Origin of the sequence: Pseudomonas versuta (assembly GCF_001294575.1) — a bacterium.
GTDB lineage: Bacteria > Pseudomonadota > Gammaproteobacteria > Pseudomonadales > Pseudomonadaceae > Aquipseudomonas > Aquipseudomonas versuta.
In genome coordinates, this window is record NZ_CP012676.1 from 569184 (window position 1) to 799869 (window position 230686).

The window sequence follows — 230686 nt, forward strand, 5'->3', positions numbered from 1 at the left end:
TTCCCTGAGCAAGTGCGCTACCACGTAATGGGCGAAGGCTTTACCTGGGAAACCCAGGACCGCCAGCGTGATATCGCCGCTGCCGAGGCCGCATGGGAAGTGTCCCGCGAGATGCTGCGCGACCCGTCCATCGGTCTGGTGGTGCTGGATGAACTGAATATCGCGCTCAAGCACGGCTATCTCGACCTGGAGCAAGTGCTGAGCGATCTGCAAGCCCGCCCGCCGATGCAGCATGTACTGGTCACCGGACGCGGCGCTAAACCCGAACTGATAGACCTGGCCGATACGGTGACTGAAATGGGTGTGATCAAACACGCCTTCCAGTCCGGTATCAAAGCCCAGAAAGGCATCGAATTGTGAGTGTTCAAGCATGAGAGAGTCGCGTCATTGCCCGGCGGTATTGATCGCCGCACCGGCCTCGGGCCAGGGCAAGACCACCGTCACCGCCGCCCTGGCCCGATTGCATCGCAATCAAGGGCGCAAGGTACGGGTATTCAAGTGTGGTCCGGATTTTCTCGATCCCATGATCCTCGAGCGCGCCAGCGGAGCGCCGGTATATCAGGTGGATTTGTGGATGGTGGGCGCCGATGAAAGTCGCCGCTTGCTGTGGGAAGCCGCAGGGGAAGCGGACCTGATTCTGATTGAAGGGGTCATGGGTCTGTTCGACGGTACGCCGTCCAGCGCTGATCTGGCACGTCATTTTGGCGTGCCGGTGTTGGGCGTGATCGATGGCACTGCCATGGCCCAGACCTTTGGCGCGCTGGCACTGGGCCTGGCGCGCTATCAGCCGGACTTGCCGTTTGCCGGCGTGCTGGCCAACCGTGTCGGCACCGTGCGCCATGCGCAGTTGTTGGAGGGGAGCCTGACTGAAGGCTTGCGCTGGTACGGCGCACTGTCTCGTGAAACCGCCATCGAACTGCCAAGTCGGCATCTGGGCCTGGTCCAGGCCAGCGAGTTGAATGATCTGGATGCGCGCCTTGATGCGGCGGCCGATGCCCTGGCCAGCACCTGTGAGGTAGCGCTGCCACCGGCGGTGGCGTTCGCTGCACCGCAGCTGGTAACAGCCGAGCCGTTATTGGCCGGGGTGCGCATTGCCGTGGCGCGCGATGAGGCTTTCGCCTTCACCTATGGCGCGAGCCTGGCGCTGTTGCGTGACATGGGCGCCGAACTGCTGTTCTTCTCGCCGATTCACGATGAGCGCTTGCCCGAGGTCGACAGTCTGTATTTGCCGGGCGGTTACCCTGAACTGCATCACCTTGAGTTGTCGCGCAATACGCCGATGCTGGAGGCTATTCGCGCGCACCACGGGGCGGGCAAGCCATTGCTCGCCGAGTGTGGCGGGATGCTCTATTTGCTGGATGCCCTGACCGACGTTGAAGGCCAACGTGCCGAGCTGGTGGGGCTGCTGGCCGGTGAAGCAACCATGCAAAAGCGTCTGGCAGCGCTGGCGCTACAGGCTGTCGAGATGCCCGAAGGCTTGCTGCGCGGTCACACCTATCATCACTCGCTGACCACCACCGACCTTGTACCGATCGCCCGGGGGCTGAGCCCCAATGGCGGGCGTGGCGCTGAAGCGGTGTATCGCGACGGGCGGATGACCGCGTCTTATGTGCACTTTTACTTTCCGTCCAATCCCCAGGCCATTGCCGCGTTGTTCGCGCCCTGTGCCGTGAAGGTGCCATGAGCGACAACGCATTTAGTCCTGATGAGCGAGCTGCTGTTTATCGAGCCATAGCCGAGCGACGCGATATGCGTCACTTCAGCGGTGGCACGGTGGCTCCTCAACTGTTATCACGTCTGCTTGAAGCCGCGCATCAGGCGCCCAGTGTGGGCCTGATGCAACCCTGGCGGTTTATCCGCATCAGCGACCGCCAGTTGCGCGGCAAGGTCCAGGCTCTGGTCGAAGAGGAGCGGGTGCGCACCGCTCAAGCGCTGGGTGAGCGTTCCGATGAATTCATGACCCTCAAGGTCGAGGGCATCAACGATTGTGCCGAGGTGTTGGTGGCCGCGTTGATGGACGATCGCGAGAAGCACATCTTCGGTCGCCGGACGCTGCCGGAAATGGACATGGCATCGTTGTCGTGTGCGATCCAAAACCTGTGGCTGGCCGCCAGGGTCGAGGGGCTGGGCATGGGCTGGGTGTCGCTGTTTGATCCTTTGGCGCTGGCTGACCTGCTGGGTTTACCCGCTGGTGCCAAGCCGCTGGCCGTGTTGTGTCTGGGCCCGGTCGAGCGCTTTTATCCAGCACCTATGCTGGTGATGGAGGGATGGGCGAAAGCGCGTCCACTGAGCGAACTGGTTTATGAGAATTATTGGGGAGTGAGTCCATGAGTGTGGCGTTGCTGTGCGTTGCCGGGGTGGCGCTGGATGCGTTGTTCGGTGAGCCCAAACGCTGGCATCCGCTGGTTGCGTTTGGCCGGATGGCTGACCGTATCGAGCAACGTTTCAATTCCGGCGGTCGTGGCTGGCGCAGCCATGGCGTGACAGCCTGGGTGCTGGCAGTGCTGCCGTTGACGATTCTGGCAACAGCCTTGTCATGGCTGCCTTATATCGGCTGGCTGGTGGACATTCTGGCGCTGTATTGCGCGCTGGGCATGCGCAGTCTGGGTGAGCACGTGCAGCCGGTGGCGCAAGCCCTGCGCAGCAATGACCTGGAAGAGGCCCGTACCCGGGTCGGCTACCTGGTCAGTCGCCAGACCAGCGAACTGGACTCCACGCAAGTGGCCCGCGCGGCCACGGAATCGGTCCTGGAGAACGGCAGTGATGCAGTGTTCGCCGCCCTGTTCTGGTTTGTCGTAGCCGGCGCACCGGGGGTAGTGCTCTATCGTTTGAGTAATACGCTGGATGCGATGTGGGGCTATCGCAACGAACGCTTTGAGCGTTTTGGCTGGGCGGCTGCGCGGATCGACGATGTGCTGAATTATATTCCGGCACGGTTGGTGGCGTTGACCTACGCCGTGTTGGGTAATACCCGGCTGGCCTTGAAATGCTGGCGCAAGCAGGCGCCGCAATGGGACAGCCCCAATGCGGGCCCGGTTATGGCCTCGGGCGCGGGGGCTCTGGGGGTGGAGTTGGGCGGCCCGGCGATTTACCACGGCGAACTGCATGAACGCACGCAATTGGGCGAAGGTCCTCAGGCGGATGCCGACGCGATTGATCGCGGCTGGCAGTTGGTGCAGCGTGGCGTATGGCTGTGGTTATTGATCCTGTGTGTAGGGAGTGAATTCTATGCTTGAGCACGGCGGACGTTTACGTCAGGCAGTTCTGAACTACGGCATTGCCGAGGCGGACTGGCTGGACTTGTCCAGTGGCCTGGCGCCCTGGCCGTTTGCGATTCCTGCGATTGATGAGCGGGCCTGGGCGCGCTTGCCGGAAACCGACGACGGGCTTGAGCACGCAGCTTGCGCTTATTACGGGGCACCGAACGTGTTGCCGGTGCCGGGTTCGCAGTGCGCTATTCAGTTGCTGCCGCGCTTGCGGCGTGCGGGCAAGGTCGGTGTGTTGTCGCCCTGCTACGCCGAGCACGCCGAGGCGTGGCGCCGTAGCGGGCACATCGTGCGCGAGATCATGGAGCAGGAAGTCGATTTCTACCTCGATACGCTGGATGTGCTGGTGGTGGTTAACCCCAATAACCCTACCGGCTTGAGCCTGACTGCCGAGCGGTTGCTGGAGTGGCACGCAAGACTGGCCCCGCGCGGAGGTTGGCTGGTGGTGGACGAGGCCTTCATGGACAACACGCCAGATTTGAGCCTGTCGGCCCAGAGCTGGCGTACCGGGCTGATTGTGCTGCGCTCTTTCGGCAAGTTCTTTGGTCTGGCCGGGGTCCGGCTTGGCTTTGTTCTGGCAGAACTCAAGTTGCTTAAATTGTTGGCCGACCAGGTCGGCCCATGGGCCGTCAGCGGCCCGACCCGGGCTGTAGGCCAGGCTTGTCTGCTCGACACCGCCGCCCAGGAGTTTCAGCGCGAGCGCAGCGAATTGGCCAGCGGCCGGTTGGAGCGATTGCTGGGCCTGCATGATTTGCCGCCCCAGGGCGGGTGCGCGCTGTTTCAGTGGTTGATTACCCCCCACGCCGACCGTCTTTACGAATTTATGGCCCAGCGCGGTATTTTGCTGCGTCTGTTTGCCCATAACAGCAGCGTACGTTTTGGCCTGCCTGCTACCGACGCTGACTGGCTGCGGCTGGAACAAGCGTTGCTGGCGTATACCAAGGAACATTCATGAGCACGCTGATGGTGCAGGGCACTACATCCGATGCGGGTAAAAGTACTCTGGTCACGGCATTGTGCCGCTGGCTGACCCGCGAGGGTGTGCGTGTGGTGCCGTTCAAGCCGCAGAACATGGCGCTCAACAGTGCCGTCACCGCAGAGGGCGGCGAGATCGGTCGGGCCCAGGCAGTCCAGGCCCAGGCGGCCGGTCTTGCGCCCCACACAGACATGAATCCGGTGTTGCTCAAGCCCAACAGTGACACCGGCGCGCAGGTGATTATTCATGGGCGTGCCGTAACCAGCATGAACGCGGTGGCTTATCACGACTACAAGGCCATCGCCATGCAGGCGGTGCTGGCCTCGCACCAACGCTTGAGCGCCGAGTACCCGGTGGTGATGGTCGAGGGCGCGGGCTCGCCTGCCGAGATCAATCTGCGTGCCGGCGACATCGCCAACATGGGCTTTGCCGAGGCGGTGGATTGTCCGGTAATCCTGATCGCCGACATCAATCGCGGCGGCGTGTTTGCGCATCTTGTCGGCACTCTTGAGTTGCTGTCAGAGACCGAGCAGGCGCGGGTCAAAGGCTTCATCATCAACCGTTTTCGGGGCGACATTGCCTTGCTCCAGCCTGGTCTCGACTGGCTTGAACAGCGCACGGGCAAGCCGGTGATCGGTGTATTGCCGTATGTGATGGATTTGCATCTTGAGGCTGAAGACGGCATTGACCAGCGCCAGACCGACAAGGTAGATCAAGTGCTCAAGGTGGTTGTGCCGGTACTGCCGCGTATCAGTAACCACACCGACTTCGATCCGCTGCGTTTGCACCCGCAAGTGGACTTGCAGTTTGTCGGGCCGGGCCAGCCTGTCCCTGCTGCGGATTTGATTATCCTGCCGGGCTCCAAAAGCGTGCGCAGCGATCTGGCCTATTTGCGCGGCAATGGCTGGGAGGCGGCAATCAACCGTCACTTGCGCTATGGCGGCAAGTTGCTGGGGATTTGTGGCGGTTTGCAGATGCTCGGCGAACAGGTTCACGACCCGCTGGGGCTCGAAGGCGCGGCGGGGTCGAGCCCCGGTCTGGGGTTGCTGGCATTGAGCACCGAGCTTGCCGCCGAGAAGCAACTGCGCAATGTACGCGGGCATCTGACCCTGGAAAACGCTGCAGTCAGTGGCTACGAAATCCATGCCGGCGTGACTAGCGGCGTGGCGCTGGAGCGGCCGGCGGTGCAGTTGGAAGATGGCCGGTGTGATGGCGCCCAGAGTGAAGACGGGCAAATTTTCGGCACGTACTTGCATGGTTTGTTCGAGTCACCTGCGGCCTGCAGTGCCTTGTTGCGCTGGGCCGGTTTGCAGGACGTGCAAACGGTGGACTACCACGCCCTGCGTGAGCGGGACATCGAGCGCCTGGCGGACCTGGTGCAAAACCATCTTGATACCGGGTTGCTGCGTCAATTATGCGGGCTCTGATCCTCTGCCATACGGGCCGCTCTTGCGGCTTCCACACAGATGAAGCCGCCTTCTAGAGGTTTTAAAACATGCTGCAACTGATTCTGGGTGGCGCCCGGTCGGGTAAAAGCCGCCTGGCCGAGAAGCTCGCGGCCGAGTCCGCTCTGGCCGTCATCTACATCGCCACCAGCCAGCCGCTGGACGGTGAGATGAACGAGCGCGTGCGCCACCATCGTGAGCGCCGCCCCGGGCATTGGGCGCTGGTAGAAGAACCGCTGGAGCTGGCCCGGGTACTGCGCGATAACGCCGGGGCAGAGACTTTTTTGTTGGTAGATTGCCTGACGTTATGGCTGACCAACCTGCTGATGCTTGAGGACCCGCAGCGCCTGGACGCCGAGCGTGATGCGCTGCTGGCGTGCCTGGCTGAACTGCCGGGTGAAATTGTATTTGTCAGCAACGAAACCGGAATGGGTGTCGTGCCGCTGGGCGAATTGACTCGCCGCTATGTCGATGAAGCCGGTTGGTTGCATCAAGCCTTGGCCGAGCGCTGTCAGCGAGTAGTGCTGACGGTGGCGGGCCTGCCTCTGACGTTGAAAGGAACTGCACTATGAATACCCCGTGGTGGCTGACCCCGTGCAAGCCGGTTAATCATGAAATATCGATGGCGGCAGCCGGGCGTCAGCATCAATTGACCAAACCGGCAGGCTCGTTGGGCCAGCTGGAAGCGCTGGCCGTGCAGCTGGCCGGGTTGCAGGGGCGGCTCAAGCCGCGTGTCGATCAACTGTGGATTGCGATTTTTGCTGGCGATCACGGTGTGGTGGCAGAGGGCGTATCGGCTTACCCGCAAGCGGTCACCGGGCAAATGTTGCACAACTTTGTCAGCGGCGGCGCGGCGATCAGCGTGCTGGCCCGCCAGTTGGGCGCGCAACTGGATGTAGTAGACCTGGGCACTGTGACACCCATGCTCAATCTGCCGGGGGTGCGGCACCTGGAGCTGGGAGCAGGCACGGCCAACTTTGCGACGGGCGCGGCGATGACCGACAGTCAGGGCTTAAAAGCCCTGCAGGCGGGGCGTGACAGTGTGTTGCGGGCACTGGCAGCGGGCAGCGAGTTATTTATTGGCGGCGAAATGGGCATTGGCAACACGACGTCAGCCAGTGCCGTGGCCTGTGCCTTGCTGGATTGCCCGGCCTCGCACCTGACTGGGCCGGGAACCGGTCTGGACGCAGCGGGTGTGAGCCATAAAGCGCAAGTCATTGACCGGGCGCTGGCGTTTCACGACGGGCTGCTGGATGACCCGCTGCAGACCCTGTTCCGCCTGGGCGGCTTTGAGATTGCAGCTTTGACCGGCGCCTATGTGGCTTGCGCGCAGCAAGGCATCGTGGCGTTGGTTGATGGCTTTATTTGTACGGTTGCAGCCATGGTGGCGGTACGTTTGAACCCGCAGTGCCGCGAGTGGCTGGTGTTCGCCCATCGCGGTGCCGAGCAGGGGCATCGCCATGTGCTGGAAAGCTTGCAGGCACAGCCGTTGCTCGACCTCGGCTTGCGCCTGGGCGAGGGCAGCGGTGCCGCACTGGCGGTGCCGTTGATGCGTCTGGCCTGCGACCTGCACGGGCAGATGGCGACTTTTGCCGAGGCCGCCGTGGCGGACCGACCTGCATGACGGTGCAACTGGATCTGTTGCGCCATGGCGAAACCGAGCTGGGGGGTGGACTGCGTGGCAGTCTCGATGATGCGCTGACGGCCGTGGGCTGGGAGCAGATGCGTGAAGCGGTTAAAGGCCGCGGTCCGTGGGATCGTATCGTCAGCTCACCGTTGCAGCGTTGTGCCCTGTTCGCACGGGAGCTGAGCCAGCAGCTGGCGTTACCGGTGTCTTTCGACAAGGACCTGCAGGAACTGCATTTTGGCGAATGGGAAGGGTGCAGTCCTGCGGCGCTGATGGAAACCGACGCCGAGGCGCTGGGGTTGTTCTGGACTGACCCCTACGGCTTTACTCCGCCGCAAGGTGAGCCTGTGCCGGAGTTCTCGGCGCGGGTATTGTCCGCAGTCAGCCGTTTGCAGCAACAATTTGCCGGGGAACGGGTACTGGTGGTGTGCCACGGCGGGGTGATCAAGCTGCTGCTGGCCCGGGCCCGGGGTTTGCCCCGCGAGCAATTGTTGCAGGTGCCGGTGGTCAATGGTGCGCTGTTCGGGTTGCGTGTTGCAGCCCACGGCCTAGTAAGCGAAGAGGGCTGAGCATGCTGCCATTCTGGATCGCCCTGCAATTTTTGAGCAGCTTGCCGATTCGCCTCTCCGGTATGCCTGCGCCTCAAGAGCTTGGGCGTTCTCTGCTGTGCTATCCGTTGGTAGGTGCGCTGTTCGGCCTGCTGCTTTGGGGGCTCAATGGCTTGCTGGGCAATGCCCCTTTAATGCTGCATGCGGCCTTGCTGCTGACGGCATGGGTGCTGCTCAGTGGCGGGTTGCACCTGGATGGTCTGGCTGACAGTGCCGATGCCTGGCTGGGCGGCTTTGGCGATCGTGAGCGCACCCTGAGCATCATGAAAGACCCGCGCAGCGGACCGATTGCCGTCGTGACGCTGGTCTTGGTGTTATTGCTCAAATTTTGCGCGCTGCTGGCGCTGGTTGAGCAGCAACAGGGGATGGCCTTGCTGATTGTGCCGCTGATCGGCCGCAGTGCATTGCTCGGTGTGTTTCTCACCACGCCTTATGTGCGTGCGGGTGGCCTGGGGCAAGCGCTGGCGGACCACTTGCCGCGCAAGACCGGGTGGCAGGTGCTGGGGCTCAGTGCGCTGGCGTGTGTAGTGGTGGCCGGTTATGCAGGTTTGTGGGCGCTGGTGCTGGCGGCCCTTGGGTTTGTATGGCTGCGCAGAGTGATGATGCGTCGCCTGGGTGGCACCACAGGTGATACTGCCGGGGCCTTGCTTGAATTGCTTGAGGTTCTGGTATTGGTGGGGTTGGCGCTTATTTCAGCGTGACCAGCTCTGCAGGAGCGTGCTTGCTCGCGATGGCAAGCTGGCTCCCGCCAGGGCGGCGGTGGCGTTTTTTTTAAATCTTGATTCCAGTTTATTGCGGGTATATACATACAAAATGTTACCAACCCAGTGTTTATGCACCAATCTGCGTCGCGCTTCGCGTGGCATCAGCAGGCATTACGACGGCGCTCTTGATGGCTTCGGAATCAACGTTGCCCAGTATTCCTTGCTGTGCAATCTCAAGCGTCTGGATCAACCGAGTATTTCCAGCCTGGCTGAAGCCATGGGGCTGGACCGCAGTACGTTAGGGCGCAACTTGCGGGTGCTGGAGAATGCAGGCTTGGTGAAGCTGGCTGAGGGCGAGGACCACCGTAATCGCCTGGTATGCCTGACCAGGGCCGGGGAGGAGCGGCTTGAGGCAGCGTTGCCGGCCTGGGAGGCTGCGCAGCAGCAATTGATTGATCGTTTGGGGGAAGATCGGCGCGAGCAATTGCTGCAGCTTCTGGATGACTTGGCGGGCCCGGATTAAGGGCCCTTTTAACGAATAAAAATGGGTATATACCCGCATCAGGAGAATAAAAATGACATCGGTGTGGCGTACCAGCGGGTGGGTGCTTTTGGGCAGTGCATTGATTTTGGCGCTGTCTTTGGGGGTAAGGCATGGATTCGGGCTGTTTCTGCCGCCGATGAGTGCTCAGTTTGGTTGGGGGCGCGAGGTCTTTGCGTTTGCTATTGCTCTGCAGAACTTGATCTGGGGCTTGGCGCAACCGTTCACCGGTGCACTGGCTGATCGCTTTGGCGCCGCCAGAGTCGTGATCGTGGGTGGCATTTTGTATGCCGCAGGTTTGATCCTGATGGGCATGTCAGACTCGTTGATGACCTTATCGCTGAGTGCGGGTTTGTTGATCGGTATCGGGCTGTCCGGTACTTCCTTCTCGGTGATTCTGGGTGTGGTAGGGCGCGCCTTGCCTGCGCAAAAGCGCAGCATGGGCATGGGGATTGCCAGTGCGGCGGGGTCGTTCGGTCAGTTCGCCATGTTGCCCGGCACACTGGGTCTGATTGGCTGGCTCGGCTGGTCGTCGGCGTTGCTGGTTTTGGGGTTGCTGGTGGCGTTGATCGTGCCCTTGGTGAGCATGCTCAAAGATCGTCCGCTGCCGAGTCTGGGTGGCGAGCAAACGCTCAGGCAAGCGCTGCGTGAGGCCTGCTCGCATTCCGGGTTCTGGCTGTTGTCCTTCGGCTTTTTTGTCTGCGGGTTTCAGGTGGTGTTTATCGGGATTCACCTGCCGGCCTATCTGGTGGATCAGCATTTGCCTGCCACCATTGGCACGACGGTGCTGGCGCTGATTGGTCTGTTCAATATATTCGGCACCTACACTGCCGGCTGGCTGGGCGGCCGTATGTCAAAGCCGCGCTTGCTGACCAGTCTGTACCTGGCGCGAGCAGTGGTTATCGTGTTGTTCCTGTGGGCGCCGGTGACGCAGTTTAGTGCCTACCTGTTCGGTATGAGCATGGGCTTTTTGTGGTTGTCGACAGTGCCGCTGACCAATGGCACGGTCGCTACCATGTTTGGTGTGCGTAACTTGTCAATGCTGGGCGGGATCGTGTTCCTGTTCCATCAGCTGGGTGCATTCCTCGGCGGCTGGCTGGGGGGTGTGGTCTATGATCGAACCGGTAGTTACGATTTGATCTGGCAGGTTTCGATCTTGTTGAGTCTTTTGGCGGCTGCCCTGAACTGGCCGGTGCGCGAGCGCCCTGTCGCCCGGTTGCAGGCGCAGGGGAGTATTGCGTGAGTCCGGCATGGCTATGGTGGGTGGGATTGGGCGGCGGTTTATTACTGCTGACCCTGGCGTGGTGGGGCTGGCATCAAGGCGGGCTGGCACTGATGCAGTTGGGCATGGGTGCTTGCTAGCGGGTTGTCGGGGCGAGTAAGTTCTGTGTCTGTCTCTATTTAAAGGACTTTGATAATGCTAAAGCGCTGGATTGCAATGCCCGTATTGTTGTTGGTTTGCACCGGTTCTGTATGGGCGGCGCAGTGTCCGCCGCTACTGGAAGGCTCATTGCCAAAGTTGCGGGCCAAAGAATCTATCGATCTGTGCCAGCGCTTCGCCGCAAAGCCGCTGTTGATCGTTAATACTGCGAGCTTTTGTGGCTTTGCCCCTCAGTTCAAAGGGCTTGAGGCATTGCATCAGCGTTTTAAAGGGCAGGGGCTGGAGTTGATTGGCGTGCCGTCCAATGACTTTAAACAAGAGGCCAAGGACGGCGAAGAAACAGCCAAGGTCTGTTACGTTAATTACGGTGTAACGTTCACCATGATTGATCCGCAACATGTTCGTGGTCCTGACGCAGTGCATTTGTTTAAAGTGCTGGCTGAGCAGAGCAGTGCGCCGAAGTGGAATTTCTACAAATATGTTGTAGATCGCAAAGGCAATGTCATTGCCAACTTTTCGAGTCTGAGTAAACCCGACAGCCCCGAATTGATTGAGGCGATAGAAAAAGCCATTGCTTCAACACCCTGAATGTCACTCATTAAAAAATCCCCGTCTCGGTAACGAGAACGGGGATTTTTTTAATTCAGTCGGCGAGCCCTTCAGGCTCGCGATGAATCAGAACTTGTAGGTTGCGCCTACTGCAAAGCCGTTAGCGCTGTTTTCATATTTGGCGCTGTAGCTGTTAAGAGCGTTCGAGTCATTAACTTTGACTGATTCTTCTTTCAGGTAAGAGTAAGCAACGTCAATGGCCAGGTTTTCGTTAACTGCATAACCCGCACCCAGGCTGAAGACTGTACGGTCACCGGTAGGGATACGTGGTGAACGGTTCTCGTTGTTGGTTGGCGACTGATCCCAGGTCAGGCCGGTACGCAGTACCCACTGCTTGTTCAGCTGGTATGAAGTACCGATTGCATAGGCCCAGGTATCGTGCCAGTTCTGTTCTTCCTTGATCGAGCCGAACAGTTGCGAACCTACCGCCCCCGAAGCTGCAGGGCTTACACCGTCGTTATTGATGGTGATGTCTTTCAGGCGGCTCCAGCGAGTCCAGGTCGAACCTGCATAGACTTTCCAGGCATCGGACAGGTCTTGAGTCACAGACAGGTCGTAGGATTCTGGAGTGTCGATGGACAGCGAGGCGTCATAGCGATTGCTTTTCATCAATGAAGCCGGGGTATTGGCCCCCGCCGTAACATTGGTGTGGCCTTCAAGCTTGTAGCTCACTTTGGAGTGATAGGTAAGACCAATACGAGTGGTGTCTGTCGCTTGCACCAGAACACCGATATTGAAGCCCAACGCGGTATCAGTTCCTTTAACTTTTACATTGGTATCGCCGAAAGCCGGATTGAGGACCGTGAGGTCAGACTCAAGTGCGCCGGAGATACGGTTAATGGTTGGGCCGAAACCCACCGAGACCTTGTCGTTAAAGGCATAGCTGACTGTCGGTTGCAGCGTAATAACCTTTACTTCACTCTTTTTGCCGAAGGCTCGGCCCTGGAAGCCGCCTTCATAATCGGTAACGAGCCCGAAAGGTGCATAAACACCGAAACCTACAGCCCACTGGTCATTGAGCTTGTTGGTATAGAAACCCATCGGAACGCCAGTGAATGGCACCATGTCACCTTTATTGGTGCCAGGGTATTTACCTTGCGCATCTTTAATATCGGTCGAAGCGTCGATAACAGCGATGCCACCGGTTACTTGCTGACCATTTAAGCGGGACATGCCGGCAGGGTTACCAAATACGGTACTTGCATCGTCGGCTGAAGATGAACGACCTGCGAAACCGGTCCCCATACCGCTAACGCTTTGTTCGTTGAGGGCGAAGCCACTTGCGAAAATCTGGCTGGAAGCCAAGGTTACGGCGAGGCCAAGTGTGGTCTTGAGCATTACTTTTTTCATTATTAGAACTCCTTTTGATCACCGGACGAAAACTACCAACATTTTTGTTTAAGCGCTATAGGCTAAATCGCAGAAGTTAACGTTGTTTTGTAGGACAATCCGACCGGTTTTCGATCATTTAAATATTATTGTGTGTGGACGAATTCTCAAGCGACATGATTGAGAGGAGAAACAAAGTTGTTCCACGCGTGAGTGAAATCACGCAAACGTCCTTGTGGTTCAAAGGCTTGGCGCCAAATTCTTGCCATACCGAGCAGGTCATCTGCAGCGGGGATGATTACTTGTTGCTGTTCAATCAGCAGCCACGCAATGGCCGTTGCGTAACGTAAATTAACCGTGAGTTCCAAATGGGGGCTGCACAAGAATGCATGCTGACTGGCCAGTCCGCGAATCAGGCTGGCCAGATCGGGGTCTTGCGCCAGATACCGGTCCCACAAAGCTGCGTGGCTGGCTTCGCGAATGCAGTACAGGCCATGACCGCGCCGGTCGTGCAGGGCAGAGCCCAGGCTTGACTGGCTGGCAGCAATACCCAGCAACAAAGCTTCTGCATCCGGATTGTTCTGGCCCAGATACCTCAATGTTGGCCGAATGACATAAAGAGACAACTCTCTGGCAGCGATACCCATATCGTCCTCGACGGCTGAAATGGCCGGCGTGCCCATTTGCTTGGCAGCAGTGAGTCGGGAGGGCTCGCCGGAAGCGGATTAGCCGCTTGAGTTGAAGTGTAGTGTCATATATTTGCTCTAAAGGACTGTTTTTAAAACATTAGTGGCTTCGAGTTGTGCGCTATATATCCGCAGGTAATTAAACAATGCAGGATATTTCTTAAATTTTTAGCAATAAAAAGCCCTGCGGATCAGGCAGGGCTTGTTGTGTTGTCGCTTATCAGATCAGGCAATAAGTGCCTGACGAGTACGCTCGATCACAGCTTGCAGAGGTGCTGCGCTGGAATATTGATCGGGGTACAGGCGTTCGCTGTGACGAGCGATACCGTGTTCGTTGACCAGAGTGAAGCTGAAGCATCCTTTGCGAGCGGCCATAATCAGGCAGTTCATTGGAGCAAAGGCGTTGGTTAGGGTGCGAATGGCATCCTGAGTATGGATTTGAGTAGACATAGTTATTAGGTGTTCCTACAAATGACACAGCTTAGAGCTGTGCAGCGTTAAAACGTTCCAGTGACGTCGAGCCATCTTTGGCTGGACGAAGAACCTGACTGGAACAAAGCCGCCAGTTGGAGCGCATTAATTATGTGGCGCTTGGGCTGGCAGGTAGGTACTTAGGAGGGCAGGCAATCACAACTGGAGCTAAGGTTCCGTGCTCCGGGTGAAGATCCTGATCAATTTGCAGGTTGGTTCGGTCAGAGTAAAAACTTCGCGGTACCCTTTGCTTTTCAAAGGCAGTATCGTCGCAAGATTTACCTGGAAACCATCGAGGGGGTCGATCCCGTTTTGTCAGCATGTCTTCATTTATGGAAGAGTGCTTGAGGGATTTGTTCGGCCCGAATTGACTTTCAGCTTGGTACTAACGCTGCGGATAATAACGGGTTGAAAATTTAAACGCAAGTGTGCTAGCAAAAAATACGTTATTTAGCCCTCTGCAGCGATTATCGGCACCAGTGCGCAACGGCATGGGCAGGTGGGCGATATAGCCCGTTTCTACTGGAATGCCAGACCTTGATCGGCAGCTTATCGGGGTTCTGAGGAGGTTTTGCCGTTGCTCAATACAGGTGCGCTTGCCTAGAGTTTTTGCTCTGTATCAGACCTGTTTCCTGGGGCGGGTGTGAACTTGTGCACATTTTAGGTGCTGCGCATTGAATCACTGCACGGGCCAGAGAACATGCGCTCCTAGCCTGCTAGCTAAATTTAAGTCAATGAAAAACATCGTTTTTTTTAATTGGTGAAAAAATCGTCAGTTTGACCCGAGGCCCCGCAGGGTGGGCGTTTGCGGGGGTTAAATGTGGGTTGTCCACTGACTTATCCACAGGATCTGTGGATTGTCCCGTGCACTTGCTCTAGATCGCGGGTGTAGTGTTTTTCGGCTTTACCCTCACGAAAAAAGGAGTAAAGTTGCGCGCCTTCTGTTCTGCCCTACAGTGTCATATGAAGTTTCGTACAGCTACTTCCTCCGTTACTCGCCCCAATACTCCATCAGACCCCCCAAAACGCTTTTCTCTGCGGGTGGCCATCTGGTTACTGGATAACCCTCGATTGGGCGCCAAGCCCAGCGTCAAGCACGTTGCCGGCCATTTGCTGAAACAACCTGCACGACAAGGTGTGGTTCTGGCCCAGAGTCGGCTTGGGCAATTGATGTGCCGTGATTGCGGGAGTGCCCGGGATCAGCGGATCGGTCATGAGCTCTTGCGCCAGGCTGCCCGTGCCGGAGATCGCGTCGCGCAACAGGAACTGAGCAAAATAGAAGACTGAGCTGTCTTCGCTCCTGTTGCTTGGTTACCCTTGCTCTTTTATCTAGTGCGGAGGGGCTATGGCCCTGGATTTGAGCAGCATTTTGCTGGGCCTGGCCTTGGCGGGCATACCGCTGTTGGCAGTTTTATGGCAGGTGCAGCGTCGCGCCAGTGCCCTTCATGCTGAACTGGCGATGCTCAATGAGCGTTTGAATACGGCGCAGTTGGCTCAGGAAGGTCTGAGCGCCCAACTGGAGGCCAGTCGTGATGAAATCAGTGATCTGGGCCAGGCCAATGCTGCCAAGCAGGCAGAGCTGGCAGCCTTGCGGCGAGAGGTCGAGTTGTCGCAACTCGAACGCGACAATGCGCGCGATGCAGCGCATGCCTGGAGTCTGGAGCGCAGCCAGAAAGAGGCCGAATTGCGTCGCCTGGACGCTCATGCGGCGGCGTTGGCGGCTGAGTTGCGCGAGCAACAAGACAGTCATCAACAACGGTTAAGCGACCTGCAAGGCTCGCGTGATGAGCTGCGGGCTCAGTTTGCAGAGCTTGCCGGCAAGATTTTCGATGAGCGTGAGCAGCGTTTCGCCGACACCAGCAGCGAGCGCCTGGGGCAGTTGCTCGACCCTTTAAAGGAGCGCATTCAGTCGTTTGAAAAGCGTGTCGAAGAAAGCTATCAGCAAGAAGCCCGGGAACGATTTTCGCTGGGTAAAGAGCTGGAGCGCCTGCAGCAACTCAATCTGCGCCTGAGTGATGAAGCCACCAACCTGACCCGCGCCCTCAAAGGCCAAAAAACCCAGGGTAACTGGGGTGAGTTGATTCTGGAGCGGGTGCTTGAACACGCAGGGCTTGAGAAGGGCCGCGAGTACCAGACACAGGTCAGCCTCAAGGGGCCGGACGGCGAGCGTTTTCAACCGGACGTCCTGATCATGTTGCCGGGTGACAAACAGGTAGTGGTCGACTCCAAGGTCAGCCTCACGGCATATCAGCAATACGTAGGTGCCGATGACGACGTCATTGGGCAGGCGGCACTCAAGCAGCATGTGCTGTCGTTACGCAATCATGTAAAAGGCCTGGCCGGTAAAGACTATAAGCGACTCGAAGGCCTGCACAGCCTGGACTTCGTGTTGTTGTTTGTACCGATCGAAGCAGCTTTTTCCGCCGCATTGCAAGCCGAGCCTAACCTGTTCCAGGAGGCCTTTGACCGCAATATTGTGATTGTCAGCCCCACCACCTTGCTCGCTACCTTGCGGGTAATTGACAGCCTGTGGAAGCAGGAACGACAAAGTCAAAACGCGCGGGAAATTGCAGAGCGGGCAGGCTGGCTGTACGACAAGTTTGTGCTGTTCATTCAGGACCTGGATGAAGTCGGTAATCGTCTGCAGCAATTGGATAAAGCCTACGCAGCTGCGCGTAACAAGCTGACAGAAGGCCGAGGCAACCTTGTCAGTCGCAGCGAGCAGCTCAAGCTGCTGGGCGCCAGGGCCAGCAAAAGCTTGCCCGCTGACCTGCTGGAGCGGGCGATGACGGATGTGGATGGCGTAGCGCATCCAGCTGAGTAAGCACGCCAGGCCCGTAGCAGCCTGCGGCCGCTGCTACGGGATCCGCTTCTGCCTAGATTACAGCGGCACATGCCGGCTCAGCAGAGCCCTCAAAACCGCAGGTTTTACCGGCTTGGGCAGGTATTCCAGGCCTGCTGCATGCACCTCGGCAATCATCTCCGGCCGTCCATCAGCGCTGATTACCACGCCCGGCACCGGTTCGCCCAATCGGGCACGCAGCCAGCGCATCAGATCGGTGCCGACTTCGCCGCCATCCAGATGGTAATCAACCAGCACCAGTTGCGGACGCACGCCCTCGTTGAGCAGGGCAGCGCATTCGTCGCGATTGCGTGCGGTCCAGACCCGGCAGCCCCAGCGTGTCAGTAAGCTCTGCATGCCGATCAGAATGCTGTCTTCGTTATCGATGCACAGCACTTGGGCGCCATTGATCGGCTGGCCGTTTTGTTCGGCAACCACGGGCTGAGGCGCCGTCTGGGTTTTGGCCAGTGGCACGCTGACGCTGAATACGCTGCCTTTACCCTGCCACGAGCGCACTTGCAGGGTATGCCCGAGCACGTGACACAAACCGTCTGCAATCGCCAGGCCCAGGCCCAGGCCTTTTTCGGCACGGGTCTGGTGGCTATCCAGGCGTTTGAACTCTTCAAAAATGACTTGCAGCTTGTCGGCGGGAATACCCGGGCCCCGATCCCACACCTCAAGGCACAGCTCGCCACCCCGGCGACGCACACCCAACAGCACCGGTCCTTTGGCGTAGCGGAAGGCATTGGTCAGGAAGTTCTGCAGAATGCGTCGCAGCAGTTTGATGTCGCTACTGACCCGCAAACGGCTGCCGCGCACTCTGAAGCTCAAACCTTGTTCCTGAGCCTGGGCGGTGAACTCATTCCCCAGGGTGTCAAACAGGTCATTAAGGGCAAAAGGCTTGATGTCCGGGGTTATCTTTCCGTTTTCCAGGCGTGAAATATCCAGCAGGTCACTGATCAGGTCTTCGGCTGAACGCAAGGAACTGTCCAGGTGCTGTACCAGTTTTTGCGCTTCCGGGTTAAGCCCCTCTTCTTGATGTGACAGGGCTGCGGAGAACAGGCGTGCGGCGTTCATGGGTTGCATCAAGTCATGACTGACAGCTGCCAGGAAGCGGGTTTTCGACTGGTTGGCCGATTCGGCCACCCCTTTGGCATCCGTCAGTGCCTGATTGAGCTGCGACAACTCATGGGTCCGCTCGGCCACCCGCTGTTCAAGCCCTTCGTTGGCCTCGGTCAGTGCCTGTTCGGCTTCGCGGAACGCGGTAATGTCAGTGAAACTCATGACAAAACCGCCCCCCGGCATGGGGTTGCCAATCAGTTCGATAACCCGGCCATTGGGGAACAGGCGTTCGGAGGTATGCGCTCGGCCCTGGCGCATCCAGTGCAGGCGACGGGCCACATGCACTTCGGCTTCCCCGGGGCCGCACAGGCCGCGTTCAGCATTGTGACGAATGATGTCGGCAATCGGGCGTCCTACGCTGATCAGTCCGTCCGGGTAGTTGAAGAGCTCCAGATAGCGACGATTCCAGGCCACCAGCTTGAGCGACTGATCGACCACGCTAATTCCCTGGGTGATGTTTTCAATCGCGCCCTGCAGTAGTGCACGGTTGAACTGCAATACTTCCGATGCTTCGTCGGCAATGCGCACCACATCTTCAAGCTGCATTTCCCGACCTTCAATGGCCGCCTTGACCACTGCGCGGGTCGAGGAAGCGCCGAGGACCCCGGCCAGCAGGCGTTCCGTATGGGCGATCCACTCGCCATTAGCGTTTTGATTAGGGTTAAAGCCTTTGCCCTGGCGATAAGCGAAACGAATAAAGCTCTGGTGGGCCCGCTCCTCACCGACAAAACGTGCGGCCAGTGTCAGCAAGTCGTTGATCTGTACCGCGAGCATGGAGCGCCCGCCCGGGTGGCTGCTCAGTTCCTGGCCAATAAAGCGCCCGGCTTGCCAGTGCTCCGAAACGCGGGTGCGAGACAGCACCGAGACCCAGGCAAACAGAGTGAAGTTACCGGCCAGCGATAACACCACGCCCTGGGTCAGTGGCGTGATCGACAGCCCCAGCGGGTTGCTGTGAAGCCAGGCCAGGCCCGGGAAGTGGCTTAAATTCCAGCCCACGCTGTGGGCGATAAGAGGCAGCACCAGGGTGTAGAACCAGATGAAGGTCCCGGTAGCCAGGCCGGCAAATACCCCCCGGCGGTTGGCTTGCTTCCAGTACAGGGCGCCGAGCATGGCAGGGGCCAGTTGGGTGACTGCAGCAAAGGCAATCTGGCCGATGGTAGCGAGGCTGGCGGTCGAACCCAGCAGGCGGTAGCTGACATAAGCCAGCAGCAGAATCACAACAATCGACACGCGGCGTACCGAAAGCATCCAGTGGCGGAACACTTCGAACGGACGTTCGGCGTTTTTATGCCGCAGCAGCCAGGGCAGCAGCATGTCGTTGGAAACCATGGTCGACAGCGCGACGCTGGCCACAATCACCATGCCGGTGGCGGCCGATGCGCCGCCAATGAATGCCAGCAATGCCAGTGCCGGATGAGCCTGGGCCAGTGGCAGGCTGATCACGAACGAGTCAGGCAGGACCGAACTGGGCAGCAGCATCTGCCCGGCCAGCGCAATCGGTACCACGAACAGGCCCGCCAGAATCAGGTAGGCCGGGAACACCCATTTGGCCAGTTGCAAGTCGCGTGGCTCGATGTTTTCAACCACAGTGACGTGAAACTGCCGGGGTAGGCAGATGATTGCCATCATGGCGACACCGGTCTGCACCACCATCGAAGGCCAGTTGATGGTTTCTTGCCAGTACTGCTCCAGGCGCGGCGCGAGCATCGCCTGATTGAACAGGTCGTCGAAACCGTCATACAGGCCGTAGGTTACAAAGGCGCCGACGGCGAGAAAGGCGAACAGTTTGACCAGCGACTCGAAGGCAATCGCCAGCACCATGCCGCGGTGGTGTTCGGTGGCATCGAGGTTGCGCGTGCCAAATACAATGGTAAACAGCGCCAGCACCAGTGACACAATCAATGCGGTGTCTTGGGCACTGGTGCCTGTTGCATCCGCCCCGGCCCCTATCAGCAGATTGACGCCGAGCACAATGCCCTTTAGCTGCAGGGCGATGTAGGGCAATACGCCCACCAGACAGATCAGCGCCACCACAATCGCCAGTGACTGGGACTTGCCGTAGCGTGCGGCAATAAAGTCAGCAATCGAGGTGATGTTCTCCTGCTTGCTGATCAGCACCATCTTTTGCAGGACCCAGGGCGCGCACACCAATAGCAGCACCGGCCCCAGGTAGATAGGCAAAAACGCCCAAAGCTGTTCGGCGGCCTGGCCTACAGCGCCGAAGAACGTCCAGCTGGTGCAGTACACCGCCAGCGACAAGCTATAGACCCATGCGCGAACCCGCGGCGGCAGCGGTTTGCTGCGCCGGTCACCATAAAAGGCAATGGCAAACATGATGGCCATATAGGCCAGGGCGACGGCGGCAATGAGCCCGCTGGACAGCGACATGGTGACTCCTGGAGGTGTAAGGCCGCAGCAATCCTGCTGCGGCAGGCTAGTCTCGCATGATGTCTGAAGCACGTCAGTGTCGACTATGGTCTGAGCGTGGCCATGTGTCGCGGTGGTTGAACCCAGGGATTGAGTGATTATCTATAAAGCAGATAACAGTTAGAGAAATTACCCGTTATATAGATATTCGATTTGGTTCTACTCTAGGGTCACCTCATACGAGGGACAGGAGGAATCCATGATTTGCCCAAATAAAGCCAAGCCCGGTTTGAGGCCGTTCAGCCAATTGCAGCACCCCCGTGAGGTGATCCGCCAGTTCACGCCTAACTGGTTTGCAGCGACCATGGGGACGGGAGTCCTGGCATTGGCATTGGCCCAGCTGCCGGTGCATATCCCTGGCATACATGTGTTTGCCGAAGGGTTATGGCTGTTCAATATTGTCTTGTTCATTCTGTTCAGCGTGCTTTATGGCGCGCGCTGGGTGCTGTACTTCGACGAAGCGCGGCGTATTTTCGGGCATTCCACTGTGTCGATGTTTTTCGGCACCATTCCCATGGGGCTTGCGACCATCATCAATGGTTTTCTGGTGTTTGGAGTGCCGCGTTGGGGCAGCGACATGGTGCAGGTGGCCGAGCTGTTGTGGTGGATTGATGTCGCCATGGCCCTGGGTTTCGGGGTGCTGATTCCTTACCTGATGTTCACCCGGCAGGACCACAGCATCGATCAAATGACCGCGGTGTGGTTGTTGCCAGTCGTGGCGGCGGAGGTAGCCGCGGCCAGCGGCGGGCTGCTGGCGCCCCATTTGAGCGACACCCTCGCGCAGTTTCATGTGTTGATTACCAGCTATGTGCTGTGGGCGTTCTCGGTGCCGGTGGCATTCAGTATTCTGACTATTTTGATTCTGCGCATGGCACTGCATAAATTGCCCCACGAAAGCATGGCCGCCTCAAGCTGGCTGGCTTTGGGACCAATTGGCACCGGCGCCCTGGGTTTGCTGCTGTTGGGGGCCGATGCTCCAGCGATCTTTGCGGCCAATGGCCTGGGGCGGATCGGTGAAATAGTCGAGGGCATGGGCCTTATCTCCGGGGTGATTCTGTGGGGCGTTGGCTTGTGGTGGATCGTGATGGCATTAATGATCACGGCACGCTATTTCCGTGCAGGCATCCCGTTCAACCTGGGGTGGTGGGGCTTTACCTTCCCGCTGGGCGTTTACTCATTGGCCACCTTGCGTCTGGGCAGTGTTCTGCACCTTGCCTTCTTTGATGTGGCGGGTTGCGTGCTGGTGATGTTGTTGGCGCTGATGTGGTTGATCGTGGGCACGCGAACCGTGCAGGGGGCCTACCGTGGCGAGTTGTTTGTGTCGCCCTGCATTGCCGGGCTGAAGAAGTAGGTCTGGCGCTCAGGTTCTGCACCAAACGGCTGAACAGGCTGTTTTTGGTACAGAACCTGAGCAAGGTTGTGCCCTGAGTGATACAACGGCTCTCCAATGAGAAAGCCGTTCGGCGCAACGTGAGTACATGGATGATGAGTCACCCCTCGCAGTTCAGTTTGCTGAGGAAGCGCCGCTTCCTGCCGTTCTTCGTGACCCAGTCCTTGGGTGCACTCAATGACAACCTGTTTAAACAGTCGCTGATTCTGGCCATCCTTTATAAGTTGAACATCGAAGGTGATCGCGGGATCTGGATCAACCTGTGTGCGCTGCTCTTTATAGTGCCTTTCTTTTTGTTCTCGGCACTGGCCGGACAGTTTGGCGAAAAGTACCCGAAGGATCGTCTGATCCGCCTAATCAAGCTGGGTGAAATTGCGATCATGGTCGTAGGCGCAATCGGTTTTGCCTTAGATCACCTGGCGTTGATGCTGGTCGCGCTGTTCGCGATGGGGACTCACTCGGCACTGTTTGGGCCGGTGAAGTATTCGATCCTGCCCCAGACCCTGCATGAGGATGAACTGGTGGGGGGTAATGGTCTGGTCGAGATGGGGACCTTCCTCTCGATTCTAGCCGGCACCATTGGCGCCGGGATCATGCTCTCATCCAGTCACTACACGGTGGTCGTGTCCGTGGTGATCGTTTCGGTTGCGGTGCTCGGCTATCTGGCCAGCCGCGCAATTCCGCGGGCTGCGGCTGATACGCCGGATCTGAAGTTGAACTGGAATATCTTCCGCGAGTCCTGGGCTACCCTGCGAATGGGGCTGAACCAGACTCCTGCGGTCTCGCGTTCTGTCGTCGGAAACTCATGGTTCTGGTTTGTCGGTGCGATTTACCTGACGCAAATCCCGGCCTACGCCAAAGACTGGTTGTATGGCGATGAAACCGTAGTGACCCTGATTCTGACGGTGTTTTCGGTGGGTATTGCACTGGGCTCGATGCTGTGTGAAAAGCTCTCGGGGCGTAAGGTCGAGATTGGCCTGGTGCCCTTTGGCTCGTTTGGTCTGACCCTGTTTGGCCTGTTGTTGTGGTGGCATTCGGGGCACATGCCGCAAAACATTCAAGCCAATGACTGGCTGGGCGTTCTGGGCTTCAGCCAGGCCTGGTGGGTGTTGTTCGATATTCTCGGGTTGGGCGTGTTTGGCGGTTTCTACATTGTGCCGCTGTATGCGCTGATCCAGTCGCGCACGGCGGAAAACGAGCGGGCGAGGGTGATAGCTGCCAACAACATCCTCAATGCGCTGTTTATGGTGGTGTCTGCAATAGTCACCATTCTGCTGCTGAGCGTGGCCAAGCTGACGATTCCCGAGTTGTTCCTGGTGGTCTCGGTGATGAATATCGCGGTCAACACTTACATCTTCAAAATCGTTCCTGAATTCAGCATGCGCTTCATAATCTGGCTGCTCAGCCATTCCATGTATCGCGTGGAGCACAAGAATCTGCAGCTGATTCCGGACGAAGGCGCCGCGTTGCTGGTGTGCAACCACGTTTCGTTTGTCGATGCGCTATTGATTGGTGGTGCTGTACGTCGGCCAATTCGCTTTGTGATGTATTACAAAATCTACGACCTGCCGGTTCTCAACTTTATCTTTCGTACTGCGGGCACGATTCCGATTGCCGGGCGTGCTGAAGATGAAGCTATTTATGAAAAAGCGTTCAGCCGCATTGCCCGGTATCTGGAAGATGGCGAGCTGGTGTGCATCTTTCCCGAGGGCAAGCTGACCATCGACGGCGAGATTGGTGAGTTCAAGGCGGGTGTGACGCGGATTTTGGAGCGTACGCCGGTGCCGGTGATTCCGATGGCGTTGCAAGGGTTGTGGGGCAGCTTCTTCAGCCGGGATCCGCACAAGGGGTTGTTCCATCGACTCTGGTCGCGGGTGACGCTGGTGGCGGGTGAGCCGATACCGGCCAGGGAGGCCACGCAGCAGGTCTTGCGAGAAAGGGTCAGTGAGTTGCGGGCACAGAAGAGGTAGATATTGCCTGCTCTGGGTCGGAGCTGGATTGCCAGCGATGGCATCGAGCGGGTCTATGCCATCGCGTGCAAAGGGTGCCTGCTTAAGCGCTCATTTTGAGGCCGACCAGGCCGGCAATGATCAGCGCAACACTGGCCAGTCGGAACAGCGCCATGGATTCGCCAAACAGGATGATCCCGGCGATCACGGTGCCGACTGCGCCAACCCCGGTCCAGATTGCATAGGCAGTGCCCAGTGGCAGCTCTTTCATGGCCAGCCCGAGCAAGCCGAGGCTGATAATCATGGCGCCTACGGTCAGCGCCGTAGGGAGTGGGCGACTGAAGCCGTCGGTGTATTTCAGGCCGACGGCCCAGCCAACTTCAAACAGGCCAGCAAAAAACAGAATAATCCAGGACATGGCAATCTCCATCAACTGATGGGGTCGTCCCCGGAGTAATCACTCGATGAGTCGCGAGGTCGTCCTCGCAGTGCGCAGTATATTGCACATGATTAATCTGGCAGACAACCCCGAAGTGTCATTCTGTAGCCGCTTTTTGTGCCGCGATGCGGTCTTCCTTCTCGCTCATGCGTCGGAAATACGTCGAAAGCAGTGCCCCGGAGATGTTGTGCCACACGCTAAACAGTGCGCTGGGTACTGCCGCCAGGGGCGAGAAGTGCGCACTGGCCAATGCGGCCCCCAGGCCCGAGTTCTGCATGCCGACTTCCAGTGCCAGGGATTTACGCTGGGCCAGGGGCAGCTTGAACAGGCGACCGGTAAAGTAACCCAGTAAATAGCCGAAGCTGTTGTGCAGGATTACCACGGCCATGATCAGCAAGCCTGACTTGGCGATCTGCGCCTGACTGGCCGCGACCACGGCGGCGACGATAATCACAATACTGATCACCGAGACCAGCGGCAGTACGTCAACCGCGAAGCGCACCCGTGCCCCCAGCAATCGTTGAGCCAGAACGCCCAGCACGATCGGCAGCAGCACTACCTGCAGAATCGACCAGAACAGTTCCATGAAGGAAACCGGTAGCCACGCCGATGCCAGCAACCAGATCAGCGCCGGCGTCAGCAGCGGAGCGAGCAGGGTGGTAACAGCGGCAATGGCGACGGACAGGGCCAGATCGCCCCGTGCCAGCCACGTCATGACATTGGAAGAAGTGCCGCTTGGGCAGCAGCCGACGAGAATCACGCCAACGGCAATTTCCGCTGGCAGGTGGAAGACCTGGCAAAGCAACCACGCCACGCCGGGCATGATCACGAAATGAGCGATGACGCCCAGTGCCACGCGCCATGGGTGGCGGGCGACCTCGGCGAAATCTTCGAGTTTGAGGGTCAGGCCCATGCCGAACATCACCAGGCCCAGCAGGGGCACGATGAAGCCTTTAAGGCCGAAGAACCAGGCCGGTTCAAGAAACGCCAGTACGGCGAATATCAGTACCCAATAAGCGAAGGTATTACCGACAAAGCGGCTTAAAGCAGCAAGTGCACGCATGGTGTTCCTTTATTGTGATTATTAGATATCCCTCTACAGGAGCGAGCTTGTTCGCGAGATCTTCGTTGCAGCATTGAAAAAGCTCGCGCCTGCAGCAGATATGGATGGATCAGATTCCCTGCGGAATCTCTTCACCACCCAGTGCTTCGAACAGCTGGGGCAAGAACTCGCCAAAAGTCAGCATCATCAGGGTGAAGCTGGCGTCCTGCTGGCCCAGATCGTCGTCTCCGCCGTCCTGTTCTGCCTGATCTTGCAGCAGGTCTTCAAACTTGAGGCGTTTGACTACCAGTTTGTCGTCCAGTACGAACGACAGCTTGTCTTGCCAGGCCAGTGACAGCTGAGTCACAACCTTGCCGGTGCTCAGGTGCAGCTGAATTTCGTCGCTGGTCAGGTCCTGACGCTTGCAGCGGATGATGCCGCCATCTTCGTGGGTATCGCGCAACTCGCATTCATCAAGGACAAAGAAGTTGTCGGCAGCTTTTTGGGTTTTGACCCATTCAGTCATGACCGCGCTTGGAGCCATTTTCACAGCCAGAGGGCGAACCGGCAGCGAGCCGATGACTTCACGCAGGGTCGACAGCAAGTCTTCGGCGCGTTTAGGGCTGGACGCATTGACCAGGATCAGGCCCTGTTTAGGTGCGATGGCCGCAAAGGTTGCCGAGCGACGAATAAAGGCGCGGGGCAAGAAGGCCTGGATGATTTCATCCTTGAGCTGATCGCGTTCCTTCTTATAGACCTTGCGCATCTGTTCGGCTTCGATCTCTTCGACCTTGTCCTTTAATGCATCACGTACAACGCTGCCCGGCAGGATGCGTTCTTCTTTACGGGCCGCGATCAGCAGGAAGTCCTGGCTGACGTGAACCAGCGGTGCGTCCTCACCTTTGCCGAAAGGGGCAACGAAACCGTAGGTGGCTAATTCCTGGCTTGAACACGAGCGGGCCGGTTTGGTGGCCAGTGCAGTTTCCAGCACCTGCGCATCAAAAGGCAGATCTTGGGTCAGGCGATAGATAAGCAGGTTTTTGAACCACATGGGGTGAATCACTCCTATATACAAAGCAGGCATTATTCGCTTCATGGAGCCATAGGCCAACCCTGCGCTAACCCTTTGGCAGGCTTAGAAAAATTATTTTAAAAAGTGCTTGCCAGACTATAGGTCGCTACGTAGAATGCGCGCCACACCGAGAGTGAAAGGGTGATTAGCTCAGCTGGGAGAGCATCTGCCTTACAAGCAGAGGGTCGGCGGTTCGATCCCGTCATCACCCACCATTCGCTCACAGTGTTACGCGCAGCGGTAGTTCAGTCGGTTAGAATACCGGCCTGTCACGCCGGGGGTCGCGGGTTCGAGTCCCGTCCGCTGCGCCATATTTTAACCACAAGCCCTTGAACGCTTGTGGTCAGGGGAAGCCCGCTGAATGCGGGCTTTTTCTTGAAAGGCTTCGATTTTGCAGTTCGCTGCAGGATCAAAGAGCAGGGCGTTGGAAACGGAAGTTTTTACCGGGTTTTGAAAAAAACCTGAATAAAAACAACCACTTACACAAAAAGTGTGAGAGAATGCGCCCCGCAACGAGAGTGAAGTGAAAGGGTGATTAGCTCAGCTGGGAGAGCATCTGCCTTACAAGCAGAGGGTCGGCGGTTCGATCCCGTCATCACCCACCATTCGCTTTCAGTGTTACGCGCAGCGGTAGTTCAGTCGGTTAGAATACCGGCCTGTCACGCCGGGGGTCGCGGGTTCGAGTCCCGTCCGCTGCGCCATATTAGAGTCACAAGCCCCTTGAACGCTTGTGACACGCAATAAAGCCTGCCTTGTGCAGGCTTTTTTGTGTGCGTGTGTTTTGCAGATCCGGTAGGAGCGAGCATTTCAACGCAGCAACGAAGGGCTCGCGAGCAAGCTCGCTCCTACAGGGTTTGTATTGCAAAAATTTCAGGTCAGCCTGCTTTTTAGAAGTCCCAGCGGGTACTGACCATCACATTGCGCGGGTCACCGTAATACGACGAGTTATAGAAACCGATATTGGTGTAGTACGACTTGTCGAACACGTTGTTCAGATTGACGGTGGCCGATAGGTTTTTCGTAAGCTGGTAGCGAGCCATCAGGTCAACCAGCCAGTACGGATCTTGTGAAAACTTCTCCTCGACCCCGCCTTTATTCCAGTTGGTCAGCATTTGCCAGCCCGTACCCTGCCAGCGAACCCCGCCGCCCAGCGTCAGCTTGTCGAGGTCGCCGGTCAGCTTGTAGCTGGTGTACAGATTAATTTGATCCTCGGGCTCCCACGTCGATACCTTTTTACCGCTCTGATCACGGCTGATCTTGTGCGTGTAGCCCGCCTGCAACTGCCAGCCGGGCATAAGTTCGCCAGAAATTTCTGCTTCGTAGCCTCTGGTTTTGGCTTTGATGCCTTTATAGGCGTACTCAATGTCCGGATTGGTCGGATGGGCGTTATAGACAGTGTCTGCTTCTGGCCGGTTGTCCTGATGAACCTCGAAGTAGGCCAGGCTTGAATTCAGGCGGCCATCAAAGAACTCGCCTTTCAAGCCCAGCTCATAGTTGGTGCCTTCATCGGGCTCAAGCATCTTGTTGTCGCGATCGCGGTAATAGGACTGCGGCAAAAAAATTTCGGTATAGCTGGCGTAGGCGGAAATATTTTCGTTGATGTCGTAGATCACCCCGGCATAGGGCAGCACCTTACCGGTGTCTTTGGCATGGCTGGTGCCCGTCAGGGTGTAATCGGCCACGCGCGTACCGAGCATTAGCGTCAGATCATCGGTGAGACTGAAGCGCCCGGTCATGTAAGTACCGGTCTGGCGCGTTGTTTCATCGTTGTAGGAGGTTACGTTGCCCCAGTCCGGTTCGAGGCTGTCGCCATCCCAGTTGTAGTAGTCATAGGCGTTGTCGACCATTTTGGCGTTGGTGTAGTCCTTGCCGGTCCAGTGCGACTTCGCTACCGAGCCGCCGATCACCAATTGATGTTCGCGCCCCAGCAAGCTGAATGGACCGCTGGCAAACAGGTCACCACTGTCGCTGACGTATTCGCCGGTGTACTTGCGGGCCAGCATTGGCGCCAGTCCGGTGTTCACGTCCGGGTCCAGCAGCGCGCCGAGCGGTGCGTTATAGCCGTTGACCTGGTGGTTGTACTGGCCTTTGAGTACCCAGCCGTTATCAAAGCTGTGCTCCAGGGTTGAAAAAACCGTGCGCGTGTATTGCTCCCAACTGCTCCATTTCGCGCCGTTGTTGAATGAGCGAGGGGTGCTGATGCGCTCGCCGGCGGAGTTGAACAGTGAGGCACTGCCCGACCAGCTGGAGCCTTTTGGGTGGTTGTTCTGATAATCGGCGCCAAGAGTCAGCAGGGTGTCCGGCGTCAGGTCCACTTCCAGGATGCCGTAGTAAACCTCGCTATCGCGCTTGTAGTGGTCCATGAACGAGTGTTTGTCCTGATAGGCCGCCACGGCCCGGCCCCGCACATTGCCGCTTTCGGTCAGCGGCCCGCTGACGTCGATCCCCGAGCGGTAGTTGTCCCAGGACCCTGCGCCCACATCCACATGGGCCTTGAACTCGCGGGTCGGTTTTTTGCGCACCATATTGATGGTGCCGCCGGGGCCGCCTGCACCGGTGAGCAACCCGGTTGCACCCTTGAGAATTTCGACCCGGTCGTAAATGGCAGTGTCAGTCAGGGTGTGCCCGGCAGAGTATTGCGGGTCTTGCAGGATCGGAATGCCGTCGTACTGAAAGTTCTTGATCGCAAAACCGCGCGAATAGTAGCTGGTGCGATCACTGTCATAGGTTGCAACGGTGATGCCGGGGGTATGACGCATCACATCATCGATCGAGTTGAGACCGAAATCGTCCATTGCCTGGCGCGTGACCACCGATATCGACTGTGGGGTTTCGCGCGGCGTCAGCACCATGCGCGTGGCAGTAGCGATGCTGCCGGGCGTGTAGGAGCCCGAACCTTCTGTGATGGTGCCCAGCTGGTTGGCGCTGACTTGCGTGGCGCCCAGTTCCAGACTTCCGCCCGCCGCAGGCAACGCATCGAGCGTGTAGCCATTGGCACTTTTAACGGCGGTATAGCCGCTGTCGTGCAACAAGGCTTCGAATCCGGAATGCTCGTTGTAGGTGCCGTGCAGCCCGGGTGTCGTCAGTCCGTCCAGGCTGGCGGACTGAAAAATAATCGCTACCCCGGCCTGTTGTGCAAAGCGATTCAGGGCACTGCTCAGCGGGCCGGATGGAATGTCATAGGTTTTCGATGCCGACTGCGCCTGAGCGACGGTGCTGCACAGCACGCCACTCGCCGAAGCGACAATCAAGTGAATGGCCAGGGCCAGCGGGGTGCAGGCCCGCGGGCTAAAACGCCCGCGAGGGTGGGAGGAAGTCAGCATGGGAAGCGCAGTCCTTTAGGGTTCTATGTATCTACCTTGACGGCTGGCTCGAAAAAAGCGGAAGGAATGCGAATAATTATTTTTTAGATTGCTGTGGCTGACTGATCACCACCAGCCACGGGCTGTAGGTTCTAATCGTCACAGGCAGGGTTTCAGCAATCAATTGCAGAGCCCGATCGGTGTTATCCAGCGGCAATACGGCCGATACGCGCAAATTGGCCAGGGCCTGGCGGTCAAATTGAAGATGGCCGCGACGATGCCGGGAGATTTCATCGAGCACCAGAGTCAGAGGCTGGTTATCGACCACCATTTGGTGGCGCCGCCATGCCTCATCAATGCTGGCGGGGTCGAGCGTACCTGACAGTTCTACCGAGTCGCGGCGGATCAGCGCCCGGGAGCCAGTACCGACCTCCAGTGTCTGTTGTTCGTCAGCGCTTTGTGCGGCGACCCGCGACTGCAGCATGCTCAAAACAGTGGTGTCGGGCAGATGTTTGACCACGAAGCGGGTGCCCAGCGCACGCATGCTGCCCTCGTCGGTCTGCACGATAAAGGGGCGTGCGTTGTCGTGAGCAACTTCCACCAGCACTTCTCCTTGCAGTAACTCGATGCGCCGTTCCTGGTCGTTGAAATGCACATTCACTGCACTGGTACCGCTGAGGGTGATCGTTGAGTTGTCGGCCAGACGCAGGCTTTTCCAGTCATTGGGGCCGGTCCTGATATCGGCCATCCACTGCTTTGGATACTGGCTTTGCAATATCAGTGCGCTCGGTAATCCCAGGCAGCCGGCAATCAGTAGTGCGCGCAATACCCGCTTGCCTCGGCCAGCAGGTTTGCCCCTGCTAAAGGCGGCGGTGAGTGCGGCATTGGCCGGGGCGGATTGCCCGCGCAATGACTGCAGGCGACTGATCACATCTTGCATGCGCAAGGCAGCGGCAGCGTGCTGCGGACTTTGTCGCTTCCAGCACTCGAACTGCAGGCGCAGCGCATCATTGGTGCTTTCTTCATGCAGTTGAAGAATCCACTCGGCGGCTTGCTCGTCAATGGTCGGATGCGGCACGGGCATGGTCAGGTGTCCAGGCTATGGCTGCAGTGCAGCAAAGCCTGCATCAGGTACTTGCGCACCGTACGATCAGACAGCGCCAGTTGCCGGGCGATCTCGCTCTGTTTCAAGCCATCGAGGTAATACAGGACAAAGGCCTGGCGAACCTTGTCCTGCATACCTTCCAGAATGAACGCGATGTGTTCGAGTGCTTCCAGCGTGGTGAGGATCTGCTCGGGTGATTGAAAGCCTTCGAGGGCGTGTGCGGTCAGCGCAAGTTCTTGCAGGTAGGCGTTTTCGATGTGTTTGCGCCGCACCTGATCAATGATAAGGCGGCGTGCGGTCGTGCTCAAAAACGCCCGGGGCTCGCGCAGGGTGGCGACCGACTCGCGGGCGTTGAGAATTCGGGTAAAGGTGTCTTGTGCCAGGTCTTCGGCATTCCGGGCGCAGCCGAGTTTTCTTCGCAGCCAGCCAAACAGCCAGCCGTGATGCTCGCAGTACAGATTGGAAATCGCGGCCTGGAACGCAGGTTCACCCGTAGACATAGGTTGTGGCTCAGACGTTATTGAGAATTATTACTAATTCTGAATGCAAGTCCGGGGTAAACGCAACTGCGAATGATTGCCGGGGCGCGCTGTCTGCAGGCGCGAGCTTATGGGCAGGAGCGAGCTTGCTCGCGGGCTTTTCAAGAGCTCGCGAGCAAGTTCGCTCCTACGGGGGGGGGGCAGGTCAGTTTTTGGCGATCAGGTTGCCTGCGTGCAGGCCACATTCTTTTTGAGTTGCCTCTTCCCACCACCAGCGACCTTCGCGCTCGTGCTGGTTTGGCAGCACCGGGCGGGTGCAGGGCTCGCAGCCAATGCTGATAAAACCACGCTCGTGCAGGCTGTTGTACGGCAACTCCAGCATGCGGATGTAGCCCCAGACTTCCTCGCTGGTCATTTGCGCCAGCGGGTTGAATTTGTACAGCGCTCGCTCGGGTGTGGAGAATGCGCCATCAATTTCCAGTGCCGCCACCTGGCTGCGGGTGCCCGGGCTCTGGTCGCGCCGCTGGCCGGTGGCCCAGGCCTTGACGGTCGACAGTTTGCGGCGCAGCGGCTCGATTTTACGCACGCCGCAGCACTCGCCGTGGCCATCTTTATAGAAGCTGAACAGGCCTTTTTCTTTGACGAACGGCTCAAGCCTGCTTTGATCCGGCGAGATCAGCTCGATCTGGATCTTGTAGTGCTCGCGCACCTGCTCGATAAACCGGTAGGTCTCAGGGTGCAGACGGCCGGTGTCGAGGCTGAAAACCTTGACGTTCTTGTTCAGCTTCCAGGCCATGTCCACCAGCACGACATCTTCGGCGCCGCTGAATGAGATCCAGAGTTCGTCACCAAAATGTTCAAAGGCTAGTTTGAGAATGTCCTGCGGGGACTTGCTGGCGTATGTCGCGGCGAGTTCGGCGACGTCGAACGGATGGCTCATCAGGCGGCTTCCTACAGTGAATGGCGCTGGGCGCTCTCTAGTGGTGGCGATGTTAGCAAAAACCGCGGGCTACAGGGTTTGCAGCGTATCAAGCAGCACTTTGACCTTGGTGATCGATTCCTCATATTCGTCCTGCCAGTGCGAGTCGGCCACTATCCCGCCACCGCCCCAGCAACTCGCTTGTCCGTCCTTGATCAGCAGGCTGCGGATAGCGATAGAGCTGTCCATTTCGCCGCGCACGTCGAGATACAGGAGCGAGCCGCAGTAAATGCTGCGTCTTGTCGGTTCCAGCTGATCAATGATTTGCATCGCGCGGATTTTCGGGGCCCCGGTAATTGAACCGCCGGGGAAACTGTCGCCAATCAAATCCAGTGCGTCTTTGCCTTCAGCCAACTGCCCGGTAACGCTGCTCACCAGGTGGTGAACGTTGGGGTAGCTTTCCAGGGCAAACAGCTGCGGTACGCTGACCGAGCCGGTACGGCAAGTACGGCCCAGGTCATTACGCAAGAGGTCAACGATCATCAGGTTTTCAGCGCGGTCTTTAGGACTGGCCAGCAGTTCGGCGGCGTTTGCTGCATCTTCGGCGCTGTCTTTGCCTCGCGGGCGGGTGCCTTTGATCGGGCGGGTTTCCACCTGGTTGTGGCTGACCCGCACAAAGCGTTCCGGTGACAGGCTCAAAATCGCGTTGTTTTGGGGCAGGCTCATAAAACCTGAGAACGGCGTCGGGCAGGCGGCGCGCAGTGCGCAATAGGCAGTCCAGCTGTCGCCCTGACACGGTGCGCTGAAACGCTGGGTGTAATTGACCTGATAGCAGTCGCCGGCCTGGATGTAGCGCTGAACCTGCTCCAGTGCCTGCTCATACTGGCGGGCGCTGATGTCCGGCTGCATGGGCCGTTTTAGCGAGAATGCCTGGTTCAGTGTTGGCGCCGGTTGGCTGAACAGCAGCAGCAAACGTTCACGTTCGCTGGCCGCCAGCGCGGGATGAAACACCAGTTGGCTGGTGAGTTGCTGGTGATCGCTGATCAATGCCCAGGCATACAGGCCCAGTTGTGCGTCCGGCAATTGCAGATCATCGCGGGACTGCGCGGGCAGTTGCTCAAGACGGCGCCCGAAGTCGTAACTCAAGTAGCCGATCAGCCCGCCGGCAAACGGCAGTTCGTAGTGGTCCGGCAGGCTGGCGTTACCGAGTTGCTTCAGACTGTCGCGCAGGCGCTGTAAAAAATGGCGTCCCGATTCCTCCGGTTGCACGCACAACTCTGCGAGCGGCCAGGCGCTGAGCAGGTCGTAACGGCCACGTTCGGCTGCAGGGCGACCGCTGTCCAGCAGCACGGCGCCGGGCGCATGGCGAATCGCCGCAAAATACTCGGCGGGATTGGCCTGGTAAGGCAGGGGATATACAGAGCAGGTCAACATGCGAAGCCAATCAGCCATCGGAGCGGGGTGGCGATTGTAATCCTGTGCAAGGCAGCAACCAAGTCTTGAGGGAGCGGATGGCAAGAGCCTTGTGGGAGCCGGCTTGCCAGCGATGTTTTGATAAACGGCATTGATGCCATCGCGGGCAAGCCCGCTCCCACAAGTGTTGCCTGGGCTTTATTCGGTGGAGTGGATATGCCCGAACAACTCCTGGGCAAAGCGCACGCGTTCTTGCGCAGTTTCCTGGATGCCTTTGGCGGCCAGCTCTTCAAGGTGGGCTTCTACTGCGTGGGTGCGCAGCGTCAGACCGCAGTCGTTGGCAATCTGGATGTTCAGGCCCGGGCGGGCATTGAGCTCCAGAATCAGCGGGCCTTTCTCCTGGTCGAGCACCATGTCGACGCCGATGTAGCCCAGCCCGCACAGCTCATAGCAGCCGGCAGCCAGTTTCATGAAACCGTCCCAATTGGGCAGTTGCACGCCGTCTACCGCATTGGTGGTGTCGGGGTGTTTGCTGATGATGTTGTTCAACCAGGTGCCGCGCAGGGTCAGGCCGGTCGCCAGATCGACGCCGACCCCGATCGCGCCCTGGTGCAGGTTGGCCTTGCCGCCCGATTGACGGGTCGGCAAGCGCAGCATGGCCATCACCGGGTAGCCCATCAAAACGATGATGCGAATGTCCGGCACACCTTCATAGCTGATGCTTTTGAAGATCTGGTCCGGGATAACCCGGTACTCGATCAGTGCCCGGTCGCGGTGGCCGCCCAGGGAATAAAGGCCGGTCAGAATGCTTGAAATCTGATGTTCGATTTCATCGTGACTGATGATCTTGCCCGACACTGTACGAAAACGATCTTCGAAACGGTCGGCGATCACCAGAATGCCGTCGCCGCCCGCACCTTGTGCGGGCTTGATCACGAAGTCGTTACGGCCACCAATGATGTCGTCGAGTTTTTCGATTTCTTTCTCGGTGGAGATCACCCCGTACATTTCCGGTACGTGAATCCCCGCCTTGATGGCGCGCTCCTTGGTAATGATTTTGTCATCCACAATCGGATACAGGCTGCGCTTGTTGTACTTGAGTACGTAGTCCGCATTGCGCCGATTGATGCCCATGATGCCTCTGGCTTCCAGGGCCTTCCAGGTCTTCCAGAAGCCAAACATCAGGAGTCAGCCTTCATGAAGGCCTTGAAACGGATCAGCTCGGTCAGGCGGTAGCCGCGATAGCGACCCATGGCCAGCATGAAGCCCACCAGAATCAGCAGAACGGCCGGGAACGTAAACACGAAGTACACCAGTTCCGGGATGCTCATGACCAGGTACGCCAGCGTCGCGGCGAACAGCGTTCCGATTGCGACTTTCATTGCATGGCCGCCACCACGTTCTTCCCACGTGATCGACAAGCGCTCGATGGTCATGGTCAGAATCACCATCGGGAACAGTGCCACTGACAGTCCGCGCTCCAGGCCCAGTTTGTGACTGAACAGGCTGATGGCAGCTATCAGTATCACCACGAAGGTCAGTACCACGGACAGTCGCGGCAGCATTTGCAGCTTCAGGTGCTCCAGATAGGAGCGCAACATCAATCCGAGTGCCGTTATCACCGTAAACAGGATGATGCCGAACTCCAGCTGGGTTTCGCGGAACGCCAGGGCAATCAGTACCGGGGTGAACGTGCCCAGGGTCTGCAGGCCGATCAGGTTGCGCAGGACCAGAATCACCAGCACACCAATCGGGATCATCACCATGATCATGAACGTTTGCTGGGTTTGCAGTGGCAGGCCGTACAGCGAGTACTCAAGGAAGTTGGCGTCGGTGTTCTCGTCCGTCAGCTTGGCCAGGCGGATGGCGTTCATTTCACTGTTGTTCAGGCTGAACGTCACGTTCGGCTTCTTGCCACCATCCACGGTGACCATGGGTTCGTCACCGATCCACCACAGCAGGCGGTCGGACGGCAGGCCTTGCTCGCCTGTTTCCGGATTGAAATACAGCCAGTCATTCCCGTTGAAGCTGCGCAGCCACAGTTCAGGGTTCTGCGGCTGATCGGCTACCAGGCGGATGGTGTGGACTTTTTCCATCGGTACGTGGGCAATCGACAGCAACAGTTCGATGACCTGGGCTTTATGCGCGGTGGACGGGTCGCCGGCCAACAGCAGTTTGACGTTGTCATCATTGAGGTTGTTCACCCGTTTGATGGTTTCGCTGATAAAGGTCTCGACGTCGGCTGAGTGTTGGCGAATCGGTGCCAATAATGCCTCTGCAGCAATCTTTTCCGGGCCTTCAACGGCAATGCTGTCGCGGAAGACCGGGCCTTTGACCTTGGACTTGTCACCCGAATAGCGCTTGGTCAATACCAGGCGGTAGTAAAGGGTTTGCTTGCCGCTCACACGGCGTGCGGACCAGGTCACCTTGCGGTTGCCGTCAACCCGGTTGACGCTCACCCCGTAGTTATTGGAAATGAAGCTTTCGTTCAGGCTGACGTAGTCGCGGTTGAGAGGCGGCACGAACATCTGAATCTTGACCGGGTCTTTTGAGCTGGCAACAAACTCGACTTTGGCATCGATGTTCCACAGGTCGTCGGTTGCGTCTTCGGTCACAGGAATGCCGAGAGCAAAAATCTGATAGGCAGTAATCGAAATGCCCAGCACCACAAGGATGGTGATCAAGATTTTCAGGTGAAGGGTTAGGGCGCGCATTTCAATTACTCTGCGGTTTGAGCGTTAGCGACGCAGGCAGGTTTGCCAGCAGCGTATTTAAGACTTGGGTCGACCAGCGCATCAAAGCGCTTGAGTGCTTCGGAGCCGATCAATAACGGGTATTGGAACGCACTTCTATCAGTCAAGTTCACTTCTATGGTGCGTAAAGCCTTGCCCATGCAAATTTCCAGGGCAATCACAGGGCGCGAGGTGTAGTTCTTGTCAGCCTGGGGATCGTAGTCGCCCGAGCGGCGCTTGATCTTGCTGACCCGCGCCAGTGGGCGTTCGATGGGGTGCGAATGGGCGTCATCAATGGCCAGATAGAAGCGTACCCAGCTCTCTCCGTCACGTTTGAAACGCTTTATGTCACGGGCACTGAGGGACGCGGTTTTGGCGCCGGTGTCGAGTTTGGCGGCCACTTGCAGATCAATGCCCGCCAGTTCGGCGTATTCATTGAGGCCGTACACGGTCTTTTCGCCACCAAGGCTCAAGCCCGGTACGCACAGCAGACAAAGGAGGGTATAGAGGGGGAAAAATTTCATAAATCGGGGCGCGGTCTCTTGCAATCTTCAGTTCAAGGCACTGGCAGTACAGAGCAAGTTTCCTCGTGCGGCTGCCCCCGGAAGAGGGCAGGGCGGATGCGGGCGGCATTCTAACATGAAGGTTACATGGCGCTAGCGTTGAGGCACTTTGACCGGGGCCTGCGGGCTGTCGATTCAACTAAGGTCGTACGGGCTGATTGTCGACAATCTTTATTTATACTTTGACTGTTAGCGCCAAAATCGCTAATTTCAGGGCTATTGATTTGCAAGGTGTCGACAATATGCTGCAAGCACTAGATCCCGCCGTCATCGCTGTGGACGATTCGGAAACCCTTTCCGAGAACGTCTTCCGGCGTATTCAGGCAGCTATTGTCAAAGGTGAAATCGCTCCCGGCAGCAAGATCTCCGAACCTGAACTGGCTCGCACCTATGGCATCAGCCGCGGGCCATTGCGTGAAGCGATTCACCGTCTGGAAGGTCAGCGTCTGCTGGTGCGAATCCCTCATGTGGGCGCCCGGGTAGTGTCGTTAAGTCACGCCGAACTGATTGAGCTCTACGAAATTCGCGAGTCCCTCGAAGGCATGGCCTGCCGCCTCGCTGCCGAACGCATGAGCGATGAAGACATCGCCGAGCTGCGTCGGGTGCTCGAAACCCATGAGCGCGATGAGGCGTTTCAAGCAGGTGTCGGCTACTACCAGCAGGAAGGCGACTTCGATTTTCACTACAAGATCATTCAAGGCAGCGGCAATCGCACCCTGACCCAAATGCTCTGCGGCGAGCTCTACCAGCTGGTGCGCATGTACCGCATCCAGTTTTCCACCACGCCCAATCGCCCGCATCAGGCATTCGCCGAGCACCACCGCATTCTCGATGCCATTGCCGATCGCGACGGCGAATTGGCCGAATTGTTGATGCGCCGCCATATCGGCGCCTCGAAACGCAATATTGCGCGTCACTACCAAGACAGCGCCCAGCAGACAGCCACTCCACGAGGTGAGTCATGAGCAATAAAAACAGTCCAGGCCAGCGTTTCCGTGATGCAGTCGCCAGTGAACATCCTTTGCAGGTTGTGGGTGCGATCAACGCCAACCATGCATTGCTGGCCAAACGTGCCGGTTTCAAGGCGATTTATCTGTCGGGTGGCGGTGTCGCTGCAGGCTCCCTGGGCGTGCCGGACCTGGGCATTACCGGCCTGGACGATGTACTGACCGATGTCCGGCGCATCACCGACGTGTGCGACCTGCCGCTGCTGGTGGACGTGGACACGGGCTTCGGCTCTTCGTTCTTCAACGTGTCGCGCACCGTCAAATCGATGATCAAGTTTGGCGCGGCGGCGATTCACATCGAAGACCAGGTCGGTGCCAAGCGTTGTGGCCATCGTCCGAACAAGGAAATCGTCTCGCTGCAAGAGATGGTCGACCGTATCAAAGCGGCCGTTGATGCCCGGACCGATGACAGCTTCGTGATCATGGCGCGCACCGATGCCTTGGCGGTCGAGGGCCTGGAGTCGGCGCTGGAACGTGCTGCCGCCTGTGTTGAAGCCGGTGCCGATATGGTGTTCCCGGAAGCCATTACCGAGCTTGAGATGTACAAACTGTTCGCCAACCGGGTGAAAGCGCCAATTCTGGCCAACATCACCGAGTTCGGCGCCACGCCGCTGTACACCACCGAGCAACTGGCCGGTGCCGATGTATCGCTGGTGCTGTACCCGCTGTCGGCATTCCGGGCGATGAACAAGGCAGCTGAAAACGTCTACGGCGCCATCCGCCGCGACGGTACCCAGCAGAACGTGATCGACACCATGCAAACCCGTATGGAGCTGTACGACGCCATCAACTACCACTCCTTCGAGCAAAAACTCGACGCCGTGTTTGCCGCCAAGAAGTAGGCGCAATACCCGTAGTCGCTGTCGAGCCATGCGAGGCTGTGATCGAGCGCGAAGCGGTCGCAAACCAGACGACGCGATCAGTCAGACATAGTGTGTTTTAAGGTTTACGACTGCTTCGCAGCCTCGCAGGGCTCGGCAGCGACTACAGAGTTTACGATCACCCCGTGATTACGTTTTAGAACTTGCCGAATCCCTAACAAATTCAAGATTGGAGAGCGCAATGGCCGAAGCAAAAGTATTGAGTGGCGCCGGATTACGCGGCCAGGTGGCCGGGCAAACAGCCTTGTCCACCGTTGGCCAGGAAGGCGCGGGACTCACTTACCGTGGTTATGACGTACGTGAGCTGGCAGCCGAAGCCCGCTTTGAAGAAGTGGCCTATCTGCTGCTGTACGGCGAGCTGCCGAACAAAACCGAGCTGGCGGCCTATATGGGCAAGCTCAAAACCCTGCGCGACTTGCCGCAAACCCTGAAGGAAGTGCTGGAGCGCATCCCCGCCGACGCCCATCCGATGGATGTGATGCGTACCGGCTGTTCGTTCCTGGGCAACCTTGAGCCCGAGCTGGACTTCGCCCGTGAGCGCGACGTAACCGATCGGCTGCTGGCCGCTTTCCCGGCCATCATGTGCTACTGGTATCGCTTCAGCCATGACGGCCTGCGCATCAACTGCGTGACCGACGAAGAGTCCATTGGCGGTCACTTCCTGCACCTGTTGCACGACAAGAAACCGAGCGAGCTGCACGTCAAGGTGATGAACGTGTCGCTGATTCTGTATGCCGAGCACGAATTCAATGCCTCGACGTTCACGGCGCGGGTCTGTGCATCGACCTTGTCCGACCTGTACTCGTGCATCACGGCCGCGATCGGCGCGCTACGCGGCCCACTGCACGGTGGCGCCAACGAAGCGGCAATGGAAATGATCGAACGCTTCAGTTCGGCAGAAGAAGCAGTCCAGGGCACCCTCGATATGCTGGCGCGCAAAGACAAGATCATGGGCTTTGGCCACGCGATCTATAAAGACAGCGATCCGCGTAACGAAGTGATCAAGGGCTGGTCGAAAAAACTGGCTGACGAAGTGGGTGACACCACCTTGTTCCCGGTTTCCGAAGCCATCGACAAAACCATGTGGGAGCAAAAGATGCTGTTCCCCAACGCCGACTTCTACCATGCCTCGGCGTATCACTTCATGGGCATTCCCACCAAGCTGTTTACCCCGATCTTTGTCTGCTCACGTCTGACCGGCTGGGCTGCGCACGTGTTCGAACAGCGTGCCAACAACCGCATCATCCGCCCGAGTGCCGAGTACATCGGCGTCGAACAGCGCAAGTTCGTGCCAATCGAACGCCGCTGACCAGCAGGCTGCTTGAACCTGTCCACCCTGTAGGCGCGAGCTTGCTCGCGAGCTCTTTAAACAGCTCGCGAGCAAGCTCGCTCCTACAGCAGGGGTGAGTCGCCTCAGACCTAACCGTGATCGAGTCCCACGCCATGAATACTGAATTTCGCAAAACACTACCGGGCACCCGGCTGGATTATTACGACACCCGCGCGGCGGTCGATGCGATCAAGCCCGGTGCTTACGACACCCTGCCTTACACCTCCCGGGTACTGGCCGAAAACCTGGTACGTCGCTGTGACCCTGCGACCCTGAACGCCTCATTGAGCCAGTTGATCGAGCGCAAGCGCGACCTCGACTTTCCCTGGTTTCCGGCGCGTGTGGTGTGCCACGACATTCTCGGGCAGACCGCGCTGGTCGATCTCGCCGGTTTGCGCGACGCCATTGCCCTGCAAGGCGGTGATCCGGCGCAGGTCAACCCGGTGGTTCCGACCCAATTGATTGTCGACCACTCGTTGGCGGTGGAGCGTGACGGTAACGATCCCGAGGCGTTTGAAAAGAACCGCGCTATTGAGGACCGTCGCAACGAAGACCGCTTCCACTTTATTGAGTGGACCAAAAAAGCTTTCAAAAACGTCGACGTCATTCCGCCGGGCAACGGCATCATGCACCAGATCAACCTGGAGAAAATGTCTCCGGTGATCCAGGTGCGTGACGGTGTGGCATTCCCGGATACCTGCGTCGGCACCGACAGCCATACCCCGCACGTTGATTCCCTGGGCGTTATTGCCATTGGTGTGGGGGGGCTTGAAGCCGAGAGCGTGATGCTCGGCCGTGCTTCGTGGATGCGCCTGCCGGAAATCGTCGGTGTTGAGTTGACTGGCAAGCTGCAGCCGGGTATCACGGCGACCGATATGGTGCTGGCGCTGACCGAGTACCTGCGCAAGCAAAAAGTCGTCGGCGCCTGGCTGGAGTTCTTCGGCGAAGGTGCTGCGGCGCTGACCCTGGGGGACCGCGCCACCATCTCCAACATGGCTCCGGAGTACGGGGCCACGGCTGCGATGTTCTACATCGACCAGCAAACCATCGACTACCTCAAGCTGACCGGTCGCGAAGACCAGCAAGTGCAGTTGGTCGAAAGCTACGCCAGGCTCACCGGCCTGTGGGGCGACAGCCTTAAACAGGCGCAATACGAGCGCGGCCTGAGTTTTGACCTGTCCAGTGTTGTGCGCAACATGGCAGGCCCGAGCAACCCCCACGCCCGCGTCGCCACCAGCGACCTTGCGGCCAAGGGGATTGCCGGTCAGTGGGATGACGTGCCGGGGCAAATGCCTGATGGCGCGGTGATCATTGCCGCCATCACCAGCTGCACCAACACCAGCAACCCGCGCAACGTGATTGCGGCAGGCCTGATCGCCCGCAACGCCAACAGACTCGGTCTGACCCGTAAGCCATGGGTCAAGTCGTCACTGGCACCCGGCTCGAAAACCGTTGCCCTGTATCTGGACGAAGCCGGTCTGACCCAGGAGCTGGAGCAGTTGGGCTTTGGTGTGGTGGCCTTTGCCTGCACCACCTGCAATGGCATGTCCGGGGCGCTGGACCCGGTCATCCAGCAGGAAATCATTGATCGTGATCTCTATGCCACGGCCGTGCTCTCGGGCAATCGCAACTTTGACGGGCGGATTCACCCGTACGCCAAGCAGGCATTTCTGGCTTCGCCGCCGTTGGTGGTGGCCTATGCGATCGCCGGTACCATCCGTTTCGATATCGAAAAAGACGTGCTGGGGCTGGATGCCGACGGTAACGAAGTACGTCTGAAAGATATCTGGCCGAGCGACGAAGAAATCGACGCCGTGGTCAAGCGCTCGGTCAAGCCGGAGCAGTTCCGTCAGGTTTACATTCCGATGTTTGCCATTCATGAAGACACCGGTCCTAAAGTCGAGCCGCTTTATAACTGGCGCCCGCAAAGCACTTACATTCGTCGTCCGCCGTATTGGGAAGGCGCTCTGGCCGGTGCGCGTCCGCTCAAGGGCATGCGCCCGCTGGCAGTGCTGCCGGACAACATCACCACCGATCACCTGTCGCCGTCCAACGCGATCATGCTCGACAGCGCCGCCGGTGAGTACCTGGCAAAAATGGGCCTGCCGGAAGTCGACTTCAACTCCTATGCCACGCACAGGGGCGATCACCTGACCGCCCAGCGCGCCACTTTCGCCAACCCGAAACTGTTCAACGAAATGGTGATCGAGGACGGCAAGGTCAAGCAGGGTTCGTTGACCCGTCTTGAGCCTGAAGGCCAGGTGATGCGCATGTGGGAAGCCATCGAAACCTACATGGATCGCAAGCAGCCGCTGATCATCATTGCCGGTGCCGATTACGGTCAGGGCTCGTCCCGTGACTGGGCTGCCAAGGGCGTGCGTCTGGCCGGGGTCGAAGCCATTGCGGCAGAGGGCTTTGAGCGGATTCACCGCACCAACCTGGTAGGGATGGGCGTGTTGCCGCTGGAATTCATGCCGGGTACCAATCGCAAGACCCTGCAGATCGACGGTAGCGAGACTTACGACGTGATCGGCGAGCGCACTCCGCGCGCCACGTTGACGCTGGTGATTACCCGCAAAAACGGCGAACGCGTCGAGGTGCCGGTGATGTGCCGTCTGGACACTGCCGAAGAGGTTTCCATCTATGAAGCCGGCGGCGTGTTGCAGCGCTTTGCCCAGGACTTCCTTGAGTCGGCCACGGCTTAATTGCAGTGCCGGGGCCCCGAGCCCCGGCCCTAAGGGGAACAGTGTTATGGCCTATGCAGCGCAAATCAAAATCCCTGCGACTTATATGCGCGGTGGTACCAGTAAAGGGGTGTTTTTCAGTCTGCTCGACTTGCCCGTCCTGGCTCAGGTGCCGGGCGCGGCCCGTGATGCCCTGTTGTTGCGGGTGATTGGCAGCCCGGACCCGTACGAAAAGCAGATTGACGGCATGGGCGCGGCGACCTCCAGCACCAGCAAAACCGTGATTGTCAGCAAAAGCCTGCGAGACGATCATGATGTCGACTATCTGTTTGGCCAGGTGTCGATCGACAAGCCGTTCGTAGACTGGAGCGGTAACTGCGGCAACCTGTCGGCGGCTGTCGGTTCGTTTGCGATCAGCAGCGGTCTGGTGGACGCGGCGCGTCTCCCGCAAAACGGCACGGCCGTGGTGCGTATCTGGCAAGCCAACATTGGCAAGACCATCATTGCCCATGTGCCGATCACCGACGGCGCAGTTCAGGAAACCGGCGACTTTGAACTCGATGGCGTGACCTTTCCTGCCGCCGAGGTTCAGCTGGAGTTCCTTGACCCGGCTGCAGACGAGGAGGGCGCAGGCGGTTCGATGTTCCCTACCGGCAACCTGGTTGATGACCTCGAAGTACCCGGGGTCGGCACCTTGAAAGTCACCCTGATCAACGCAGGTATCCCGACCATATTCGTCAATGCACAGGCCATCGGTTATACCGGTACGGAATTGCAAAACGACATCAACAGCGACCCGAAAGCACTGGCCATGTTCGAAACCATTCGAGCCCACGGTGCGCTGCGCATGGGGTTGATCGACAGGCTCGAAGAGGCTGCCAAACGTCAACATACGCCCAAGCTGGCCTTTGTTGCCGGGCCGACCGATTACGTGTCATCCAGCGGCAAGCCGGTGCCTGCACAGAGCGTCGATTTGCTGGTGCGGGCATTGTCGATGGGCAAGTTGCACCACGCGATGATGGGGACTGCAGCGGTCGCGATCGGCACTGCAGCCGCGATCCCGGGCACTCTGGTTAACCTTGCGGCGGGTGGCGAGTTGCGCAGCGCCGTGCGTTTTGGGCATCCATCGGGCACCTTGCGGGTAGGCGCGCAAGCGCAGCAAGTCAATGGTGAATGGACCGTCACCAAAGCCATCATGAGCCGCAGCGCGCGAGTCTTGATGGAAGGTTGGGTACGGGTGCCGGGCGATGCGTTTTAACGGCTGTTGTTGAAACGGCAGGCATAAAAAACCCCGCATCGCTGCGCAATGCTGTTCACCTAAACGACTGCTATCTCAACTGTAGGAGCGAGCTTGCCTCGCGATGGTCTCGAAAACGCCGTGTTTAATCTGTTAACACGGCGTTTTCGTTAACAATCATCGCGAGACAGGCTCGCTCCTACAAAGGCAGGGGTTACTTCGGTGAACAGCTTTGCGCATCGCTGCGGGGTTTTTTAGTTCAAGTCTTGTGGGACTTAAACCATTTTGTCGCCGACATGCAGAATCTTCATGCCGTTGGTGCCACCGATGGTGTGGTAGCTGTCGCCCTTGGTCAGGATGACCCAGTCACCATTTTCTACGACGCCACGCTTGAGCAGTTCGTCGATAGCCGCCTGGCTGACTTGTTCTGGCGGCAGTGAAGCCGGGTCGAACGGCACGGTGTAAACGCCACGGAACATGGCGGCACGAGCCTGGGTTTCACGGTGCGGGGAGAACGCGTAGATCGGCACCGAGGAACGGATGCGCGACATGATCAACGGCGTGTAACCGCTTTCGGTCAGAGCGATGATCGCCTTGACGCCAGGGAAGTGGTTGGCGGTGTACATGGCCGCCAGCGCAATGCTCTGGTCACAGCTTTCGAAGACTTTACCGATGCGGTGGCTGGAGGTCTTGCTGGTCGGGTGCTTTTCAGCGCCGACACAGATCCGTGCCATGGCTTGTACCGCTTCCAGCGGGTAAGCACCGGCAGCACTTTCAGCCGAGAGCATCACGGCGTCGGTGTAGTCGAGAACGGCGTTGGCAACGTCGGACACTTCGGCGCGAGTCGGCATCGGGTTCTGGATCATCGACTCCATCATCTGGGTCGCCACGATTACCGCTTTGTTGTGGCGACGTGCATGCAGAATGATTTTCTTCTGAATGCCCACCAGCTCGGCATCGCCGATTTCAACGCCCAGGTCGCCACGGGCAACCATGACTGCGTCACTGGCCTTGATCAGGCCGTCGAGGGTTTCGTCATCCGCTACGGCTTCAGCGCGTTCAATTTTCGCGACCAGCCAGGCAGTACCGCCCGCTTCATCACGCAGTTGACGGGCGTATTCCATATCGGCGGCGTCGCGTGGGAACGACACGGCCAGGTAGTCGACTTCCATTTCGGCAGCCAGCTTGATGTCAGCCTTGTCTTTTTCAGTCAGGGCCGGTGCGGTCAGACCGCCACCACGACGGTTGATGCCTTTGTGGTCAGACAGTGGGCCACCGATCAGCACGGTGCAGTGCAGAGCGTCATCGGTAGCGGTGTCTACGCGCATCACGACACGGCCGTCATCGAGCAGCAGCTCGTCGCCGACGCCGCAATCTTTGACCAGATCCGGGTAGTCGATCCCGACTACTTGCTGGTTGCCTTCAGTCAACGGATGGCTGGTGGAGAAGGTGAATTGATCACCGACCTTCAGCTCGATCTTCTTGTTGGCGAATTTGGCGATGCGAATTTTCGGGCCTTGCAGGTCACCCAGCAGGGCAACAAAGCGGCCATGCTTGGCAGCGATTTCACGCACCAGCTTGGCACGAGCCTTATGCTCATCCGGGGTGCCGTGGGAAAAGTTCAGACGGGCGACGTCCAGGCCAGCGAGGATCAGCTGTTCCAGCATCTCCGGTGAATTGCTGGCAGGGCCAAGTGTGGCAACGATTTTAGTTCGACGAACGGACATGCAAAGACTCCTGAGTTCAAGCGCAGCCAAAGGCTACTATGGTCTTTGGCTGTAGTCATTGTTCCTCTGCACTACTTTCGACTTAAGTTGTGGTGCATGGCAAAGGTCAAGAATTTACCCGCTGGGCCGATACACTGTTCAGGACAGGAGATGCCCATGCGATTTTTACTGGTTTTGTTGATGGTCGGCAGTGTGTCCGGCTGCACCCGCTGGTCGATGAATCACCACCTCAACAGTGCCTACCGTGCTTATGACCGGGGCAACTGCGAGGCGGTGATGCTGGAATTGTCCGAGGTTGACCGCGAAAGCCGCAGTCGCCCGTACATCTGGCCGCAGACCGCCATGTTGCGCGGGCTGTGTCTGGAGCGGACGAAGTTTTATCTGGATGCCGCCCAGACTTACCAATACATCATCAACGAGTTCCCCAAGAGCGAGTATGCCTATCGGGCCAGGGCGCGGATTGAGACCTTGCGCATCCTGAAGTTCATCCCAAGCTCCGGCTTTGTTCCGGCGTTACCGGCAACTATTCAATGATGCGTGAACTGGCCGATGGCTATCTGCCATCGCTTTACTATTATCTGAGCGTGTTTACTACTTTTGCTTAACCGGGGCCCAAACTTTTTGCAGCGCTGTTCATCGGCGAACAATTGAAGTCCGAGGGCATTTCAAGCAGTAGCGGGGTCATGCTTAATGACTTTTCATAGTGATTTTCATCATGGTTACTGAGCGCCGCATCGAGCGTCATCAATTGGCGTATTTCTTGAGTGTGTTCAATCGGTTCACGGACAAGCCCATTGGCTATCTGGGCAATGTGTCCGAAGGCGGGTTGATGCTGATCAGCCGTTTGCCAATTTTGGTGGGGGCCGATTTTGAACTTCGGCTCAAGCTTCCTGACGCTAATGGATGCCGGCAAGTCATTGATCTGAGGGCACGTTGCCTGTGGTCACACGAAGACACCACGCCGTCTTTCTATGACACCGGTTTTATTCTGTATCAACCGCCAGAGGAGTACGGGGCGCTGGTCAGTGCCTTGCGCCAATACTTCAGCTTTCACCCGTTAGAGGCTTCTGCATGACCTCCAATGCGCGCCGCAGACTTCGCAGGGCTGGTCTTGCCCGGGTTTGAACGCCTAGACTTGCGGGGTCTACTGCTCAGGAACACCCCGTGACCTCTATTTTTTGGTACGACTACGAAACCACCGGTATTAACCCGCGCTGCGATCGAGCGGTGCAGGTTGCCGGTATCCGCACTGATGTCGACCTCAATGAGATTGATCAGCCGCTCAATCTGTATTGCCAGCCCAGCGACGATATTCTCCCTCACCCCATGGCTTGCCTAATCACCGGCATCACGCCTGGTCGCCTGGAAGACAAGGGCTTGGGCGAGGCTGAATTCATGACCCGCACCCACGCTCAACTGGCGATGCCCGGTACCTGTGGCGCGGGCTACAACTCTTTGCGTTTCGATGACGAGGTCACACGATACAGCCTGTACCGCAACTTCTTCGATCCTTACGCACGGGAGTGGCAGGGCGGTAACAGTCGCTGGGATTTGATTGACGTCGTGCGAGCCGCTTACGCCCTGCGTCCGCAAGGAATCGTCTGGCCTGAAGAAGACGGGCGCGTGACCCTCAAGCTCGAGCGGCTGACGGCGGCCAATGGCATTGACCATGGCCAGGCCCATGACGCTTTGTCCGATGTTCGGGCCACGATTGCACTAGCGCGACTGATTCGCGACAAACAGCCCAAGTTGTATGAGTGGTTATTCAAGCTGCGTACCAAACAACGGGTGCTTGATCAAGTTCGGTTATTGCAACCGATGCTGCATATCTCGGGGCGTTTTTCGGCGGCCAGGCATTATGCGGGGGTGGTATTACCGCTGGCATGGCATCCGCAAAACCGCAATGCGCTGATTGTCTACGATCTGCATTTTGATCCTCAGCAATTACTGGACATGGATGCAGAGTCTTTGCGCCAGATGCTCTATACGCGCCGCGAAGATCTGGCTGAAGGTCAGCAGCCAATTGCGCTCAAATTGATACACATTAATCGTTGTCCGGTGGTGGCGCCCTTGAATGTAGTGCGGGCGCAGGATCAAGAGCGCTTGCAAATGGACATGGCGCTATATCAATCACGCGCCGCCACGCTTATTGAGGCTCAGGAAGTTTGGCAGGATAAGTTATCCACTATTTATGGCAAGGAAGACTTCACCCCCAGTGGCGACCCCGAGCAACAGTTGTATGACGGATTTCTGGGCGAGCGTGACCGTCGGCTGTGTGAGCAAGTGCGGCTCAGCGATCCAGAGCAATTAGGGCGCGATACTTGGCCTTTTGATGACGAGCGGTTACCTGAATTACTCTTTCGCTACCGTGCCCGAAACTTTCCCCATACCTTGAACGCGCAAGAACAAGAGCGTTGGCAATTATTCTGTCGGCAGCGTTTGACCGATCCGGCCATGGGCGCCCCCCTGACCCTGGATGATTTCAGCCGTGCCGCTCAAGAGCTTTCTCGCAGTGCCAAGCCCGCCCAGTTGAAGCTGCTCAATGAATGGCAACACTATGCTCAGAGCTTGCGTCGGCGCGTGGGGATAGATGCGCAGACCGATAGTTGACGGTAAATAGAAGGCAATAAAAAACGCCAGCAAGCTGGCGTTTTTTATTGGCGGTGCACAGCAGCGCACGCGCGGGGGTATTTAGTCGAGCAGAGTTGCCCAGCCTTCAACTACATCGCCGCCCCACTTGGCTTTCCACTCTTTCAGCGTCTTGTGGTTGCCACCTTTGGTTTCAATCACTTCGCCGTTATGTGGGTTTTTGTATTGTTTAACCTTACGGGCACGTTTGGTGCCGGTGGTTTTAACAACACCGCGGGGTGCTTTGCTTACTTTGGCTTCCGGATCCAGAAGGGCGATAATATCGCGCAGCGATTTTTGGTATTCGCCCATCAGCGTACGCAGTTTGCCTTCGAATTCCAGCTCAGTTTGAAGTTTGTCGTCTTCCGACAGGTTTTTCAGGCGAGCTTGCAGTTCTTTGATAGCTTCTTCTGTTGCACGGTATTCGTTGATCAGGGACATGAGGATAACCTTATGTTGGAAAGGGTTTACAGGGATACAGTGGCGCAATAATAGTCAGACAGTTACAGCAAGTAAATATGCCAGCGCCGATTAATTCTAAAATTTAATTAATAACATTCTGACGTTCCTATATGAACGCTATTAAATAAGGCGATGTCAGGTGAATGTTAAAAATGATTAATAAATGTCTGGGTTCACCAATAAAAACCCTGGAAGCCTTGCCATGGAAGGCGGTCCTGGCAGGCTATGCGACCTATGGACACGCACAATAAGCCTCAAGGAAGACTGTCGTTTTGCTGCGCACTCGCTAGAATGGCGGCCTTAGTAAAGTTCTGGAGTTTTCCCCTGATGCGCACTTTTCGGTTGGTGATCGCCTGCCCCGACGGCGTTGGCATTGTTGCCAAGGTCAGTAATTTCCTGGCCTCACACAACGGCTGGATCACTGAAGCGAGCCACCACTCGGATGATCAAAGCGGCTGGTTCTTTATGCGTCACGAGATTCGTGCCGATTCCCTGCCATTTGGACTTGAAGCTTTTCGTGAGGCATTTGCCCCGATCGCCGAAGAGTTTTCAATGGTGTGGCGCATTACCGATACAGCACAAAAAAAGCGCGTGGTATTGATGGCCAGTCGCGAATCCCATTGTCTCGCAGACTTGCTGCACCGCTGGCACAGCGATGAGCTGGACTGTGATATCTCGTGTGTCATTTCCAACCACAATGACTTGCGCAGTATGGTCGAGTGGCACGGCATTCCTTTTTACCATGTGCCGGTTGACCCGAAAGATAAAGAACCCGCGTTCGCCGAAGTCTCGCGTCTGGTCAAACATCATGATGCCGAGGTCGTAGTACTGGCGCGCTACATGCAAATCCTGCCGCCCGATCTGTGCCGCGAATATGCTGGCCAGGTCATCAATATTCACCACAGCTTCCTGCCTTCGTTTGTGGGTGCCAAGCCGTATCACCAGGCTTCCCTGCGTGGTGTAAAGCTGATTGGCGCAACCTGCCACTATGTGACCGAAGAACTGGACGCAGGACCTATCATCGAGCAGGACGTGGTGCGTGTCAGCCACAGCGACAGTATTGAAGACATGGTGCGTTTCGGTCGTGATGTCGAGAAGATGGTGCTGGCCCGTGGCTTGCGCTATCACCTGGAAGATCGGGTGCTGGTGCACGGCAATAAAACCGTAGTGTTCTGATGCCGCAATGGATTTCAGGGGCCGGTAAGCCGGCTCCTGTATCGCAGTCTTCGTTCAGCAGCAGCGATTACCGGACGGTTAGCGCAACACAAAGCCTTTCAAAGGATTTTTTGCCATGACCGATCCGTTCGATAAAGCCACTTCTACCGCCCCTGCAACCTTGGGTGAAGGCTGTTTAAGCCGCTACGACCCACAAGCGTTGAGCCCACAGGACGGCACGGAATTTTCAGATGCGCGCGCCTTGTGGCTGGCGTTGCACCCGCAACTTCCCGCAGAACCCTCGCCGGATACGAACTCGCCAACGGATACCTGAGATCAATTCATGCTGGCGACGTGCTTGCGGGCGCAGCTAAAGAGTCGAGCCATGCGCTTTTGGTAATGGGCCTGCGGCCGTCGTCAATCAGGCGCTTGAGGGTTTCAAGCCAGTAATCGCGGGAAAAGCGATGGCGCATATCGACAGGATGCAGCCCCAGTCGTATCAACGGTGCATTTTGCCAATGCCGCTCGCGCAGATCGCACACCACTTTTGACAGCCCCCGGCGCCATGCACTGCCAGCACTCCAGACCAGCCCCGGCGCATCAATGGCTGTAAACCCGGGCAGGCGGTAAAGGTGCTGCGTATCACTGGTGTAACTCAAGGGCAATTGGCGCAGGGCCTGGCGTGTACCTTCGCTCATTAACCAGGCGGGGGCGACAAAGCCGCGCACCGGCCATTGATAGCGCTCAAAAACCTCAAGACCACGTTGTAGCCTGCTCAGCGCCTGCGCTTGGGACAGCTGGTAAAACTCGCCCTCCCAGGTATACACCCTGCGCATGAACCACTCTTTTGGGGTGCGCGGCGCAGGCATGTCGTCGCTGTGGAAATAACCGTGGAGTACCAGTTCGTCACCCTTGGCGACGCGGGCGTCGAGCATTTTGCGCAAGGCGTCGGCACCGGCCAATGAGTTGCAATGATGAAAGTCCGGAACCACCAGCCAGGTGATCGGGATGGAGCCGATTGCATCCACGGCCTCGACAAAGGGCTGATAGTCGGGCCAGGTTTGCGGGGCCACATCATGCAGTACCAGAGCCACGCCCCGATCAGACATGGGCAGGCACCGCCTGGTGGGTGCCGGTCAAGGCGTGATAATGAACCAGCAAGTCCTGTACGACGCGATCCCATGAGTAGTGCAGTTCGGCTCGTTGACGTGCCTGACGCCCCAGTTGGGCCGGGTGATTGGCAAACAGCTCACGTACGGCGTTGGCCATCGCCTTAGGGTTGTTCGGTTGGCACAGCAGGCCCACTTCATCGTGCACGATTTCCCTGAACGCCCCGGCGTCCACGGCCACCACCGGAATACCGCTGGCCATGGCTTCGAGAATGACCAGGCCAAAGGTTTCCTGATCACCGGCATGCACCAGCGCATCGGCACTGGCCATGAGGCGGGCCAGCTGAGTCGCCGGGCAAAAGTCGTCGATGACGGTGACGTTATCCGGTACCAGTGTTGGCATTTGTGAGCCCACCAGCAACAGGTGCCAGGCATCACCCAAATCGCGCATGCAGTCGAGCAGAACGGGGAGGTTTTTTTCTTTAGAACCGCGCCCGGCAAAAATCAGTAGATGGGCGTCAGGATCTATCTGCAGTTCTGCGCGCAGATCGGGGTCGCGATGCTGAGGGCTGAAGGTCTGTAAATCAACGCCCAGGGGTTGTACGAATACATTGTCCACGCCCAGGCCAATGAGTTTGTTCGCCATGATCTGGCTCGGGGCCAGAACCCGGTCGAAATGCCGGTACAGCCGGCTGACATACGCTTCTACATTGGGTGTCAGCCATTTACCCATACGGTTGCGCACCAGCAGTGGCAGATCGGAGTGATAAAAGCCTATGACCGGAACATCAAGTTGGCGTCGGGCATCGAGTGCGGCCCAGGCAGTGAGGTAGGGGTCGCCGACTTCGATCAGGTCCGGTTGCAGTTCTTGCAAAATATTGCACCAGGGCGCCAGGCGGATCGGGAAACGAAAGCCGCCACCAAACGGCAGGGCTGGAGAGGGGACCTGGTAAATGCCGTCGTGTTCCGTCCGGTTACTGCCGGGCACCAATAGACTGTGACGGGTATCCGGCAAACGGCTCAGACGTCGGTGTTTGGCATCCAGATAAGTGCGCACGCCGCCACTGGCGGGTGCATAAAACATGGTGATGTCAGCAATATGCACGGCCTTGAGCCCTTTAAATGTCTATCGTCCATGGGGTTGACCCTATTGGATGATAGATGTTCGCAGGAATTGAGCCGGGCAAAACACCGCGTAATCCTCAAGTAGGGGTTACGCGGTGAGAGCAGGGTGCTCAGATGCGGAAACTGCCCACCAGTTGCTTGAGGCGCGCGGCTTGCTGTTCAAGGTCTGCACAGGCGCGCAGGGTTGACTGAAGGTTTTCTACACCTTCCTGATTCAGGGTGTTGATCTCGGTGATGTCCATGTTGATCGACTCGACCACCGAAGTCTGCTCCTCGGTGGCTGTCGCAACGGACTGGTTCATGCCGTCGATTTCGCCAATGCGCTCGGTGACGCTGATCAGGCGTTCGCCTGCCTGGTTAGCGATTTGTACGCTGTCCTGGCTGTGACGCTGGCTCTCTTCCATGGTGCTCACCGATTCGCGTGCGCTGATCTGCAATTCCTCGATCATTTTCTGTACTTGTTGCGCCGACTCCTGGGTGCGGTGAGCCAGGTTGCGCACTTCATCTGCAACCACGGCAAAACCGCGGCCGGCTTCACCGGCACGGGCGGCCTCAATCGCGGCGTTGAGTGCCAGCAGGTTGGTTTGCCGGGAAATGCTGGTGATCACTTCAAGAATCTGGCCGATATTCACTGTCTTGTTGTTCAGTGATTCGATATGACCGCTGGACGTGCCGAGCATTTGCGACAGTTGCTGCATCGAACCGATGCTGCGCTCAACCACTTGCTGGCCCTCTTCGGCCAGGCCGCGAGCGTCGCTGGCCTGATGTGACGCCTGGGCTGCGTTGCGGGCGATTTCCTGGGCTGCTGCGCCCAGTTCGTTGATCGCGGCTGCAACGCTGTTGGTACGGCTTGCCTGTTCATCGGAGTTGAGTATCGATGAGTTGGAAGCGCTGACCACCCGCAGGGCAACCTCGTTGACCTGTTCGGTAGCCGACGATACTTCGCTCATGGAGGTGTGAATTCGCTGAACAAAGCGGTTGAAAGCGCTGCCCAGGGTGCCGAATTCGTCGTTGGACTCAACCACCAGGCGACGGGTCAAGTCACCTTCACCCTCGGCGATGTCCTGCATGGCACGTGTCATAACATGCAGCGGTTGTAACAGCAGGCGAATCAACAGCCCGAGCAGGGCGATGATCGAGACCACCGCAATGCTGGTAGCAATGATCGCCGAAGTGCGGAAAGTGCTGAGCATCGCGAAGGCTTGTTCTTTATCTATCGACAGACCGATATACCAATTCACCGAGCCCAGCCCTTTGACCGGACTGAATGTCACGACGCGTGTTTTGCCATCGGCTTCGGTTTCGCTGATGTCTGTGCTGATCGACGGCGTATTTTGCGGGTAAATGTCCTTCAGGTTCTTGGACACCAGATTTTTGTCCGGATGGACCAGGATTTTACCGTCCGCGCTGACCAGAAAGGCGTAGCCCATACCGTCAAAATTCAAGGTGTTGATGCTGTCAGCGATGGTTTTCAGGGTCAGGTCAGAACCGACCACCCCCAGGGTTTGCCCGGCCTTTTTCACGACGGTGCCGATGGAGATAATCATTTGGCCGGTGACAGCGTCTATATAAGGTTCGGTCAGGCTTGCGCCGCTGCTATTGAGTGCATCCTTGTACCAGGGCCGCGTGCGGGCATCGAAGCCCTCAGGCATCTTGCTGTCGGGTCGAATGGTAAAGCTGCCCTGGCTATCGCCAAAGTAGACCGCCATAAACGTGCTGCTCAGGGCTTTTTGTTCCAGCAGGCTGGCCACTTGAGAGGGATCTGAGGCAATAGCGACCGACTCTGCAAGGTTTTCAGTGAGCAGTATCCGGCCTCCCAGCCAGGTTTGAATGTTATTGGCTGTGACGCTACCCATTTCGTGCAGGTAGTTATCCAGATCGTTGCGAATGGCATTGCGTTGCAAGTAATCGTTGTACAGCGTAAATAGCGAGAAGGCGGCTATTACGATCAGGGACGCGGCAAGCAGGATTTTATGACTGAAACGCAGGTTTTTATTCATGGCTTGAAGGGTCCGCTAAGGTCTAAAAGTTTGAGGCCTACTCTGTAGAAAACGCGCACTCTACAAATAACGGTCAGAACCTGAACGAGTTCTATATTTGTCTGGGCGGTTTCCTACGCTAAATCCGGTTTTATCTGGTCTAGCATTAACGATGTATCGACTCGTAATCGCGAAAGATTAATGAATGGTGGAAAAATGCCTGACACTTCTGGTCTTGTTCTCGGTGCCGACCTTGCCGGTCAGCCCATCGCCCAGTCTTTGCGCCTGGCCAATCGCCATGGCCTGGTGGCAGGCGCCACGGGGACAGGTAAAACCGTCACCCTTCAGCGCTTGGCCGAACAGTTCAGCGATGCTGGCGTGGCCGTGTTTGCGGCTGATATCAAGGGCGATCTTTGCGGCCTGGGTGCGGTCGGCAACCCTCAAGGCAAAATCGCGGAACGGATCGCCGGCATGCCCTGGCTCAATTATCAGCCCAAGGCTTATCCGGTTACTTTGTGGGACATACAGGGCAAGACAGGTCATCCATTACGCACAACATTGAGTTAAATGGGGCCGTTGCTGCTGGGCAGTCTGCTGGAGCTGACTGACAGTCAGCAGTCGGCCCTGTATGCCGCTTTCAAGGTGGCGGATCGCGAGGGGTTGTTGCTGCTGGATCTGAAAGACCTGAAAGCCTTGCTCAATCATTTGCGTGACAACCCACAAGTGCTGGGGGATGACGCGGCTCTGATGACCACCGGCTCCAGCCAGGCATTGCTGCGTCGTCTGGCAACGCTTGAGCAGCAGGGTGCCGAGGCTTTGTTCGGTGAGCCTGCGCTGCAACTCGAAGACATTCTGCAGCCGACCGCCGATGGTCGCGGCCGGATCCACCTGCTTGATGCCAGCCGCCTGGTGCATGAAGCGCCCAAGGTTTACGCAACATTCCTTTTATGGTTGTTGGCGGAGCTTTTTGAGCAGTTGCCGGAGCGTGGCGATGCTGACAAGCCGTTGCTGGCGCTGTTTTTCGATGAGGCGCACTTGCTGTTTGCCGACACGCCCAAGGCATTGCAGGACCGGCTTGAGCAGGTGGTGCGTCTGATTCGTTCCAAAGGTGTCGGTGTGTACTTTGTCACACAGTCGCCAGCGGACTTGCCCGACACAGTGCTCGCACAATTGGGGCTGAGAATTCAGCATGGACTGCGGGCCTTTACCTCTAAAGAGCAGCGATCATTACGGGCCGTTGCGGATGGATTCCGGCCCAACCCGCAGTTCGATGCGCTGGCAGTGCTGACCGAGTTGGGCACAGGCGAGGCGTTGGTGGGGATGCTTGAAGACAAAGGTACGCCGGCCATGGTTCAGAGAGTATTGATTGCACCGCCGCAATCGCGGATCGGCCCGCTGACCGAGGCTGAGCGGGCGGCTTTGATCGCCAGCTCACCTTTACTGGGGCGCTATGACAAACCGATTGACCGGGAGTCTGCCTATGAAGTGTTGATGGCCCGCAAGGGCGTAGCGCCGCAGGAGCAGGCCGCGCCCCACGAGCCGGGCTTTCTGGATCAGGCCGGGGACTTCCTGGGGACTACGGCAGGCAAGGCATTGCAATCAATGGCGCGGCAGGCGGCGAGCCAGATGGGGCGTCAGTTGGTTCGCGGATTGCTGGGCTCGTTGCTGGGTGGCAGCAAACGCAAGTAGTCGCTGCCGAAGGCTGCGAAGGGGGGCGCGGCAAATATTTTGTATCGGTTACTGAGGCTTTGGCTTGGCGTGACTCGCCAACCGCTCAAGGGCGGCACGCAGGGCCGGGTCGCTGATCCCGTCGGCCGTTGCCTGGATGGTTTGTGCTGCATTGACCGAAAGGTCGAGCGTATGTCCGGCCACTTTGGCCAATACCGTGGGCGGCTGCACCTTGAACAGAATCCGGGTCAGGCTGGCGAACTCATCAAACGCCTGCAATTGGCGTTGCAGACGCTTTTGCTGGTAACGCAGGCGAGTGGCCCAATGGCCATCCGTCACGATCAACAACAGGCTGCCTTCGCGCCATGACGCTACGTGGCAGTGCTCACGCGCCGCCGGTTGCAGCTGGCTTTCAAGAAGGCGTTGCAAATGTGCCAGGCGCTTGGCATGGCCAAAAATGGCTTTTAGGGGCTTGGCCTCGCGGAGCAGAACGGAGGGTGCCCGTGCTGGGTGTGGGCGAAATGCCATGTTCAGACACCTGAGAAAACAGAGCCGCAATATTAGCAGAAACAGCCTGTTTCACTCGATATGATCCTGATTTGCAAAACTTTATTTGCAAAATCAATGAGTAACTTCTGCTCATCAAGGGTTGAAGTTCAGTAAAAAGACCTTATTTTAATGAGGCCCCGTCACAACGCTGCACCAGTATCGTGGAATAACGCCACTTTCCTCACCGACGTTTCCGGGTAGAATGCTCGCTCGCATGCGGCCATCAGGGCTGCTCGGGCGACTCTCGGGGCCGCCCTCCATCCCTATGTGTGGAAGATCCTGCCGATATGTTTGCGCCTTTGTTAAAGAAACTTTTTGGAAGCAAGAACGAGCGCGAAGTTAAACGCATGCTCAAGACAGTACAGGTCGTCAATTCCTTCGAAGAGCAGATGGTTGCCCTGACCGATGAGCAATTGCGCGCCAAGACCGAAGAGTTCAAGGCCCGCATAGCCAAAGGTGAGACCCTCGACCAACTGTTGCCGGAAGCCTTTGCGGTCTGCCGCGAGGCGGGCAAGCGTGTCATGGGCATGCGTCACTTTGACGTCCAGCTGATCGGCGGCATGACCTTGCACGAAGGCATGATTGCAGAAATGCGCACCGGTGAAGGCAAGACCCTGGTAGCAACCCTGGGTGTTTACCTCAACGCGTTGTCCGGCAAGGGCGTGCACGTTGTAACCGTGAACGACTACCTGGCCCGTCGGGATGCCAACTGGATGCGTCCGCTCTACGAATTCCTGGGCCTGACGGTCGGTGTTGTTACACCGTTCCAGCCGCCTCAGGAAAAACGTGAAGCCTATGCTGCCGACATCACTTACGGCACCAACAACGAGTTCGGTTTCGATTACCTGCGCGACAACATGGCTTTCAGCATGGAAGAAAAATTCCAGCGCGAGCTTAATTTCGCCGTAATCGACGAAGTCGACTCGATCCTGATCGATGAAGCCCGTACCCCGCTGATTATCTCCGGCCAGGCCGAAGACAGCTCCAAGCTTTACACCGAAATCAACAAGCTCATCCCGCGCCTTGAGTTGCATGTCGAGGAAGTTGAAGGCGAGGTGACCAAAGCAGGTCATTTCACTATCGATGAAAAGACCCGTCAGGTTGAGTTGAACGAAGCCGGTCACCAGTTTGTTGAAGACATGCTGACCCAGATCGGTCTGCTCGCAGAAGGTGAAAGCCTGTACTCCGCGCACAATCTGGGCTTGTTGACTCATGTTTATGCGGCTCTGCGTGCTCACAAGCTGTTCAATCGCAACGTTGAATACATCGTTGAAGACGGCCAGGTCTTGCTGGTCGACGAGCATACTGGCCGCACCATGCCGGGCCGTCGTCTGTCCGAAGGCTTGCACCAGGCGATCGAGGCAAAAGAAGGTCTGAACATTCAGGCCGAGAGCCAGACCCTGGCTTCGACCACCTTCCAGAACTACTTCCGGCTGTACAACAAGCTGTCCGGCATGACCGGTACGGCTGACACCGAAGCGTTCGAATTCCACCAGATCTACGGTCTGTCGGTGATGGTGATCCCGCCGAACAAGCCGCTGGCACGTAAAGACTTCAATGACCTGGTGTTCCTCACCGCTGACGAGAAGTACGCGGCGATTGTGGCTGACATTAAGGACTGCATGGCCAAGGGCCGTCCGGTGCTGGTCGGTACAGCGACCATCGAAACCTCCGAGCACATGTCCAACCTGTTGAAGCAGGAAGGTATTGAGCACAAGGTTCTGAACGCCAAGTTCCACGAAAAAGAAGCTGAAATCATTGCCCAGGCCGGTCGTCCGGGTGCACTGACCATTGCGACCAACATGGCGGGTCGCGGGACTGACATCCTGTTGGGCGGCAACTGGGAAGTGGAAGTGGCTTCCCTTGAGAACCCGACTCCGGAGCAGATCGCACAGATCAAGGCCGACTGGCAGAAACGTCACCAGCAAGTGCTGGAATCGGGCGGCCTGCACGTGATCGCTTCCGAGCGTCACGAGTCGCGCCGTATCGACAACCAGCTGCGTGGTCGTGCCGGTCGTCAGGGGGATGCGGGTTCCAGCCGTTTCTACCTGTCGCTTGAAGACAGCCTGATGCGCATCTTCGCTTCTGACCGTGTAAAAAACTTCATGAAGGCCCTGGGCATGCAGTCTGGCGAAGCGATTGAGCACCGTATGGTGACCAACGCGATCGAAAAGGCTCAGCGCAAGGTTGAAGGTCGCAACTTCGACATCCGCAAGCAATTGCTGGAGTTCGATGACGTCAACAACGAACAGCGTAAAGTGATTTATCACATGCGTAACACGTTGCTTGCTGCGGACAATATCGGTGAAACCATTGCCGACTTCCGCAAGGACGTTCTCGAAAGCACTGTCAGCGCGCATATTCCACCGCAGTCGTTGCCGGAACAATGGGACGTCAAAGGTCTGGAATCGGCTATCGAAACCGGTTTTGGGGTGAAACTTCCGATCCAGCAATGGCTCGATGAAGACGACCACCTGTACGAAGAAACCCTGCGTGAGAAGCTGCTGAACGAGTTGCTGGCGGCTTATAACGAGAAAGAAGAGCAGGCGAGCCCGGAAGCCCTGCGCACCTTCGAGAAACAAATTGTGCTGCGTGTACTGGATGACTTGTGGAAAGACCACCTGTCGACCATGGATCACCTGCGCCACGGTATCCATTTGCGCGGTTATGCGCAGAAGAACCCGAAGCAGGAGTACAAGCGCGAGTCGTTCAACCTGTTCTCCGAGCTGCTTGATTCGATCAAGCGCGATTCAATCCGTGTGCTGTCCCATGTACAGGTTCGTCGCGAAGACCCGGAAGCAGAGGAGGCTCGTCTGCGTCAGGAAGCGGAAGACCTGGCTTCGCGTATGCAGTTCCAGCATGCCGAAGCACCGGGCCTTGATCAGCCTGAAGCGCTGGCTGAAGTGCTTGAGGGTGCCGATGTTGAAGACGTCGTGCAGGCGACCGAGCCTGTTCGTAATGAGCAGAAGCTGGGCCGCAATGAGCTGTGCTACTGCGGCTCGGGCAAGAAATACAAGCATTGCCACGGGCAAATCAATTAAAACCCGTTCCAACTGCTGAAGTACCTGCGCCGCGACCGGCATTAGCCGTCGCGGCGTTTTACCATTGAATTTGCGTGCTTTCGCGGCGACGCACAGAACTTATTTAGGAGCGCGTCATGGCTGTTGGTCTTGGTCCTTTGCCTACATTGCACCCGGTTGCCGGTTTTGAACTGGGTATCGCTTCTGCCGGTATCAAGCGTGTGGGGCGCAAGGACGTAGTGGTTATGCGCTGCGCCGAAGGTTCTACCGTGGCGGGTGTGTTCACGTTGAATGCGTTTTGCGCAGCGCCGGTAATCCTGGCCAAACAACGGGTTCAGGGCAGCATTCGCTACTTGCTGACCAACACCGGTAATGCCAATGCGGGGACCGGTGATCCGGGCCTGATCGCGGCTGCCCGTACCTGCTCCCGGCTGGCTGAGTTAGCAGGCGTCGATGCCAGCGCCGTCCTGCCGTATTCCACAGGTGTCATCGGCGAGCCGCTGCCGGTCGAGAAAATCGAAGGTGCGCTGCAAGCCGCACTGGATGACCTCAGCGAGGACAACTGGGCACAAGCGGCCACGGGCATCATGACCACCGACACCTTGCCCAAAGGTGCCAGCCGTCAGTTCGAGCATGAGGGTGTCACCATCACCGTGACCGGCATCAGCAAAGGCGCGGGCATGATTCGCCCGAACATGGCCACCATGCTGGGTTACATCGCGACCGACGCCAAGGTTTCCCGTGAAGTGCTGCAAAACCTGCTGCTGGACGGTGCAAACAAGTCGTTCAACCGCATCACCATCGACGGTGATACTTCCACCAACGATTGCTGCATGCTGATTGCCACCGGCAAAGCCGACCTTCCTGAAATTACCGAAGCCAACGGCCCGCTGTTCGCCGCTTTGAAGCAGGCCGTGTTTGAGGTTTGCATGGAAGTGGCGCAAGCCATTGTTCGCGACGGCGAAGGTGCGACCAAGTTCGTCACCGTTGAAGTGAATGGCGGCGCCAATCATCAGGAATGTCTGGACGTGGGTTACACCGTTGCTCATTCGCCGCTGATCAAAACTGCGCTGTTTGCTTCAGACCCTAACTGGGGTCGCATTCTGGCCGCCGTCGGGCGTGCAGGGGTCCCCGATCTGGATGTGCGCAAAATCGACGTGTTTCTGGGTGAAGTGTGCATTGTAAGCGGAGGTGCGCGTGCCGGCACTTATACCGAGGCGCAGGGTTCGGCAGTGATGGCCCGTGAAGAAATCACCATCCGTATCGAGCTTGGCCGCGGTGTCTACAGCGAGACGATCTGGACCACTGACTTGTCTCACGAATACGTGAAAATCAACGCCGAATACCGTACCTGAGTACGTTTGTGCAGGATCGGGCGGCCTTGCCGGCCAGTGCGATCCTGCAGTCAGGGGTTTTGTATTCGCAAAGGACGGCCCTTCATGAGCTTTCATCTGATCATTGGCGACAAGTTGCACTCATCCTGGTCCCTGCGCGGTGCGCTGGCGCTTGATCTTGCCGGTGTTCCCTATACCGAGCACCTGATCAGGCTGGGTCAGCCTGACACTCGGGCGTTGATCCTGCAGTACTCGGCAGCGGGTAAAGTACCGCTGTTGCAGACCGCACACGGCACTATTGCCGACTCCTTGGCGATTGCCGAGTACCTGAATGAACAATTCCCGGCCGCTCAATTGTGGCCCGCAGATATCGCTGCGCGAGCACAGGCCCGGTCGGCCTGTGCGCAAATGCACAGCGGCTTTTTTGGTTTGCGCGCAAATTTGCCCTTCGACTTGTCCCGTGACCAGGCACTCCAGCCGATGCCGGAGCAAGCTCAGGTCGATCTCGAAAGAATGAGCGCGTTGTGGGCAGAGTGTCGTGCAGTGGCCACTGAAAGCGGGCCGTACCTGTTCGGGCGTTTAAGCCTGGCGGACGCATTTTTTGCGCCGGTGGCCGTGCGCCTTCGTACTTATCGTGTTGCACTGTCGGCTGAAGATGCCGCTTATGTTGAAGCCATTTATCAATGGCCCGCGTTCAAAGCCTGGCAACAGGCCGGATTAGAGGAAGTGCAAGGGTGAAACGAGTTCATGTGGCTGCGGCCGTTATTCGGGGTACAGACGGTAAAATCCTGATCGCTCGTCGGGCCGATTCCCAGCATCAAGGCGGGCTATGGGAGTTTCCCGGCGGCAAGGTTGAGGCTGGCGAGTCTGTCGAGATGGCTCTGGGGCGAGAGTTGCAGGAAGAGCTGGGGATTACGGTCGAGTCCGCGCGCCCCTTGATCAAGGTTCAGCATGACTATCCAGACAAGCAGGTTTTGCTGGATGTCTGGGAGGTGTCTTCGTTCACGGGCCAGCCCCATGGAGCAGAAGGCCAGCCACTGGCCTGGGTCACTCAGCGTGAACTGGCGGACTACGAGTTCCCGGCGGCTAACGAGCCGATAGTTGCAGCCGCCCGCTTGCCTGATCAGTACCTGATTACTCCGGACGGGCTTGAAACCCCGGAACTGTTACGTGGCCTGAAGAAGGCAGTTGCCGACGGCATCAAGCTGGTGCAGCTGCGTGCACCCAATGGTTATGACCCCAAATACCGGGACCTGGCGGTTGATGCTACAGGCCTGTGTGCGGGCAAGGCGCAACTGATGCTCAAGGGGCCACTGGAGTGGCTGGGGGATTTTCCTTCGGCAGGTTGGCATTTAACGGCTGCGCAATTGCGTAAGTACGCCGCTAAAGGCAGGCCTCTATCGAAAGATCGCTGGCTTGCAGCGTCATGCCATAACGCAGAAGAATTGGCGCTGGCTGAGCAAATGGACGTGGATTTCGTGACCCTGTCACCGGTGCTTCCAACTCAGACGCACCTTGAAGCGCAGCCTTTGGGTTGGGAACAGGTTCAGCAATTGATTGCAGGCTTCAGCAAGCCGATATTTTTGCTGGGCGGTCTGGGGCCGGATGATCGCCAGCAAGCTTGGGCCATTGGTGCGCAAGGTGTTGCGGGGATTCGGGCGTTTTGGCCCCAGGTTTGACGCGCAGTCTGCAGGAGCGGGAAGGGCGGTTTGATTGAAACACCGCCTTGCCTGTATTGCCAGGCAATCCCGGCTCCTGCGGGGTTTGACATGGGTTGATGTGTAGACCCTCAGTCGTAAATGGCTTTCTTCTTCCAGTCCCCTTCAATCTCGTCTGTTCGAAGCCCCTCGGTCAGTTCATTGACCTCCTGGGTCGACGGCTCAAGGTTGTTCTGCAATATCGCGTTAGCTCGGGCCAGCTGTGCTTCAAAAGCCTTTAACTGGCTGCTGTAGAGCGCGTCAGGCTGTTTGCGCAGGTATTGCGCGCCACGCTCAAAGGCAAGCCGTGCCTGGCCAGGCTGGTTCTGCTGCAGCGCCAACTGGCCAAGGTTGTTGAAGAACTCGATATGCAAAATCACCAGCAGGTGACGAATTTCTTTGAGCCACTGCTTGGCCTCGTTGCTCGCCAGTCCCCGATCCTTGGCTGCGCGGGTCACCTGACCGTGCAAGGTTTCCAGCAGAAAGCGCGCGTCTTTGGCTTTGGCTTCAGTGAGAATCGGGCGGGGAGGGTTGTTGACCGGTATCGAGTCGCCTTTGGCAACCAGGGCTTCAAGCTCGGCCACCCGCGCTTTCAGCGGGACACTGGATTTGTTCAGGAGTAATAGACGCTGTGTAGCGTTGAGCTCCAGCCGGGTCAGCAGAAGTTTGAGGCCGGGTGACATCATTTGCCCTGGAAATGTCTCGTTTACCTCGCTGCAGCGCCGGATACGATCATTGAACTCGACCTTGAGACGGGCTTTTTCCAGTTTGTTGTTTTCCACCACATGGTTTATGTAACCAATGGCGATCAATAGTACGATCCCGGCTATGACAAGCAGGGTGATCATGGAAGGAGTCAACGTTAGAACCTCTTCGGGGTGGTCTGCCGGCTCTATAAGAAAGAAGCTGGGAATCGATAGGTGCAAATTGCCATCACTCAGGCCGACCAATCATAACGCCTTGCAGGATGACGGAATATAGATGTCAGAGGTTCGGCGACATACAGCGCATGAAAAAGCCGAAAGAAGAGGGAAGTCATTGATTTCAATATATTTTAAGAATGGGGTTGACGACTTCCCAATCCATCCCTAGAATGCGCGCCAATTGCAGCGTAAAGCGAACAGCCAAACGCATGTGACCAGTGAAGTTGTAGCGTGTCCCCTTCGTCTAGTGGCCTAGGACACCGCCCTTTCACGGCGGTAACAGGGGTTCGAGTCCCCTAGGGGACGCCACTGCGGGAATAGCTCAGTTGGTAGAGCACGACCTTGCCAAGGTCGGGGTCGCGAGTTCGAGTCTCGTTTCCCGCTCCATTTTTAAGCAATCACGCTCTAGGGCGGGGTTGAGTGAAAGCCAAAGCATTAACTTCGGTAAATGCGGTTGGCACTGAAATATACAGCGTATGTTTCGGGCAACGTCCCCTTCGTCTAGTGGCCTAGGACACCGCCCTTTCACGGCGGTAACAGGGGTTCGAGTCCCCTAGGGGACGCCATTATTGCGGGAATAGCTCAGTTGGTAGAGCACGACCTTGCCAAGGTCGGGGTCGCGAGTTCGAGTCTCGTTTCCCGCTCCAAATTTTGTTTTTTGGAGCTACGCATAGTCCAGGAAACATGAAAAATCAGCCATTGGCTGTTTTTTTTTGCTTCACCCAGCAACTTTGTTTCGACAAGGTTGAGTGAAAAGTCAGAGCGATAACTCCGGTTAATGCGGCTGACACTGAAATGTACAGTGTATGTTTCGGGCAACGTCCCCTTCGTCTAGTGGCCTAGGACACCGCCCTTTCACGGCGGTAACAGGGGTTCGAGTCCCCTAGGGGACGCCATTATTGCGGGAATAGCTCAGTTGGTAGAGCACGACCTTGCCAAGGTCGGGGTCGCGAGTTCGAGTCTCGTTTCCCGCTCCAAATTTTGTTTTTTGGAGCTACGCAGTTGCAAAAAACACCAGAAAGCAGCCTTAGGGCTGCTTTTTGCGTTTCAGCGTTTTAATCCCCCGGTATCCCGCCAAACGCTCTAAGCCCATAACCAAACGATCTGCAAGAAAAGTACGACTTACGCCACAGATGGATTCAAACCCGTGTTGAGTTCTTCAGATGTCGCATTACTTCGATAGCGCCCAGCGCCGGGACATCCTGGCCTTGTCCCGCACATTCACCGGCCGCACCCAATGGCCCACGTGGTTACTGTTGATTGCCGTGCCCGGCGCATGGTTTGCCTTGATGCTCGGCAGCCCGGTCATAGGTCCGTGGTGGACGACCGGTTTGTTGATTCCGGTAGTGGTGCTGTGGATGTCGCTGCAGCACGAGTTGCTGCACGGTCATCCCACCCGCTTTGAGTGGTTCAACAAGCTGCTGGGCTATGCCCCATTTGCCGTGTGGTACCCGTACACCTTGTACCGTGACAGCCATTTGTTGCATCACCGCGACCATGATCTGACCGTGCCGGGGGTTGATCCCGAAAGCCGCTACTTGAGCCGGGCGCGCTGGCAAGGCAGCTCTAAAGTGCTGCGCGGCGTGCTCTGGTTGAACAAAACCGTGCTTGGACGACTACTGCTGGGGGCGCCGCTATCCTTGGCCGGCCTGGCTGGACAAGAACTGCAGCGCTTGCGCAGGGGGGATGCACAGGCCTGGTGCATGTGGCTGACCCATGGCTGCGTGACGTTGCTGATGTTTGCGTTTATTGCCCGCTACAGTGAAGTGACAGTTTGGCAGTATGTGTTTTCTGTCAGTGTGCCAGCGCTGTCGGTGGGCGCCATTCGCTCCTTTTATGAACATCGGCCCGCTTTACGTCCCGAGCAGCGCACGGTGCTGAACGAGGCAGGCTTGCCCTGGACTTGGCTGTTCCTGAATCTGAACCTGCATCTGGTGCACCATGATTTGCCGGGTTTGCCATGGTTTTACTTGCCCGGAATCTATCAGGCGCGGCGTGCCCAATGGCAGCAGCGCAGTGGCGGCTTTCTGGTGCGCGGGTATGGCGAATTGATTCGTGGTCACGGCCTGCAGCCGATTGATAGCCCGCAGCACCCATTCAGTTGAATTCACAGGGAGCACCCGATGCCGGGATGTTATGCAGAACTCGCGATGTACGTTGCGCCGCAACCTGTACAGGTCGCCAGTGAGCAGTGGCTGACTCGAATTGTGGCGTTACTGGATGCACCGCGTCGTGATGGACGGGGGCTGGAGTTGCTGGAGTTGTTCCGGTCCCCGGATCTGTTGCTCACCCAGACCTGTGGTTACCCGCTGATGACCCTGTTACGCGGTCAGGTGCAGTTGGTGGGTCGCCCGCGCTATGAGCTGAACCACAGCAGTGCGGGCAACCACTGCAGTTTGATCGTCAGTCGCGCTACCGACCCGCGTATCGATTTGGCTGACTTCAAGGGCAGCCGCGGGGTAATCAACGACCGGCATTCCAACAGCGGTATGAACTTGTTTCGTCACCGTCTGGCACCGTTGCAGCAGGGCGGGCGATTCTTTGCCAGTGTGGCGGTCAGCGGTGCACATCAACAAAGCCTGCGCCATGTGCGTGAAGGATGGGCTGACCTGGCTTGCATCGACAGTGTCACCTTTGATTGTCTGGCCCGCTACGCCCCGGCTGAAGTCGCCGGGCTACGTCTGGTGGCACGTACCGCGACCAGCCCGACCTTGCCTTACATCACCGCGCTCGACACCGGGCGCGTCGGGGCAGAGCAGATTCGCCGGGCAATGAATCAGGCTTTGCAGCAATTGCCGCAGGTCAGGGCTGTATTGGGCGTGCAGGAAGTATTGCCGGTCAGCGAAGCGGATTATCAACCTGTGCTCGATCTTCAGCGAGTCGCCACTGATTGTGGGTATGAAGTGCTGGCTTAGAGTTTTGTTAGTTCAATAACGAATAACTAAATGTGTTTTTAATATTTAAATTGAATAAAGGCCTTTGGTAGGATCGCCGCACCGGATCACCGGACATACTGTTTTTACTTCTTTTGGAGCCTTTATGTCCGGCGCCGACACCTCTCACCAAGACTATGTGGGTCTGCTTTATCGCACCCACCATGCCTGGCTGCAGGCGCTTTTGCGCCGCTACCCTGGTTCCAGCAGCTACGCTGAAGACATTGCGGCCGATACCTTTACCCAGCTTTTGACCGCCGGGCAGGGGATGTCGATCCGCGAACCCCGTGCCCTTTTGACCACCATTGCCCGACGTTTGATTTATCAGCGCTGGCGCCGCCGAGATGTGGAACAGGCGTATCTAATGAAGATGCAGCATGAGGCTCCCGCGTACTCGCCATCACCTGAGGCGCTGACTCAGGTTGATCAGGCCTTGCAGGTGGTTGAAGCGCAGCTCCAGGGTTTGCCGCAAAAGGTTCGGAACACTTTCCTGCTCTCCAGGGTCAATGGTCTTACGTATCCAGAAATAGCGGCGCAATTGGGTATTTCCCGGCGCTCCGTCAGCGATTACATGAGCCTTGCGCTTGGCCGCTGCTTGATAAACGACGCTGTACTGCCGAAAAAAAGCCCCTCCATAACAAGAGACTCGCTATGAACAACCTTAAACAATGGCTCGGCGGCACGCTGCTGGCACTGGGGATCGCAACGCAACCGGTATTGGCCGCACCTGCGGCTGCACCTGTGCACTTCGGTGATATCACTTGGGAAAGCGGCAGCTTTATCACGGAAGTACTGCGTTTGATTACCGAAAAAGGCTACGGCGTTGAGACGGACACCCTGCCTGGCAGTACCGTTAGCCTTGAGGCCGCGCTGGCCAAAAATGATATCCAGGTGATTGGCGAAGAATGGGCGGGGCGCAGCCCTGTGTGGCTCAAGGCCCAAGCAGAAGGCAAAGTGTTCGGTGTGGGCGACATCGTCAAAAACGCCAGTGAAGGCTGGTGGGTACCGGAGTATGTGGTCAAGGGCGACCCTGAAAAAGGTATCAAGGCCGTGGCTCCCGACTTGAAGTCGGTGAGCGACCTGGCGCGCTATAAAGATGTATTTCGCGATCAGGAAGACCCGAGCCGCGGGCGCTTTCTCAATAGCCCGACCGGCTGGACCTCTGAAATCGTCAACAGCCAAAAGCTCAAGGCTTACGGTCTGGACAAAGACTATGTGAACTTCCGCACCGGCTCCGGTGCTGCTCTGGATGCAGAAGTCAGCTCCTCGATCCGGCGTGGCAAGCCCGTGTTGTTTTACTACTGGTCGCCAACCCCGCTGATTGGGCGCTACAAACTGATCAAGCTGGAGGAGCCTGCGTTTGATGCCGAGGCCTGGAAAACCCTGGCTGACGCCAACAACCCCAATCCCAAAGGCACGCGCTCTTTGCCGGCAAAACTGGCCATTGGCGTATCGGCCCCCTTTAAAGCGCAATACCCGCAGTTAGTGGAGTTCTACGAAAAGGTCGATTTCCCAATCGACCTGTTGAATACCACCCTGGCCGGGATGAGCGAAAAACGTACCGAGCCACGTAAGGCGGCTGAAGCCTTTTTACGTGACCAGCCGCAGATCTGGCATGCCTGGGTCACCCCCGACGCTGCGACCAAGGTCGATGCGGCCCTCAAAGCGGATTAACGCGTTCAATCAAGAGCACTGAATGTTCCCTGAAAATTTGACGTTTTCCATCGCAGGCTGGGTCAATGACGGCGTTGATGCCCTGGTGAGCAATTACGGGGATGTGTTCCGGCACATCTCCGACACCTTGCTCTGGGCCATTATCAACCTCGAAAACCTGCTGCGCCTGACCCCATGGTGGCTGATGCTGGCCATTGTCGGCGCCATCGGCTGGCACGCCACCCGTAAAGTCCTCAGTACGTTGCTGATTGTCGGCCTGCTGTTTCTGGTGGGGGCTGTCGGCCTGTGGGACAAGCTCATGCAGACCCTGGCGCTGATGATGGTGGCCACGGTTATTTCCGTGTTGCTGGGTATTCCGCTGGGGATTCTGGCGGCCCGTAACAATCGCTTGCGTGCGGTAATGATGCCGCTGCTGGACATCATGCAAACCATGCCCAGCTTTGTGTACCTGATACCCGTGCTGATGCTGTTCGGGCTGGGCAAGGTGCCGGCGATTTTTGCCACGGTGATTTATGCCGTGCCACCCCTGATCCGCCTGACGGATCTGGGCCTGCGCCAGGTTGACCGTGAGGTGATGGAGGCGATCAACGCCTTTGGTGCCAACCCGTGGCAACAATTGTTCGGCGTGCAATTGCCGCTGGCGATGCCCAGCATCATGGCGGGTGTTAACCAGACCACCATGATGGCGCTGTCGATGGTGGTAATCGCCTCAATGATCGGTGCCCGGGGGCTGGGTGAAGATGTACTGGTGGGCATTCAGACCCTCAATGTGGGCAAGGGGCTGGAAGCCGGACTGGCGATTGTCATTCTGGCTGTGGTCATCGATCGCATCACCCAGGCCTATGGCCGCCCTCGGCAAGGGGAGCAAAAATGACGGTGGCGGTGCATGACAAGATCGAGTTGCGCAACGTTTTCAAGGTGTTTGGTCACCGCGAAAAAGAAGTCATGGCGCTGATTCGTGAAGGCAAAAGCAAGGATCAAGTGTTGGCACAAACCGGTTGTGTGGTGGGGGTCAATGATCTGTCCCTGACGATCCGTGCGGCAGAAGTGTTCGTCATTATGGGCTTGTCCGGCTCGGGCAAGTCGACGCTGGTGCGGCACTTGAATCGCCTGATCGATCCCACCAGCGGCCAGATCCTGGTGGACGGTGAAAACATCCTGGATTACGACATGCCTGCCTTGCGCCAGTTTCGACGGCACAAAATCAGCATGGTGTTTCAGAGTTTTGGCCTGCTGCCCCATCGCAATGTGCTGGAAAACGTTGCATACGGCCTCAAGGTGCGCGGCGAGAGCAAGGCGCAGTGCGATGAGCGGGCACGACACTGGATCTCGGTGGTTGGGCTGCAGGGGTATGAGCAGGCTTTTGTGCCGCAGCTGTCGGGGGGGATGCGCCAGCGCGTAGGTCTGGCGCGGGCTTTGGCGGCGGACACGGACATCATCCTGATGGACGAGGCGTTCAGCGCGCTCGATCCGTTGATCCGTGCAGAAATGCAGGATCAACTGATGGAGCTACAACAAACCCTGCAAAAAACCATTGTCTTTATTACCCACGATCTGGACGAAGCGCTGCGCATTGGTAATCGCATCGCCATGCTCAAGGACGGGCAGTTGATTCAGGTAGGCATGCCGCAGGAAATCCTGCTGACGCCTGCGGATGACTACGTTGACCGTTTTGTGCAGCGTCACCGGGCCAGGCTTATTTGACCTCGTAGCGAACGGACAGCACGCCCTTTTTCTGGCTGATCGATAGCACGCTGACGGCATGTAGCGCAGCCAGTGAGCGGACATGAGTGCCGCCACACGGATAACCTGGCAAGTCGCCAAAGCGCACAACCCGTTGCCCGCTATCGTGCTGCATGTGCCTTGGCAAGTCGGCTCTGATCCATTGCTCAAGGTGCTGCTCGATGGTTTCGGGCTCCAGTGGTTGCGCGTTATCGCCGGGGGTAAAACTCACCCGGCATTCGCCCGGCCAGTGGTGGGCTTTGGTGGGTACCCAGCCAGACTGCTCACCCAGTACGCCAATCAAGTGCCCGGCCGAGTGCAGGCGCGCGTTTAGATGGCGGCGTGTGGCGTCAACCGCTGCCCGTGCCCGGCCGGGCAAAACCGGCTGTTTAACGTAATGCACGATGCCGTCCTGTTCTTGCAGCACTTTCACCACTTCAGTGTCTGCAATCCAGCCTGTATCGCAAGGCTGCCCGCCGCCCTGGGGATGGAAGGGGGTGGCATTGAGAACCACTGCAAAGCCGTCTTCATGAGGCGTGCAGCTGATGACGTCGACCTCTGCGGTCAGTGCGTCGTCGGTAAAAAACAGGCGTTCGGTCATGGCTATATCCAGGGGGAGTACTTTTTTCCAGTATAGGGATGGCGCCTGGGTGTGATAATCCATGCAAATTTCAATGGACCTGTGCGCCGTGAGCATAAATCTTCCGCTGTCGTTGTTGGCTGAGATGGTGATTTTCGTAAAGGTGGTCGAGGCCGGGAGTTTCTCCGGCGCGGCGCGCCAACTGACGATGTCGCCCTCAGCGGTAAGCCGCAGTATTTCTCGGCTGGAAAAAGCCCTTGCTATCCGTTTGCTGCAGCGCACCACGCGCAAGTTGCGCCTGAGCGAGGGGGGCGAAGAAGTGTTCAAGCGCTGCCTTGAGGTGACGGGCGCAGCGCAGTCGGTGATGGATTTGAGCGGGCGCTTTACCCAGGAGGCCGAAGGGCTGATCCGGGTCAGCGTGCCCAAAGCGGTGGGCCGCTATGTGATTCACCCGCATATGCCCGAGTTTTTGCGGCGCTATCCCGGGGTTGATGTGCAACTGATTCTGGAAGATCGCTATGTTGACCTGATCGATGACAACGTTGACCTGAGCCTGCGCATTACCGACCAGCCGCCCCCGGGGCTGGTGGGGCGTCAGTTGTTTGTGATTGAACACTTGCTGTGTGCCACCCCGCAGTATCTAGCCGAGCATGGAGTGCCGCTACAACCGGAGGACTTGCTTGATCACAGTTGCATTTATCTGGGGGAAACCCCCGCGGATGCGCGCTGGAAGTTCAGGCAAGGCAGCAAGTCAGTGACAGTCGGAGTGCGTGGCCGTTATGCGGCCAACCACACAGGCGTAAGGCTGGACGCGGTGCTGCAGCATATCGGGATTGGCAGCCTGCCGTATTTCACGGCGTGTCAGGCGCTGGAGCAGGGGTTGATCGTGCAAGTGCTGCCGGCGTGGAATTTCATCGCCTCATACCACGGCGCTGCCTGGCTGTTGCATACCCCTTCGCGCTACATGCCACCCAAGTTGCGGGTGTTTATCGATTATCTGGTGGATCGACTGGCGCAAGAGCCGGTGCGGCCACTGCAAGAGGCAGGCTCAAGCTGCGCGGCCAGCGGGATCAGCGGGCAGGGTACAAAAAAGCCCGCCAGGTAAACCGGGCGGGCTTTTTGAATCGGGCGTCTGGCGCGTCAATCAGTGTTGTGGGCTGTCTTCGTTGGTCGGCAGCGCCATAAATTGCTTTTCCTGGTTCCAGTCGAATGGCTCGCCGTTTTGTTCGGCTTTGAAGCGACGTTCTTCCAGCGCTTCGTACATATCCAGTTCTTCATCGGACAAGAAGTTAAAGCACGCGCCGCCGAAGAACCACAGCAAATCACGTGGCACCAGGTGGGCGATTTGCGGGTAGCGTTCGATCACTTGGCACAGGATGTCCTGGCCCAGATACTGGCTGCTGTCAAAATCAGTCAGCAGGCCGCTTTTCATTTCATCGAAGCGTTCCAGGAACAGGGCATGGCTTTCTTCCGGGATCTGTTCGGCATCACCGACAGCAACCAGAATGCTGCGCAACATATCGAGCAGGGCCAGGTTGTGGTTGAGATCGTTGGTGGCCATTGTGTTGTCCTCTAGAGCAAAACGGGCGCCGGAGTATAAAGCCCCCGGCGCCCGCTGTCCTGCTAGCGAATTTTTCCTTCGCTGTGAGTGAGCTGCTCTTTGCTGAAATCATCCACATCAATCACCTTGCGCCGTGCGGCTTCAGCCACACGCAGGGTCTGGGCTTCAGCCGGTTGCAGCACGCCTGCCTGCAATGCCGAATCGATGGACGGTTCACCGGCTGCCGGTTTGACCTGACCGCTTTTCAACGCATCGTGGAGTTTTTTGTGCAGCGGATGTGCTGCGTTGAGCAGGTCGCAGGCGTGTTGCAGGGCGCCTACCGCATCATCCGGTGACTGCGGGCGATAACAACCGGCCAGCACTGCTTCCAGGGCCGGATCGCCTTTAGTACGGCCCAGCACGGCGGCCACTTCAGCATCCAGTGCGTCCGATGGCCCGGTATGGCGACGGCCAAACGGGAACACCACCAACCGCAGCGCACAGCCCAGCGCACGGTTCGGGAAGTTTTTCAGCAGTTCGTCCAGCGCGCGCTCGGCGTGACCCAGACTTTCTTCCATGGCCCATCTGAGCAGCGGGCTGAGGTACTCGGGGGAGTCCAGGTCGTGATAGCGCTTCAGGGCAGCCGAGGCCAGATACATATGGCTGAGCACATCACCCAGACGCGCCGACAAGCGTTCGCGACGTTTAAGTTCGCCGCCGAGCAGCATCATGCTCAGGTCGGCCAGCATCGCGAAGGCTGCAGCCTGGCGGTTCAGTGCACGGAAGTAGCCCTGGCTCAGGGCATTGCCGGGGGCGTGTTCAAAGCGGCCAAAGCCCAGGTTCAGCACCAGGGTGCTGGCGGCATTACTGACGGCAAAACCGATGTGCTTGAGCAGCAGGTCATCAAACTCCAGCAAGGCCTGATGTTTGTCTTCGCGTCCGGCCAGCGCCATTTCCTTGAGTACGAAGGGGTGGCAGCGAATTGCACCCTGACCAAAAATCATCAGGTTGCGCGACAGAATGTTCGCACCTTCCACGGTGATGAAGATCGGTGCGCCCTGCCAGTTGCGACCCAGATAGTTGTTGGGCCCCATGATGATGCCCTTGCCGCCATGCACGTCCATGGCGTGGCCGATACATTCACGCCCGCGTTCGGTGAGGTGGTATTTGAGAATGGCCGACAGCACCGAAGGTTTCTCGCCCAGATCCACGGCATTGGCAGTCAGCATGCGCGCGCTGTCCATCAGCCAGGCATTGCCGCCAATCCGGGCCAGAGCTTCCTGAATACCCTCAAAAGCGGCCAGGGGGACATTGAACTGTTCGCGCACCTGAGCGTACTGGCCGGTCACCAAGCTGGTGAACTTGGCAGCGCCAGTGCCTACGGCCGGTAGTGAAATAGAGCGCCCGACCGACAGGCAATTCATCAACATCATCCAGCCTTTGCCGAGCATGTCCTGGCCACCGATCAGGTAGTCCAGCGGGATGAACACGTCTTTGCCCGAGTTCGGGCCATTCATGAATGCCGCGCCCAATGGCAAGTGCCGGCGCCCGATCTCAACCCCCGGGGTGTCAGTGGGGATCAATGCCAAGCTGATGCCCAGGTCTTCTTTGTCACCCAGCAGGTGCTCCGGGTCGTGGGCCTTGAACGCCAGCCCCAGCAGCGTGGCGACAGGGCCCAGGGTGATGTAGCGCTTTTCCCAGTTCAGGCGCAGGCCAAGAACTTCTTCGCCCTGCCACTGGCCTTTGCAAATTATCCCGGTATCGGGCATGGCGCCCGCATCGGAGCCTGCGAGGGGGCCGGTAAGAGCAAAGCAGGGGATGTCATCGCCGCGGGCCAGGCGCGGCAGGTAGTGGTTGCGCTGCTCGTCGGTGCCATAATGCAGCAGCAGTTCAGCCGGGCCCAGTGAGTTGGGCACCATTACTGTCGAAGCGAGATCACCGCTGCGAGTGGCAAGTTTCATCGCCACCTGGGAGTGGGCATAGGCCGAGAAGCCTTTGCCGCCGAACTCTTTGGGAATGATCAGCGCAAAGAAGCCATGGGTTTTGATATGGGCCCAGGCCTCGGGCGGCAAATCCATGGCCTGACCGATTTCCCAGTCGCTGACCATTGCACACAGTTCTTCGGTCGGGCCATCGATGAAGGCCTGTTCTTCTTCAGTCAGTTGCGCTTTGGGGTAGGCCAGCAGTTGCTCCCAGTCGGGGCGGCCACTGAACAGCTCGCCATCCCACCATACGGTCCCGGCATCGATGGCATCGCGTTCGGTTTGCGACATGGGCGGCAGGGTTTTTTGAAACCAGTTGAACAGCGGTGCGGTGAACACCTTGCGACGCAGGTCGGGCAACAGCAGCAGAGCTGCGGGAGCCGCCAGTAACACCCACAGAATAGCCAGCAACCAGCCTGGTACATGGCCGATGACGCCCATGGCCAGCAGATAAATCGCCACCACGGCCATTGCCGTCAGGGGCGCAACACGGCGATGGGCCAACCAGGCTACGCCTACGATCAAAACCAGTATCCACAACAACAGCATATTCAATCCCCCGTGAAACCAGAGTCAGACACCCTTGTGAGCTTAGTCGCAACTCCTGATCAAGGTAGTTGCATTAGTGACCTCGTGCGGGAGACGGAGTTCGACGTCACGGCGTAGACTCCTGTGGCGTCTATCAATCAGGAGTCGAGTCATGCTGAAAGTGTGGGGTCGCAAGAATTCGTCAAATGTCAGAAAGGCATTGTGGTGTATTGAAGAGCTGGCATTGCCCTACAGCCGGGAAGAGGCGGGGGGAGCGTTTGGAGTGGTCAACAGTCCGCAATACAGGGCGTTGAACCCAAATGGCCAGGTGCCGACGATTGACGATGACGGCTTTGTGTTGTGGGAATCGAACACCATCGTGCGTTATCTGGCTGCCCAATATGGAGCGGATACTTCCTGGTATCCAACCGATCCCCGGGTGCGCGCTCAAGCCGATAAATGGATGGACTGGACGAGCACATCGTTTGCCGGAGCCTTCCGCCCGTTATTTTGGGGTGTCTTGCGCACGCCGGCCGAGCAGCAGGACTGGGTGGCAATCAATGCCGCCATCACGGCCTGCGCGCAATTACTGCAGATTGTGGATCAGGCCCTGTCTGAAACCCCCTACTTGTCGGGGGATGAAATCGGTATGGGCGATATTCCGCTGGGTTCGTTCATTTATGCCTGGTTTGAAATGCCCATCGAGCGTCCGTCCCTGCCGCACTTAAGTGACTGGTATGAACGTTTGAAGCTGCGTCCCGCCTACCGCAGTGCAGTCATGACTGCGTTGACCTGATAGCCACTATTAATACGAGCGACTGTACTTGTGCGGCCGGGCCAAGCACCATACGTGGTGTTCAGAGGCCTTGCCGGACTCGTCTTACAGACAGTCAGTCCTTGTTTGGCCATCTCCCTTTCCTTCATCTTGGTGCGTAATCCGATATGAGTTCCGCTCTGTCCATACGGCAGCTAACCAAAACCTACGGCAACGGTTTCCAGGCCCTGAGTGGTATCGATCTGGATGTTGCTGAAGGTGACTTTTTTGCCTTGCTGGGCCCCAACGGCGCCGGCAAATCCACCACCATTGGCATTCTCTCTACCTTGGTCAACAAGACCAGCGGCACCGTGAATATCTTCGGCCATGATCTCGATCGGGAACCTGCCGCGCTCAAGCGCTGTATTGGCGTGGTGCCGCAGGAGTTCAACTTCAACCAGTTTGAAAAGACCTTCGATATCGTGGTGACTCAGGCCGGCTATTACGGCATCCCGCCGAAAATCGCCAAGGAACGCGCCGAGAAGTACCTGACGCAACTGGGGCTCTGGGACAAGCGCGAAACCCCTTCGCGCTCGTTGTCGGGTGGCATGAAGCGTCGCCTGATGATCGCCCGGGCACTGGTGCACGAGCCGCGCCTGTTGATTCTCGACGAGCCGACTGCGGGGGTGGACATCGAGCTGCGCCGTTCGATGTGGACCTTCCTAACTGAATTGAATGAGCAGGGCACCACCATCATCCTCACCACCCACTATCTGGAAGAGGCTGAGCAGCTGTGCCGCAACATCGGGATCATCGATCACGGCACCATTGTCGAGAACACCAGCATGCGTCAACTGCTGGGCCAGCTGCACGTCGAGACCTTTTTGCTTGATCTGAAGAACCCCCAGACCGTGCCGGTGCAACTGATCGGTTATCCGAGCCAGCTGCTCGACGATCACACCCTGGAAGTACAGGTGGATAAAGCGGTGGGTATTACCGGTCTGTTCACTCAATTGGCCGCTCAAAATGTTGAAGTGGTCAGCCTGCGTAATAAAACCAATCGTCTTGAGGAGTTATTCGTGTCGCTGGTCGAGAAAAACCTGGCAAAGGTGGCGATATGAGCTCGGAGCTGCGCCCCAACCTGATTGCGTTGAACACCATTATTTATCGTGAGGTGCGGCGTTTTACCCGCATCTGGCCGCAAACCTTGCTGCCGCCTGCGATCACCATGGTTTTGTACTTTGTGATCTTCGGTAACCTGATTGGTCGGCAAATCGGTGATATGGGTGGTTTCACCTATATGGAGTACATCGTGCCGGGTCTGATCATGATGTCGGTGATCACCAACTCCTACGGCAACGTGGTATCGAGCTTCTTTGGTGCCAAGTTTCAGCGTTCGATTGAAGAGTTGATGGTCTCGCCAGTATCACCGCACACTATTTTGATCGGCTTTACCGTGGGCGGCATTCTGCGCGGGTTGATGGTCGGTGTGATCGTGACCCTGCTGTCGCTGTTCTTCACCCATTTGCAGGTGCATCACCTGGGCCTGACCATTGTGGTGGTGGTGCTGACGGCGACAATCTTCTCGCTGCTGGGGTTTATCAACGCAGTATTTGCACGCAACTTTGACGATATCTCGATAATCCCGACATTCGTGCTGACACCGCTGACCTACCTGGGCGGGGTGTTTTATTCGATTAGCCTGCTGCCGCCGTTCTGGCAGACCGTGTCGCTGGCCAACCCGGTGCTGCACATGGTGAACGCCTTCCGTTACGGCATTCTTGGCGTTTCGGACATCAAGATCAGCGTAGCCCTGACCTTTATGGTGGTGGCGACGATCGTGCTGTACATCGCCTGCGCCCGCTTGCTGGTCAGTGGGCGTGGCATGCGCCAGTAGTCGCCCTGCAGCATGAAAAGGCCCCGTAACGGTAATGCTGTTCATATAAGTAAACCCTGCGTTGTAGGAGCGAGCTTGCCTCGCGATGATTGTTAACGAGAATGCGTGTTTGCAGGTTAAACACGGCGTTCCCGAGGCCATCGCGAGACAAGCTCGCTCCTACAGTTGAGATAGCAGTCGTTTAAGTGAACGGCATTACCTTTTAAGGGGCCTTTTCATGGGTGCTTGTTTTTGCGCCGCTTCCATTGGCGGCTGACCCACCAACGCCAATACAGCTGGGTCAGGCAGTAGGCCAGTGCGCCCAGCACAACGCCGCAGACCACGGACCCCAGCAAAAATGGCTGCCATAGCGTGCTCAACTGGCTGCTGATCCACTCCCAGGTCAGTTTGTCGGGCAGCGAGCGGGCAGGGACGTTCATCAGCCATGCCCCCATCTTGTATGTGCAATAGAACACGGGCGGCATTGTGATCGGGTTGGTCAGCCACACCAGACTCACCGAAATCGGCATGTTGCTGCGAACCGTGATCGCCAGAAAAGCCGCCAGCAGCATCTGGAAGGGGATGGGGATAAACGCGGCAAAGATCCCCACCGCCATTGCGCGAGAGACGGAATGTCGATTGAGGTGCCAGAGATTGGGGTCGTGCAGCAAGGTGCCCAAAAAGCGTAAGGACTTGTGTTCCCTGATGCTGGCCGGATCCGGCATGTAACGTTTGAAAATTCGCCGTGGCATAGGCTTCTCGCTCGGAGCAAGGGGGCAGTATGCCCAAGTTCGGAGATCCGCCCGTTTAGACTTTGTGACAAATCTTAAAACCTGTAACGCAGATTCCGACTAATCCGATGGAAGGAATTCACGGGATCTGGTTATGCACACAGGAATGCTGGCACTGGCGTCGGGCTTGATTGCGTTGCGCTTTTTACCGGGGCTGCCACCGGGCGGGTGGTTGCTGTCAATGCTGGTTGCGGGGCTGCTGCTGGTAGTGTTTCGCCTCTATCCGCCCGGGCTCTTCCTGATTGGACTGACCTGGGCCTGCTTTCAGGGGCAAGCCGCCCTGGATGATCGATTGTCCGCTGCGCTGGATGGTCGCACGCTCTGGGTCGAGGGGCGGGTGGTCGGGTTGCCACAAAAGTCCGGTGCCTCGCTGCGTTTTGAATTGCAGGATGCGCAGTCGCGCCATGCAACGTTGCCTGCAACCATTCGGCTGAGCTGGTATGGCGGGCCGCCGCTCAACAGTGGCGAGCGTTGGCGGCTCGCAGTCAAGCTCAAGCAACCCCGCGGGTTACTTAACCCCCAGGGGTTTGATTATCAGGCCTGGTTGCTGGCGCAGCGGATTGGTGCAACCGGCACTGTCAAAACCGGCCAGTTACTCGAGCCGGCCACTCACGCCTGGCGCGACGGCCTGCGCAAGCGTCTGTTACGAACTGATGCCAATGAACGTGCGCCGTGGCTTGCGGCGCTGGTTATGGGCGACAGTTCGGGGTTGAGCAGCGAGGACTGGAAGCTGCTGCAAGCGACCGGGACTGTGCATTTGCTGGTGATCTCCGGGCAGCATATTGGGCTGTTGGCCGGACTGATTTACGGCCTGATCGCCTTGTTGGCACGTTATGGGTGGTGGCCGCGTCGATTGGCATGGCTGCCCTGGGCCTGTGGCCTGGCGTTTTTCGGTGCGCTGGCCTATGGCTTGCTCGCAGGCTTCGGGGTCCCGGTGCAGCGCGCGTGCGTGATGCTGGGTCTGGTGCTGATATGGCGTCTGCGGTTTCGGCATCTGGGGGGCTGGATGCCATTTTTGGTGGCGCTCAATGCGGTGCTGATCATTGAGCCGCTGGCAAGTCTGATGCCGGGTTTTTGGCTGTCCTTTACCGCTGTGGCGGTGCTGATGTTTACCTTTGGCGGGCGGTTGGGGCCGTGGGGCTGGCGTGTGGCGTGGACCCGGCCGCAAATATTGATTGCCCTGGGCCTGTTTCCGATGCTGTGGATACTTGGCTTGCCCGTCAGCCTGAGCGGTCCGCTGGCCAATCTGGTGGCTGTGCCCTGGATCAGCCTGCTGGTGCTGCCGACAGCCCTTTTAGGCACATTGCTGTTGCCGGTGCCCTGGCTTGGCGAAACCCTGTTATGGGTTTCAGGCGGTTTGCTTGACGGGTTAATTCGGGGGCTGGCTTTGCTGGCCGGGCATTTATCTCCCTGGCTGCCTGCAGCAGTGCCGTTTGGTGTATGGCTTTTGAGCGCTTTTGGAGTGCTGCTTCTGTTGTTGCCGGCAGGCGTGATTCTCCGTCCGCTTGGCTGGCCGTTGGTGTTGCTCGCAGTTTTTACCCCCTGTGAACCGATCCCTCGGGGGCAGGTCGAGGTGTGGCAACTGGATGTCGGGCAAGGGTTGGCTATAGTGCTGCGCACCCGCAATCACACGCTGCTGTATGACGCTGGACCCAAGGTCAGGGATTTTGATCAGGGCGAGCGGGTGGTGGTTCCGGTGCTGCGTTCCCTGGGGGTAGGCGAGCTGGACCTGATGCTTGTCAGTCATGCGCATCTGGATCACGCCGGCGGGGCATTGGCGGTGCAGCGGGAAATCGGTGTGATGCGGGTAATCAGCGGCGAGGTGTCAGGGCTGCCTGAGCAATTACGGGCGCAGCCTTGTATCAGCGGCCAGAGCTGGGAGTGGGACGGGGTGAGGTTTTCACTCTGGCAGTGGTCCGCGGCGAGTGACAGCAATCAGAGATCCTGCGTGCTGCAGGTCGAAGCCAGCGACGAGCGGCTTCTGCTGACGGGGGATATTGATGCCCAGGCTGAGCGTGCCTTGTTGCAAAGCCCGCTGGCAGTTCCCACCCGCTGGTTGCAGGCCCCGCACCACGGAAGCCGCACTTCATCGTCGGCGGATTTTCTCAAGGCGCTGGCATCGCAGGTGGTGTTGATCTCCCGTGGTCATGGCAACAGTTTTGGTCATCCCCACCCTCAAGTGCTGGCGCGCTATCAGGCGTTGGGCATGCAAGCCCTGGACAGTGCCGAGCGGGGGGCGGTGCGATTTCGATTAGGCACCTTTGGCAACGCAGAGTCGCTGCGTGATCAGCGCCGTTTCTGGCGTGATTGAAGCTTTAACCAGGCCAGGCCGGGCCTCACGCTTGCCTTGGAAGACAGGCTCGGCGGCTACACGAGGGCGACGTCAATCCTGTGGTAAAGTGGCGCACTTTTTCGAGGGGATTTTCACTGTGTGGGAACTGGTCAAATCCGGCGGCTGGATGATGCTGCCGATCATTCTGAGCTCTGTTGCCGCGCTGGGCATTATTGTCGAGCGCCTGTGGACCCTGCGTGCCAGTCGCGTGACTCCGCCTCATCTGCTCGGGCAGGTCTGGGTCTGGATCAAGGACAAGCAGCTGGACAAGGAAAAACTCAAGCAATTGCGCGCCGACTCCCCGCTGGGCGAAATCCTGGCTGCGGGCCTGGCCAACTCCAGACATGGTCGCGAGATCATGAAAGAGTGCATCGAAGAGGCCGCTGCCAGGGTCATCCACGAGCTTGAGCGTTACCTCAATGCCCTGGGTACCATTGCCGCAATGGCACCGCTGCTGGGCCTGTTGGGTACGGTTCTGGGCATGATCGATATCTTCAGTTCATTCATGGGGTCTGGCATGACCACCAATGCTGCCGTGCTCGCGGGCGGTATTTCCAAAGCCCTGATTACCACCGCTGCGGGCCTTATGGTCGGTATTCCGGCCGTGTTCTTCCATCGCTTCCTGCAGCGTCGGGTTGATGAGCTGGTGGTCGGCATGGAGCAGGAAGCGATCAAACTGGTCGAAGTGGTGCAAGGCGACCGTGAAGTCGACATGGTCGGGAGCAGAGCGTGAAGTTTCGCCGCAAGCCACGGGAAACCGTCGATATAAACCTCGCGTCGTTGATTGACGTGGTGTTTATCCTGCTGCTGTTCTTTGTCGTGACCACCACCTTTACCCGCGAAACCCAGTTGCGGGTGGATCTGCCGGAGGCCGTCACCGGCTCGCCCAGTGACGAGCAGAACGCCAAACAGTTGGATATCGCCATCAGCGCAGACGGGGTTTTTTCGGTGAACGACCAATTGCTGCCAAAAAACGATCTGGCGAGCCTGATCGAAGCCCTGGAGAAGGAGTCCGGCGGCGATACCAGCTTGCCATTGTCGATCAGTGCCGATGGCAAAACCCAGCATCAGGCGGTCATTACAGCAATGGATGCGGCCGGCAAGCTCGGCTTCAGCCATTTGCGCATGACCACTGTTGAGGCGCAGGCGCCTCACTGATGGCCATGTCTGATCGTTTGCTGCGTGCCTGGTATGCCGGGCATCCGCTGCTCAAGCTGTTGAGCCCGCTGGAATGCCTGTACCGCAAAGTGGTTGAGCGCAAGCGCGCGCGCTTTGTCGCGGGTCAAGGCGAGATTTATCGTGCGCCGGTGCCGTTGGTGGTAGTGGGTAACATCACCGTCGGCGGTACCGGTAAAACACCGCTTATTTTGTGGTTGATCGAGCATTGTCAGCGCAGAGGCCTACGGGTCGGGGTGGTGAGCCGTGGTTATGGCGCCAGGCCACCTCAATTGCCCTGGCGTGTCAGCGCCGAGCACAGTGCCAAAATAGCGGGTGATGAGCCCTTGCTGATCGTGCAGCGTACTGGCGTGCCGTTGATGATCGACCCTGATCGCAGCCGGGCAGTCAAAGCCTTGCTGGCAAGCGAGCCGCTGGACCTGATTCTTTCTGACGACGGTTTGCAGCATTACCGGTTGGCGCGGGATCTGGAGCTGGTGCTGATCGATAACGCCCGGGGCCTGGGCAACGGCCATTGCCTGCCTGTCGGCCCGTTGCGTGAGCCGGCCGAGCGTTTACAGAGTGTGGACGCGGTGTTGTACAACGGTGCCGCCAGCGACCCGTCGGGCGGATTTGCGTTTCAGTTGCAGCCGACGGCGCTGATCAATCTGCTCAGTGGCGAGCGTAAGGCGCTGGACTTTTTCCCGCCGCAACAGGCAATGCATGCCGTGGCCGGGATCGGTAATCCGCAGCGTTTCTTCACTACCCTCGAAACGCTACACTGGCGGCCAATCACCCATGCTTTCGCAGACCATGCGCCCTATAGTGCCGAGGTCTTGAATTTTATGCCGCCACTGCCGTTGGTCATGACTGAAAAGGACGCGGTAAAGTGCCGCGACTTTGCGTCGCCTGACTGGTGGTATCTGGCGGTTGACGCTGTACCGTCCACCGCCTTCGTGCTGTGGATTGACCGACAGTTATTGCGTCTTTTGCCCAATCGTCTTTTGCCCTAACCGATCTTTTTCAGGGGAACATTTTATGGACACCAAACTGCTCGATATCCTCGCGTGCCCTGTTTGCAAAGGCCCGCTCAAGCTCAGCGCCGATAAAACCGAGCTGATCAGCAAGGGTGCAGGTCTGGCTTACCCGATCCGTGACGGCATTCCGGTGATGCTTGAAACCGAAGCCCGTACCCTTAGCACTGATGAGCGTCTGGATAAATGATTCCGGTTTTTACCGTTGTGATTCCCTCGCGCTTCGCATCGACCCGTTTGCCCGGCAAGCCGCTGCAAATGATTGCCGGCAAGCCGATGGTTCAGCACGTCTGGGAACAGGCCTGCAAAAGCAGCGCGCAACGGGTGGTGGTTGCCACTGACGATGCGCGCATTGTCGAAGCTTGCAAGGCGTTTGGTGCTGAAGTACTGCTGACCCGCGCCGATCATGAGTCCGGTACCGACCGGCTGGCTGAAGTGGCAACCCAGCTCGGGCTGGTCAGTGATGCCATCGTGGTCAATGTGCAGGGCGATGAGCCGCTGATTCCGCCGCAAGTGATTGATCAGGTCGCGGTCAACCTGGCTGCCCACAGTGAGGCAAGCATGGCGACCCTGGCTGAGCCGATCATGGACGTCGAGACCCTGTTCAACCCGAATGTGGTCAAGGTGGTCAGTGATATCAACGGGCTGGCGCTGACGTTCAGCCGTGCGACCTTGCCCTGGGCCCGTGATGATTTCGCTCTGCACCCCGACCAGTTGCCTGCGGGTGTGCCGTATCGCCGCCATATCGGCATCTACGCCTATCGTGCCGGCTTCTTGCATGACTTCGTGAGCTGGGGCCCTTGCTGGCTCGAAAACACCGAGCGTCTGGAGCAATTGCGGGCACTGTGGCACGGTGTGCGAATCCATGTGGCTGACGTCCTCGAAGCGCCTCCTGCCGGTGTCGATACGATTGAAGACCTTGAGCGCGTTCGGCGTTTGCTGGAGGCGTGATGCGCGTCCTGTTCGTTTGTCTGGGTAATATCTGCCGCTCCCCTACGGCCGAAGGCGTTCTGCGTCACAAGTTGCAGGAGGCGGGTCTGGCTGGGCGCGTTGAAGTGGCTTCTGCAGGAACAGGCAACTGGCATGTTGGTGCAGCTCCCGACAAGCGTACTCAGCGTGCGGCCCTGCTGCGCGGCTTCGACTTGTCGGCACTGCGTGCGCAACAGGTCGTAGCCCCCGACTTCAATCACTATGACCTGATTCTGGCCATGGACCTGAGCAACCTGCGGGACCTTAAAGCCTTGCAGCCCGCTCATGGCAAGGCTGAGCTTGATTTGTTCCTGCGCCGTTTCGATGGTGTTAAAGACGAAGTGCCCGACCCTTATTACGATGGCGAGGACGGCTTTGAAGAGGTACTGGATCTGGTCGAGTCTGCCTGCGATTTGCTGGTGATTGAGTTGAAGGGGCGTTTATGAGTTTGCTGTTGCAGGTTGATGAGTCGCTCAAGCCGTTCAATAGCTTTGGTGTGGATGTACGCGCGAGCCTGTATGCCGAGGCCCGTAGCGATGACGATGTGCATGAGGCATTGCAGTGTTCGCAGCAGCACAATTTACCTTTGCTGGTAATCGGTGGCGGTAGCAATTTGCTTCTCACCAAGGATGTACCTGCCCTGGTTCTGCGCATGGCCACCCGTGGGATTCGTGTGGTTGAAGACGATGGTCAGCGTGTGGTGGTCGAGGCCGAAGCGGGCGAGGTGTGGCATGCCTTTGTGCTGTGGACACTCGAGCAAGGCCTGTCAGGGCTGGAAAACCTCAGTTTGATCCCGGGAACAGTGGGGGCTGCGCCGGTACAGAACATTGGCGCTTATGGGGTTGAGATCAAAGACGTGTTTGCGGGGCTTACCGCGCTTGACCGGCAATCCGGCGCAATACGCGATTTCACTCTGGCTGAGTGCGATTTTGGGTACCGTGACAGCGTGTTCAAGCAACAGCCGGGTCGCTGGGTAATTCTGCGGGTCAGGTTTGCCTTGAGTCGTGCCGCAAGCCTGCACCTTGAGTACGGGCCTGTACGCCAGCGCCTGAGTGAGCAGGGTATCGAACAGCCGACGGCAACGGACGTGAGCCGCGCAATCAGCAGTATTCGTAGCGAGAAGCTTCCGGACCCGACGGTACTGGGTAACGCGGGCAGCTTCTTTAAAAATCCGCTGGTGTCGGCGGCGCTGGCTGCTGAGCTGAAGCTGGCGCACCCCGGCATGATCGGTTATCCACAAGCCGACGGGCGGGTGAAGCTGGCGGCCGGCTGGTTGATCGAAGCGGCGGGCTGGAAGGGCTTTCGTGAGGCTGATGCCGGCGTGCATCGCTTGCAATCGCTGGTTTTGGTCAACTATGGCTCGGCTACCGGTTTGCAGTTGCTGGCCCTTGCCCGGCGCATTCAGGAAGATATCGAGCAGCGCTTCGCGGTGCAGCTGGAGATGGAACCGAACCTGTATTAATGGCTGCAGTGAGCCGGTGGGGTTGCACGTACTGCGCCCCCTGTTTCCCGATCTGGGTGATTAATGAAGCAAATACCGGCATGGGCGATAGCGTTGACCCTGGTGACGTTAACCGGGTGTACGACCGCTCCGCCCAAAGACCAGAGCAATCTGTGCAATATCTATCGTCAGTACCCTGCCTGGTACAAGGACTCTGTCGCGATGCAGAGCCGCTGGGGAACGCCTCCTCATGTGGCGATGGCAATCATGAAACAGGAAAGCAGCTTTGTCGCCGACGCGCTTCCGCCCCGGGCTTATCTTCTGTGGGTAATTCCGTGGGGCAGGGTCAGCCCGTCATACGGCTATGCGCAAGCTCAGCCGCCTGCTTGGAAGGATTTTGAGCGGAGCATGGGCAGTAGCGGTTCACGCGACAACTTCGCCGACACCATCATGTTTATCGGCTGGTATGCCGCCGGTACGCAGCAGCAACTGGGCATTTCCAAATGGGATGCCTACAACCAGTATCTGGCGTATCACGAGGGCAGGGGCGGGTTCAGTCGTAATACCTATCGCGCCAAGCCCTGGCTGATGCAGGTGGCCCGCAAGGTTGAGCAACAGTCGAAAACCTATGGTGCGCAACTTAATCAGTGCCGTGGAGAGCTGGAAAGTAACAGGCGTTCGTTCTGGTTCTTCTAGCGCCCCGCAATTCATTGTAGGAGCGAGCTTTTCAGTGCGCTTGTAAACAGCTCGCGAGCTAGCTCGCTCCTACAGTTGATACGGTAGATAACGGAAATAAAAAAAGCCCCGCCAGTTCAGAACTGGCGGGGCTTTTTAGTGGCCTGCAGAATTAGACGAGCGGTTTGTGCTCGTGTTCATTGCCTTCGGCTACGGTTTCGCCAGCAGCTGCTTGAGCGGCAGCAGCGGCGGCTGCTTCACGCTTGCGGCGACGTACTTCGCGCGGGTCGTTGGGAGCGCGACCGTTGCTTGGCGCAGTGCTGGCAACCGGAGCTGCAACCACTACTTCAGTTACTTCAGTCGCTACAACGACTTCTGCCGGAGCAGGCTGTGCAACCACGACTGTCTCGATCACGGCGGCTTCAGTCACTACGGCTTCAACAGCAACCGGTTCTGCAACAGGAGCCGGAGCAGCCTCAACAATAGCCGGCTCGGCAATTGGCTCGCGTACAAAGCGGGCTTCCTTGACATGCTCAGGCGCTTTCTCGATGGCTGGTGCCTCAACAACCGGTGCTTCCACGCTTGGCGCTTCTACTGCCGGTGCTTCGACTACAGCTTCAATCACAGGCTCTGGCGCAGCTACTACTGGCGCTTCGACTGCAGGGGCAGGCTCGACAGCTACCTGAACTTCAGGCTGTGCTTGCGGCGCTGCAACGACTTCGACTTCCGGCGCCTTGACTGCTTCGACCGGGGTTGTTGCTTCAACAATCGGCGCTTCAACCACTGGCACTTCAACTGCAGGGGCTTCAACAACCGGGGTTGGCACTATGGCTACTTCAGTTGTTTGAGCTTTTTCTGCAACCACGGTTTCTGCCGGAGCCGATTCCTGAACGGTTTGGGTGGCACGTTCTGCCTGCTGATTGGCCTGGGCTTCAGCAGGAGCGCTGATGACCGAGCTGGCAACAGCTTCAGTGACGGCCAGGCCGGCAGCCAGTTCAGTGGCGGACGGTGCGTTTTCGCCGTTGCCTTCTTCGCTGTTTTCTTCCGAACCTTCAATCACGTTGCCGTTGGCATCGCGTTGACGCTCACGACGGTTGCTGCGGCGACGCTGGCCACGGGAGCGGCGGCGTGGACGATCGCCTTCGGCGTTGTCCTGCGACTCGTCCTGCGATTGCTCTTCGTTCGACAGAACTTCTTCGTCTTCGGTGGCGGCTACAGGTTGTACTTCGCGTGGTGCACGTTCTTCGCGGGGTGCGCGCGGCTGGCGTTCTTCGCGCGGTGGACGCGGTGCGCGCTCTTCTTCGGCGGCGACTGCAGCAACGGCTGCTACAGGAGCTGCATCCAGAGGCTCGCGCAATTCGCGAACGCGCTCTTCACGGGCATCGCCACGTGGCTTGCGCTCTTCACGAGGTGCGCGTGGAGCACGTTCTTCGCGTGGAGGACGCGGTGCGCGTTCTTCGCGGGCTACTGCAACTACCGGAGTTTCTTCGCGCGGCTCGCGAACTTCGCGTGGTGCGCGTTCTTCCCGCGGTGCACGCTCTTCGCGTGGCTTGCGCTCTTCATCGCGACGGCCATTGCGATTGCGGCTTTGCTGGCGACCATTGCGGCGCTCTTCATTGCGCGCAGGACGTTCAGGAGTTGCCGGCTTCTCAACCACGGTCGGAGCCGCAGGCTCTTCTTTGGAGGCGAACAGGCTTACCAGCGATTTGACCAGGCCTTTGAACAGGCTCGGCTCGGCGATGGTGGCGGCCGGTGCAGCAGCTGGAGCCGGTGCGGCAGCAGCTTCGGTCGGAACCGGTGCCGATGTGCGCGGCGGTGCTGTTTTAACTGCAGCTTCCTGGCGAACCAGAGTGCGAGTGGCGGCAGCCGGCTGAACTTCTTCCACTTCAGCAGCAGCGGCAGCAATTTCGTAGCTGGACTGGTTGGTGTGGGCTTCCGGGCTGTCATCACGCAGGCGCTGAACTTCGAAGTGCGGCGTTTCGAGGTGATCGTTCGGCAGGATGATGATGCGTGCACGGGTACGCAGTTCGATTTTAGTAATCGAGTTGCGCTTCTCGTTGAGCAGGAACGCGGCCACCGGGATTGGCACCTGGGCGCGCACTTCGGCAGTGCGGTCTTTCAGGGCTTCTTCTTCGATCAGGCGCAGAATGGCCAGCGACAGCGATTCAACGTCACGGATGATGCCGGTGCCATTGCAGCGTGGGCAAACGATGCCGCTGCTTTCGCCCAGCGATGGACGCAGGCGCTGACGGGACATTTCCAACAAGCCAAAGCGCGAGATGCGGCCGACTTGTACGCGGGCACGGTCTGCTTCCAGGCACTCGCGGACTTTTTCTTCCACTGCGCGCTGGTTTTTGGCGGGGGTCATGTCAATGAAGTCGATGACGATCAGGCCGCCGATGTCGCGCAGGCGCAACTGACGGGCGATTTCTTCAGCCGCTTCAAGGTTGGTTTGCAGTGCGGTTTCTTCGATATCGCTGCCTTTGGTGGCGCGCGCCGAGTTGATGTCGATGGACACCAGGGCTTCGGTCGGGTCGATAACGATGGAGCCACCGGAAGGCAGTTCAACGACGCGCTGGAAGGCGGTCTCGATCTGGCTTTCGATCTGGAAACGATTGAACAGCGGAACGCTGTCTTCGTAGAGTTTGATTTTGCTGGCGTACTGCGGCATGACCTGGCGGATGAAGGTCAGGGCTTCGTCCTGGGCTTCAACGCTGTCGATCAGTACTTCGCCGATATCCTGACGCAGGTAGTCGCGGATGGCGCGGATGATCACGTTGCTTTCCTGATAGATCAGGAATGGCGCGGAGCGATCCAGGGAGGCTTCTTTAATGGCGGTCCAGAGTTGCAGCAGGTAATCGAGGTCCCACTGCATTTCTTCGCTGCTGCGGCCCAGGCCGGCAGTGCGCACGATCAGGCCCATGTCGGCAGGGGCGATCAGGCCGTTCAGTGCTTCACGCAGTTCGTTGCGCTCTTCACCTTCGATGCGACGGGAGATGCCGCCGGCACGCGGGTTGTTAGGCATCAGAACCAGATAGCGGCCAGCGAGGCTGATGAAGGTGGTCAGGGCTGCGCCCTTGTTGCCACGCTCTTCTTTCTCGACCTGCACGATAACTTCCTGGCCTTCGCTCAGGACGTCCTTGATGTTGACGCGGCCTTCGGGGGCTTTCTTGAAGTACTCGCGGGAGATTTCTTTAAGTGGCAGGAAGCCGTGGCGCTCAGAGCCAAAATCGACAAAGGCAGCCTCAAGGCTCGGTTCGATGCGAGTAATACGGCCTTTGTAGATATTGGCTTTCTTCTGCTCGCGCGCACCCGACTCGATGTCCAGGTCGTAGAGGCGTTGGCCATCTACCAGTGCAACACGCAACTCTTCAGGTTGAGTTGCGTTAATCAGCATTCTTTTCATGTTGTACCGTCGGTTTCCGGGCTACCGGAAACGGCGTTCGGCACACACGACTTCTCATGGTCGGTGTCAGGTGCGTCAGGAGCAGTTGGCCACTCCTGTGTCCAGCGAGGTTCGACCAATGGGGGCGAAGTCGCGACTTACGCTTCCTGCTTGCTGTGGTGACTTAAGCACTCAGTCAGGAGGAGGAATCAACCATCGGCTGTGGACGAGATGAAGCGTCTTGATAAAGCCTAATGCTACACAGTCCGGCGGTTGTGCATCTCCACCCTACACGTATCCCTGATAATTCGGGTGCTGCCGCGCGCAGAATCCGCAGCGGGTTGGCATTTACCGTGTCCTCCAAAAGGGGAGTTCACGCATCATGGCTAATAAAGGCGATGTTTCCGAAGCATTCGCTTGAAATGCCCGAAGCTGACTGCACTTTGTGAACTGGCCGTGAATATCGGCGTAAAAGGCGAGTTTGCACTCTGCTTTCCAGGCTCGCTTCAGGCCTCATGTCACCTGCGCTTGTTACAACTCCAGGTGTTCCGTATGCAGCAAAAGCCCCGTAGGACGGCCTCGCGTCCTGATTAAGAGCGTTGAGCAGGGCCGGTTATTCACCGTTAATCCGCTGTCCAGGCCGCTTTTGGCGGCGTTCGCGACTATAGCAGCAATGATTAAGTGCTTCAATTCCATAAAAAATTGTTATCATCCGCGGCATGATGACCACTACCCCCCCGACCCCCAGCGTTCAGCTGCTTGAGGTCTCGCCGGAATATGCCGGCCAACGCATCGACAACTTTTTACTTGCACGGCTCAAGGGTGTTCCCAAGACCTTGATTTACCGCATTTTGCGCAAAGGCGAAGTGCGTGTGAACAAGGGGCGGATCAAGCCCGAGTACAAGCTGCAGGCGGGCGATATCGTGCGCGTGCCGCCGGTTCGCGTGCCGGAGCGTGACGAGCCGGTACCTGTGGCGCAGGGTTTGTTGCAGCGACTCGAAGCTGCCATTGTCTATGAAGACAAGGCGCTGATTGTGCTGAACAAGCCGGCCGGTATCGCTGTTCATGGCGGTAGCGGTCTGAATTTCGGCGTGATTGAAGCCTTCCGTCAGATGCGTCCCGATGCCAAGGAGCTGGAGCTGGTGCATCGCCTGGACCGTGATACTTCCGGTCTGTTGATGATCGCCAAGAAGCGCAGCATGTTGCGTCACTTGCATGCCGCTTTGCGCGGTGATGGTGTCGACAAGCGCTACATGGCGCTGGTGCGCGGTAACTGGGCTGCCTCGATCAAGCAGGTGCGCGCGCCGCTGATGAAGAGCAATCTGCGTTCCGGGGAGCGCATGGTTGAGGTCAACGAAGAAGGCAAGGAGTCGGTCACCGTGTTCAAGGTGCTGCGTCGCTTCGGCGATTTCGCAACCATGATCGAGGCCAAGCCGATTACCGGGCGTACACACCAGATTCGTGTGCACACATTGCATGCAGGTCACTGTATTGCCGGTGACACCAAGTATGGCGATGAAGGCTTCTCTAAAGAAATTCGCGACCTGGGTGGCAAGCGCCTGTTCTTGCATGCCTACATGTTGACGGTGCCTCTGCCGGAGGGTGGCGAGTTGAAACTGCAGGCCCCTGTTGATGAAATGTGGGCCAAAACCGTGGAGCGCCTGCTGAGTGCCGAATGAGTACAAGCTGCTGATTTTTGACTGGGACGGGACGCTGGCCGACTCGGTTGGTCGAATTGTCGCTGCGATGCATGTTGCGGCGCAGCGTGCGGGCCGTCCTGAGCGTGATGAAGAGGCAGTTAAGGGGATTATTGGCCTGGGCTTGCCTGAGGCCATCCTGACGCTTTATCCAGACATGACAGAAGCCCAGGTAATTGCCTTTCGCCAGCATTATGCTGATGTCTATATGGCCATGGATACCGAGCCGTCACCGCTGTTTGCGGGGGTTGCCGAGTCGCTCGAGGCCTTTCGTGCCGAGGGTTACCGGCTGGCAGTTGCTACGGGCAAGGCCCGTCGGGGGCTTGATCGGGTGCTTAAAGCCCATGGCTGGGAAGATTTTTTCGATATCACCCGCGCGGCAGATGAGACGGCCAGCAAGCCTGACCCATTGATGCTGAATCAAATACTGGCCCATTGTGCGGTGCAGCCCGGTCAGGCCTTGATGGTGGGAGATGCTTCTTTTGATTTGCTGATGGCGCGCAACGCAGGTATTGACTCTGTAGCGGTGAGCTATGGTGCTCAGTCGGTCGCGCGTTTGCTTGAGTTCGAGCCCCGGTTGGCGATTGATAGTTTTCCAGAATTGCGCGCCTGGCTGAATCGTCGGGTTAATTAAGGTTTTTGCTGGGGTAGAGCATGGTTGATCAATGGAAGGCACCTGCAGAGTCTGAACCGGTTGGCGGTGATGACAAGAGCTGGAAATTGCTGGAAAAAACCTTGTTGGCGGGTATCCAGGAGCAGCGCCGGGCGCGTCGCTGGGGCATTTTGTTCAAGGCCCTTACTTTCTGTTACCTGATCATGGTGTTGTTTCTGTTTTCTCCGTTGATGGATATGGAGCGCAGTGCCACCAGTAGCGCGTATACCGCCTTGATCGACGTGCGCGGAGTGATCGCGGATAAAGAGGCTGCGAGTGCCGACAATCTGGTCACCAGCCTGCAAGCTGCGTTCGATGACCCCAAGGTCAAGGGTGTAGTGCTGCGCATCAACAGCCCGGGGGGCAGTCCGGTGCAGTCAGGTTATGTCTACGATGAGATTCGCCGTCTGCGCGGCCTGCACCCTGATATCAAGGTGTATGCGGTGATTTCAGATCTGGGTGCCTCGGGTGCTTATTACATTGCCAGTGCGGCCGATGAAATTTACGCCGACAAAGCCAGTCTGGTTGGCTCGATCGGGGTAACGGCTGCTGGTTTTGGTTTTGTCGGGGCAATGGACAAGCTGGGTATTCAGCGTCGTGCCTACACTTCTGGCGAGCACAAAGCCTTTCTTGATCCGTTCGAGCCTGAAAAGCCGGACGAGACCAAGTTCTGGCAGGGCGTGTTGAATGTCACCCATGAGCAGTTTATTGCCAGCGTCAAGCAAGGCCGTGGCGATCGTCTCAAGGACAAGGATCATCCTGAGCTGTTCTCGGGGCTGGTCTGGACTGGTCAGCAGGCTTTGCCGCTGGGTTTGATCGATGGACTGGGCAATGCCAGTTCGGTTGCGCGTGATGTGATCGGTGAAAAAGAGCTGGTTGATTTCACGGTGCAAGAATCGGCTTTCGATCGTTTCTCTAAAAAGCTGGGTGCCAGTGTCGCTGAGCAATTGGCGATGTGGATGGGGTTTCAGGGTCCAACGCTGCGCTGATCGGTAGTTATTTAAAAAAACCGGCCTCAGATGGCCGGTTTTTTTTGTTTTAGGGAATGGCCACGCCTTCGGCGAGCAGCATGTCGACCAGGCGAATAAGCGGCAGGCCGACCAGGCTGGTGGCGTCGTCGCCTTCGGTGCGCTGGAAGAGGCTGACTCCCAGGCCTTCTGCTTTAAAGCTGCCAGCGCAATCGTAGGGCTCCTCGGCGAGCAGGTAGCGCTCGACTTGTTTCGGGGTGAGGGTGCGCATGTGTACGGTGAAGGGTACGCAGTCTGTCTGATAGTGGCCTGTCTGGCTGTTGAGCAGGGTCAGGCCGGTGAGAAAGGTTACGCTGGCGCCGCTGGCGTCAAGAAGTTGCTGGCGCGCCTTGTCAAAAGTGTGAGGTTTGCCGATGATCTGTCCGTTGAGCGCTGCCACCTGGTCGGAGCCGATGATCAGGTGTTCGGGATGGAGGGTGGCAAGTGCCCGGGCTTTTTGCAGGGACAGGCGTTTAACCAGTTCGACGGCTGATTCCCCGGGGCGGTGGCTTTCGTCAATGTCGGGTGAGCTGCAACTGAAAGGCAGGCGCAGGCGAGCCAGTAGATCGCGGCGATAAACCGAGCTTGAAGCGAGTAATAAAGGCAGCATGCGCGTCTCCTGTGGGCGGTCAGGGATTCTAACGATCGTACAGGATGTCGCACAGGCACAATTTCCTTTGACAGGTGAAGGGGTCATCCCTAGAATGCTGCGCCTATGTTGAATGACCCGATTCCACCTCACGTTGACCCGCGCAAATTAGCTGATCGTGGCACTACCCTCCAAGGTGAAGTGCTGCTGGCTGATTTGGAGAGACTCTGCGACCCGCTTTCCGATACCCTCGGAACGGTCCAGGCGAAATTTGTTTTTGAACGAGATGAACGTAGGTCTGTGGTCATCCACAGCTCTATCGACACCGAAGTCAAAATGGTTTGCCAGCGTTGTCTTGAGCTGGTCACCCTGCCGATCCACAGCGAGTGCAGTTATGCTGTGGTGAAAGAGGGTGCGAACACCCAGTCGTTACCGCAAGGTTATGACGTGCTGGAGCTGGGCGAGGATCCTTTGGATCTGCTGGCACTGATCGAGGAAGAGCTTTTGCTCGCCTTGCCCATTGTGCCTGCTCATCATCCGGAAGAATGCCAGCAGCCGGCGGGTCTCGATGAGCCCGATCCAGGCGAGGACGAGGTAACGCGGTCCAACCCGTTCAGTGTATTGGCGCAGTTAAAGCGTGACCCAAACGTTTAGGAGTTAATTAATTATGGCTGTTCAGCAGAACAAAAAATCCCGCTCTGCCCGTGACATGCGTCGTTCGCACGATGCTCTTTCGGCTAGCACTCTGTCTGTAGAAAAAACCACCGGTGAAATTCACCTGCGTCACCACGTATCGCCAGAAGGCGTATACCGTGGTCGTAAAGTGATCGACAAGGGCGCTGACGAGTAATCACTTGTCCGTTCAGGTCATCGCGATCGACGCAATGGGCGGGGACTTCGGTCCCCGCAGCATTGTTCAGGCATGTATTGCTTGCCTGTCTGCTACTCCCTCGTTACACCTGACCCTCGTCGGTCAACCCTCCGAACTTGAAAACCTGATTGCCAGCTATTCGGCTGTAGATCGTACGCGCCTGACTATTACCCCTGCCTCAGAAGTTATCGCCATGAATGAACGGCCTTCGCAAGCTTTGCGCAGCAAGCCGGATTCTTCGATGCGTGTGGCGCTGGAGTTGTTGCGTGACGGCAAGGTGCAGGCGTGCGTGAGCTCCGGTAATACCGGGGCGCTGATGGCGCTGTCACGGCATGTGCTCAAGACCTTGCCGGGGATTGATCGTCCGGCAATGGTGGCGGCCGTCCCGACTCAAACCGGCTACTGTCAGTTGCTGGATTTGGGGGCCAATGTCGATTGCACCGCCGCACAGCTGTTTCAGTTTGCGGTGATGGGCTCGGTGGCGGCGCAGGCGCTGGGTATTCTCCGTCCGCGGGTTGCCTTGCTCAATATCGGCACCGAAGACGTTAAGGGTAACCAGCAGGTCAAGGAGGCCGCAGCATTGTTGCAGGCGGCACCAGGGCTCAATTACATCGGCTTTGTTGAAGGTGACGGCGTGTATCGGGGTGAGGCGGATGTGGTGGTATGCGATGGGTTTGTCGGCAATATTTTGCTCAAGTCCAGCGAAGGTCTGGCGACAATGATTTCGAGCCGTATCCAGGCCGTCTTCAAACGCACGCTGTTCAGTCGCTTTATCGGTGCGCTGGCATTGCCGCTAATGCGACGTTTGCAGGCTGATCTGGCACCCGCCCGGCACAATGGGGCGAGTTTTCTCGGGTTGCAGGGCATTGTTATCAAAAGTCACGGTTCGGCAGGTGCTCAGGGCTTTCAGAGTGCAATAGAGCGCGCACTGATTGAAATCCATGAAGACCTGCCAAAGCGTTTGTATGGACGCCTTGAAGGGTTGTTGCCGTAGGCGTTTTGCCGGCCGGGCGCTTAAATGTGACCGCTCGGTCTAATCTGCCATCCAACTGTCAGTTTCTTGCGTCCGCCACGGCAGGACGTCAATTCTCCGACGACAAGATCATTAGGGGCTTGTTACATGTCTACATCCCTCGCATTTGTCTTTCCAGGGCAGGGTTCGCAGTCCCTCGGCATGTTGGCCGAGCTGGGCGCGGCTCATCCGCTGGTCATTGATACCTTTAAAGAAGCTTCCGATGCTCTGGGTTACGACCTGTGGGCAGTGACCCAAGAGGGTCCGGCTGAGAAGCTCAATCAAACAGATATTACCCAGCCAGCCATTTTGACAGCCTCGATTGCCTTATGGCGTCTGTGGTTGGCCGAAGGCGGCAAGCGTCCGGATTTTGTTGCAGGTCACAGCCTGGGCGAATACAGCGCGCTGGTTGCTGCCGGCTGCCTAAGCCTGGCAGATGCGGTAAAACTCGTTGAGCGTCGTGGGCAGCTGATGCAAGAGGCTGTTCCGGCTGGTCAGGGCGCCATGGCGGCAATTCTGGGGCTCGAAGACGCCGTTGTGCTGCAGGCCTGCGCAGACGCTGCTCAGGGCGAAGTAGTCAGTGCTGTCAATTTCAACTCGCCGGGCCAGGTTGTAATTGCCGGTTCCAAGGCTGCTGTCGAGCGCGCCATGGAGCTGTGCAAGGCTGCTGGAGCCAAGCGTGCGCTGCCGTTACCGGTTAGCGTACCTTCGCACTGTGAGCTGATGCGTCCAGCTGCAGAGCGCTTCGCCGAGTCGATTCAAGCCATTGACTGGCAAGCGCCGCAGATTCCGCTGGTGCAGAACGTCAGCGCTGCGGTAGTGAAAGATCTGGAAACCCTCAAGCGCGATCTGCTTGAGCAGTTGTACAAGCCTGTGCGCTGGGTTGAGTCGGTGCAGGCGCTTGCAGCCAGCGGTCCGGTTGATTTGGTTGAGTGCGGTCCGGGCAAGGTCCTGGTTGGCATCAGCAAACGTTGCGCTGAAGGCGTAACCACTCACAACTTGAATACCCCAGATGCCTTCGCCGCCGCGCGTTCGGCACTGGCCTGAATTAGGAGAAGCCTGCATGAGCTTGCAAGGTAAAGTTGCACTGGTAACAGGTGCCAGCCGTGGTATAGGCCAGGCTATTGCTCTGGAATTGGGTCGTCAGGGCGCCGTTGTAATCGGCACTGCTACGTCGCAAGCCGGTGCAGAGCGCATTGCTGCCACCCTGAAAGAACACGGTGTTCAGGGCACTGGCATGGAACTTAATGTTACCAGCGATGAATCAGTTGCTGCGGTGCTGAACAGCATCCAGGAGCAGTTCGGTGCGCCGGCAATCCTGGTCAATAATGCCGGTATCACCCGCGATAACCTGATGATGCGGATGAAAAATGACGAATGGCATGACGTCGTCGACACCAACTTGAACAGTCTGTTTCGCCTGTCCAAGGGTGTTTTGCGCGGCATGACCAAGGCCCGTTGGGGACGAATTATCAGTATTGGCTCTGTTGTGGGTGCCATGGGCAACGCAGGCCAAGTAAACTATGCCGCCGCCAAGGCTGGCCTGGAAGGTTTCAGTCGTGCGCTGGCACGTGAAGTGGGTTCGCGCTCGATTACTGTCAACTCGGTAGCACCAGGGTTTATCGATACCGATATGACCCGTGAGTTGCCAGAAGCACAGCGTGAAGCCTTGCTGACACAGATTCCGCTGGGCCGTTTGGGCCAGGCCCAAGAGATTGCAAACGTGGTCTCTTTCCTGGCTTCCGACGGTGCAGCCTACGTGACCGGAGCTACAATCCCGGTCAACGGCGGGATGTACATGAGTTAAATGTGACGGATTGCTTCAAAAAAATGTCATACGAGCTGTCTAAAATCCGTTATAAAGCTGCAATCTATTTATAGGCAGAGGGTCGTTGAGGGATGAGTGCAAAGCTTTCAGTTGAAAAACTGAAAAGTCTTTCGATACACTTGCCCGCTGGCCAGCTGCCTGAATTTGTCCATTAGGAGTGAAAACAAGGTATGAGCACCATCGAAGAGCGCGTCAAGAAAATCGTAGCCGAGCAACTGGGCGTTAAAGAAGAAGAAGTAGTAAACACTGCTTCCTTCGTTGAAGACCTGGGTGCCGACTCCCTTGACACCGTTGAGCTTGTGATGGCTCTTGAAGAGGAATTCGAGACTGAAATTCCTGACGAAGAAGCTGAAAAGATCACGACCGTACAAGCTGCTATCGATTACGTGACTAACCACCAGGCTTAATTGCTTGTAATCGTTGCTCGCTGTTATGGAAAAACCGCACTGCCGCTCTGGCGTGCGGTTTTTTCTTTAGGTGTGAGGCAAAGTGTCGTCAATAGAATAAAGGAGAGTGCTGTGTCGCGTAGACGCGTCGTAGTCACCGGTATGGGGATGTTGTCGCCACTGGGTGCAGATGTACCAAGCTCCTGGCAAGGCATTCTGGCAGGCCGAAGTGGCATTGGTCTGATCGAACACACGGATCTTTCTGCCTATTCCACCCGTTTTGGCGGCTCGGTACAGGGTTTTAACGTTGAGGATTACCTCTCCGTCAAAGAGTCCCGAAAACTTGACCTGTTTATTCAATACGGTCTGGCCGCCGGGTTTCAGGCTGTGCGTAATTCCGGCCTGGAAGTCACAGATGCCAATCGTGAGCGCATCGGTGTGGCAATGGGGTCCGGTATTGGTGGTTTGACCAATATCGAAGAGACCAGTCGTACCCTGCACGAGCAAGGCCCGCGACGGATTTCTCCGTTTTTTGTGCCAGGTTCGATCATCAATATGATTTCCGGGTTTCTGTCTATCCATTTGGGTACGCAGGGCCCCAACTACGCCATTTCTACAGCGTGTACCACGGGTACGCACTGCATCGGCATGGCGGCGCGCAATATTGCTTACGGCGAAGCCGACGTGATGATTGCCGGTGGTGCCGAAATGGCCGCATGTGGTCTGGGCATGGGTGGCTTTGGCGCCTCGCGTGCGCTGTCGACCCGCAACGACGACCCGGCGCGAGCCAGCCGTCCCTGGGACAAAGGCCGTGACGGCTTTGTGCTTTCTGATGGTGCCGGTGCGCTGGTGCTTGAAGAGCTTGAGCATGCCAAGGCTCGTGGTGCGACCATTTACGCTGAGCTGATCGGCTTTGGCATGAGTGGTGACGCGTATCACATGACCTCGCCTCCGGCTGACGGTGCGGGTGCTGCACGCTGCATCACCAACGCCTTGCGCGACGCCAAAATAAACGGCGATCAAGTGCAATACATCAACGCCCATGGCACGTCGACCCCTGCGGGTGACCTGGCAGAAGTGTCGGCGATCAAGTCGGTGTTTGGCGATCACGCCTACAACATGGCAGTAAGTTCGACCAAGTCCATGACCGGTCACTTGCTGGGTGCTGCCGGCGCGGTAGAGGCTATCTTCAGCGTGCTGGCGATCAACAGCCAGATTGCCCCGCCAACCATCAACCTCGACGAACCGGATGAAGGCTGCGACCTCGACTTCGTGCCGCACAAGGCGCGCGAAATGCCGATCGACGTAGTGCTGTCCAACTCATTCGGCTTTGGCGGTACCAACGGCTCGTTGGTGTTCCGCCGGTTCACCGACTGATGCAGAGCTGGGTCGACGGTCGGCCGGCGAACGCTTTGGCGTCGCTCAAGGACCGTGGGCTGGCCTACGGCGATGGTCTGTTCGAGACCATCGCCGTCAAGGCTGGCAAACCGCTGCTGCTGGACCTGCATCTGCAGCGTCTGGCACTCGGTTGTACCCGACTGGCAATTGCTGCGGACATGTCATTGATCCGCAGCGAATTGCTGGCCTATGCAAAAGCAATGGGCGAGGGCGTCCTCAAGCTCATCCTGACCCGTGGCGACAGTCTGCGCGGTTACGGCGCCTGCCCCGAGGCTCATCCTCGAAGAATTCTGCAAGCCAGTCCGGCTGCTGCTTACCCGCAGGCGCATGCCGAGCAGGGCGTTCAGCTGTTTGACTGTGCCACCCGTCTGGCCGAGCAGCCGCTGTTGGCGGGGCTCAAACACCTCAACCGTCTGGAACAGGTGATCGCGCGCTCTGAATGGCAAGACCCGGCCTATGCCGAGGGCTTGATGCGCGACACGTCAGGGCGGGTCATTGAAGGCGTGTTCAGCAACCTGTTTCTGGTTCGCAACGGGGCCTTGCTGACCGCCGACCTGCAACGCTGCGGTGTGGCCGGTGTCATGCGCGCTGCGCTGCTGGCTGAAGCCGGGCAGTTGGGCATCCCTTGTCATGTCACTGACATCAGCCTGGCGCAGTTGCAGCAGGCCGATGAACTCTTTCTCTGCAACAGCGTATATGGCATCTGGCCTGTTCGCGCGTTTGCAGACCTGAGCTGGCCGGTGGGGCCGCTCACCCGTAAACTGCAAGGCATTGCTCGCACCCTATTGGATGTTTGATTCGTGAAACGTAAATTCTTGGTGCTGCTGGAGACAGGTCTGGTGCTGGCCGGATTACTGCTGGGCGCCAGCGCCTGGAAGCTCAATTCGGCGCTGGACCAACCGCTCAACCTGACACAAGAGCAACTGCTCGACGTACCGCCAGGCGCGACCCCGACCGGCACCTTCAATCGTCTGGAAGCCGAAGGCACACTGGACGATGCTTTCTGGCTGCGTCTGTACTGGCGCTTCAATCTTGAGGGCCAGCCTCTGCACAGCGGTGAATACCGCATGACCCCCGGCATGACCGCCCAGGACCTGATTGGTGTGTGGCAGCGTGGCGAAGTGGTGCAATACAGCCTGACCCTGGTCGAAGGCTGGAACTTTCGCCAGGTACGCAGTGCCCTGGCAAAGCATGAAAAAATCGAGCAGACCCTCGACGGTTTAAGCGACAGCGAAGTCATGGCCAAACTCGGGCACCCCGGGGAGTTTCCGGAAGGCCGATTCTTTCCGGACACCTATCGCTTCGTGCGAGGCATGACCGACGCGCAACTTCTCGAGAAGTCCTACAACCGTCTGGAGAAAGTGCTGGCACAAGAGTGGGAACAGCGTGACCCTGGCGTGCCCTATGCCGACCCGTACCAGGCGCTGATCATGGCCTCGCTGGTAGAGAAAGAAACCGGAGTTCCCCAGGAACGCGGGCAGATTGCCGGGGTATTTGTGCGCCGTATGAAAATCGGCATGCCGCTGCAAACTGATCCGACCGTCATCTACGGGTTGGGCGAGCGCTACAACGGCAAGCTCACTCGCAGCCATCTGCGTGAGCCCACGCCGTACAACACCTATACCATTCCCGGTTTGCCGCCGACGCCGATTGCCATGGTCGGGCGTGAAGCGATTCATGCCGCCTTGCATCCGGTCGACGGCAGCAGCCTGTACTTTGTCGCCAAGGGCGATGGTAGCCACACATTTTCCGATGATCTGGATGCGCACAACAATGCCGTGCGCGAGTTCCAGATCAAGCGTCGGGCCGACTACCGTTCAAGTCCTGCACCGACACCTGCTGCCGAACCGGCGAGCCCTGCGGTCGAGCCGCAAAGCCCGCAATGACACTGATTAAGGATTGCTGCCTGTGACTGGCTTGTTTATTACCCTGGAAGGTCCCGAAGGCGCGGGCAAAAGCACCAATCGCGAATACCTGGCCGAGCGCCTGCGCAGCGCCGGTATCGACGTGGTACTGACCCGCGAGCCCGGCGGCACGCCACTGGCCGAGCGGATTCGCGAGCTGCTGCTGGCACCCAGCGATGAAGCCATGTGTGCCGACACCGAGCTGCTGCTGGTGTTCGCCGCCCGTGCCCAGCATCTGGCCGAAGTGATTCGCCCGGCACTGGCCCGCGGCACCGTGGTGCTGTGCGATCGCTTCACCGACGCCACCTACGCTTATCAAGGGGGTGGCCGCGGTTTGTCACAAGAGCGCATCGCCAGCCTCGAAACCTTCGTGCAAGGTTCATTGCGCCCGGACCTGACCCTGATCTTTGATCTGCCGATTGAAGTCGGCATGGCCCGGGCCAGCGCCCGTGGCCGGCTTGACCGCTTCGAGCAGGAAGGCCGCACGTTCTTTGACGCGGTGCGCAGCACTTACCTCAAACGCGCCGAGGCAGAACCCGCGCGTTATCGCCTGGTAGATGCCGCCCAGTCACTGGAAAACGTTCAACTGCAGCTGGATGCCTTGCTGCCGGAACTGCTGGATTTGTACCGTGGCTGAGGCCTATCCGTGGCAAGACAGCCTGTGGCAGCAAATGGCCGGGCGTGCCCAGCATGCTCACGCCTACCTGCTGCACGGGCCTGCGGGCATCGGCAAGCGCGCGCTGGCCGAGCGGCTGATGGCCAGCCTGCTGTGCAAGCAGCCGGTCGGGCTTGAAGCTTGCGGGGCGTGCAAGTCTTGCTCGTTACTGGCGGCGGGCAGCCATCCCGACAACTACATCCTGGAACCCGAAGAGGCCGACAAGGCAATCAAGGTCGACCAGGTGCGGGATCTGGTCAGTTTTGTGGTGCAAACCGCACAGCTGGGAGGGCGCAAAGTGGTATTGGTCGAGCCGGTCGAGGCGATGAACATCAACGCCGCCAACGCCTTGCTCAAAAGCCTTGAAGAGCCGTCCGGCAACACCATTCTGTTGTTGGTCAGCCACCAGTCCAGTCGCCTGTTGCCGACCATCCGCAGCCGTTGCGTGCAGCAGGCCTGTCCACTGCCGGGCCAAGCCATGAGCCTTGAGTGGCTGGCCGGGGCGTTGCCCCAGTGCAGCAGCGAAGAGCGGGTCGAGTTGCTGACCCTGGCCGCGGGTTCACCCCTGGCCGCTGTCAAGCTGCAGGCACAAGGCGTGCGTGAACAGCGGGCTACGGTAGTGGCCGGGGTAAAGAAACTGTTGAAGCGCGAGCTGTCAGCAACGCAATTGGCTGAAAGCTGGAATGCCATACCGTTGCTGCTGCTGTTTGACTGGTTTTGCGACTGGTCGAGTTTGATCCTGCGTTATCAATTGACCCAGGACGAGTCCGGCCTTGGTCTGGAAGATATGCGCAAAGTGTTGCAATACCTGGCGCAGAAAACCCCGCAGGACAAGGTGCTGAATATTCAGGACTGGATTCTTGCGCAACGGCAAAAAGTGCTGAGCAAAGCCAACCTCAACCGGGTGTTGTTGCTTGAGGCATTACTGGTGCAGTGGGCGAGTCTGCCCGGCCAGCGTTGATTTGATTGAATGGTTAAGCAGGTGATTTTTGTATGCTCGTAGACTCCCATTGCCACCTCGATCGCCTTGATCTGAGCGCCCACGACGGCTCGCTGGATGCAGCCCTTGAAGCCGCCCGCCAGCGCGGGGTCGGGCATTTTCTGTGCATCGGCGTGAGTGCCGATAACGCCGGTGATGTCAAAGCCCTGGCGGATCGCTATGCCGATGTCGATTGCTCGGTAGGTGTCCACCCGCTGGATGTGCAGCCCGGTGCTGCGCCGGCGCTGGACTGGCTGTTGAGCGAGCTGAATCACCCGCGCGTGGTAGCCATTGGCGAAACCGGCCTGGATTACCACTACGAGCCAGAGGCCGCGCAATTACAGCAGCTGTCGTTCCGGGTCCACCTGGAAGCGGCCCAGCAGACCGGCAAGCCGGTAGTGATCCATACCCGCGGAGCACGCGCCGATACTCTGGCCATGCTGCGTGAAGCGGCGCTGCCCAATGCCGGCGTGTTGCATTGCTTCACTGAAGACTGGGATATGGCTAAAGCCGCCCTGGACATGGGGTATTACATTTCATTGTCGGGCATTGTGACCTTCCGTAATGCCGACGCCCTGCGTGATGTGGCCAGCAAAGTGCCGGCTGATCGTCTGCTGGTTGAGACCGACTCGCCTTATCTGGCGCCGATTCCCTATCGTGGCAAGCCGAACCTGCCGCAATACGTACGTGAAGTCGCCGAGTTCCTGGCCATGTTGCGCGGTGAGTCCTACGAGCGTTTTGCCGAGCAGACCACCGAAAACTTCAAGCGCCTGTTCCCCCAGGCCCGGGTTCAGGGCTAGCCCCAACACACTGCAGGCGCGAGCTGTTCAATGTGAAACAAAAGCTCGCTCCTACAGTGAGTGGCAAAAAAAAACCCGGACTCTGGGGAATCCGGGTTAAGACCATTAGGAGTAAAACAAAGGCCTACACTCCATTGTTGCCTTGGTCGGCGAAACACTTGGGGGGGATGTCGCGCCGACACCCTAAGTATTGGTCAGGTTTGTTGAACGTCCAGTCGCGATTGATCATTTTTTAAACAGATTTGGAATACTCGTAATTCGTTTGAGTGCTCATATTGTTGATATGAATTCATCGTCAAACGTTATCCGCAGGATGGTCCGTGCAATTTAGCGTGACTAATGCATAATACTGCGCTTCGATTTTGACCCGAACAGACCTTTTCTTATGCATAAAGAACCCCGTAAGGTCCGTGAGTTTCGTCGCCGCGAGCAAGAAATTCTCGATACCGCGCTCAAGCTGTTCCTCGAACTTGGTGAAGACAGCGTCACCGTCGAGATGATTGCTGATGCCGTAGGTATCGGCAAAGGCACGATTTACAAGCATTTCAAGTCCAAGGCCGAGATCTATCTGCGCCTGATGCTCGACTACGAGCGTGATTTGAATGAGCTGCTGCATTCCGCTGACGTTGATAAAGACAAAGAGGCGCTGTCGCGTGCCTACTTCGAATTTCGCATGCGTGACCCTCAGCGCTACCGGTTGTTTGACCGCCTTGAAGAAAAGGTCGTCAAAGGCAATCAGGTGCCTGAACTGGTGGAAGAGCTGCACAAGATCCGCGCTTCAAACTTTGAGCGCCTGACCCTGTTGATCAAGGGCCGCATCAGCGAAGGCAAGCTCGAAGACGTGCCGCCGTACTTCCACTATTGCGCGGCCTGGGCGCTGGTGCACGGCGCGGTAGCGCTGTATCACTCGCCGTTCTGGAGCAATGTGCTGGAAGACCAGGAAGGGTTCTTCCAGTTCCTGATGGATATCGGCGTGCGCATGGGCAACAAGCGCAAACGTGATACGGATACCCCGGCTGTCGAGTAACCCTGTCAGGCTTATACTCGGTTCTGGGGCTTGCCAAAACTTGAGTTCTGAGTCAAGTTTTGGCGCGCTTTATATTCCCCGTGCCGGAGTCATCCATGATTGTTGATCGCCAAGGCAGACGTTTTCGCAATTTGCGTATCAGTCTGACGTCTGCCTGCAACTATGCCTGTACCTACTGCGTGCCCAACGGCAAGCGGCTGGTAGCAGCGCAGGATGAACTGTCGGCCGAGGCCATGGTGCGCGGCGTGGCCTACCTGATCGAAGCCGCAGGCATCGAGCGCTTGCGTATCACTGGCGGCGAACCGCTGGTCAGTCCCAAACTCGAAACCTTTATGCGTGCAGTGGGCCAGTTGGGCTTGAGTGATATCAGCCTGACCACCAACGGCCAATTGCTTGCGCGAAAATTGCCGCTGCTGGTGGACGCCGGGATACGCCGTCTTAACGTCTCCCTTGATACCCTGGACCCTGTTGCGTTCCGCAGCATTGCCCGGGGCGGCGACTTGCCGACAGTGCTCGACGGCATGCAGCAGGCCAGCGCCGCGGGAATCAAAATCAAGGTCAACATGGTGCCGTTGCGCGGGCAGAACCTGGACCAGGTAATGCCGCTACTGGGCTACTGCCTTGAGCGCGGCTACGAGTTGCGCTTTATCGAATTGATGCGCATGGGGCATCTGGCCAGTGATGGCAACGCCTTCCTGCAACAGTTCGTCAGCCTGCAACAACTGTTGTCGCTGATTGGCGAGCGCTACGAATACCTGCAGGCCGATGCACCGGTTGATGCCACGGCGGTGCGTTATCAGATCCCGGGGTTCGGTCACTTCGGTGTGATTGCCAACGAAAGTGTCCCGTTCTGCCGCACCTGCTCGCGGCTGCGGCTGTCGTCCACCGGGTGGCTGCACGGCTGCCTGTCGTCGAGCAATCGCCACTATGTCGGCGATCTCCTGAACAAGCCCCGCCACCAGGCCCTGCCAGCGCTGCAAAGCCTGCTGGTCAAAGCCCTGGGTGACAAGCAGGACGTCGCCTTCTCGGGCGGCGCCACTGTGATGAAAATCATCGGCGGTTAACCCTTCCTTATTGTAGGAGCGAGCTCTTGGCTCGCGAGCCTTTTAAGAGCTCGCGAGCAAGCTCGCTCCTACAGATACTCATATTTAATCCCTGTATATGGGACGCAAAATTATATATTGAGACTTTCCCGTTTCCGGGTTTATAGTCGGCATCAGCTCCACGCACTCACACTAAAAAAATAAAACAGGTGAAGTGATGCCCAGATATCCCAGGATTCCCCTGCGCGCCCGTGTGACTCCCCCATACCCAAGGTTTCTAAGCCGGCCATCGACAGATGTCCGGCTTTCGTCGTGCCTTTTTTTTGGAGTTTTGATCCATGGCTGAAGCCCTTTCCTTGCCGCCGGTACCCGCGCCGCCCCGTGGAGAGCGCCTGAAAAACAAGGTGGTGGTGCTCACCGGCGCCGCTCAGGGCATTGGCGAGGCGATCGTTGCCAGCTTCGTCTCGCAACAGGCGAAAATGGTCATCAGCGATATCCAGGCCGAAAAGGTCGAGAAAGTCGCCGCCCATTGGCGTGAGCAAGGGGGCGATGTGCAGGCCATCAAGGCCGACGTGTCGCGCCAGGCTGATCTGCATGCCATGGTCGCGCTGGCCATGGAGTTGCATGGCCGGGTCGATGTGCTGGTCAATTGCGCCGGGGTCAATGTGTTTCGCGATCCGCTGGAAATGACCGAGGACGACTGGCGCCGCTGTTTCGCCATCGATCTGGATGGCGCCTGGTATGGCTGCAAGGCGGTATTGCCACAGATGATCGAGCAGGGCGTCGGCAGCATCATCAACATTGCCTCCACCCACTCCAGCCACATCATTCCGGGCTGCTTCCCGTACCCGGTGGCCAAGCACGGCCTGCTGGGGCTCACCCGCGCGCTGGGCATCGAGTACGCGCCCAAAGGCATCCGCGTCAACGCCATCGCCCCCGGCTACATCGAGACCCAGCTCAACGTCGATTACTGGAACGGTTTCGCCGATCCCCATGCCGAGCGCCAACGGGCCCTTGATCTGCATCCGCCACGGCGTATAGGCCAGCCGCTGGAAGTGGCCATGACTGCGGTGTTCCTGGCCAGCGATGAGGCGCCGTTCATCAATGCGTCCTGCATCACCATCGATGGCGGGCGCTCGGTGCTTTACCACGATTAAGGCAATGGCCCGACCTGTCAGGTTTTCAAACACTTTAAAAATAACAACAAGGAGTTTGCCATGAACCGTCGTCCCATCATTCGTAGCCTGTGCTGCGCAGCCCTGGCGGCTACTGCATTGAGTCTGAGCAGTGCTTTGCTGGCGGGTGACCCGGTCAAGATCGGCTTTCTGGTCAAACAGGCAGAAGAGCCCTGGTTCCAGACCGAGTGGGTGTTCGCAGAAAAGGCCGCCAAGGACAAAGGCTTCGAGCTGATCAAAATCGCCGTGCCGGATGGTGAGAAGACCCTGTCGGCCATCGACAGCCTGGCGGCCAACGGCGCCCAGGGCTTTGTCATCTGCCCGCCGGATGTCGGCCTGGGCCCGGCGATCATGGCCAAGGCCAAGGCCAATGGTTTGAAAGTGATCGCCGTCGATGACCGCTTTGTCGATGCCAACGGTAAGTTTATGCAAGAGGTGCCGTACCTGGGCATGGCGGCGTTCGAAGTCGGCCAGAAACAGGGCAATGCGATGGTCGCCGAAGCGAAAAAACGCAACTGGGACTGGAACGACACCTACGCCGTGATCAACACCTTTAATGAACTGGATACCGGTAAAAAACGCACCGACGGCTCGGTCAAATCTCTCAAGGACGCGGGCCTGACGGATGATCACATTCTGTACTCGGCGCTTAAAACCCTCGACGTCCCCGGCAGCATGGATGCCACCAACTCGGCATTGGTCAAACTGCCCGGCGGCGCGAAAAACCTGATTATTGGCGGCATGAACGACAGCACCGTGCTCGGCGGAGTGCGGGCCACGGAAAGCGCCGGTTTCGCCGCTGCCAATGTCATCGGGATCGGCATCAACGGCACCGACGCCATTGGCGAACTGAAAAAGGCCAACAGCGGTTTCTACGGCTCCATGCTGCCAAGCCCGCATATCGAAGGCTACAAGACGGCGACCATGATGTTTGAGTGGATCACCGAAGGCAAAGAACCGCCGTTGTATACAGCTATGGACGAAGTAACGCTGATTACCCGGGACAACTTCCAGGAAGAGCTGACCAAGATCGGTTTGTGGAATTGAGTCGAGGTCACTATGCAGCAGCCATTAGCCACTTCAGCACTGACGAGCAACACCCACAGCCTGCGCTTCAATGGCATCGGCAAGCATTTCCCCGGGGTCCAGGCGCTGGCCAATATCAGCTTTGTCGCCCATCCCGGCCAGGTGCATGCGCTGATGGGCGAGAACGGTGCCGGTAAATCCACCCTGTTGAAAATTCTTGGCGGTGCCTACACCCCAAGCAGCGGCAACTTGCAGATCGGCGAGCAATTGCTGGTCTTCAAATCTACCGCTGAAAGCATCGCCAATCGGGTCGCGGTGATCCATCAGGAGCTGCATCTGGTGCCGGAAATGAGCGTGGCCGAGAACCTGTTTCTCGGCCACCTGCCGGCGCGTTTTGGCCTGATCAAACGCGGGGAATTGCGGCGCAATGCCCTGCAGTTGCTCAAGGGCCTGGGGGATGAAATCGACCCGCAGGAGAAGGTTGCCCGCTTGTCGCTGGGCCAGCGCCAACTGGTGGAAATCGCCAAGGCACTGTCCCGCGGGGCCCATGTCATTGCTTTCGATGAACCCACCAGCAGCCTCTCGGCGCGGGAAATCGACCGCCTGATGACCATCATCGAGCGCCTGCGTGACGAAGGCAAAGTGGTGCTCTATGTCTCTCACCGCATGGAAGAAGTATTCCGCATCTGCAACGCGGTCACTGTGTTCAAGGATGGTCGCTATGTGCGCACCTTCGAGCACATGAGTGAGCTGAGCCATGACCAGTTGGTGACCTGCATGGTCGGTCGCGACATTCAGGATATTTATGACTATCGCCCCCGTGAATGTGGCGAAGTGGCACTCAAGGTCGACCGCTTGCTCGGGCCGGGGCTGCGCGAGCCGGTGAGTTTTGAGGTGCACAAAGGCGAGATTCTCGGCCTGTTCGGGCTGGTGGGCGCCGGGCGTACCGAACTGTTACGCCTGCTCGGCGGGCTGGCCCGTCACAGCGGCGGCCAGGTAGAGCTGCAAGGCGTTGCACTCAAGCTGCGTTCGCCCCGGGATGCAATTGCTGCCGGGGTGCTGCTATGCCCGGAGGACCGTAAAAAGGAAGGCATCATTCCTTTGGCCAGCGTCGCGGAGAACATCAACATCAGTGCCCGTGGCGCCCATTCCACCCTGGGTTGCCTGTTGCACAGCGAGTGGGAGCGCAGCAACGCCGACCGGCAGATCCGTGCCCTGAATGTGAAGACTCCGACCGCGTCGCAGAAAATCATGTACCTGTCCGGGGGCAATCAGCAAAAAGCCATCCTCGGGCGCTGGCTGTCGATGCCGATGAAAGTGTTGCTGCTTGACGAGCCGACTCGGGGCATCGATATCGGCGCCAAAGCCGAGATCTACCAGATCATTCACAGCCTGGCAGCCAGCGGCATTGCGGTGATCGTGGTGTCCAGCGACCTGATGGAGGTGCTGGGGATCAGCGACCGCATTCTGGTTTTGTGCGAAGGCGCGGTCAGCGGTGAACTGCCGCGAGCCCGGGCCAATGAATCGAACCTGTTGCAAATGGCCTTGCCCCGCCAGCGCGGCTAACGGCGTGACCCACTGAGAGGTTTGTATGACAACCCAAGATTCGACACTGCCGACACCCCGCAAAAAACTCGACATGCGCCGCTTTCTCGACGACTGGGTCATGTTGCTGGCGGCGTTTGCGATTTTTCTGCTCTGCACCTTGCTGATCGACAACTTCCTGTCGCCGCTCAACATGCGTGGCCTGGGCCTGGCCATCTCCACCACCGGGATTGCTGCCTGCACCATGCTCTACTGCCTGGCGTCGGGGCATTTCGATCTGTCCGTGGGATCGGTGATTGCCTGCTCCGGCGTGGTGGCGGCGGTGGTCATGCGCGACACCGACAGCGTTTTTCTGGGTGTCAGCGCGGCACTGGGCATGGGTCTGATTGTCGGCCTGATCAATGGCATCGTCATCGCCAAGCTGCGGGTCAATGCGCTGATCACCACCCTGGCGACCATGCAGATCGTGCGCGGGCTGGCGTATATCTTTGCCAATGGCAAGGCAGTAGGGGTGTCCCAGGAGGCGTTTTACGTCTTTGGTAACGGCCAGGTGTTTGGCGTACCGGTACCGATCCTGATCACCATCGTCTGCTTCCTGTTCTTTGGCTGGCTGCTCAACTACACCACCTATGGCCGCAACACCATGGCCATTGGTGGCAACCAGGAGGCGGCGCTGCTGGCGGGGGTCAATGTCGACCGCACCAAAATCATTATCTTCGCCGTACACGGGCTGATTGGCGCGCTGGCCGGGGTGATCCTGGCTTCGCGCATGACCTCGGGCCAGCCCATGATCGGGCAGGGCTTCGAGCTGACCGTGATCTCGGCCTGTGTGCTGGGCGGGGTATCGCTGAGCGGTGGGGTGGGGATGATCCGGCATGTGATCGCCGGGGTGTTGATTCTGGCGATTATTGAAAACGCGATGAACCTCAAGAACATCGACACCTTCTACCAGTATGTGATTCGCGGCTCGATCCTGTTGCTGGCGGTGGTGATCGACCGCTTGAAGCAGCGCTGACTCTGAAAACCGTGCTGCAACCTGTGGGAGCTGGCTTGCCAGCGATGGCCTCATCGGATGGCTCAAGCCGGTCGAGGCGCCATCATCGCCAGCAAGCCGGCTCCCACAGGTTTTGCGCCAAGGCATGCGGCAAACTGGCGCGCAAACTGCATTACGCGATTATTCGCCGGTTTTCTGTCGCCGGCCCTCGGGAGAGCGCAATGCGTAGTCTGTTTGTGGTGCTGTCGGTTCTGGCGCTGGGTGGCTGTATGACGGTCAGCGACCTGGGGGAGGGCGCGCGCTATCAAATGAGCGATGCCGGTCTGCTCGATCACAGCAATACGCGACGCAGCAATTCGCTGCGCATCCAGCCGGACTCCTTTATCTACATAGCCCAGGGGGCATTTGCACCCGTGGGCGACCCTTATGTGCGACCCAATGTGGTGGCCGAAGAAGCCTATAACGGCTTTATTGAGTACTTCCCTATGGTGCGCCGCGCCAAAGCGCCGCTGGGGCTTGACCAGGCCATGACCGAAGCCCGTGGCTTTGGTGCGCATTACTTGCTGTACACCCGCTTTGCACGGGCTGACGACCGTATCGGGAACAGCGATGAATGGCTGGATCAGGAAGAAATCAGCCGTTTGGGAATTGATAGCGGCGTCATCCAGGTGATGCTGATCGAGACCAGCACCCAGTACCTGATCGATACCGCGACCATTCGCAGTCGCGGCGGGTTGCTGACGTTCCATGACAACAAGCCGGCGGACCTCATCGGCCCGCCGCTCGCCAAGTACGCGCGCAGCTTGATAGGCTTGAGCGACCAATAAGACCAGGAGAGCAACATGAGTGAGCCGGTAGACGTCAGTAACCTGTTGGCGCAAATCCCCAAAGCCGACAAAGGCCTGCCACCTGTTCATCTCTGGAATACGGCATTCTGCGGCGATATCGACATGCGTATCGCCCGTGACGGCACCTGGTACTACATGGGCACGCCGATTGGCCGCAAGCCCATGGTCAAACTGTTCTCGACCATCATCCGCCGCGACGGCGATGATTATTTCCTGATCACCCCGGTGGAAAAGGTCGGGATCAAGGTCGATGACGCGCCGTTTGTGGCGGTCACGCTAGAGGTTCTAGGGCAGGGCGAGCAGCAAATACTGCGCTTCACCACCAATGTTGAGGAGCAGATCACGGCCGGCAGCGAACATCCGCTGCGCATAGTGATTGATCCCGATACCCAGGAGCCTGCGCCCTACCTGCTGGTGCGGCGCAATCTTGAAGCGCTGATCCACCGCAACGTGTTCTATCAACTGATCGAGCTGGCGGTTGCCCGGCCCATCGACGGCCAGAGCTGGCTGGGCGTATGGAGCAGCGGCGTGTTCTTCCCCATCGGCCCCGAGCCGGCCTGAATCCTGCCAGCACCCCGCTGACACTCTGTAGGAGCCGGCTTGCCGGCGATTGCCTGTGCGCGGTGAATCAGACCTGCGCACTGTTTGCATCGCCGGCAAGCCGGCTCCCACAAGGATTTCACGCACCTATAAATATCCCTATATGTGGGAGAGCAATTTATATATTGAGATTTTGCCGCACCAAGGTTTATAGTCGCCTGCACTGATTCACAGCATTCACTGCTAAAAACAAAACAGGTGAAGCGATGCAGGCGCAATTGATCGCCCTCGATTGGGGGACAACTTCCCTTCGTGCTTATTTACTCGGATCCGCTGGCCAGGTGCTGAAAGAGCGCACGCTGGCCTGCGGGATCATGCAGTTGCCCGGTACCCCGCGACTGGTCGCAGGCCAGTGGTGCGCTGACGGTTTTGAGCTGGCATTTGACGATGCCTGCGGCGACTGGCTGGATGCCCACCCGGGTGTCCCGGTAATCGCCTGCGGCATGGTGGGCAGTGCCCAGGGCTGGTGCGAAGCGCCTTACCGGCAAACCCCGGCCAGCCTCAACGCCTTGAGCACGGCCTTGCAGACGGTACGCAGCGTGCGCGGTGTTGACTTGCATATAGTGCCGGGCGTCATCCAGCGTTCCACCTTGCCCAATGTCATGCGCGGTGAAGAAACCCAGGTGCTGGGCGTGCTGGAAAGTTTCCCTCAACTCAATGATTGTTTGATCGGCTTGCCCGGCAGCCATTCCAAATGGGTGCAGGTGCAGGACGGCAATCTTGTGCATTTCGATACCTTCATGACCGGCGAACTGTACGCCGCAGCCTGTGAACACACGATTCTGGGACGTACCCAACAGCGCTCCGCGCAGTTTGATAGCGCCGCCTTTGATCGCGGTGTGCAGGTGGCACTGTCGCCCGACGGTCGGCTCGGGCCGTTGTCGACCCTGTTCAGCGCCCGCACCCTGGGGCTGACCGGGCAACTGAGTGCGACCCAGCAACCCGACTACGTGTCCGGCCTGCTGATTGGCCATGAGCTGTCAGCGTTGGGCGGCGCAGTGCGTGAGCGGCGAGGTGGAGCCTCGATGCCCACGATTATCCTGATTGGCAATTCCCGACTGTGTGAACGCTACCAGCGGGCCCTGGCCGCCTGCGGGTTCGCGGATGTGCGCCTGGCACAACAGGCCACCGAGCAGGGTTTATGGCACCTGGCCCAAGCCGCCGGGTTACTCCGACACATGCAACTGGAGGGCTGAGATGCTCAAGCAAGCACTGGCAAAAAACGGCCTGATCGCCATTCTTCGTGGGCTGCGTCCACAAGAGGCGCAGGCCATCGGCAAGGTGCTGTATGACGCGGGTTTTCGTACCCTTGAAGTGCCGCTTAATTCCCCTGAACCCTACGAAAGCATCCGCATATTGCGCAATACGCTGCCCGCCGACTGCCTGGTCGGTGCCGGTACCGTATTGACCCCGGCGCAGGTCGAGCTGGTCAAGGCCGCTGGCGGGCAGGTGATTGTGATGCCCCACAGCGACCCGAAAGTGTTGCGTGCCGCCAAGGCGGCCGGTCTCTACCTGTCACCGGGGGTAGCCACACCGACTGAAGCCTTTGCTGCGCTGGCCGAAGGCGCCGATGTACTGAAAATGTTCCCGGCCGAGCAAATGGGCCCGGCCGTGGTCAAGGCCTGGCTGGCGGTATTGCCTGCAGGAACCTTGCTGATTCCGGTCGGCGGGATTACCCCGGACAACATGCAGGTGTTTGTCGATGCCGGGGTGTCCGGTTTCGGGCTGGGCTCGGGGCTGTTCAAGCCCGGCATGAGTGCCGAGGACGTGGCGGTTACCGCCAAAGCTTATGTGCAGGCCTGGAACGCCCGGCACAAGGCTGACTGAAAGGCGCTCGCGCCCCATCGAACAAGAGAGACAACGCGATGAAAATTACCAAACTGACAACCTATCTGGTCCCGCCGCGCTGGCTGTTCCTGAAAATCGAAACCGACGAGGGCGTCACCGGCTGGGGCGAGCCCGTAGTCGAAGGCCGTGCCCACACCGTGGCGACAGCCGTGGATGAATTGTCGGATTACCTGATCGGCAAAGACCCGCGCAATATCGAAGATATCTGGACCGTGCTCTATCGCGGCGGTTTTTACCGTGGCGGCGCGGTGCACATGAGCGCACTGGCCGGTATCGACCAGGCGCTATGGGACATCAAGGGCAAGGCGCTGGGGGTGTCGGTCAGCGACCTGCTGGGCGGCCAGGTGCGGGACAAGATCCGGGTGTATTCGTGGATCGGCGGCGACCGTCCGGCCGATACGGCCAGGGCGGCCAAAGAAGCGGTCAGCCGCGGCTTTACTGCGATAAAGATGAACGGCACCGAAGAGCTGCAATTTGTCGACAGCTTTGAAAAGGTCGACCTGGCGCTGGCCAACGTGGCCGCAGTGCGTGACGCCGTGGGCCCCAACGTGGGGATCGGCGTGGACTTCCATGGTCGGGTGCACAAGCCGATGGCCAAAGTGCTGATGAAGGAACTGGACCCGTACAAACTGATGTTTATCGAAGAGCCGGTGCTCAGCGAAAACTACGAGGCCCTCAAAGAGCTGGCGCCGTTGACCAGCACCCCGATTGCCCTGGGCGAGCGGCTATTCTCGCGCTGGGACTTCAAGCGCGTACTCAGTGAAGGCTACGTCGACATCATCCAGCCCGATGCCTCCCACGCCGGCGGCATTACTGAGACCCGTAAAATCGCCAACATGGCTGAAGCCTACGATGTAGCGCTGGCCTTGCATTGCCCGCTGGGGCCGATTGCGCTGGCTGCGTGCCTGCAACTGGATGCGGTTTGCTACAACGCCTTTATCCAGGAGCAAAGCCTGGGCATTCACTACAACGAAAGCAACGACCTGCTGGATTACGTCAAGGATCCGGCGGTGTTCGACTACGACAAAGGCTTCGTCAAAATCCCCAATGGGCCGGGCCTGGGTATCGAGATCAACGAAGAGTACGTGCGCGAGCGCGCGCTGGTTGGCCACCGTTGGCGCAACCCGATCTGGCGTCATGCCGATGGCAGCTTTGCCGAGTGGTGAGTCCCTGATCTGATGCAAGACCTGTGGGAGCCGGCTTGCCGGCGATGGGGTCAATGCGCTTCGAGTGAGACGCATCGCTGGCAAGCCAGCTCCCACAGGGGTGTCGGACCCTGTATTTGAAACGACCTCAATAACCATAAAAAAGAGGCATGCCCATGTCATCTTCAAGCACCGTCGCGCCTGCGTCTTTAGTGACGCCGAGCCGCAAGCGTTTTTTCATCATGGTCCTGCTGTTTATCACGGTGGTGATCAACTACCTGGACCGCAGCAACCTGTCGATTGCAGCGCCGGCACTGACCACTGACCTGGGGCTTGACCCGGTTCATGTCGGGCTGATTTTTTCGGCCTTCGGCTGGACCTATGCGGCCATGCAAATTCCCGGTGGCTGGCTGGTGGACCGCGTGCCGCCACGCATTCTGTACAGCGTGGCCCTGCTGCTTTGGTCGGTGGCCACGGTAATGCTCGGTTTCGCTGCCAGCTTCATCGCCCTGTTCGTGTTGCGCATGGCCGTTGGTGCCCTGGAAGCGCCGGCGTATCCGATCAACAGCAGGGTGGTGACCACCTGGTTCCCCGAGCGTGAACGTGCCACTGCCATTGGCTTCTACACCTCGGGGCAGTTTGTCGGGCTGGCGTTCCTGACCCCGGTACTGGCCTGGTTGCAGCACCAGTGGGGTTGGCACATGGTGTTTGTCAGCACTGGTGTGGTCGGGATCATCTGGGCCGCGATCTGGTACGCGGTGTACCGCGAGCCGCGGGATTTCAAGGGGGTCAATCAGGCTGAGATCGACCTGATCAGTGAGGGGGGCGGGCTGGTGGATATCCAGAGCCAGACCGCCAAACGCAAAGCACCCTTCAGTTGGCTGGACCTGGGCATCGTGCTCAGCAAGCGCAAGCTGTGGGGTATTTATCTGGGGCAGTTTTGCCTGAACTCGACGCTGTGGTTTTTCTTGACCTGGTTTCCTACCTACCTGGTGAAATATCGCGGCATGGACTTTATCAAGTCCGGCCTGCTGGCTTCGTTGCCGTTTCTGGCCGCATTCGTGGGCGTGCTGTGTTCGGGGTTCTTCTCCGACTGGCTGATTCGGCGCGGCTACTCGGTGGGCTTTGCCCGCAAGCTGCCGATCATTGGCGGGCTGCTGATCTCGACTTCGATCATCGGCGCCAACTTTGTCGACTCGACGCCGCTGGTGATTGCATTTCTGGCGCTGGCGTTTTTCGGTAACGGCCTGGCGTCGATTACCTGGTCGCTGGTTTCAACCCTGGCACCGGCCCGGCTGCTGGGGCTGACCGGCGGGGTGTTCAATTTCATCGGTAACCTGTCGGCGATCACCACCCCGATCGTGATCGGCTTTCTGGCCACCGGGGACTCGTTTGCCCCGGCCATCACCTACATCTCGGTGCTGGCGTTGCTGGGTGCGCTGTCCTACATCCTGCTGGTAGGCAAAGTGGAACGTATCGAGCTCTAGGGGTGGGGCCAGAGGCAAACCTCAACAGACCCTAGCCGTCAGTCGACCGGGCGACCATAATGCCGCCCGGTTCACCTCCTAAATGCAAAGGCTGGCTATGCAGGACGACTCCCCGAAAATCGCACCCACCGGCACTCAAACCCTACTTCGCGGACTGGCGGTGGTACACGCTGTGGCCAATGGCGCGCGCGACCTTAAAGACATCGCCCGGGCGATCGGCACTACGCGCAGCACGACCCATCGTCTGGCCAGTTGCCTGGTGGACGAGCGTTATCTGCGGGTCTTGCCGCAGGTGGGGTACCTGCTCGGGCCAAAGCTGATCGAGCTGGGGTTTCAGGCGCGAGAAGAGGTGCCGCTGGTGACGCTGGCCGGGCCGTATCTGGATGAGTTGTCGATGTTGACCGGCGATACCATCCATTTGGCGGTGCGCGAAGGCGACGAGGTGCTGTACCTGCACAAAAACCCGGGGCGCAATGGCCCGGAGATGCGCTCTCGGGTAGGGCATCGCATGCCGCTGGCACGTACCGGGATCGGCAAGGCGATGTTGCTGGATGCGCCGCCGGGAGAGTGGCGACGGCTGTACGAAGCCAGCCATCCTGCCGATGGCAAGAACCCGTTGTGGCCGGAACATCAGGAAGTGTCGTGGGAACAGTTTGAGCAGCGTATGCGCGGTTATGTGGCGGGTGGCTACGCGTTTGACCTGGAAGACAACGAACCTTCGATCCGTTGTGTGGCCGCACCGATACGCGATGCCAGCCGCAAAATCGTGGCTGCCATCAGTATCGCCAGCACCGTGCCGTACATGTCACTGGAGAAAATGACCGGCTTGATACCGGTCGTCACTCACGCAGCGCAGCAGATATCGGCGGAGCTGGGTGCTGCCAGCTGACACGATCCCCACTGCAGGAGCTGGCTTGTCGGCATCGCTGGCAAGCCAGGCTCCTACAGAGCGAGGAGGGTGAGCTTTAGGCCTTCAGGGTTTTCATGTCGATTACAAAACGGTATTTCACGTCGCCTTTAACTACGCGTTCAAAGGCTTCGTTGATGTTTTTGATGTCGAGCATTTCGATGTCGCAGGTAATGCCGTGTTCGGCACTGAAGTCGAGCATTTCCTGGGTTTCGGCAATGCCGCCGATCAAGGAACCGGCCAGTACGCGACGCTTGAACACCAGGTTGAACGCATTCAGGGCAGGTTCTACCGGTTCGATCAGGCCGACCAGAATGTGTACGCCGTCAAAGCGCAGGGTTTCCAGGTACGGGTTCAGATCGTGCGGCACCGGAATGGTGTCCAGCAGGAAGTCGAAGCTGTCAGCTGCGGCTTTCATTTGCTGCGGGTCGGTGGACACGATCACGTGGTCGGCGCCCTGACGGTAGGCTTCTGCAGCCTTGGCTTCAGAGCGGGTGAACAGGGTGACTTCGGCGCCCATGGCTTTGGCGAACTTGATGCCCATGTGGCCCAGGCCGCCCATGCCCAGAATCCCGACTTTATCGCCCGCCTCAACACCGTAGTGCTGCAGCGGGGAGTAGGTGGTGATACCGGCGCACAACAGGGGAGCTGCGCTGGCCAGGTCGAGTTTTTCCGGGATACGTACTACGAAGTGCTCGCTGACCACGATGCTGTCGGAGTAACCGCCCATGGTGTTGCTGCCATCCACCCGGTCCGGGGTGCAGTAGGTCATGGTCGCGCCTTCAAGGCAGTATTGCTCCAGGTCTTCCTTGCACGCGGAACACTCGCGGCACGAATCGACCATGCAGCCCACGCCAACCAGATCGCCGACTTTGTGCTTGGTGACCTTGTCGCCGACAGCCGTAACCTTGCCGACGATTTCATGGCCCGGCATTACCGGGTAAACAGCAAAGCCCCAGTCGTTGCGAGCCTGGTGAATGTCGGAGTGACAAACGCCGCAGTACAGAATTTCGATGGCCACATCATCCGGTCGCGGATCGCGGCGGGTGAACTTCATGGGTGTCAGGGGAGCGGTAGGTGTCTGTGTGGCATAACCGATGGCGTTGTACATGTGGGGAACCTCGAAAAGCGTTAACAGTGAACAGGGGGCAATTTTGCGCTTACAAATCTTGCAGGACTATGACGATTCCTCCGCCTGTCATGCCTATTCCTCCGGCGACGCGGATGAACTGTCGCTTTAATGACCAGTTCTGCGAAGATGCGGCTGTCTATTCCTCTTGTGAACTTACTTCATGTTTCTGACGCGTCACCGTGATGAGAATGCCGTGCTGGTGTCGCTTATCAAGCCTCTGGCTACTCAGCTGGGTTTTGTCCATACCTTGATGCCTGAAGTGAGGGTGGTCTCGGCGTGTAATACCGTGGCCCGGATGCCGCAGATCTATGAGCCTAGCCTAATGGTGATCGCCCAAGGCAGTAAGTTGGCCTATCTGGGGCAGCGCACCCTGGAATACGGTGCCGGACATTACCTGGTGCAAGCGCTTTCGGTGCCTTTCGAGTGCGAAACCTTCGCCTCTGAAGACATGCCATTGCTGGGGGTTGCGATCAGCATTGATCGTGCAGTGTTGGGCGAGCTGGTGCTGGCCATGGGGCTGGACCCTGAACGCAGCGCGGTGGCACAGACGCCGGAGTCCATGACCTCGGCCGTGCTGGATGACGAAATGCGCCAAGCCGTTGAACGCTTGTTGCGGTGTCTGCATGACCCGCTGGAGTGCCGGATCATGGGCCGGGCCCGTTTGCGCGAGGTGCTGTTTGCCGCCCTGCGCGGACCACAGGCGAGTGTGTTAAGGGCGTTGGTCGAGCAACAAGGGCAATTCGCGCGGGTAGCTGCTTCGTTGAGCCACTTGCACGAACACTTTGCCGAACCGCTGAATGTCGAGACACTGGCCCGCTGCGCCAACATGAGCGCGTCCACCTTTCATGAGCATTTCAAGCGCAGTACCTTGCTGTCGCCGGTGCAGTACCTCAAGCGCCTGCGCCTGCTGCGCGCCCAGCAATTGTTATTGAGCGAAGGGCTGGGGGTGGCGCAAGTGGCGGAGCGGGTGGGTTATCAAAGCACCTCGCAGTTCAGCCGCGAGTACAAACGTTACTTCGAGCGTAGCCCGGGCCATGAAGGCGCAGGCTGCTGACGCGCATCTGCATATTCTTCTGTAGGAGCGAGCTTGCTCGCGAGCTTTTCAGCGTTTTCAAAGCTCGCGAGCAAGCTCGCTCCTACGGGGCTTTTGTTATTTCGCGCCGATTAAAAAAGGCTCCCGAAGGAGCCTTTTTAGTGGGCGCGAAACGACTTACATGTTCGGGTAAGTCGGGCCGCCGCCACCTTCCGGGGTGACCCAGGTGATGTTCTGCGACGGGTCTTTGATGTCGCAGGTTTTGCAGTGCACACAGTTTTGCGCGTTGATCTGGAACCGCTTCTCGCCGCTTTCCTGGGTGATCACTTCATACACGCCAGCCGGGCAGTAACGCTGGGCCGGCTCGTCGTAGAGCGGCAGGTTGACGTTGATCGGAATGCTCGCGTCGCGCAGCTTGAGGTGACACGGCTGCTCTTCTTCATGGTTGGTGCTGGAGATAAACACCGAGCTGAGCTTGTCGAAGCTGAGTTTGCCGTCCGGTTTCGGATAGCTGATCTGCTTGCAGTCTTTGGCCAGCTTCAGGCACGCATAGTCTGGCTTGGTGTCATGCAGGGTGAACGGCAGTTTGCCACCAAAGATGTTCTGATCGAGCCAGTTGAAACCGGCGCCCATGATCGGGCCGAACTTGTGCATCGCCGGGCCAAAGTTGCGGCTGGCGAACAGTTCGTCGAACAGCCAGCTGGCTTTGAAGGCTTCAACATAAGTGTTGAGCGTATCACCGCCCTCCGAGCCGCCAAGCAGCGCCTCAGCCACCGACTCGGCGGCGAGCATGCCGGACTTCATTGCCGTGTGGCTGCCTTTGATCTTGGCCACGTTCATGGTGCCCAGGTCGCAACCGATCAGTGCGCCACCGTTGAAAACCATTTTCGGCAGCGAGTTCAAGCCGCCTTTGGCCAGTGCCCGCGCCCCATAGCTGATGCGCTTGCCGCCCTCGAGGTATTGTTTGAGCACCGGGTGATGCTTGAGGCGCTGGAACTCATCAAATGGCGAGAGGAAGGTGTTGCTGTAGGACAGATCGACGATCAGGCCGACAACCACCTGGTTGTTTTCCAGGTGGTACAGGAACGAACCGCCGGTGTTTTCACTGCTGATGATGTCCAGCGGCCAGCCGGCAGTGTGAACCACCAGGCCCGGTTGGTGCCTGGCCGAGTCGATTTCCCAGATTTCCTTGAGGCCGATGCCGTAGTGCTGGCTATCGGCTTCGCTGTCGAGCTTGTAGCGTTCGATCAGTTGCTTGCCCAGATGGCCGCGGCAGCCTTCCGCGAACAAGGTGTACTTGCCGCGCAGTTCCATGCCGGGGGTGTACAGGCCTTCTTTCGGGGTGCCTTCACGGTCAACCCCCAGATCACCGGTGATGATCCCGCGAACCACGTTGTTTTCGTCGAACAGCACTTCCTGGGCGGCGAAGCCCGGGTAGATTTCTACACCCAGGTTCTCGGCCTGTTGCGCCAGCCAGCGGCACAGGTTGCCCAGCGAGATAATGTAGTTGCCTTCGTTGTGCATGGTTTTAGGCACAAACAGATCTGGCACCTTGGTTGCGGTGCTGTCGCTGCGCAGTACATAAATATCGTCGCGGGTAACGGGAGTGTTGAGAGGAGCGCCCAGTTCTTTCCAGTTCGGGAACAATTCGTTCAGGGCGCGGGGTTCGAACACGGCGCCGGATAGAATGTGAGCACCGACTTCGGAGCCTTTTTCAACCACGCAGACGCTTATTTCTTTACCGGCTTCGGCGGCCTTCTGCTTCAAACGGCAGGCGGCGGACAAACCGGCAGGGCCGGCGCCGACGATGACCACGTCGAATTCCATGTATTCGCGTTCCACAGGTTCTCTCCTACTCAAGGCTCAACGGTATTTTTCTAATTGGAGGTTTGGCACTTCATCCATTAATCCCTCAGCAGCTGCCTGAAGACGCAATGGATGACGCGCCGTTCTCTCTAGGGGCGGCATTATATCTACACCACTAGCAGCGTCCAATACAAACGTTTGTTTGAATCTGCTGCAGCCCAGACAAATCAAAGATGCACGGCTTAAAAGTGGCGGATTTGCTGTATTGACCGCAAAAGGCGTTCCGGTCAAGATACGGTCGGTTTTGCGCTCGCCGTAGGCTGATTATTGGTTTCAAGAGCACCTCTAAAGACAGGGCACAGGCACGAGCCTGTAGGAGCCTGCCATTTTTTGAGCGGAGTTTACACGTCCTTTTGGTGGATGACTTGGTAGTCACACCTGATAGACGGTCGCAAGGGAAGTATTTGGCGCTCGTCATTCTTTCTATAAGAAGGGCACAGCAACGATCTTTGGAGGTGCCCTTGTGCCGATGAGCATCAACCGCCAGGTTCGCCTAGGCGACTTTCTTTTCACCGGAGAGTAACGAGGAATCCATGAAGGTTCTTGTAGCTGTCAAACGAGTGGTCGATTACAACGTTAAGGTTCGCGTCAAAGCGGACAACTCCGGCGTTGACCTCGCCAACGTCAAGATGTCGATGAACCCCTTCTGCGAAATCGCTGTGGAAGAAGCCGTACGCCTGAAAGAAAAAGGTGTTGCGACTGAAATCGTCGTCGTCTCCATCGGCCCGACCACGGCTCAGGAACAGCTGCGTACCGCGCTGGCTCTGGGTGCCGATCGCGCCATCCTCGTCGAATCCGCCGAAGACCTGACCTCGCTGGCCGTGGCCAAGCTGCTCAAGGCCGTGGTCGACAAGGAACAGCCGCAACTGGTGATCCTGGGCAAACAGGCCATCGACAGCGACAATAACCAGACTGGCCAGATGCTGGCTGCGCTGACCGGTTACGGTCAGGGCACCTTCGCTTCGAAAGTTATCGTTGCGGGCGACAAGGTTGCCGTGACCCGTGAAGTCGACGGCGGCGCGCAAACTGTTTCGCTGAGCTTGCCGGCCATCATCACCACCGACCTGCGTTTGAACGAGCCGCGCTATGCGTCTCTGCCAAACATCATGAAGGCCAAGAAGAAGCCGCTTGAAGTGCTGACGCCAGACGCGTTGGGTGTTTCGACCGCTTCGACCAACAAGACCCTGAAAGTTGAAGCGCCGGCTGCACGCAGCGCCGGCATCAAGGTCAAGTCGGTGGCTGAACTGGTCGAGAAACTGAAAAACGAAGCGAAGGTAATCTAATCATGACTATCTTGGTAATCGCAGAACACGACGGCAAGACGCTGGCTCCCGCTACGCTGAACACCGTAGCCGCTGCCGCAAAAATCGGTGGCGAGATCAACGTTCTGGTTGCAGGCCAGGGCATTGGTGCTGTGGCTGAAGCGGCCGCGCAAATCGCCGGTGTGGCTAAAGTACTGGTTGCTGACAACGCGGCTTACGCCCACCAGCTGCCGGAAAACGTTGCTCCTCTGGTAGCTGAGTTGGGCAAGGGCTATAGCCACATCCTGGCTGCCGCCACCTCCAACGGTAAAAACATCCTGCCGCGTGTTGCTGCGCAGTTGGACGTCGACCAGATCTCCGAGATCATCTCGGTTGAAAGCGCTGACACCTTCACGCGTCCGATCTATGCCGGTAACGCCATTGCTACCGTACAGTCCACTGCGCCAGTCAAAGTGATCACCGTCCGCGCCACCGGTTTCGACCCGGTTGCCGCACAAGGTGGTTCGGCAGCGGTTGAAGCGGTTGCAGCGGTTCACGATGCAGGCACTTCGTCGTTCGTTGGCGAAGAACTGGCCAAGTCGGACCGTCCCGAACTGACCGCTGCCAAAATCGTCGTTTCCGGCGGTCGCGGCATGCAGAACGGCGATAACTTCAAACTGCTGTACACCTTGGCTGACAAGCTGGGTGCTGCAGTGGGCGCCTCCCGCGCGGCGGTTGACGCCGGTTTCGTACCGAACGACATGCAGGTCGGCCAGACCGGCAAAATTGTCGCGCCACAGCTGTACATCGCGGTCGGCATCTCCGGCGCGATCCAGCATCTGGCCGGCATGAAAGACTCCAAAGTGATCGTTGCGATCAACAAGGACGAAGAAGCACCGATCTTCCAGGTGGCCGATTACGGTCTGGTGGCGGACTTGTTCGAAGCAGTACCTGAGCTGGAGAAGCTGGTTTAATCCAGTTGCTTCACTTATAAAGAGCCCGGTCACGCGGGCTGCAGGGAAGGGCGACACACTCTGTGTTTTGCCTGCTCCTGGCAGCCCGGGTGATCGGGTTTTTTTATGCGTCTGAATCGGGTGTGTGGAGTGCAGGGTTATGGATATGCGTCAGATGAGCAGGCTGCTTGTGGGGTTGGTGTTTTTGCCCCTGCTGTCTGAGGCCGCGGGCAAGTGTGAGCGCCTGACCGTGACCGGTAGCCCGGATGCGCCGCCTTATCTGTGGCGTGACCCCGGTAATCCGGAGCATTTGATGGGTGCCAGTGCTGACCTGATGCAGCAAGCGGGTCAGGAGTTGGGTATCAAGGTTGAAGTGCTTTATGGCGGCAAGCGTTCCCAGGCTCAGGATGAAGTCCGGACTGGGCGCATGGACATGCTGCTGGATGCGCCACTGACAGTGGCCGGGCTCTCTTCACTGGATTACATACATCCGCCTCTGGTGCGTAACGACTATTTGGTCTGGACCCTTAAAGATTCAACGCTGGCCTACGAAACGCCGGCCGATCTAAGCGGCCATGTAGGAGCTATCTCGGAAAAAGCCCGACCCACAGAGGCCTTCGATACATTTGCCCGGCATCAGTTAACGCTCAAGCCTCAGCCGGGCCTGACTCAAGCTTTCCAGAAATTGCTGCTCGGGCAAGTCGACTATGTAGTGGCTGGCCGTTACGCGGGCATGGCCACGGCTCAAACCCTGGGCATTGCCGACGACGTGCTGGCGCATTCACAGCCGATTGATCAACCGGGGCTGTTTTTGGCGATTTCCCATGACTCGGCCTGCAATGAGCCCTGGTTGCGCGGACAGCTTGCCAAAAAGATGACAGAATTGCCCGCCTCCGGCCTGACCGAGGCAGCAGTGCAACGCAATCTGGAGCGGTGGAAAGCCCAGCTGCAACAACCGCTCAGCGCCCCAAAACAGTAGGAATTCTTAGTGACATTGCGACCTTTTTTCGTCGCCCTGGCCGTTTTGGCTTTGGCGGGTTGTGCAGCCGATCCGGCGCCGAATGAACAATTGCGTTTGAGCGAGCAAGCTCTGGAACAAGCCAGGGCCGTAGGCGCAAGCACCGACGATACGGCTGAACTCAAGCAAGCCGAAAGCAAGTTGGCTCAGGCGCAGGCAGACATGCTCGATGAGTCCTACAAGGATGCGCGCATGCAGGCTGAACAGGCCGAGCTGGATGCCCGACTGGCCGAGGCCCGGGTACTGACGCAAAAAAGCCAGGAGCAATTGAACGTGCTCAATACCCGCATTGCGCGTTTGCGCAAGCAGCTGGCGGAGGCCCAATGAGCCTTAAATCTGCAGTTTTCAGTGGTGCGCTGTTGTCCGGTTGCATGAGCCTGGCCGGCTGTGCGGGGCACCACAACAGTGATCAGGTCCTGCAACAGGCCACCAGCGATTTTCAGGCGGTCAAAGAAGACAGCAACGTGCTGCGCATTGCGCCCAAGGATGTGATTCGCGCTGGCGAGTCGCTGGCGCGGGCTGATCGTTTGTCCTCCTACTGGGGCAGTGGCAACGATGTGGAGCATTACGCTTATCTGAGCCAGCGCTACAGCGAAATCGCCCGTGAACACACCCAGCAGGTACTGAACGAAGAGCGGGCCGCCAAGCTTGAACTGGAGCGTCAGCGTCTGCAATTGGCACTGCGTGAAGCCAAATTGTTGAGCGTTCAGCAGCAGGGTCAATGGCTGGAAGAACAGATCGTCAGCCTGGCCACGACTCAGACTGACCGTGGCTTGGTGATGACCCTGGGCGACGTGTTGTTCGATACTGGCGAGGCCGACCTGAAAAATTCTGCCAACCGTACGGTGCTTAAGCTGGTGCAGTTTCTGCAACTGAACCCAAAGCGTGTTGTACGAATTGAAGGCTACACCGACAGCACTGGCGGCAGTGATGACAACCTCAAGCTGTCCCTTGCGCGGGCACAGGCGGTGGCGGATGTGCTGATCGATCTGGGTATCGATGAAAAGCGTATCCAGGTGGAAGGTTACGGCGATCAGTATCCGGTAGATGTGAACGCCACCGAGCGTGGTCGTGCACAAAATCGTCGCGTTGAAATCGTCTTCTCTGACGAAAAAGGTCAACTCGGCGCGGCTCGTTAATACACCTCTCAAGGGGCACCTCGCGAACGTATCAACCCGGTTTGAATCCAGACTGGGTCGACAGCATCGCGAGGCCCGCTCGCTCCTGCATAAGTTCACTCGCTATCCTCAGCTGTACCCATACAGTTAAACCTTCTGCGCACTGTACCGCTGATGTGGGTGACAACTGTGCCCGTACACTTCTAAACTGTTCCGGTTATTGCTCTCAAGAACATGCTCTTCATAAAAATAATGCCTGAACATCGAGTGCTGCGACATGACCAACCTCTTGCTCTATCAACGTATCGCTCAGCAGCTGGCTGAAGATATCCGGCGCGGTGTGTATCAGCCGGGCGAACGGGTACCCTCGGTGCGCAAGATGAGTTCGCAGCTCAATGTCAGTCACGCGACGGTGTTGCAGGCTTACGCCAACCTTGAAGATCAGGGCTTGATCAGGGCGCGTCCGCAGTCTGGTTATTACGTGCACCAGACCCCCGCGTTGACGGCACCTACCCCCGATATTGCCCGGGTAGAACGTCCAGGGCTGGTTACCCGCAGCAGTATCATTCAGCAAGTGCTGGTTGAGTCGCGCCGCGAAGGGGTGTTTCCGCTCGGGGCTGCAGTGCCCAGCGTCGACTATTTGCCGGTGCGGGCATTGCATCAGCAATTGGCCAAGGTCACGCGCTTCCATAGCCCTCGGGCATTCAGCTACATGTTCAGTCCGGGCTTTGAGCCGCTGCGCCGCCAGGTTGCGATCCGCATGCGCGACGCCGGGGTTGTGGTTGATCCCTCAGAGGTGATCATCACTCACGGTTGTGTCGATGCCCTGCAAATGTCGCTGCGCACGCTGACCCGCCCAGGCGATCTGATTGCCGCAGAATCACCTACCTATTACGGGCTGCTGCAGCTTGCCGACTTGCTGGGTCTGAAAGTGATCGAAATTCCCAGCGACCCTGCTACCGGCATGAGTCTTGAGGCCTTGCAACTGGCGGCCAATCAATGGTCGATCAAAGCCCTGGTCCTGACCACCCGCCTGAGCAACCCTCTGGGTGGCACCATGCCCGAAGAGCGGCAAAAACAGTTGCTGCGCCTGGCCTCGGACTTTGATATTCAGATTGTTGAAGATGACATTTATGGCGAGCTGATGTTCGAAGTCGGTCGCACCAAGGCTTTGAAGGCCTATGACCGTCTGGATCGAGTGATTTATTGCTCCAGTTTCTCTAAAACCTTGTCGCCGGGTGTGAGAATCGGCTGGATGATCGCCGGTAAATTCCAGCAGGAAATCCAGCGCCTGCAAACGTTCACCACTCATTCGGCATGCAGTGTCACGCAGATGGGGGTAGCGGCCTACCTTGAAAACGGCGGATACGATCGCCATTTGCGCTTTATCCGTCAGGAGTACCGCAAGAATCTCAGCGCGTTTCAGCTGGCGGTTCAGCAGCACTTTCCGGAAGGCACGCAAATGTCGCGCCCCAGTGGCGGTTTCATTTTGTGGGTCAGCTTGCCGGGGCGGGTCAATACCCAGGAGCTGCATGTCCGCGCGCTGCAACAGGGTATCAGTATCGCGCCGGGGCTTATTTTCAGTAATACCGAGCAGTTTAACCACTGCATCCGCCTTAACTGCGCATTACCCTGGAACCGCGAGGCCGAGCGGGCCGTGATGACGCTGGGCATGCTGGCAAGTCAGCTTTGTATGGAGACGGCAAGCCTCTATTAATGAGTGAATACGGCTGCCGAAATGACCATTAAGTCACAATGGACTTGTCACTCTGGTACTAAAGCGCCAGCATATGCACCTCAACCGTTAAAGCTGTGGAGTTATGAAAGCGACATTTAGTGTGGGGCTTATATTGATGGGCGTGTTGGCTGCGTTCAACGCGGGCGCGGCAACTGCCGTTCAGGCACAGCCGCAAACATCCACTGCGAAGCCGCACACTGCCAGTTCCACAGCGAAGCCTGCGGCTGCCAGGCAAGCCCCGACAAAAAAGCGTGCGCCCATTGCGTCCAAATCCAGGTCTGCGCATGAAATTGCGCAAAAGCGCTTGCCCGCCGCCAAACTTGATTTGAGCCTGCCGCCCGACATGGTCAGCCAGCTCCGGCCTCTGGGTACCATTCCCATGCCTGCGCACAAGCCGCTACTGCCAAATATGTTTGGCGAAAAGCCCGAGCATGAAAGTCCTTTTCAACTGAACGGACGTCTGCTCAGCAATGAGATGGGGCTGCCATTGCGCAATGAAGCACGCCAGAATGAAATCGACGGCGCCGCGCTTGAGTTTGAATTCAAACAATAAGCGCCGAATGCACCGTCTTCGATTTTATTGAGGCAAACTTAAAAACTGACTGTTCAGTCACGATCATTTCTGCTGAACGGTCAATTTCAAACGCCCGTTCCAGCGAGTACTATCCCTTGTCATCAACGCACTTTGCCCCGAATGAGGAGCTAACGTCATGAACTGCCGTGAAGGCTGTGGCGCTTGCTGTATAGCCCCTTCCATCAGTACACCGCTACCCGGCATGCCCCATGGCAAACCTGCCGGGGAACGCTGCCTGCATCTTTCTGTCGACTACTTGTGCGGTTTGTTCGGCCAGCCCGAGCGTCCGGCCGTGTGTGGTGCTTTTCAGGCCGACATCGAGGTTTGTGGCAGCAGTCAGGCAGAAGCCATCAAGCTGATCGGCTGGTGGGAGCGGATGACTGCGGCTTAGTGTGTTTTTGTTCAGTGAGCTGACCTTCAACAATAAGGAATAAGACAATGGGTTCGTTGCATCGAGTGGCATTGGCGTGTGGTTTGAGTGTACTGCTGGTGGGTGTGGCCCAGGCAGAAGACTGGAAAGTTGCGAAAAATGAGGACGGTATCAAGGTCTCGTTGAGTGAAGTTCCCGGGTCTCAGTACAAGGCCTACCAGGGGGTGACCACCATCAAGGCACCTCTTGCCAAAATCAGTGCTTTGCAAGAAAACGCGGCGGGCGCCTGTGCCTGGATCCACGAATGCAAAACGCAAAAGCTGCTCAAGCATGAAGGCGATCAGAGCTGGACTTACACCCAGTTCAATACCCCTTGGCCGGTTACCCCTCGCGACTCGGTACTGCTGGTCACTTCGAGTGTTGGGGCCGATGGCACCCTGACGCGTGCCTTGAAAGGCCTGCCGACTTACATCCCGGAAGAAAAAGGCTTCGTTCGGGTGGCTCAGGTCGACGGGTTCTGGAAAATGGTCCCTAAAGGCGACAACCTCACAGAAGTCACTTACCAGGTGCACACCGAGCCGGGTGGCAGTGTGCCTTCCTGGTTGGCCAACAAGTTTGTGGTAGATGCGCCTTTCAATACCCTCAAAGCGCTTCGCGAGCGCGCCGAGAAGTAAAAGAGCCCGTTGCCTGGTTCCTGGACAGCGCATCTGTTCAGGTGCCGGGTGAGGACGTGCAAGTCTTTGACGGTCAAAAAAAATCCGGCTATTTCAATCTTCCCCTCTTGGCAGTCATTGCACGGCGGGGCTACTCTTCAACCGGACCAGCGAAGTAATCGACTGGCTCTGATCTTGTTCGCTACATGCTTATTACTCTCTGTCACGGCCAACCAGTTGCCGGCAGGGAGCGCTGAATGTCTATCCATTGCGAGGAGGACGTTTCATGAGCACAGCCCATCAAGAAGACCTCAGCAGCTATGTGCTGCGCCGCATGAAAGAAGGCGGCTTTGATTTTTCCCGCATCCATCCCATTGAGTTTTACGCAATCTTCCCGGACGAGGAGCGGGCGCGCAGAGCAGCAGGAAAATTTTGTGGTGAATCCCTGAATGCCCAGATCAACGTACGTGATGACGGTGCCTGGAATCTGGAATTGAGCAAAGTGATGTACGCCACCTACGGTGGTATTGGTGATTTTGAACAGGACTTCGAAGCGGTGGTTGTACCCCTGGGCGGGATTATTGAAGGCTGGGGCGTCAAGCAGGAGGTGCGTGGCCTGCTAAATTGAGTCAAGTTTAATGAGTTAACGGCTGGCCTCTGGGCTGGCCGTTCTGGTTTTAGCGGTCTGCATTGCGCGTGTGTCGCGAGCGCGAGCAAGTCTTTGTTCTCAAGAGTTCACTTTGCGCGTCGTCATGTGCTGCAAATACTGGATCAACAGTTCCAGTTCATTGTCAGGTAACACAGTTGGCGAAAACCCGGGCATGCGCGCCTGTGGCCACTGCCGCAGGCTTTGCGGGTCCCGGATGTAGTGCTTGAGAAAGTCGGCAGCAAAATATTCGGTCGGATTGTATGGAATGTTCAGGTCGGGACCGAACTGAGCATCGCCGGCACCATTGAGGCGATGACAGGCCAGGCAGTTCTTTTGAAACAGTACAAAACCCTGATTGACCGATGAATCCTTGGGCAGGGCTGGGTCCGGGCGCAATGCCGGGAAGCGTTCGGCAACCGGCAGTTGGCGTTTAAAACTGACCACCTGGAAAGGCCATTGTTCGGGGCTGATATGGCTGGCTTGAGGGTCGGTCCACACCAGGTAAAAAGGCCCCGCACTGGGTTTTCCCTTGCCCAGCGGTGGCCAGGGGTGAGCGGGGTCTTCAATTGCCAGCCAGGCTTTTGCACCGTTCTGGTTGAGCAATGGGGCTGCGGCGAGTTCTGCGGCAAAACCATCCAGCGCGACCGCTTGCAGGTGGTCATCGGGCTTTATGCCTTCAAGCAGGGTGGCCAGTGGAATAGCGCGATAGGTCATGTTGCGCTTGTAAGAAACATCATCAGTTATATGCAGAGTTTGCGCCGCCGGATGATGCAATAGCTCGGCGGTTTGCCAACTGCGGCTGCCGCTGCCGGACTCGACTGTGAGTTGAGCAGCGCAAGCCGGCAGGCTGATTAAGAAAACGATGAAGAGAGTCAGTGATTTCAATGGGGATGCTGTTCTGTTGTGATCGACGGGCCGTGTACCACTGGCCCGAACTGAAGGCGATACCTTAGCCTATTACCTTGGTGAGGTTGGGCAAAATCAGGAGCAAGGTGGTGGCGAAGAGAATAAGCCCGGCCTGGCGTACTTTCGTATATTTGAACATGGCGACCTGCCTTTTTTTGTTATTCCTGGGCGGCGATGCGGAAAGACAAGGGCGCAATTAATTGAAAGCGCCTTATCCGTCGACAAAGTTAACCTTAGAGGCCACATAACATATGGCTTAGAACCCTTTTACATCATCCATATAAATTAGGTTTCTAAAACGCTATTAGACTTGCTGTGCTCGCTCTGTCAGGCCATTGCTAGACGCAGTGGGCTCATAGGTATCGCTAACTATTAGTACCCTACCGTTCGTCAGGGAGCCTGATTAAGGCACCATCGTCCGACCGCATCCGGTGCCGGGCCGTGGCGTCATTGCTCGCCATGGGGCAGGTCGGCGTTGAGTGCTTGCCTTGAAATACTGTTCAAGGCAGGCTCTGTCGAGTTGCAATCATCTCTATCGCCTTTTTCGTGCCAGGTACTTTTATGTCGCTACGCATCTGCATTCTGGAAACCGACATTTTGCGTCCAGAGTTTGTTGATCAATATCAAGGTTATGGCCAGATGTTCAAACATCTGTTCTCCCAGCAGCCTATTGCTGCGCAATTCAGCATCTTTAACGTAATGAATGGCGAGTACCCGTCAGACGATCAAAGCTTTGATGCGTATCTGGTTACCGGCAGCAAAGCGGACTCTTTCGGCACTGATCCATGGATCCAGACGCTGAAAACCTATTTGCTGACCCGTTTTGAGCGTGGTGACAAATTACTCGGCGTCTGTTTTGGTCACCAGTTGTTGGCGTTGCTGCTGGGGGGCAAGAGTGAGCGCGCTACCCAGGGCTGGGGCGTCGGTACTCATCAGTACAAACTGGCCGCCAGTGCGCCGTGGATGAGCCCGGCTATCGAAGACCTCACATTATTGATCAGCCATCAGGATCAAGTGACCGCCTTGCCGCAGAACGCCACGGTAATTGCGTCCAGCGACTTTTGCCCGTTTGCCGCCTATCACATCAATGATCAAGTGCTGTGCTTTCAGGGGCACCCCGAGTTCATTCATGACTACTCACGGGCCTTGCTCAATCTGCGTCAGGAGAGTCTGGGGGAGCAGATATACAGCACCGGGATCACCAGCCTGGAACTCGACCATCACGGTCGTACAGTTGCCGAGTGGATGATGCGTTTTGTCTCGCACAAACCCCAGGCTGAATCGGCATAACTCACAAGCACCGCAGCCGCGGCCCTGCTCGCGATGGCATCATCGGCGCGAAGCCGCGGTGCCAGTCTCGCGGGCAAGGGTAGCGAGGCTTGTGATTACAGCCAGCCAGAGCGCTTGAAGCTGGCCCACAACCCTGTCACGCCCAGAGTGATAAACCCCAGTACACCGAAATAGCCGTAGTGCCAGCTCAGCTCCGGCATGTTCTGGAAGTTCATCCCGTAAATACCTGCTACCGCTGTCGGGAAAGCCAGAATGGCTGCCCAGGCGGCAAATTTGCGCTGCACAATGCTTTGCCGTGATGACTCCAGCAGCACGACTATTTCAATCGTTTGAGTGGCAATGTCGCGCAGGGTGGTCAGGTCTTCCATTTGCCGGGTGACGTGGATCTGCACATCGCGGAAATACGGGCGCATGTTCTTGTCGATAAAAGGGAAGGTCAGGCGTTGCAACTCTTCGCTGATTTCGACCATGGGCGCCACATACCGCCGCAAGCGCAGAACATCGCGGCGCAATCCGTGCAAATGCACAATGTCGGCTTCATTAAGCGCGTTGCCCAAAATATTGCGTTCCAGTTGCTCGATTTCAGCGTGAATGGCCTCGCTGACGGGCTGATAGCTTTCGGTAACGAAATCGAGCAGGGCGTACAACACAAAGTCTTCGCCATGATCCAGCAGCAGCGGGCGGGCCTCGCAGCGTTGCCGAACAGCTCTATAAGAGGCGGAGTGACCATTGCGACAGGTAATGATGTAGCCATTACCGGCAAAGATATGGGTTTCGACGAAGTCCAGCTTGCCTTCATTGCGCACCGGCGAGTAGATGACGATGAACAGCGCATCACCAAAGGTTTCGAGCTTGGGTCGACTGTGTTGTTCCAGGGCGTCTTCAATGGCCAGTTCATGCAGGTGAAACTGGCGCTGCAAGTTGCTCAGCTCTTGGGCGTCGGGTTGTTCCAGGCCGATCCAGACGAAGTGGCCGGGCTTTTGGGCCCAGCCACTGCCTTCGTCCAGAGTGATGTCGGTGACTTTTTTGCCTGCGCTGTAAACCGCGGCAGCTACAACTCTCCCCATAGTTCTAATCGCTTCTTCTTCAAAGGGTTATGGCACGAAGATGCAGCTTAGCGTGCAATGCCCCACTTGGAGACCAGAAACATTCAGAGGTTCGGGTTAGAGGCTGGCGCATTACCCCCGGCCATGGGTGGCAAGCGGCGGTTTTGCTGTGCCAGCACCTCGCGGTCCATCGCCTCGATGCACTCGCGCATTTGCTCGCGGCACTGCTCCATCAAGGCAGGCATGTCCTCCAGTGTCAGCCCGGCGGTTGGAATCGCAGGCAAGGAACGAATCTGTATATCGGCACTGTGCCAGCGGTTGAGTTTCAAATGCTGGCTATAAGTGCTGACACAGACCGGCACAATCGGCACACCGGCACTGATCGCCATCTGGAATGCGCCTTTTTTGAAGGGCAGCAGGGCTTCACCGAAATTACGCGTGCCCTCCGGAAAGACCCAGATAGAGGTGTTTTTTTCTTGCAGGGTGCGGGTGGTGGTCAGCATCGACTGACGGGCTTTATGCGCATTGCCCCGATCAATCAACACATTGCCCGCCAGCCAGAACAGCTGGCCGAACAGGGGCACCCACTTCAGGCTTTTCTTGCCAATGCACACAGTGCGATGCGGCACCACATTACCGAACACGAACAAGTCGTAGTTGGACTGATGGTTGGCCACAATCACGCAGCTCTGGGGTTTGTCCATCAGCGGACCAACCTCGGCCTTGAGTCTGTAGCCCAGGATCCATTTGGACGGCCACGCATAAAGCCGCGCACACAGTCGGCTGTTGTCCGGGTTGAACGGGCGACAGATTCCAAGCAATACGCCGAGTACGCCAGCGATCATAAAATGCAGGCTCATCAACAACATACGTATCGAAAGTAGCATTTACAGGCTCGCTAAAACAAAATTTGGCGCAGTGTACGGATGTGCACTGTATTCGGCAATTACCCCGATACACACAGGAGATTGCTGATGTTTAAGTATTTGTTTCAGCGAGAGGGTTCAGGTGCGGGCTAGAGGTGTCGGGGAGGGCGGGGAGAGAGAGTCCCGACCGCAGGGGGCGATCGGGACAGGAGAGCGGCGCCAGGGTCAGAGAGGGTGAAGTTGATCTTCTGCGATCGCCTTGTCCAGAGTCTCCAGCAGCTCTTTGCGCACTTTGAGCTTGGTGTTCTTGTGCGCCTTCATGTTGATCTTCTTCAACTGACGGGCCATTTCCAGAGCCGCGGTCTGCAGTTCTACGGGCTTGACCACCTGATCGAGGAAGCCGGCGTCTACCGCGCTGTGCGGGTTGAACATCTCGGCGTTGATCACGGAGCGATGGAAGGCCGACTTGCGTAGCCGGTCCCGTGCCAGTTCGATCCCGGCATGGTGCATGGTCATGCCGATTTGAACTTCGTTAAGGCCAATGGTGAACGGGCCTTCGACGCCGATCCGGTAATCCGCCGACAACAGCAGAAATGCGCCCTTGGCCACGGCATGCCCCGGGCAAGCGACGATCACCGGAAATGGGTGGGCCAGCAAACGGCGAGCCAGAGTCGACCCCTGTCTTACCAGTTCAATCGCCTGGGCAGGGCCAGCGGTCATGACCTTCAAGTCATAACCGGCCGACAAAATACCCGGCTGCCCGGTAATAATCACCACCGCGCGATCCTCCTCGGCCTGATCCAGAGCCGCGTTGAACGCAGTGATCACGTCCGGGGAAATAGCATTCACTTTGCCATTGCTCAAGGTCAGGGTGGCGATACCGTCTTCCAGGTGATACGAGATCAAGTCACTCATGGCGCAATTCCTTGTATTGAAGTGGGCAGACGTTACCCAGCCCCAAGGCGCAGGTAAAGCATTGTGACTGACCGGTGAGTCAGGCATATGGCTTGCGCCTTCTATATAGAGGGCGGCGCGTCTGCCGAACAGGCACGGGAGGGGAAGGGCCGGTTACCGGAATTTGGCAGATTCGCCCGCCATGACCCGGCCCCAAAAAAAGCGAATCCCGTAAGCACATGAAAATTCTGAAAAAAACATTTGTCATATCGAAAGCTTTCGACTACATTAGCGCGCCTCGACAGACAGAACTTGTTTGAAGAGATACGGTGAAGTGTCCGAGTGGCTTAAGGAGCACGCCTGGAAAGTGTGTATACAAGAAATTGTATCGAGAGTTCGAATCTCTCCTTCACCGCCAAATTTATACCTAAAGGCCCCATATATGGGGCCTTTTTGCATTCTACGGTTTTTGTTCCCCCATTTGTCCCCCCACTCGGATTTTGGAAAGGTGTCCTTGTCGTCACGTAGTTCGCGATAGGGCGCTTTTCTTTCTTGGCAATCTACGCTGGCGCTTGTGTTCAAATCGGGATCCGAGCTGCGCTGGTGGGCGTTGGCGTCGCTGCCACTGAAGGGCTCGGCTAGTTCGGCGCTCTTTCCATGCTGCGAGAGAGTTGCTCATTGAGAAATGCCGTTGGATTTTTGCCTGTAACCTTTTTTAGTGTTTTTGCGTAAAGCGCTTCGCTTTGGCTCTTCTGCTCCTCTGAGAGGCTGTCGATTGAGAGCTCTACGGCTTCCATCATGGCGATGCGCTGCGTGAGTTCCGTGACGCACTTCTGGAGTGCTAGGTATAGGGAGTCCAGCCTCTTTTTTAGTTGCTGCTCCTTTTTTGCGGCCCTTTTGGCGGCATTCTTAGCAACGGTTTTCTGCTGGGCGGCCTGCTCGTATTCATCAGAGAGCAGGTTCTCAAGAAAATTGGTAATGCTGCTTTTGTTCTGCTTCGCCAGCTTGTTCAGTTTTTGCTTCGCCTGTTCTGAGAGCACGAAACTGCAGGCTTTTTTCTTTGCGTTCTTGTCCGCTTTTCTTCGCTGAGCCTGGGTCCAGGCCAGCTTCATTGTCAGTAAGAGCGCAGAGTCTTTTGTCCTTTCTTGACTTAGCCAGGCATCGAAATTGGTGGCTGAGATGGGCGCGCCTTCGTGTGTCTCTCCCTTGGTACGAAGGTGCTTCGTAGCCCATTTCAACTGATCTATCTCCTTCATATTGAGCCAGTCACTGCCTGCCATCGTGCTCTCCATAGTATTTTTACCTAGATTTATCTCACTGTACCTTGGCTGAGATACTAAGTGTAATACTCAATAATTACTTAGTAATTGGTGTTTATTAAAACAGGGTGTATTTTATGTGCCAAAATAAAGATGTGGCTTAACAGAATTAGGAAATTAATGTGAGCGAGATGCTGCTTTCAGTGCTGCTCAGTAAGGCGAAAGGGATCAGCCCTGAAGCGAAATATGTATTGGTACGCTTGGTTGAGTGCGGTTTGGTTGCAGGGCCCATTTGCTCGGGTGTTAAAGAGCTAGCAGGGCGATTTGGAATTTCAGATAGCCAGATGGGCGCAGCACTGAATTCGTTGACCGCTGCTAAGGTCCTGATTCGTCGGGACTTGGTGAGCGGGCAAGGGCGCCCCAAAAGACAATATGAATTGGCGCCAGGCGACGTTGAGCAGGTTGGTCTGAATGACGTGTCTAAGGTGGTCCATGCCAGAGTAATCCATCACCTTTTAAAGCATGAGAGCAAGGCGCTTCATTTGTCAGATGTTGCCATGCAGCAAAAGGGGCCGCTCGAAGGCGCCCCCCTTGCTCATGTCCGAGCAAGCCGGAAGCAGGGCCGACTGAGTGTCGTAAATCGTTTGCTGCTTGCAGTCCTGTTATGCCGCGCTGATCGATTTGGTGTTGTGCGGGATTTAGGTCGTGCAGAGCTCTCGCGGTTAACTGGGCTAAGTCAGGAGCGTCTGAAGAACCGGATTCGGACCTTGCTCGATAGTGGTTTGATCCGGGCATACACGCCGGGGGCAACGGGTTCAGTCATCTTCAAAAAGACCAAAAGCGTTTACTACCTCAACCTGCACCATCCAGAGTTGAATTGTGGGCAGCGCGTGCCAATTTTATTGGTGTCGGTTGATCGCGTGCCGACTGAGGACAACGATGTTGACGTAGTAGATGGCATCTTCAAGTCAGGCCGGGAGTTGAGGAGCCAATTGACTGGCGAAGTTCGTAAGTTTTTTAAAGATAACCACGAGCAAGGGTTGGCCCCTTTCATGAGGGGGAGGCTTGATTTGTATGCGGGATATCTGCTTTCTCATCATTGGAGTGTGCTTGGTGAGGGTGAGGCAGAGCTGGCTCAGTTGATCAAGCTCGATTTGCTTGGCACTCCTGATGCCGAAGACTCCCAACGGCTTGCCACCTATTTGTGTGACCAAGCTGGAAACGTGGCGAGAGGTGTTAGAGGTGGCTGGTTTCAGGGCAAATCGGCATTGATCGATGGCATGGATTTCGAGGGGTTGGATTACGTGCTTCTCCCTATGCGAGAGGTTGCCTATAAGTCCCGCAATGATCGGTTCTATCCTTCGCGAGCCGTTCTGGCGTTACCTCCGGATGACGTAGTGTGCGCGGGAAAATTGCATGTTGTGGAGTTTGGGCTTGGTAATCAGGTGAAGGTGCGGGTTTTTAGTAGCTTGGAGACGGTTTCTAAGGCAGAGCAATATTTGTATGGCTTACTGACTCCGCCAGAAGGTGAATTGTCTGTTTGATGTGCCGGGGCCGGGGGGCTGGCAAAAATAGTACGGAGGCTGACCGTAGTTTTTTACCCGTCCTGCCAATCCTCTGAACGAACAGAGGAGCCCCGTTCATGAGGATCATTCGCCTGAAAGACGTCATCGACTCAACTGGTCTGGGTCGCTCTACCATCTATAAGTACATCGCCGAAGGAGCCTTCCCCAAGCCGGTTTCACTGGGAGAGCGCAGCGTTGGTTGGGTGGAGGAGGAGGTACACGAGTGGATTTTGGCCCGGATCGAAGAGCGCGACATGGCCGAGTAATTTGTTGCGTGAAGGGTGTGGACTAACCGGCATAAGCGCCATGGTCGGATCAACTCCGACCATGGCGCTTATGCCGGGGGCTGTGTGGTGGTTGTGGTTGTGGTTGCCGGCAGCGACTCATGGCCTATATCGAAGCTGGGATGATCCTACTGCTGCTAGCTTGAGCCCCGACAGCTTGAAGGGGGCATGCACGGGAGGTGTTTTTTCCAAGAGTGGAGGATTATCAAAAACTCAACGTATCGTTGGGATTTCAGCGATGTCCCTTCGCAGCTCTCGGAGACGACTTTCTCGGTGCGGGTAATATGCTTTATAGACCCGTACAGATACCCATTCGCTAGGAGCATCCCTCGAAGGCGAATGCATCAGGGGCAGGAAGGAGGCAGGGTTAAAAACTACTCAGGATGCAGAGGTTATGACCTCCACTCCAAGAGTAGTAATCATGCTTCGTCATCCCGATAACCGAAACCTTCACTTCCACTACGACGACACCTTCGAAGGGCTGCCAGTGATGGTGGAGAAAGGCCCATTCATCCGCGAATACCTTGCTGATCTAAAACGCACCATTGATCTGGCTCTTGATCAATATCCCAGGGTGCTGGCGTTCAGGGTGGATCTTCGGCTTCCCTGTGATATTGAACTTGACGGTTACGTGGATTCCAACGAGGTCATTAGCAGGTTCTTTGCCTCATTCAAATCAAAGGTCAAGCATCATCGCGAAATGGCTTCACGGCGATACAGGCACGCTCATAGCTGCAAAGTTCGGTATGCCTGGGCACGAGAGCAAGGGTGGCGTGGAAGGTCGCACTACCACCTGCTGATCTTGCTGAACCGAGATGCCTTTTACACAGTAGGCAAAATCGCCTCAGACCGAGCCAACATGTTCAGCCGCCTGAACGAGGCGTGGGCGAGCGCGCTGGGGATACCAGTCGATTTAGTTGTAGGGCTGGTAGAAATTCCAGATAACGCGACCTACCGAGTAGTCAGGGAAAAATCTGCGAAAGGATTTGGTGACGATGGGCTTGGTTCGCTATTCAGAAGGGCTAGCTACCTCTGTAAGTCGGCTACCAAGGTCTACGGAAGCAATCAGCATGGGTTTGGTTGCAGTAGAGGGTGACAATTTTGGGCTCAAGTTTGTGTAGTTCGCCCATTAGACCTGTACTAGGGGACGAATGTGAAGCGTTCGGCTGAACTGGTCAAGCAATCCCGGACACCGTTTACGGTGCTTATGCCGCTTTTTGCTCCATAGCTATTGGCGACAGGTAGTTGTTGTAGCTGTGGAGCCTGGTGCGGTTGTAGTACATGAAGAAACGCACCATGTCCGTTTTTGCCTCCTCGATCAGGCTGTAGCCGTTGCGAGGTACCCACTCTGATTTCAGTGTGCCGAAAAAACGCTCTGTTGGAGCATTGTCCCAGCACTGTCCACGATGACTCATGCTTTGCAAAATGCCGTGGAGCACCAGTTCCTCTTGAAACTTGCGGCTGGTGTACTGACATCCCTGGTCTGAGTGAAACATCAGCCCAGGCAGACACGTTCGTACTGCTGTCGCCATGCGTAGCGCTTTGCTGACCAAGTTGGCGTCATTGACCAGAGAAAAAGCCCAACCAATGACCCTGCGAGCATACAAATCGATCACGATGGCCAAATGAATCCAGCGTTTGCCTACCATCAGACTGGTCACGTCGCCACACCAAACCTGATCGATTGCAGTCGGTTTGAAATTGCGTTTTAGCCGATTGGGCGCGACAAATGCTTCCACCCCTTTGGATCTGAAAGGGTGAGGCTGACGCTGTTTGCTGACAATATTGGCCTCCCTCATCAGCGCTCGGACAAGGCTTCTTCCAGCAGTTATTTTCTGAGACTTCAGGCCCTTGCTGATCATTCTGGAGCCCATGGCTTCGCGGCTTTGGCTGTGCAACTCAACCACTTTCGATTTGAGTTCTTCACGCCTGATCCGCGGCTTGGCTCGCCGTTGAATCCACTCATAAAAGCTGCTGCGCTTCACACCAAAAACACGACATACCACAGCCGTCGGAAATGACTCTCTTAGCTCTGCGATCATCGAAAACGATCGGGATCCGACATCAAGAGAGCGGTAGCCTTTTTTAGGATCTCGGCCTCCATCTCCATGCGCTTGATCTTGGCTTTCAGTTCCTGGATCTGGCGCTGATCTTCGGTGATGGCCTTGGTGCCTTTAACCGGTTGACCCTCGCGCTCCTTGCGAACCTGATCAACCCAGCGCCGTAAAGCGGTGGGTCCAATATCCAGTGATGCACAAACGTCCGGCACCGGACAGTTATCGTCGAGTACCATGCTGGCAGCATGCAGCTTGAACTCGCGGGTATAGACCTTTCTATCGTTCATGGAACCTCCAAGTTGGCGAAATCATATCGCCCTTAAGAGGTGTCCGGAATTATTAGGCCAGTTCAGGCACCCTCCTGGCAGAGCAGGAGCTACCAAGGGGCGAGGGAAAAGTTTAGGTATGTGGAAGTGACATCGGTCATGTCGGTATGACAGTGACCTCACTTAAGCTCGTACCAGGACTTTGATGCTAGACCATACGCCGGGTCGGTCATGGCGAACTGAGCCTCCAAGGACAGGTTGCTATCGACCCAAAGAGGACATCGGGGGACTACCGTTTTGTGTCGCTCATCGTTGTTGCAGCCATAGTACGAGCAGGGATGAACTCTACTGGATTGAGGTAAGCTCCGCTCTATCGAAGGATTGTGAGAAATTGAAATGGCAGACAAGGACTTGGTGAGACCAAGCCGCGACGGGGATCAGTTCCACTATCACTGGGCAGCAAGGCAGTGCCTTGCCTTATTGCCAGGCTCGAGCGATCTGAAGGCGGTCACTGTCGAAGGACCTTCGTCTAATGAGAGTGAAGACATAATTGAGCAAGGAGTCGATCTCATCGACGTTGGCCTCTATTATGGCTCTGAGACGTTGATAGGAGCTCGATGCGTTCGCTACATCCAGTTAAAACACTCAACTCGGCAAATCGTTGAGCCTTGGCAGGCTGGCGGTTTGAGCAAGACACTGCGTGGTTTTACCAATCGGTATAAAAAACTTCTTGAGCAATTTCCCGTTGCAGAATTGAAGCAGAAATTCCGCTTCGAATTCACCACGAATCGCCCCATCGATCCCAGGCTGAAAGAAGCGCTCCACGACCTGGCCAATGCCGCTGATGCTCGCCATCCCACCATCGAAAAAACCCTGCTGAGCTACTCAGCGCTTTCCGATACGCAGAATGCTGACTTTTTCAGCCTATTTTCATTTGATGGGGATGAACCAAGCCTATGGGCTCAGCGAAACCTGCTTTCCCAGGATATCGCCAAGTATCTTGCGGATTCCGATTATGATGCTCCAGTTCAGTTGAAGGAGCTTGTCACGCGCAAGGCTGGCAGCGAATTTACAAAAGATCCCGCAATCCGGCGACATGATGTACTTCGATCGCTAAAAGTGAGTGAACTGGAGCTTTTTCCGGCACCTTGCCAAATTGTTCGCCCGCAGAATGTCTACGCGCGCGCTCAGGAAGACGAGATACTAGAGATCATCCTCCATTCAGCGCACCCAGTAATCGTGCACGCAGACGGCGGAGTAGGAAAGTCGATCCTCGCTCAACGGCTGGCTAGTTCAATGCCCAATGGCTCTGAGTCGGTGTTGTATGACTGCTTCGGCGATGGTCTTTACCGCAATGCGCTTCACTATAGGCATCGTCATCGTGATGCCCTGGTGCAGATTTCGAACGAGCTTGCTGCGCGAGGATTTTGCCATCCGCTTCTTCCCTCCAGCCTTGCTGACTCCAAGCAGTACATGCAGGCGTTTTGTAGCCGACTGACCCAAGCAATCGAAATATTGCGAGCAGAAAACGCGGGGGCAAGTCTCTGTCTGATCATCGACGCTGCCGACAACTCGGATATGGCTGCCGAGGAGCTCAGCGAGCATGCTTTTGTCAGAGATCTGATACGAACCTCGATGCCCAATGGCGTGCATCTGATTTTTACCTGCCGAACTCATCGACGACATCGCCTGAACGCTCCGCCTGATAGCACCGAGATTGAGCTCAGCCCTTTCAATGAGTTTGAGACCGCGCAACATTTACGAACTCACTATCCTGAGGCGACCCTAGCCGAAGTTGCCGAATTCGCGTTTTTGAGCAGCTCAAATCCTCGCGTTCAGGCTCTGGCACTCGAGCAGCGATTACCTATTCTGGAGATGCTTAAGCAGTTGGGGCCGGAGCCTACAACGGTGGAGCGTGCGATCGGAGATTTGCTGCAACGCGCGGTCGATAAGTTGAAGGATCAAGCAGGGGTCGAATCCAATCAAATCGACCTAATTTGCCAAGGATTAGCAATCCTGCGTCCTCTCGTGCCGGTTGGGGTGCTTGCAAGGATTTCCGGAACTTCGGAAAGCGCCGTGCGATCCTTCGCACTCGACCTTGGCCGGCCACTCTTCATCAAAGGTGAAAGTCTCCATTTTCTCGATGAGCCCGCAGAAACCTGGTTTCACGAAACGTTCAGACCCGATGCGGATGGGTTAAACCAGTTCCTCAATCGCTTGCGTCCGCTTGCCAGCGAAAGCTCCTATGTCGCATCGACGCTTCCTCAGATTTTGTTGGCCGCAGGACGGATGGATGAGCTGATCGATCTTGCGCTTTCCGAAGAAGGACTACCCGAAGCTAAGCCCTTGGAGCGCCGTGATGTCGAGCTACAGCGGTTGACGTTCGCTCTCAAGGCCTGCCTTGAACAGGGACGCCACCTGTCCGCAGCCAAACTCGCGCTAAAGGCTGCGGGAGAAAGCGCTGGAGAGACACGGCAGACAAAGCTGATTCAGGAAAACACAGAAATCGCTGCCCGACTGCTGCCGCCAGATCGAGTCAACGAGCTGGTTTCACGACGCACTTTCGAATCCACCTGGATGGGGTCGCACCATGCCTATGATGCGTGTCTGTTGTCTGGGACCAAGGAGTTCACTGCTGAGGCCGCGAGCCGGCTTCGGATGGCGATGGACTGGTTACATGCATGGGCGAGAAGTATTCCGGATGACGGTCCGCGTGAAAACGTCACGAACGCCGATAGAGCCGAGATTGCATTAGCGACGCTTCGAATCCAAAGCCCCGAAGCCTCCGCGCAATTTCTGAGGCGCTGGAAGTCCCGGCACCTCGCGCTCATGAGTGGTAAGCACATCGCCCAGAAACTGATAGATCTGGGCGAGTACGCGGAGCTTAACGCCTTGGCGCATGCTGCAGGGAATGATGTATGGCTTCTTCTCGGCCTCGCCAGTGAAGCCGCACAAGCCGGTGTAAACTTTCCCGTCCAACCGCTGGCGCGCCTTATCCGTCTCCTGGCTGATCGACGTGTGAAATTGTCAGAGTCCTCGGGCTGGGACGAACGATGGGAGGTATTGTACGCGGTGCAATCGGCGCTCTTACTCGCGATGCGAACCCTCCCGACCGATAACGACACTTGGGTCGCGATTATTCAACGCTATCTTCCGCAGTCGCCTCCCACTCTACTATCTGATTCATACGGATCTGAGCGTGCTCCAATGATCCGCGCTTACGCGCTCGAAGCCGAGTTGCGCGGAAATGAGTTGACGCTCATCGAGTTGGCTCCTGCTGATGTACGCCAACAGCTCACTAAAACTGAGTCTTACGGACAAAGCCGCGAAACACAGGTGTTCAAGCGTGACGTTGGCGGATTGCTTCCATGGATAATACTCTCAGTGAAGATCAGCTGTGGTCGTTGCCCTTCTGATCTGGGAGCGCATATTAAGACTGCGATTCAGGCCACCAAAAATGCTGAGTCAAGCGACTATCAACGCCACTCCACGATTCGTCAGTCAGCTGCGATTGAATGGATTCAAATTTTGCGCGACTCACCGGCTGTAAGTCCGCAATACATCACAGAGTTTCAGGCCTGGGTCAGCAACCGAGAACGGCCTCTGTGGCCTGACACCCTGACAACGCTATGCCGTCTCGCTGCTAGAACAAAAGCGCTGACTCAACTCTCATTCGATTTTGCGTTCGCCGCCTACGAAGCTCTGGAGCAGCTTCGTGACGACGCGGAAACCCGAACGGATGCGTACGTGCGTCTGGCTCGTGCCATTTTGCCGATAAGCCTATCGGAGGCGAGTGCTTACTTCAGTCGAGCCGTCGAAATCGCTAGTCGAATCGGTGATGAGAATTTATCTCGCTGGTCTGCAATGCTTGATTTGGCCAACGCAGCTTCATCAGTAGAATCACGGTCCCAGACAGCCTATCGCTTATCAAGGGTAGCCGAGCTGACGTACGAGTATGTTGCTCGCGATAAGCACTTTGACTGGAACAGAACTGTAGAAGCGCTCGTCGACCTCTGTCCCTCATCAGCACTTGCTATTTTGAGCCGTTGGCGGGATCGACGATTTGGCGATGAGGCTCGATTATTGCCAGCGGCCATCAACCACTGTGTATGCAGAGGCCATCTTCCGACAGTCACCCCGGTAGCTCTCGCAGGGATCGATGCTCACTGGAGCAGATTGAAGAACCTACAGAGCACGCTTGACGATCCAAAATCACCATTCGATGCCCGCACGGTTACGCAAATCGCCTATCGGTACCTTCGTATACAGTCTCACGGTGCAGATACTTGGCAGGAATTAATCAAGAGAGGTCGCGACGTTGATCTCGAATTACCGGATGCTCAGCGTTTGTGGGTGGATAGTCGAGCCGCATCAGTAGCCGATCATACAAAAATGCCTGCGGCAGGGAGCCAATCACACGATTCCATCGTCAGAAGCACACCAGATTGGTTACATTTTTTCGACGAAACTGACATGGCTGATTCTTCGGCATTGAGGACTGCGTACGCTGATCTCAAGAAATACGATACGCCGTACCAATTCAACGAATTTTTCCGTGAGGGAATTCGTCGTGTCGGGTTAGGGGAGATGCCCGCGTTCATCCAGGCGATTTCGGAATGGGTCGAATTTGGCGTATTTGAATTACGTTATCTACTCGATGCCATTCCTGATACAGCATTGCGAATGATGTCTCTAAGGTCCGCTGTGCGAGAAGCAGTGCGCTGCGTGTGTAAGCGTGAACCTGAGCGCGCTGGGCACCGTGGATGGGCAAGCTTTCTACCGTTTGACCGATTAGTCTCGTCCGGGATATTGACGGATCGCGACATCGCATCGGCCACCATTGAAGGCTTTGCCGTGCATGCTGATAAGTTAAGCGCTAGCGGACTATTTCAGCTGATTGAGCCCTTGGCATCATTTCTGAGCGCCGTTGAGGCAGATGAGGCCTTGAACTACGGGCTCGACTTGCTTGAGGACGTATTACGCCCGGAAGATGGTGATGGGCCTTGGGCTGAAACGCTTCGCGCGCCCGTAAACTGTGTCGACGCACTTGCAGGTTATATCTGGACAGGGCTGGGATCGCCAGTTGCTGCCACTCGTTGGGAGTTCGCGCATGTCGTACGAGCGTGTTCCGAACTGTCATGGCTCGAACTGTTGGTCGCACTTGAGCATTGCGCGCTAGAGGGGATCGCTCCATCATTTGTTGATCAGGGTCTGGAGTTCTACGAATGGCATGCTCGGCAATGGATGCTGATCGGGCTAGTTCGGGGCGGGCGTGAAAATCCCCAGAGCCTTGCACCGTTCCTCCCGTTTCTGCATATCTGCCTGAAAGAAGAGCATGTCATGTTGCGTGCTTTTTCTGCTCAAGCGCTGCGTCTCGTGCATGACGCGAAGTTAGCAGCAGTGGCGGCCGAGCAGGGCCTCGATTCTATTAATGCACCTCACCTTCCGCCAAAAATTTACAGCGGCTGGGACGAACTCGATGCAGATGACGACAACTTGACAGACACCGTTATCGGAGATGGCGAGCGCTACTATTTCGGTGTCGATATAGGCCCTTACTGGCTAGCTCCTCTCGGGCGAGTGTTTGGGGTCGGTGAGAACGCGATGGAAATCAGAGCCCGCAAGGTCATCCATGACCGGTTCGGGGGGGCTACAGGGTGGTCAAGAGACGATGCGCGCTATACCAGAAAGATTTTTGTAGATGGTGAAACCAGCCACTCCCACGGCAGCATGCCTCAGACAGATGACCTCTGCGCTTATTATGCGTACCACTCAATGATGATCATCGCGTCCAATCTTTTGGAACAGCGAGCGGTTCGGCACGCGAGTGAGGAAACAGAAAATGAATTTGACCAGTGGCTGGATGAGCATTTGCTGACCCGCACGGATGGTGGCTGGCTTGCCGATCGCCGAGATCCACCGCTGGTGTCGCGTCCCTTACCGAAGGAAAGTTATTCCGACAACGATTGGTGCTGGCGTGTAACCCCTGATTACCTTGACCAGCAGCTGCTCACTGACGACGGGCTACATGTATTTTGGGGTCATTGGAGCACTGGAGACAAAGAGAACAGAGAAGAGGTGTCCGTTCGAAGCGCACGAGTCTCACGCAATGGCGCCCATGCGCTAATTGCAGCGCTTCAAACCGCACCACAACTAGATAACTTTTCTCTGCCCTCCGCCGATTATCAGGACCTGCACGCAATCGGCGATTTTTCTCTGAAAGGTTGGATCGTACACGACGGAAACTCACGTGGACTGGACGAGTACGATCCTTGGGCTGCGGAGATTGGTTATCCTGCGATTTCGCCTGGCTTCCAAGCGATTGAAGATCTTGGACTGCGCATGTCCGTGGATGGTCGGTGGTGGAACTCCGAATCCGGGGGGCAGCTGCGTAGTGAGTCCTGGACTCAGGCTGTAGGATATGGACGCGAGACCGAGCAGATAAAAGGTGCGCGTCTGAGTGGTAACACTGCATTTATCCAATCATTGTTTCAGAGCTACCCACGGGACTGCTTGGTGCTCAGCGTTTCGGTTAGACGAAGGCCATCTCGTAATCGTCCAAAAGACGACGAGTTTGAACCCTATCCTGCTCCCTATGTGCGTTATTACTTAATGGATCGCGATGCAATCAAGCACCCACTCTAAAGCAGTATTGGAACTCGGCAAGCTCTTGGTCGCTAAGCTTGGGCTCGCCGATGACCTTCTCGGTCAATGGGTGGCGCATGACGTCGCGGCTCGTATCAATGCGGTCGAGAATAATCCCGAGCACGCTACCACAGCGATGCGAGACGAATGTGTAAAAGCCATCCTCACCCTTTGGGAGCACCGTAACACTTTGCCAAGCCATCTGAGGCCGCTCCAGGAAATCGAGCCAATAACCAGAACACTGGCGGCCCTGGATGTGGAGCGCGGAGACGACTATCGCTATTTTCGACCTATTTTAAAAGATGCGGTGCTGGATACCGTTGATGAGCCTATGAGGCATTGGTTGGAGCTCGCTTTCAGCCTCGACTATTCCGCACGTGTGCTTATCCAACATGCCCTGCAGTCCGCAGGTACAGCCGCAGCTTCCCAAGCACAGCCGTGGGTGGAGGCTGCGCTGAAGGCTGGTGTAGAGGCCGAACCTGATCGACAGACCATTGAGTTTCTGCTGGAGCGCTTGTACCCAGACGATGCTGACCGCGAAGAAAAAACAGAAATGGCTAGAAAGAAAACTTTACGCGACAAGATCCTAAGGCTCGAGAGTTTTGCCGAGCTGGCGGGGGGAGTTGCAGCTGAGCTTCGTGAGAAGCTAGACACCAATCTGAGTACTCAAAAGGAACCATGATCTGCATGGTCGCTGACGCAGGATCAAATCAGCGCTCACATCGTTTATGTGAGCCGGTTTCATAGACTGGAAATGTCTACGGTGTCGGGGGCAGTCCATGATCCAGGCGGCCAAGCTCAACGGGCATGATGGGTATACCTATTTGAAGGATGTGCTCATGCGCCTGCCGACGCAGCGGGCAAGTGGAATTGGGGAGTCGTTGCCGCATCGGTGGCCACCCGTTTAGTTGCGCAAGCAAGAAGGGATGCCCGGACGCTTATTCGAACTCGAGAGGTACGATCACTGCACAAGTGATGGCCTTTGGCTAGAATGCCCCCACCCAGAACAGGGCTGGCGACTTCGTGACACACGTTGCTACCCCGAATACAAGGAAGACTCTATGCCCATGATCGCCAATGACCCCACTACCCAGCTTGCATTCTCTGTATATGAGAACAAGGGAGTCTACGCGTTACTCCTAGGCTCAGGAGTATCCCGCGCCGCCGGTATTCCGACCGGCTGGGAGATCACCATGGAGCTAGTCAAACGTGCCGGTATTGCCTCAGGTGTCGGCGAGCAAGAGGATTGGTATGCTTGGTATCGAGGTCAGACAGGAGAGCAGCCTAACTATTCCACGCTGCTGGAGACCTTAGCGGGCACGCAGAGCGAACGCAGAGCCATTGTGCAGAGCTTCCTGGAGCCTACAGCCCAAGAGCTGGAGGACGGTTTAAAAGTGCCCACCAGGGCTCATCGAGCTATCGCAGAAATGGTGCGTGCTGGACACGTGCGGGTCATCGTGACCACCAACTTCGACAGGCTGATGGAAAACGCACTGCGTGATGCAGGCATCGAGCCCACGATCGTGAGTTCGGTCGATACCCTGGCAGGAGCAGAACCGCTCACCCATTCCCAGTGCTTCATCCTCAAAATCCATGGCGATTACAAGGACGCCCGGATTCTAAATACGGATGTTGAACTGGGCGACTACCCCACTGAATTCAACGCTCTGCTCGACAGGATAATCGATGAGTTCGGGTTGATCGTCGCCGGCTGGTCAGGAGAATGGGATCACGCCCTGAGGGCTGCGTTTCTACGCGCCCCTTCCCGACGCTACCCAACCTACTGGCTCGCCCGAGGAGGTGTATCTGAGCGCGCCCAAGAATTGGTCGCACGACGCCGCGCTTCGGTGGTTAGTGGGACTGATGCGGATACGTTCTTCGATGCTCTTAACCTGAAGCTTGAGACCATTCAAAAATCCCGCCAGCCCAATCCGGCGAGCGTCGAGCTGATGATCGCCATGGCAAAACGCTTCATGGACCGGCCTGAACACAGAATCCAGCTCGACGACCTGGTCACGGCTCAAACTCGACAGAGTATTGCTGATTTTTCACCTCTATTTGCAGGACAGGGTGACGTGAGAGCCCAGGCGTTCAGTGATTGGATTCCAGAGTACGAGGCTATCGCAGAACCAATCGCACGCCTTGCTTCAGTGCTAGGCCGATGGGGCACAGGTGATGAGCTGAGTCTCGTACTGGATGCCGTTAAAGGGCTATATGCCGAAGCTCATAGGGAGCAGGCTGGCTATACCCACTGGCTCGCCCTGAAGAATTACCCAGCTACGTTGGTCGTTCTTGGCTATTCACTGGGCCTGACCCGTGCAAATCGCCTTGACGTTCTATATAGCCTGCTCAATTCAACCGTCATTAACCGCCGTGAGCAACCAGGATTGATTGGTTATGAGTTGTCACCGTTCTATTTAGAGGCCGGCAACGGACTGCTGGCGCACTGGAAAACCTTAGAGGATCAGAGCGACGCTCGTACACCGCTATCCAATCGCCTGGCCAGCCTCATTACCTGTAAATGGGCTCCCTCGTTCGCCGGAGTGCAGGATCCCGAGCTGCTGTACGAGCGTTTCGAGTTTCTGAACCTGCTGTTCTTCGCTCAAGCGAACGGCGTCAATGAAGAAGAGCTCAATAATCGAATACAGCAGAGTCAATTTCGAAACATCGCGATGGGCCGTCTGTCGTGGCACTCGGAGACAATCTCGCGCTTTGCTCAGGAATACTCTACGGCGGAGTTCAACGCACCCTTGCTTGCTGCCGGCTTTGCTTATGGCAGTGAGAGCTACCTCCAGCGATTCTTAGAAGGATTAGGCCGAATGAGCAGGTGGTAAAGGCGCTCCAAGGCTTCCCTAAATCCAGATCATGGATCACTGATCTCAGCGACCCGCAACCGTCAGGGTAAGCGTCTGCCGAACACATCTTGCGTGATCAAGCGGATGCCCACCTAATCGTGAGGTAGGAGTGTTCACCGTTCGCTTACACCTAAACTGCTTCCAGTACGTCCCTGGTAGCACTCCGATCATCTTGCTGAATGCCTGTGTAAAGGCGGCCTCCACTAGTGGCCGCAGGCATCGGCTGCACGACAGGTTGGCCTTGCTGCATACGTCAGGCTTGGCGCATGATCAAGATTACGTGGCCGAGCGAGATAACAGTCAGTTCTTGGAGGAGCTTGGAGAAGGCCGAGCGCGATAGGCCGGTCACGGAATACATGACTGGTCGGACTGCTGTGGGGGGAGCGGAAAAGAGGAAGTGCAGGGAGAGGGTTATATTGGCCAAGGGTGAGATCAGCCAATCCGTATAGTTTAGGACTGCTCAAAAGCCAGGGGGCAACATGATCAAGATCTTCGAAGACGATGATCCCGCATGGAAAATCCTCGTTCATGTTCTGGAACATGGGATTGCCGGTATTGCGGGCGGCAGAATGAGCACCCGCGACAAGTTGGAAGAAGTGAAGGAGAAGGGCCGGTCAGATCGGCACGACAATGTCGTTGCCCTTTCTACGGTTCATCATTTCTGGGGTGAGCTGGCATTCATCTATGATGAGCAAATCTATCGATATCAAGAGGCCAAACAACTGGTGGTCGAGGCCTACGACAAGCAGCTTGCCGCCAAGGGCATTTTCCATGATACCTATCCTGGCAGTTAACTAGGGCAGCTTTGCGCCTTGTGCGTGCGTTACCATCAGACGCTTGAAACTTTAGGGAACAGCGGCAGACATGGCGCGTTTATTTCAGATTATTTCTGACGATGGTAATCCAATCGACGCGCACTTCGGGATCGAGTCGGACGAGGTTGTATTCCACAGTCGTGGCGGTACCAAAGGTAAGGGCGCGATCAACTCCGAATATGCTCTGGGGCTTTCTGTTTTACTGGCCAGGCTGAAGCGGGCTTCGTTTGCAGTAGAACGCGTCTGGGTTGATAGCAGCCGCGTTCAAGGCATTCCCATTTCTCAGCGAACGATACTGACCTCGGAGGAGGGCCAGGTGCCTGTTGATCAGGTTGTGAAAGTCCTTTCCAGTCGAATGAAGGCCATTGGCCGATCGTCCTCTGAGTCCTCGGGAGGCAACTCCACTCGACGCATTAGGATGACGATATCTGGGGGCGATGTTCAGGCATTAAGTCTCGCGCTTGGTGGTATTCCTGTAGATAAAAATCTACGAAGCCTCGATCGGCTTCCGGTTGAAGTGCTTCGTGGAGTCACCGCCGAGCATATATGGCGTGCTGTTCAGGACCTGATCAGAGGAATTGATTCACCTGGCTTTGCTGAGTCAACCGATTACGACCTGATCGTTGATGAAAATCTCCGTTTGCCACCGAAGGCGGTATTTGGCTTAGCTGCTACACGCGCTTTGGGATTTCAGATACTGCCAAAACATTTCATCGCTGGCGTTAGCAGCGTCTGTTTTCAAATCCTGGAAGGTGCTGGCTTCCGTATAGTGCCCAAAGGTGCCTTGATAGCTGATCCCGCACTGCCAACACTGCATGAAGATCGAGTATGGACTGAGGGGCAGCCCAGGCTCGTAGCTCATCTACGGAAGGAGCGCGCCCCAGGTTTGTCGATTGCCAAGAAAGCTGAATTCAAGAAGAACCACGGACGACTCTATTGCGAGCGCTGCAAAATTGATCCGGTTGAAGCTTACGGCGCCGAAAACGGAGAGGCCTGCATCGAGGTACACCATCGGACCGTGCAGGTTGCGCAAATGGCGGCAGGGCATCTGACAAGCCTGGAGGATTTACAATGCCTCTGCGCGAATTGCCACCGGGTTGTACATCGTGAACTGAGTGTTGGAAAGGAGAATTAAATTTTCTGGGTTGGGAAGCTGCTTGTGGTCAGGGGCTGATAACCGGTCCCTGCCGGCACTTAGAGAGCTACTACGGGTTGGCAGAGATGACGGGAAAAGGTGCGCTCTCGGCCAATAGCAGTCATCGAGGCTGCCTAGCAGTGGCAACTAAGACGCCAAACCTCAGTCCGAGGAGGGTTTTACCGGCAAAAAGTGAACACCCGGAGGACTTTGGATTTCCCGGTTTGGATTGCAGTCATGCTAGCCGGATGGAATCCGACCCTCGACTATTTCGTCTCGCCAGTCCTTTCTGCGCCAAAAGCGCCCTCAGGCTATAAGCTAAGGCTTCAGTCCAGCCTGACGGCCCTCGAATGCACACACTATTTCAAGTAGACACAACGGATATAAAAGCCTTAAACGACGAGCAGGCGCGCGCGCTGATCGCAAGATTGTGTCGGGCTGAGATTCGCAAACACGGAGGCTCCGAGTCGGCCGTCACCTGGGGTGGCGATCAAAGAGCAAAAGATGGGGGAGTGGACGTAAGGGTAGAGATGAATCCGCCACTAGGGATATCTGGCTATCTACCCAATGACAACACAGCCTTTCAGGTAAAGGCCGAAGTGTTCCCTCCTAGCAAGATACCTGGGGAAATGGCACCCAAGGGAGTGCTAAGACAAGCAATACGAGACCTCGCTGCGGCCAAAGGAAGTTACGTCATTGCTGCGACGCGAGACGACACCTCCGAGTCCGCTCTCAATCTACGACTTAATGCGATTAGAGATTGCTTGTTGGCCAACGGCCTAGGCTCCTCGCCGCAGGTTGCCTTTTATGACGCAAGAAAGATTGCAGACTGGGTCGAGCAACACCCAGCGATCGTAGCTTGGGTGAAACACGAGCTAGGCAAGCCACTTGTGGGTTGGCGCCCATACTCAGGTTGGGCCTACCAGGAGACAACCGTCGACTCCGAATATCTGATCGATGAGCGAGTAAAAGTGTTCACTCCTGGCGCTGAGAAGGGCATAAATATCTTGTCCACTATTGATCGCCTGCGGCTCGACTTGTCGAAAGGAACAAGCGTACGCATTGTCGGCTTATCCGGAGTCGGCAAGACGAGATTGGTACAGGCACTCTTCGATCCGCGTGTAAAAACGAATCAGACTGAGCTGAGTGTTGATGACGTGCTGTACACGGACCTTTCAGATGGGCCATCACCTCAACCTTCAGCGATGCTCGAAGCGCTGATTGATGACGGAAGCCAGTGTGTTCTCGTCGTGGACAATTGCGGAGCTGATACTCATCAGAAGCTCACCGAGCTGCTTAAGAAATCGGGCAGCAAGATTGGCTTGGTTACTGTTGAGTACGACGTTCGCGACGACTTACCAGAGGCCACGAAGTGCTACCGTCTAGAAGGCTCCTCCGATGACGTTATCAAGCGGCTTCTTCAGCGGCGTTATCCGGTTCTATCAATCAGTGACGTTGATACCATCACGACATTCTCAGACGGTAACGCTCGCGTCGCGTTTGCACTGGCAGCGACGGTGACGACGACTAGTGAACTGGCGCGGCTGCGGGACTCCGAGTTGTTCAATCGCCTGTTCCATCAGAAGAGCGTCGAGAATGAAGATCTCCTCAGATGTGCGGAAGCGGCCAGTATCCTGTACTCGTTCGATGGCGAGGACGATGGCCCTGAGGCAGAGCTCAGCAAAATTGCCGCTGCTGCTGACGTTTCATTGATCACTTTGCAGAGGAAAGTGGTCGATCTACAGCGAAGAGGCCTCGTACAGAAACGCGGTAAATGGCGTGCTGTTCTGCCACACGCGATTGCTAATCGACTCGCAGCCCAGGCACTAGAAGCGATTCCCAAATCGCAAATTGTGAATGTCTTTGTCGAAACTGCTACCGACCGTGTTGTCCGCTCGTTCTCCCGGCGACTTGGTTACTTACATGAAAGCGCAAAAGCCGCCGAGCTTATACGGGACTGGCTCTCGCCATCTGGGCGTTTTGGCGACCTAACGACTCTCAATGACATTGGCCATGAGGTCTTTCACAACATTGCGCCTGTATCCCCGAAGATCGCCCTAGCGGCGATTGGACGGGCTGCCAATGTCCCTAGCTTCCTTTCGAGCGAAAACAGCAAGCGTGCTCAGTATGCGAATACATTGAAAGCCATCGCGTTCGAAGAAGAAGACTTCGATATCGCCGCCGATATTCTCGTCCGGTTTGCCTTGCTGGACCCGAAGAAAAATGGGGGGTACGAATCTATTGTTGAAATTTTGAAGTCTTTGTTTTTCTGCGTGTTATCCGGTACGAATGCTTCCCCCAATCAAAGGGCAGAGTTCGTCATAAAACTGCTTAAGTCTGGCGATACCGAGCAAGAGCAGTTGGGGCTGTTGCTGCTCGATGCGGCGCTTGAGGCAGGGCATTTTACCTCCGTGAGCAGATTCGATTTCGGAGCTCGAAAGCGGAGCGAGGGATGGGCTCCGGAAACCCGATCAGACGTTGAAGCGTGGTTTATGCCATTCCTCCGCATGGCACTCGACATTGGCAAGCAGAAGTCCGACCTTGCTGAAAGTTGCAGATCTATTTTGGGTCGCCGCTTAAGAGGACTTTGGCTTGGCACGAGTCTGAGGCCAGAAGTGTGTGCAGCCGTAAAAGAACTGGCTTCAGTCGTGAGCTGGCCTCAAGGTTGGTTTGGAGTCAAAAGCATCCTTCGCTATGACTCGGGCAAATGCGATGAGTCAGTTCAGAACGAGCTGCGCGAGTTGGAGGGGCTTCTCAAACCGAAGGCTATACCCGACATGATTCGAGCTAAACTTCTAGACTCGAACCATTTCGACCTGGATCTTGATGGCGATGATGCAGATCCGCACGATAAAACGGCTGGTGAGCGAATCCGCAAATCAAACCAGGTCTTGGAGGAGCTTGGAGAGGCTGCTGCCACCATTGACGGCCTACTCTTGGAGTTACTTCCGCAATTGATCTCAACCAAGGTAGGAGCCAGTGCATTTCCTTTGGGGGTTGGTGTTGGAAAGCAGATTGCGGACCCGAAATGGCTTTTGGATGCGGCTAAGGAACATATCGCCTCTGCCACGCCCGGAGCAGTCGGTGTCTTGTTCCTACGCGGCTTGCTCAACGGCTGGCATCACGCATCTCCTGCTTGTGCCGAGAAGTTTCTCGACAGTGCGGTGACTGATGAAATTTGGGTCAAGTGGATCATGGATCTTCATTGCATACCGATGAACCAAGCGGCTTACAATCGAATCCACCGATCAATCAAGGCTGGAAATACTCCTGCCTGGCAATACTCCTATCTCGGGATGGGCAGACAAACCGACTCATTCTCTGTTGCAGAGATTGGCGAGTTGGTTTGTGTGATAGCACTGCTGCCTGATGGAGGTGGTGTGTTTCTCGACGTCCTTTCTATGGTCGTCCACTGCGCGTCAGATCACGATGATGCTTATAAGGAGTCTCTAGCAATAACTTGCCTGAATCTTCTGCGCTCAGCAGAGTGGGGAAAGGTGCTTGGGGATCGCGCCAATAGCGGTTACCACATTGAGAGCATATTGGAGTTTTCGCTGAAGCGATTAGCTTCTTCCGAAGCAGCGCTTGAGGTGTTGAACGGTCTAGTTACCTGCGCACGCACGATGGAAATTAGTTATACCGCTAGAGATGCCATCAAAGATGCCATCTCGCTGTTCCTCAGGCACATGCCGCGACAGGCGCTCGACGCGATCTATGTTCCCGGCGAAGAAGCCTACTACCGTCAGATGTCGCCGGTAATTGGGCGCCCTTACAATGATAGGAAGGAGACAGCACTGAGCGTAGTCCCAGTGGACGTATTGGTCGATTGGTGTAATGCCTCGCCGCCTGATCGTTACGTGTTCGCGGCACGGAGCTGCAAGCTATTCGACACCCGAAGTCGAGCAAGTGAAGAACATACCAATGTCGACTCTGTGGACGATTCTGATTTGGTTATTTCGGACACCGCGCTCGCTTTGCTTGCTAATGCTCCTGATAAGAAGGCTGTCATCGAAGCCTATTTGAAGCGATTTTCGCCTTCAGGCTGGTCCGGGTCTTTGGCCGAAATTCTGAAGAAACGGATTCCGCTTCTCGATACTCTGAGTCTCGGTAATAAGGAACAGCTCAAGCCAGTATTGGCAACGGCTAGAGCGAGCCTCGAACGAAGAATCGCGGTGGAAGAGCTTCGAGAGGACGAAGAGGAGCGTGAGCGTACTGGGAGTTTCGAATAGGGTAACCCGATGCTCCCATTGACCGGTAGCTAGCCGCCCTAAACCGGTAGCTATTGATCGTTAGCCATCCAATCGCCGATAGCAGCTTTGGGTCGAAAGCGGTCAATCGCGAATGACTGCAAGCGACCGATTCTGTTGAAAAAGTCGGCCATGGTTAGCGCATCAATAAAGTACATGTCCGGGATTGAAATCTTTAATTTTGGCAGAAGCTTCCGGACTCGGATTTCACGTAGCAACGTGCAAAAAAGGCGTTTTCACCAGTCAATGATCGGACAGTTTGGACAGATCGACTTTTTCAACAGCATCGACCCAAAGCAGACGTTGAGTCTCTTGCCTGCTGGCCATGATCCGGGTAAGCCAAGTAACACGAGGCTTTCAGCCAATTATGACCATCCAACCCACCGGAAAATTGTCACAAACTAGTCAAAAATCACAGCCGGGTGCACCTGTGCGGTGCTCGTGGCACTACCATACATCTACCGCCGAGCCTCTGGCCGGTATCACCTGCGTGGGCGCCCGAAGGGATTGCACGGTTACTAAGGGGCTTGCCAGTCGATTGTGTTAGAAATGTATATGCCGTCAGCTTCTCTATCTCGCTCAGCCTTTTCACGGACACAGAATACAAATGAGAACATTGCCGAGCGGGTTATTTGGAGAAGTTGTTCAAGGTGCCCGACAAACGCAGCCTCTTGAATAAGTTCTATGTCCTTGCTTGCCTCAAACGAGCCGTAGATATCGACCGGCCTCTCTCCTGCGTAAAGCACAACAAATTTGTGCTCGAAGTTGTTTCGCCAGTCTTTGTAGAAAGCAAGCTCGCCGTCCTTATGCTTGTTCAGGTCAGTAGCGAGGCTATAGAGTGCTATTAGCCCCGGCGTTTTTATTGACTCAAATAGTTCGCGCCTATCAGGTTTTTCGAGCCGCCAGAAGTTATGAAAATAAATATCACCGCCCGGATGGACTGAGTAGAGGTCGCAAATGGCAGCCCCGATTTTATCTAGTATTCCGAAACACAGCCTAAATGATGTCCTGAGCTTCTCCACACCCATGCTCAGGAGTTCACCGTTAAAGAGTTCTGAAAAGCAGGACTCGTGTTTGGACTCATTATCCTGAATGTCGTTTTGATGTTCATAGTAAAATAGTCTCGCCAATGAAAATTCTGACTTTAGGCGATTCAGCACCATTTCCATTGCAGGAACAAAATCACCCACAATCCCCGAGGAGCTCGGAATCGTCAGGTTATCTCGAGCACTACCCGTGCACGCACAGTAGAGGCCATGCTCAGAAAGAGAAAGATGCCTCGATAGTACAAACTTTCTGAAGTCCGTAAGCTCGTTGAACTCTGTTTGCGTGTCGTGTAAGTCAAGCGCACGATCATCTGCCTCTATGCCGAGTTGCTCGCAGGTATGATTTATCTTCTTCTCCAAGTGGCAGGCATAGGTTTTATAGTGGGCGCGCCAAGACGGAGGAACCCCATCGCAGTTAGCGGCTTTTTCGTATCCCGACTTAACTTCATGGAGCATCTGCACGGAGTACGAACCCGAAACCTGGTTGAGCATCATCAGGGCTTCTGATCGATTGATCCATGCTTCGGGGATGTCTAACGAAAGGGAGTTGACACGATCATAGAAATCCAAGGATTCACTGAGTCTAAACTGTCGCTTTAGAATATTCCCAAGGTTTACCATTAGCTGAGGAAATATGGGCGAGGTTTTTTTTTGGTGGAACTTCAACGACTTCCACAACAGGGCTTTTATGTCAATCAGTTCTTCAATGGATTTGAATGTGTGCTTGAATGGGTCGCTTTCCTTGATTAGACCCACGCGAGCGTTACTTAGATTGTAATAATATTCACCCTCTCCGGAGACGTCGATAAAGTCCTGTTTATTTTCCTCCATGAGGGTTAACCCTAGATTCGATGACTCCCTATTTATGCTCATACTTCCGACATCAACCAAAAGTCCAGAAATATTGAGCAGCAAGCGAATCCTATATGTATCGTTAGAGACCGCCTTTATGCGCTCCAGCAGTGAAAGTGCTCTAGAGTAACAATCAGAGAACTCCCCGGAACTGAGCAGCTCATATAGCGCGGCCAGTTCTTCCACCATTAATTGTATTTCCAAAGCACAGCTCTGTCTGTCGTCAGTATTACTAATCTCGTAGCTGTCATCCATGATAATTTTCGATACTCTAAGTAGATTGATAATTGGTAGTTTTCAGAGCCTACTAGATCCGGAAAGAAGTTCCAGCTGCGAGTTAGTTGATCTCCGCCTTGCGTGTTCGCTGACACGCCTCTGATATGGGTGACATTTTGAGCCGATACTGTCAACTCTTGGCCGGCTGTCGCCCTTCGCGTGAGACAGCTTTGGGTCCCAAGCAGGCTCTGTTGGGGCCGTCCGCTATGGGTCGATTGCAGCCCTTCACGACAGGCAGTTATCGACCCATAACGGACATCATTATGATACGAAGGCTGACATCGTCGTCTGAGTAGGTAGCCAGATGTGCCTGACCACTACAGAGCGTTCCGACGCAAGCCTTCACCCCCAAGTTTCTTTCAGCACAGAGCGAAACAGTTCGGAAAGTAATGGTTCAACTTCTTTGCGTTCGCTACGGATCGGCTTGATGGTTTCAAGTCGATGCAGTTCACGCTCAATAAATTGCTGGATGGGGATGATCTGGGGCGATAGGCCCATCTCCGGAGACGCGCGCTTAATCACAAGTAAGTCATCAATAGCTTGCTGAAGCTCGGGCTCTCTTTCGATCACACCGCGTAGCTTGTCAAACTCTATGGGGGCGGGCGTATCAAACTGTTCCAGCCACCGCACCGATAACAAGGGGCGCAGTACGTAAAAGTATTTTTTCAGCGGTACCTGAGGGTTCTGCAAATATCCCCTATAGTTGGTTTTTGCCATGCTGCGATAATGGTAGATGCCACTCTCTACCGAATACACGTGCGGCAGTAACTCTTTAGCCCGCTCGTGAAAGGATCCAGAGTGTTCGTAAATGATGGTCGACTGCACCCACTCCACAAAGCCTGGGTTTGACTTCCAGAATAGCCTAAGCGCTTTTCGTAGATCCCAGCCATTGATGTCCATGTCGTCAATGATCGGATACTCGATGACGTCGCGTTGCTCCTCAAGGCCGACCGAGAGATACCACTCAGGTTTATTTACGTAGATGAAGCGTGCGTCGTAGTCGCTGTTGGGAGAGGCAAATCCCCAGGCGCGACTGCCAGACTCAACCGCTAAAAGCATTTTCACGTCATGCTCGTCCTCCGCGCGGCGTAGGCGGCTTCGAACCTCTTCCTGAATAGCCATAGAAACCATGAGCTAACTCTAACTAGATGATATTCGATTGCACGCTACTCATTCGGAGGCGGACTGTCCAGTGGCCGCTTGTGGCCGTTCTCTGCCGATCAAGGTTACAGCGTGTGATGGTCAGCTGCGCCGGCGGTATACTGGAGGTATTCCTATATACCCCGCGCCTCGCGCCCAGGCAGACCAAGGACGGTTGAATGATCCGCATCAGAACCAATTTGGCTCCTCGATGGAATCGGCAGATCCTAGAAGCCACCACGCCTCTGACAGTGCTGTCCCCCTACATCACAAAAAACAGAACGCTTAAGCTCTTGGCCAAGAAGCAAGCAACGTTTTACACACGGTTCGAGGTAAGGGACTTCGTCTGTATGGCGTCAACAATCGCTGCCTTCAAGCTGTTGCTCATCAACAAGTGCACTATTTACGAGGTAAAGGACCTTCATGCGAAAGTCATCATGGACGAGGCTGACTTCGTCACACTCGGCAGCCAGAACCTTACCTTCAGGGGGGCCTCGAAAAATAAGGAGTTGAGTGTTTGTTTCGATAACAGTAAAGCCAATTCTTGTAACCGAGTTCGGAGCGTGGTCAATGATTGGATTGACGACCCGGATCTGGAATTGATCGACTGGGCCAGGGTGTTGCGGATGGAGAAGGATGTTCGCGTAGCCAAAAAGGCTTTCGAAGAATTCAACGAAGCGATGTCCAAGATTCAGGGTGAAGCCGATACCTACCAAGCCAACCGAGTCCAGGTTGCTCGGGATCAGCAGGAACAAGAGAGAGCTGCACGAAAGGCTAAGAACCTAGCTGCAATTGGTGCTGCCGTGCGGTCTGGCGCACCTTCCGGCACGAAATACACCGGAACAGTAAAGCCCTCTGAGGGCTCTGCACGACTGAAATTTGATGCGAAGGTTGACCTGCTCCAGTGGACCAGGAAGAACGGCATCTACCTCCCCCGGATGATTAAGTCGAGCCGTTGCCTATGCGTGCTCAATCAACAGAAGGTCGGCTGGGCAAGGCTTGCGAGCCAACAAATCACGAAATTCGCTCAAAGCATGACCATTGGTGGGATTCTGCCTAAACCGTTCGATCGGGTGGATGTGACACTCTCCGTCACCCTAAAAGATCTTGATCGGGCGCCTTCCGACACGACTCTTGTTGCCATCTTGAAGAACGAGAACGGGACCGAACTGTGCATGGTCCCGGTTCTCTACTCAATCGACGAGATCAGCGTTCTCGACACGCTAGGACCCAAGCGAAAGCCCACGGGTAAAAAGCTCAAACCAATCGATCAGCTCAGAACCGATCTGAAGAGCTGGATTGATAGCAATAGGGCTGACTTTGAAAGCCTACTGAGCCGCCACATCACCAGCACTACCCCTCTGAAGAAACGGCTCGATGGGGTCAACGCGGATGTGTTTTTTGAGGGAATGGATACGGTGGTCGATGTGACAATGGTCTTTAAAGGGCGGAACGGTACAAAGCCCATTCTTGTCGCGACCACCAGAAACTGAAATTCCACACTGGACTGCCCCGCAACCTGCGCAGTTGCCGCTGGCTCATCAGAACCAATTGTCCAATTATCAGGGCCGTGTTGAACTCCCCAAGAATCACCAACAACCCAGGTGTTGGCCATATCCTGACACCAAGTAAGAGCTGATGGGTAATTGCACAGGCTTGCCCACCTATTAGCATCGCATTTGACCAGTACACCGTGTGGGTATGACAGGCAGAGAACGGCCAGTTCCGGTCTTTCGCGACCGGCTACAATCGACCCATAGCTGCCTCTCGCCTATGGCTATAGAGGCTTAGCCACCATCCTTCTTGTATTGGTGTATTTCAATCCAGTCATGCTTGCATGTTGTACAGCGGTAAGCTGAACGATTTTCCATGTCGCTGACAGTTACCCGAGCCCATTCGGCTTGACGAGTATTCAAATTGGTCACGCTGCGTTGCTCACTACGCACACCCATTAGCGTATCGGTTGAGCTTATGCAGCGAACGGTATGCTTACCACAGCTCACGCATTGTTTTGGTACGAACATCCCCCACACATACCAGACAAAAAGCCCGGCGGCTCCGAGTCCCAATGGCCAAAGTGCCGCGAAGCTATTTGGGCGAAAGTAAATAGAAGCAACGCCGGTTGCAACGCCTGCGAGCGACAGCCAGAAAAGGTGAGTGCGGCTGCTCTTTTGTCGCAGTATGTATGATTCACGCAATGAGCCGGCTTGAGCCTGCCCCTCTTTGGCTACGTCAGCCACTGGCATTGCAGTGGAGTTGGAAAGGTCCACGGCTTCTGCATTTACCAGCGCTTCAAAATGAGCATCGATAGCGCACTTGAGCTCCTGAATCAGACTTTTTCCCTCGCCCCAGTCATACGCTTGACCGCAAATTGTATTGATGGTCAATAGAGCCCCGGGGTTGTCAGTGGCTATTGTCAGGTTAATTTGTTGACCAAAGCTCTTCATGCTCCACTTTGAATCACAACTGATAACGCCACCTGCACGGTCTGTGAATTTCAGTTTCATACCTTGGTCGGCTACCGCTTTCAGCGCGGCCGAATACAGTGAGCCAAAATCCTTGTCGACGTAATGAAATGAATCCTTTGCCATAGTTCTACTTCCTAACGGCCACAAGGGTGTGAAGGGTGGCGGCATTATGCTATCACCTTCAGTGGTATGTGAGAGATGGGGGTTCCCATAGATTTGCAAAACCGTACAGGGAATAGCTCACCTGACAGTTTTAGCGAAGACTGCTCCCACGGATGCGACCGACAACCAAGCATGCTCTTCGGCTTCTCTAGCAGGGGGATGATTCATGTCCACAGCAATTTTCTCAGCATCCTGCGGAATGCATGGGGCCGATCCGCTAAAGCTGTCTTCCATGGCTAGATCACACCCGTGCAGAAGGTAAGGTTCCATGATCGAGCCCTGTAAAAGGTTTCGCATACGAGAACTTTTACAGGGCGATTAAGTGTTAGATGCTCTACAAGCCCTAGATTGATGCGCGGACGCCAATTGCTGCGCTTCCAACGCAAGCAAGCAAAGCTTTGAGTCGGGTTTCTTCATTTTATCGCTGGCTTTTCTTTTAATGATCCCTAGCTCTCATGGAAGCGTCGAAGGATGCTTCTCGCGGCTAATAGTGATCATTAGCTGCCCCAATTTCCCATTTCTCTGAAATGGCCAAGAGGATAAGTGCTCTCTCGCAGTTACGCCCTCATTCTCACGATTGATCCCCAAGTGCTGATGCTATATTTTCTAAATAATAACTGGCGTAAGGGGGTTAATGTGGCGGTTTCATTGGTGACGGTTCGCAGGAGGGGATGGGGGCGCTTAGATGAGCATGAGCGTTGGGAGGAGATTAAGTCTGGAGATATGGAATTATTGAAGCAAGCCGTCAGCGTAATTGGGCCTTGGCACTATGTACATGGCGACGTTAAAGTTATTATTGAGTGCGATTTTTCTCCTTTTATTGAAGCGTACAAAATTAATACTAAATCGCTCAATGTTGCGGAGCTAAGTCATACGTTATCCATAGAACAAATCGAATTTGCATTATTTCCAGAATTGGAATTTGTGGTGAAGGTAACTTTGGAGACTGATGAGGATCTCGGTCGGCAACAGTGGTATGTTAGCCATTTTGTTGAGCAGTTCCTGTACGATGTTTTCTTTATCCTAAACATTGCTCGCCCAGGTGTATGCGATTTTCTTGGTGTACGTATCGATGCGGGAAGAGGGCTAGTTACTGAGCTTCGACTTTCAGCAGATTGTTTTGAGTCAGGGTTTAGAAGTTTGCTGGCAGGGGACTCACTCTTCGCGCCTCGAATATTACCTTTGGCAACGGTTGTTTATTGGTATAAGAAACTAAATGTGGGGGTCAGGCAAAGAGCCGAGTCTGGCGTAGAGAAAGCAATTTTTTCAGTCTTGCATATTTGCTGTGGGGCAGATGCAGATGTAGTTTGGGTTATTTGGGCATTTCATGCATTAGAGGCGATATATGGTACAAAGGTAGGAGAAGGTTTCACTAATCTAGTTGAGCGGATCTCAACACTCTTAGAGCTAGATGATCAGGGCAAAGGAATGTTGAAGAAACGCTTGCGTGAAATGTACGACTACCGAAGTGCTTTTGTGCACGGCGGGTACAGAGTGCACCATCCTATGAAAAATGAAGTCATGGATCAAAGCTTACATGAGGATTTCAAAAAGCTTCTTGAAGTATCGCAATTCGGCTTCAATTTAGTTGTTTTGTCATTGCAATCTCTAGTAGAGAATGGTTGGTGCGGACTGAAAATTAAAGAGCAAATGTCTGGCGTGTTGTCAGATGAATTTTCCATGTAGGAGGTTTTGATTTTACACCATGCGTTGGAATTATCTCGCAAGCTGACTGTAACCGCCGAATAAATGCTTCTAATTTCGTAGACACCTTTAAGCCTTAAAATGAGGCTTGTCAGGATGTGCCATGAGCAACCAGCTTTGCCCTGAATAGTTCGAATGCAAGTGGTCAATCAAGTTGACGAAAATAAGCTGTCTGTCGCTGATTTAGCAGTCTGTCTTAGTGTATTGATGCTGAATGATTTTGGACGATTCAGAAGTTGAAGAGAACGCTGTTGGACATACTGGGAATGCGGCAGCTTTTAGAGCTGACGTTGCGGCTAAAGGTTGGCGTGCCGACTCGTCTCAGATGCCCTAAATCATACGGTATGCGGCTGATACCTCTTTGCTTTAATAGTTATGGAAGGAAAGGGCTATTCGAAATGCTCTTGAAATAATAGTTACTAGTAAGTACTGCTCTGTTATTTAATGCAAATTAGAAGAGCCACGAGCGGAGTCATGATCCAGTTGCTATCCAAAAATAAAACTTTTGAGCCTTATGCCTTCCTTAGCAAAGCTAAGGAAGGCATAAGGTTGATTTATACTGGGGAGAGTTTCTATTTCTTGTAGGTGATGGCTAGCGTTGTCGGATAGAATTTAGCTATTTCGTAGTCTGGATTGTAGGTTGCAATGTTGTGAGCTGCAATTGTAAGTCCGGCTGCTACCCCACCAACGATAGTAATTACACCGACTCCAAGGGCTGCTATGCGTCCTGCGGTATACACTCGACATGTGAGTCCTTGGGACTCAATTAGCTTTTCTATAGTTTTCACGGTGTCACCAAAAAAATCAGATTCGATTTCTTTTATTTTGAAAGACTTTTTTTCTACGATCATTGAGGAAATCTCCTCGTTAGATATTTCGCTGGCTGAATAAACACTGATGTCCATTTTATTTCCAGTTGTTAGTGATATTCATAAGTTTAAAATAGGTCTTTGTTGAGACCCAAGAGCATCATATTTTTATCGTAGCAAAGTGGTACTGAATCGCAGTTACCACCTTTTTTATTTACATCCTTTTTATCCACCAGTGGAAGATATTTAGGTAGATCTTGATCTTCGATGTCTTGCCCATCGATCGAACAGTTAAAAACCGCTGTTGCCATGCATACAACCTCCATTTTTTTTATGTCTGCCGAGCGCGATGATGTCTCCTTCTCAGGCTGCGGTTGGAACTGCTGTCCTCCATATCCAGGACCAGTACCCTCTTTATAAGCCACGACACCGCCTGAAGTATCTGTGCCCAAGTACCATCCAGTAGTAACGCCGTAGAGTCCGGCGGGTGCATTCCCCATAAACTCGCCTTGATGTGCGCATGTTCCCGCGCTATCGCAACTGGTAAGTCGAAATCCTGGAACCGCTTTAATGAAGCGATTTCCATTTTGATCTACGTAAGGCCGGTTCACCGATTGATATACGGAGTTTGGAAGAGAACAGTTGAAATGTTTGATCGACAATATAGGAGCGGGGGTCGGTGTCTTATCGCATACGCGAACGTCCACATCCGCAGCGGCTGTGATGGCTACACCTGCCTGTAAAACTACTATTAGCATTGCGTTAATTAGTGAGGTTTTAATATTCATCTTAGTGCTCGGTTTTCTGATTGTGGGTTGGGTTTGCATGGCGCCCAAAAACTACGCTTTAGTGCAGTGTTCAGAGCGGTATTGCCGACGATTTGCTGTTCGGTGGTGCAGCGTGGGGGCTGTGGAACACGGTTTTCTTCTGCGAAGCTGGGCTGTCATGCACGGCGGGCTCCTTGTTTCGGCATAAATAGCTTGGTGCTGGCGAATTATGTCGAGTATCGACATAATTCGCTATTCCTGTCCAGGGGCCAATGCCCAACCATTCCGCTCCAATTGGAGGGCGGTATGTCGGGCACTGAAGAAAGACAACTGGCAGTGGTCGTGGGACGGGCCATTGCCAAGCAACGCAAACGCTGCGGCTTAACTCAAAATGAGGTCGCGGAAAAATTGGGGGTTAGCTTTGACGTTGTGTCGCGTACTGAACGCGGTATCGTCATGCCTGGCATCTCACGACTGATGCAGCTCGCCGCGATTTTTGACTGCGAGACAGCGGAGTTACTAACCGAAACCAGTACCCGCTCTACGGATCAGGCCAGTCGCATGGCTGATCTGATCAGTGATCTCAACCACGCTGAACGGTTGCTTATCATGAGCATGGTTGAGCAGTTGGTTGCGTACATGAAGCAGAAGTAGCTTGATTGAGATCAGGATTGGGCAGTTGCAGTTAATTCGATCCCTGCTTCTGTCGTGATTAGCTCGAATAGCAAACCCGCCAGCAGCACTGCAATCAGGATTGGCCAGGAGCGAGCCATCAGAACTGCTAGTGCTACTGCCAATAGGCAGCTGGCCAGAATGCCGAAAAACATGAAAAGCAGACCGACAAAGCGTATGAAATTCATCGTATTTTCCTTCAGGCGGAAAAATGCCTGAGCGTTGATCGCTCAGGCATGTTGGTCGAAAACAATTTTAGGCAACTAGTCGAAGAGCCGAGTCGAGTGCGCGTTGCTTGATTTGCGCTCCCTGCCCGAACCAAGCTGAGTCCATCCGGTACTCTGAACTCCTGGCACGACGCTCGTGATCGACATACTCAGTTACTGCGTTTAGCAGGCCCCATGCGGTGCCGCGAGCGGACTCCATGTTTGATCCGCGACCTTTGCCCTCGTACAAGTTTTGAACCTTCTCCAACGCTCGTTTGTTGGGTAGTACGTCGGGAATGGGATCATGGGCATGGGTCTCACATAGCACCTCCATAAAAAAGCTCATCGCCTCAGGCCACTGAACTTTGCGTTCGGAGAGCACGCGCATCCGATACATGAATTCGTCCCATTGCGAAACGGCGATACCGACTTGCTTTTTCACAGTCTGCGGATTGAATCGCGTGTTATGTGGGACCTTGATTGCATGGGGGATACCATCCAAAGCAATGCTCAACGTGTTGTTGCAAACCACGCGAACGGTGGTCGGCGTGGCTGTGGTCGCGAGGGTGCCGTCACATGAGGTCGCCAGCAACAAGTAGCCATTAACCTGATCGTTACCCTTCAAGATGGCGTTCTGCCCGGTTCGCGCTAATGCCCAGAACTTACGCCCTCCCTTCAGAACACCTGCCGTTTCCAGCTCATAGCCGGACACTTCAGTCAGGTCTCGATAGAATTCCATCACCTCACGCGGCTGAACAATTTGATAGCGGTTGGAAACTACCGACAGCGGTGCTTTGGTATCGGAGCGGTACAGCACCTTTTGTTCCGGGAATGAGTGAATGCTGCCCATATGGCCGATAGCATCGGCCTTAAAGTGAACCGGGCTTTCCTGGATTTGCCAGTCCATACCGGCCTCACGCTGCCAGATTTCAATAGGTTGTTTTTGCGTCAGTTGACTGCCGAGGCCATGCCACGGAGTCGCACCAACGTAAGCCATTTGTTCGACTTGATGAGCCATGATTACGATTCCTTAGGGTGCGAGCCGGCATAAAGGCCACGCATCGCGTGGCCTTGTCCGGACGTATAAAAAGAGAAGTGGGAAACGGTTAAGCAGGGAGGTTGAAGCGATGCCCACAGATCAGGCAGAGGTTGTGGGCGAGTACATGACGGTCAAGCTTATCGCCCAGTTGAGCGCCTAATGCACAGCCGCCAGCGCCGCCAACAAGCCCGCCGAGAATCGCGCCAGAAACGGCTCCGAGGGTAACTCCCCGTGGGCCGGTAATGGCGGCGACTAGCGCCCCTGCCTGACTGCCAGCAAGTGCGGCGCAGGCGCCACGAGCAGCTCCGCCTAGGGTGCCAATGGCCGCGCCGATTTTCATTGCGTGATGGAAAGAAGCGACTTTGAGGGAATGACAGCGAGGGCACTGCAATGACATGGTTCGAAGCTCCGTGGGGGATGTCAAAGTAGTGATGTGTGGTTGAGAAATTTTCGAATCGGATCTGAGTTTTGAATGAAAGATATGATCCGGGCCTCGGCCAACAACGAAGGCTAGCAAAAAGTCGTTTAGGCCTTGAACAGCCAGGGGCGATTGGCCATTATCTGACTCTGTGCACGACATTCGGATGGTTGGCACGCCTGCCCGCTCCGTTCACGAGCGTTACTCAAGCGGCTTTGCTCAAGGAAGGATCCGTATGGAAATGCTCTTATCTGTAACTTTTATGGTGGTCACTTGACCTTTTCGTAGCCATATATATTTCCTAGGACGTACATGAGCGCATCAGCCGAAAACTCGACTTCGATCGTCATCGATCTCGATCACAGCGATAGCAATACAAAGCTTGAGGTAAATCAGCTCGTTCAGCATCAGAGCTACAGCACGCTTGCGAAGCGCATTAAGACAGATTTAGATAGTGCCAAGAAGCTCCGTCAGCTCCAACACGCCTCTCGAATAGAAAATGAATATCCGTATGGCAGCGGATTGGTTTACTTCATTGATGGTACCCGCGGCGCAGGAAAATCTACGTTCTTGCAAAGCGCCTTTGACGCACTGGGAAATGAAAAGACCGAGCCCAGCGTCAGCCGATTGGCCTATATCGATCCAAGCCGCATTGAACACAGTGAAATCATCCTACTGAGCATCTTAAAAGCCCTTAAAGACCGCATTAAGTGTGCTAAAAACGGCTCTAGCTTGGACCAGGAAAACCTACTCAAACACTTCCGCGAGCAGTTCAAGAAACTAGCAGGAGGGTTAAGCCTTTTTACCCAGAACCACGATCAACTTCAGGATCTAGACCCGGAACTGTTTTTTGAGTGGGGCTTGGAGCGGGCAGGGCACAGTGCGGAGCTGCGCAAAAACCTCCACGCGCTTCTCGATTTGGCCTGCCAGGTTCTAGGCACTGATGCGCTCCTCCTCGCCTTTGACGACGCCGATACCCATGCGCACCACGCGCGTAGCGTGCTCGAATGCATACGTAAGTACCTCGATACTCCACGCCTAGTGGTACTTGTAACCGGCGACATTGAACTGTATTCATTAATGGTCAGGGATCACTTTTATGAGAGCCTAGGCGATGCCAAGCATGGTCAGGCGAAGGAGCGCGCAGACCAGCGTCATAAGATGGTCGATCATCTAGAAGACCAATATCTTCTCAAGCTTTTCCCCATGCACCGTCGTTTGCAATTGCGACCGCTGTGGAATCTTCTTCAATATGATGAAAACCGGTTCCGACTGGCCCATTCTCAATGGGATAAGCAGCTAACTCCAAATGAATTAGTCGGCACTTTGATCCGGCGCGGCCTGCGAATCAAAAATCCGCGTGATCTTGATCTCTATCGAGAGTTCCTACTAAAACAGCCATTGCGCTCGGTGCTTCAAGTGCTGTCTCGATGCGCGCCCTACTATGACCCAGAAGGCCCTGACACATGGAGTCAAAACCTTTCCGAAGCTCTGAGCGAGAGCTTACGTGCGCTAGCTTTGGGCAGCTTGTATAAGTTTGGTGTGGATGTTGACGCCATCGCAGCCCACGAACTACCTGCACTTACCAAGGCCGTGTTTGACTTGGCAATACGTGACGGCGATTTCGACACGGCTGTGTACCTCCGCCCCCAGCCAAGTGACGCTGATCTCAAGAACAGCTTTGCCGCACTTTCCGCGGATGTAACACGTTTATGCGCGGAGAAACCGGCAGCGCTAATCGACTACATGCTGGCTGCACCTGGCAGCGTGGCGCTGTTCGGACGGGTGTTAAGGCGCAAGGGTAAAGAACTCCAGACTGCAGAAGCTCGTCAGACCCTACGCATACAGTTCGAACAATATATGGGCATCGGACGCAAAGAGGACGCCTTGAATTGGGCCCGCCACGCTGTAGCAATTCTCTCTGCACCTCATGGAGCTAACCCGAAAAACCCACTGGTCTACTCCGGCATCATTGGCCTTAACAAAGGCAAGCCTGACCACGCCCCTATTGAGAGCGAATCTGGCTATAGGTCGGCTCTTAGCGTCATCAGAGAATTCAACGAACTACCAGCTTTCGCGCTCAGCCTTGTGGATGTATCGGGAACATCATCTCGGACCTATGCATCGATCTACAATATCCTTGGCCTTATAGCCCGGCTGCTCTCACTTCAACCGAAAGGTGGCCAATACCCTGTACTTAGTGTGTTACCGAAGCCGTTTCCTCCGTTGAGCGTATCCCAACCCCAATGGGAAGCCGACACGGCTGATGAAGAGGAGCTCGAGCAAGATGCGTCTGGGGACGCAGGAAAGCTCACCACACTCGAAACAGCGATCAAACATTGGCTTACCGTAACTGTAGAAACCCGCAAACAGTTGAACCCATCGGCTGTACTGATCGGAAAGATCTGGACCCGCCTGTATTTCAGTCTTGAGAAAGTGTGTGAGGCCAACCGATCGAAGGTCTCCTCTATGTCGACGGGAACGGGAACAGCCAGCCTCATGGAGCTTTTTGCTTTGTGCGTCATCAATGCTGTCTACATCGAGGAGCAGGATCACCATTTAAGTAGCAGTACAAATTCTACTGACAGTAGTTCTGCGTTGGATCGTACTAATCCGCAGACGTCAGCCAAAGCTTTTATTGATAAGTTCAAGGATATCAGTGACTCTCGCAAAGAGCTCCCTCTGACCTACCTCATTGCAACCTGTCCCTTGCTCTTAGGGCTATTGCAGGCAACTCCTAAAGCGAAGGAATTGGTCGATGCTCTTCTGTCCTGTCTCCCTGCTTCATTGGATGCGCATGAAGAATCAAGCGATTCACGGCCTGAAAATTTAGCGCTTCAAGCTAAAGATTTGATGTGCTCTACGAACACTTGGAAAAAAATCAACAAAACATACATTTCCGGTACTAAATGGAAAAATATGCCGACCCAGGACCGTCCTCAAGACAGCTCTGATGAGGAGTCAGTAGGACCTTGAATAACGACATGCGCGAACAGCCTATCTCAGTTCTTGCTCAGATAGGCACTACGCTTCTTTCCAGTAACAAGGTACTTGCCTTGTTGCGGCAGACGCCGTTTCATCAGCCTCTTAGCTTGCGAGAACTACGTGAGGCGGCGTATCTGGGGCATTTACCTTGGTCGGCTCGCTTACCTGATCACGTTTTTGAACATAGCTGGCAATTGCTGGCACAACAGGCTGCTAACAGAGACAGAGCTTGCCTATTGATAAATGCATTGCAGGCAATGAGCAATGAGTTTTTGGAGCACCGGCACGGTGCCTTGTATGTTAGGCAACAGAAGTTTGGTGCTTGGCAGCAAAGTGTTGTCAGTCGCATATCAGGCTTGCCTTTGCTGGCGGCTGCAAAAGCCTCAGTGCTGCCTCACCCACAGCCTGCAATCGAGATGCGGACCCAATGGCCCTGGGAGCCTCCGCAAAGCTGGGCTAGCAAGAATCTGCCTGTCGTCAGCCCATACGACCCTTTTGTAGAAGATTACTTAGGCCGTGAGGGACTGCATGAGACGCATATGCACCTTAATGGGAGCACGCATGCGGAGAATTGTTGGCTGCGGGCACTTCGTACGCCCAAACAGGAAACCAAGGACTTCAGTCTAAAGTGGAACAGCCTCAGCGCGTCCGACGCAGTAGCAGTTCGTGAATTAGCGCGATCCATCGACCCGGACCTCTCGCCTGTTGAATTGCATCGTCAACTAGTCGCAGCCAGCCGCTTGAGAAAGTGGCTGGTGGCGGCAGCGACCGGTACGCTCAGCGCAGAAGTCAAACTTCCCCATGATCTCATTGAGCTGATGGACGACGAAAGCCTACAGAAGGAAGTGCCGGAACCAGTGCCGGCACAATTGCAGCTTTCAGCGAATAGTAGCGCGGCGGACGAGTTGTATTGGATACAACACTTTTTACGCAGGAGCATGAATCATTCTAGCGTAGCGCTCGATCGCATGTTCCACACTTATCTAGTTCTCCAAAACCAGTATTATCGCCTTCTGGTGCAAAGCGAAGAGCAATTTGGTTTCGATCAGTTTCAGAAGTTTACGTACAACCAGTTGCGGGAACCCGCCGAGGAGGACTATTTGCCTCGTTTCTGGGCCATGCATGGCAAAGCGAATAACGTAAGTCGCACTACCTATCTCGAAGGTCGACTGTCACCTAAAAACACATTACGTAAGAACCACAAGCTGCTCAAAGCTGTTTTGGGCGGTTATTGGTGTTACCTAAATAATCAAGATCCTCAGGGGCGTGGAGTAAATCCGTCGCCCGGTAAACTTGGTGAGTTGCTGGAGAGGCTAGAAGAACATTTTCGCAAAACGTCGCCCCTTGATCGCTCGCACCACCGCCTTGCTTTAGTTGTGCATTTCATAAAAAAATCTTGGACGCCCGGCCGAAAGGCAGGTCCGTACCGCTTTTATAAGCAACGTTTGGAGCTTGAACTTACAACTAATGTATTGCTGGAATGCCTAGCTCGCTGGCCCCGCCTGAGAAGCTGGATACGCGGAATCGATGCCGCTGCAAATGAACTACATGCTCCTCCTGAGATATTTTCCAGTTGCTATCGTGTGTGCCAGCGGGCAGGCCTCACTCACCGCACCTATCATGCTGGTGAGGACTTTGCGCACCTTTTGAGTGGGCTTCGCACCATATATGACGCATTGGAGCTTCTTGATCTGCGTGACGGTGACCGCATAGGTCATGGAACAGCGATGGGTATCTCGCCCAAGCTGTGGCTGGAGCGTATGCCGGGTCAGTTGGTGATCAAGAAAGGCGAATGGATGCTGGACTTGCTGGCCGCGTGGCGTCTGCTTCGTACCATACCAAGCGCAGCAGTCGCAGCCGCGCGTGTGGCGGATGATTTGACTAAATGCGCAGGCGAAGTGTTCCGCCGAGAAATGAGCTGTACCTCACTAGAGGCCGTTATGGAACTCCGGCACCTAAACATTCGCTTTGTACAGGCTGCCCTAGAAACAGATTGGTCCCCAGGCATAACTCCGCTAAGTGATCTCTGGCAGAGTGAGGCGCAAAGGGTCATGGATGCTAAACGAAGCCGCCCTCAACACTTAAAGCTGTTGTGGGAATGGCTCAGCGATCGAGATTTGTGGGAGCGAAGTGAGACACTGCAGAGTGTTGACGCGGCTTATTTCGATGAGGCCACCTATCTGCATCTCCAGCAGGCATTAATGCGTGAAGTCGCTCACCGCAATGTGATCATCGAAACACTGCCATCAAGCAATGTGCGCATCAGTCAGTACAACAGTTTTAGTGAGCACCACTCTCTACGCTGGATGCGCGCTCCGGGCTTTGTTCAAGAAGGAGATCCAGAAATTATGGTTTCTCTCGGATCGGACGATCCAGGAATTTTTGCCGGGGATCTGAATGGTGAGTTCTACCAGCTATATGGCGCTCTGCGCAATCACGGCCTAAACGACCGTGCGGCACTGGCGCTCCTAGCCCCAATCAATGAGCGTGGCCGCGCTTATCGTTTCCATGACCCGCTACTGGGCTAAGTATTGGCCAGAGGTGTAGACCGCCCCTTTCTATCGTTCAAAAGGATGAGTATGTTAGGACTTTGGGGGGCAGTCTCCTGGAAGCCACACACGGCATGTGTTGCTCGTGTCTATCGCTTTTATCCGCCGCATCTTCTTGAAGTTTATCTAAGCGCTAGGTTTTCGTTCCGGTTCGGACCCTCAGATCTGATCTAAAAACTTTTTATATAGTTTTCAAAGAGCGTTTTTGAAGGCTCATCGTATCGAAACTACTTCTATCTTGATTTTCTCTGATAGCCGACTTCGGTTGAAGGTGATACGCAAAGCCTGGGCCGAGGCTCAAGACTTTTAATCATCTTTAAAGAGTTTGCTCAGCAGGATCAGGGTCTACCTGTTCGTACATGGTTTTTTTGTATTCAATTGGGTGGCCAACAATCTCGTCAGCGTAATCGCACTTGCGATCCATGAGGTTGTTTAGGTAGGTGCTGGGCGGCGTCAGTAAATCACTATTTTTTGTAGCTGTTGCGAGCAACCAAATCAATCCAATTCCAACCTCTATACAGAAAACCATGCCGATTTCTACCTGTTGCCCCCAATGATAAAGGGTGACGAAGTCATATTCAGACTCCGCTTCGCCCCTATCTTTTTTGATATGAGGCATCAGACCCCTAGGGTTTGGATGTGCCCCGAAGTCTATGCATACGTTGTACAGAGCTTTGAGGTACTCCTCTAGATCTGCTTGATGTTTACCTACCTCAACGGCAGCTAATTCAACCGCTGGGCCAAAGGTTTTTTTGTGCAGTCTGAGGGCGTCCTTATCCTTGTGACGGTTCTCCCAGAGAATCTCCGTTTCGGGCCTGTTCTTAGCGACAAGTAAAGCGTAACTGGCGCATTCCAACGCCGTTCTAAGCGAACTATGTATCGCAGCAGGATGCCCAGAGATAGCAGTGCGGACAGCAGCAAGGAAAACTGCCTGAGATTGAAGTGCTAATTGTTGAGCCGCTGAGCCGAGGACTCCCCAATTTATGATCTGTTCGCCAATCTTGTTTACGCACTCATTCAACAGCTGGAGAGCTAAAGGGTTTTTTTCCCGTACTTCCTTGGTAACGGTGTCCGCACCATCCAAATAAACAGTGAGGAAATTGTTTGTCGGATCGTTCATTTTATCTTCCTGATTTGATGGGTACATAAATTTAGCTGTTTTTTCAAAACATGAGAGCAGGTAATAGCTGCAAGATGAACTTCTGCAGCCATCCAGAGGATTTATAAAGTATTTAGGCCTGTTTTTCAGAGCATGGCTGCGTCAGATACGGCGCGGGCCTACTGGAACGGTTACAAACCTGCAGCTTTTTTTAGATCTTTTGATGCCAAATATAGCACTGCGTCTTCAACCTCGGGCTGCGAGACTCCTTCAGCATCCATTGGCAGGAACAGACGAGCAGGAATGTCGCCCCGAAGGTCAGGGAACTGCGCTTTGGTGCCGCCGAAATGTGTCTGCATAGGGTTTGTAATCTGCTCGGTTGTAGGCGCTCCGCATTTCGTCCTTGTCACCTTCGGCGAGCGCCACCTCGATCAACTCAGGCTCCCGCTCCCAACCATGCTCGTTGAGAATAGTGCTGGCCATTGAGGGCATTCCATGTCTACCTGACGCCTTTCGTGAACCATCCGCTTCAGCGCCATGTTTACTAAATAATGGCAGACCCATTTACGTTGCGTGTCACAAAGTCGGCCCAATCAGCCATCAATACACGGCGTTTTTCCAATAAGTCACTTCGCCAGTAGGCCGCCTCAGCGCCGCTGGCGACAACGTGAGCCAAAGCCATCTCGCAGACTTCGCGTGCATGGGGTGTACATTCAGCAGCCCAGTCCCTGAATGTGCTGCGAAACCCGTGAGCAGTAATGACTTTGTCATTGCTATCGCGCCAGCCCTTGCCACCATCTTTCAGGTCCTTTTGATCCATGCGACGCAAAGTCATTAACATGGCCATATTGCTAATGGGGCGACCTTTACGAGCCCCTGGAAACAGCAACGAACTACCTTTGATTCGTGGGATAGTTTCGAGCAGTGCGATGAGCGCATCCGATAGCGGCACGGTATGAATTTTTCCCGCTTTCATTCGCACCGCTGGAATCGTCCATAGCTTGGTTTTCAAATCAACCTCACTCCAGTCGGCTTCAAGAACCTCGCTGGTTCGGCACGCAGTGAGGATCGCCATTTTGAGTGCGTAGGCGGATTGACCTTCGACACTTTCGAGTGCCGGCATGAAACGAGCCAATTCCGAGTAGGGTAATGCAGGGTGGTTTTGGGTACGTTTAGCCTTGGAACTCGGTGGCAGCAGCTTGTCGAGGTGTCCACGCCAGCGTGCTGGATTTTCACCGTCTCGCAATCCACGTGCTTTGGCGGCATCAAGGACTAGTTCGATCCTGTTACGAACCCGGCTAGCTGTTTCGGCTTTGCTGCTCCAGATGGGTTTTAGAATATCGAGGACGTGCTCGGTGGTGATCTGGTTGGTGGCGAGTTCGCCGATGACGGGCGCGGCGTAAGTAGCCAGTGTGTTCGTCCATTGCTGGGCGTGTTTGACGTTTTTCCAGCCAGCACGGTGAGCTTCTATGTAATCGGCTGACACGTCCCGGAACGTGATGGCTTTATTTTTCCGTTGCAGCTCAGCGGTCACCTGTGCCGCTCGTTCATCGTCACGAGCCTGTAAGGGGTCAATACCATCGCGCAATAAACGGCGCTTATCGCTACTGTTTTGCCGAGCTTCCTTAAGGCCGATTGCAGGATAGGTGCCTAACCCCATCTCCCTCCGCTTTCCGGAGAGCTGGAAGCGCAGTACCCAATACTTCTTCCCATTGGGCTTGATCAGGAGACGTAGGCCATCTCCGTCCTCGTAGGTGCCTGGGGTCGTCAGGTTTTCAATTTGCTTAGCGGTCAGCTTTCCCATGGGAATATCCTTTATCTATTTTGTTCCCCCATTTGTTCCCCCACAACGGCTAGGAAGGTGACGAATGTTGGTAGATGTCTTGAGACGATGATAGGCTTGAAAGCGCCGTAATATAAAGGGTTGTGAGGCGTTTTGGGTTTGTGGTGGATTTTAATTTGGCGGACTCCTTCACCGCCACATTAAGTAAACACAAACCCCTGATTTTCCTAGAGAAAGTCGGGGGTTTGTGGTTTCTGGCGTCTGGAAAAGGGCGGATGCCCGGACTTGAAGCCTGGATTACGTATCTCCTCAAGCTCGGGAATTTCGCTGTGATCTGTGCATTTTCCAAACAAATATTGTGTTCTTCAGTGCGTTGTTCCCTTTGTACCAGGCTCCTAAAGTTGGCCTCCCAAGCCCACTTCACAATCAGGAAACCTTCTAATGACAACACTCGCCACTTTGTCCAAATTCGTGCCCTTTAAAATGACTTTGCCTGCCGTGCTCAAGTCCACGTTGGCCGGAGTAGGCTTGATGATGGTGGGTAGCCAGTTCGCGACCGCCGCCGATGCACCAGCCAATGCCCATCCGACCATCCGTGCAATGTCCGGTGTCGGGCCTGCAGATCATCTGGTTGCCAAATCTACCGCGCTGCTGGTGATTGATTTCCAGAATGAATATTTCACCGGTCGCATGCCGATCCCGGACGGGATGACCGCACTGAACAACACCCGGCGCCTGATCGACTTCGCGGACAAGGCAAACATCCAGGTTATTCACGTACAGCATGTTTCGCCGGCTGGCACGGCGGTGTTTGCCGTGGATGGCAAGACGGTCGATTTTCACCCGTTGATGAAGCCGCGGGCGCAGGACAAAGTTGTACAGAAGACGTCGGTCAGCGTATTTGCCAGCACTGACCTGGACGCACAGTTGAAGAAAGCCAAGATCGACACGCTGATTATTGCCGGCTTGATGACCCATGCCTGCGTCGCCGGTGCTGCCCGTGACGCGGTGCCGCTGGGTTATAACGTCGTGGTAGCATCCGATGCCACTGCAACCCGTGCCATAACACGCGCCAATGGCCAGTCGGTGTCTGGCAATGAACTGCAAAATTCGTCCCTGGCTGAAATTGAAGACACCTTCGGTTCTGTTCTCACCAGCTCACAGATCCTCGGCTTGACGGTCGACTGATCAACCAGATGTTTCACCTGACTTCGGACCGCCTGTTTCATGAATCAGTTGTCTGCCATGCGCGCCTTTCGTTGCATCGTCGAAGCCAGGGGATTCTCTGCCGCCGCAGAGCGTCTGGATACCACCCATTCGACGATCTCGCGGCAACTGCAGCAGCTTGAAGTTGAACTGGGTGTTCAGTTGATCAACCGCAACACCCGCCGCTTCAGTCTTACCGGGCCGGGCGAGCAATACTACGCAGCCTGTGTCGATATTCTTGAGCGTGTAGAGGCGGCTTCGCAGGCCATTGCACAAGGGCACCAGCGTGCTGAGGGCTTGCTGCGGGTCAGCGTACCCTTGGTTGTCGGCACCCTTGATTTGCCGCAATGGCTGCCAGGTTTTCAGAAGCGTTATCCCGATATCGAGCTTGAACTGTGTTGTGACGATCAGTTCATTGACCTGGTCGCCGAGGGGGTGGATGTGGCAATCCGTATCGCCGGCCCGTTAAGCGATACCACGCTGGTTGCCCGCACGCTGACCGTCTCAAAGCTGATGCTGGTTGCGGCCCCCGGCTACATTCGCAGCCACGGGCTGCCGCGTACGGCTGAGGATCTGAGTAAACATCGTTTGCTGACGTTTGTCGGTGCATCCTCGGACTGGGAATTGAGTGCCAGTCGGGGAGCATCGGTCAGGGTCACACCATCGGGCCGGTTCAAGACCAACACCATCATTGCCCTGCATGCTGCGACACTGGCTGAGGCAGGCATCGCCTGTTTCACCCTTGCCACTGTGCGCAACGACCTGGCCACAGGGCGGCTGGTTTCTATTCTGCCCAACTACAGCCTGGGCGAGCGCCACTACTACGCGATATATCCCCAATCCCGATATCAGGCGCCCAAGGTCAGGGCTTTTGTCGACTATCTGGCAGAGCATTATCGGTCTTAGAAAGGTGGAGCGCTTGTCCGCAGTGAATATGGAGTGTTGGTACGACATTTCCGGCGTGAGCGCCTGGAGCTTTTGACCTGCTCGAGGTCTAGTATGTAAGTGAGATTTTTCTCTTTAAAGATTTTTTTCCGGTGCAGCCTGAATTCACCCTGCTACACTGAATTGCGCAGTAGCGGTGGCAGAGTTTTAACTTTCCTTAACATCCAACTTACTGAGTAATCGGTGGGGGCGTCTATGTGAAAGAACGGCCTCTCTTGAATCCATAGAAATACATTATATGAGTGTGGTACTACAATGCCGTCGTCCGGATGATGTCGGCTACTTTTAATACTTGAAGGATTAAGTATGAATATTGATTGGCAAGGGGCAGGCAATGTTCAGAGTATTTTTGGCTCGCTGATTGAGGACGAACTTAATGCGCATGTGAAAGCGCGGGATCAAAATTCAACTGTTATTCCCAATGAAGTGATAGAGAAATTTGCACGTCTAGGGCTCTATAAATATAACCTTCCGGGGCGCTTTGGTGGACGGGATGCTGGCTACTACCAATGGGGGAAGGTGTTAGAGGAGTTGGGTTACCTGTCGCAGGATACATCATTTCCATTTTTGATTTCTGTGCGCATGTCCGTTATTACTTTTTTGATTGCAGTAGATCGACAAGGTGTTATTGATCACTTTGTGGGTCCCTTGGTTCAGGGGGCGTTAGGGGGGGCATTTGCTTATACAGAAAATGCCGATGCTTTTACCTTTAAAAGCAATGCGCGACCTGAACAGGGCGGTGAAAGTTATATTTTGAATGGTCTTAAGCAATTAGTGACCGGAGGGGAAACAGCTGATTTGTTTATAGTGTTTGTCAGGAGTGAAACCAGTGATGTGCAAATTTTTCTGGTGAAGTCTGATGATCCAGGTGTAGAGGTTGCTCCACGTATTATGCACGGTGTACGCTCATTCGGTATGGCGACGTTGAGTCTGTGTGATGTCGTGCTTGGTAAAGAACGGTTGTTAGTCGCTACAGACGGTTTAAGTTTTGCACAGCGTTATTTTCTTAATTGTCGTCGTTCTTTGCAGACTACGCTTTTTCTAGGTCGGGCGCGGGCTGTCATTGAGGAAACCATCGCTTATTTGAAAAAGACAGTACGGTACGGTGTTCCTCTTGTAGACATGCAGCATGTGCAGGCCAATATTGGTGAAATGTACATAGCGCTGGAAACTGCCCGCACGGTAGTTTTTCATTCTTTGGAACGTCAGGCTCGTGGAGAAAGTGATTCCTATTGGGACGTCATATCATCTACTGCTAAATACCATGCGGTCGAAGAGATTACCTTTATTGCGACGATGTCGTTGAAATTAACGGGAGGGTGGGGGTACACCGAAAGCACAGGTATAGGTCGCGCGCACAGGGACTTCATGGCGTTGATCGCTGGTGCCGATCCGCAAGAGAAGCTTAAAGTAGATCTGGGTTTACGAATGGTTCATGAGCTGGACATGATTCAACAACGGGATCAATACAAGGAAGTTTGAACAATGAACGTTAAATTATCTGGAAATCTTGCGCGTTTTGTAAATTACAAAAAAGAGCTGGTGCTGGCGACGGCAGGGCTGAATACAGTTCATGATGCATTATTGAAACTGGTAGAAACCTATCCCGCTTTAAAAGACATAGTTTTTGATAAGGCGGGGCGGGTTAAGAATGGATATTTAATTTCATTGAACGGTCGGCGGGTAGATCCTAATACGCATGTCGAGAAAATCGCCGAATCGGATTGTATCGATGTTTTTACCGCGATAGCAGGAGGCTGATGCCATGAAAGACAGGACGATTAGCATTACTCATCCCGTTGAATCCGTACTATTTGGGCCTTATCAGTTTCACGCGCACTCGTTGATGCAGATGAGTTATAGTTCCATGTGGTCCTGGGGGCAGCACTGTCTACATGTTTCCTTTCCAAGCATGATCAAAGATTACGCGCAAGCCGTGGTTGCGGTGGGGGCCGAGGTTGAATATTTAGAGCCCTTTGAAGTATTTGATGCTGATGAGTTTTCGATTACGGTAGAGCGTTTTCATGTGCGTCAGGCTAATAGTATATTTGATGTATTGCACACTATTACCGCTGCGGGCATCAACATCGCACGGGTTAGTGTTCGTTGGAAACTAGTTGTGCTGGACGGTGATGACGCATTATCAGCCACGCCTGGTGTTATTAGAGACGCTTTGCTGCAGCAGTTTCTACCCTCGGAAATAAACCCGTCACGGGTGAAGAGACCTTTGCCTGAAAAACTCGAAATAATTGAATTGGAAGGCGTGATGTTGACGTCTTTTGAGCATCCATTTACGTTGTATCGTCATCGCTGTGAAGTGGCTGATCAGTGGGCATTTAATGAATTACCCGCCTTGGGGGCTGAAAGCAGAGAGAGTTTGATAGATGCGCTAGAAAATGATCCTCATGAACTTTGCAGTTCTCTTGGGTACCCATTGAAAACCATCACGATGGAGTGGCGATGCCCTTTCTATCTTCTTGATAAAGGGGTCGTAACTACCACTGCCTACAAACATATTGATGCGCTCGTGTTTGTTCATAAGATTTACAATATCACCCGCGCGAATACCCTTGCGGCCATTGTGATTGAAGAGTTTTAACGCTGCTGAATCGAATATCGCGTAAACCCGATCCTGAAATGTGAAGGGAGCAATACGATGAGCACGGAGGCAAGGACTCGTTATGACCGGCTTGAAGCCGAAGAAATGTGCCTGTATTCACGGCATTTACTGATCCCGTCGATAGGCATGAAGGGGCAGTTGGCGTTGAAAAATGCCAGTGTATTGATGGTCGGTGCTGGTGGGTTGGGATGTCCTGCCTTGCTCTATCTGGCAGCTGCGGGTGTGGGGCGTCTGGGAATTATCGACGCCGATCAAATTAATGTTTCCAATGTGCATCGCCAGGTCTTGTTTCGTATCACCGATAAAGGACGAAACAAGGTGGATGTGGCAAAAATGCGTCTACAAAAGCTCAATCCCTATATCGAGATCGAGACCTATCTTGAGCGATTCAGCCTCGAAAATGCTCAAGCCCTCGTTTCCAGATACGACATCATCATTGATGGCACGGATAACTTTACGGCCAAATATTTAATCAATGACGTTTGCTTTTTAGGGGGCAAGCCCTTGGTGTACGGAGCAATCATGCAGTTTGAAGGGCATGTCACGGTATTTAACGCGCTGGACGCTGGGGGGCGACGTAGCGCTAATTACCGGGATCTGTACGATGGCCTGCCGGATGCCGCTTTGGCACCGAACTGTGCGGAGGCCGGAGTGTTGGGTGTTTTGCCCGGTATTATTGGCTGCTTTCAGGCCAACGAAGCGATCAAGCTGATCACTGGAGTCGGGCAGCCACTGATAAACCGTCTAATGGTCTATGACGCCCTTGAGGCCACAAGTCGGGAAATTGGTTATTCGAGTATCGACGATAATCCGTTGCGCGACCCGGTGCGCTCGGCGTTACTTGAAGAAGTAGCGCAGGTCTGCAGTGCGTCGAGTGCCAGTAATGATTTCATGATCAGCATCGCGGATTTTGCCGCGTTAATCGGTGAAACTCCGATCCACTTGATAGATGTGCGTGAAGAGCACGAGCGTGAGCAAGTTTCTATCGGTGGTGATCATTTTCCCTTGAGTGAGGTTGGAGCATGGTCGTTATGCTGTGAGGATGGCCGGCCGATTGTGCTGTACTGCCAATCGGGTGTGCGCAGTCAAAAGGCGGCAAGAATACTTGCCGTACAGGCACTCAAGTCTCCAGTTTTTAGTCTGCAAGGGGGGCTCAGTGCGTTTCTGGGCGCAGACCACTATCAGCAGATGATTGCCACTCTGGCGTTGTGTAAATGCCCTTTAAGGCATCACGGCCATATATAGAGTGCGGTTGCAGTTTATGCCCGCCATGTTCTGGCGGGAATTTTTGCTGGTTCTTTGATTATGTATCTTGCTATCCAATCGGCGGCTGCACGGTTCGAACAAGAATCCATGCCGATGATATTGGCCTTTTAGGGCTTGTTACCCTCATGGCTGATATCAACAGTGTCCTGCGCTTTTTGAACCTTTCTGATTAGTCCTGCCTGCCCCGGTGCTGATGGTGGCGGAAAATGCGGGGAGCTGATCTTGCTCGATGCCCGAAATCACCGCCGGTCAGAAAAAAAGCCTTTATCTAAACCTTTGAGGCCATGGGCCTTCAGATTCATTGCAGGGAATAAACCTGCCTTTTTCTGGAGGACGTTATGAAACACCTGATTGGCCCTAAACGCTTCGTCGCAGGATGTGCCCTGGCATGTGCCCTGGTGGCGGCGGGTGCCGCTGTCGCAGCCAGTCCGGCCAACTTTGTTGATGAGGCCTCTGCGGCCGGGATAGCCGAGATTGAAACCAGCCGTATGGCGATTGGCAAAACCTCTTCGACGGACATTGAGAGTTACGCCGTGGAAATGATCAAGGACCATACGGATGCCAATCGGGACTTGAAAGACATCGCGCAAAAGCATGATCTGCACGTGTCGACCGATGAGCAAATACTGAACAAGGCCAAGAAGCTGATGCTGCAAGTGCAGGAGGGCGACTCATTTGATGCCGCCTATGCCGCCAATCAGGTTAAAGCCCATGAAGAGGCGATCGAGCTGTTTAAACAGCAGATCAAAGATCCCGGTTCTCCCGAGTTAAAGGCCTTTGCCGAAAAGTATTTGCCGAAACTCGAGATGCATCTGGGGATGGCCAAGAAGCTGGTGGACGCGCATCACAAGTCTTGAGCAGCGCTCTGTAAGTCCGCCGGCGGCCATTAGCGCAGGCGGACTGCGGAGCTGACAATCACTGCGGCGCACTGTCCGTTTTGCTGGCGGTGGCGCTGACGGTGGTGTCTACCACACTCACCTCGACTTCCCCATTTTCGCCAATATGCTGATATTGCTTGCGAATAGCCCTTAACTCCTTCGACGTCATTCGGTCCAGGCCGATCACTGCGTTTTGTGCCTCTTTTGTCGCGCGCAGCAATTCGTCGATCTTGATGTGCAGCACATCGTTGTCGCGGTTTTGCGTGTTCTGGATCACAAATACCATCAGGAAAGTGATGATGGTGGTTGAGGTGTTGATGATCAGTTGCCAGGTGTCGTTGTAATGGAAGAACGGCCCTGTAGCCGCCCATAACACGATCAAAAACAAGGCAACCTGAAAGGTACGCGGGCTCCCTGCGCGTTTCGCAAGGCCTTGGGAAAGTTTGTCGAAGCTCATAGCCGGTCGTCCAGTAAGTGGGGTGTACAGGTGTGACCACTGGCCGGTATAGAAATTCTTTCTTACACTTGTTTTGTTGAATAGTGATGAAGGTTTTATGTCGGTTTTTGCATGGGGAAAACAGGGAGTGTGTGTTGCTGCGCAGTGATGCAATCGCTCGCAAGCCAGGCTCCTGCAGAGGGTTTCAGCGCATCAGCTAGATGGCGCCGGTTATTTCCATGCCCCCACCAGCCCGTAGAGGCTGGCCGTTCGGTCACAGACGTTTGCGTGCTCAACTTTAAACTTACTCAGGAGATACCCGTGATTTCCAATCTCGAGTTACGCAGCCTTATTGAAGGCAGTTTTTCACCTTTTACCTGCCAATGTACGGTCACCGCTGACGCTTGTTTAACCGTGCGGGTGTTTGACGCATCGACGGGAAGAGTAGAGTTGCTGGTGACGGGAATCTGCGCAAGCAACCTGTCCAGTGCCCATGCGATTAACCAGTTGATCAGCGAGTTGCGTGACGAGCTTGCGTGTAATCAACACCCGGTTAAACATCGCATCTAGTCGCACTGCGCTGCTTAAAAGGCTGCGCCCCATGGGGTGCAGCCTTTTTGCTTTCAGGGTTTGGGTATTGCGGGCGTTGTAGCAGGTGCAGAAGTGTCGTCATCACTGCCAATCGGGCCATTACCGTCTGTATTCATCCCGCCCTGACGGCCAGGGTCGTTGCCCTGCACTCTGGGATCCACTGATGGGTGGGTCGGAATGTCGGCATCGTTATGGATTTTGGAGTCGGAGTTTATGGTGGGTCTGACGTCCTGGCCGGAAGGCGGGTCGGCAGGTTGTGTCGGCACGGTCGGGCCAGTAGAGGAGGCGGCCAGGCTGGTGGCGGACACCACGCAAAGCACGGCGGCAAAGGACAAGGTTTTTATCGATGAGCTGATCATGGTTGCGTCTCCAGACAATGGGGAGTCGTACCTGATATTGGTGTGCCGGCGCGGGCGATTAGTGCGATGCAAGCGACGAGCGGTGGCGGATTAACCGTGCACCGCTGGCGGGTAGGGTCGGCTCAGACCGCGATGTCATTCAAGCCGCAGTATTCTTCCCAGCTCATGTCCAGGGCTTCGGCTACTTCTTGATGAACTTCAAGGCGCATGGCTTCGAGTTCCTCTGGCGAGCGGGCGATCAGTTGCAGCGCCAGTTCCCAGGCTTCGATTCCCTGATCGTCGGCAGCGCTCTCAAATGCCCAGAGAATTTGTTGCTGTCGGTCTTCGGCGCTCAGTTCTTTCATCTCTTCGAGCAGCTCGGGGTGCGCCTTGATAAAAGTGTCCAGGGCCAGTTCGTTACGGGATTCTTTAGGGATCATGCGGCGTCTCGAAGCAATAAGACGGCCCGCATGGGCGGGCCGCTTTCAGGTGGGATACGCATCCTAGCGAGTTCACCCAGTGATGAAAAGTGCTGCACCCACGCTTAAGCGACGGGCTGCAGCCTGCTTTCCTGCTGCAAGGCATATCCCCACACCGCCAGTGCCAGAGTCGCAACCACTGCACCGACAACCACGATCCCGCTCCAGCCATAGACCGGATAGGTCTGCGCGCCCACCAGCGAGCCCAGTGCCCCGCCAATGAAATAACAGGTGATGTAACCGGCGTTCAGGCGATTGCGGGCTGCCGGACGGACTTTAAACACTGCGTTCTGATTACTCACGTGCACCAGTTGCACGGCAAAATCGAGCACCAGAACGCCGATCAACAATGCAATCAATGAGTGGCCGGCGAACGCCATGGGCAACCAGCATGCGAGCAGGGCCAGCAGGCCGACGGTGGTTGCCAGTTGGCCTTTGCCGCGATCAGCCATGCGTCCGGCCCAGTTTGCGGCGATAGCTCCTACGGCACCCGCCAGGCCGAACAGGCCGATGATCGCGTCGGAGTAGCTGTAAGGCGGTACGGCCAGCAGAAAAGCCAATGGCGTCCAGAACAGGGCGAACAGCGAGAATGTCAGCAGGCCCAGGATTGAGCGCAGACGCAGGACCGGTTCTTCGACAAACAGTTTGAACACCGACCCCAGCAATTTCGGGTAGCTCAGGCCGGCGCTCTGGTGATGGTTGGGCAGTGCGCAAAACAGGGCGATGGCGCTGACCGTCATCAGGGCGGCAGCCACCAGATAGATGGTTCGCCAGTCACCTGCCGAAGACAGCGCGCCGGCGACCGTTCGGGCCAGCAAAATCCCCAGTAGCAGGCCACTCATCAACGTACCCACCACCCGGCCCCGGCTCTGCGGGTCCGTCAGGCTGGCAGCCATGGGCACCAGCACCTGGGCTGAAACCGAAAACAGGCCGGTCATCGCCGTGCCGACCAAAAGCCAGGGCAGGGACGGTGAGAATGCGCTTAGTAACAGGCCCAGGGCGCTGAGTACGGTCATGCTGACGATCAGTCGGCGTTGCTCGAACAGGTCGCCCAGTGGCACCAGCAACACCAACCCGGCGCCGTAGCTCAATTGAGCGGTGATCACCACGGTTCCGGCGCTGCTCATGCTCAGGCCCAGTTCCTGGGCGATGGTATGCAGTAAGGGCTGGGCGTAATAATTGCTGGCGACGGCCAGGCCGGTGGCGGTCGCCATCAACAGAATCAGGGCAGTGCTTAAAGGTTTCGTAGCAGCAGTGGAAGCGGACATTGACTGTCTCGTTGGCATGGGGAAGACGATCAAGTATCAGGACTGCCCGTCATGGATGTCACTGAATATGTCCGGAATTTTAATTTTTAAACAACAAAGCCCCTCGCCATAACAGCGAGAGGCTTTGTTTGATTGCGCGCTGGAGTTAGTTGCGACGTCCCAGCAGCAGGCCAACCACCAGCCCGAAGCCGGCCGAGACGGCCACCGTCTGCCACGGGTGGCCACCGATGTAGTTTTCGGTGGCATCGACCACGGGCTTGGTGCGTTCACGCACGTTGCTCACCGAGTCGAGGGCCTGCTTGAGCTTGAGGCCCACCTGAGCGCGCAGGGTTTCGCCTTCTTCGCCGACCAGGGACGCACTGTCCTTGAGCAGCTTTTCAGATTCGGCAATCAATAGTTGCAGCTCGCTGAATGCTTGATCCTTGATTTGATCTTCAGCGGCTTGTACGGCATTTTTTCGAGCCATTGCGATACTCCTTGCAGGTGAAAAGGGGAGATGAGTAATGGAGTCAACCCAATGCTAAAAAGTTGCATCTGTTTTGGGGCCGATTGTGCTTCTGAGGTGAGAGCGTAGTCAAAAACCGGACTAAGACACTTCTTTCGACGGTGTAAGATGTCTTCTAATTTACGCCGCAGGAAATTCCTATGAGCTTCAATCTCGCCAACAAACCCCTCGCTGAGCGTGCTGCGCTTGAAGATGAAAAGTCCCGTCTGTATGACCTTTGGCAGAGCAATCTGGGTAAAGCCAAAGGGGATGCTGCGCGTTTGTTCGGTGAGCGTGCCAAGCGCAAGGGCAAATGGGCGGAGTGGGTGCGTTCGGAGCTGGACGCAATGTCGCCTCCCGAATACGCCAACATGGTGCGCAGCGAAGTGAACCGCCTGATGGCCGCCAAGTAACGCCCGGCCCGGCTTTTGATCCTGATCTACCGGCACCTCCGCTCGGCCACCCTGTGATGGGCATCCGCATCTCCCCCGGGTATCGAGTGGCAACAGTGATTTTGCCCAGCGCCCAGGGCTGCCTACTCGACCTCGCAGACAGTAAAGCCCTGTGCGACCCCGGCTATATTGATGAGCACTTCATCCTCCGGCTGCTTGCCCAGCAACGCCGCGCCCAGCGGCGAACGCGGGGTGATCACGGTCACGGTGTGCCCGTCATGGACAAGCTTGAGCCCCGCGGCATCCGGGGCGAGAAATAACCATTGCCCGCTCCCGGCTTCCAGATGGACCAGTGCCCCCACTTGAATGCCGTGCGCGGGGTCGAAGGGCGCGAGGGTCATCGCCTGACAGTTTTTCAGCGCCTGGCGGATTTCCTCAACCCGGCGTGCCTGGCCTGTGGCCAGATAGGACGCCTCAAGCCCGAGGGTGTCGTACTTGTTCTCGGCGATGTTTTCGGCGTGGGTGGCCGCTTCATAGGCGGTTTGTGCTGCCCGCTGGAGCACATCCAGATCGATTGCGAGCTTTTCCAGCATCAACAGGTACACAGCGTTCTTGTTCATAGGTCGGGGGTTTTCAACGTGGGCATGACGGCAATCGGCGATTGTCGCACGAGTGCCCGGCAGATTAATCCGCCTGAAGCCTTCTGTACGCACTGAATAATGCGGACAATCAGCCCTTTGAATGTAGGAGCCCGGAATGAAAGCCTCCTGGGATATTTTTTGCAGTGTGGTCGATAACTACGGCGACATTGGTGTGACCTGGCGCCTGGCCAGGCAATTGGTCGCCGAGCATCAGCAGACCGTGCGTTTGTGGGTCGATGATTTGCAGGCCTTCGTGCCGTTGTGCCCGGAGGCCGATGCTTCGGCGGCGCAACAAGTGCAGCAGGGAGTCGAGGTGCGTCAGTGGCCTGTGCAGTGGCAATCGGTGGACGTCGCCGATGTGGTGGTGGAGGCCTTCGCCTGCAAGCTGCCAGAGGGCTATTTGCAGGCCATGAAGGCGCGCCCTAGGCCTGCGTTGTGGATCAATCTGGAGTATTTGAGCGCCGAAGACTGGGTCAGTGGCTGTCACGGTTTGCCTTCCATGCGTGCGGACGGCCTGAAACGGATGTTCTTTTTTCCGGGCTTTGGTCAAGGCACTGGGGGGCTGTTGCGTGAAGCTGATTTGCTCGCCCGTTGGCGTGCCTTTGAGCAAGATCCCCAGGCCAGGCTGGCGTTTTTGCAGGGGCTGGGGGTGTTTCCTAAAAGTAACGCCCGGCTTGTTTCGTTGTTCGCCTATGAAAATTCAGGGTTGGCCAGCTGGCTGGACGCCATGGCCGCGGGCAGTGTGCCGACCCATCTGCTGGTGCCCCAGGGGCGAATCATGGGCGACTTGCTGCGCTGGCTCGAGGTCAATGAGCTTGTGCCCGGTCAGGTCGAGCAGCGGGGAGCCTTGAGCATCCAGGCCTTGCCGTTCGTGCGCCAACAGGATTACGACTACCTGTTATGGAGTTGTGACTTCAACGCGGTGCGCGGCGAAGACTCGTTTGTGCGGGCCCAGTGGGCCGGGCGGCCGCTGCTTTGGCACATCTATGAGCAGGAAGAAGACGCGCACTGGGTCAAACTCAATGCGTTCCTGGCTCTGTATGTAAAAGGTCTTTCTGCGCCCGCTGCTCGTGCATTTACCGGCTTGTGGCATGCCTGGAATGCCGGGTCAGATATGGCGCAAAGCTGGAATTTGCTGCTTGAACACTGGCCCGAGATCACTGCGCACGCTGAGCAGTGGTGTCTGGAACAGTCATTGCAGGCAGATCTTGCGCAAGCGCTAGTACTGTTTTATAGAAATTGGATATGATACGCGGCCTAGATTTTTGTAAATCTCATTCCAAATTCGGATACTCGCAATGAAAACTGGTAAAGAGCTTAAACCCGGTACAGTCATCAAGCTCGAAAACGACCCTTGGTTGGTTCAAAAAGCTGAATTCACCAAGTCCGGTCGTAACAGCGCAATCATGAAGACCAAGCTGAAAAACCTGCTGACTGGCTACAAGACTGAAATCGTATACAGCGCTGACGACAAGCTCGAAGACGTGATCCTGGATCGCAAAGAAGCGACCCTGTCCTTCATCAGCGGCGACACCTACACGTTCATGGACACCACTGACTACACCATGTACGAGCTGAACGCTGAAGACATCGAAGCCGTTCTGCCGTTCATCGAAGAAGGCATGACCGACGTTTGCGAAGCGATCTTCTTCGAAGAGCGTCTGGTTTCCGTAGAGCTGCCGACCACTATCGTGCGTCAGGTTGACTACACCGAAGGTTCCGCTCGCGGCGACACTTCGGGCAAGGTGATGAAGCCTGCCAAACTGAAAAACGGTACCGAGCTGAGCGTTGCAGATTTCGTTGAAATCGGCGACTGGATCGAGATCGACACCCGTGACGGTGGCTCCTACAAGGGCCGCGCCAAGGTTTAAACCTGGCGTCAATCGCACGATGAAAAAGCCCGGCCGCAAGGTCGGGCTTTTTTTTGCCGGTCAAAAAGCCCCGGTTTAGAGCTTTGCCGCAGGCGGGGGACTGGTTAGCATGGGCGCTCATCAAGAGGTAGCGTAATGCTGATCGATTTTGCAATGTACGCCGCCCTGGGCATCGCTCTGGGGGCGATGGGCGGGTTGTTCGGGATTGGTGGCGGCCTGATTGCGATCCCTGTTTTGGGGTTGTGGTTCGGCCTGGATCAACAGATAGCGCAAGGCACGGCGTTGGTCATGTCGGTGCCCAATGTGTTTCTCGCGCTGTACCGCTACCACCAGCGCAATAAAATCGATCTGCGCCAGGCACTGCCACTGGTGCTGATGAGTTTTTGTTTCGCCTGGCTGGGCGCCGTGCTCGCCGTGGGTGTGGATGCGCGCAGCATTCGTTGGGGCTTTATCGCCTTTTTGCTGGCGATCGCTCTCTACAACCTGATCAAACTGTATAGCGCACCTGCACGGCCGGTAGCCGGTTCACGCTATGGCTGGCCTTGGTTCGGCGTACTGGGGGCGGTAGCGGGTACTACGGGAGGACTGTTCGGTGTCGGCGGGGCCGTGGTGGCGGCGCCGGTATTGACCAGTGTCTTCGGCACTTCGCAAGTGGTGGCTCAGGGGCTGTCGCTAGCCCTGGCCGCACCCAGTACCGCGGTCACTCTGTTGACCTACGCGGTGCATGGCGAGGTCAACTGGATCATGGGCTTGCCGATGGCTGTCGGTGGGCTGTTAAGCATCAGTTGGGGGGTCAAGGTCGCCCACGCCCTGCCAGAGCGCAGGCTGCGCGTTCTGTATTGTGCCTTTTTGCTGCTGTGTGCCGGGTTGCTGGCAATTAAAGCTTAAAGCCCTCGACGATGTACTCGGCAAAGCACTCGATGATGGGCGAGGACGCGTTGTTGGGCTTGCGCAACAGCACAATGCTGGCGGAGGGCAATAGCGGCAGGTTTTCGGCCTCGCCAATAATCCGCAAATCGGGGGTCAGAAGGCTTTGCAGTTGGGCCGTCACGGCCAGCCCGGTGCTGACCACGGCATTGATCGCCGCCAGGCTGGCGCTCGTATAGGCGACCCGGTATTCGCGCTGCATGATATCCAGCGCATTGCAGGCCCAAGTCCGGCAAAAGCAGTCAGTGTTGAACATCGCCAGTGGCAAGGGCGTTTGTTCATGGGGCGAGAAGCCCTGGGCCACCATCCACACGAATCGCTCCTGACGTAAAACCTGGCCCATTTCAGAGCCGGGTTTGCGGGTCACGATGGTCAGGTCCAGATCATTTCGCTGTAGCAATTGCACCGACGGTTCGCAATGCACCTCGACGTTGATCAGCGGGTAATCCTGAGCAAACCGTGACAGCACACCGGGTAGAAAACGCATGACGTAATCATCCGGAGAACCGATTTTGACGGTACCCACCATGTGCGGCTGACGCAGGGTATTGAACACTTCACTGTGAAGTTTGAGGATGCGCCGCGCATAGCCGAGCAACACATGTCCTTCGGGAGTAAGGCTGACATTGCGCCCGTCGCGCTGGAACAGTGCGCATTTGAGCACGTCATCTTCGAGCCGTTTCATCTGCATGCTGACGGCTGACTGCGTGCGGTTGACCACTTCGGCGGCGCGGGTAAAACCACCGTGATCGGCAATCGCGGCAAAGGTGCGCAGCAGGTCGGTATCGATGCTCGGAAATTCGGCCATTGATCAATCTCGCAGATGTATCGCATAAGAAACATTCGTTGGATTGATCTTAAGCCCGGGCAGAAACTTGAGCCATCCCCACGGAGGTCTCAAATGATGAAAGGTCAAAAAGGTTTTGTCCGGGTCGCCCGGGCAGTCAGTCAGAATTCCTGGGCACAACGCATGGCGGGTCAGATTGCCCGCTGGTACCAGCTGTCGCGCCAGAGGGCACATCTGCGACGGATCAGTGATGCGGGGCTTAAAGATCTGGGGCTGAGCAGGGCGGATATCGAAACTGAAAGCCATCGGGCTTTTTGGGATGATCCGTTCAATAAATGAGCAGGGTCGTGCAGGCACTGTCTTTGTGGGCGTTGGCTTGCCAGCGATGCAGTCGACGCGTCCTGTCTTGAAAGAGCGCTGATGCTATCGCCGGCAAGCCGGCTCCCACTGCTTTTGCACAACTCAGGTGGGCTAGCGCTTGACCTGTTTCAGCGTCTCGGCAATCAAGAATGCCAGCTCCAGCGATTGATCGGCGTTCATCCGCGGGTCGCAGTGGGTGTGGTAGCGGTCCGACAAGCCATCTTCGGTGATGGGCTTGGCGCCGCCGATGCACTCGGTGACATTTTGCCCGGTCATCTCGATATGAATCCCGCCGGCATAGCTGCCCTCGGCTTCGTGGACCTGGAAGAACTGCTTCACTTCGCCAAGAATCTGCGCAAAGTCGCGGGTCTTGTAGCCGCTGCTGGCCTTGATGGTGTTGGCGTGCATCGGGTCGCAGCTCCACAGCACTTTCTTGCCTTCGCCTTCAACCGCACGGATCAGTTGTGGCAAATGGTCGCCTACCTTGTTGGCGCCCATGCGCACGATCAGGTTGAGGCGGCCCGGGTCGTTGTCAGGGTTGAGGATGTCGATCAGGCGCACCAGATCGTCGGTGTTCATGCTTGGACCGACCTTGACCCCGATCGGGTTGTTGACCCCGCGCAGGAACTCGACGTGGGCACCATCGAGCTGGCGCGTGCGGTCACCGATCCACAGCATGTGCGCCGAGCAATCGTAGTAGTCGTTGGTCAGGCTGTCGCGCCGCACGAAAGCTTCTTCGTAGTTCAGCAACAGTGCTTCGTGGGCAGTAAAGAAGCTGGTTTCGCGCAGTTGCGGCGAGCTGTCCATGCCACAGGCACGCATAAACGCCAGGGTTTCATCGATGCGGTTGGCCAGCTGGCTGTATTTTTCTGCCAGTGCGGAGTTGGCGATGAAGTCCAGGTTCCACTTATGGACCTGGTGCAGGTCGGCAAAGCCGCCCTGGGCAAAGGCGCGCAGCAGGTTCAGGGTGGCCGTGGACTGGTGATAGGACTGCAGCAGGCGCTCCGGGTCGGGTACACGGCTTTTTTCATCAAAACCGATACCATTGACGATGTCACCGCGATAGGCCGGCAGGGTCACGCCATTGATGGTTTCATCATTGGCTGAGCGCGGCTTGGCGAATTGCCCGGCCATTCGCCCGACCTTGACCACCGGGCAGCCGGCAGCAAAGGTCATGACGATGGCCATTTGCAGCAGCACTTTGAAGGTGTCGCGAATCTTGGCAGCCGAAAACTCGGCAAAGCTTTCAGCGCAATCGCCACCCTGTAACAGAAACGCCCGACCCTCAGTGACCTCGGCAAACTGGCGCCGAAGCTCGCGAGCTTCACCGGCAAACACCAGTGGCGGATAGCTCGCCAGGCTTTGCTCTACGCGTAGCAGGTGAGCTGCGTCAGGGTAATGGGGTTGTTGCTGGATCGGCAGGGCGCGCCAGCTGTCAGGGCTCCAGGGTTGGCTCATTGCAGACTCTAGTATGGGAAGGGGATGGCGCATGTTAGCAGCAATTAGTGCGTGACCTGTTGCGTCGCAATGGCCGACAATCGGCGCTTTCTGCTCGGCGCCGAGTGGTTGTTTTTTAGAGCGTTGCCCGGGGTGTGCCGGGGCGCGGCAAGGAGAGGAAATGTCTGAGGAGCGCGTTGAGCGTCTGCTCGCTGAAGTTCATGATGACTTCGGCATGATTCGGGTGCTGGAGGTGGCTGATTACCGCTTCCTCGAATTTGGCGATGCGATCGAGCAAAGCTGCGTGTTCACCGCTGATCCCTGCTGGCTGGAGTACGACTACACCCGCGCCATGCTGATTGGTGCGCTGTGTCATGAGGCGCCCGAAAGCGCATTGTTTTTAGGGCTTGGTGCCGGAACCCTGACTCAAGCCTGTCTCAAATTTTTGCCGCTTGAAGATGTTGAGGCCATTGAACTGCGCCCGGATGTGCCGCGCCTGGCCATTGAATACCTGGGGCTGGACGATGACCCCCGGTTGTACATCCGGATCGGTGATGCCCTTGAACTGCTGGATAGCGCGGAGCCTGCGGACCTGATTTTCGTCGACCTCTACAATGACCTGGGGCCGGCAGCCGGGCACCTGGCCTGGAAGTTTCTCGAAGACTGTCAGAAAAAGCTGTCCGCCAATGGCTGGCTGGTGATCAATCAGTGGGCGACCGATGACGGCAAGCCTCTGGGGGCCGCCTTGCTGCGTGGTTTGTATCACCGCCATTACTGGGAGTTGCCGGTGAAGGAGGGCAACGTCATCCTGCTGGTGCCGTCCGATCTGGATCAGACCCTGGATATCGATGCGCTCACTGCCCGGGCCCAGGCCCTGGCCCCGCGTCTGGGCTACTCGCTGGACTCGCTGATCAAGGCGATTCGCCCGGCGACCTGAGGCCCGGCGATGAAACGTTTTAGCGTTTGCCCCAGAAGGGGCAGGCGCGAAACGATTTCACAAGGGCGAAAATATCGCCGAAGCCCGGTATGCAGAGGCATACAGACGAGTTTGTCTTAAAAAAACGCTTCTTTTTTTTGATAAATCCGGTATAGTGCGCGCCGGCCTTTAGCCGGGCCACGTTTAGGTGTCGCATTTCCCGAAGCACGCTTCGGCTGCTCGTCCGTTTCGCGGACAACCCTGAACGCTCCATTCATTTAACGTTTTCGCAAATCCCCGCCGACAAAGCAGCCAGGGCGACTCTTGAGTCTTACACGGCATGCGCAGCTTTGGAGCATGGGTCTTTGCGGATGCACTTAGAGGCAGACCCATGACCCAGGAAACCGGCGGCTTCGCCGCTTTTAATCTTAATCCGAACATTCTTGCAGCTGTCATTGCGACTGGCTACGAAGAACCTTCGGCTATTCAGCAGCAATCGATCCCGATCATTATGGCCGGTCACGACATGATTGGTCAGGCGCAAACCGGTACGGGTAAAACCGCCGCGTTCGCTCTGCCGATCCTGCATCGCATCGATCCTGCTAAGCGCGAGCCGCAAGCCCTGATCCTGGCGCCAACCCGTGAGTTGGCGCTGCAAGTAGCAACCGCTTTCGAAACTTATGCCAAGCAAATGCCTGGCGTTACCGTTGTGGCCGTTTACGGCGGCGCCCCTATGGGTCCACAACTGAAAGCAATCCGTAATGGCGCACAGATTGTTGTCGCCACTCCGGGCCGTCTGTGCGACCACTTGCGTCGTGACGAAAAAGTATTGGCAACCGTGAACCACCTGGTTCTCGACGAAGCTGACGAAATGCTCAAGCTGGGCTTCATGGATGACCTTGAAGCGATCTTCAAGGCTTTGCCTGCTACCCGTCAGACCGTATTGTTCTCGGCTACCCTGCCGCAGTCGATCCGTGCCATTGCCGAACGCCATCTGCGCGATCCGCAACACGTAAAAATCCAGACCAAGACTCAGACCGTTACCGCGATCGAACAGGCTCACCTGTTGGTTCACGCTGACCAGAAGACCTCGGCTGTATTGAGCCTGCTGGAAGTCGAAGATTTCGACGCCCTGATCATGTTCGTACGTACCAAGCAAGCGACCCTGGATCTGGCAAGTGCCCTGGAAGCCAAAGGCTATAAAGCTGCTGCGCTGAACGGTGACATTGCCCAGAACCAACGTGAGCGCGTTATCGAATCCCTCAAGGATGGCCGTCTGGACATCGTTGTAGCGACCGACGTAGCGGCTCGTGGTCTTGATGTTCCACGTATCACTCACGTGTTCAACGTTGACATGCCTTACGATCCAGAGTCTTACGTTCACCGTATCGGCCGTACCGGCCGTGCAGGTCGCGAAGGTCGCGCGCTGTTGCTGGTAACTCCTCGTGAGCGCCGCATGCTGCAAGTGATCGAGCGCGTAACCGGTCAAAAGGTTGCTGAAGTCCGCCTGCCGGATGCCCAAGCTGTTCTCGATGCCCGCATCAAGAAGTTGACCAACAGCCTGACGCCACTGGTTGCTGACGCTGAATCGACTCACGGTGATCTGCTGGATCGCCTGATTGCCGATATCGGTTGCAGCCCGCGTGCTCTGGCCGCTGCTCTGTTGCGCAAAGCTACCAACGGTCAGGCTCTGACGTTGGCTGCGATCGAACGCGACCGTCCACTGGTGCCGAACAGCGCACCGCGTGAGCGTTCGTCCGAGCGTACTGGCGACCGTCCGGACCGTGGTGATCGTGAGCGTCGTGCTCCGGTTCCATTGGCCGAAGGCCGTGCACGTTGCCGTACCGCGCTGGGTGCGCGTGATGGTATCGCTGCCAAGAACCTGCTGGGCGCTATCCTCAACGAGGGTGGCCTGGCACGTGAAGCAATCGGTCGCATTCAGGTGCGTGACAGCTTCAGCCTGGTAGAGCTGCCGGAAGTAGGTCTGGAAAGTTTGCTGGCCAAACTCAAAGACACCCGCGTTGCCGGCAAGCAGCTCAAGCTGCGTCGCTACCGCGAAGATTAATCACTGCCTGGCTGTGATTGATCGCTAAAAAAATCCCCGACTGGTTCGGGGATTTTTTTGCCTGCAATTTGAGGGGCGAGCGGCATAAAACGGTGGGAGCGGGCTGGCTCGCGATTTCCCCGCAAGCAAGGCGGTTATTGCAAGGTGTGCGTGGTGTCACCCGAACCGGTAGATATCCATCCCCAACGCGCCCAGCGTCCAGCCCTGGTGGGCAATGCTGAAAGAGCCACCTGCGCCGCGGGCGAAGTACAGCGGCAAGAGATGTTCGTCGCTGGGGTGATTTTTAACTGCAAAAGGCGCCAGTTGCCGGTATTGGTGCAGCGCCGGTTGGTCGTCAGCGGCAAGTTTTTCGATCATCCAGTCGCGAAAGGCTTTGGCCCAGGGCTCTATGCTTTCCGGGCCCGCGTGCCAGTCCAGCTCGCGCAGGTTGTGAGTGATGCTGCCGGACCCAATCATCAGGACCCCTTCGCTACGCAAGGTTGCCAGCGCGCGCCCGATTTCAGTCAGGCCTGCAGGCCCGAGCTGACTGGGCAATGAAACCTGGACTACGGGAATGTTGGCTGCCGGATACATCAACGAGAGGGGCACCCAGGCGCCGTGGTCAAAGGGCCGTTGTGCGTCCAGACCGGCCGCCAAGCCATGTTCGGCCAGCAGTTCCACAATGCGCGCGGCCAGGACAGGCTCACCCGGGGCTGGGTATTGCACGGCAAACAGGGCGGGCGGGAAGCCGCCAAAGTCATGCCAGGTCTCGGGTGCGGGGTTGCTGGCGACCCGCAGGTCGGTGCTTTCCCAGTGCGCAGAAACCAGCGCGATGGCTTTTGGCCGGGGTAGCTCGGCTGCCAGGCGTTTGAGTGCCGGGCCACTGGCGCCGGGCTCAAGTGCGAGCATGGGAGAACCGTGTGAGATATACAGGCTGGGCAGCATGGGATGGGGCCTCAGGGTTAAGATGTGCCATCTTCAACCCGGCATTGATCTAAATCCAATATAAGTTTTAGTGCTTATTGATCGAATTTAAAGGTGAATCATGCAGCCTGAATTTTGGCACGACCGGTGGCAGCGTAATCAGATCGGTTTCCACCAGGAGCAAGTCAATCCCTGCCTTGAACGGCTATGGCCCCAACTTGAATTGCTTCGTGGCGCTCGGGTTCTGGTGCCTTTGTGCGGTAAAAGCCTGGATCTGAGCTGGCTGGCGGCCAGTGGCTTTGAGGTCTTGGGTGTAGAGCTGTCGCAAACGGCGGTGGAGCAGTTCTTTAGCGAACAGAGGGTCACGCCGCAGGTTCGTGAGCAAGGCGGCTTCAAGGTGTATGAGGCGGGCCCGGTGACGATCATATGCGGCGACTTCTTTGCCTTGAGTGCGGCAGACGTTGCCGGGTGCGCAGGGCTTTATGACCGTGCGGCGATCATTGCTTTGCCACCGCAAATGCGTAAGGCCTATGCCTTGCACCTGTCGCAAATCCTGCCCCGGGACTGCAGGGGGTTGTTGATTACCCTGGATTACGATCAGCACGAGATGAAAGGCCCTCCGTTCTCGGTGCCTGATGATGAGGTGCAGCAATTGCTGGCGCCTGCCTGGTCACTGCAGATCGTTGAGCAGCCGGACGTTCTGGGTCAGAATTGGAAGTTCCTTAAAGGCGGGGCGTCGCGTCTGGTGGAGAGGGTGTACCGGGTGTGCAAGACCGCCTGAATTGCAGGCATGAAAAAGGGCGACCGGAGTCGCCCTTTTTACGTTGCCGTGCTATCAGCCGCGGCGACGCAGTGCATCGATACGTTCTTCCAGAGGCGGATGGCTCATGAACATCCGCGCAAGACCTTGCTTGAGCCCGCCGTTGATGCCGAAAGCCGCCAGGGTGTCAGGCATGTGTACTGGCAGGCCTTGTTCGGAGCGCAGGCGCTGCAGGGCGCTGATCATGGCCGTTGTGCCGGCAAGTTGTGCGCCGGCTTCGTCAGCCCGGAATTCACGCTTGCGCGAGAACCACATCACGATGGCGCTGGCGAGGAAGCCCAGTACCAGTTCGGCGAAAATGGTCGCGACGTAGTAAGCAATACCGCGGCCTTCATCGTTCTTGAATATAACTTTGTCGACAAAGTTGCCGATGATGCGGGCGAAGAACATGACGAAGGTGTTCACCACGCCTTGCACCAGTGCCAGAGTCACCATGTCGCCATTGGCAACGTGACCGATCTCGTGAGCCAGTACAGCTTTTACTTCATCGGGCGAGAAGCGCTCCAGCAAACCCTGGCTGACAGCGACCAACGCATCGTTTTTATTCCAGCCAGTGGCGAAGGCGTTAGCCTCGTATGCCGGGAAAATCCCTACTTCAGGCATCTTGATCCCTGCTTCGCGGGACAGTTGCTCAACGGTTTGCATCAACCATTGTTCATGGCGGGTACGGGGCTGGGTGATCACCTGGGTGCTGGTGCTCATCTTCGCCATCCATTTGGAGATGAAGAGCGAGAACAAAGACCCTGCAAAACCAAAGACCGCACAGAATATCAACAGCTGACTGAGGTTCAGATCAACCCCGTTGGCCGCCATGAACCCGTTAAAGCCGAACAGGCTCAAGGTAATGCTGGCAATCAGCACGACCGCCAGGTTAGTGGCCAAAAACAGCAGAATGCGCATCATGGTTGTAAGAATCTCCTCGTCTTAAAGGTATTGCCGCATGCGGGTATATAAGGTGCTGCCACAGGCTATTCAACCGGGCGACTATTTCAAACTGTGTCCTGCAGATTGATTCTAGTAACAAGCCAGTCATTTCCTAATCCCGATTGAGTTTTTTTATGCGTATAAATTCAATCGGGCCCCAGCAAACACTAGGTGCAAGTTTTTTCAGGGCGTGGACAGGGCGGTGTGCGAGGGCAGTGGAGAGGCGCACGTGAATAAAATTTAACTCGACACATGCTGTGCGACATTTCAAAGCTCGCACAGCATGTGAGGACATTACTGACGGTAGGTCTTCAGGAAATTACCGATTCGACCAATAGCCATGTCCAGTTCATCGACTCGCGGCAAGGTCACGACGCGGAAGTGGTCAGGCCATGGCCAGTTGAAGGCGGTGCCCTGAACCACCAGCAGCTTTTCCGATAGCAGCAAGTCCAGGACGAATTTTTCGTCGTTCAGGATCGGGCACACTTTTGGGTCTATGCGGGGGAACGCATACAGGGCGCCCATCGGCTTCACGCAGCTGACGCCGGGGATGTCATTGAGCAGTTCCCAGGTGCGGTTGCGCTGCTCGAGCAGGCGACCGTTGGGCAATACCAGATCGTTGATGCTCTGATAGCCGCCAAGTGCCGTCTGGATCGCGTGTTGGCTGGGCACGTTGGCGCACAGGCGCATGTTCGCCAGCATGTCGATGCCTTCGATGTAGCTTTGTGCGTTGTGCTTGGGGCCGGAGATGGCGATCCAGCCTGAGCGGAAGCCCGCCACCCGGTACGACTTGGACAAGCCGTTGAAGGTCAGGCACAACAGGTCCGGTGCCAGGGAGGCAGTGCAAATGTGCACGGCGTCGTCGTACAGGATCTTGTCGTAAATCTCGTCCGAGAACACCACCAGATTGTGCTGGCGCGCCAGTTCCAGCATGCCCAGTAGCACTTCCTTGGAATACACCGCACCCGTCGGGTTGTTCGGGTTGATGATGACCATGGCTTTGGTGTTGGGAGTGATTTTGGCTTTGATATCAGCCAGGTCAGGCCACCAGTTGGCTTGCTCATCACACAGGTAGTGCACTGGATGACCGCCGGCCAGGGTCACGGCCGCAGTCCACAGCGGGTAGTCCGGTGCCGGCACCAGAACTTCGTCACCGTTGTTGAGCAGTGCCTGCAGTGACATCACGATCAGTTCGGAGACGCCGTTGCCCAGATAGATGTCTTCAATGCCGACACCTTCTACCTGTTTCTGCTGGTAGTACTGCATGACCGCCTTGCGCGCGCTGAACAGACCCTTGGAGTCGCTGTAGCCTTGTGCAGTGGGCAGATTGCGGATCACGTCCTGAAGGATTTCGTCCGGCGCTTCAAAACCAAAGGGCGCCGGGTTGCCGATATTCAGCTTGAGGATGCGATGACCTTCCTCCTCCAGTCGTTTGGCGTGCTTGAGCACTGGGCCGCGAATGTCATAACAGACGTTGGCGAGCTTGTTTGATTTGCTGACCTGCATGGCGATGTGATCCCGAAAATGAACGATCCAGGCCGCGTGAAATCCCGGCACTGGGTAATCCTGCCTTGCAAACACCGCATTGCTTCAAGAATCCGTTTGAATGCAGATAGAGCGGGTGCCAGACTGGCGAATAACGAGGCGCAATCATACGTGCCCCCCGACCCCTGTAAAAGCCACCGGGCAGGGTTTTTCAGCTACAGAGGCAGAACTATGGAAAAGTTGAATAAAACGCTCGACGAGTGGAAGGCCATGCTCGACCCCGAGCAGTACAACGTGTGCCGGCTCAAAGGTACGGAGCGGCCATTTTCGGGTAAATACAACGCCACCAAAACCGATGGCGTCTATCACTGCGTTTGCTGCAATGAACCGCTGTTTGATTCTAGCGCCAAGTTTGATTCGGGTTGCGGCTGGCCGAGTTTTTATCAACCGATTGGCGACAGCGCCATGATCGAGATTCGTGATGTGAGTCACGGCATGGTTCGCACCGAAGTGGTCTGCGCCAAGTGTGAGGCCCACCTCGGGCATGTATTCCCTGATGGCCCGCCACCGACCGGGCTGCGTTATTGCATCAACTCGGTATGCCTGGATCTGGTTCCGCGCACCTGAATCTACCTGGAGAGGCTCCGTCATGACTGACAACTTGCTCAACATTCCCTGCACCACCCTCAGGGGGGAGCAAAAGACGCTGGCGGACTACCCGGGTAAAGCGGTGCTGGTGGTCAATACCGCCAGCAAGTGCGGATTCACTCCCCAGTACAAGGGACTTGAAGCGTTGTGGCAGCAATACAAGGATCAGGGGCTGGTGATTCTTGGTTTTCCCTGCAATCAGTTCGGCAAACAGGAACCCGGTGATGACGCGGCCATTTCCGAATTTTGCGAGCTGAACTTCGGTGTGAGCTTTCCACTGTTCAAGAAGATCGACGTCAATGGCAGCCAGGCTCATCCACTGTTCGTAGCGCTTAAAAAGCGTGCGCCGGGGGTACTGGCGACCGAAAGGATCAAGTGGAATTTCACCAAGTTCTTGATTGGCCGGGACGGGCACGTCAAACGCTACGCCCCGACCACCAAGCCCGAAGCGCTGAAGGCCGATATTGAAGCGCTGCTACAAAAAACTGCCACAGCCTGAATCTCCTGCACTGCTCAGGCGTTCAACGGTACCCAGAGGTCGAGCAGGGCTTCGAGCTCTTCGCGGCGGAAGGGCTTGGCCAGGTAGTCGTTCATCCCCGCCGTGCGGCAGCGCTCGCGCTCTTCGGGCATGGCATTGGCGGTCAAGGCAACGATTGGCAACTGCGGCCAGCGGCCACTTTGACGAATCTGCCGGGTGGCTTCGTAGCCATCCATGACGGGCATGTTGCAGTCCATCAACACCAGATCAAAGTTGCTGCGCTCCAGCTGGCTCAGGGCTTCGCCGCCATGGGCCGCAATCACTACGTCGCAGCCAAGCTTGCCGAGCATCCCCTTGGCAACCAGCTGGTTCACCGGATTGTCTTCAACCAGCAACACCTGTGCGCGATGCGGGACGAACGAGCGTCTGGAATGATTGTTTGGATGAGAGTCGTCTTCTTTTTGCAGCAGCTGCTGCAAGGTTTGATACAGCGCGTGGCGCGATAGAGGCCGGGCTTTTTGTTGCAGGGGGGCCAGTGCATTGACCTGATCGCCCGGCATGAAATTGCCATAGGCGGTGACCAACAAGATCGGGGTACTGATGGTGGGTCGCAGGCCAAACAGGCATTCGGGGCAATCTGTAATCAGCAGGTCCGGTTTGACACCCGCCAGTGATTCATCAAGGGAATAACGCCGGTACTCCAGCCCCCAAAAAGGCAAAAAGCTGCTCAACAACTCAGCCAGGCCGCTACCCGATGGGCTCACGGCAATGATCCGGCCCGACAACGGTTTTGGCTTGATAGCAGGCGTGTGGCAAGGCAAAGGCAACTCGGCGCAAAACTGGCTGCCGAAACCTATTTCTGAACTGATCGTCAGGCGACCGTTCATGGCTTCGCAAAGGCTGCGGGTCAGCGCCAGGCCCAGGCCTGTGCCGCCAAACTGCCGGGTAATCCCGGCCCCGGCCTGGGTGAAGGGCTTGAATATGCGTGCCTGAGCTTCCTGGGCAATGCCGATGCCGGTGTCACATACCTCGATTCTTACCTGGTCGTTGTGCGCGCTGAGACGAACATCAACGCGTCCGAACCGGGTGAACTTGAGCGCGTTGGACATAAGGTTGCTGACGATCTGGCGCACTCGCGTAGGGTCACCCAGAACCAGTGTCGGGAAGAGCGGATCAATCAGGCAGGTCAGTTCTACACTGGGCGCTGCGTTCTGCGATAACAGGTTGGCGGTGTCTTCAATCAGCGTGCCGAGATCAAAGGCAATATGCTCAAGCTCCAATTTGCCGGCGTCGAATTTTGACAGGTCAAGAATGTCGTTCAGCAGTTCGACCAGGACCTTGCCCGAGTCGTGGGCGATGGACAGTTGCTGGAGTTGCTCGGCGTTGAGCGGGCTGTCCAGGCACAGCTCCAGCATGCCCAGCAGGCCGTTTAGGGGCGTGCGTATTTCGTGGCTCATGTTGGCCAGAAACGCCGACCGTGCCTGGGCCATTTTCAGCGCTGTACTGCGGGCAGCTTCCAACTCCTGGTTGGATTGGCTGAGGCGTGAATTGATGGCTTCCAGTTCCTGGGTGCGCGCCTTGACCATGTCTTCGAGCTGCGACGAATACTCGGTCAGGCGGTTTTCTGCGTTGCGCCGCTGTTCGATTTCACGGGCTACGGCGTCAAACTGCTGATTGGCTGCGTTGACCAATACACCGATTTCGTCGTCTTCATGCCCGCACGGACACTCGATGCGCGATGGATTGGGGGTACCGGGCTTGCTCCTGCTGAGCTCGCCAATCACCCGTACCAACGGCTTGGTTAGCATGACGTAAAACAGCGCCAGAAGAATGAAGGTCAGCAGCAGGCTTCTGGCAAAACCACTGAGCAGTGTGAGCTCGGCACGGTGCAGGAATCGACTGCCAAACGGGTAGGTATCCACCTCCAGGTGCAATACGCCCACGCTTTGTTCGGGCAAGTGGCTGAAGTACAGCCGATCGTCGAAGGTGCGCATGGAGCCGAACAGGAAATCACTCAATGCCCGGTAACGGCCGGTATCAGGCTGGTCCTGGCCTGATGCCAGGAGGTTTTTATCGTTGTCGCTGATTTGAACGCCGGTAATGGCCGGAGCGCGCAGCAGACCCATAACCAGCTCTTGTGCGAGTTCTGAGTCCAGGTTGTAGGCAATGCGTGAAGCCGGGTTATGGCTGATATCTAAAAGGGATTCGATTTCACGATTGATGGCTGCGTTTTCGCTGGCATAATCCATACCGATTTGCAGCAGACTGAGTATTGTCCCCAGGACAAAGCCGACCAGCACTGTCAGCCTGGCCTGTTTGAAAGACAGGCGGTGGGTGAGTTTTATGTCCATGGGTGCAGCACCTGATTCCATTTCCCTTCGGCGGGCTAGAGTAGTCGATTAGCCGCTTAACAGGCAGGCATAGCTGCAGTATTTACGGGCAGGTTGTATCAATCACCTCATGGTCGGGCGCAAGGCGCTCTCCATATCAATGCGCTATCACTGTGTATCAGTCAGAGGAGATGTTGTGGATTCTAAACTGTATGCCTTTCTGGAGCGGGCCGAAGCGGTCCTGGCGCGTCTCGAACCCTTGCTGCCTGCGCAGCGCGAGCCGATTGACTGGGACGATTGCCTGGCCGCGCGCTGGCAGCGCGAAGGTCGCTCGGGTTATCTGATGCCGCTGCAAGTCAGCCTTGATATGCGTCTTACGGATCTGATCGGGGTTGATACCCAGCGCGATCAGTTGGGCCGCAATACTAAACAATTTCTCAACGGTTTGCCGGCCAACCATGCCTTGCTCTGGGGGTCGCGCGGAACGGGCAAGTCTTCGATCATCCGTGCCTTGCTTGCCGAGTACGCGCCGGCCGGGTTGCGCTTGATTGAAATTGAACGCGATCACCTGGCCGATTTGCCGCGTGTGGTCGAGCAGATCCAAGGGTTGAAACAGCGTTTTATATTGTTTTGCGATGATCTGTCGTTCGACGCCGGTGAAGGCGACTTCCGGGTACTTAAAAGTGTGCTCGACGGCTCGCTGGAACAAGCTCCGGATAACGTCCTGCTTTACGCGACCTCGAACCGCCGGCACCTGGTTTCCGAAAAAGAAAGCGACAACGAGAACTGGAAGAACGTCGATGGCGAGCTTCACCCCAGCGAGGCGGTGGAGGACAAGATTGCATTGTCGGATCGTTTCGGCCTCTGGTTGTCGTTCTACCCCTTTACCCAGGAGCACTTCTTGAATGTGGTCGAACACTGGATCGAGGTACTGGCAGGTAAAGCCGGTTTGAAGTGCCAGCGTGACGAAGCGCTGGACATTCTGGCCGTGCGCTGGGCGACCGGACGTGGCAACCGTAATGGTCGCTGCGCTTATCAGTTTGCACGCTACTGGGTTGGATTGAAGTTACTGGAGCAGAACAATGATTGATTTGAATGCCACTGGCGCAGGCCTGGAGGGCTACGGCTTGCTACAGGCGCAGCTGGAATCCTTACTGGCGGATGAGCGTGATTTTATTGCCAACGCCGCACAGTTTTCGGCCTTTTTGTACCACCAGCTGGACGATTTGAATTGGGCCGGTTTTTACCTGAACCGCAATGAAGAGTTGGTGTTGGGGCCATTTCAGGGCCAGATCGCGTGCGTCCGTATTCCATTCGGGCGTGGCGTTTGCGGGGCTGCTGCCGCCAGCCGACAAACCCAGCGGGTTGAGGATGTACACGCATTCGCAGGGCATATTGCCTGTGACAGTGCTTCCAACAGCGAACTGGTGGTGCCTTTGATCAAGGACGGTCGCCTGATCGGCGTGCTGGACCTGGACAGCCCGAGCATCGGCAGGTTTTCCGAGCAGGACCAGCAAGGCGTTGAAGCACTGGCAGCGATCTTCTTGCGTTTGAGTGATTGCTGATCGTTAGCCTGTCAGCCCGGCCTTGAGCAGCAAGGCATCGACATCCACCAGATCGATCTGTTGAGGCTCAAGGAATTGCCGGGCGTAATGCATGAAGACCTGTTCGCGCATAAACAGCTCGAACAGTTGAGGGTCAATATGGGCATCGCGGCACATGCCCGCCATGATGTTTAACGCCTCTCTCAAGGTTTTGCCCCGTTTGTACGGGCGGTCCGAGGCGGTCAATGCCTCGAAGATATCGGCAATTGCCATCATTCGGGCCGCCAGGCTCATGTCCTCGCGCTTCAGGCGTTTTGGATAACCGCTGCCATCCATTTTTTCATGATGACCACCCGCCAATTCGGTGATGTCGCCCAAATAGCTCGGGAAAGGCAGGCGCTCGAGCATCAGGATGGTTTGCACGATGTGATTGTTGATGATGTAGCGTTCCTCGGCAGTCAGTGTGCCGCGGGTGATACTCAGATTGTATAACTCGCCCCGATTGAACTTGGAGCGCGGTATATCAAGTTTGAAACCCCAGTGGTTTTCAGTTGTGATGACTTCGGATTCATCGCGCACGAATAAATGTTCGGGCTTGTCCGAGAGCAACAACTCCGTGACCGGAAGAGGGTGTTCTTCGCGCAAGGCCTGGCGTTTATTTTCTTCCCAGGACACGCCCAGCCGATCGTCCAGGGTACGGAGCCAGGTGCGTTGTGCAATGCGGGTCAAACGCTGCAAATCTTCCTGGGCCATGCTCTCGCCGCCCACATTGCAGTGGGCGACAAATGCAAAGTCATCATCGAGCTCCTGCAAGCAGGTGTCGCGCAATTCAGCCAGTCGTTGCTCATTGCCGCCCAAAGCCCGAGCTTGCCAGTAGTTAATCCAGGTATCGCGTTTCAGGACTTCAAAGCGGGTGCGGATTTCGTGAATGCGGTCATACAGGGTTTCGAGTTTAGTGGCTTTATCGACCACATATTCGGGGGTGGTGATTTTTCCGCAGTCATGTAACCAGGCGGCAATGTGCAGAGCTTCCCATTCATCATCAGTGGGGTTGTACTGCCTGAATTGCGGTTGCTGGCTCGCGGCAGCCGCTTCGGCCAGCATGAAGGTGAGTGCCGGAACCCGTTGGCAATGGTTGCCGGTGTAAGGGCTTTTAGCGTCGATAGCTCCGGCCAGCAGCTCAATAAAGGCCTTGAGCAATTGCTTTTGGCGCTCTTGCAGGCGCTGGCTTTCAATTGAGACGGCGGCAGCGCCCGAAACGGCCTGGATAAACGCAATGCGGTCGGATCGCAAATTATCGTTATCAGTACTCTTGCCGCTGTTATTCAACACCAGCGCCAGGACGCCAACGGTCTCGCCGTGTCGGTTATGCAGGCGGATGCCAATGAGGTGGATGCTGGTGCTTTCCAGCGCGTTCATCACGAACTGCAAATCGCCAGCCTGATCGAAGTCGAGAGTACGCACGACACTGTCATGTCCTCCTTCTATCAAAGTGTGCAGCCACTCAGGCCTTTGCGGGTTAACAGGGCTCTGGGTGGGCAGTTCCTGAGGCTGTTCATTGATAATCACCCCTTTCAATTCCAGGTGCGTGCCTTCGCTCTCTGTCAGGTAGATCAGCCCCGCCTGTGCCTGGCCAATTTTGGTGGTTTCAGCCAGAACCGACTGTAATAGTGGTTCAAACCGGGTATGGGCCGAGAGGCTTGCGGTGATTTCGAAAAAACTCGCGAGGGTTTGTTTCATTCGCCTCATGGAAATAGCCAGCTGGTCAATTTCAAGCACCGGCGATTGCTGATTGACCGGGTAGTTGAAGTCGAAGCGGCGAATGGCATCGGCTTCTTCCACCAAGGCCGTCAAGGGCTTGACCAGTATTCGGGAAGTCAGCCAGCCCACAGGCAGGCATAACAAAAGTATGGCAAGTGCCATCAGGGCACCTTCCCAGCGAAGCTCGTAGGCATCAGCCAGTAACTCATCCTCAGGCACCATCAAGGCCAATTGAAGACCGTTGGCGCCCCCGTCATTGATATCTGTTCGCGAAACGATCCAGTTGTGCTTGCCGTCGTTCAGACTCTGACCAACGTGACTACCTTGGTCGAGCAACAGTTTCAGGGCCGGACTCAGCTCTGTAACGAGGGGCAACTCCCTTGAGTTATTGCCGTCCCCTGGTTTGCCAAGGTGTGGGTACGCCACCGCTCGGCCATCGGCATCGAACAAGACAATTTGCGTATTGGGGGTGACCAGGTGTTCAGCCAGAGTGCTGGACAGTTGCGAAAGGGTCAGGTCGGCACCTATGACGGATTTAGCCGAGCTGCGTCTGGAGAGCGTAGTACCCGCTTCTTGTGTGGAGAAAAACAGGTAAGGGCTGGTGGTGGTCTGGTCGATATTGCCACGCGCCGGGATAAACCAGCTGCGTTCCCGAGGATCATAGGTTTCATTGGGTACAACGCGCTCTTGTAGCAAGGTTAGGGAGTCATCAAAGAAAAGTTTTTTTGACTCGATTTCGTTGGAGTTGGCAGATCTCTGAATGGACCAAACGGCATAAGACGCTTGATCGGGAGCCTTCATCCGGATTTTGATGGCCTGATTGTTCAGGGGGCGTACCTGGAAAAAATTACCCTGATTATCACCCTTGAACAGTGCCGATAACTCGGGATGATCCTTCAGCGCTTGCACGAACGGTTGCAGCAGTCCCATTTGATTTCCTGACGCGGCCGTAGTGGCATTGGGGGTGAGTGCCAGCAGGTTCAATGTTTGTCGAATGGGTTGGTAAGTGTTCAGCAGGTCCAGTTGTACATCCTGTTCGATCCGGCTAAAGAGTTTCTGGCTGCTGTCGAGAATGATCCGGGTAGTTTGCAGATAGTTAAACACTCCAAGAGCAACAGCCATCAGCACCAGTAAAAGTGTAAATACCGCACTGATATGAAAGTGCAGCGGATACTGACGTTTTTTGGCTGAGGCAGTTGGAAACATGGCTGGGTCACCGCGGGCGAGAATGCCTGAAAGCATAGTGAATCCGGGCTGGATTGCATTTTTATCAGGACCATTGAAGTTCACTCCTCAGGCATCCTTGTTGCGCTTGGCCAGTTCATTGCTCAACGCCTGTTCCAGAGACTCCATGGCGTATTGCACGGCATTGCGGCAGGGCTCTAGCGTCGAGCGGGTTGCCTGCTCCAGTGCCTCACAGTGCTTGATCAGTTCGCTGGCTCCCACAATTCGCGCTGCACCTTTGATCCGGTGTGCGATCTGGACAAAAGATTGCAGGCCATCGTCCATGTGCAGTTCAAGCAATGTCTTGAGATCCTCCCGGTTGCTGCGTTGCAGCTCTTCAAGCAGCTTTCTGACGCGTGAGTTGTCTCGACCTGACAGTGAGTAAAAGCTATCAATGTCGAGCGCTTGGGCTGGTGTGGCCTTGGGCACAATCGCGCTCAGGCGTTGACTCAGCACGCTCAGGTTGATGGGTTTGAACACGCAGTCATCCATTCCGGCCTGCTTGCAGCGCAGACGCTCCTCAGGCTGAGCATTGGCCGTGAACCCCAGTATCGTGCAAGGCGCACGCTGGGCTGCCTGCTCATACTGACGAATTGCCCGGGTCAATTCATATCCGTTCATGACGGGCATGTTGCAGTCAGCGATGACCAGATCGAATGATCCTTTTATCCAGGCTTTTAATCCGTTTGCCCCATTGTTCTCACTGCTAAACCGATGGCCTAAAAATCCCAGCTGCTGGCACATCAACAGACGATTGGCCGGGTGGTCGTCCACCACCAGTACATTCAACTGATAAGTTGAAGGGCTGATTTGCGGTTCCGGCACAACGCCAGCCAGACACGGCTCCAGGGCGGGTAGCTTGAGCGATATTTGAATCTGAGTGCCTGCATCGGGCTGGCTACTGAGGTTGAGTGTACCGCCCATCATTTCGCAGAGGCTGCGACAGATCACCAGACCGAGGCCTGTACCGTTGAGCGCCTGTTTGCCGTTGTTTTCCACTTGAGAGAACGGCTGGAACAGGCGCTGCTGGTCGCGTTGGCTGATACCGATACCGGTGTCCTTTACGCTCAACTGCAGTTCAATCTGGTGCGGGGTATCGCTTGCCAGCAAGTGGAGTTCGAGAGTCACCTGCCCGCGCTCGGTGAACTTGATGGCGTTGCTGATCAGATTGGTCATGATTTGCTTGAAACGCAGCGGATCGATCATTACATCCGGCGCCCTGCCTTCAGGTTTGAACGTCAGTGAGAGGTTCAGGGATTTCTGCCTCGCCAGACCATCGAACACCCGGATTACCGAGTTGGCCAGGTCGCGCAGATTGACCCGCTCCGGGGTCAGGCTCATCCGCCCGGACTCGATGCGGGCGATATCGAGAATGTCGCCGATCAAATTCAGCAGGTCTTTGGCCGAGGTGTAGGCAACCTCGATCGAGGGCCGATCAAGATGCCCCTGGTCGGCGCGCTTCAAGGTCAGCTCAAGCATGCCGATGACGGCATTCATCGGCGTTCGGATCTCATGGCTCATGGTTGCCAGGAATGTACTTTTCGCCCGGTTGGCATCATCGGCCTGCTCTTTGGCGCTACGCAGTTCATCCAGAAGCTGAAGGCGTTCGCTGATATCGATCCAGCCCCCGATGATGCCTTGTACTTCGCCCAAGGAATTGCGGTAGGGAAGAATCCAGTGATAGAGGGTGAGCGTTTTGTCGCCAATATGCAGCGTGCGGTCGACGATATGCGGTGCTCCCTCTCGCATGACTCGCAGGCAGTCCGCCTGATAATCCTGGGCTTCGTACTGGTTGCTTATAAGGCCGGCGGTTTGCATCAGCGTTTTACCGATGACCACTTCGCGTTTGGTTGATAAGGCCTCCAGGTAGCTGTCATTGCATGTTTGCAGCACGCCGTCCCGATCTCGTACATAAATTGGATGCGGGGTGCCATTGACCAGAACCTGCAGGAACTCGAACTGATCATTGAGTTCGCGCTCGGCTATTTTTCGTTGCCGGATTTGCCGCCGCATGCAGGCGTTCCAGATTAATGACAGCAGCAGTAAAACGCTGCTGCCGATGATGATCTGGTAAATCAGGTGGCGGTAATTGCGCCAGTAACTGTCTGACGCCGGAACATGTCCTCCCCAGCGACTGTTAATAGTGCCCAGTTCTTCAGGTGCAATACTGAGCAAAGCCTTGTTGAGGATGGCGTTCAATTCTGTTGCATTGCGAGCAGTGGCTAGGGAAAACGTTGAGGGCCGGGTTCCCAGTGAGGCGCTGATTTGCAAGCGGTTGCGGAACATTTTCGAAGCAAGCAGATAGTTGGCGATGACCAGCGAATTGACCGCGCCTTGTACTTTGCCCTCGGCCAGGAGCTCCGTAGCTTTATAAATGTCGTCGGTTTCGACCAGGTCTATATACGGATGCTCTGTGCGCAAGTAGTCGATCAGGGAGTGCCCTTGGGTCAGCGCTAGTCTTTTGCCAGCCAGTTGATCAAGGCTGGCGTTTTTATCCGAGCCTTTTGCGGTGAGCAAAACAAATGAATTCTCAAGATAAGGTCGACTGAAACTTAGCGTGTTATCGCGGTAAGTAGACGGACTGATGGCTGAGATAATGTCGGTTTCGTTGTTATTGATCATCTGGATCATGGTTCCGATGCTGCGCGCACGCTGTATCTTGAAACGCAGCCCGGTACGCAGGGCAATGACCTCCAGCAAGTCAGCAGTGATACCTCTGAAATGCCCGTCAGTGTCAAAAAAAGTCAGCGGTGCCAGCGTTTCATTGACCACCACGTTGACAACCGGGTGCTGGCTCAGCCAGTGCTCTTCGCGCTCAGTCAGATGGAGATTTTGGCCGCTCAGTAAAATATCGCTTCCGGCACTCCAGCGCCTGGTAATGCTGTCCCGCTCACTGGCGGGCACAGCGCGCAGGGTCGCATTGATAATATCGAGCAACTGCGGGTTATCGCGGCGTACGGCAAAGCTGAAGCCATGGGCTTGCTGCTTGCCGAAGCTGACCATTTTTATGTTCTTCAGGTAGCCCTTGTTGATCATGTAATTCGTCGACACCGTGTCGCCGATAAACACGTCTGCCTGATTGAAGGCGACCGAGTTAAGGGCGTTTTGGGTGGACGGATATGAATGGATGATGGCCTGGGGGTAAAGGCCCTTGATCTCATTCAGAGGCAAGTAGTGGTACACCATGCTCAGGCGCATGCCGGCAAGGTCAGGGGAGAGCGCACTAGTATCCCCCTCACGGGTTACCAGGACCGGTTTGTCGATTGCATATGGAATGGACAGCAGCAGTTTGGGGTTGGCTGCTTCGAAGCCATTAGAGGTCCCGAGCAAGTCGATCCTGCCTTCTTCAAGTGCCTTGATGGCAGCGTTCCTGGAATGGAAACGCTGGATTTTGATTGGCAGGTCAAGGGCATTGGCCAGAATACCGAGATAGTCGGCGGTCAAACCTTCGTAATCCTGAGCGCTGGCGGTCATGTCGAACGGCAGATAGTCAGGGGTTGAAATTCCGACCTGCAATTCACGTTTTTGCAGGAGCCAGTAGCGTTGTTGTTTATCCAGCGTAACTTCCATGGGGGAGGTGCTCGAACGGCTGAGCAGTAAAAGGTTTTCAGCCCGGGCCAGGGTAGCGAACAGTAAGGTGCAAAGGAGCAGTCCTGCAATTAACGATGGAGACTTGTTTAACCGCCAGGTAGTTGGTCTTTTCATACTAAAGCGTTGCGTTTAGCCAGTTCGATAAGCGTGACCAGTGAGCTGGCGTTGAGTTTTTGCATGAGCCGTTTTTTGTAAGTGCTCACGGTCTTGTTGCTGATGAACATGGCGCTGGCTATTTCCTTGTTCGTTTTTCCTTGTGCGAAGAGCTTAAGGACCATGAGTTCCCGGTCGTTGACCAGTTTGAACAGTTCGATGTCAGACAAGTTGTCGTTTTCGTATTTTTCAGAAATCGATGCCTGGCTGGGAAAGTAGTTGTAGCCGGATACGACAGCATTGATGGCACTGACAAGCTCACTCAGGTCTTCTTGTTTGCATACATACCCGGCAGCTCCTGATTGCAAGCAGCGCATGGCGAAAATGGCCGGTGGCTGGGCCGTAAATACCAGGGTCTTGAAGATTTTGTTCATAGCGTTAAAGCGTGCCAGCACTTCAAGACCATCGAGTTTTGGAATGCTGATATCGAGCACGATCAAGTCCGGGATACAGTCGCGGATCATCTGTATGGCATCTACGCCATTATCGGTTTCACCGACTATTTTATAACCTTCATGCTCTAACAGCATGCGAATGGCCAGTCGGATCACCGGATGGTCGTCAACAATAAATACGGTGTTCATATAAGTTTCCATAAAGTACGGCACAGAGTGCGCGCACCTTATCCCAGTTGTATGGGCTGGGCACGAAGCTTGAGGTCTACAAGGGTAGTATGGGAATAGTCCTACATTAAATAAGGCACTGGCTCACGATTTACTTGAACTGCTGTGGCGGTTTGCTGATGGATAAAACTATTTGCTGAAGTGAGATTTTGTGTGGCGTGTATTTTCTTTCGTATTTAGTAAAGAATCCTACAGTACAGATAATTCTGTGTGCTCATGTTTAAACAGGTGGATTCAGGTGTTTAAACATGGATAGCGGAACAGGTTTTATTTAGCACTGTGCGGCTCTCAAGCTCGGCTTGCCTGCCCTTTTTACAAGGGCAGGTATTGGTCAAATGTGGCTTGAACGACCGGTCATTTCTCTTGCCATCTCAGTGGCATAGCTATCGGTCATCCCCGCGATAAAGTCGATGATCCGCATAAACGCGCGATGTAACGGCCATTGCGGGTCGGGAGCGTTGTTGCCCAACAAATCGAGGATACGACGACTTTTGAAAGAGGGTGTCCGGCCGCCATGCTGTTCCAGTGCCGCGCTACAAAAGGCATTCAACAGAATCTCGAGTGTGGTGTAGGCGCCGATTTCGTGCAGGGTTTTACGTTTGTCCTGGAAGATCTTTTTGCGCGCCATGTCTTTGGCATCCAGTACGCAGCGCTTGGCCGGACCGTGCATATGCTCCACCAGATCACCTGGCAGGGTGCCTGCCAACAGTTGCTCCTGCTGCTCGACAAAGGCCAGTGCGGCTGCGTTGGTCAGGTGCTCAATAGCCTTGCCACGCAGGATCGCCAGCTTGCGCCGTTGAGAGTCTTTGGGGCCGAGCAGGCGATAGGTTTCTGGCAAGTCATCGCCCACCAGACCCAATAGCAGGGATTCCACTTCGTCATACTGCAGAAGATCCATCTCAAGGCCATCTTCAAGGTCGATCAAGGCATAGCAAATGTCATCGGCTGCTTCCATCAGATAGACCAGTGGGTGCCGTGCCCAGCGCTGGTCCTCCATTTGTGGCAAACCGAGCTTGTGGGCGATATTTTCGAGCAGATGCAGCTCACTTTGGTAACAGCCGAACTTGTGCTTCTTGTAGCCCAAGGCGTCCGCATGGCGTGCGGTCCACGGGTATTTGAGAAAGGTGCCCAGAGTGGCGTAGGTCAGGCGGGTACCACCATCGAACTGGTGGTACTCGAGCTGGGTCAGCACCCTGAAACCTTGGGCATTGCCTTCAAAATTCAGGAAGTCATTGCGCTCGGCGTCACTCATGTCATCGAGCCAGCCCCGGTCTGCGGCCTGCCGGAACCAGTTGCGGATGGCATCTTCACCCGAGTGCCCAAAAGGCGGGTTGCCTATGTCATGGGCCAGGCAGGCGGACTGTACCACCATGCCCAGATCGGCCGGGTCGCACCATTCGGGGAGGGCGCTGCGGATCGTTTCACCGACGCGCATGCCCAGCGAGCGCCCCACGCAACTGACTTCCAGGGAGTGGGTAAGCCGGGTATGGATATGGTCGTTGCTATTGACCGGGTGGACCTGGGTTTTGCGGCCCAGGCGGCGGAATGCGCCCGAGAAAATAATCCGGTCATGGTCCTTGTGAAAAGGGCTGCGGCCGAGTTCTTCGGGGCTGTGGTGAGGTTTTCCGAGGCGTTCGCGGTTAAGCAGGGTTTGCCAATCCAAGGCGCAGTGCTCCGTCAGTGACTGATGCCTCAGCTTCTCGCTTCAGACAGGATGGCGCAAGCCGCAGATGGTTCTACGCATGTCCGGGGCCATACAGTTGCAGGAGCGAAACAAGCTCGCTCCTGCCAGGACACCACGCCCCTCAAGGCTTGCGCGAGGCAGCCTGGATGACCATCTTGATCAGAGGCAACAAGCCTGTGGTCAAGCCGATCCAGCGTGATGTTCCATCACTGCCTTTGCTTTTTGCACTTCTGCCCGTCAGAAAGCCGAGCACACTGACAAGCCCCACGGCCCACAGCGACCCGTGCTTTATCCCCAGGTTTTCTTGCCAGTTGCTGGCCATGCCGCGCACTTTTTGCAGCGGTTGCAGCAGCTGTTGCGATTCATGACGTATCTCCTGGCGGTGCATTTCCATGCGCAGACGGATCAACAGTTTGCGCATCTCGCGCCGTGAGGCGTTTTGTGGCATTTCAGGATGGCTCATGGCATCAATCGCTCGCGGTCTTTGGCCAGCTCTTCCAGCGTGGCGTTGAAAGGAGAAGACTCATCGAACACGGCCGCTTTAAGGCGCACGCCGCAGAACACCGCCGCCAGCGCATAAAACACGCAGAGCCCGATAATGCCGCTCAGGCGATAACTGTCCCAGAGCAATATCAAGACCAGCGCCGACAGCCCGATCAGCAGCAACAGACCGAACACCAGCGCCAGCCCGGCAAATAACAACAGGCTGACCGTGCGCGCTTTCTGCTCTTGCAGTTCGATGCCCAGCAACTCGACATGGCTATGCAACAGACCCAGAACCGCGGCACCCAAGCGCCGCGGTGTGGAACGGGAGGAGCCGGATTCTTCAGTTGTCATATCAGCGCCGGGTGGCCAGCAGGCCAATCAAGAAGCCTACGCCCGCCGCGATGCCAACGGACTGCCAAGGGTTGGACTGGACATAATCTTCGGTGGCCACTACGGCAGCCTGGCCACGCTCCTGCAACGACTCCTTGGTATCAGCCAGGGATTCGCGGGCCTTGAGCAGGCTGTCCTGGATTTTAGCGCGCACTTCTTCAGCGCCATCGCCGGCCAGAGTCGCAGAGTGTTCCAGCAATCTTTCTGTGTCGTTGACCAGGGCCTGGAAATCGGCCAACAGGATTTCTTGAGCATTCTTTGCTTTTATGCGGGCCATGAGTAACTCCGTTAGTGGCTTGTTGATGGTTCGAGTGTAGGCATTCGGTGAAGGTTCACTGCTTTTCTCTGACACCTTGTGGGATTGCCCAACGTAAATGTCAGAGATTTCCCACTGAGCGATTTAAAACCTTACCTCAATTTATTCATCTTCGCGGGGGAAACCCGAAGCTTCCTGTGGGTCTGTGCTTTCGAAGCAGCCTTCAAGCAAGTGATAACGGTTGTGCCGCACTTCATCCACCCGGCGCTGTACGGCTTTTTCTGACAGCCCAAGCATGATCAGGGCATGGGAGGCGAGCATCAGACTCGACTCCAGCAGTTCAGGTACCACTTCTGTCGCCCCCGCAGCCTTGAGCTCGGCGAGCTTACTGTCGTCGCGGGTTCTGACCAGAATGGGCACTTCGAGGGTAATGAGCCGGGCCTCCTCGAGCACGCTCATGGCCACGTCCGTGTTATCTACCGCGATCACCAGCAGGCGAGCCCGGTCCAGGCCGATTGCGCGTAGCAAATCACCCCGGCGGGCATCGCCGTAGTGCACGCTGCTGTCTCCTTTGGCCGCCTCCTGAATCCGGTCCGGATCGTAGTCCAGAGCCACGAAGTGTTTGTTCTCGCTGCGCAGAAAACGCCCGATGGACTGGCCAACACGACCGTAACCGCACATCACCACATGGCCATGCAACTCGGCACTTTGTGCGGCGATTTCTTCCAGCTCGGCTTCTTCATTAGGTTTGCGGTGCAGGGCTGCGGCAATTTTAGGTGCCACCCGCAGCAGCAGGGGGTTAACAGCATCGAACAAAAAGTGGCCGCCAGCAGATAGGCAGCAATATCGGGCGGGATCAGCGAGTTGAGTTGCATTTGTGCCATCAGGGCGAAGCAGAATTCACCGCCCTGGGCCAGCGCCAGGCCACTGCGCCAGGCCGTTTCGCCATCGCTGCTTCGCAGCTTGACCAGGGTTGCGACGACTGCCCCCTTGATCAGCATCAAGGCCAGGGTCAGGCCCAGAATCAGCAAACCGTCGTGAACGAACAATTGCAGATCGATCAGCATGCCGATACTGACGAAAAACAACCCCAGCAAGATGTCGCGAAATGGCCGGATGTCGGCTTCTATCTGGTGCCGGTAGTGGCTTTCGCCCAGCAGCATGCCGGCCAGGAAGGCGCCCAGTGCTGGCGACAAACCGAGCAGGTGGGTTAGCCAGGCAGTCAGTAATACGATCACCAGTGCCAGCAGCACGAACAGCTCGGCCGAACGGGAGGCGGCCACTTCATGAAACAGTCGCGGCAGCACGAAGCGGCTGGCAAACAGCAGGCCAACAAACAAAATAACGGTCTTACCCAAGGTGACCGGCAATGCCCAATACCAGGCCTGATCGCTGCTGCCGGCAAACACCGGTACCAACGTCAGCAACAGCACCGCGACCACGTCTTGAAACAGCAACACGCCAATGGCGTTTTGCCCGTGGCGACTGAAAATTTCGCCCAGGCTGGTCAGTTCCTTGCTCACGATGGCTGTGGATGACAGAGAGAGGCCTGCGCCCAGCAAAAATGCGGTGCTGGCGCTCATCCCGAACGCATACAACAAACCACCGAGGACGGCCGTGCTCAGCAGTACTTGCAGGCTGCCCAGACCAAACACCACGTGACGCAGCTTGAGCATTTTGGGCAGTGAGAACTCCAGGCCCAGCGAGAACAGCAAAAACACCACCCCCAACTCTGCCAGGTCAGGCAGGTCCGGGCTGTCATTGACCCAGTCCAGCGCCGTCGGGCCTACCAGCAGGCCGACACATAAATAGCCCAGTACCGGGGGTAATTGCAGGCGCCGAAACAGCGCGATCACTATCAGGGAGGAGGCAAGGATGATTAACAAATTGGCGAACACGAAAGTCTTCCTTGTCAGTTCGAGTAAAAAAGTCGCGAGCATCCAGCAAACTGCAAGTGCGGGCGCTGATGTGCATCATGCTTTGTTGTCAGTCCACAGATAGCGCGGGGGGCTTTGCCGGCACAGGTCCAGCGTAGTCGCAAGCAAGGGGGGGCGATTGTATTCTTCTTGCTCGCAGGGATTCGCGCGGGAATGCAAGGGCACTGCCAGGCACCTCGACGTCTCTGGGCAAGGCTCTTAAAATGGACGCTTATTTAATCAAGGTCATTAATTATGCCTCCCGAATGTCAATTGTTCGGCACCCTGGGCTGCCACTTGTGTGAATTGGCCGAGGCAGAGTTAATGCCTTTGGTCGAGCATGGACTGCTGGTCGAGCTGGTCGATATTGCTGAAAGTGAGGCGATGTTCGAGGCCTACGGTTTACGCATTCCGGTGCTGCGTCGTATCGATAGCGGCGAAGAGTTGAACTGGCCATTCGATGCGGCCCAAGTGGTAAATTTTCTCCAATAGCCCTGGGCAGGTGCTCTGCGCGATAATCACCGGCTGCATTTATCGTCCGAGTTATCTATGTCGACCCAGCCTTTCAACGCCGCCGAGCACCAAGCCAGCACTTTGTACCTGCCTCCCGGTGCCTGGATTACGGTGCTCGATTGCCTGTGCGAGCACTTTCGCGCCATCAGCCGCGAGCAATGGCTTGATCGCATCGCTCGTGGCCGGGTGCTGGACGCTGACGGCGCGCCGATCAGTGCGCAGTTGCGGTACAAGGAAGGCCTGCGCATTCACTATTTTCGCGAAGTGCCCAATGAGGCACCGATCCCGGTGCAGGAAACCATTCTCTATGCCGATGAACATTTGGTGGTGGCGGACAAACCGCATTTTCTGCCGGTGACACCGGCGGGTGAGTACGTTGAGCAAACCTTGCTCAGGCGCTTGATTCGCACGCTGGATAACCCGCATCTGGTCCCGCTGCATCGCATCGACCGGCATACGGCTGGCCTGGTGTTGTTCTCGGCCAATCCAGAGAGTCGTGCCGCGTATCAGTCGTTATTTCCTACACGTAAGATCGAAAAACGCTACGAAGCCATTGCACGAGCCTTACCTGACCTTGAGCTGCCGCTTGTGCACAAAAGCCGTCTGGTGGCAGGCGAGCCGTTTTTCCGCATGCAAGAAGGCCCCGGTGCCAGCAATACCGAAACCCGGGTCGAAGTGTGTGAGAAAAACGCTGATTTGTGGCGGTATGCGCTGTATCCGGTTACGGGCAAGAAGCACCAGCTACGGGTACACATGGCGGCTCTGGGGGCGGGTATCTGTAATGACCCGTTCTACCCCGACGTGATCAAGGATGCGCTTGATGACTATGCCAACCCGCTGAAGCTGCTGGCCCATAGCTTGCGCTTCGCTGACCCGTTGACGGGGCAGGAGCGCTACTTTGAAAGCCGGATACATCTGGACTGGTAAACGCCATCGGTCTGCTCCACAAACAACAAAACCCGCACCAGGCGGGTTTTGTTTTGATGCGAGGCTTACAACTCTTTAACGGTACGAATCTGGTCTTTGTTGATGCGGGTTTCTTTACCGTCCAATTGTTTGAACTGGTAGAAGCCTGAATCTTCATCATACTTTGGCGTGTCGATTGCCTGGATTTCACGACCGTCATTGAGTGTGATCACTGTTGGCGAAGCGCAGCCAGCAAGGGCGGCCATGCCAGCAGCGAGCATAAGAGCGGCGAGAGTCCGATGAGTCATTGTGGTTCTCCAACAAATTAAAGTGCTTTATAGATTTACTGTCCCTGAGACGTATACAACGTCCGCAAGTTCCTTGGCTAGTGCCACAAGTGCTGCATGGCCGGTCAATCCAGTAATTCAGGGGTGTTGAAATTAGTCAGTCGCGGGTCATTCTCTGCGCACTGCCAGGCCCGGGTATTGAGCTGGAGCATGATTTTGCGCGGGCTGCGCTCACCTGTTTGCCATGCCTGCCTGAAAACGCCTGCCAGTGCCGTCGGGATCACGCAGAACAAAGGCTCCCAGTGTTCGCCGTGGCGCACCATTAACGGCTGCTGCGGGTGTTGGCCGGCGGCGTTGAGCAGGTCGCAGAGCAGGTTGCGGTCGACCTTGGGTGCATCGCACGGCAACACCAGCAGGTGCGAGTGACGGGCAACAGCCAGTCCGGCCAGGATACCTGCCAAAGGCCCGGCGAAATCATCGTTGCCATCACTGACCAGTTGGTCTGCATAGTCCGCATATAGCTCGCGGTTGCGATTGCACGAAATGATCAAGTCATCGCTCAGAGGTCGCGCCACGCGCTGGACATGAGCGATCAGCGGCTGGCCCCGCCACATGATCAACCCTTTGTCTTGCCCGCCCATGCGCTGGCCGCGCCCGCCTGCCAGCAACAGGATGGAGCATTGGAACTCGCTCATGTATGGACTCCACGCAACCAGGCAAAAGAAGGGCTGTGATATAACACCGGGCTGTTTCTCCTACAACTGGACCTCGTCTATGAAAGCCAAGGTTGATGCACCTTTCGTACCTCTGAACATCGCTGTTCTGACTGTCAGTGATACCCGTACTCTCGAAACCGATACTTCGGGGCAGGTCTTTGTCGACCGCCTGAGCGAAGCCGGGCATCAACTGGCAGCACGGGTGCTGCTCAAGGATGACCTGTATAAAATCCGTGCCCAGGTCGCGACCTGGATTGCCGACGACAGCGTGCAAGTGGTGCTGATTACCGGGGGCACCGGTTTTACTGCCCGTGACAGCACGCCAGAAGCGGTGAGCTGTCTGCTGGACAAACAGGTCGATGGCTTTGGTGAGTTGTTCCGTCAGATCTCGGTAGCCGATATCGGCACCTCGACCGTGCAGTCGCGGGCCCTGGCCGGGCTGGCCAACGGCACGCTGGTGTGTTGCCTGCCGGGCTCGACCAACGCAGTGCGCACCGGTTGGGACGGGATTCTGGCCGAGCAGCTGGACGCACGTCACCGCCCTTGTAACTTCGTTGCCCATTTAAAGCAGGCACCGGCCTGTGAAACCCGTGGATAAGCCGGGCCGCACCGGCGAGTTGATGCCCGTCGAGATCGCCCTGGCGCGATTGCTGGCGTTGGCCGAAGCAGCTCCGATTCGCGACACTGAATCGCTGCCGTTGGCGGCCTGCGAAGGCCGGGTGCTGGCCCAGGACCTGATATCGACGCTCGATCTGCCGCCATGGCCCAACAGCGCCATGGACGGTTACGCGCTGAACCTGGCCGACTGGTCCGGGATGCCGCTGCCGGTCAGCCAGCGCATTTTTGCCGGTCAGGCCCCCGAACCTTTGGCGGCGGGTACCTGTGCGCGAATCTTCACCGGCGCCCCCGTACCCGCAGGCGCCGATTGCGTCGAAATGCAGGAAAACGCTCAGGTGCAGGCTGATGGCCGGGTAGTTTTCACTGAAGCTCTGCATGCGGGGCAGAATATCCGTCCTCAAGGGCAGGAAACCACCGTTGGTGAGACCGTGCTTGCTGCGGGCACCCGTTTGGGCCCGATCGAACAGGGGCTGGCGGCGTCTTTAGGCTGCGCCGCGTTGCCCGTGATCAGGCGGGTCAGGGTTGCGGTGTTATCCACCGGCGATGAACTGATCGAGCCGGGCCAGGCATTGGGGCCGGGGCAAATCTACAACAGCAACCGTGTATTGCTGTGCAGCTGGCTGACACGCCTGGGGTGTGAGGTGGTCGATGCGGGGATCTTGCCCGATGACTTGCCGGCAACCCGTCAGCGCCTGGCACAGCTGGGCGCGGTGGACCTGATTCTGTCCACCGGTGGCGTCTCTGTTGGCGAGGCTGACTTCCTGGGTATTGCGTTGCGCGAAGAGGGTGAACTGGCCTTGTGGAAGCTGGCAATCAAGCCGGGGAAGCCTCTGACCTGCGGGCATTTTCGGGGTGTACCGGTGATTGGCCTGCCGGGCAATCCGGCGTCGACCCTGGTGACCTTTGCACTGCTGGCCCGGCCTTACATATTGCGCCGCCAGGGCGTGCAAGCCGTCGAGCCGTTAAAGTTTCAGGTGCCGGCCGGGTTCGTCTGGCCCAAGCCGGGTAATCGCCGCGAGTACCTGCGTGGCCGGTTGGAGCAGGGGCGGGCAGTGATCTACAAAAACCAGAGCTCGGGGGTGTTGCGCAGTGCTGCATGGGCCGAAGGGCTGGTGGAAGTGCTCGAAGGGCGGACCCTGGTTGAAGGTGACCTGGCAGGCTTTATCCCGTTAAGCGAAGTGCTGGGTTAAATCCCCGAAGACCTGCAGGAGCGAGCTTTTTGTCGAGCCCATATTGATTAGTGAGTGAGCTCGGCATTCTTGAGAGGCTCGCGAGCAAGCTCGCTCCTACAGAGCCCGTGTGGCTTGTCAGTAAGAGCAGCTACCGCCCCACAGGTACTCGGCCATAAATATCGCTCAAGCGCACGATGTCGTCTTCCCCCACATACTCGCCGCTTTGCACCTCGATCATTACCAGGTCAACCGACCCCGGATTGACCAGGCGGTGAGCCCTGCCAGGTTTGATAAAGGTCGATTCGTTAGTGTTGAGCTCAAACTGGCGGTCGCCATTGGTCACCTGCGCGATGCCGCTCACCACAATCCAGTGCTCGCTGCGCTGGCGGTGCATTTGCAAGGACAGCGCGCCTTGGGGCTTGACCACGATACGTTTGATTTTGAGCCCCGGCCCTTCTTCGAGCACCGTATAAGTGCCCCACGGCCTTGTGACTGTACGGTGCAGGCGATAGGCGTCGTGGCCCTTCAGCTTGAGCGCCTGGGCGATGTATTTAACATCCTGGCTACGCTTGGCATCGGCGACCAGCAGCGCATCGGGGGTGTCAATGATGATCAGGTCATTGAGCCCGACCCCGCCGACCAGACGTTTGGGGGCGTTGATGTAGCAGTTATGTACATCGTGCAGCACGTTTTCACCATTGCACTGGTTGCCGTTGGCATCTGCCGGGCTCAGCTCGCGCACCGCCTGCCATGAGCCGATATCGCTCCAGCCCAATTGACAGGGAACCACGGCCACTTTCTTGCAATGCTCCATCAGCCCGTAGTCGATGGAAATATCGGGCGCCAGAGTGAAGGTCCGGCTGTCCAGCTCAAGGTGCAGTTCCTGTTTACCCTGAAACACCTGGCTGTGTTCAAGGCAGTGAGAAACGGCCTCCAGTACCCGTGGTGCGTGCTCTTTGAGTTCACGCAGGATGCTGTCGACCCGCATGCAAAACATGCCGCTGTTCCACAGGTGCCGGCCAGCGTCCAGATAGTGCTGGGCCGTTATGGCATCGGGCTTCTCAACAAATTGCGCTACCTGGAACCCGTCGCTGTTCAGTTCCGGGCCTTTCTCTATGTAGCCAAAGCCGGTTTCAGCCCTGGTCGGCCGGATGCCGAACGTCACCAGCCAGCCCTGGTCGGCCAATCGCCGTGCGCTGTCGACGGCAGCGGCAAAGGCCGTCATGTCGGTGATCAGGTGGTCGGCCGGCAGCACCAGCAGTTGCGCATCCTCACCGTAGCGTCGGGCCACGTGCAATGCGGCGGCGGCAATGGCAGGGGCGGTGTTGCGTCCTGTCGGTTCAAGGATGAAGTCCAGCGCTACGCCGCCATCGTTGAGCGGGCGATAGTCATCAAGGGTGCGGAAAAATACCTCGCGACTGGTCACCGTCAGCAAGCGGTTTACGTTTGCCAGGCCGACTGCACGCTGGAAGGTTTTTTGCAGCAGGCTCTCGCCGTCGGGCAGGCACATGAAGGGCTTGGGCATGGACTCACGTGACACTGGCCAAAGCCGGGTGCCAGCGCCTCCGGCGATGATGCAGGGAATGAGTGTGCTCATTCAGAAAGCCTCTGGCGTCAATGGGCTGCTTAAGGGCGGTGGAGTTTGACCGGTTCTGCGCGATTGATCGACCGATTGACGACAACAGGGGCGCTATCAGGCAAATAAGTCGTGGACGTATGGGTTTTTTTGGTTTGGCTGCTGTCCAAAAAACCAGACCGCTTTTGTCGAGGGATATAGAGATGAGTGCAGGTAAGGCATTTTTGATTTTGCACGGTAAGCAAGCGCTCAACGAAGACGTACGGGCTGCGGTGGAGCAACGGCGTGCCATGGGCTGGGAACTGACAGTACGCCTCACATGGGAGGCCGGGGATGCCCAGCGGCTTGTGCGCGAGGCTCTGGAGGCGGGCTATAGCCAGATCATTGCGGGCGGTGGCGATGGCACCTTGCGCGATATTTGCGAGGCTCTGGCGTTGGCCGATACCGAAGCCGGCCTGGTGCTGTTGCCGCTGGGCACGGCCAATGACTTTGCCCGGGCCGCCGGTGTCCCGCTGGCGCCCGGTCAAGCCATGGCCTTGCTGGACGTGCCTGCACGCGCCATTGATCTGGGGGAAGTGGGCGGGCAGATGTTCTTGAACATGGCCACGGGTGGTTTTGGCAGCCAGGTCACGGCCAATACATCGGAAGACTTGAAAAAGGTGCTGGGCGGTGCGGCCTATCTGTTTACCGGGCTTACGCGCTTCAGTGAGTTGCACGCCGCTTATGCAGAGCTGCAAGGGCCGGACTTTCACTGGAAGGGTAATTTGCTGGCGCTGGGGATTGGTAACGGTCGTCAGGCCGGTGGCGGGCAAGAGCTGTGCCCGCAGGCTCTGGTCGATGACGGTTTGCTGGACATCAGCATTTTGCCTGCGCCCCAGGAAGTGGTTGGCACCCTCAAAGAGTTGATGGCCGGTGGCTGGAGCCTGGATAACCTGTTTGTCCGGGCCCGTTTGCCGTGGGTTGAGATCAAGGCGGCCGAGGGCCTTTCAATGAATCTTGATGGCGAGCCACTGGAGGGTGATGCCATGCGCTTCGAAGTTCGCAAGGGCGCGTTGCGGGTCCATTTGCCAGAAAACTCTCCACTGCTCAGCTCTTCGAGGCAAAGCCATCCGCCCCGACTCCTGGAAGGATGACAGCAGCAGCTTTGAGCAATAAAGAATCACCCCGGCCGGCCGATAACTCCAGGCATTAAGCCCTTACGCCCAGGAGTTATTTATGGCCGGCATTCTCGACACGGTAGATCAGCGAACCCAGCTAGTGGGTGAAAACCGGCTAGAACTTCTCATGTTTCGTCTGGCGGGTCGGCAACTGTTCGCGATCAACGTGTTCAAGGTGCAAGAAGTCCTGCAACTGCCCAAGCTGACCCTGATGCCGCACCGTCACCGTCACGTATGCGGAGTGGTTAACCTGCGAGGCAAAACCCTGCCGGTGATCGATCTGTCACAGGCGATTGGCATGCGGCCCGTTGTGCCGGGGCCCGACAGTACGATTATCGTCACCGAGTACAACCGTTCGATCCAGGCGTTTCTGGTGGGCAGCGTGGATCGCATCGTCAACATGAACTGGGAGGCTATTTTGCCGCCGCCGGGCAGTGCCGGGCGCCAGCATTACCTGACCGCGATCAGTAAAGTCGATGAACAGCTGGTCGAGATCATCGACGTGGAAAAAGTCCTGGCCGAAATCGTGCCGTACAGCGCCAAAGTCTCGCGCGAAAAGCTTGAGGATCCGCTGCTCGAACTGGCCCGTGGCCGTGAAGTACTGCTGGTGGACGACTCGAGCGTGGCGGTGTCCCAGTTGCGTGAAACGCTGTCGCAGCTGGGGGTCAAAATGCATGTGGCCAGTGACGGTCTCAAGGCCCTGAATATGCTCAAGGCATGGGCGGACACAGGCCAGGTCATGACAGACAAGTTACTGATGATTTTTACCGATGCCGAAATGCCGGAAATGGACGGTTATCGCCTGACCACTGAGATTCGTAACGACCCGCGCTTGCGCAGCCTTTACGTGGTGCTGCATACCTCGTTGTCGGGCAGCTTCAACGAGTCGATGGTGAAGAAGGTCGGCTGCGACAATTTCCTTTCCAAATTTCAGCCGGACAAGCTGGTGGACGTCGTTCGCCAGCGTTTGATGCTGGATCAAGTGCCGGCTTAACTGCGGGCAAGCAAGGTTTTTTTATTCGTATACTGTGGCCTTTTCACTCCTTCGAGGCAGGCCCATGTTGCGTCTAAGTGCGCTTTATCGTTTTCCGCTGAAATCCGCCAAAGGTGAAAGCTTGTCCCGGGCCGGTCTGGACAAGCTGGGCCTGGTGGGTGATCGACGCTGGATGCTGGTGGATGAAGCGAGCGGCAGGTTCCTGACGCAGCGTGCGGACCCTCAAATGAGCCAGCTTTCAGCACTGTGGAACGCCACTGGCGGTTTGACCCTGAGCGCCCAGGGGTTTGACCCGCTGGACGTGAAGGTGCCGGATGCCGAGTCCAATCTGCGGGGTGTCACCATCTGGCGCGACACACTGCGCGTACCGGATGCGGGCGATGCCGCCGCTCATTGGTTGAGCCGTTTTGTCGACAAGCCGGTACGGCTGGTGCATGTTCCGCTGGAGCGTGCGCGTACCACTGAAGCGGGCTATGGCCGTGATGACGACAAAGTGGCGTTTGCCGATGGCTACCCGTTATTGCTGATTGGTCAGGCGTCGCTGGACGATCTGTCTGGCAAAGTCGGGCGTGAACTGGACATGCTGCGCTTTCGGCCAAACCTGGTGATTGAGGGCAGCGAGGCCTTTGCTGAAGATGGCTGGAAGCGCATCCGTATTGGTGATACCGAGTTGCGAGTGGTCAAGTCCTGCTCGCGTTGCATCCTGACCACAGTAGATCCGCACACCGGTGTGCGTGATGAACAGCGCGAGCCACTGGCCACCCTGATGACCTATCGCAAGCAAGCAGAAGGGACGATGTTCGGCCAGAACCTGGTGAACGAGGGTGAGGGTGTGCTGGAAGTGGGCATGCCGGTGACGATTCTGGAGTAAACCCTGAACCTGTAGGCGCGAGCTTGCTCGCGAGCTGTTAAAAGCTCGCGCCTACAGGAAATGGGTGTGTTTACTGGTCGTCAAAATAACGTTCGTGCCAGTCCACCAGCGGCTGCGGTACGTTCAGTTTTTGGCCGTAGATCACCGAATATGACAGAACGTTCTGCACGTACTGGCGTGTTTCGTCGAACGGGATGCTTTCGATCCACACGTCAAAGCCCAGGTGGTTTGCACCTTTAAGCCATTGGCGAACACGACCGGGGCCTGCGTTGTAGGCTGCAGAAGCCAGTACTCGGTTACCGTTGAACTGGCCGTGTACCTGACTCAGGTAGGCAGCACCCAGCTGGATATTCGTATCCGGGTTCAGCACTTGCTGCGGTGAGGCCAGTGGGATGCTGAATTTGCGTGCGGTTTCTTTGGCGGTGGCCGGCATCAACTGCATCAGGCCGCTAGCGCCAACGCCTGAGCGGGCGTCATCCATAAACGCGCTTTCCTGGCGGGTAATGGCGAATACCCAGCTCGAATGCAATCCGCGAACCTTGGCCTCGCGCACCAGCGTGTCGCGGTGTGCCATCGGGAAGCGGACATCCAGGTCGTCCCAATACTGCGCTTGCGCCATGGTGCGGATGGCCGGGAAATACCATTTCAGGTCGTAGGCCAGTTTGGCTTGAGCGACCATTTCGTCGCGGCTGAACAAGCGGCTGACGTAGTACCACTCCCGTCGTCCGTCGACGATCTGTCCGCGATCATGGAACTCCAGGGCGCGCTGCACCCCAGGGGTGTTGCGCACCTTGCTGATCAGTTGCGGGCTGAGCATCAGCGGCTTGTTATTGAGTTGATATGGGGTCTGGGCACGGTCGGCGGCCAGAAAGCCATAGAAGTCCCGTTCGTTGGCGACTTTCTTGAACAGCACCAGCGATTGCGGGTTTTTCGGCTCGGCCAGCTCCAGGCTGCGGGCTTGCCAGTAACGCCAGCGGCTGGTGGTTGCCAGGTCTTGGGGCAGTTTTGTGGTCAGCTGGTAGGCGTCTTCCCAGCGTGCCAGGCGCAACAGTAGGCGCAAGCGCCACTCCGTGACCGTGTTGTCCCGCAGTTCCGGGTCGTATTTGGTCATGATGTCCAGGCCGCGACTGTCGTAGCGACGGGCGAACGTCAGGCCGATTTCCCGGGCAATGGCGACTTTTTCGTCACGCGAAAAATGCATGTTGGTGGCATAGGTGTCGAGCAGGGAGGCGGCTTTTTCCGGGTCCTGGCGTGCCAGGCGGCGCAGGCCAAGGCCCACGGCGTCAGACATGGCCTCGCTGGCCGGTGAGAAGCGTGATGGCTGGCTGAGCATGTCGGGCTTCTGGGCCACATCAATCATCAGCTTGGCTTGTGGGCCCAAGGTGTTGAGGCCGTTGGCCAGGGTGGTGGCCAGACCATAGTTGCGGGCTTCTGCCGCCAGCTTGACCCGCTGCCAGCGTTTTTGCTCGGTCAACTGTCCTTCGGCGGCCCACTGGCTGAACAGCGCGTCACACGCTGCGGGCTGAGCCTTGCCGACCATCCACAGTTTTTCAGCGCTGGCATAGCCTTCGGCCTTGAGGTTGTGGTTGAGCTGATACTGGCCATTGAGGCAGTCGAGTTCGGTGAAGTTGAGCTTGGGGTCGTAATACTTTGCAAAAGTCGCCCAGTCGCCACGCTCGGCCAGCCAGCGCAACCAGCGCAGTTTCATCCAGTTGGCCTGGGGCAGGTCGCCGTGCTCGGCCAGAAACTGCTCGATTTCAGGGTTGCTGGCGGACTTCAGACGTGCGGTCAGCTCGTCATAGGCCAGGTAAGGGGTCAGCGGATAAGTACGCAGCGCAGCGGCATTTTGGAAGTAAGGGCCGGAATCGCCCTTGGCCAGCGCGCGCTTGGCATCGTCGTATAGCTGGCGTTGTTGAGTAAGGTCTGCAGCGTGGGCGGTTTGCACGGCACAGGTAGTGAGAAGCAGGCAGGATAAAAAGTTGAAAAGACGACTGCGCATGAGGCTTCCGTACAAATGAATAACTCGACAAGCGCAGGGCAACCCGCGCTGATTGTGCCGTAGCTTAGCCTTTTGCCAGCTCCCCGTGAAAGCCTTGCCAGCCAACCGGTGCTACTTGGCACTAAATGAAGGGAAGACGGGGGCGTACATGAAATACCCGGCCGCCCAAGGGCGCAAATCAGGTAGAATGCGCGCCCAGTTTTTGGAGAAGCTCATGACCCTGCTCAAATTCAGCGATGTGTCCCTTGCTTTCGGCTCTATGCCGTTGTTGGACAAGGTGTCCTGGCAGATCGCCCGTGGAGAGCGGGTGTGCATCATCGGCCGCAACGGCACCGGAAAGTCCAGCATGATGAAGCTGGTAAAAGGTGATCAAAAACCCGATGACGGCTCTGTTTGGCGCGCGCCCGGCCTCAAGATTGGCGAATTGCCGCAAGAGTTGCCTGCGGCCGACGAACGGACCGTGTTCGACGTGGTTGCCGAAGGTCTGGACGGTGTAGGTGAGCTGCTCGCGCAGTATCACCACCTGAGCCAGAACATCGTTACCGATGCTGACCTGGACAAGCTGATGCACGTCCAGCAAGACCTCGAAGCCCGTGATGGCTGGCGCTTGCAGCAATTGGTAGACAGCACCCTGAGCCGTCTGCAGCTGCCGGCTGACAAAACCCTGGCCGAGTTGTCCGGCGGCTGGCGTCGTCGCGTCCTGCTGGCACAGGCTCTGGTTTCCGAACCGGACCTGCTGCTGCTCGACGAACCGACCAACCACCTGGACATCGGCGCCATTGCCTGGCTCGAAGAGGCCTTGATGGGCTTCCAGGGCGCGGTTCTGTTTATCACGCACGACCGATCTTTCCTGCAAAATCTGGCCACCCGGATTCTGGAACTGGACCGTGGCGGCCTGATCGACTGGAACGGCGACTACGCCAGCTTCCTGGTGCACAAGGAAGCCACTCTGGCTGCGGAAGAAACGGCTAACGCCCTGTTCGACAAGCGTCTGGCCCAGGAAGAAGTGTGGATTCGCCAGGGCATCAAGGCACGCCGCACCCGTAACGAAGGCCGTGTTCGTGCCCTCAAAGAGTTGCGCGTAGAGCGCAGCGAACGTCGCGAGCGTACCGGCAAAGCCAACATCCAGCTGGATACGGCAGACAAGTCCGGCAAGCAAGTGATGGTGCTGGAAAACGTCAGCTTTGCTCACCCGGGCGGCCCGTTCCTGCTCAAAGACTTCTCGATGGTGCTGCAACGCGGCGACCGTATCGGTCTGCTGGGTGCCAACGGTACCGGTAAAACCACGCTGCTGAAGCTGATGCTGGGCGGTCTGGTGCCTACCGAGGGTACGGTTGAAGAGGGCACGCGCATTGACGTGGCGTACTTCGACCAACTGCGTCACCAGCTGGACCTGGAAAAAACCGTGATCGATAACGTGGCCGAAGGCCGCGACTTTATCGACATCGACGGTCAGAGCCGCCACGTTCTCAGCTACCTGGGAGACTTTCTGTTCAGCCCTCAGCGTGCCCGCACGCCGGTCAAGGCGCTGTCAGGTGGTGAACGTGCACGTCTGTTGCTGGCCAAGCTGTTCAGCAAGCCGGCTAACCTGCTGGTGCTCGATGAGCCGACCAACGACCTGGACGTTGAAACTCTGGAGCTGCTCGAAGAGGTCTTGCTGACCTTCAAAGGCACCGTGCTGATGGTCAGTCACGACCGGGCATTCCTCGACAACGTGGTCACCAGCACTCTGGTTTTCCAGGGTGAAGGCAAGGTACGTGAATACGTCGGTGGCTATCAGGACTGGCTGCGTCAGGGCGGTTCGCCGCGCCTGCTGGGCGTTACCGAGAGCAAATCGGGCAAGGCTGACCTGGCCTCGGCTGTGGTCACCGCTGAGCCGGCTGCGGCCGCCGCAGCGCCTGCACCGGCAGCGAAAAAGAAGCTGAGCTACAAGCTGCAGCGCGAGCTGGAAGCGTTGCCAGGCGATATCGATGCGAAAGAGCAGGCCATTGCCGCCGTTGAAGCTGAAATGGCTGATGCGGGCTTCTATCAGCTGCCAGCCGCTAAAACGGCTGAAGTGATCGCCAGGCTTGAGAAGTTGCAGGCCGAACTGGAGCAACTGGTTGAGCGCTGGGCTGAGCTGGATGCCTGATTGAGCACCTGCTGAACTGAAAAAGCCCGGCCCTTTTTACAAAGGGGCCGGGCTTTTTTGCTGTTGGCTTACTCGGGTTTTTTCAGGCTGACTGCCAGTACGTCGCACGGAGCGCCATGCAGCACGTCGTTGGCAGTGGAGCCCAGCAACAGGGCCAGGCCGTGACGGCCGTGGCTGCCGACCACGATCAAATCACAGCCATGCTCTTTGGCGAAGCCGTGGATTTCCTGGCGCGGCTGGCCGTAGGCGAGCTTGCAGTTGTCTTTGGACAGTTGCGGGTAAATGTCGATCAGGCGCTCAAGTCGTTCCTTGGCTTGATCAAACTGCTGTTGTTGCAGTTGCGACAGGTCCATTGGAACATCGCCGCCAAATGCCATGGCCATCGGCTCAACGATGTGGATCAGTGACAGTTTGGCTCCGTTGGCCTCGGCGCTCGCGCTGGCGCGATAGATCACAGGGTCGCACTCTTCGGTCAGATCGACGGCAACCAGGATGTGTGAGTAGGGCTTTGGCGTGGACATGTGTGGCGCTCCTGTAAATGGTGAACTGCTATGAGTATGGCCCTTTTGTAAAGCCTTGGTTCAAGTCCGGGTCAACTCGTTTATTCAGGTAATGAGAGTACAGATATGACGGTATGGATAGTGGTGTCAATCCTGGCGCTGGTTCTGAGCCCCCTGGCATGGTTGCGGCCTTCGCGTAGCCAGAGTGGCCGGATGGGCTTGCGCATGGAGGCTCGGCGCATGGGCCTGGCCATGCAACTGGCCCCCCAGGAGTGGCCGCATTGGCTTGAGCCGGAACCGCCCACCTCGTGTGCGCAATACCACCGGCCGCGACGCAGTACTAAGCCTGATGTGTGGTGCTATTGGCAATCCGCGCCGGGAAAATGGCTCAATCGGTGGCAGGAAGAATGCGTGGATGAGCGCTTGCTGACGCAGTTTAAAAAACTGCCGGCCAACGTCTACAAGGTTGAGGCCGATGCGCAAATGATCGTGCTGGTGTGGGGCGAAAGGGGCGAGGCTGAGGTGTTGAAGAGCATTGATGAAGTGCTCAAGGCGCTGGCCTAATGCGTTGTAGCCGCTGCTGAGGAACGACGGCTGCGATCGGGCGCGTAGCGGCCGTAAACCTGCGACCTTGATGCGCCTGAAACACCGGAGTGACTGATTTTCGAAGGCTGCGCCGTCGATCGCAGCCTTCGTTCCTCGACAGCGACTACAGGGCCGTTTTGTCATCATTGTTTTGGACAATTGACAATTGTTGGCTTTTCCGTGAAGGTGTCGACACCCAAATCAAACGGGCGTATGAATTGAGCGTTTGTCTTCTTGGACGACGCTAACAGAACCCCGACTATCGCGTTGGCGGGTGTGCCTGGCGGATTGGCATCAGCATTGACGCAAAGGTCAATGACAGCCAGACGCTAGCGTCCGACGTGTACTGTTCAGCTTCCATATCGTGGAGATCAGTTGATGATTTACGAAGGTAAAGCCATCACGGTTACGGCTCTTGAAAGTGGCATCGTCGAACTCAAGTTCGATCTCAAGGGTGAGTCCGTCAACAAGTTCAACCGTCTAACCCTGAACGAATTGCGTCAGGCAGTGGATGCGATCAAGGCAGATGCTTCGGTCAAGGGTGTCATTGTTTCCAGCGGCAAAGACGTGTTTATCGTCGGCGCAGACATCACCGAATTCGTCGAAAATTTCAAGTTGCCGGATGCCGAGCTGATCGCGGGTAACCTCGAAGCCAACAAAATCTTCAGTGCTTTCGAAGACCTCGACGTGCCTACCGTTGCGGCCATCAATGGCATCGCATTGGGCGGCGGTCTGGAAATGTGCCTGGCAGCGGATTTCCGCGTCATGGCCGACAGCGCCAAAATCGGCCTGCCGGAAGTCAAACTTGGCATCTACCCCGGTTTCGGTGGCACCGTCCGTTTGCCACGTCTGATCGGTGTTGATAACGCTGTTGAATGGATTGCCTCCGGTAAAGAAAACCGCGCCGAAGACGCCCTGAAAGTCGGCGCCGTTGATGCTGTTGTAACCGCTGACAAGCTGGGCACGGCTGCACTGGACCTGATCAAGCGCGCCATCAGTGGCGAGCTGGATTACAAGGCCAAGCGCCAGCCAAAGCTTGAAAAACTCAAGCTGAACGCAATTGAACAAATGATGGCTTTCGAAACCGCCAAAGGTTTCGTGGCCGGCCAGGCGGGTCCGAACTATCCGGCCCCGGTTGAAGCGATCAAAACTATCCAGAAAGCCGCGAACTTCGGTCGTGACAAGGCGCTGGAAGTTGAAGCGGCAGGTTTTGCCAAGCTGGCAAAAACATCGGCTTCGCAATGCCTGATCGGGCTGTTCCTGAACGATCAGGAACTGAAGAAAAAAGCCAAGGCCTACGACAAGATCGCCAAAGACGTGAAGCAGGCTGCCGTACTCGG

General features: G+C 56.5%; 206 protein-coding genes, 11 tRNA genes and 5 pseudogenes (2 of these 222 only partly in view). 148 read left to right on the plus strand and 74 right to left on the minus strand.

The annotated features are described in order from the left end of the window. From cobO to AOC04_RS02720, 14 genes are all read left to right on the plus strand, one after another. Positions 1-360 carry the 3' portion of a cob(I)yrinic acid a,c-diamide adenosyltransferase gene (gene cobO, locus AOC04_RS02660; RefSeq protein ID WP_003442773.1) on the plus strand. Its footprint begins 252 nt before the window's first position, so 360 of the gene's 612 nt are visible here — the last part of the coding sequence; the start codon falls outside the window, past its left edge; it ends in the stop codon at positions 358-360. 10 nt (positions 361-370) lie between these two features. Next, positions 371-1684: a cobyrinate a,c-diamide synthase gene (locus tag AOC04_RS02665; protein ID WP_060691040.1), complete on the plus strand. Its 1314-nt coding sequence runs from the start codon at positions 371-373 to the stop codon at positions 1682-1684. Further along, positions 1681-2331, plus strand: coding sequence for a 5,6-dimethylbenzimidazole synthase (gene bluB / locus AOC04_RS02670; protein ID WP_060691041.1), 651 nt, complete (start codon positions 1681-1683; stop codon positions 2329-2331). The genes AOC04_RS02665 and bluB overlap by 4 nt, the downstream gene beginning before the upstream one ends. Beyond that, complete coding sequence (cbiB, locus tag AOC04_RS02675) at positions 2328-3236, plus strand: adenosylcobinamide-phosphate synthase CbiB (RefSeq protein WP_060691042.1); 909 nt, start codon at positions 2328-2330, stop codon at positions 3234-3236. Before bluB ends, cbiB begins: the two co-directional genes overlap by 4 nt. After that, positions 3229-4221 (plus strand): threonine-phosphate decarboxylase CobD, encoded by a 993-nt coding sequence (cobD, locus tag AOC04_RS02680; RefSeq protein ID WP_060691043.1) that lies wholly within the window; start codon positions 3229-3231, stop codon positions 4219-4221. The genes cbiB and cobD overlap by 8 nt, the downstream gene beginning before the upstream one ends. Next, on the plus strand, positions 4218-5669 hold the full coding sequence (locus AOC04_RS02685) for a cobyric acid synthase (protein WP_060691044.1): 1452 nt from the start codon (positions 4218-4220) through the stop codon (positions 5667-5669). The genes cobD and AOC04_RS02685 overlap by 4 nt, the downstream gene beginning before the upstream one ends. A gap of 68 nt (positions 5670-5737) precedes the next feature. After that, positions 5738-6259 carry a bifunctional adenosylcobinamide kinase/adenosylcobinamide-phosphate guanylyltransferase gene (gene cobU / locus AOC04_RS02690; RefSeq protein WP_060691045.1) on the plus strand — a complete coding sequence of 174 codons (522 nt, stop codon included), beginning with the start codon at positions 5738-5740 and terminating at the stop codon, positions 6257-6259. Continuing rightward, positions 6256-7311: a nicotinate-nucleotide--dimethylbenzimidazole phosphoribosyltransferase gene (gene cobT, locus AOC04_RS02695; RefSeq protein WP_060691046.1), complete on the plus strand. Its 1056-nt coding sequence runs from the start codon at positions 6256-6258 to the stop codon at positions 7309-7311. Before cobU ends, cobT begins: the two co-directional genes overlap by 4 nt. Then, positions 7308-7883, plus strand: coding sequence for an alpha-ribazole phosphatase family protein (gene cobC / locus AOC04_RS02700; protein ID WP_060691047.1), 576 nt, complete (start codon positions 7308-7310; stop codon positions 7881-7883). Before cobT ends, cobC begins: the two co-directional genes overlap by 4 nt. Before the next feature lie 2 nt (positions 7884-7885). Beyond that, on the plus strand, positions 7886-8623 hold the full coding sequence (locus AOC04_RS02705; RefSeq protein ID WP_060691048.1) for an adenosylcobinamide-GDP ribazoletransferase: 738 nt from the start codon (positions 7886-7888) through the stop codon (positions 8621-8623). Between the two features lie 112 nt (positions 8624-8735). Next, positions 8736-9149, plus strand: a complete 414-nt coding sequence (locus AOC04_RS02710) for a MarR family winged helix-turn-helix transcriptional regulator (RefSeq protein ID WP_060696851.1) — start codon at positions 8736-8738, stop codon at positions 9147-9149. A gap of 52 nt (positions 9150-9201) precedes the next feature. Next, on the plus strand, positions 9202-10410 hold the full coding sequence (locus AOC04_RS02715) for an MFS transporter (protein ID WP_060691049.1): 1209 nt from the start codon (positions 9202-9204) through the stop codon (positions 10408-10410). After that, a complete protein-coding gene (locus AOC04_RS24315) occupies positions 10407-10529 on the plus strand; it encodes a hypothetical protein (RefSeq protein ID WP_257719959.1) in 123 nt (40 codons plus the stop codon). Before AOC04_RS02715 ends, AOC04_RS24315 begins: the two co-directional genes overlap by 4 nt. 55 nt (positions 10530-10584) lie before the next feature. Further along, complete coding sequence (locus AOC04_RS02720) at positions 10585-11136, plus strand: glutathione peroxidase (RefSeq protein ID WP_060691050.1); 552 nt, start codon at positions 10585-10587, stop codon at positions 11134-11136. An 87-nt stretch (positions 11137-11223) separates the two neighbouring features. On the opposite strand, the gene AOC04_RS02725 is transcribed toward AOC04_RS02720, so the two are convergent. The 3 genes from AOC04_RS02725 to AOC04_RS02735 form a co-directional block, all read right to left on the minus strand. Beyond that, positions 11224-12507, minus strand: coding sequence for an OmpP1/FadL family transporter (locus AOC04_RS02725; RefSeq protein ID WP_060691051.1), 1284 nt, complete (start codon positions 12505-12507; stop codon positions 11224-11226). 146 nt (positions 12508-12653) lie between these two features. Then, positions 12654-13133, minus strand: coding sequence for a hypothetical protein (locus AOC04_RS02730; protein WP_060696852.1), 480 nt, complete (start codon positions 13131-13133; stop codon positions 12654-12656). A 264-nt stretch (positions 13134-13397) separates the two neighbouring features. Beyond that, positions 13398-13622 carry a hypothetical protein gene (locus tag AOC04_RS02735; RefSeq protein ID WP_003442709.1) on the minus strand — a complete coding sequence of 75 codons (225 nt, stop codon included), beginning with the start codon at positions 13620-13622 and terminating at the stop codon, positions 13398-13400. Positions 13623-14606: 984 nt separating this feature from the next. On the opposite strand from AOC04_RS02735, the gene AOC04_RS02740 reads away from it, so the two are divergent. Together AOC04_RS02740 and AOC04_RS02745 are read left to right on the plus strand one after the other, a co-directional pair. Further along, positions 14607-14930, plus strand: coding sequence for an SEL1-like repeat protein (locus AOC04_RS02740; RefSeq protein ID WP_060696853.1), 324 nt, complete (start codon positions 14607-14609; stop codon positions 14928-14930). A gap of 172 nt (positions 14931-15102) precedes the next feature. Beyond that, complete coding sequence (locus AOC04_RS02745) at positions 15103-16467, plus strand: DNA recombination protein RmuC (protein ID WP_167344887.1); 1365 nt, start codon at positions 15103-15105, stop codon at positions 16465-16467. A gap of 57 nt (positions 16468-16524) precedes the next feature. On the opposite strand, the gene AOC04_RS02750 is transcribed toward AOC04_RS02745, so the two are convergent. Continuing rightward, entirely contained in the window at positions 16525-19995 is a 3471-nt protein-coding gene (locus tag AOC04_RS02750; RefSeq protein ID WP_060691053.1) for a PAS domain-containing hybrid sensor histidine kinase/response regulator, read from the minus strand. 238 nt (positions 19996-20233) lie between these two features. On the opposite strand from AOC04_RS02750, the gene AOC04_RS02755 reads away from it, so the two are divergent. Then, on the plus strand, positions 20234-21385 hold the full coding sequence (locus AOC04_RS02755; protein WP_060691054.1) for a TDT family transporter: 1152 nt from the start codon (positions 20234-20236) through the stop codon (positions 21383-21385). A 134-nt stretch (positions 21386-21519) separates the two neighbouring features. After that, positions 21520-23394, plus strand: coding sequence for an MFS transporter (locus AOC04_RS02760; protein ID WP_060696854.1), 1875 nt, complete (start codon positions 21520-21522; stop codon positions 23392-23394). An 82-nt stretch (positions 23395-23476) separates the two neighbouring features. Here AOC04_RS02760 and sugE read toward each other — a convergent pair whose 3' ends face one another. From sugE to rdgC, 3 genes are all read right to left on the minus strand, one after another. After that, positions 23477-23791 (minus strand): quaternary ammonium compound efflux SMR transporter SugE, encoded by a 315-nt coding sequence (gene sugE, locus AOC04_RS02765; RefSeq protein WP_060691055.1) that lies wholly within the window; start codon positions 23789-23791, stop codon positions 23477-23479. A 118-nt stretch (positions 23792-23909) separates the two neighbouring features. Further along, positions 23910-24875 carry a bile acid:sodium symporter family protein gene (locus AOC04_RS02770; RefSeq protein WP_060691056.1) on the minus strand — a complete coding sequence of 322 codons (966 nt, stop codon included), beginning with the start codon at positions 24873-24875 and terminating at the stop codon, positions 23910-23912. A 109-nt stretch (positions 24876-24984) separates the two neighbouring features. After that, the gene (rdgC, locus tag AOC04_RS02775; RefSeq protein ID WP_003442690.1) at positions 24985-25905 is read right to left on the minus strand and encodes a recombination-associated protein RdgC; all 921 of its coding nucleotides are present in this window, start codon (positions 25903-25905) and stop codon (positions 24985-24987) included. Positions 25906-26065: 160 nt separating this feature from the next. On the opposite strand from rdgC, the gene AOC04_RS02780 reads away from it, so the two are divergent. The 4 genes from AOC04_RS02780 (at position 26066) to AOC04_RS02795 (ending at position 26627) form a co-directional block, all read left to right on the plus strand. Next, a tRNA-Val gene (locus tag AOC04_RS02780) sits at positions 26066-26141 on the plus strand. Positions 26142-26160: 19 nt separating this feature from the next. Further along, positions 26161-26237: transfer RNA gene (locus AOC04_RS02785), tRNA-Asp, on the plus strand. Between the two features lie 218 nt (positions 26238-26455). Continuing rightward, positions 26456-26531: transfer RNA gene (locus tag AOC04_RS02790), tRNA-Val, on the plus strand. A 19-nt stretch (positions 26532-26550) separates the two neighbouring features. Continuing rightward, positions 26551-26627 (plus strand) — tRNA-Asp (locus AOC04_RS02795). A 186-nt stretch (positions 26628-26813) separates the two neighbouring features. Here AOC04_RS02795 and AOC04_RS02800 read toward each other — a convergent pair. The 8 genes from AOC04_RS02800 to rloA all read right to left on the minus strand — a co-directional run bounded on the left by AOC04_RS02800 (position 26814) and on the right by rloA (position 36400). Next, positions 26814-29249: a TonB-dependent siderophore receptor gene (locus AOC04_RS02800; protein ID WP_060691057.1), complete on the minus strand. Its 2436-nt coding sequence runs from the start codon at positions 29247-29249 to the stop codon at positions 26814-26816. A gap of 76 nt (positions 29250-29325) precedes the next feature. Beyond that, entirely contained in the window at positions 29326-30312 is a 987-nt protein-coding gene (locus AOC04_RS02805; protein ID WP_060691058.1) for a FecR family protein, read from the minus strand. A 2-nt stretch (positions 30313-30314) separates the two neighbouring features. After that, positions 30315-30833 (minus strand): sigma-70 family RNA polymerase sigma factor, encoded by a 519-nt coding sequence (locus AOC04_RS02810; RefSeq protein ID WP_060691059.1) that lies wholly within the window; start codon positions 30831-30833, stop codon positions 30315-30317. A 184-nt stretch (positions 30834-31017) separates the two neighbouring features. Beyond that, positions 31018-31752, minus strand: a complete 735-nt coding sequence (locus AOC04_RS02815) for a phosphoadenylyl-sulfate reductase (RefSeq protein ID WP_060691060.1) — start codon at positions 31750-31752, stop codon at positions 31018-31020. A 69-nt stretch (positions 31753-31821) separates the two neighbouring features. Then, positions 31822-33165, minus strand: coding sequence for an aminodeoxychorismate synthase component I (gene pabB, locus AOC04_RS02820; protein ID WP_060696855.1), 1344 nt, complete (start codon positions 33163-33165; stop codon positions 31822-31824). Between the two features lie 177 nt (positions 33166-33342). Beyond that, on the minus strand, positions 33343-34326 hold the full coding sequence (locus AOC04_RS02825) for an alpha-L-glutamate ligase-like protein (protein WP_060691061.1): 984 nt from the start codon (positions 34324-34326) through the stop codon (positions 33343-33345). Continuing rightward, a complete protein-coding gene (gene rloB, locus AOC04_RS02830; protein WP_060691062.1) occupies positions 34326-35858 on the minus strand; it encodes an osmotic stress tolerance membrane protein RloB in 1533 nt (510 codons plus the stop codon). Before rloB ends, AOC04_RS02825 begins: the two co-directional genes overlap by 1 nt. Positions 35859-35863: 5 nt before the next feature. Continuing rightward, positions 35864-36400: a retropepsin-like aspartic peptidase RloA gene (gene rloA, locus AOC04_RS02835; protein ID WP_060691063.1), complete on the minus strand. Its 537-nt coding sequence runs from the start codon at positions 36398-36400 to the stop codon at positions 35864-35866. Between the two features lie 281 nt (positions 36401-36681). Between rloA and AOC04_RS02840 the strand changes: the two genes are divergently transcribed. The 5 genes from AOC04_RS02840 to prpF all read left to right on the plus strand — a co-directional run bounded on the left by AOC04_RS02840 (position 36682) and on the right by prpF (position 43599). Continuing rightward, positions 36682-37404, plus strand: coding sequence for a GntR family transcriptional regulator (locus AOC04_RS02840; RefSeq protein ID WP_060691064.1), 723 nt, complete (start codon positions 36682-36684; stop codon positions 37402-37404). Further along, a complete protein-coding gene (gene prpB / locus AOC04_RS02845; protein ID WP_060691065.1) occupies positions 37401-38288 on the plus strand; it encodes a methylisocitrate lyase in 888 nt (295 codons plus the stop codon). The genes AOC04_RS02840 and prpB overlap by 4 nt, the downstream gene beginning before the upstream one ends. 220 nt (positions 38289-38508) lie before the next feature. Then, positions 38509-39636 (plus strand): bifunctional 2-methylcitrate synthase/citrate synthase, encoded by a 1128-nt coding sequence (prpC, locus tag AOC04_RS02850; protein ID WP_060691066.1) that lies wholly within the window; start codon positions 38509-38511, stop codon positions 39634-39636. Positions 39637-39770: 134 nt separating this feature from the next. Then, positions 39771-42362, plus strand: a complete 2592-nt coding sequence (acnD, locus tag AOC04_RS02855; RefSeq protein WP_060691067.1) for a Fe/S-dependent 2-methylisocitrate dehydratase AcnD — start codon at positions 39771-39773, stop codon at positions 42360-42362. Positions 42363-42408: 46 nt separating this feature from the next. Beyond that, positions 42409-43599, plus strand: coding sequence for a 2-methylaconitate cis-trans isomerase PrpF (gene prpF / locus AOC04_RS02860; protein ID WP_060691068.1), 1191 nt, complete (start codon positions 42409-42411; stop codon positions 43597-43599). A 254-nt stretch (positions 43600-43853) separates the two neighbouring features. Here the strand turns inward: prpF and pyk are convergent, their stop codons facing one another. Beyond that, the gene (gene pyk / locus AOC04_RS02865; protein WP_060691069.1) at positions 43854-45305 is read right to left on the minus strand and encodes a pyruvate kinase; all 1452 of its coding nucleotides are present in this window, start codon (positions 45303-45305) and stop codon (positions 43854-43856) included. Positions 45306-45461: 156 nt separating this feature from the next. Between pyk and AOC04_RS02870 the strand changes: the two genes are divergently transcribed. The 3 genes from AOC04_RS02870 to sbcB all read left to right on the plus strand — a co-directional run bounded on the left by AOC04_RS02870 (position 45462) and on the right by sbcB (position 47915). Next, positions 45462-45839: a tetratricopeptide repeat protein gene (locus AOC04_RS02870; RefSeq protein ID WP_060691070.1), complete on the plus strand. Its 378-nt coding sequence runs from the start codon at positions 45462-45464 to the stop codon at positions 45837-45839. A 181-nt stretch (positions 45840-46020) separates the two neighbouring features. Then, entirely contained in the window at positions 46021-46380 is a 360-nt protein-coding gene (locus AOC04_RS02875) for a PilZ domain-containing protein (RefSeq protein ID WP_060696856.1), read from the plus strand. Between the two features lie 89 nt (positions 46381-46469). After that, positions 46470-47915: an exodeoxyribonuclease I gene (gene sbcB / locus AOC04_RS02880; protein WP_060691071.1), complete on the plus strand. Its 1446-nt coding sequence runs from the start codon at positions 46470-46472 to the stop codon at positions 47913-47915. An 81-nt stretch (positions 47916-47996) separates the two neighbouring features. Here sbcB and mvaT read toward each other — a convergent pair whose 3' ends face one another. Continuing rightward, positions 47997-48374 (minus strand): histone-like nucleoid-structuring protein MvaT, encoded by a 378-nt coding sequence (gene mvaT / locus AOC04_RS02885; RefSeq protein ID WP_003442624.1) that lies wholly within the window; start codon positions 48372-48374, stop codon positions 47997-47999. A gap of 348 nt (positions 48375-48722) precedes the next feature. On the opposite strand from mvaT, the gene purU reads away from it, so the two are divergent. Then, entirely contained in the window at positions 48723-49571 is an 849-nt protein-coding gene (gene purU / locus AOC04_RS02890; RefSeq protein ID WP_060691072.1) for a formyltetrahydrofolate deformylase, read from the plus strand. A gap of 115 nt (positions 49572-49686) precedes the next feature. After that, positions 49687-49884: a hypothetical protein gene (locus AOC04_RS02895; RefSeq protein ID WP_060691073.1), complete on the plus strand. Its 198-nt coding sequence runs from the start codon at positions 49687-49689 to the stop codon at positions 49882-49884. Positions 49885-49891: 7 nt separating this feature from the next. On the opposite strand, the gene AOC04_RS02900 is transcribed toward AOC04_RS02895, so the two are convergent. The 4 genes and pseudogenes from AOC04_RS02900 to AOC04_RS24405 all read right to left on the minus strand — a co-directional run. Next, on the minus strand, positions 49892-50659 hold the full coding sequence (locus AOC04_RS02900; protein ID WP_060691074.1) for a DUF2334 domain-containing protein: 768 nt from the start codon (positions 50657-50659) through the stop codon (positions 49892-49894). After that, on the minus strand, positions 50652-51764 hold the full coding sequence (locus AOC04_RS02905; RefSeq protein ID WP_060691075.1) for a glycosyltransferase family 4 protein: 1113 nt from the start codon (positions 51762-51764) through the stop codon (positions 50652-50654). The genes AOC04_RS02900 and AOC04_RS02905 overlap by 8 nt, the downstream gene beginning before the upstream one ends. 130 nt (positions 51765-51894) lie before the next feature. Continuing rightward, complete coding sequence (locus AOC04_RS24400) at positions 51895-52734, minus strand: methyl-accepting chemotaxis protein (RefSeq protein WP_418054944.1); 840 nt, start codon at positions 52732-52734, stop codon at positions 51895-51897. 66 nt (positions 52735-52800) lie between these two features. Further along, positions 52801-53784, minus strand: a pseudogene (locus AOC04_RS24405) (cache domain-containing protein); the annotation flags it as partial. Between the two features lie 195 nt (positions 53785-53979). Between AOC04_RS24405 and AOC04_RS02915 the strand changes: the two are divergent. Further along, positions 53980-55452, plus strand: a pseudogene (locus AOC04_RS02915) (helicase HerA-like domain-containing protein). A gap of 48 nt (positions 55453-55500) precedes the next feature. Here AOC04_RS02915 and AOC04_RS02920 read toward each other — a convergent pair. After that, on the minus strand, positions 55501-55959 hold the full coding sequence (locus AOC04_RS02920; protein WP_060691077.1) for a DUF721 domain-containing protein: 459 nt from the start codon (positions 55957-55959) through the stop codon (positions 55501-55503). A 308-nt stretch (positions 55960-56267) separates the two neighbouring features. Between AOC04_RS02920 and secA the strand changes: the two genes are divergently transcribed. From secA to AOC04_RS02940, 4 genes are all read left to right on the plus strand, one after another. Continuing rightward, entirely contained in the window at positions 56268-59021 is a 2754-nt protein-coding gene (gene secA, locus AOC04_RS02925) for a preprotein translocase subunit SecA (protein WP_060691078.1), read from the plus strand. A gap of 116 nt (positions 59022-59137) precedes the next feature. Next, a complete protein-coding gene (gene argJ, locus AOC04_RS02930) occupies positions 59138-60355 on the plus strand; it encodes a bifunctional glutamate N-acetyltransferase/amino-acid acetyltransferase ArgJ (protein WP_060691079.1) in 1218 nt (405 codons plus the stop codon). Between the two features lie 84 nt (positions 60356-60439). Beyond that, positions 60440-61072, plus strand: coding sequence for a glutathione S-transferase family protein (locus tag AOC04_RS02935; RefSeq protein WP_060691080.1), 633 nt, complete (start codon positions 60440-60442; stop codon positions 61070-61072). Next, complete coding sequence (locus tag AOC04_RS02940; RefSeq protein WP_060691081.1) at positions 61069-62013, plus strand: Nudix family hydrolase; 945 nt, start codon at positions 61069-61071, stop codon at positions 62011-62013. The genes AOC04_RS02935 and AOC04_RS02940 overlap by 4 nt, the downstream gene beginning before the upstream one ends. Before the next feature lie 110 nt (positions 62014-62123). Here AOC04_RS02940 and AOC04_RS02945 read toward each other — a convergent pair whose 3' ends face one another. After that, positions 62124-62879 carry a hypothetical protein gene (locus tag AOC04_RS02945; protein ID WP_171970551.1) on the minus strand — a complete coding sequence of 252 codons (756 nt, stop codon included), beginning with the start codon at positions 62877-62879 and terminating at the stop codon, positions 62124-62126. A gap of 308 nt (positions 62880-63187) precedes the next feature. On the opposite strand from AOC04_RS02945, the gene AOC04_RS02950 reads away from it, so the two are divergent. From AOC04_RS02950 to AOC04_RS03005, 12 genes are all read left to right on the plus strand, one after another. Then, positions 63188-63263: transfer RNA gene (locus tag AOC04_RS02950), tRNA-Glu, on the plus strand. A 2-nt stretch (positions 63264-63265) separates the two neighbouring features. Then, positions 63266-63341: transfer RNA gene (locus AOC04_RS02955), tRNA-Gly, on the plus strand. Positions 63342-63444: 103 nt separating this feature from the next. After that, positions 63445-63520: transfer RNA gene (locus tag AOC04_RS02960), tRNA-Glu, on the plus strand. A 5-nt stretch (positions 63521-63525) separates the two neighbouring features. Next, positions 63526-63601: transfer RNA gene (locus AOC04_RS02965), tRNA-Gly, on the plus strand. A gap of 173 nt (positions 63602-63774) precedes the next feature. Beyond that, positions 63775-63850 (plus strand) — tRNA-Glu (locus AOC04_RS02970). 5 nt (positions 63851-63855) lie between these two features. Continuing rightward, positions 63856-63931, plus strand: a tRNA-Gly gene (locus tag AOC04_RS02975). Positions 63932-64117: 186 nt separating this feature from the next. Then, positions 64118-65059 carry a fatty acid desaturase gene (locus tag AOC04_RS02980; protein ID WP_060691082.1) on the plus strand — a complete coding sequence of 314 codons (942 nt, stop codon included), beginning with the start codon at positions 64118-64120 and terminating at the stop codon, positions 65057-65059. A gap of 18 nt (positions 65060-65077) precedes the next feature. Further along, positions 65078-65869, plus strand: a complete 792-nt coding sequence (locus AOC04_RS02985; RefSeq protein ID WP_060691083.1) for a phosphate/phosphite/phosphonate ABC transporter substrate-binding protein — start codon at positions 65078-65080, stop codon at positions 65867-65869. 124 nt (positions 65870-65993) lie between these two features. Then, the gene (locus AOC04_RS02990; protein WP_060691084.1) at positions 65994-66542 is read left to right on the plus strand and encodes a sigma-70 family RNA polymerase sigma factor; all 549 of its coding nucleotides are present in this window, start codon (positions 65994-65996) and stop codon (positions 66540-66542) included. Continuing rightward, entirely contained in the window at positions 66539-67561 is a 1023-nt protein-coding gene (locus AOC04_RS02995) for an ABC transporter substrate-binding protein (RefSeq protein ID WP_060691085.1), read from the plus strand. Before AOC04_RS02990 ends, AOC04_RS02995 begins: the two co-directional genes overlap by 4 nt. A 22-nt stretch (positions 67562-67583) precedes the next feature. Beyond that, positions 67584-68435 carry an ABC transporter permease gene (locus AOC04_RS03000; RefSeq protein WP_060691086.1) on the plus strand — a complete coding sequence of 284 codons (852 nt, stop codon included), beginning with the start codon at positions 67584-67586 and terminating at the stop codon, positions 68433-68435. Continuing rightward, positions 68432-69265: a quaternary amine ABC transporter ATP-binding protein gene (locus AOC04_RS03005; RefSeq protein WP_060691087.1), complete on the plus strand. Its 834-nt coding sequence runs from the start codon at positions 68432-68434 to the stop codon at positions 69263-69265. The genes AOC04_RS03000 and AOC04_RS03005 overlap by 4 nt, the downstream gene beginning before the upstream one ends. Here the strand turns inward: AOC04_RS03005 and AOC04_RS03010 are convergent. Continuing rightward, a complete protein-coding gene (locus AOC04_RS03010; protein ID WP_060691088.1) occupies positions 69258-69884 on the minus strand; it encodes an alanyl-tRNA editing protein in 627 nt (208 codons plus the stop codon). The two genes, AOC04_RS03005 and AOC04_RS03010, sit on opposite strands and share 8 nt — an antisense overlap. A gap of 88 nt (positions 69885-69972) precedes the next feature. Here AOC04_RS03010 and AOC04_RS03015 point away from each other — a divergent pair, with 88 nt between their 5' ends. Further along, the gene (locus AOC04_RS03015) at positions 69973-70968 is read left to right on the plus strand and encodes a LysR family transcriptional regulator (protein ID WP_237178888.1); all 996 of its coding nucleotides are present in this window, start codon (positions 69973-69975) and stop codon (positions 70966-70968) included. 39 nt (positions 70969-71007) lie between these two features. Here AOC04_RS03015 and AOC04_RS03020 read toward each other — a convergent pair whose 3' ends face one another. Further along, a complete protein-coding gene (locus AOC04_RS03020) occupies positions 71008-71424 on the minus strand; it encodes a PA2817 family protein (RefSeq protein ID WP_060691089.1) in 417 nt (138 codons plus the stop codon). Positions 71425-71486: 62 nt separating this feature from the next. Then, the gene (locus AOC04_RS03025) at positions 71487-73934 is read right to left on the minus strand and encodes an acyl-CoA dehydrogenase (RefSeq protein WP_060691090.1); all 2448 of its coding nucleotides are present in this window, start codon (positions 73932-73934) and stop codon (positions 71487-71489) included. A 151-nt stretch (positions 73935-74085) separates the two neighbouring features. On the opposite strand from AOC04_RS03025, the gene AOC04_RS03030 reads away from it, so the two are divergent. The 3 genes from AOC04_RS03030 to AOC04_RS03040 all read left to right on the plus strand — a co-directional run bounded on the left by AOC04_RS03030 (position 74086) and on the right by AOC04_RS03040 (position 76564). Then, entirely contained in the window at positions 74086-74709 is a 624-nt protein-coding gene (locus tag AOC04_RS03030) for a glutathione S-transferase family protein (protein WP_060691091.1), read from the plus strand. A gap of 146 nt (positions 74710-74855) precedes the next feature. Then, entirely contained in the window at positions 74856-75788 is a 933-nt protein-coding gene (locus AOC04_RS03035) for an ABC transporter ATP-binding protein (protein WP_060691092.1), read from the plus strand. Continuing rightward, on the plus strand, positions 75785-76564 hold the full coding sequence (locus AOC04_RS03040) for an ABC transporter permease (RefSeq protein ID WP_060691093.1): 780 nt from the start codon (positions 75785-75787) through the stop codon (positions 76562-76564). The genes AOC04_RS03035 and AOC04_RS03040 overlap by 4 nt, the downstream gene beginning before the upstream one ends. Positions 76565-76779: 215 nt before the next feature. Here the strand turns inward: AOC04_RS03040 and AOC04_RS03045 are convergent, their stop codons facing one another. Continuing rightward, complete coding sequence (locus tag AOC04_RS03045) at positions 76780-77295, minus strand: DUF2062 domain-containing protein (protein ID WP_060691094.1); 516 nt, start codon at positions 77293-77295, stop codon at positions 76780-76782. Positions 77296-77428: 133 nt separating this feature from the next. Between AOC04_RS03045 and AOC04_RS03050 the strand changes: the two genes are divergently transcribed. The 9 genes from AOC04_RS03050 (at position 77429) to AOC04_RS03090 (ending at position 84961) form a co-directional block, all read left to right on the plus strand. Beyond that, the gene (locus AOC04_RS03050) at positions 77429-79645 is read left to right on the plus strand and encodes a DNA internalization-related competence protein ComEC/Rec2 (protein WP_171970550.1); all 2217 of its coding nucleotides are present in this window, start codon (positions 77429-77431) and stop codon (positions 79643-79645) included. A gap of 118 nt (positions 79646-79763) precedes the next feature. Next, the gene (locus tag AOC04_RS03055) at positions 79764-80399 is read left to right on the plus strand and encodes a MotA/TolQ/ExbB proton channel family protein (RefSeq protein ID WP_060696858.1); all 636 of its coding nucleotides are present in this window, start codon (positions 79764-79766) and stop codon (positions 80397-80399) included. Continuing rightward, on the plus strand, positions 80396-80824 hold the full coding sequence (locus tag AOC04_RS03060) for an ExbD/TolR family protein (protein ID WP_060691096.1): 429 nt from the start codon (positions 80396-80398) through the stop codon (positions 80822-80824). The genes AOC04_RS03055 and AOC04_RS03060 overlap by 4 nt, the downstream gene beginning before the upstream one ends. Then, complete coding sequence (lpxK, locus tag AOC04_RS03065; protein ID WP_060691097.1) at positions 80824-81834, plus strand: tetraacyldisaccharide 4'-kinase; 1011 nt, start codon at positions 80824-80826, stop codon at positions 81832-81834. The genes AOC04_RS03060 and lpxK overlap by 1 nt, the downstream gene beginning before the upstream one ends. Before the next feature lie 25 nt (positions 81835-81859). After that, complete coding sequence (locus AOC04_RS03070) at positions 81860-82045, plus strand: Trm112 family protein (protein ID WP_003442540.1); 186 nt, start codon at positions 81860-81862, stop codon at positions 82043-82045. Next, positions 82042-82806, plus strand: coding sequence for a 3-deoxy-manno-octulosonate cytidylyltransferase (gene kdsB, locus AOC04_RS03075; protein ID WP_060691098.1), 765 nt, complete (start codon positions 82042-82044; stop codon positions 82804-82806). The genes AOC04_RS03070 and kdsB overlap by 4 nt, the downstream gene beginning before the upstream one ends. After that, positions 82806-83270, plus strand: coding sequence for a low molecular weight protein-tyrosine-phosphatase (locus AOC04_RS03080; protein ID WP_060691099.1), 465 nt, complete (start codon positions 82806-82808; stop codon positions 83268-83270). Before kdsB ends, AOC04_RS03080 begins: the two co-directional genes overlap by 1 nt. Further along, positions 83267-84286 carry a UDP-N-acetylmuramate dehydrogenase gene (gene murB, locus AOC04_RS03085; RefSeq protein ID WP_060691100.1) on the plus strand — a complete coding sequence of 340 codons (1020 nt, stop codon included), beginning with the start codon at positions 83267-83269 and terminating at the stop codon, positions 84284-84286. The genes AOC04_RS03080 and murB overlap by 4 nt, the downstream gene beginning before the upstream one ends. A gap of 63 nt (positions 84287-84349) precedes the next feature. Continuing rightward, on the plus strand, positions 84350-84961 hold the full coding sequence (locus tag AOC04_RS03090; protein WP_060691101.1) for a transglycosylase SLT domain-containing protein: 612 nt from the start codon (positions 84350-84352) through the stop codon (positions 84959-84961). A gap of 151 nt (positions 84962-85112) precedes the next feature. Here the strand turns inward: AOC04_RS03090 and rne are convergent, their stop codons facing one another. Next, positions 85113-88337 carry a ribonuclease E gene (gene rne / locus AOC04_RS03095; RefSeq protein WP_060691102.1) on the minus strand — a complete coding sequence of 1075 codons (3225 nt, stop codon included), beginning with the start codon at positions 88335-88337 and terminating at the stop codon, positions 85113-85115. Positions 88338-89044: 707 nt separating this feature from the next. Here rne and rluC point away from each other — a divergent pair. The 3 genes from rluC to sppA are packed head-to-tail and all read left to right on the plus strand — an operon-like array spanning position 89045 to position 91663. Then, on the plus strand, positions 89045-90004 hold the full coding sequence (rluC, locus tag AOC04_RS03100) for a 23S rRNA pseudouridine(955/2504/2580) synthase RluC (protein WP_060691103.1): 960 nt from the start codon (positions 89045-89047) through the stop codon (positions 90002-90004). Then, entirely contained in the window at positions 89994-90656 is a 663-nt protein-coding gene (locus AOC04_RS03105) for an HAD-IA family hydrolase (RefSeq protein ID WP_060691104.1), read from the plus strand. The genes rluC and AOC04_RS03105 overlap by 11 nt, the downstream gene beginning before the upstream one ends. 20 nt (positions 90657-90676) lie before the next feature. Further along, positions 90677-91663 carry a signal peptide peptidase SppA gene (sppA, locus tag AOC04_RS03110; RefSeq protein WP_060691105.1) on the plus strand — a complete coding sequence of 329 codons (987 nt, stop codon included), beginning with the start codon at positions 90677-90679 and terminating at the stop codon, positions 91661-91663. A gap of 49 nt (positions 91664-91712) precedes the next feature. Here sppA and AOC04_RS03115 read toward each other — a convergent pair whose 3' ends face one another. Further along, on the minus strand, positions 91713-92291 hold the full coding sequence (locus AOC04_RS03115; protein ID WP_060691106.1) for a Maf family protein: 579 nt from the start codon (positions 92289-92291) through the stop codon (positions 91713-91715). 105 nt (positions 92292-92396) lie between these two features. On the opposite strand from AOC04_RS03115, the gene AOC04_RS03120 reads away from it, so the two are divergent. From AOC04_RS03120 to AOC04_RS03240, 25 genes are all read left to right on the plus strand, one after another. Then, on the plus strand, positions 92397-92924 hold the full coding sequence (locus AOC04_RS03120; RefSeq protein WP_060691107.1) for a YceD family protein: 528 nt from the start codon (positions 92397-92399) through the stop codon (positions 92922-92924). A 13-nt stretch (positions 92925-92937) separates the two neighbouring features. After that, positions 92938-93120 (plus strand): 50S ribosomal protein L32, encoded by a 183-nt coding sequence (gene rpmF, locus AOC04_RS03125; RefSeq protein ID WP_003442519.1) that lies wholly within the window; start codon positions 92938-92940, stop codon positions 93118-93120. 4 nt (positions 93121-93124) lie between these two features. Then, entirely contained in the window at positions 93125-94135 is a 1011-nt protein-coding gene (plsX, locus tag AOC04_RS03130) for a phosphate acyltransferase PlsX (protein WP_060691108.1), read from the plus strand. A 126-nt stretch (positions 94136-94261) separates the two neighbouring features. Continuing rightward, a complete protein-coding gene (gene fabD / locus AOC04_RS03135; RefSeq protein ID WP_073508816.1) occupies positions 94262-95200 on the plus strand; it encodes an ACP S-malonyltransferase in 939 nt (312 codons plus the stop codon). A 16-nt stretch (positions 95201-95216) separates the two neighbouring features. Further along, positions 95217-95960, plus strand: a complete 744-nt coding sequence (gene fabG, locus AOC04_RS03140) for a 3-oxoacyl-ACP reductase FabG (protein WP_060691110.1) — start codon at positions 95217-95219, stop codon at positions 95958-95960. Between the two features lie 191 nt (positions 95961-96151). Continuing rightward, complete coding sequence (gene acpP / locus AOC04_RS03145) at positions 96152-96388, plus strand: acyl carrier protein (RefSeq protein WP_003442511.1); 237 nt, start codon at positions 96152-96154, stop codon at positions 96386-96388. A 111-nt stretch (positions 96389-96499) separates the two neighbouring features. Then, positions 96500-97744 carry a beta-ketoacyl-ACP synthase II gene (gene fabF / locus AOC04_RS03150; protein WP_060691111.1) on the plus strand — a complete coding sequence of 415 codons (1245 nt, stop codon included), beginning with the start codon at positions 96500-96502 and terminating at the stop codon, positions 97742-97744. Further along, complete coding sequence (gene pabC, locus AOC04_RS03155) at positions 97744-98562, plus strand: aminodeoxychorismate lyase (RefSeq protein WP_060691112.1); 819 nt, start codon at positions 97744-97746, stop codon at positions 98560-98562. The genes fabF and pabC overlap by 1 nt, the downstream gene beginning before the upstream one ends. Positions 98563-98565: 3 nt before the next feature. Then, entirely contained in the window at positions 98566-99651 is a 1086-nt protein-coding gene (gene mltG, locus AOC04_RS03160; RefSeq protein ID WP_060691113.1) for an endolytic transglycosylase MltG, read from the plus strand. A gap of 22 nt (positions 99652-99673) precedes the next feature. After that, complete coding sequence (gene tmk, locus AOC04_RS03165; RefSeq protein ID WP_060691114.1) at positions 99674-100306, plus strand: dTMP kinase; 633 nt, start codon at positions 99674-99676, stop codon at positions 100304-100306. After that, positions 100299-101285 (plus strand): DNA polymerase III subunit delta', encoded by a 987-nt coding sequence (locus AOC04_RS03170; protein WP_060691115.1) that lies wholly within the window; start codon positions 100299-100301, stop codon positions 101283-101285. The genes tmk and AOC04_RS03170 overlap by 8 nt, the downstream gene beginning before the upstream one ends. 32 nt (positions 101286-101317) lie before the next feature. Then, a complete protein-coding gene (locus AOC04_RS03175; RefSeq protein ID WP_060691116.1) occupies positions 101318-102103 on the plus strand; it encodes a TatD family hydrolase in 786 nt (261 codons plus the stop codon). 385 nt (positions 102104-102488) lie between these two features. Beyond that, a complete protein-coding gene (locus tag AOC04_RS03180) occupies positions 102489-103130 on the plus strand; it encodes a TetR/AcrR family transcriptional regulator (RefSeq protein ID WP_060691117.1) in 642 nt (213 codons plus the stop codon). A gap of 95 nt (positions 103131-103225) precedes the next feature. Next, positions 103226-104194, plus strand: coding sequence for a GTP 3',8-cyclase MoaA (locus tag AOC04_RS03185; protein ID WP_060691118.1), 969 nt, complete (start codon positions 103226-103228; stop codon positions 104192-104194). A gap of 317 nt (positions 104195-104511) precedes the next feature. Further along, entirely contained in the window at positions 104512-105330 is an 819-nt protein-coding gene (locus tag AOC04_RS03190) for an SDR family oxidoreductase (RefSeq protein ID WP_060691119.1), read from the plus strand. Between the two features lie 60 nt (positions 105331-105390). Next, complete coding sequence (locus AOC04_RS03195) at positions 105391-106395, plus strand: substrate-binding domain-containing protein (protein ID WP_060691120.1); 1005 nt, start codon at positions 105391-105393, stop codon at positions 106393-106395. Positions 106396-106407: 12 nt separating this feature from the next. Beyond that, positions 106408-107940, plus strand: a complete 1533-nt coding sequence (gene araG / locus AOC04_RS03200; RefSeq protein ID WP_060691121.1) for an L-arabinose ABC transporter ATP-binding protein AraG — start codon at positions 106408-106410, stop codon at positions 107938-107940. A 25-nt stretch (positions 107941-107965) separates the two neighbouring features. Beyond that, positions 107966-108934: an L-arabinose ABC transporter permease AraH gene (gene araH / locus AOC04_RS03205; RefSeq protein ID WP_060691122.1), complete on the plus strand. Its 969-nt coding sequence runs from the start codon at positions 107966-107968 to the stop codon at positions 108932-108934. A 200-nt stretch (positions 108935-109134) separates the two neighbouring features. Next, positions 109135-109740: a DUF4823 domain-containing protein gene (locus AOC04_RS03210; protein WP_060691123.1), complete on the plus strand. Its 606-nt coding sequence runs from the start codon at positions 109135-109137 to the stop codon at positions 109738-109740. A 15-nt stretch (positions 109741-109755) separates the two neighbouring features. Next, positions 109756-110322, plus strand: coding sequence for a DUF1285 domain-containing protein (locus AOC04_RS03215; RefSeq protein WP_060691124.1), 567 nt, complete (start codon positions 109756-109758; stop codon positions 110320-110322). Between the two features lie 245 nt (positions 110323-110567). Beyond that, positions 110568-111557 carry a 2-dehydro-3-deoxygalactonokinase gene (locus AOC04_RS03220; protein WP_060691125.1) on the plus strand — a complete coding sequence of 330 codons (990 nt, stop codon included), beginning with the start codon at positions 110568-110570 and terminating at the stop codon, positions 111555-111557. 1 nt (position 111558) lies between these two features. After that, positions 111559-112188 carry a 2-dehydro-3-deoxy-6-phosphogalactonate aldolase gene (locus tag AOC04_RS03225; RefSeq protein WP_060691126.1) on the plus strand — a complete coding sequence of 210 codons (630 nt, stop codon included), beginning with the start codon at positions 111559-111561 and terminating at the stop codon, positions 112186-112188. A gap of 38 nt (positions 112189-112226) precedes the next feature. Next, a complete protein-coding gene (dgoD, locus tag AOC04_RS03230; RefSeq protein WP_003442443.1) occupies positions 112227-113375 on the plus strand; it encodes a galactonate dehydratase in 1149 nt (382 codons plus the stop codon). A gap of 155 nt (positions 113376-113530) precedes the next feature. Next, positions 113531-114841, plus strand: a complete 1311-nt coding sequence (locus tag AOC04_RS03235; RefSeq protein WP_060691127.1) for an MFS transporter — start codon at positions 113531-113533, stop codon at positions 114839-114841. Between the two features lie 97 nt (positions 114842-114938). Further along, complete coding sequence (locus AOC04_RS03240) at positions 114939-115730, plus strand: IclR family transcriptional regulator (protein ID WP_060691128.1); 792 nt, start codon at positions 114939-114941, stop codon at positions 115728-115730. A gap of 76 nt (positions 115731-115806) precedes the next feature. Here AOC04_RS03240 and calA read toward each other — a convergent pair whose 3' ends face one another. Then, positions 115807-116859 (minus strand): vanillin reductase, encoded by a 1053-nt coding sequence (gene calA, locus AOC04_RS03245; RefSeq protein ID WP_003442432.1) that lies wholly within the window; start codon positions 116857-116859, stop codon positions 115807-115809. 181 nt (positions 116860-117040) lie between these two features. On the opposite strand from calA, the gene AOC04_RS03250 reads away from it, so the two are divergent. After that, complete coding sequence (locus tag AOC04_RS03250; protein ID WP_060691129.1) at positions 117041-117934, plus strand: AraC family transcriptional regulator; 894 nt, start codon at positions 117041-117043, stop codon at positions 117932-117934. 156 nt (positions 117935-118090) lie between these two features. Here the strand turns inward: AOC04_RS03250 and AOC04_RS03255 are convergent, their stop codons facing one another. Then, the gene (locus tag AOC04_RS03255) at positions 118091-119755 is read right to left on the minus strand and encodes an electron transfer flavoprotein-ubiquinone oxidoreductase (RefSeq protein ID WP_060691130.1); all 1665 of its coding nucleotides are present in this window, start codon (positions 119753-119755) and stop codon (positions 118091-118093) included. A 557-nt stretch (positions 119756-120312) separates the two neighbouring features. On the opposite strand from AOC04_RS03255, the gene AOC04_RS03260 reads away from it, so the two are divergent. The 10 genes from AOC04_RS03260 to AOC04_RS03305 all read left to right on the plus strand — a co-directional run bounded on the left by AOC04_RS03260 (position 120313) and on the right by AOC04_RS03305 (position 128072). Next, entirely contained in the window at positions 120313-121062 is a 750-nt protein-coding gene (locus AOC04_RS03260) for an electron transfer flavoprotein subunit beta/FixA family protein (protein WP_060691131.1), read from the plus strand. Positions 121063-121064: 2 nt separating this feature from the next. Then, positions 121065-121994: an electron transfer flavoprotein subunit alpha/FixB family protein gene (locus tag AOC04_RS03265; RefSeq protein ID WP_060691132.1), complete on the plus strand. Its 930-nt coding sequence runs from the start codon at positions 121065-121067 to the stop codon at positions 121992-121994. Positions 121995-122133: 139 nt separating this feature from the next. Then, positions 122134-122952 (plus strand): substrate-binding periplasmic protein, encoded by an 819-nt coding sequence (locus AOC04_RS03270; protein WP_060691133.1) that lies wholly within the window; start codon positions 122134-122136, stop codon positions 122950-122952. Positions 122953-122961: 9 nt separating this feature from the next. Then, positions 122962-123318 (plus strand): DUF4398 domain-containing protein, encoded by a 357-nt coding sequence (locus AOC04_RS03275; protein WP_060691134.1) that lies wholly within the window; start codon positions 122962-122964, stop codon positions 123316-123318. Further along, complete coding sequence (locus tag AOC04_RS03280; protein WP_060691135.1) at positions 123315-124130, plus strand: OmpA family protein; 816 nt, start codon at positions 123315-123317, stop codon at positions 124128-124130. The genes AOC04_RS03275 and AOC04_RS03280 overlap by 4 nt, the downstream gene beginning before the upstream one ends. 256 nt (positions 124131-124386) lie before the next feature. Continuing rightward, positions 124387-125826: an aminotransferase-like domain-containing protein gene (locus AOC04_RS03285; protein ID WP_060691136.1), complete on the plus strand. Its 1440-nt coding sequence runs from the start codon at positions 124387-124389 to the stop codon at positions 125824-125826. Positions 125827-125929: 103 nt separating this feature from the next. After that, a complete protein-coding gene (locus AOC04_RS03290; RefSeq protein ID WP_272481309.1) occupies positions 125930-126400 on the plus strand; it encodes a translation initiation factor 2 in 471 nt (156 codons plus the stop codon). 157 nt (positions 126401-126557) lie between these two features. Beyond that, positions 126558-126812, plus strand: coding sequence for a YkgJ family cysteine cluster protein (locus tag AOC04_RS03295; RefSeq protein WP_060691138.1), 255 nt, complete (start codon positions 126558-126560; stop codon positions 126810-126812). A gap of 47 nt (positions 126813-126859) precedes the next feature. Further along, entirely contained in the window at positions 126860-127465 is a 606-nt protein-coding gene (locus tag AOC04_RS03300) for an START domain-containing protein (RefSeq protein WP_060691139.1), read from the plus strand. Positions 127466-127730: 265 nt separating this feature from the next. Continuing rightward, positions 127731-128072, plus strand: coding sequence for a ribonuclease E inhibitor RraB (locus AOC04_RS03305; RefSeq protein ID WP_060691140.1), 342 nt, complete (start codon positions 127731-127733; stop codon positions 128070-128072). 99 nt (positions 128073-128171) lie between these two features. Here the strand turns inward: AOC04_RS03305 and AOC04_RS03310 are convergent, their stop codons facing one another. Next, positions 128172-128978, minus strand: a complete 807-nt coding sequence (locus AOC04_RS03310) for a c-type cytochrome (RefSeq protein WP_060691141.1) — start codon at positions 128976-128978, stop codon at positions 128172-128174. Between the two features lie 582 nt (positions 128979-129560). On the opposite strand from AOC04_RS03310, the gene AOC04_RS03315 reads away from it, so the two are divergent. Then, positions 129561-130289, plus strand: coding sequence for an amidotransferase (locus tag AOC04_RS03315; RefSeq protein WP_060691142.1), 729 nt, complete (start codon positions 129561-129563; stop codon positions 130287-130289). Between the two features lie 95 nt (positions 130290-130384). Here AOC04_RS03315 and AOC04_RS03320 read toward each other — a convergent pair whose 3' ends face one another. From AOC04_RS03320 to AOC04_RS03330, 3 genes are all read right to left on the minus strand, one after another. Continuing rightward, positions 130385-131356: a magnesium and cobalt transport protein CorA gene (locus tag AOC04_RS03320; RefSeq protein ID WP_060691143.1), complete on the minus strand. Its 972-nt coding sequence runs from the start codon at positions 131354-131356 to the stop codon at positions 130385-130387. Positions 131357-131439: 83 nt separating this feature from the next. Further along, positions 131440-132222 carry a lysophospholipid acyltransferase family protein gene (locus tag AOC04_RS03325; protein ID WP_060691144.1) on the minus strand — a complete coding sequence of 261 codons (783 nt, stop codon included), beginning with the start codon at positions 132220-132222 and terminating at the stop codon, positions 131440-131442. A gap of 204 nt (positions 132223-132426) precedes the next feature. Then, entirely contained in the window at positions 132427-133116 is a 690-nt protein-coding gene (locus AOC04_RS03330) for a crotonase/enoyl-CoA hydratase family protein (protein ID WP_060691145.1), read from the minus strand. Between the two features lie 307 nt (positions 133117-133423). On the opposite strand from AOC04_RS03330, the gene AOC04_RS03335 reads away from it, so the two are divergent. Continuing rightward, positions 133424-133513: transfer RNA gene (locus tag AOC04_RS03335), tRNA-Ser, on the plus strand. A 220-nt stretch (positions 133514-133733) separates the two neighbouring features. Here AOC04_RS03335 and AOC04_RS03340 read toward each other — a convergent pair. Continuing rightward, the gene (locus tag AOC04_RS03340) at positions 133734-134375 is read right to left on the minus strand and encodes a hypothetical protein (protein WP_060691146.1); all 642 of its coding nucleotides are present in this window, start codon (positions 134373-134375) and stop codon (positions 133734-133736) included. A 161-nt stretch (positions 134376-134536) separates the two neighbouring features. Between AOC04_RS03340 and AOC04_RS03345 the strand changes: the two genes are divergently transcribed. The 3 genes from AOC04_RS03345 (at position 134537) to AOC04_RS03355 (ending at position 137299) form a co-directional block, all read left to right on the plus strand. After that, complete coding sequence (locus AOC04_RS03345) at positions 134537-135898, plus strand: helix-turn-helix domain-containing protein (RefSeq protein ID WP_060691147.1); 1362 nt, start codon at positions 134537-134539, stop codon at positions 135896-135898. A 98-nt stretch (positions 135899-135996) separates the two neighbouring features. After that, positions 135997-136185, plus strand: coding sequence for a helix-turn-helix transcriptional regulator (locus tag AOC04_RS03350; protein ID WP_060691148.1), 189 nt, complete (start codon positions 135997-135999; stop codon positions 136183-136185). A gap of 439 nt (positions 136186-136624) precedes the next feature. Further along, a complete protein-coding gene (locus tag AOC04_RS03355; protein ID WP_060691149.1) occupies positions 136625-137299 on the plus strand; it encodes an inovirus Gp2 family protein in 675 nt (224 codons plus the stop codon). 109 nt (positions 137300-137408) lie between these two features. On the opposite strand, the gene AOC04_RS03360 is transcribed toward AOC04_RS03355, so the two are convergent. Together AOC04_RS03360 and AOC04_RS24065 are read right to left on the minus strand one after the other, a co-directional pair. Further along, positions 137409-138245, minus strand: coding sequence for an IS3 family transposase (locus AOC04_RS03360; protein WP_060691150.1), 837 nt, complete (start codon positions 138243-138245; stop codon positions 137409-137411). Then, on the minus strand, positions 138242-138547 hold the full coding sequence (locus AOC04_RS24065) for an IS3 family transposase (protein ID WP_060691151.1): 306 nt from the start codon (positions 138545-138547) through the stop codon (positions 138242-138244). The genes AOC04_RS03360 and AOC04_RS24065 overlap by 4 nt, the downstream gene beginning before the upstream one ends. 375 nt (positions 138548-138922) lie before the next feature. Here AOC04_RS24065 and AOC04_RS03370 point away from each other — a divergent pair, with 375 nt between their 5' ends. From AOC04_RS03370 to AOC04_RS03400, 7 genes and pseudogenes are all read left to right on the plus strand, one after another. Continuing rightward, positions 138923-145171: an NACHT domain-containing protein gene (locus AOC04_RS03370; protein WP_060691152.1), complete on the plus strand. Its 6249-nt coding sequence runs from the start codon at positions 138923-138925 to the stop codon at positions 145169-145171. Next, positions 145149-145853: a hypothetical protein gene (locus tag AOC04_RS03375; RefSeq protein ID WP_060691153.1), complete on the plus strand. Its 705-nt coding sequence runs from the start codon at positions 145149-145151 to the stop codon at positions 145851-145853. The genes AOC04_RS03370 and AOC04_RS03375 overlap by 23 nt, the downstream gene beginning before the upstream one ends. A 94-nt stretch (positions 145854-145947) precedes the next feature. Then, a pseudogene (locus AOC04_RS23260) lies at positions 145948-146079 on the plus strand (transposase domain-containing protein); the annotation flags it as partial. A 153-nt stretch (positions 146080-146232) separates the two neighbouring features. Further along, positions 146233-148005: an SIR2 family protein gene (locus tag AOC04_RS03380; RefSeq protein ID WP_060691154.1), complete on the plus strand. Its 1773-nt coding sequence runs from the start codon at positions 146233-146235 to the stop codon at positions 148003-148005. Between the two features lie 500 nt (positions 148006-148505). Next, on the plus strand, positions 148506-148820 hold the full coding sequence (locus AOC04_RS03390; RefSeq protein ID WP_060691156.1) for a hypothetical protein: 315 nt from the start codon (positions 148506-148508) through the stop codon (positions 148818-148820). 70 nt (positions 148821-148890) lie between these two features. Further along, positions 148891-149976, plus strand: a complete 1086-nt coding sequence (locus AOC04_RS23265; RefSeq protein WP_162232788.1) for an HNH endonuclease — start codon at positions 148891-148893, stop codon at positions 149974-149976. A 350-nt stretch (positions 149977-150326) separates the two neighbouring features. Further along, the gene (locus AOC04_RS03400) at positions 150327-154205 is read left to right on the plus strand and encodes a hypothetical protein (protein WP_060691157.1); all 3879 of its coding nucleotides are present in this window, start codon (positions 150327-150329) and stop codon (positions 154203-154205) included. A 536-nt stretch (positions 154206-154741) separates the two neighbouring features. Here AOC04_RS03400 and AOC04_RS03405 read toward each other — a convergent pair. Further along, on the minus strand, positions 154742-156376 hold the full coding sequence (locus AOC04_RS03405; RefSeq protein ID WP_060691158.1) for an LA2681 family HEPN domain-containing protein: 1635 nt from the start codon (positions 156374-156376) through the stop codon (positions 154742-154744). A gap of 363 nt (positions 156377-156739) precedes the next feature. Further along, positions 156740-157528 (minus strand): nucleotidyltransferase domain-containing protein, encoded by a 789-nt coding sequence (locus AOC04_RS03410; RefSeq protein ID WP_060691159.1) that lies wholly within the window; start codon positions 157526-157528, stop codon positions 156740-156742. Positions 157529-157716: 188 nt separating this feature from the next. Between AOC04_RS03410 and AOC04_RS03415 the strand changes: the two genes are divergently transcribed. Next, on the plus strand, positions 157717-159030 hold the full coding sequence (locus tag AOC04_RS03415) for a phospholipase D-like domain-containing protein (protein ID WP_060691160.1): 1314 nt from the start codon (positions 157717-157719) through the stop codon (positions 159028-159030). A 294-nt stretch (positions 159031-159324) separates the two neighbouring features. On the opposite strand, the gene AOC04_RS03420 is transcribed toward AOC04_RS03415, so the two are convergent. After that, positions 159325-160128, minus strand: coding sequence for a hypothetical protein (locus AOC04_RS03420; protein ID WP_060691161.1), 804 nt, complete (start codon positions 160126-160128; stop codon positions 159325-159327). Positions 160129-160710: 582 nt separating this feature from the next. On the opposite strand from AOC04_RS03420, the gene AOC04_RS03425 reads away from it, so the two are divergent. After that, positions 160711-161853 carry a hypothetical protein gene (locus AOC04_RS03425; RefSeq protein ID WP_060691162.1) on the plus strand — a complete coding sequence of 381 codons (1143 nt, stop codon included), beginning with the start codon at positions 160711-160713 and terminating at the stop codon, positions 161851-161853. A gap of 590 nt (positions 161854-162443) precedes the next feature. Here the strand turns inward: AOC04_RS03425 and AOC04_RS03430 are convergent. Then, on the minus strand, positions 162444-162776 hold the full coding sequence (locus AOC04_RS03430) for a hypothetical protein (RefSeq protein ID WP_060691163.1): 333 nt from the start codon (positions 162774-162776) through the stop codon (positions 162444-162446). Between the two features lie 32 nt (positions 162777-162808). Continuing rightward, positions 162809-163468 (minus strand): hypothetical protein, encoded by a 660-nt coding sequence (locus AOC04_RS23715; protein WP_125878537.1) that lies wholly within the window; start codon positions 163466-163468, stop codon positions 162809-162811. Between the two features lie 285 nt (positions 163469-163753). On the opposite strand from AOC04_RS23715, the gene AOC04_RS03440 reads away from it, so the two are divergent. After that, positions 163754-164101: a helix-turn-helix domain-containing protein gene (locus AOC04_RS03440; RefSeq protein ID WP_034120722.1), complete on the plus strand. Its 348-nt coding sequence runs from the start codon at positions 163754-163756 to the stop codon at positions 164099-164101. Positions 164102-164112: 11 nt separating this feature from the next. Here the strand turns inward: AOC04_RS03440 and AOC04_RS03445 are convergent, their stop codons facing one another. The 3 genes from AOC04_RS03445 to AOC04_RS24070 form a co-directional block, all read right to left on the minus strand. Next, positions 164113-164307, minus strand: a complete 195-nt coding sequence (locus AOC04_RS03445) for a hypothetical protein (RefSeq protein ID WP_060691165.1) — start codon at positions 164305-164307, stop codon at positions 164113-164115. A 67-nt stretch (positions 164308-164374) separates the two neighbouring features. Further along, positions 164375-165343, minus strand: coding sequence for a DUF932 domain-containing protein (locus AOC04_RS03450; RefSeq protein ID WP_060691166.1), 969 nt, complete (start codon positions 165341-165343; stop codon positions 164375-164377). Positions 165344-165431: 88 nt separating this feature from the next. Continuing rightward, a complete protein-coding gene (locus tag AOC04_RS24070; RefSeq protein WP_060691167.1) occupies positions 165432-165761 on the minus strand; it encodes a hypothetical protein in 330 nt (109 codons plus the stop codon). A gap of 333 nt (positions 165762-166094) precedes the next feature. Between AOC04_RS24070 and AOC04_RS03460 the strand changes: the two genes are divergently transcribed. Together AOC04_RS03460 and AOC04_RS03465 are read left to right on the plus strand one after the other, a co-directional pair. Beyond that, a complete protein-coding gene (locus AOC04_RS03460; RefSeq protein WP_060691168.1) occupies positions 166095-168758 on the plus strand; it encodes a hypothetical protein in 2664 nt (887 codons plus the stop codon). Then, entirely contained in the window at positions 168755-171295 is a 2541-nt protein-coding gene (locus AOC04_RS03465; protein ID WP_171970597.1) for a hypothetical protein, read from the plus strand. Before AOC04_RS03460 ends, AOC04_RS03465 begins: the two co-directional genes overlap by 4 nt. A 337-nt stretch (positions 171296-171632) precedes the next feature. Here the strand turns inward: AOC04_RS03465 and AOC04_RS03470 are convergent, their stop codons facing one another. The 3 genes and pseudogenes from AOC04_RS03470 to AOC04_RS03475 all read right to left on the minus strand — a co-directional run bounded on the left by AOC04_RS03470 (position 171633) and on the right by AOC04_RS03475 (position 174219). Next, a complete protein-coding gene (locus AOC04_RS03470) occupies positions 171633-172436 on the minus strand; it encodes a hypothetical protein (RefSeq protein WP_060691170.1) in 804 nt (267 codons plus the stop codon). Positions 172437-172781: 345 nt separating this feature from the next. After that, positions 172782-172957, minus strand: a pseudogene (locus tag AOC04_RS23720) (integrase); the annotation flags it as partial. Positions 172958-172959: 2 nt separating this feature from the next. Then, positions 172960-174219, minus strand: coding sequence for a tyrosine-type recombinase/integrase (locus AOC04_RS03475; protein WP_034120713.1), 1260 nt, complete (start codon positions 174217-174219; stop codon positions 172960-172962). 420 nt (positions 174220-174639) lie between these two features. Between AOC04_RS03475 and AOC04_RS03480 the strand changes: the two genes are divergently transcribed. The 7 genes from AOC04_RS03480 to AOC04_RS03510 all read left to right on the plus strand — a co-directional run bounded on the left by AOC04_RS03480 (position 174640) and on the right by AOC04_RS03510 (position 181092). Next, positions 174640-175386 carry a cysteine hydrolase family protein gene (locus AOC04_RS03480; RefSeq protein WP_171970598.1) on the plus strand — a complete coding sequence of 249 codons (747 nt, stop codon included), beginning with the start codon at positions 174640-174642 and terminating at the stop codon, positions 175384-175386. A gap of 39 nt (positions 175387-175425) precedes the next feature. Continuing rightward, on the plus strand, positions 175426-176310 hold the full coding sequence (locus AOC04_RS03485; RefSeq protein WP_060691171.1) for a LysR family transcriptional regulator: 885 nt from the start codon (positions 175426-175428) through the stop codon (positions 176308-176310). 345 nt (positions 176311-176655) lie between these two features. Next, complete coding sequence (locus tag AOC04_RS03490; RefSeq protein WP_060691172.1) at positions 176656-177831, plus strand: acyl-CoA dehydrogenase family protein; 1176 nt, start codon at positions 176656-176658, stop codon at positions 177829-177831. Between the two features lie 3 nt (positions 177832-177834). Next, positions 177835-178110, plus strand: a complete 276-nt coding sequence (locus AOC04_RS03495) for a MoaD/ThiS family protein (RefSeq protein ID WP_060691173.1) — start codon at positions 177835-177837, stop codon at positions 178108-178110. A 4-nt stretch (positions 178111-178114) separates the two neighbouring features. Continuing rightward, positions 178115-178948, plus strand: a complete 834-nt coding sequence (locus tag AOC04_RS03500; RefSeq protein WP_073514964.1) for a hypothetical protein — start codon at positions 178115-178117, stop codon at positions 178946-178948. 57 nt (positions 178949-179005) lie between these two features. Next, on the plus strand, positions 179006-180214 hold the full coding sequence (gene moeB / locus AOC04_RS03505) for a molybdopterin-synthase adenylyltransferase MoeB (RefSeq protein WP_060691174.1): 1209 nt from the start codon (positions 179006-179008) through the stop codon (positions 180212-180214). A gap of 359 nt (positions 180215-180573) precedes the next feature. After that, positions 180574-181092 (plus strand): DUF4142 domain-containing protein, encoded by a 519-nt coding sequence (locus AOC04_RS03510; RefSeq protein ID WP_060691175.1) that lies wholly within the window; start codon positions 180574-180576, stop codon positions 181090-181092. Between the two features lie 58 nt (positions 181093-181150). Here the strand turns inward: AOC04_RS03510 and AOC04_RS03515 are convergent, their stop codons facing one another. Continuing rightward, positions 181151-181570 (minus strand): low affinity iron permease family protein, encoded by a 420-nt coding sequence (locus tag AOC04_RS03515; RefSeq protein WP_060691176.1) that lies wholly within the window; start codon positions 181568-181570, stop codon positions 181151-181153. A gap of 300 nt (positions 181571-181870) precedes the next feature. Between AOC04_RS03515 and AOC04_RS23275 the strand changes: the two genes are divergently transcribed. Further along, positions 181871-182119, plus strand: a complete 249-nt coding sequence (locus AOC04_RS23275) for a DUF1652 domain-containing protein (RefSeq protein ID WP_073509054.1) — start codon at positions 181871-181873, stop codon at positions 182117-182119. 53 nt (positions 182120-182172) lie between these two features. Here the strand turns inward: AOC04_RS23275 and AOC04_RS23280 are convergent, their stop codons facing one another. From AOC04_RS23280 to AOC04_RS03535, 4 genes are all read right to left on the minus strand, one after another. After that, the gene (locus tag AOC04_RS23280) at positions 182173-182499 is read right to left on the minus strand and encodes a hypothetical protein (RefSeq protein ID WP_073514965.1); all 327 of its coding nucleotides are present in this window, start codon (positions 182497-182499) and stop codon (positions 182173-182175) included. A 122-nt stretch (positions 182500-182621) separates the two neighbouring features. Continuing rightward, the gene (locus tag AOC04_RS03525) at positions 182622-182918 is read right to left on the minus strand and encodes a DUF6388 family protein (RefSeq protein WP_060691178.1); all 297 of its coding nucleotides are present in this window, start codon (positions 182916-182918) and stop codon (positions 182622-182624) included. A gap of 104 nt (positions 182919-183022) precedes the next feature. Next, complete coding sequence (locus AOC04_RS03530) at positions 183023-184225, minus strand: MFS transporter (RefSeq protein WP_060691179.1); 1203 nt, start codon at positions 184223-184225, stop codon at positions 183023-183025. A gap of 145 nt (positions 184226-184370) precedes the next feature. Continuing rightward, on the minus strand, positions 184371-184691 hold the full coding sequence (locus AOC04_RS03535) for an ElaB/YgaM/YqjD family protein (protein ID WP_060691180.1): 321 nt from the start codon (positions 184689-184691) through the stop codon (positions 184371-184373). 179 nt (positions 184692-184870) lie between these two features. Between AOC04_RS03535 and AOC04_RS03540 the strand changes: the two genes are divergently transcribed. Continuing rightward, positions 184871-185122: a hypothetical protein gene (locus AOC04_RS03540; RefSeq protein ID WP_003446553.1), complete on the plus strand. Its 252-nt coding sequence runs from the start codon at positions 184871-184873 to the stop codon at positions 185120-185122. Between the two features lie 122 nt (positions 185123-185244). Here AOC04_RS03540 and AOC04_RS03545 read toward each other — a convergent pair whose 3' ends face one another. Continuing rightward, positions 185245-185721 carry a GreA/GreB family elongation factor gene (locus tag AOC04_RS03545; protein ID WP_060691181.1) on the minus strand — a complete coding sequence of 159 codons (477 nt, stop codon included), beginning with the start codon at positions 185719-185721 and terminating at the stop codon, positions 185245-185247. A 136-nt stretch (positions 185722-185857) separates the two neighbouring features. On the opposite strand from AOC04_RS03545, the gene earP reads away from it, so the two are divergent. The 3 genes from earP (at position 185858) to AOC04_RS03560 (ending at position 188501) form a co-directional block, all read left to right on the plus strand. Further along, positions 185858-186991 (plus strand): elongation factor P maturation arginine rhamnosyltransferase EarP, encoded by a 1134-nt coding sequence (gene earP / locus AOC04_RS03550; RefSeq protein WP_060691182.1) that lies wholly within the window; start codon positions 185858-185860, stop codon positions 186989-186991. 49 nt (positions 186992-187040) lie between these two features. Continuing rightward, positions 187041-187613 carry an elongation factor P gene (locus AOC04_RS03555; protein WP_003446557.1) on the plus strand — a complete coding sequence of 191 codons (573 nt, stop codon included), beginning with the start codon at positions 187041-187043 and terminating at the stop codon, positions 187611-187613. A 135-nt stretch (positions 187614-187748) separates the two neighbouring features. After that, positions 187749-188501, plus strand: coding sequence for a sulfite exporter TauE/SafE family protein (locus tag AOC04_RS03560; protein WP_060691183.1), 753 nt, complete (start codon positions 187749-187751; stop codon positions 188499-188501). On the opposite strand, the gene AOC04_RS03565 is transcribed toward AOC04_RS03560, so the two are convergent. Then, positions 188491-189348 carry a LysR family transcriptional regulator gene (locus AOC04_RS03565; RefSeq protein WP_060691184.1) on the minus strand — a complete coding sequence of 286 codons (858 nt, stop codon included), beginning with the start codon at positions 189346-189348 and terminating at the stop codon, positions 188491-188493. The genes AOC04_RS03560 and AOC04_RS03565 overlap by 11 nt on opposite strands. 96 nt (positions 189349-189444) lie before the next feature. Here AOC04_RS03565 and AOC04_RS03570 point away from each other — a divergent pair, with 96 nt between their 5' ends. Continuing rightward, the gene (locus tag AOC04_RS03570) at positions 189445-189666 is read left to right on the plus strand and encodes a DUF1127 domain-containing protein (protein ID WP_060696861.1); all 222 of its coding nucleotides are present in this window, start codon (positions 189445-189447) and stop codon (positions 189664-189666) included. A 132-nt stretch (positions 189667-189798) separates the two neighbouring features. Here AOC04_RS03570 and AOC04_RS03575 read toward each other — a convergent pair whose 3' ends face one another. After that, positions 189799-191145, minus strand: coding sequence for a class II 3-deoxy-7-phosphoheptulonate synthase (locus AOC04_RS03575; protein WP_060691185.1), 1347 nt, complete (start codon positions 191143-191145; stop codon positions 189799-189801). A gap of 160 nt (positions 191146-191305) precedes the next feature. Between AOC04_RS03575 and AOC04_RS03580 the strand changes: the two genes are divergently transcribed. Further along, on the plus strand, positions 191306-192061 hold the full coding sequence (locus AOC04_RS03580; RefSeq protein WP_060691186.1) for a spermidine synthase: 756 nt from the start codon (positions 191306-191308) through the stop codon (positions 192059-192061). 370 nt (positions 192062-192431) lie between these two features. Beyond that, complete coding sequence (locus AOC04_RS03585) at positions 192432-194105, plus strand: DEAD/DEAH box helicase (RefSeq protein ID WP_003446572.1); 1674 nt, start codon at positions 192432-192434, stop codon at positions 194103-194105. A gap of 156 nt (positions 194106-194261) precedes the next feature. Here AOC04_RS03585 and AOC04_RS03590 read toward each other — a convergent pair whose 3' ends face one another. Further along, positions 194262-195029, minus strand: coding sequence for a DODA-type extradiol aromatic ring-opening family dioxygenase (locus tag AOC04_RS03590; protein WP_060691187.1), 768 nt, complete (start codon positions 195027-195029; stop codon positions 194262-194264). 100 nt (positions 195030-195129) lie between these two features. Between AOC04_RS03590 and AOC04_RS03595 the strand changes: the two genes are divergently transcribed. Beyond that, a complete protein-coding gene (locus AOC04_RS03595; protein ID WP_060691188.1) occupies positions 195130-195789 on the plus strand; it encodes a thiopurine S-methyltransferase in 660 nt (219 codons plus the stop codon). 54 nt (positions 195790-195843) lie between these two features. On the opposite strand, the gene htpX is transcribed toward AOC04_RS03595, so the two are convergent. Both htpX and AOC04_RS03605 read right to left on the minus strand, forming a co-directional pair. After that, positions 195844-196731, minus strand: a complete 888-nt coding sequence (gene htpX, locus AOC04_RS03600) for a protease HtpX (protein WP_060691189.1) — start codon at positions 196729-196731, stop codon at positions 195844-195846. Positions 196732-197046: 315 nt separating this feature from the next. After that, entirely contained in the window at positions 197047-198258 is a 1212-nt protein-coding gene (locus tag AOC04_RS03605) for a pyridoxal phosphate-dependent aminotransferase (RefSeq protein WP_060696862.1), read from the minus strand. A 210-nt stretch (positions 198259-198468) separates the two neighbouring features. On the opposite strand from AOC04_RS03605, the gene msrB reads away from it, so the two are divergent. Then, positions 198469-198864, plus strand: a complete 396-nt coding sequence (gene msrB / locus AOC04_RS03610; RefSeq protein ID WP_060691190.1) for a peptide-methionine (R)-S-oxide reductase MsrB — start codon at positions 198469-198471, stop codon at positions 198862-198864. 22 nt (positions 198865-198886) lie between these two features. Then, positions 198887-199384 carry a glutathione peroxidase gene (locus tag AOC04_RS03615; protein ID WP_060691191.1) on the plus strand — a complete coding sequence of 166 codons (498 nt, stop codon included), beginning with the start codon at positions 198887-198889 and terminating at the stop codon, positions 199382-199384. A gap of 14 nt (positions 199385-199398) precedes the next feature. On the opposite strand, the gene AOC04_RS03620 is transcribed toward AOC04_RS03615, so the two are convergent. Beyond that, complete coding sequence (locus AOC04_RS03620; protein WP_060691192.1) at positions 199399-201714, minus strand: response regulator; 2316 nt, start codon at positions 201712-201714, stop codon at positions 199399-199401. A 175-nt stretch (positions 201715-201889) separates the two neighbouring features. Between AOC04_RS03620 and AOC04_RS03625 the strand changes: the two genes are divergently transcribed. Further along, on the plus strand, positions 201890-202783 hold the full coding sequence (locus AOC04_RS03625) for an ATP-binding protein (protein ID WP_060691193.1): 894 nt from the start codon (positions 201890-201892) through the stop codon (positions 202781-202783). Then, complete coding sequence (locus tag AOC04_RS03630; protein ID WP_060691194.1) at positions 202776-203258, plus strand: GAF domain-containing protein; 483 nt, start codon at positions 202776-202778, stop codon at positions 203256-203258. The genes AOC04_RS03625 and AOC04_RS03630 overlap by 8 nt, the downstream gene beginning before the upstream one ends. A gap of 3 nt (positions 203259-203261) precedes the next feature. On the opposite strand, the gene AOC04_RS03635 is transcribed toward AOC04_RS03630, so the two are convergent. The 8 genes and pseudogenes from AOC04_RS03635 to AOC04_RS03670 all read right to left on the minus strand — a co-directional run bounded on the left by AOC04_RS03635 (position 203262) and on the right by AOC04_RS03670 (position 215303). Further along, complete coding sequence (locus AOC04_RS03635) at positions 203262-206204, minus strand: HD domain-containing phosphohydrolase (RefSeq protein ID WP_060696863.1); 2943 nt, start codon at positions 206202-206204, stop codon at positions 203262-203264. 87 nt (positions 206205-206291) lie between these two features. Further along, positions 206292-209927, minus strand: coding sequence for a transporter substrate-binding domain-containing protein (locus tag AOC04_RS03640; protein ID WP_060691195.1), 3636 nt, complete (start codon positions 209925-209927; stop codon positions 206292-206294). Next, a complete protein-coding gene (locus tag AOC04_RS03645) occupies positions 209924-210550 on the minus strand; it encodes a response regulator transcription factor (protein WP_060691196.1) in 627 nt (208 codons plus the stop codon). The genes AOC04_RS03640 and AOC04_RS03645 overlap by 4 nt, the downstream gene beginning before the upstream one ends. 370 nt (positions 210551-210920) lie before the next feature. Beyond that, the gene (locus AOC04_RS03650) at positions 210921-212252 is read right to left on the minus strand and encodes a deoxyguanosinetriphosphate triphosphohydrolase (protein ID WP_060691197.1); all 1332 of its coding nucleotides are present in this window, start codon (positions 212250-212252) and stop codon (positions 210921-210923) included. Between the two features lie 142 nt (positions 212253-212394). Beyond that, positions 212395-212736, minus strand: a complete 342-nt coding sequence (locus AOC04_RS03655; RefSeq protein WP_060691198.1) for a hypothetical protein — start codon at positions 212734-212736, stop codon at positions 212395-212397. Further along, positions 212733-213110: a phage holin family protein gene (locus AOC04_RS03660; protein ID WP_060691199.1), complete on the minus strand. Its 378-nt coding sequence runs from the start codon at positions 213108-213110 to the stop codon at positions 212733-212735. Before AOC04_RS03660 ends, AOC04_RS03655 begins: the two co-directional genes overlap by 4 nt. Before the next feature lies 1 nt (position 213111). Beyond that, positions 213112-213426: an ElaB/YgaM/YqjD family protein gene (locus tag AOC04_RS03665; RefSeq protein WP_003446596.1), complete on the minus strand. Its 315-nt coding sequence runs from the start codon at positions 213424-213426 to the stop codon at positions 213112-213114. 141 nt (positions 213427-213567) lie between these two features. Next, positions 213568-215303: pseudogene (locus AOC04_RS03670) on the minus strand (cation:proton antiporter). Positions 215304-215576: 273 nt separating this feature from the next. On the opposite strand from AOC04_RS03670, the gene AOC04_RS03675 reads away from it, so the two are divergent. Both AOC04_RS03675 and AOC04_RS03680 read left to right on the plus strand, forming a co-directional pair. Further along, positions 215577-215813 carry a glutaredoxin family protein gene (locus tag AOC04_RS03675; RefSeq protein ID WP_060691200.1) on the plus strand — a complete coding sequence of 79 codons (237 nt, stop codon included), beginning with the start codon at positions 215577-215579 and terminating at the stop codon, positions 215811-215813. A gap of 57 nt (positions 215814-215870) precedes the next feature. Next, complete coding sequence (locus AOC04_RS03680; RefSeq protein ID WP_060691201.1) at positions 215871-216761, plus strand: pseudouridine synthase; 891 nt, start codon at positions 215871-215873, stop codon at positions 216759-216761. A 65-nt stretch (positions 216762-216826) separates the two neighbouring features. Here the strand turns inward: AOC04_RS03680 and AOC04_RS03685 are convergent, their stop codons facing one another. Both AOC04_RS03685 and mobA read right to left on the minus strand, forming a co-directional pair. Then, positions 216827-217048 carry a YgdI/YgdR family lipoprotein gene (locus tag AOC04_RS03685; RefSeq protein ID WP_003446602.1) on the minus strand — a complete coding sequence of 74 codons (222 nt, stop codon included), beginning with the start codon at positions 217046-217048 and terminating at the stop codon, positions 216827-216829. A gap of 104 nt (positions 217049-217152) precedes the next feature. Then, complete coding sequence (gene mobA, locus AOC04_RS03690; RefSeq protein ID WP_060691202.1) at positions 217153-217722, minus strand: molybdenum cofactor guanylyltransferase MobA; 570 nt, start codon at positions 217720-217722, stop codon at positions 217153-217155. Between the two features lie 79 nt (positions 217723-217801). On the opposite strand from mobA, the gene moaB reads away from it, so the two are divergent. Then, positions 217802-218341, plus strand: a complete 540-nt coding sequence (moaB, locus tag AOC04_RS03695) for a molybdenum cofactor biosynthesis protein B (RefSeq protein WP_060691203.1) — start codon at positions 217802-217804, stop codon at positions 218339-218341. Next, entirely contained in the window at positions 218325-219551 is a 1227-nt protein-coding gene (locus AOC04_RS03700) for a molybdopterin molybdotransferase MoeA (protein ID WP_060691204.1), read from the plus strand. Before moaB ends, AOC04_RS03700 begins: the two co-directional genes overlap by 17 nt. Positions 219552-219681: 130 nt before the next feature. On the opposite strand, the gene AOC04_RS03705 is transcribed toward AOC04_RS03700, so the two are convergent. Next, the gene (locus tag AOC04_RS03705; RefSeq protein ID WP_060691205.1) at positions 219682-221130 is read right to left on the minus strand and encodes a mannose-1-phosphate guanylyltransferase/mannose-6-phosphate isomerase; all 1449 of its coding nucleotides are present in this window, start codon (positions 221128-221130) and stop codon (positions 219682-219684) included. Positions 221131-221312: 182 nt separating this feature from the next. Here AOC04_RS03705 and yegS point away from each other — a divergent pair, with 182 nt between their 5' ends. From yegS to AOC04_RS03720, 3 genes are all read left to right on the plus strand, one after another. Then, positions 221313-222242, plus strand: coding sequence for a lipid kinase YegS (gene yegS / locus AOC04_RS03710; RefSeq protein WP_060691206.1), 930 nt, complete (start codon positions 221313-221315; stop codon positions 222240-222242). Between the two features lie 82 nt (positions 222243-222324). Beyond that, a complete protein-coding gene (locus tag AOC04_RS03715) occupies positions 222325-223260 on the plus strand; it encodes a chemotaxis protein CheV (protein WP_060691207.1) in 936 nt (311 codons plus the stop codon). 64 nt (positions 223261-223324) lie between these two features. Beyond that, complete coding sequence (locus AOC04_RS03720) at positions 223325-224131, plus strand: MOSC domain-containing protein (RefSeq protein ID WP_060691208.1); 807 nt, start codon at positions 223325-223327, stop codon at positions 224129-224131. Positions 224132-224201: 70 nt separating this feature from the next. On the opposite strand, the gene AOC04_RS03725 is transcribed toward AOC04_RS03720, so the two are convergent. Continuing rightward, on the minus strand, positions 224202-226130 hold the full coding sequence (locus AOC04_RS03725) for a transglycosylase SLT domain-containing protein (protein ID WP_060691209.1): 1929 nt from the start codon (positions 226128-226130) through the stop codon (positions 224202-224204). A 214-nt stretch (positions 226131-226344) separates the two neighbouring features. Between AOC04_RS03725 and AOC04_RS03730 the strand changes: the two genes are divergently transcribed. Then, entirely contained in the window at positions 226345-228261 is a 1917-nt protein-coding gene (locus tag AOC04_RS03730; protein ID WP_060696864.1) for an ATP-binding cassette domain-containing protein, read from the plus strand. A gap of 68 nt (positions 228262-228329) precedes the next feature. On the opposite strand, the gene AOC04_RS03735 is transcribed toward AOC04_RS03730, so the two are convergent. After that, positions 228330-228782, minus strand: coding sequence for a universal stress protein (locus tag AOC04_RS03735; protein ID WP_060691210.1), 453 nt, complete (start codon positions 228780-228782; stop codon positions 228330-228332). Between the two features lie 105 nt (positions 228783-228887). Here AOC04_RS03735 and AOC04_RS03740 point away from each other — a divergent pair, with 105 nt between their 5' ends. Next, positions 228888-229325, plus strand: coding sequence for a hypothetical protein (locus AOC04_RS03740; protein WP_060691211.1), 438 nt, complete (start codon positions 228888-228890; stop codon positions 229323-229325). A gap of 399 nt (positions 229326-229724) precedes the next feature. Further along, positions 229725-230686, plus strand: the 5' end (the start) of a protein-coding gene (gene fadB, locus AOC04_RS03745) for a fatty acid oxidation complex subunit alpha FadB (RefSeq protein ID WP_060691212.1). The gene runs 1186 nt beyond the window's last position; 962 of the gene's 2148 nt are visible here — the first part of the coding sequence; the start codon lies at positions 229725-229727; the stop codon falls past the right edge of the window.

Bases quoted from the DNA above. Each gene is read 5' to 3' on its own strand.
- AOC04_RS02665 (WP_060691040.1), top strand. From the start codon at position 371: ATGAGAGAGTCGCGTCATTGCCCGGCGGTATTGATCGCCGCACCGGCC.
- bluB (WP_060691041.1), top strand. From the start codon at position 1,681: ATGAGCGACAACGCATTTAGTCCTGATGAGCGAGCTGCTGTTTATCGA.
- cbiB (WP_060691042.1), top strand. From the start codon at position 2,328: ATGAGTGTGGCGTTGCTGTGCGTTGCCGGGGTGGCGCTGGATGCGTTG.
- cobD (WP_060691043.1), top strand. From the start codon at position 3,229: ATGCTTGAGCACGGCGGACGTTTACGTCAGGCAGTTCTGAACTACGGC.
- AOC04_RS02685 (WP_060691044.1), top strand. From the start codon at position 4,218: ATGAGCACGCTGATGGTGCAGGGCACTACATCCGATGCGGGTAAAAGT.
- cobU (WP_060691045.1), top strand. From the start codon at position 5,738: ATGCTGCAACTGATTCTGGGTGGCGCCCGGTCGGGTAAAAGCCGCCTG.
- cobT (WP_060691046.1), top strand. From the start codon at position 6,256: ATGAATACCCCGTGGTGGCTGACCCCGTGCAAGCCGGTTAATCATGAA.
- cobC (WP_060691047.1), top strand. From the start codon at position 7,308: ATGACGGTGCAACTGGATCTGTTGCGCCATGGCGAAACCGAGCTGGGG.
- AOC04_RS02705 (WP_060691048.1), top strand. From the start codon at position 7,886: ATGCTGCCATTCTGGATCGCCCTGCAATTTTTGAGCAGCTTGCCGATT.
- AOC04_RS02710 (WP_060696851.1), top strand. From the start codon at position 8,736: ATGTTACCAACCCAGTGTTTATGCACCAATCTGCGTCGCGCTTCGCGT.
- AOC04_RS02715 (WP_060691049.1), top strand. From the start codon at position 9,202: ATGACATCGGTGTGGCGTACCAGCGGGTGGGTGCTTTTGGGCAGTGCA.
- AOC04_RS02720 (WP_060691050.1), top strand. From the start codon at position 10,585: ATGCTAAAGCGCTGGATTGCAATGCCCGTATTGTTGTTGGTTTGCACC.
- AOC04_RS02725 (WP_060691051.1), bottom strand. From the start codon at position 12,507: ATGAAAAAAGTAATGCTCAAGACCACACTTGGCCTCGCCGTAACCTTG.
- AOC04_RS02730 (WP_060696852.1), bottom strand. From the start codon at position 13,133: ATGGGTATCGCTGCCAGAGAGTTGTCTCTTTATGTCATTCGGCCAACA.
- AOC04_RS02735 (WP_003442709.1), bottom strand. From the start codon at position 13,622: ATGTCTACTCAAATCCATACTCAGGATGCCATTCGCACCCTAACCAAC.
- AOC04_RS02740 (WP_060696853.1), top strand. From the start codon at position 14,607: ATGAAGTTTCGTACAGCTACTTCCTCCGTTACTCGCCCCAATACTCCA.
- AOC04_RS02745 (WP_167344887.1), top strand. From the start codon at position 15,103: ATGCTCAATGAGCGTTTGAATACGGCGCAGTTGGCTCAGGAAGGTCTG.
- AOC04_RS02750 (WP_060691053.1), bottom strand. From the start codon at position 19,995: ATGTCGCTGTCCAGCGGGCTCATTGCCGCCGTCGCCCTGGCCTATATG.
- AOC04_RS02755 (WP_060691054.1), top strand. From the start codon at position 20,234: ATGATTTGCCCAAATAAAGCCAAGCCCGGTTTGAGGCCGTTCAGCCAA.
- AOC04_RS02760 (WP_060696854.1), top strand. From the start codon at position 21,520: ATGAGTCACCCCTCGCAGTTCAGTTTGCTGAGGAAGCGCCGCTTCCTG.
- sugE (WP_060691055.1), bottom strand. From the start codon at position 23,791: ATGTCCTGGATTATTCTGTTTTTTGCTGGCCTGTTTGAAGTTGGCTGG.
- AOC04_RS02770 (WP_060691056.1), bottom strand. From the start codon at position 24,875: ATGCGTGCACTTGCTGCTTTAAGCCGCTTTGTCGGTAATACCTTCGCT.
- rdgC (WP_003442690.1), bottom strand. From the start codon at position 25,905: ATGTGGTTCAAAAACCTGCTTATCTATCGCCTGACCCAAGATCTGCCT.
- AOC04_RS02800 (WP_060691057.1), bottom strand. From the start codon at position 29,249: ATGCTGACTTCCTCCCACCCTCGCGGGCGTTTTAGCCCGCGGGCCTGC.
- AOC04_RS02805 (WP_060691058.1), bottom strand. From the start codon at position 30,312: ATGCCCGTGCCGCATCCGACCATTGACGAGCAAGCCGCCGAGTGGATT.
- AOC04_RS02810 (WP_060691059.1), bottom strand. From the start codon at position 30,833: ATGTCTACGGGTGAACCTGCGTTCCAGGCCGCGATTTCCAATCTGTAC.
- AOC04_RS02815 (WP_060691060.1), bottom strand. From the start codon at position 31,752: ATGAGCCATCCGTTCGACGTCGCCGAACTCGCCGCGACATACGCCAGC.
- pabB (WP_060696855.1), bottom strand. From the start codon at position 33,165: ATGTTGACCTGCTCTGTATATCCCCTGCCTTACCAGGCCAATCCCGCC.
- AOC04_RS02825 (WP_060691061.1), bottom strand. From the start codon at position 34,326: ATGTTTGGCTTCTGGAAGACCTGGAAGGCCCTGGAAGCCAGAGGCATC.
- rloB (WP_060691062.1), bottom strand. From the start codon at position 35,858: ATGCGCGCCCTAACCCTTCACCTGAAAATCTTGATCACCATCCTTGTG.
- rloA (WP_060691063.1), bottom strand. From the start codon at position 36,400: ATGAAATTTTTCCCCCTCTATACCCTCCTTTGTCTGCTGTGCGTACCG.
- AOC04_RS02840 (WP_060691064.1), top strand. From the start codon at position 36,682: ATGCTGCAAGCACTAGATCCCGCCGTCATCGCTGTGGACGATTCGGAA.
- prpB (WP_060691065.1), top strand. From the start codon at position 37,401: ATGAGCAATAAAAACAGTCCAGGCCAGCGTTTCCGTGATGCAGTCGCC.
- prpC (WP_060691066.1), top strand. From the start codon at position 38,509: ATGGCCGAAGCAAAAGTATTGAGTGGCGCCGGATTACGCGGCCAGGTG.
- acnD (WP_060691067.1), top strand. From the start codon at position 39,771: ATGAATACTGAATTTCGCAAAACACTACCGGGCACCCGGCTGGATTAT.
- prpF (WP_060691068.1), top strand. From the start codon at position 42,409: ATGGCCTATGCAGCGCAAATCAAAATCCCTGCGACTTATATGCGCGGT.
- pyk (WP_060691069.1), bottom strand. From the start codon at position 45,305: ATGTCCGTTCGTCGAACTAAAATCGTTGCCACACTTGGCCCTGCCAGC.
- AOC04_RS02870 (WP_060691070.1), top strand. From the start codon at position 45,462: ATGCGATTTTTACTGGTTTTGTTGATGGTCGGCAGTGTGTCCGGCTGC.
- AOC04_RS02875 (WP_060696856.1), top strand. From the start codon at position 46,021: ATGGTTACTGAGCGCCGCATCGAGCGTCATCAATTGGCGTATTTCTTG.
- mvaT (WP_003442624.1), bottom strand. From the start codon at position 48,374: ATGTCCCTGATCAACGAATACCGTGCAACAGAAGAAGCTATCAAAGAA.
- purU (WP_060691072.1), top strand. From the start codon at position 48,723: ATGCGCACTTTTCGGTTGGTGATCGCCTGCCCCGACGGCGTTGGCATT.
- AOC04_RS02895 (WP_060691073.1), top strand. From the start codon at position 49,687: ATGACCGATCCGTTCGATAAAGCCACTTCTACCGCCCCTGCAACCTTG.
- AOC04_RS02900 (WP_060691074.1), bottom strand. From the start codon at position 50,659: ATGTCTGATCGGGGCGTGGCTCTGGTACTGCATGATGTGGCCCCGCAA.
- AOC04_RS24400 (WP_418054944.1), bottom strand. From the start codon at position 52,734: ATGAGCGAAGTATCGTCGGCTACCGAACAGGTCAACGAGGTTGCCCTG.
- AOC04_RS02920 (WP_060691077.1), bottom strand. From the start codon at position 55,959: ATGGCATTTCGCCCACACCCAGCACGGGCACCCTCCGTTCTGCTCCGC.
- secA (WP_060691078.1), top strand. From the start codon at position 56,268: ATGTTTGCGCCTTTGTTAAAGAAACTTTTTGGAAGCAAGAACGAGCGC.
- argJ (WP_060691079.1), top strand. From the start codon at position 59,138: ATGGCTGTTGGTCTTGGTCCTTTGCCTACATTGCACCCGGTTGCCGGT.
- AOC04_RS02935 (WP_060691080.1), top strand. From the start codon at position 60,440: ATGAGCTTTCATCTGATCATTGGCGACAAGTTGCACTCATCCTGGTCC.
- AOC04_RS02945 (WP_171970551.1), bottom strand. From the start codon at position 62,879: ATGATCACCCTGCTTGTCATAGCCGGGATCGTACTATTGATCGCCATT.
- AOC04_RS02980 (WP_060691082.1), top strand. From the start codon at position 64,118: ATGTCGCATTACTTCGATAGCGCCCAGCGCCGGGACATCCTGGCCTTG.
- AOC04_RS02985 (WP_060691083.1), top strand. From the start codon at position 65,078: ATGCCGGGATGTTATGCAGAACTCGCGATGTACGTTGCGCCGCAACCT.
- AOC04_RS02990 (WP_060691084.1), top strand. From the start codon at position 65,994: ATGTCCGGCGCCGACACCTCTCACCAAGACTATGTGGGTCTGCTTTAT.
- AOC04_RS02995 (WP_060691085.1), top strand. From the start codon at position 66,539: ATGAACAACCTTAAACAATGGCTCGGCGGCACGCTGCTGGCACTGGGG.
- AOC04_RS03000 (WP_060691086.1), top strand. From the start codon at position 67,584: ATGTTCCCTGAAAATTTGACGTTTTCCATCGCAGGCTGGGTCAATGAC.
- AOC04_RS03005 (WP_060691087.1), top strand. From the start codon at position 68,432: ATGACGGTGGCGGTGCATGACAAGATCGAGTTGCGCAACGTTTTCAAG.
- AOC04_RS03010 (WP_060691088.1), bottom strand. From the start codon at position 69,884: ATGACCGAACGCCTGTTTTTTACCGACGACGCACTGACCGCAGAGGTC.
- AOC04_RS03020 (WP_060691089.1), bottom strand. From the start codon at position 71,424: ATGGCCACCAACGATCTCAACCACAACCTGGCCCTGCTCGATATGTTG.
- AOC04_RS03025 (WP_060691090.1), bottom strand. From the start codon at position 73,934: ATGCTGTTGTTGTGGATACTGGTTTTGATCGTAGGCGTAGCCTGGTTG.
- AOC04_RS03030 (WP_060691091.1), top strand. From the start codon at position 74,086: ATGCTGAAAGTGTGGGGTCGCAAGAATTCGTCAAATGTCAGAAAGGCA.
- AOC04_RS03035 (WP_060691092.1), top strand. From the start codon at position 74,856: ATGAGTTCCGCTCTGTCCATACGGCAGCTAACCAAAACCTACGGCAAC.
- AOC04_RS03040 (WP_060691093.1), top strand. From the start codon at position 75,785: ATGAGCTCGGAGCTGCGCCCCAACCTGATTGCGTTGAACACCATTATT.
- AOC04_RS03045 (WP_060691094.1), bottom strand. From the start codon at position 77,295: ATGCCACGGCGAATTTTCAAACGTTACATGCCGGATCCGGCCAGCATC.
- AOC04_RS03050 (WP_171970550.1), top strand. From the start codon at position 77,429: ATGCACACAGGAATGCTGGCACTGGCGTCGGGCTTGATTGCGTTGCGC.
- lpxK (WP_060691097.1), top strand. From the start codon at position 80,824: ATGGCCATGTCTGATCGTTTGCTGCGTGCCTGGTATGCCGGGCATCCG.
- AOC04_RS03070 (WP_003442540.1), top strand. From the start codon at position 81,860: ATGGACACCAAACTGCTCGATATCCTCGCGTGCCCTGTTTGCAAAGGC.
- kdsB (WP_060691098.1), top strand. From the start codon at position 82,042: ATGATTCCGGTTTTTACCGTTGTGATTCCCTCGCGCTTCGCATCGACC.
- AOC04_RS03080 (WP_060691099.1), top strand. From the start codon at position 82,806: ATGCGCGTCCTGTTCGTTTGTCTGGGTAATATCTGCCGCTCCCCTACG.
- murB (WP_060691100.1), top strand. From the start codon at position 83,267: ATGAGTTTGCTGTTGCAGGTTGATGAGTCGCTCAAGCCGTTCAATAGC.
- AOC04_RS03090 (WP_060691101.1), top strand. From the start codon at position 84,350: ATGAAGCAAATACCGGCATGGGCGATAGCGTTGACCCTGGTGACGTTA.
- rne (WP_060691102.1), bottom strand. From the start codon at position 88,337: ATGCTGATTAACGCAACTCAACCTGAAGAGTTGCGTGTTGCACTGGTA.
- rluC (WP_060691103.1), top strand. From the start codon at position 89,045: ATGATGACCACTACCCCCCCGACCCCCAGCGTTCAGCTGCTTGAGGTC.
- sppA (WP_060691105.1), top strand. From the start codon at position 90,677: ATGGTTGATCAATGGAAGGCACCTGCAGAGTCTGAACCGGTTGGCGGT.
- AOC04_RS03115 (WP_060691106.1), bottom strand. From the start codon at position 92,291: ATGCTGCCTTTATTACTCGCTTCAAGCTCGGTTTATCGCCGCGATCTA.
- AOC04_RS03120 (WP_060691107.1), top strand. From the start codon at position 92,397: ATGTTGAATGACCCGATTCCACCTCACGTTGACCCGCGCAAATTAGCT.
- rpmF (WP_003442519.1), top strand. From the start codon at position 92,938: ATGGCTGTTCAGCAGAACAAAAAATCCCGCTCTGCCCGTGACATGCGT.
- fabD (WP_073508816.1), top strand. From the start codon at position 94,262: ATGTCTACATCCCTCGCATTTGTCTTTCCAGGGCAGGGTTCGCAGTCC.
- fabG (WP_060691110.1), top strand. From the start codon at position 95,217: ATGAGCTTGCAAGGTAAAGTTGCACTGGTAACAGGTGCCAGCCGTGGT.
- acpP (WP_003442511.1), top strand. From the start codon at position 96,152: ATGAGCACCATCGAAGAGCGCGTCAAGAAAATCGTAGCCGAGCAACTG.
- pabC (WP_060691112.1), top strand. From the start codon at position 97,744: ATGCAGAGCTGGGTCGACGGTCGGCCGGCGAACGCTTTGGCGTCGCTC.
- AOC04_RS03175 (WP_060691116.1), top strand. From the start codon at position 101,318: ATGCTCGTAGACTCCCATTGCCACCTCGATCGCCTTGATCTGAGCGCC.
- AOC04_RS03180 (WP_060691117.1), top strand. From the start codon at position 102,489: ATGCATAAAGAACCCCGTAAGGTCCGTGAGTTTCGTCGCCGCGAGCAA.
- AOC04_RS03185 (WP_060691118.1), top strand. From the start codon at position 103,226: ATGATTGTTGATCGCCAAGGCAGACGTTTTCGCAATTTGCGTATCAGT.
- AOC04_RS03190 (WP_060691119.1), top strand. From the start codon at position 104,512: ATGGCTGAAGCCCTTTCCTTGCCGCCGGTACCCGCGCCGCCCCGTGGA.
- AOC04_RS03195 (WP_060691120.1), top strand. From the start codon at position 105,391: ATGAACCGTCGTCCCATCATTCGTAGCCTGTGCTGCGCAGCCCTGGCG.
- araG (WP_060691121.1), top strand. From the start codon at position 106,408: ATGCAGCAGCCATTAGCCACTTCAGCACTGACGAGCAACACCCACAGC.
- araH (WP_060691122.1), top strand. From the start codon at position 107,966: ATGACAACCCAAGATTCGACACTGCCGACACCCCGCAAAAAACTCGAC.
- AOC04_RS03210 (WP_060691123.1), top strand. From the start codon at position 109,135: ATGCGTAGTCTGTTTGTGGTGCTGTCGGTTCTGGCGCTGGGTGGCTGT.
- AOC04_RS03215 (WP_060691124.1), top strand. From the start codon at position 109,756: ATGAGTGAGCCGGTAGACGTCAGTAACCTGTTGGCGCAAATCCCCAAA.
- AOC04_RS03220 (WP_060691125.1), top strand. From the start codon at position 110,568: ATGCAGGCGCAATTGATCGCCCTCGATTGGGGGACAACTTCCCTTCGT.
- AOC04_RS03225 (WP_060691126.1), top strand. From the start codon at position 111,559: ATGCTCAAGCAAGCACTGGCAAAAAACGGCCTGATCGCCATTCTTCGT.
- dgoD (WP_003442443.1), top strand. From the start codon at position 112,227: ATGAAAATTACCAAACTGACAACCTATCTGGTCCCGCCGCGCTGGCTG.
- AOC04_RS03235 (WP_060691127.1), top strand. From the start codon at position 113,531: ATGTCATCTTCAAGCACCGTCGCGCCTGCGTCTTTAGTGACGCCGAGC.
- AOC04_RS03240 (WP_060691128.1), top strand. From the start codon at position 114,939: ATGCAGGACGACTCCCCGAAAATCGCACCCACCGGCACTCAAACCCTA.
- calA (WP_003442432.1), bottom strand. From the start codon at position 116,859: ATGTACAACGCCATCGGTTATGCCACACAGACACCTACCGCTCCCCTG.
- AOC04_RS03250 (WP_060691129.1), top strand. From the start codon at position 117,041: ATGTTTCTGACGCGTCACCGTGATGAGAATGCCGTGCTGGTGTCGCTT.
- AOC04_RS03260 (WP_060691131.1), top strand. From the start codon at position 120,313: ATGAAGGTTCTTGTAGCTGTCAAACGAGTGGTCGATTACAACGTTAAG.
- AOC04_RS03265 (WP_060691132.1), top strand. From the start codon at position 121,065: ATGACTATCTTGGTAATCGCAGAACACGACGGCAAGACGCTGGCTCCC.
- AOC04_RS03270 (WP_060691133.1), top strand. From the start codon at position 122,134: ATGGATATGCGTCAGATGAGCAGGCTGCTTGTGGGGTTGGTGTTTTTG.
- AOC04_RS03280 (WP_060691135.1), top strand. From the start codon at position 123,315: ATGAGCCTTAAATCTGCAGTTTTCAGTGGTGCGCTGTTGTCCGGTTGC.
- AOC04_RS03285 (WP_060691136.1), top strand. From the start codon at position 124,387: ATGACCAACCTCTTGCTCTATCAACGTATCGCTCAGCAGCTGGCTGAA.
- AOC04_RS03290 (WP_272481309.1), top strand. From the start codon at position 125,930: ATGAAAGCGACATTTAGTGTGGGGCTTATATTGATGGGCGTGTTGGCT.
- AOC04_RS03295 (WP_060691138.1), top strand. From the start codon at position 126,558: ATGAACTGCCGTGAAGGCTGTGGCGCTTGCTGTATAGCCCCTTCCATC.
- AOC04_RS03300 (WP_060691139.1), top strand. From the start codon at position 126,860: ATGGGTTCGTTGCATCGAGTGGCATTGGCGTGTGGTTTGAGTGTACTG.
- AOC04_RS03305 (WP_060691140.1), top strand. From the start codon at position 127,731: ATGAGCACAGCCCATCAAGAAGACCTCAGCAGCTATGTGCTGCGCCGC.
- AOC04_RS03315 (WP_060691142.1), top strand. From the start codon at position 129,561: ATGTCGCTACGCATCTGCATTCTGGAAACCGACATTTTGCGTCCAGAG.
- AOC04_RS03320 (WP_060691143.1), bottom strand. From the start codon at position 131,356: ATGGGGAGAGTTGTAGCTGCCGCGGTTTACAGCGCAGGCAAAAAAGTC.
- AOC04_RS03325 (WP_060691144.1), bottom strand. From the start codon at position 132,222: ATGCTACTTTCGATACGTATGTTGTTGATGAGCCTGCATTTTATGATC.
- AOC04_RS03330 (WP_060691145.1), bottom strand. From the start codon at position 133,116: ATGAGTGACTTGATCTCGTATCACCTGGAAGACGGTATCGCCACCCTG.
- AOC04_RS03340 (WP_060691146.1), bottom strand. From the start codon at position 134,375: ATGGCAGGCAGTGACTGGCTCAATATGAAGGAGATAGATCAGTTGAAA.
- AOC04_RS03350 (WP_060691148.1), top strand. From the start codon at position 135,997: ATGAGGATCATTCGCCTGAAAGACGTCATCGACTCAACTGGTCTGGGT.
- AOC04_RS03355 (WP_060691149.1), top strand. From the start codon at position 136,625: ATGCTTCGTCATCCCGATAACCGAAACCTTCACTTCCACTACGACGAC.
- AOC04_RS03360 (WP_060691150.1), bottom strand. From the start codon at position 138,245: ATGATCGCAGAGCTAAGAGAGTCATTTCCGACGGCTGTGGTATGTCGT.
- AOC04_RS24065 (WP_060691151.1), bottom strand. From the start codon at position 138,547: ATGAACGATAGAAAGGTCTATACCCGCGAGTTCAAGCTGCATGCTGCC.
- AOC04_RS03370 (WP_060691152.1), top strand. From the start codon at position 138,923: ATGGCAGACAAGGACTTGGTGAGACCAAGCCGCGACGGGGATCAGTTC.
- AOC04_RS03375 (WP_060691153.1), top strand. From the start codon at position 145,149: ATGCAATCAAGCACCCACTCTAAAGCAGTATTGGAACTCGGCAAGCTC.
- AOC04_RS03380 (WP_060691154.1), top strand. From the start codon at position 146,233: ATGCCCATGATCGCCAATGACCCCACTACCCAGCTTGCATTCTCTGTA.
- AOC04_RS03390 (WP_060691156.1), top strand. From the start codon at position 148,506: ATGATCAAGATCTTCGAAGACGATGATCCCGCATGGAAAATCCTCGTT.
- AOC04_RS23265 (WP_162232788.1), top strand. From the start codon at position 148,891: ATGGCGCGTTTATTTCAGATTATTTCTGACGATGGTAATCCAATCGAC.
- AOC04_RS03400 (WP_060691157.1), top strand. From the start codon at position 150,327: ATGCACACACTATTTCAAGTAGACACAACGGATATAAAAGCCTTAAAC.
- AOC04_RS03405 (WP_060691158.1), bottom strand. From the start codon at position 156,376: ATGGATGACAGCTACGAGATTAGTAATACTGACGACAGACAGAGCTGT.
- AOC04_RS03410 (WP_060691159.1), bottom strand. From the start codon at position 157,528: ATGGTTTCTATGGCTATTCAGGAAGAGGTTCGAAGCCGCCTACGCCGC.
- AOC04_RS03415 (WP_060691160.1), top strand. From the start codon at position 157,717: ATGATCCGCATCAGAACCAATTTGGCTCCTCGATGGAATCGGCAGATC.
- AOC04_RS03420 (WP_060691161.1), bottom strand. From the start codon at position 160,128: ATGGCAAAGGATTCATTTCATTACGTCGACAAGGATTTTGGCTCACTG.
- AOC04_RS03430 (WP_060691163.1), bottom strand. From the start codon at position 162,776: ATGGACATCAGTGTTTATTCAGCCAGCGAAATATCTAACGAGGAGATT.
- AOC04_RS23715 (WP_125878537.1), bottom strand. From the start codon at position 163,468: ATGAATATTAAAACCTCACTAATTAACGCAATGCTAATAGTAGTTTTA.
- AOC04_RS03440 (WP_034120722.1), top strand. From the start codon at position 163,754: ATGTCGGGCACTGAAGAAAGACAACTGGCAGTGGTCGTGGGACGGGCC.
- AOC04_RS03445 (WP_060691165.1), bottom strand. From the start codon at position 164,307: ATGAATTTCATACGCTTTGTCGGTCTGCTTTTCATGTTTTTCGGCATT.
- AOC04_RS03450 (WP_060691166.1), bottom strand. From the start codon at position 165,343: ATGGCTCATCAAGTCGAACAAATGGCTTACGTTGGTGCGACTCCGTGG.
- AOC04_RS24070 (WP_060691167.1), bottom strand. From the start codon at position 165,761: ATGTCATTGCAGTGCCCTCGCTGTCATTCCCTCAAAGTCGCTTCTTTC.
- AOC04_RS03460 (WP_060691168.1), top strand. From the start codon at position 166,095: ATGAGCGCATCAGCCGAAAACTCGACTTCGATCGTCATCGATCTCGAT.
- AOC04_RS03470 (WP_060691170.1), bottom strand. From the start codon at position 172,436: ATGAACGATCCGACAAACAATTTCCTCACTGTTTATTTGGATGGTGCG.
- AOC04_RS03475 (WP_034120713.1), bottom strand. From the start codon at position 174,219: ATGGGAAAGCTGACCGCTAAGCAAATTGAAAACCTGACGACCCCAGGC.
- AOC04_RS03480 (WP_171970598.1), top strand. From the start codon at position 174,640: ATGACAACACTCGCCACTTTGTCCAAATTCGTGCCCTTTAAAATGACT.
- AOC04_RS03485 (WP_060691171.1), top strand. From the start codon at position 175,426: ATGAATCAGTTGTCTGCCATGCGCGCCTTTCGTTGCATCGTCGAAGCC.
- AOC04_RS03490 (WP_060691172.1), top strand. From the start codon at position 176,656: ATGAATATTGATTGGCAAGGGGCAGGCAATGTTCAGAGTATTTTTGGC.
- AOC04_RS03495 (WP_060691173.1), top strand. From the start codon at position 177,835: ATGAACGTTAAATTATCTGGAAATCTTGCGCGTTTTGTAAATTACAAA.
- AOC04_RS03500 (WP_073514964.1), top strand. From the start codon at position 178,115: ATGAAAGACAGGACGATTAGCATTACTCATCCCGTTGAATCCGTACTA.
- moeB (WP_060691174.1), top strand. From the start codon at position 179,006: ATGAGCACGGAGGCAAGGACTCGTTATGACCGGCTTGAAGCCGAAGAA.
- AOC04_RS03510 (WP_060691175.1), top strand. From the start codon at position 180,574: ATGAAACACCTGATTGGCCCTAAACGCTTCGTCGCAGGATGTGCCCTG.
- AOC04_RS03515 (WP_060691176.1), bottom strand. From the start codon at position 181,570: ATGAGCTTCGACAAACTTTCCCAAGGCCTTGCGAAACGCGCAGGGAGC.
- AOC04_RS23280 (WP_073514965.1), bottom strand. From the start codon at position 182,499: ATGATCAGCTCATCGATAAAAACCTTGTCCTTTGCCGCCGTGCTTTGC.
- AOC04_RS03525 (WP_060691178.1), bottom strand. From the start codon at position 182,918: ATGATCCCTAAAGAATCCCGTAACGAACTGGCCCTGGACACTTTTATC.
- AOC04_RS03530 (WP_060691179.1), bottom strand. From the start codon at position 184,225: ATGTCCGCTTCCACTGCTGCTACGAAACCTTTAAGCACTGCCCTGATT.
- AOC04_RS03535 (WP_060691180.1), bottom strand. From the start codon at position 184,691: ATGGCTCGAAAAAATGCCGTACAAGCCGCTGAAGATCAAATCAAGGAT.
- AOC04_RS03540 (WP_003446553.1), top strand. From the start codon at position 184,871: ATGAGCTTCAATCTCGCCAACAAACCCCTCGCTGAGCGTGCTGCGCTT.
- AOC04_RS03545 (WP_060691181.1), bottom strand. From the start codon at position 185,721: ATGAACAAGAACGCTGTGTACCTGTTGATGCTGGAAAAGCTCGCAATC.
- earP (WP_060691182.1), top strand. From the start codon at position 185,858: ATGAAAGCCTCCTGGGATATTTTTTGCAGTGTGGTCGATAACTACGGC.
- AOC04_RS03555 (WP_003446557.1), top strand. From the start codon at position 187,041: ATGAAAACTGGTAAAGAGCTTAAACCCGGTACAGTCATCAAGCTCGAA.
- AOC04_RS03560 (WP_060691183.1), top strand. From the start codon at position 187,749: ATGCTGATCGATTTTGCAATGTACGCCGCCCTGGGCATCGCTCTGGGG.
- AOC04_RS03565 (WP_060691184.1), bottom strand. From the start codon at position 189,348: ATGGCCGAATTTCCGAGCATCGATACCGACCTGCTGCGCACCTTTGCC.
- AOC04_RS03570 (WP_060696861.1), top strand. From the start codon at position 189,445: ATGAAAGGTCAAAAAGGTTTTGTCCGGGTCGCCCGGGCAGTCAGTCAG.
- AOC04_RS03575 (WP_060691185.1), bottom strand. From the start codon at position 191,145: ATGAGCCAACCCTGGAGCCCTGACAGCTGGCGCGCCCTGCCGATCCAG.
- AOC04_RS03580 (WP_060691186.1), top strand. From the start codon at position 191,306: ATGTCTGAGGAGCGCGTTGAGCGTCTGCTCGCTGAAGTTCATGATGAC.
- AOC04_RS03585 (WP_003446572.1), top strand. From the start codon at position 192,432: ATGACCCAGGAAACCGGCGGCTTCGCCGCTTTTAATCTTAATCCGAAC.
- AOC04_RS03590 (WP_060691187.1), bottom strand. From the start codon at position 195,029: ATGCTGCCCAGCCTGTATATCTCACACGGTTCTCCCATGCTCGCACTT.
- AOC04_RS03595 (WP_060691188.1), top strand. From the start codon at position 195,130: ATGCAGCCTGAATTTTGGCACGACCGGTGGCAGCGTAATCAGATCGGT.
- htpX (WP_060691189.1), bottom strand. From the start codon at position 196,731: ATGATGCGCATTCTGCTGTTTTTGGCCACTAACCTGGCGGTCGTGCTG.
- AOC04_RS03605 (WP_060696862.1), bottom strand. From the start codon at position 198,258: ATGCAGGTCAGCAAATCAAACAAGCTCGCCAACGTCTGTTATGACATT.
- msrB (WP_060691190.1), top strand. From the start codon at position 198,469: ATGGAAAAGTTGAATAAAACGCTCGACGAGTGGAAGGCCATGCTCGAC.
- AOC04_RS03615 (WP_060691191.1), top strand. From the start codon at position 198,887: ATGACTGACAACTTGCTCAACATTCCCTGCACCACCCTCAGGGGGGAG.
- AOC04_RS03620 (WP_060691192.1), bottom strand. From the start codon at position 201,714: ATGGACATAAAACTCACCCACCGCCTGTCTTTCAAACAGGCCAGGCTG.
- AOC04_RS03630 (WP_060691194.1), top strand. From the start codon at position 202,776: ATGATTGATTTGAATGCCACTGGCGCAGGCCTGGAGGGCTACGGCTTG.
- AOC04_RS03635 (WP_060696863.1), bottom strand. From the start codon at position 206,204: ATGTTTCCAACTGCCTCAGCCAAAAAACGTCAGTATCCGCTGCACTTT.
- AOC04_RS03640 (WP_060691195.1), bottom strand. From the start codon at position 209,927: ATGAAAAGACCAACTACCTGGCGGTTAAACAAGTCTCCATCGTTAATT.
- AOC04_RS03645 (WP_060691196.1), bottom strand. From the start codon at position 210,550: ATGAACACCGTATTTATTGTTGACGACCATCCGGTGATCCGACTGGCC.
- AOC04_RS03655 (WP_060691198.1), bottom strand. From the start codon at position 212,736: ATGAGCCATCCTGAAATGCCACAAAACGCCTCACGGCGCGAGATGCGC.
- AOC04_RS03660 (WP_060691199.1), bottom strand. From the start codon at position 213,110: ATGACAACTGAAGAATCCGGCTCCTCCCGTTCCACACCGCGGCGCTTG.
- AOC04_RS03665 (WP_003446596.1), bottom strand. From the start codon at position 213,426: ATGGCCCGCATAAAAGCAAAGAATGCTCAAGAAATCCTGTTGGCCGAT.
- AOC04_RS03675 (WP_060691200.1), top strand. From the start codon at position 215,577: ATGCCTCCCGAATGTCAATTGTTCGGCACCCTGGGCTGCCACTTGTGT.
- AOC04_RS03680 (WP_060691201.1), top strand. From the start codon at position 215,871: ATGTCGACCCAGCCTTTCAACGCCGCCGAGCACCAAGCCAGCACTTTG.
- AOC04_RS03685 (WP_003446602.1), bottom strand. From the start codon at position 217,048: ATGACTCATCGGACTCTCGCCGCTCTTATGCTCGCTGCTGGCATGGCC.
- mobA (WP_060691202.1), bottom strand. From the start codon at position 217,722: ATGAGCGAGTTCCAATGCTCCATCCTGTTGCTGGCAGGCGGGCGCGGC.
- moaB (WP_060691203.1), top strand. From the start codon at position 217,802: ATGAAAGCCAAGGTTGATGCACCTTTCGTACCTCTGAACATCGCTGTT.
- AOC04_RS03705 (WP_060691205.1), bottom strand. From the start codon at position 221,130: ATGAGCACACTCATTCCCTGCATCATCGCCGGAGGCGCTGGCACCCGG.
- yegS (WP_060691206.1), top strand. From the start codon at position 221,313: ATGAGTGCAGGTAAGGCATTTTTGATTTTGCACGGTAAGCAAGCGCTC.
- AOC04_RS03715 (WP_060691207.1), top strand. From the start codon at position 222,325: ATGGCCGGCATTCTCGACACGGTAGATCAGCGAACCCAGCTAGTGGGT.
- AOC04_RS03720 (WP_060691208.1), top strand. From the start codon at position 223,325: ATGTTGCGTCTAAGTGCGCTTTATCGTTTTCCGCTGAAATCCGCCAAA.
- AOC04_RS03725 (WP_060691209.1), bottom strand. From the start codon at position 226,130: ATGCGCAGTCGTCTTTTCAACTTTTTATCCTGCCTGCTTCTCACTACC.
- AOC04_RS03730 (WP_060696864.1), top strand. From the start codon at position 226,345: ATGACCCTGCTCAAATTCAGCGATGTGTCCCTTGCTTTCGGCTCTATG.
- AOC04_RS03735 (WP_060691210.1), bottom strand. From the start codon at position 228,782: ATGTCCACGCCAAAGCCCTACTCACACATCCTGGTTGCCGTCGATCTG.
- AOC04_RS03740 (WP_060691211.1), top strand. From the start codon at position 228,888: ATGACGGTATGGATAGTGGTGTCAATCCTGGCGCTGGTTCTGAGCCCC.